Origin of the sequence: Bradyrhizobium sp. S3.2.6 (genome assembly GCF_040546885.1) — a bacterium.
Taxonomy (GTDB): Bacteria; Pseudomonadota; Alphaproteobacteria; order Rhizobiales; family Xanthobacteraceae; genus Bradyrhizobium; species Bradyrhizobium cytisi.
Genome location: NZ_JBEPOS010000001.1, coordinates 505662 through 735695, shown reverse-complemented (window position 1 = coordinate 735695; position 230034 = coordinate 505662). Strand labels below are relative to the sequence as shown.

Here is a 230034-nt window from a genome sequence, read left to right as displayed (position 1 = left end):
CGTGGCAATGTATTTCTGCGAAATGCCTTCGGGGGCGTGCCCCATTAAGAAGTGGCGGATCAACTCGTCGATGCCGAGATCGGCCGCAACGGTAGAATAGGTGTGCCGCAGCATGTTGCCCCGTGCTGGCAAATCATCTCGGTGCCCTGCCTGCGCGCAACCCGGAAACATGAGCGCATCCGGCGCAACCGAGTAACCCAACTCTTCCGCTGCCTCACGAGCCATTTTCAGAGCGGCGACGATCTCCTCGCTAACCGGGATCACGATATCTTTGCCCGCCTTTGCTTTTGCGATTACAAGCGTGCGCTCATTGTCGGCATAAGCTTCCCATCGCAGCCGGGCCAGTTCGCCGGGCCGCGGCCCGACTAGCAGCCCGATCAAGTGGTAGGCTTGGCGGATCGCGTTGTCGATCTTCTGCCACGCCTTCAACCATGCGGGGAAGCTCTTGAACGGCAGCGCATTTTGTTTTGCGCTTTCTTCGTTGAATTCCACGGCGGACGTAGGTAGGCGCTGCGGGAGCGATACGTCGAGCCGGGCAGCCCGTTTGTAAGTCGCACGGATCACGCGGGCGCAATGGTTTGCTGACACCGGCCCGTTCTTCTTCGTCACCTCCGCATGCCACGAGGAAACGGCGCCGGGGCTCATAGCCATTTCCGCAAGCGTCCACTTCGCGAACTTCGGCAGAATGATCCCGTCGCCAAGCTTATTGACGTTGTAGTACCAACGCGGCGGCTTTCCGCGCTTCTCCGCCTTGTTCTTGAGATATTCGAGATACGCCGCAAACGCGATCTCGAACCGAATTGAGCTACGCTTGTTCGGAGCCGCGTCGCCGGTATGCACATTGCCGACCGCGATCTCTGCGGCTTTGCGCGCATCCTCCGTGTTCATCATCGGCCATTCACCGAGTGTCCGGAAGATGGTGGTCCGAACGCCTTTCTCGCGACGGCGGCGCCTGAAGCGCCAGACAGTCCGATTGGCGCCGACGAAAACGAACAGGCCCTTTACGATGCTGTCCGGGTACTCGACGCCTTCTGACCTCTCCGCCTCGCTACCGACGTTCCTGCGATCGGCCACGTCGCTGTCAGCGAATTCCCGGAGCGCTTCAATGTGGTCATCTGTGAGCTTCCGCGGCGCTCTCTCGGGAGCTTTGCGAACCTTGCGAACCGCCAATTTTCGTGTGGCCATCATGTGGACAGTTTCCGGCTTTTGGACCGGCTCCCGCGCTGTGCGACAGCGTGATGGGTAGCACGAAACGCCTTAAAAATAAGGGATTTTGACGATTCTCGCGGAGTTTGGCGGTTTGAGGTAAACGGCGATTTTATGCTTGGGAAGCTGCCGTTCTACCATTGAACTACGCCCGCGGATGCGCGTGTCCCGCGTCCGTCCTGATTAGCCGAGACGGTGTCCGGCGCCAAGCGCTTTGGCGCGTCAGGCCGGACGGTTGTTAACGTCCTGGTAAGATTCCAGGTGCGCCGGATTGTGGCGGTGTTATGATCGCTGCCGGGTTGAGGAACGTACAGCGTGTGGGGCGTGCGCATGGTGGGGCGTGCTTACGCGATATTCGGCACGGCCATAGGCCGTTGCGGCATCGTCTGGAGCAATTCCGGCGTCGTGGCCGTGCAATTGCCGGAGGTGCGGGAGATCGACACCCGCCGCCGGATTTTTCAGGTCCATCCCGAGGCGCGCGAGCAGGCGGTCCCGCTCAACACCGAGCTTGCGATCGAGGGCATCCTGACCTTGCTGCAGGGCAGCGATCCCGACTTTTCCGACGTCAGCCTGGACGCCGGCGGCGTGCCCGCCTTCGACCGGCGGGTCTACGAATATGCCTGCACCATCCCGCGCGGGGAGACGCGCACCTATCACGAGATCGCCAAGGCACTGGGCGCTTCGGGCGCCGCGCATTCGGTGGCGCAGGCGATCTCCCGGAATCCCTACATGATCATCGTGCCTTGCCACCGGGTGATCGAGGCCGGCGGCTATGCCGACCGGATCTCGCCTTACGGCGGGGTGATCTCCAAGCGGCGGCTGCTGGCGCTTGAGGGCGCTCATCCGATCGCCAGCAAGACGCTGTTCGAGGTGCTGCTGCCCGTTGCCCCGCCGCGCTCACCCACCTAGATAGGTGCGATGGATGCGACCACGCTGCTGACGTCACAAGCGATGACGGTCTCCGAGTTTCGCTGCGACGCGGGACCGGGCGACAAGCCGTTTGCCGAGTGCCGCACCGGTCATTCCATCGCCTATGTCCGCTCCGGGAGCTTCGGCTGCCATTGCCGCGCCGGCTTCTTCGAGCTGGTGGCGGGATCGCTGCTGGTCGGCGCGCCCGGCGACGAATACACCTGCACGCATGAGCACGTCTGCGGCGACGTCTGCCTGTCGTTCTTCTTCAGCGAGGAGCTGGTCGAGGCGCTCGGCGGGCGACGCGAGACGTGGCAGGTCGGCGCGACGCCGCCGCTGCCCGAGCTGATGGTGCTGGGCGAGCTCGCCCAGACGGCGGCAGATGGCAACAGCGACCTCGGCCTCGACGAGATCGGCCAGATCCTCGCCGGCCGCTTTGTCGATATGGTCTCGGGCAAGCCGCGCAAGCCGGCTACGCCGACCACACGCGACCGCCGCCGCGCGGTCGAGGCGGCATTGTGGATCGACGACAACTCGCATGCCGAGATCGACCTCGAACAGGCCGCGCGTCTCGCCGATCTGAGCCCGTTCCATTTCCTGCGGCTGTTCTCCAACGTGCTCGGCGTCACCCCGCATCAATATCTGGTGCGCTCGCGTCTGCGGCACGCGGCGCGCCTGCTCGCTGACGACGACATCGCGGTCACCGACATCGCCTATGACGTCGGCTTCGGCGACCTCTCCAACTTCGTCCGCACGTTTCATCGCGCCGCGGGCGTGTCGCCGACCAAGTTCCGGCAGGCTGCGAAGGGCGAGCGCAAGATTCTCCAAGAGCGGCTTGCCCTCAACTGACTAGGGTCGTCTCCGGCGCGCGCCACCACGCGGCGCGCTTTGCAATGGAGATGACCATGTACGACCATATCGGACTGCGGGTTGCCGACCTCGACGCCGCCACGCGCTTCTACACGGCGGTGCTGACGCCGCTCGGTTATGTCCTGTGCTCGAGCGGCGACGGCTATGCCGGGTTCGGGCCGAAGGGCGAGCCCGCGCTCTGGCTGCACCTGAACAAGGGCCGCAAGGCAGACGGCGCGCATATCGCGTTTCGCGCCGGGGATCACGATGCGGTAAAGGCGTTTCACAGCGAAGGCCTGAAGAGCGGCGGCCGCGACAACGGCGGCGCCGGGCCGCGCAAGGATTACAGCCCGACCTATTACGCGGCGTTTTTGATCGACCCTGATGGCAACAATGTCGAGGCGGTTTGCGTGTGAACGCTCACTGCGCACGAGATTTCGTAGGGTGGGCAAAGCGAAGCGTGCCCACCAAATGTCGCGCGACGATGCCGATAAATGGTGGGCACGGCGCGTTGCGCCTTTGCCCACCCTACCTTCTCAATCAAGGACACCTCCATGGCCTCCATCCACAACGACGTCCCCCTCTCCGCCCCGGCCTGCAGTGTCTGGGACGCGGTACGCGATTTCGGCGCGCTGCATCGGCGGCTGGTGCCGGGCTTTGTCACCGCTTGCCAGCTCGACGGCGATGCACGCTTCGTCACCTTCGCCAATGGCTCGGTCGCACGCGAGGTGCTGGTCGATTGCGACGACGCGCGACAACGGCTGGTCTACGCAATCAACAGCGAACGGCTGACGCATTACAGCGCCTCGGTGCAGGTGATCGCCGACGGCGAGGCGAAATGCCGCCTGGTCTGGATTATCGACATGCTGCCGAACGAGCTCGCGCCTTACGTTCAGGGGCAGACCAGGGAGGCCGTGATCGCCATGCGAAAGGCCTTCCCGCCTCCGGCTACGTGATCTTTCTCACAGAGCCCCGCTCTCGTCAGCCGTAACCATGGCCGCGTGCGTCCGGTTGGCCTCGCTCTCCCGGCGACGCCACGCACGCGAGGAGCATGCCATGAGAGGTGCGGACAAGGTGATCTGCCAGGCAGCCGCAGTGCTGCTGCTGTTTTCGGTCGCGAGCACGCCGGCGAAGGCGCAGTTCCTCGGCGGTGGGGGTACCGGCGGCGAGGACATGATGACCCAGATGGCGCCGATGCTGGAGATGATGAAGGCGAAGATGGGCAAGCGCCGCTTCGCCACGCTGATGCAGACCATGGGCCCGATGATGAGCCGCATGATGGAGAATGGCGGCGGCGGGCTCGGTGGCGTGATGGGTGGCGGCGGTATGGGCGGCGGGTTCGGCGCGCCCAATTACGGTGGCTACGCACCGATGGGCGACGGCGATATCACGGGCATGCTGGGCGGCGGCGGCGACATGATGGCGATGATCCCGCAATTGATGCGGCTCGCCAATCTCGGCGGCGGCGGTCATCGCCGCCACAAGCATCGCTAGTCTACAACCGACAGCGCCGGACGCACGGCCGGCTTCGTCGCGCGCGGCCCCCAGCGGGTCAGCACCACGCTGGAGCATGACAGCAGGCCGAGCACGACCATCGAGCTTGCGGCCAGCCAGAAGAAGTTTTGCGCAGTGGCGTCATGCGTCGACAACCACCAGCCGCAGGTCGCGATGTAGGTCAGTCGCGCCGTCTGCGCCAGCACCGGGCCGATCACCTTGGCCGCGCCTTGCGACGAGAAGTACATCGTCGAGGCGAGGCCGATGAAGGCGTAGAACGGCGCCACCGTCGAGAGATATTGATGGCTGGTCGCGCGCACGGTGGCGCTGTCCGTAAAAATGTTGACCCAGAGGTCGGGGAACAGCGCAACGAGGCAGGCCGGCGCGCCGACAGCGACGAAAGCACTCGCGCCCGCGATCCAGGCGATGCGCCGGGCGCGGGCGATGCGACCGGCACCCACCGCCATGCCGATCATCGGCACCGACGCGATGCCGAACGAGAATGCGATCGAGGTCAGCAGGAATTCGAGCCGCGCGCCGATGCCATAGCCGGCGAGGATCGCAGTGCCGAATTTGGCCAGCATGTGGGTGAAGATCGAGATCGTCAGCACCGATTGCAGCGGCGAGAAGCAGGCGATCGCGCCGACCTTCAGGATGTCGAAGAACATCGCCCACTGAATGCGAAGCCCGCGCAGTTTCGGCACGATTCGTGCGCGGCCGGAGAACAGGAACCAGCCCATCACGCAGATATTCATCGAATAGGCGATCAGCGAGCCCGCCGCGACACCGCGCATGCCGAACTGCGGCACGGGCCCGAGTCCGAGGCCCAGCGTGCCGCCAAGCACGACCTGCATGACCGCGGAATTCAGCATCAACAGCGATGGCAGCTTCATGTTGCCGGTGCCGCGCAGCACGCCCGCCATGGTGTTGAGAAGCCAGGGCAACACGGCACCTCCGAAAAACACCTGCGTATAGGCGATCGCATGCGTCAGCACTTCACCACGGCCGCCGAGCATCGTGAGCACCTGGGGTCCGAAGATCAGCATGCCCAGCATGAAGACGACGCCGAAGGTGATGCCGATCAGGAGCGCATGCGCGGCCAGCGTCCCGGCACGCTCGCGATCGCCGGCGCCGAGCGCACGTGCGATGGCCGAAGCGACCGCGCCGCCCATGGCGCCGCCGGACATCGTCATGGTCAGGATCACTGTCGGAAACACCAGCGCCATCGCCGCCAGCGCTTCCACGCCGAGACGCCCGATATAGGAGGTCTCGGCGATCACCACGCAGGTGCCGGCGGACAGCGCGACGACGTTCGGCCAGGCGAGACTGAGCAGCGTGCGCAGGATCGGCCCATCGGTCAGCGCGCTCCGCATCGGGCGCGGAGGCGGCGACAGCGGACGTTCCTGCTCATCGACCGGGATTTCGGCGATGTCCGTCATTCCCTCTCCCGGGCAAAAGCGCCGTTTGCGGCGCAGCAATGCATAGGTGTGCTAATCTATTTCCTCGCGCGGAAGGCGCGATAGGTACGTGTTAGCACGACAGGCCCCGATTCCTCCTGCGTCAGGTGCAGGCGTGCCCTGCGGCAGCGCATTTCAAGTGGTGGAATTACCCGACCGTCCAGACCAGCGGCGGCCGGCCGCCTGCTGTCGGACGCAAATGCACCCGGATGTGCCGGCCGCATCCCGCAGCGAGCCCTTCGAACAGCCCTTCCAGCACCTTCGCGCAGGCACGATGATAATCGGTGACGTCATCCATCAGCGTCCAGCTTTGCTGGCTGATCTCGATGCTGCCTTCGGACGTCGTGATCTCCGCTGCGTCGTCCTGCGCCGCGAACAGCCCCTTGAGAAACGATGCGAACTCGCTCGCGCCACCGCGTGTCGCCGACAGCGCGGCTGCGACCTCGTCGAAATACTGCATGCCGATCAGCTTGCCGGTGAGGTGCAGGAGATAGCCGGCATCTTCCGGCCCGAATAGCTGCACCATCACGGGCGCGGCGGTGCGGACATATTCCATCGCGTAGTTGCGATAGGCCTTTTCAAGCCGCGGCCTCGGCCAGCTCGCGACAGGCAAAGCCGGGGCGGTCTTCGCGTCGAACAGCGGTGCTTCGAGATGCCGAGCGAACACCAGGCGCTGGTCGAGCTCGAGCGGATGGTCGTATTGATGATAGTAGCCTTCGAGCCCATCCTGCCCATCAACGCTCTGCTTGGTGCAGACGAAGCCCAGGCGGAGATCGCCAAGCGCCGCACCGTTGTTGGCGTGCCAGCCGCGCAGCATCGCGCGCGAGACTTCGCCCGGCACGCCGCAGATCGCAGCGCCCTTCCAGATCCAGCGCGGCGGCGGATAGCGGATCCAGGCTTTGGTGTCGCTCTCATACATGTATTCGACGTGGACGCCGCCGATCCAGTTGGAGAGATAGTGATATTGCGCAGCCGCCACCGCCGGCGGCAAATGGCTGAGCCCTAGCTTTTGCAAGCCGGGCAGAAAGCGCTCCTGCTGCTGGCGGCGGAACACGCGGAAGACGAATTCGGCCGCGTCCGCCGTACCGCGTCGGGTGACGACGGTGAGGATCAGGCCGGTGAAATAAGCGTGGTAGAGGTCGGCGACCGCGCGCCAGCGTTTCCATTGAGCTTCTTGCGCGGAATCTGGTGCGGCGGTCATGTTCGCTCCCAGCTTGTTGTTTTGCGGGAGTGTGTCATCGCGGATGGGACGGCGCAACCGGACACGCACTCGCTGTCATCGCCCGGCGGAGACCGGGCGATCCAGTATTCCAGGGACGGCTGTGATTGAATCGATGGGCCGCAGTGTACTGGATTCCCCGCCTTCGCGGGGAATGACGGCGGAGGACGCGGATGCAGCTACACCCGAAAGTGCTTGCTCAGCTTCAGGCCCTGCGCCTGGTAGTTGGAGCCGATGCGCTGGCCGTACATGGCGTCGGGGCGTGACAGCATCTTCTCGTAGACGAGGCGGCCGACGATCTGGCCGTGCTCGAGGATGAACGGCACTTCGCGCGAGCGCACTTCCAGCACGGCGCGCGCGCCTTGGCCGCCGGCGCCGGCATAGCCGAATCCGGGATCGAAGAATCCGGCATAATGCACGCGGAATTCGCCGACCAGCGGATCGAACGGCACCATCTCCGCGGCGTAATCGGGCGGTACCTGCACCGCCTCCTTCGACGCGAGGATATAGAACTCGCCGGGATCAAGGATCAGGCTGCCATCGGGACGCGCCGAGATCGGCTCCCAGAAATCTTCCACCGCATAGCCGGAGCGACGATCGACATCGACCACACCAGTGTGGCGCTTGGCGCGGTAGCCGACGAAGCCCGTGCCCTTCGCGCCCGAGAGATCGACCGAGACGGCGACGCCGCCGGCAAGATCCGCATCGTCGACATCGACGAGGCGCTCGGACGCATGTAACGCATCGAGCTCGTCGGCGTCGAGGATGGCGTCACCGGTGCGGAAGCGCACCTGTGACAGCCGCGAGCCCTCGCTGACCAGCACCGGAAACGTCTTCGGGCTGATCTCGGCATAGAGCGGACCGTGATAGCCGGCGCCGATCATGTCGAAGCGGCGGGTGCCGTCGGCGATCACGCGGGTGAAGACGTCGAGCCGGCCGGTCGAGCTCTTGGGGTTTGCGGCAGCGACGATCTCCGGCGGCAACGCAAGGCTTTCGAGCAGCGGCACAATGTAGACGCAGTTGGTCTCCAGCACCGCGCCGTCGGCGAGGCTGAACTCGTGCAGCTTCAACTGGTCGATGCGCTCGGCAACGGTGGCGCCGGGGCCGGGCAGGAAGCTCGCGCGCACGCGATAGGCGACGTCGCCGAGGCGCAGGTCGAGGCTCGCCGGCTGGATCTGGCTTTCGACGAAGTCGTAGGCAGGCAGGATGAGGCCCGCCTCCGCCATCGCCGCGATCATGCGGTCGGGCAGGATACCATTGGCGTCGGCGGCAACCGTGAACGTCAATCGGGGGTCCTCGTCAGGGGTCGGATGCATCCGGACATGCCGAAGATACAGTTTTTTACGGCTAGCCGATGGCTGTCTTGACGGAAAGGGCATTGCGGAATATGAGCATGACTTATCCCGTGGTGATTTGAGCCGGCCGGCTTGCAGCCACGTTAAATAAGTCGCTAAACAGGCCGGGGACCTCTGTGATCCCGGCCCGTGGAGATATCCAGGCCGGTTTTTTTGTGACCATTTTCGATGGTCACGCAGAGGAGATCCTATGTCGAAGTCCCCGGCGTCCACCACGCAATACCGTCCCGAAACCCGCCTGGTTCATTCCGGCACCCTGCGCTCGCAATATGGCGAGACGTCGGAGTCGCTGTTCCTGACCCAGGGCTACGTCTACAACAGCGCCGAGGAGTGCGAGGCGCGGTTCAAGGGCGAGGACCCCGGCTTCATCTATTCGCGCTATTCGAACCCGACGATCGCGATGTTCGAGCGCCGCATGATCGAGCTCGAAGGCGCCGAGGCTGCGCGCTCGGCGGCAACAGGCATGGCCGCGGTGACGACCGCGATCCTGGCGCCGCTGAAGGCCGGCGATCACGTTGTGGCATCGCGCGCGCTGTTCGGGTCGTGCTTGTACGTCATTCAGGATCTCTTGCCGCGCTACGGCATCGAGACCACGCTGGTCGACGGAGCCGATCTCGACCAGTGGCAGCGTGCGCTCAAGCCGAACACCAAGACGTTCTTCCTGGAGAGCCCGACCAATCCGACGCTCGACGTGCTCGACATTCCCGCGATTGCCGAGATCGCGCATAGCGGCGGCGCGCGGCTCGTCGTCGACAACGTGTTCGCAACGCCGATCTGGCAGAGCCCGCTCGCGCTCGGCGCCGACGTCGTGGTCTACTCCGCGACCAAGCACATCGACGGCCAGGGCCGTTGCCTCGGCGGCATCATCCTGTCCTCGGAAGCCTTCATCGCCGAGCACATCCACAACTTCATGCGCCAGACCGGACCGTCGATCTCGCCGTTCAACGCCTGGGTCCTGCTCAAGGGCCTGGAGACGCTCGGCGTGCGCGTGCGCGCGCAGACGGAGACCGCGGCGCGCATCGCCGACGTGCTGGCGAGCCATCCGAAAATTTCGCGGCTGGTCTATCCCGGCCGCGCCGATCATCCGCAGGCGGCGCTGGTGAGGAAGCAGATGCGCGGCGGCTCGACGCTGGTCGGCTTCGAGGTCAAGGGCGGCAAGCAGGGTGCGTTCCGCGTGCTCAACGAGCTCAAGCTTGCGAAGATTTCCAACAATCTCGGCGACGCCAAGAGCCTCGTCACGCATCCGGCCACCACGACGCATCAGCGACTGAAGCTGGAAGATCGCGCCGCGCTCGGCATCAGCGAAGGGTTTATCCGCTTCTCGGCCGGGCTCGAGCATGCGGATGATCTGATCGAGGATCTGACCGCGGCGCTGGAGAAGGCGTGAGGCGCGCCAAGGGCTCGGTCTCGTAGGGTGGGCAAAGCGAAAGCGTGCCCACCATTCACGACCTCGATGCCGATAGATGGTGGGCACGGCGCGCGAAAAGCGCGCCTTTGCCCACCCTACCGGCTATTCGCCTCTACATCGGCCGGTACGTCCGCACGTCCGCGGGCACGTTCACGCCCAGCTTGATCTGGCCGACGGAGCGGATGATGTCGTCGCCGAGCAGCTGGGCGAAGCAGGCATAGCCCCAATCGTTCATGTGCAGGCCGTCGGCAATGACAAAGCTCTCGACCGGGAGCGCCTGCTTCTCGTGCCAGTCGCGCATCACCTCGAAGCGCGGGAAGATGCCGACGTGACGAAGCTCGGCGATCTTGCCGAGCAGCTTCACCATCTTGCTTGCGCTTTCGGGACGCTCGGTGACGCGCGGTGAATATTGCGGGTCGACCAGCACGACGTCGGCATCGCCGGCGGCCTGGATACGGGTGATGCCGTCCTCGACTATCTTGGCGGTGTCGCCGGGATCGAGGTTGCGCAGCACGGCGTTGGTGCCGACCTGCCAGATCACGAGATCCGGATGCACGTCGATCACCTCCTTCTGGAGGCGCTTCATCATCTCGGGCGCATCCTCGCCGCCGACACCGGCATTGACGACGGTGATGTTGGCGGTGGGATATTGCCGGCGCAGCTGCGCGGTGAGACGGTTCGGATAGTTGAAGTCCGGCGAGCTCGCGCCGTAGCCCGCCGTCGACGACGAACCGAACGCGACGATCACGACAGGCTTGCCGGCAACGAGCTTGGCCGCGACATGCGGCAGCGAGCCCATCGCCTTCGAGCCGCCCTTCGGCGCAAGACACGGCACGCGGCTGAAAATATCGCCAGCGGATTTCGCGACCTGCTTCACCTTGTCGATGGCGCGCGAGGTGAGGCCGCGCTGCTCGGTAGCCTGCTGACTGGTCGCGGCGACCGTGGTCTGGGATGGTGATGCCGGTGCGGGATTAGCGGTCTGCTGCGGCGCGGGCGTCGCCTGGGCAGCCTGAGCGTGAGCAGGTGCCTGCACCACAGGCGTCAGCATCAGCAGCGCCGCCGCTGCGGGCGCGGCCAGCCATGTCGACAGGCCAAAAGGGCGGAGAGAACTCATTAACGCTAGACCTCAATTTTGCTGCTGGGCCGGCCCCAGATGGGCAGCGTCGATCACGAACTGTGCCAACGCCCGGCCGATGCAGTCATGGACCTGTTTCGCCAGCTCGGGGCCCCGGGAGGGGCTGAACAGGTCGAACTGACCCTGATCATTCCACTGCCGCATCATCGCGAAACGGTCGAACAGCGGGACATCATGCTCCTGCGCCACCACCCGCATATTATCGAGATACGGCGGCGCCGAGATCATGGTTTCGGTACGCGGGCTGTACTGCAAATTCATCAAGACGACGTCAGCCCCTGCATTTTGCAACGCAGCGACCCCTTCGGTCACGGCGCCGCGGAAATCGTCGGGATCGATGGAGCGGATAGCATCCACGGTCCCGGTCTGCCAGATGACCAAAGTAGGTGTTTTTGCTTCCATCAGCTTAACGAAGGTTCCGGCGGCCTCCTCCGCTGTCTTCTTGCTCTGTATTTCTACGGATACGTGCACGGTCTCCGCAGGCGGCAGCTTGTCCTTCAAAATGGCCTGCATCCGCGCCGGATAGGAGCTGTCCTCCGAGGATGGAATGGTGGTGGAGCGGCTGCCGATCACCAGGATCTCGAGCGGCTTGCCGGCCTTGACGGTCTCGGCGACCTTGTGGAGCTGGCTGTCGGTGGCAAGCAGATAAGGCGGCAATTCGCAGGCTGCGGGCGCGGCAGGCACGGCATCGCCCGCGCGCGCCGGAGGCGCGGCGAGGCACCCGCATATCAGGACCAGGCTCAGGAGAACCTTCGCCTTCATCAGCCCCCTCCCGCCAGATCGGCATTGCCGACGGCGTTTTTGGTTTTCGCACCGCTCTTGTCAGCCACGCGCTTGTACCACGAAATCACCCAGGCAACGCCCCACATGATCAGGATTCCGGAGAGACTAATGAGCGCATGCATGCCCGGTCCACCGGAGACCTCGGCCAGGATGAAATGGCCGGCGAAGGCCAGGAACACGCCGAGGCAGAATATCTCCAGCGAATGCTGGCCGCACAGGATCAGCGGCCGCAACCAGGGCGATTTCAGGCCCGGCCAGTCCCGCGGCAGGAACCGCACGGTGAGCGCGGCCAGCGCCAGGAAATGCGTGAAGCGCAGCACGTCGAGGTCAGTCTTGTCGATCGGATACATCCACTGCTCGATCCGCTTCGGCATGAGATGGCCGAGCTGCGGCACGTACCAGGTCAGCGTCACGTAGAACGCCGCCACGATATAGGCGATCGAGATCCACATCGTCACGGGCGACGCCAGAATGCGTGACATGCGTCGCGCACCTCCGAGTGCACACCATGCCCCGAACACGAACAGCAATTGCCAGGCGAGCGGATTGAACGCCCAGAAGCCGTTCGGATAGGCGGAGAAGTAGAGGTCGAATTCCCAGGTCGCCGCATAGAGCAGGGCCGAGAGCGCGAGCGTCACGTCAGGCCGCCACTTCATCGACCACAGGATCAGCGGCAGCGCCAGCATCAGGACGATATACAGCGGCAGCACGTCCATGTTGACGGGACGGAAGCGCAACAGCAGCGCCTGCACGATGGTGACGTCGGGCTGCTTGAGGAAATCCATGATCCCCATCTCTTCGGTGTAGAGCGGGTTCTCGAAGCTGGTTGCGACATAGGAGATCTCGGCGAGGAAGATCGTGAACAGGAAGACGTGGGCGACATAGATCTGCCAGACCCGGCGCAGGATGCGCGCGGTGGCGATGACGAAGCTGCTCTCCAGCATGGCGCGGCCATAGACGAAGGCGGCCGTGTAGCCGGAGATGAAGATGAAGATCTCGGTGGCGTCGCTGAAGCCGTAATTGCGGATCGTGAACCAGGTCAGCAAATTCGGCGGCAAATGGTCGATGAAGATCAGCCACAGCGCGAGGCCCCGGAACAGGTCGAGCCTGAGCTCGCGCTCACCGATGGCGGGCAGCGTGATCGCGGGTGCACGCGGCTTCGCTGCCACGGGTTTGGCCTCCACGGGCTTGGCACCCGCGGTTCCCGCGATCGTCGATCCCGTCACTTGATCGGCAATGGTCATCGGGGCCCAAAAACCCTTCCGCAAATCGCAACGTTTGAGGAGTGTACCGGTCCAGTCGCCGCCCCGCAAAGCGGCCGGATCACATACGGGTGTATTCTTTGGGGGTGTACTTCCCTGTCAATTCTGGCGGGACGATGTCGCGAAAGCCGCCAGCGGCGTTTGGTTCCCGGCGAGGATTTCGCTATGATGGCAATCATGTACCGCGCCGTGACCCGCCAGATCGAAGTGACCGTCGAGCCGAACTTTGTTCCGGAGCAGTCGTCGGCCGACCGCTCGCGCTATTTCTGGTCCTACACCATCGTCATCACCAATTCCGGCGACGAGACCGTGCAGCTCAAGACGCGGCATTGGATCGTCACCGACGCCACCGGCCGGCAGCAGGAGACCAAGGGCGAAGGCGTGGTCGGCGAGCAGCCGACGCTCGCCCCCGGCGAGCGCTTCGAATACACCTCCGGCGTGCCCCTCACGACCGCCTCCGGCTTCATGACCGGCCGCTACCAGATGGTCAGCGAAAGCGGCGAACGTTTTGAGATCGACGTGCCGACGTTCTCGCTCGACAGCCCGGACAACAAGCGGGTGTTGAATTAGGAGGCGGGTGTGACGGTGCTGTAGGGTGGGCAAAGGCGCGAAGCGCCGTGCCCACCATTCCGGTCACGACACGCAAGATGGTGGGCCCGCTTCGCTTTGCCCACCCTACGATAGCTCGCAATGACGAAAGATAGGCGCTTACGCGTCTTCGACGCCCGCCTCATCCGGCGTGAACTCGTACACCGATGAGCAGAACTCGCAGGTCACGACGACCTTGTCGTCCTTGACCATCGCCGAGCGGTCATCCGGCGAGAAGCTCTTCAACATGGAGGCGACCGCGTCGCGCGAGCAGGAGCATTGCGCTTTCAAGACAAGCGGATTGAACACGCGCACGCCGCGTTCGTGGAAGAGGCGATAGAGCAGCCGCTCGCCGGAGAGATCGGGATCGATCAGCTCGACGTCCTCGACGGTTTCGATCAGCGAGCGCGCCTCGACCCAGGCATCGTCCTCGGCGACGGCGTGCACCTCGGCGCCCTCGGGCGCGTCGCCGGGATGGAGATCGGCCTGCCGCGCGCGCTCCGGCGCCTTCGGCAAAAACTGCATCAGCATGCCGCCGGCGCGCCAGCGATGCTTGCCGCCGTCGCTCGAGCGCCACTCCTCGCCGACCGCGAGGCGCACGCGCGTCGGGATCTGCTCGGAGCGCAGGAAATATTCGTGAGCGGCGTCTTCCAGGCTGCCGCCGTCGAGCGCGACCAGACCCTGGTAGCGGCTCATGTCGGGCCCCTGGTCGATGGTCATGGCGAGATGGCCGCGGCCGAGCAGCGCGCCGGAGTGCGAGCCAGTATTCTTGGCGTCACCGAGGCGCGCGGCATCGAAGCGCGCATAGGCGCGCAGGCGATCCGGTGCCTGATAGTCCACCACCAGAAATGACACCGGCCCATCGGTCTGGGCCTGGAGGATGAAGCGGCCCTCGAATTTCAGCGCCGAGCCGAGCAGCGTCGTCAGCACGATGGCCTCGCCCAGCAGCTTGCCGACCGGTGCCGGATAATCGTGCTTGGTCAGGATCTCGTCGAGCGCGGGGCCAAGCCGCACCAGCCGCCCGCGCACATCGAGCGCGTCGACCTCGTAGGGCAGCACGGCGTCATCGATCGGAACCGCGGATGGCGCGCGAACCGGGCCCTCGGGCCCGGTTTTCATGTCAGGGGATTGGGAAACCATGGCGCTTTATCTGGGGTCGGAGGTGGGAAATGGAAGGGGCGCGAGGGGACCTCGAATTCGGTGTCGTCCGGGGGCGCGCGCAGCGCGAACCCGGGACCATAACCACAGGATTACGCTATTGCTGTCGACGACAACTCCGAGTCATCGCCAAAAGGGGTTCCTGTGGTTAAGGGTCCCGGATCTGCGCTTACGCTTGTCCGGGACGACAGCGGAGGATGGGGCCGCTCGCACAGCCACCTCGCCCCGCCACAGTGTTACTTCACCGCGTCGAAACACCAGGCCAGAATGCCCTTCTGCGCATGCAGGCGGTTTTCGGCCTCGTCGAACACGACCGATTGCGGGCCGTCGATCACCTCGTCGGTGACCTCCTCGCCGCGATGGGCGGGCAGGCAGTGCATGAACAGCGCGTCGGGCTTGGCCAGCGACATCAGCTTGGAATTGACCTGGTAGGGCTTGAGCACGTTGTGACGGTGCTCGCCTTCCTTGTCGCCCATCGACACCCAGGTGTCGGTGATGACGCAATCGGCGTCCTTCACGGCAGCCTCGGGATCGGTGCCGAGCACGATCGGCGCACCGGTGGCCTTGATGAAGTCGCGCATCACCTTCTTCGGAGCGAGCTCCGGCGGGGTTGCGACATTGAGGTTGAACTTGAAGCGCTCGGCGGCATGGGCCCAGGACGCCAGCACGTTGTTGTCGTCGCCGGTCCAGGCCACGGTGCGACCTTCGATCGGGCCGCGATGCTCTTCGTAAGTCAGGAGATCGGCCATCACCTGGCACGGATGCGAGCGCCGCGTCAGGCCGTTGATCACGGGCACGGTCGCGTTCGCCGCGAGCTCGAGCAGGGCCTCGTGATTGAGGATGCGGATCATGATGGCGTCGACATAGCGCGACAGCACTCGCGCGGTGTCGGCAATGGTCTCGCCGCGGCCAAGCTGCATCTCGGCGCCGGTGAGCATGATGGGCTCGCCGCCGAGCTGGCGCATGGCAACGTCGAACGACACGCGCGTGCGGGTCGACGGGCGCTCGAAGATCATCGCCAGCGTCTTGCCTTCGAGCGGCTTGACCGGCTGATGCGCCTTCTGCTTCGCCTTCATGGCGGAGGAGGCCGCGAGCATGCTCTTGAGCTCCGACAGCGGCAGCTCGTTGATATCGAGGAAGTGCTTTGGCGTCTTGCTCATCAGCTGGCCGCCCGCTCGTTGCCTGAGAGCGCAGCGCAGGCGCGTTCAAGCCGGCCGACGCTGTCCTCGATCTCGGCTTCGGTGACGATCAAGGGCGGCAGGAAGCGCACGACATTGTCGCCGGCGCCGACGGTGAGCAGTTTTTCGTTGCGCAGCGCTGCGACCAGATCGCCGGAGGGCACCACGGCCTTGATGCCGATCAGGAGCCCCTCGCCGCGGACCTCGCTGACGACATCGGGGTGACGATCGATCACGGAGGCGAGCTTCTGCTTGAGCAGCAGCGACATCTTCTGCACGTGGTCGAAGAAGCCGGGCTTGAGCATGACGTCGAGCACGGCGTTCGCGGCCGAGATCGCCAGCGGATTGCCGCCGAAGGTCGAGCCGTGCGAGCCGGGCCCCATGCCGGTGGCAGCATCTGCGGTCGCCAGCACCGCGCCGATCGGGAAGCCGCCGCCGAGCGCCTTGGCCAGCGACATCACGTCAGGCGTGACGCCGGTGCGGCGGTGGGCGAAGAGATCGCCGGTGCGGCCCATGCCGGTCTGCACCTCGTCGAAGGCGAGCAGCAGGCCCTTCTCGTCGCAGAGCTGGCGCAACGCCCTCAGGAAAGAAGGCGTCGCCGAACGAACGCCGCCCTCGCCCTGGATCGGCTCGATCAGGATGCCGGCGGTCTGCGGACCGATCGCCTTCTTCACGGCCTCGATGTCGCCGTGCGGGATCTGGTCGAAACCGTCCATCGGCGGACCGAAACCTTCGAGATATTTTGCAGAGCCGGTCGCAGCCAGCGTCGCCAGCGTGCGGCCGTGGAAGGCGCCTTCGAAGGTGATGATGCGGTAGCGCTCCGGATGTCCTTTGGAGAAGTGATGATGGCGGACCAGCTTGATCACACCCTCCAGCGCTTCGGCGCCGGAATTGCAGAAGAACACGAAGTCCGCAAAACTCTCGTTGCAGAGACGCGCGGCGAGCTTCTCGCCGTCCGGGCTCTGGAACAGGTTCGACATGTGCCAGAGTTTTGTGGCCTGCTCCTGCAGCGCCTTGACCAGCGCGGGATGGGCATGGCCGAGCGCATTCACCGCCACGCCCGAGGTGAAATCGAGATAGCGATCGCCATTGGTTGCGATCAACCAGACGCCTTCACCGCGCTCAAAACCGATGTCGGTTCTGGCGAAAACGGGGAGCAAGTGCGGCGCTGCGCTGTTAGCCATGATGGTCTCTTTGGATGTTTCGGACGGCCTGAAACTGCGTTGCGCAGCGCATCATTGGTCCGGAAAACGAAACGTGCCGCCTTTTAAGGGCGGCACGCATCACTATCTTATGCTTGGCACCATTGGTGTCAATGCCGCCCGGAAAGCCCCGCGAAACCCAGATTCCGTAGTCTTGCGGTGCCGAATTTGCGGGTTTTGGCCACGGAACATGTGGAAGCGAGTCGGCGGACTCTTGCGCGTGAGTCACGCCATATTGTAGCGTCTGGCTTGTCAGATACGACATCTCGTGCAGCGGTTCTGATCCCAAAAGTCCTCATGTACCGGCGTAAACGTTCGGGCGTATCATTGCGCCCGGCGAGCCTTAAGGGATTCTGGCGGCACGGATTTTTCGAGGCTTAGGCATTCGTTGTGCGGCCCCCAGGATGGCAGGCGCGCGGCGAAGGAAAGGGTGCAATGACGGTTTTGACCTGGTCCGACGATCGCGTCGAACAGCTGAAAAAGCTCTGGGAGGCCGGACTTTCGGCCAGCCAGATCGCCGCTGAGCTTGGGAATGTCACCCGTAACGCCGTGATCGGCAAGGTTCACCGGCTCGGCTTGTCGGGCCGCGCCAAGAGCCCGTCTTCGGCAGCTCCGCGGCCGCGCAAGGCGCGTCCAGCGCCGCACATGATGCGGGTGAGCAGGCCCATCGCACGCGGCAATACCGCGCTGGCGCAGGCTTTCGAGGTCGAGGTCGAGGCTGAACCGGTCACCTACGACAACGTGGTACCGATGAGCCAGCGGCTGTCGCTCCTCGAATTGAACGAGGCGACCTGCCACTGGCCGGTCGGCGATCCCTCGAGCCCGGATTTCTTCTTCTGCGGCGGCAAAGCGCTCTCCGGCCTGCCCTATTGCGCCCAGCACTCGCGGGTCGCGTATCAGCCGGCAGCGGATCGCAGGCGGGCCCCGGCGAAGCCGGCGCGGTAAGCTCAGCTCCAAACGACGTCGTCGCGGCCTGGTGCGCAATTGCGCACGGGCCGGAACGATCGGGAGAAGGATCGGCGCGCCTTTGGCGCGCTTTTTTGTTGAGGTCTGCTCAGGCCGTTTCAGGCCTGCTCGGCCTTCGCGAACCGATCGTCCAGCGCGTAGCCGGCGCCGCGGACGGTGCGGATCGGGTCCTGCTCGCGGCCGAGATTGAGCAGCTTGCGCAGGCGGCCGATATGCACATCGACGGTGCGCTCATCGATGTAGATGTCGCGGCCCCAGACGCTGTCGAGCAACTGCTCGCGCGAGAACACGCGGCCGGGATGCTCCAGGAAGAACTCCAGCAGGCGATACTCGGTCGGGCCGAGATCGATCGGCCGGCCCGAGCGCGCCACGCGGCGCTTTTCGCGGTCGAGCTCGATGTCGCCGAACGCCAGCACGGTTGCGAGCCGCTCCGGACTTGCACGCCGGAGCAGGCCTTTCACGCGCGCCAGGAGCTCGGGCACCGAGAACGGCTTGACGATATAGTCGTCAGCGCCGGTCGCCAGGCCCCGCACCCGCTCGCTCTCCTCGCCACGCGCGGTGAGCATGATGATCGGCAGCTGCTTGGTGTCGGATCGCGCACGCAACCGCCGACACAGCTCGATGCCTGATAGCCCCGGCAGCATCCAGTCAAGCACGATCAGATCGGGGATGTGCTCCTTGAGGCGGGTGTCGGCGTCGTCGCCGCGCATTACCGTCTCGACGTCATAGCCGTCGCCTTCGAGGTTGTAGCGGAGAAGCTCGGTCAGAGCTTCCTCGTCCTCAACCACCATAATGCGTGCGCCCATCGGGTCGTCGCTCCTTGCGTAATCAGGTGTTCGGGACCGTGGTGGCGAAGGTCGTCATGTCGCCCTTCGGCCGCTTGTCGGTGATCGCTTGGCCTTCGATCATGTAGAACACGGTCTCGGCAATGTTGGTGGCGTGGTCGCCGATCCGCTCGATGTTCTTGGCGCAGAACATCAGATGGATGCAGAACGAGATGTTGCGCGGATCCTCCATCATGTAGGTGAGGAGCTCACGGAACAGCGAGGTGCAGATGGCGTCGACTTCCTCGTCGCCCTTCCACACCGCCATCGCCGCCGGCAGATCGTGCGCGGCATAGGCGTCCAGCACTGACTTGACCTGCTGCTGCACGAGGTCGGTCATGTGCTCGAGGCCGCGGAACAGCTTGAGCGGATGGAAATCCGTCTCCAGCGCCGCGACGCGCTTGCCCATGTTCTTGGCGAGGTCGCCGATGCGCTCGAGATCGGTCGCGACGCGCATGGCGCCGACGATCTCGCGCAGATCCACCGCCATCGGCTGGCGGCGCGCGATCGTGAGCACGGCGCGCTCCTCGATCTTCTTCTGCAGCGTGTCGAGCTCGGCGTCGATGGCGACGACGCGCTGGCCGAGCGCGACGTCGCGGCGGATCAGCGCATCGACGGAATCGACGATCATGCGCTCGGCGATGCCGCCCATCTCGGCGACCAGGCGCGTGAGCTCCTGGAGGTCGGTGTCGAAGGCCTTTGCGGTATGTTCAGAACCCATGTGCCGTCTCCTCAGCCGAACCGGCCGGTGATGTAATCCTGCGTGCGCCGGTCGGTCGGCGATGTGAATATCTTGCTGGTGTCGTCGAACTCTATCAGCTCGCCGAGATACATGAAGGCGGTCTTGTCGGAGACGCGGGCGGCCTGCTGCATGTTGTGGGTCACGATCGCGATCGTGTAGTTCTCGGACAGCTCCTGGATCAGCTCCTCGACCTTGGCGGTCGAGATCGGGTCGAGCGCCGAGCAGGGCTCGTCGAACAGGATCACCTCGGGCCGCACCGCAACCGTGCGGGCGATGCAGAGGCGCTGCTGCTGGCCGCCGGAGAGCGACAGGCCGGAGGCGTTGAGCTTGTCCTTGACCTCGTTCCACAGCGCGCCGCCGCGCAGCGCTTTCTCGACGCGGTCATCCATCTCGGATTTCGAGATCTTCTCATAGAGACGGATGCCGAAGGCGATGTTCTCGTAGATCGTCATCGGGAACGGCGTCGGCTTCTGGAACACCATGCCGACGCGGGCGCGCAGCAGATTGAGGTCGAGCTTGGGGTCGAGGATGTTGGTCTGGTCGAGCATCAGCTGACCGGTGACGCGCTGGCCCGGATAGAGGTCGTACATTCGGTTGAAGATGCGCAGCAGGGTCGACTTGCCGCAGCCCGACGGGCCGATGAAGGCGGTGACCCGGTTGGTGCCGAGCGCCAGGTTGATGTTCTTCAGCGCGTGGTGCTCGCCATAATAGAAGTTGAGGTTGCGCACCGTCACCTTGGCCGGCGCTTCGGGCAGCATCGGCGCCTGGGGCAGGCCGCCGGCCGCGCTCATCGATACGGAAAGATCGGTCATTTTGCGGTCCTCTCGGCGCTGAGAATGCGCGCGCCAATATTCAGGGCAAGAACGGTCAGGGTGATGAGCAGCGCGCCGCTCCAGGCGAGCTGCTTCCAATAGGCGTAGGGGCTCTGGACGAAATTGTTGATGGTGACCGGCAGGTTCGCCATGGTCTTGTTCAGGCCGAGGCTGAAGAACTGGTTCGACAGCGCGGTGAAGAGCAGCGGCGCGGTTTCGCCGGCGACGCGGGCGGTCGCGAGCAGCACGCCGGTGATGAGACCGGAGCGGGCAGCGCGATACGCGATCCGCTTGATCACCAGCGAGCGCGGCAGGCCGAGCGCAGAGGCCGCCTCGCGCAGCGCGTTCGGCACCAGCAGCAGCATGTCCTCGGTCGTGCGCAACACCACCGGGATCACGATGACGGCGAGCGCGAGCGAGCCTGCGATCGCCGAGAAGCCACGCATCGGCACCACTACGGCGCCGTAGATGAACAGGCCGATGATGATCGAGGGCGCCGACAGCAGGATGTCGTTGATGAAGCGGATCACCGAGGTCAGCTTGTCGTTGCGGCCGTACTCGGCGAGATAGGTGCCGGCAAACAGGCCGAGCGGCGCGCCGATGCCGACGCCGATCACGGTCATGATCAGCGAGCCGACGATGGCGTTGCGCAGGCCGCCTTCGGTCGAGCCCGGAGGCGGCGTGTCCGCAACGAACAGATCGAGGTTCAACCCCGCCAGGCCGTTATAGAACAGCGTAATCAGGATCAGTGCGAGCCAGGTGACGCCGAAGGCGGCGGCACCAAAGCAGAGCCCGCGGATCAGGATATCCTTGCGGCGGCGGCGCGAATAAATCGGGTTCATGTTAGTTCCCCGCCTTCTTTTCTAGCCGCATCAGCATCAGCCGGGCGCCGGCCAGCACGAAGAACGTCAGCACGAACAGCAGCAGGCCGAGCAGGATCAGGCCGGACTGGTGCAGGCCGTCGCTCTCGGCGAATTCGGATGCGATCGCCGCCGAGATCGTGGTGCCCGGCGCGAAGATTGAGGACGAGATGCGGAACGAGTTGCCGATGATGAAGGTCACCGCCATGGTCTCGCCGAGCGCACGGCCCAGCGCCAGCATGACGCCGCCGATGATGCCGACGCGGGTGTAGGGGATCACCACGCTGCGCACGACTTCCCAGGTGGTGCAGCCGACGCCGTAAGCAGCCTCCTTCAACACGGGCGGCACCGTCTTGAACACGTCGACCGAGATCGAGGTGATGAAGGGCAGCACCATGATGGCGAGGATCAGCGCGGCATTGAACAGGCTGAGATAGGACGGGGGACCCGCGAAGATCGCACCCAGCACGGGGACGCCGTCAAAGATCTTGATCATGAAGGGCTGAAATGTATTGGCCAGGAACGGACCCAACACGAAGAAGCCCCACATGCCGTAGATGATCGAGGGGATGCCGGCGAGCAGTTCGATGGCCATGCCGATCGGGCGGCGCAGCCATTGCGGGCAAAGCTCGGTGAGGAAGATCGCAATGCCGAGACCCACCGGAATGGCGATCAGCATCGCGATAAAGGAGGTGACGAGCGTACCATACATCGGTCCGAGCGCGCCGAGCACGGGCGGATCGGCCGACGGCGCCCAACGCTGCGTCCACAGGAACGCGAAGCCGTATTCCTTCATCGCAGGGAAGGCGCCGACGATCAGCGACAGGATGATGCCGCCGAGAATGAGGAGCACCGAGATCGCGCTGAGCCGCGTGATCCAGTAGAAGGTGACGTCGCCGAGCTTGAACGCGCTCAAGGCCTTGGCGCGATCATATGGTCCGGCGTCGTCGATTACATCGCTCTGAACGGCCATTTCTGCCACGCCGATCCCCTGTACCAAGAATATACGATTTTTATTGGTCTCGTGCCCCGAATGCGGCGCTAGCTGCGAAGCGTCGCGACGCTGATCCGGGGCCTCGTTCTTGTGGGTCCCGGCTCAGCGCAGCAGCGCTTTCACGCCGCTGCGCGTCCGGGACACGAGAGGAGAGCGCTTAGCTCTTGATCTCGGCAGCCCAGGTCTTCTCGATCAGCTGGACGACGCTGTCGGGCATCGGGATGTAGTCGAGGTCTTCAGCCGCCTTGCCGCCGTTCTTGAACGCCCAGCGGAAGAACTTGATGGCTTCCTGCGAGGCCGCCTTGTCGGTGGCATCCTTGTGCATGAGGATGAAGGTCGCAGCGGTGATCGGCCAGGACTTGTCGCCGGGCTGGTCGGTCAGGATGACGTAGTAGCCGGGAGCCTTGGCCCAGTCGGCATTGGAAGCGGCCGCCTGGAAACCTTCGACCGTCGGCTGCACCGGCTTGCCAGCCTTGTTGATGAGGCCGGTGTAGGTCAGCTTGTTCTGCTTGGCATAGGCGTACTCGACATAGCCGATCGAGTTCTTGGTCTGGCTGATGTTGCCCGACACGCCTTCGTTGCCCTTGGCGCCGACGCCAACCGGCCACTCGACGGCGGTGCCTTCACCCACCTTGCTCTTCCAGTCGGCGCTGGCCTTGGAGAGGTAGTTGGTGAAGTTGAAGGTGGTACCCGAACCGTCCGAGCGGCGGACCACGGTGATCGCGTCCGACGGCAGCTTCACATTCGGATTGAGCTTCTTGATCGCGGCGTCGTCCCACTTGGTGATCTTGCCGAGATAGATGTTGGCGAGGGTCTCGCCGTCGAACACCAGCTCGCCGGCCTTGACGCCTTCGAGGTTGACGACGGGAACGATGGCGCCCATCACCATCGGCCACTGGGCGAGGCCGTCCTTCTCGAGCTGCTCGGCCTTGAGCGGCGCGTCGCTGGCGCCGAAGGTCACGGTCTTGGCCTGGATCTGCTTGATGCCGCCGCCTGAACCGATCGACTGGTAGTTCAGGCCGTTGCCGGTCTCCTTCTTGTAGGCATCAGCCCACTTCGAATAGATCGGGAACGGGAAGGTCGCGCCTGCGCCGGTGATATCGGCGGCAAAGGCCGCCGTCGTCGTTGCGGCGACCAAGCCGGCAGCGACGATCGTTTTGATGAAATTCATGCTGGTCTCCATACAGGGGAGCGAAGCGCCATCAGCGCCCGATCGCGCTCCCCGCGCCGCCCCTTTAGGAGCGGTCGGCTGTGCTTTTACGAAGGTTTAGTGACAGTCGGATGACACTCTTAAGCCACTGAAATAGCTTGAATTTCAGCTCGCGGCCGGAGGCTTGGCCTGGGGGAAACAGGCGGTGAAAGTGGCGCCCTGCTTGGGCACGCTTTCGATCAAAAGCCGGCCGCGATGGCGGTTAAGAATATGTTTCACCAGCGATAATCCGAGCCCCGTCCCGCCCTGGGAGCGGCTGTCGCCGACGTCCACCCGGTAGAACCGCTCGGTCAAGCGCGGCAGGTGCTCGGGCGCGATGCCGGGGCCGAAATCGCGCACCATGACCCGGATTTCCTGAGCTCCATCAGTGGCCGGGGTCGCCGTCAGCGACACGATGACGCGTCCGCCGGAGGCGCCGTATTTGAGCGCATTCTCGATCAGATTCTCGAACAGGCGCAGCAGCTCTTCGCGGTCGCCCGCGATCATGACCGGGGCTTCCGGCAGATGGGTCTCGACCTCGACCTGGCGTTCCCGAGCCAGCGGCTCGAGCCCGTCGGCGACCTGGAAGATGATCGGCAGCAGGTCGACCAGCGTATCCGGCCGCACATGGGCCGACAGCTCCACCCGCGACAGCGACAAGAGATCGTCGATCAGGCGCGCCATGCGGGTGGCCTGATTGTGCATGATGCCGAGGAAGCGCTCGCGCGCCTTGGGATCATCCTTGGCCTGGCCCTGCAGCGTGTCGATGAAGCCGGAGAGCGCGGCCAGCGGCGTGCGCAATTCGTGGCTGGCATTGGCGACGAAGTCGGCGCGCATCTCCTCGACCCGGCGCAGCGGCGTCTGGTCGTGGAAGGTCATCAGCATGCATTTGTCGGCGCCGCCGAAATTGGTCGGCACCGGCACCGGGGTGATGGTCAGCTCCATCCAGCGATCGACCGGGACATGGTCGAGATAGGTCGCGCGCCGCGGCTCGGTGGTCGCAATGGACTCGCGCAGCGCCGTGATGATCTCGGGCGAGCGCAGCGCGAACTGGGCGAGCTCGTTCTTGCGTAGCGCCGGCGCGAGCTGGGCGGCGGCGGTATTGAGATGGATGACGCGGCCGGCGCGGTCGAGCAGGACGGCCGGATCCGGCATGCCGGCGACGACCGCGGCCACCGCCGCGCTTTCGACCGGATTGACCCGGCGGGTGTCGTCGCGCGAGGCAGCGGTATCATGCAGCCGCCAGGGGATCAGCGCAGCAGCAGCGATGCAGAAGAACACCGTCGCCGCCCGTAGCACCGACAATTCGCCGAGCGAGACCACCACCGACAGCGCCAGTGCGGCCGCAATCAGGATGATGGTCGAGTGCCGCAGCCGGTCGGACCAGGGCTGCACCGTGGGAGACGAGGGAGCGTCGATCGCCATCGGGGCGGGCTTCTCCTTGTTGCGTTTTGCGCCGGTCAGGCGCCGCTGTCGCTGCGCTTTCTCACATAAGCGGCTTCAGGCGGCGGGCCTGGATCGAGCTTGAGCGCCGCCTGTTGCAGCCGCTTGGATCGGGCGCCGATGATAACCTCGCGAAACGTCAGCAAGATTACAGAGATGACGAAGGGCGACAGATAATAGAGGACCCGGAACAGCAGCATGCCGCCGAGCAGCTCCTCGCGGTCCATCTGCCAGAGGCCGACCAGCATGGCGGCGTCGAACACCCCGAGCCCGCCGGGCGAATGGCTGGCGAAGCCGAGCAGCGTCGCCGAGACGAAGATGACGGCGACCACGACGAAGCCGAGATTGGGCTCGTCGGGGACCAGCACGTACATCGCGAGCGCGCAGAAGCCGAGATCGATGATGCCGATGGCGATCTGCAGCAGCGTCAGCGGGCCGCCCGGCAGCACCACGGTCCAGGGGCCGCGTCCGACGACCCGTGGCTGGGTCCAGACCCAGACCACATATCCGACCAGCGCTGCGAGGATCATCATCGCAAACGTCCGGTTCAGCCAGGGCGGCAGCTGGTCGATCGCGGCGGCCGCCTCCGGATGATAGGAGATACCGAGACCGAGCACGGCGGCATTGCCGAGCCAGAAGGTGAGGCCGGCGAGGAAGCAGATTTTTGCGACGTCGATCGCGTTCAGCCCATAGGCCGAATAGATGCGGTAGCGTACCGCGCCGCCGGTGAAGACGCTGGCGCCGACATTGTGCCCGATCGAATAGCTGGTGAAGGCCGCGAGCGCGTTGATGCGATAGGGCACGTGTGAATGGCCGATCGCGCGCACCGCAAACAGATCGTAGAACGTCAGCGTGAAATAGCCCGCGGCGACGAACAGCGCGGCCATCGCAATCTGGCGCGGCTCGGTGCTCTTGATCGCCTCGATCACCTCGTTGGTGTCGATGCCGCGCAGCATGTGATAGAGCACATAGCAAGCGATGCCGATGACCGCGACGCTGATCACAACTCCAAGCTTATGCAGGATTTGCTTCTGGCGCAGAAACGTCATCGCCCTGCGTATGGCTTCCAGCATCTAGACCTCGAATAACGCTTCAGCGGCCAGGGTGGCCGGCGAACAGGCGGACGACGCACAGGCACTCAACGAACAAGCACTCAACGAACAAGCGCTCAACAAACCCTTGCCGCCGGCTCCGGCCTCGCGCATGCCCCCCGCCCCTCCACTAGCGCGTTTCGAGGCGGAGTGGAATTCGCCAAAGCGAACAAAATCGCGTGCCTTCAATATTTTAGGCAGGTTTGCGGGCTCAAGGTGCACGGTTTGGCGCTTTCGGCGGCAAGTTCGATGGCAGGGCTGAAGCGAATCTCCATGGCAATCCTGCGCAGGGGCCGTGAAGTTTTGATGATTTCGACCGGACAATGTTCCGTCACGCCTTAAGGCGAAATCAATCTATGGACGGCACCGGCCTGTTGAAAGAGGGGCGGCCCGCGCCGGCTGGCTGCAGCGCAAACAGCCGCGCGACGAATCGCGCGGCCGAGGCCTGGTCCTGATAATCGGTTGCACCGCGATATCACAGAGGCCGGCGCTGGCGCGGCCGTCCGCCGGCGCGAGGCCGGCGGCGAGCATGCTGTTTAGAGGGAGCCGCCCGCTCAGGCGGCGAGTTGCGGACGCACCGCTTCGATGCCGGCAATCCAGCCGGCGACGGAGCGGCCGATCGCCTCAGGATGGTCCTCCTGAAGGAAGTGCAATCCGGCGCCGAGGCGGACATGAGCGCAATGCTTCAACGACGCCGCAAACGTCTCGGCGAACTCCGGCGCCACGAGCGCACCGGGCTCGCCTGAGAACAGCAGCTTTGGATAGGTCGATACGGCCAACCCAGCATGCGCTGATTGGAGCGCCTCATAAACATCGGCGGGCTCGCCTGCGACCGGCAATTCGCGCGGAAAGGTGAGAATGGGACGGCGGCTCTCCGGCGTCGGGAACGGCGCGCGATAGGGCGCCATCTCGTCATCGCTGAGCTTGCGGACGATGCCGCCGGGCAGCACGCGCTCGACGAAGGCATTTGCCTCCAGGATCATGGCCTCGCCCTCGCCCGGCGTCCTGAATTTCCGGAAGGTCTCACGCGCAGCGTCGGCTTGGTGAAAGTCCTGCCAGGTCGGCATCGGGCGGATGAACTCCATGAAGGCCAGACCGCGCACGAGATCTGGCCGGCGTGCGGCGAGATGAAATGCGAGCGCGGTACCCCAGTCCTGCGCGACGAGATAGGCCGACGTGATGCCGCGCTGCTCGATGAAGGCATCGAGATAGCGCACGTGGTCGAAGAAGCGGTAGGCGATGTCGGGCTTGTCGGATTGGCCGAAGCCGATGAGATCAGGCGCGATGCAATGCGCGACCGGCGACACCAGCGGCAAAATGTTGCGCCAGATGTGCGACGAGGTCGGATTGCCGTGCAGGAACAGCGCGACCGGCGCACCTTCCGCGCCTGTCTCGCGATAAGCCATGCTGCTTCCCAGGACGGACGCTTTACGAATCTCGATTTCGTTTCGCTTGGTCATGTCGTCTCCTTGAACACGGTTTGGAATACGATGGTCTTGAAACGATCGAGCGCTTTGGGATTGCGGTCGACCTTCATGCGCAGGATCGCGCCCTGCCAGGACGCGAGCAGGAACTCGGCAAGCTCGTCAGGCTCGAACTCGGATGCGATCTCGCCGCTGGTCTGGGCATCCCTGATGCAGGCGGCGAACGGTGCGCGCCATTCGGCGAAGATCGCCGCGAGACGCGCGCGCAACAGCTCACTGCTACCGCTCGCCTCCAGACTGAGATCGCCGATCAGGCAGCCGCGACCGTAGCCGTCGGCCTCGAGTCGGCCGGTGATGATGTCGAGATAGCGCCTGAGCCGCGCCCGCGGCGTCAGCGCGATGTCGTCGAGGGCCTCGGCGACCAGCCCCCTCGTGACGTCGAAATAGCGGTCGAGCACTTCGGAGGCGAATGCCTCCTTGGAGCGGAAATGGTTGGTGAAGGACCCCTGCGGCGCGCCCGCCGCGGCGGTGACGTCGCGCACGCTGGTGCCGTGATAGCCGGTCCGGAACATGACCTTCAGGCCGGCGTCGAGGATGGCATCTTTGAGCGAGGGCTTTGGCATGGGCGTTATAATACGTACGTACGTATTAATGTCAAGCGCAAACGTGCTCCTCGGCAATCAGCTTACCGATCAGTCAGTTATCGGAGTTTGAGACAATCGATCGCCCGGCAGCGGATCGCGGTTCAGGCCACAGGCTGGCTCCGCGAAACCACCCAATAGCGCAGCCACGCACCGATGGTGCAGCCGACCAGATAGCAGGCGAACAGGACCAGGCCGAGGTCGAGCCAGTAGCCGAAGCGGCCCGGGACCACATGTGCGAACGAGGCCGCAACCAGTCCCGCGACCAGCGCGGCGAGCCAGCGCGCAGTCACCTTCGAGGTGCCGTTGCCGCGCTGGACCACCGAGATCCAGCCCATGCAGAAGCCCAGCATCACCGAGCCGATCAGCCAACCCATATGGAACGAGACAAGATAGGGCATCGTCACCTCACCAGAAATTCGATGCGGCGGTTTTGCGCCTTGCCGTCGTCGGTGTCGTTGCCGGCGACGGGTTGCGTGCTGCCGTAGCCGACCGCGGTGAAGCGGTCCGCCGGCAGGCCGGCCCTGACCAGAAAATCGATCACCGCCTGGGCGCGTTTCTCCGACAGCGCCTGGTTGAAGGCGTCCTCGCCGTCGGAATCGGTGTGACCCACGACCTCGATATTTGTGGTGGGACAACGCAGCGCCGTCTCGATCAGATGATCGAGAATGCCGGCGGAGTCGGGATCGATGTCGGCGCGCTTGGTTGCGAAGCGGATCTTGCCCTTGGCCAGCAGCTCCGAGAACAATTGCTGGCAGACGGTGCCGTCGACCGGCCCCGCCGCGGGCTTCACCGTGATTTCAGGCTTGTATTGCCAGATTTTTGGAAAGTCCTTGCCGAGGCCGGCGCGGATGTCGTTGGCCGCACCTTCGTACAGCGCATCGCCCGACAGCTTCACCTCGCGATCCGACACCACGAGCGTGCCGGTCGACAGCCGCGACAGCGCGCCGAGCGCTGCGACCACCGCGGTGTTGAAGGAGCCGGGAGCACCGACGCTGGCCTTTAGATTGTCGACGACTTTCTCGGTAAAGAATTTTCGCGACGCGCTGGTCTCGATCGCGGCGTGCACATTGTTGTCGGGCACGTAGCCGGTCATCGTCACGGTGGCGGCGACCGGATCCTTGTAGGCCTGGAAGATATAAGGCGGTGCCTTGATCTCGTTGGCGGCGATCGAAAAACCTTCGGGCAGGTTCTTGAGCGCAGCCGCGATCGCTTCGCGGCCGCCGAGGTCGCGCGCCATGCCCGACAGATTGACCTTGGTGTCGGAGATCGTGATCTTGCCATCCTTCAGCTTGCCGATCTGGTCGAGCAGCAGCATCGCGGCCGCTTCGAACCGCGCCGGCGCGCCGCGGGCCAGGCCCATCTGATCGGCGACCTCGGTCCCATTGACCTCCTTGCGGGCGGCTTCCGTCAGGCGCGCCTTCATCGAAGGCAGCGGCGCGGAGCCCGACAGCGTCACCCGCACCACGTCACGCTCGGCACTCCAGACGAAGGGCTTTGCTTCGGCAACAAGACGGGTCTGGTCATCGACCAGCCGTACGCCGGGAACCATCTCGACCGTGGTCACGGCATCGCGGCGCCCCTCCTCGGAGAAGGCGTCCGCGGCCAGGCTGACGTCACGGCCGTCCACCGCGATCCGGGTCTTGTCCAGGACGGTGTCCTTGAGCGCGGCCGAGCTGCGGGCCGACAGGTCGGCCTCGACCGGCAAGGTGTTATTCCAGCCCGCAAATCCCCACATGACGGCCAGGGGAATCAGCCCCGGCCACCATTTGCTGGCCCACCTGAAAAGCATCTGCATTCGACGACCCAAACTCTGGAACCGGAGACAAAACAAACCCTTGGCGGGCTGTCAAACCGGAATAGGGCCCTTTCAGGGGCCACACGTGGAGAATTGGAATAACTTTTTCTTCAAGGGTAACACCCTAAGTTGAGGGCGGAATGCCCAGGGGCGGCCAGCCGGACATGAAGCAACTCCGTAACAACGTCATTCGCGCCGGGCTGGGAGCACTCTATTTCAGCGGGGCGCACCATCTGCTGCGCCCGCTGCTGTCGGGCGTCGGCGCCATTTTCATGCTGCACCATGTGCGGCCGGCTCGTGAGCGCGTATTCCAGCCGAACCGGCATCTCGAGGTCACCCCCGACTTCCTGCGTGCGACGCTGCGCCATTTGCGCGCGCGCGAGATCGACATCGTCAGCATGGACGAGCTGCACGAACGGCTGGTGCAAGGCCGCTTCGACCGCCGCATCGCCGCCTTCACCCTCGACGACGGCTATCGCGACAACTGGGAGCACGCTCTTCCAGTGCTGCGCGAATTTGACGCGCCCGCGACCATCTATGTTGCCAGCGACTTCGCTGAGGGCACCGGCCGGCTGTGGTGGGCCGCGCTCGAGGCCGTCATCGCCAAGGCCGAGCAGGTCGACGTGCGGATCGGCCATTCCGCGTCGCGGCTCGATGCGAGCACGCCTGCCGCGAAGCAGGCGGCGTTCGACCGCCTGCATGACTGGCTCCGCGCTCTTCCGGGCGAGCACGATCTGAAGCGCGAGATCGAGGCGCTGTGCGCCGCCCACGGTATCGACATGGAAGCGCTGTGCCGCAGCCTCTGCCTGTCCTGGGACGAGGTGAAGCGGCTCGCGGCCGATCCACTGGTCACGATCGGCGCCCACACTGTCAGCCATTGCAATCTCGCCAAGCAGAGCGAGGAGATCGCCGCGCAGGAGATGGCAGTCAGCCGGGTGCGGATCGAGAACGCGCTGGAGCGTCCGGTGCTGCATCTCGCCTATCCCTATGGCGACCGCGAGGCAGCCGGGAGGCGCGAATTCGCGCTCGCCGCATCCGCCGGCTTCAAGACCGCGGTGACGACACGGCCCGGCATGCTGTTCGCAGGGAACGCCGGCCACATGACCGCGCTGCCGCGCGTCTCACTCAACGGCAACTACCAGGACGCGCGCATTCTGCCGGTGCTGACCTCGGGCGCCGCGACCGCGATGTGGAACGGCTTTCGCCGGTTTGCCGCGGCTTGACTGTTGTCCCGGCCTTCGCCGGGACAGCACCGAGTTGACACCCCTCCCCTCGGCGCTCAAAACGGCGCCAACCCAAGGGAGGCATCATGTCCAACGATCTGTTCTCGCTCAAAGGCCGCATCGCACTCGTGACCGGCGGCTCGCGCGGCATCGGCAAGATGATCGCGGCCGGATTCCTCGGAGCAGGTGCGGCGAAGGTCTACATCACCGCGCGCAAGGCGGGCCCTTGCGAAGCCACCGCGAAAGAGCTCTCGGCGCAATATGACGGCGAGTGCATCGCGCTGCCGATCGACATCTCGACCGTCGAAGGCTGCAACAAGCTGGCTGGCGAACTCATCAAGCTCGAGCCGAAGCTCGACATCCTCGTCAACAACGCCGGTGCGGCCTGGGGCGCCGAGTTCGACGAATTCCCCGAAAGCGGCTGGGACAAGGTGATGGACCTCAACGTCAAATCGCTGTTCTTCCTGACCAAGGCTTTGGCAAAGCCGCTGCGCGCGGCGGCGTCGCACGAGCGGCCCGCCAAGGTCATCAACATCGCCTCCGTCGACGGCATCTTCGTCAATCCGGGCGAGACCTATTCCTACGCCGCGAGCAAGGCTGCCGTAATCCATCTGACGCGGCGCATGGCGACGAAACTGATCAAGGACAACATCAATGTCACCGCGATCGCACCGGGCGCCTTCAAGTCCGACATGAACCGCGCCGCGCGCGATCATTCAGACGACGTCGCAAAACGTATTCCCGCGCGGCGCATCGGCACCGACGAGGACATGGCAGGCGTTGCGATCTACCTCGCTTCGCGTGCGGGCGACTACGTCGTCGGCAACACCATCGCGGTCGATGGCGGTGTGGTGTACGCGAATGCGGGGCTGGAGATCGCGGGGTAGTTGGCGAGGGATAGCGCTACACCCTCTGCTGTCATGCCCCGCGAAGGCGGGGCATCCAGTACGCCGCAGCTTCTCGGCTGGAGCACAGCCGCCTCTGGAATACTGGATCACCCGCTCCAGTGCGCAAGTGCGCACAAGGCGGGTGATGACACCATTTGCATGACGCGAGCGTTCGCCCCTAACGCCTACGACTCGATCCTCACATACTCAAAATCACCCGGCTTGTTGTCGATGCCGACCTTCGGCGGCGAAATCCACGACGCGAACTTGCCGGTTTCGGTGACGGGCTGCATCAGCGAGGTGATGAAGTCGCCGTCGGCGGTCGAAGGCAGCCAGTCATCCTTGCGCTTCGCCCAGGTGGCATCGTCGATCAAGATGCCGTCGGGCGTCGCGTGCACGTCCTTGAACTCGCCAATATGGCGGTGGAAGGCAACGTTGGGCAGCGTCAGCTTGAAATCGTAGCCGGCGGTCGAGATCACCTTGTTCCAGCGCAACATGCCCTTGACGCAATCCTGGCTGTAGTCGTCGCGCAGGCGCATGTTGAGCGCGGTCAGCGCCGGCTCGTCGACCAGCTTGATCTCGCCGTCGATGAACTTGAGCACCGGATAGGTGGCGTTCTTGAGCTGGTGATCGTCGTCGATCTGGGTCTCGTGATAGCGGCCCTTGATGCCGGTGTTGAAGGCATTGGCCGCGTTGGTCGAGACTTCCGAGCCGAACAGATCGAGCGACAGCGTGTAGTGCAGGTTCAGCTTCTTCTGGATGGTCGGAAGATCGATCACGCCGAGCGCGCGGACTTTGGCGATATCCGTGGGATCGGTGATGCCGGCCTCGCGCATCGCATCGCAAGTGCGCTGCACGACGCGGGTGATGCCGGTCTCGCCGACGAACATGTGGTGCGCTTCCTCGGTCAGCATGAAGCGGCAGGTGCGCGACAGCGGATCGAAGCCCGACTGCGCGAGGCTGTGCAGCTGCATCTTGCCGTCGCGGTCGGTGAAATAGGTAAACATGAAGAAGGACAGCCAGTCCGGCGTCGCCTCGTTGAAGGCGCCCAGCATGCGCGGTGCGTCGGCATCGCCGGAGCGGCGGCGCAGCAAATCGTCGGCTTCCTCGCGGCCGTCGCGGCCAAAGTACTTCTGCAGCAGGTAGACCATCGCCCATAGGTGGCGGCCTTCCTCGACGTTCACCTGGAACAGATTGCGCATGTCATATAGCGAGGGCGCAGTCTTGCCGAGATGGCGCTGCTGCTCGACCGAGGCCGGCTCGGTGTCGCCCTGGATCACGATCAGCCGGCGCAGCATGGCGCGATATTCGCCCGGGACTTCCTGCCAGGCAGGCTCGCCCAAGTGCTCGCCGAAGGGAACGACGCGGCTCTCTTCCTGCGGCGCAAGCAGGATGCCCCAGCGATAGTCGGGCATGCGGACATAGTCGAACTTGGCCCAGCCGCGCGGATCGACGGAGTAAGCGGTGCGCAAGTAAACCAGCGATTCCTGGAAACCTTCCGGCCCCATGTCGCTCCACCAGTCCATATAGCCGGGATGCCAGCCTTCAAGCGCCTTCAGCACCTGGCGGTCTTCGGCGAGATTCACGTTGTTCGGAATCTTGGTCGAGTAGTCGACGTTCATGATGTTCATGGCCGTGCTCCTTGGTCGGTCTCGTGTCCCGGACGCAGTGCGGCGCGAAGTGCTGCACTGCTGAGCCGGGACCTATGTCTGGTTCGCCTGGGTCCCGGTTCTGCGTCGCATCGCTTCGCGCTGCGCCGCGCCCGGGACACGGCAGTCGTTACACCCGTGTCATATCGAATTTCGGCTTCTGGCCGCTGCCGTAGCGGCGCAGCGCGCCTTCCTCGCCGACGGCATTGGGGCGCTGGAAGATCCAGTTCTGCCACGCGGTCAGCCGTGAAAAGATTTTCGATTCCATCGTCTCGGGGCCGACAAAGCGCAGGCTCGCTTCCATGCCGGTGAGACTATCCGGCGAGAAGCTCGCGCGCTCCTCCAGGAAGACGCGGACTTCGTCGTCCCAGTCGATATCGTCGAGCGCGAAGGTGACGAGGCCGAGCTCCTCGGCCTGCTCGGCGTCGAGCGCTGTGCCGAGCGTGGCTTCGGCACGCTCCACGTCCGCCGGATCGGCCTGGAAGCGCGACTGAAGCCGCGTCAGGCCGTGGCTCATCGGATACGGGCCGAAATTCATGGCGGAAAGCTCGATCGAGGGCGGCGGCTGGTTGTCACCCTGGCGCGTGCCGATCAGCATGTAGGAACGGTCGGCAGCGAAGACGAGTTCGGCCAAGGTGCCGGCAAAGCATGAGCCGGGCTCGACCAGCGCCACCAGCGTGCGCGAGGTGACGTCGATGCGCTTCAAGACGCGCTTCCAGTAGTGGCGGATCTCGTTGACCAGCCAGTGCGCCTTGTTGGCTTCGAGGAACGCATCGCTGGCGAGCACATGGGCGCGGTCACCATGGCTCTTGAACACCAGCATGGCGATCTCGAGCTCGTTGATGCGCAAGTGCAGGATGGCGTCGTCGAGCTCTCTTGCGACCTGCAACGGCCAGAACGACGCGCCCTGCGCCATCATGCCGTCGATGTCGGTGGGGGCTGCTGCCTCCGGCGCCTTGATCGAGATGGTGGCAATGCGTGCGGCGCGGTCGATATCGACGGTCACAAAACCATAGCGGATGCTGGTCTCGTCGATCGTGCGCTTGAGAGGGGAGAGCGCGATGCCCTTGCCGCTGCCGGCGCGTTTCGACGCGGCCGCGAATTCCCTGGCGCGCTCGACGATCCTGGCCTCCAGCTTGGAGTTCGGCGCGATCTCGTCGACGAGGCGCCATTGCACGGCGCGCTTGCCCTTCACGCCTTCCTCGATGGTGCAGAAGAAGTCGGCGTGATCGCGGCGCACTTTGCGCTTGTCGACGACGCGGGTGAGACCGCCGGTGCCGGGCAACACCGCGAGCAGCGGCACTTCGGGTAACGCCACGGCGGAAGCGCCGTCGTCGGCGAGAATGATGTGGTCGGTCGCGAGCGCGAGCTCATAGCCGCCGCCGGCAGCGGAGCCGTTCACGACAGTGATGAAGCGCTGGCCGGAATTCTCGGACGAGTCTTCCATGCCGTTGCGGGTCTCGTTGGTGAACTTGCAGAAGTTCACCTTGTGGGCATGGGTCGAGCCCGCGAGCATGCGGATGTTGGCGCCGGCGCAGAACACGCGGTTCTTGGCCGAGCGCATCACCACGACCTTCACCTCGGGATGCTCGAAGCGCAGCCGCTGGACCACGTCCGCAAGCTCGATGTCGACGCCGAGATCGTAGGAGTTGAGCTTGAGCAGGTAGCCCTCGAACAGGCCGCCATTCTCGTCGACGTCCATGGTCAGCGTCGCGACGTCACCACCGACCGCCAGCTTCCAGTGCTTGTAGCGGGACGGTTCGGTCTGGAAATCGATGAATGTCGCGCCGCCTGCGAGGCGCCGATCTTCCCCGGCCATGGGCCACCCTTGAGCTTGTTTTCGCTATACCGTTAGATGCACAATAGTGCATATTCTGAGAGGCGTCTAGCCTGAATCTGGACCACACATGCACTTTGCTTCATCCGAGTGTCCGAGGCGCAGGTAGGCCGCCCTATACGCGTCACGCGGCTTGGAGACCTCGGTCGTCCCGCAGGGCGGCCTTCGCAAATTGCTCGATTGCGTCAAGCGTTGGCACGGGCGCTTCACGCTGAGGGGAATGCCCCGCGCCTGGAACGATCGTCAGATCGACCGGGCAATAGCATTCCTCCTGCGCGATCTCGGCCTGACGCAGTGTTCCGTATTGGTCGTCCACCCCTTGAAGGACCAGCACCGGAACGCGGATGTAGGCCAGATACTCCGAGATGTCCCAATCGCGGAATTTCGGATCGAGCCAGGCGCCGTTCCAGCCGTAGAAGGCATTGTCGACGTCTCCGTGCCAGCGCGCGAGCTTTGCCTTGAGGTCGGTGGTCTCATAGGCCGTCTTGATCGCGGCGATCGATTCCACCGAGATGTCCTCGACGATGAAATGCGGCGCGATCAGCGCGATGCCTTGCAGGCGATGGTCCTGATACGCGCCGGCATAGATCGCCGCGATCGAAGCGCCGTCGGAGTGGCCGAGCAACAGGCCACGCTTGAAGGGAATGGCATCGAGCACCTTCGGCAGCACGTCGAGCGCCTCGCGCTGCATGTAGTCGAGCGGACGTGGCAGCGTGACCGGGCTCGACTGGCCATAGCCCGCCCGTGAATAGGTGAAGATGCCGGCGCCGGTCGTTTGCTGGAGCTTTTCCGGAAAGTCATTCCACAGGCCGACGGAGCCGAGGCCTTCGTGCAGCATGACGATGGTCGGCGCATCGGCGCTTTGCGGCGCGAGCCATTTGTATTCGAGACGGGCCGCGCCGATGCTGAGAAAGCCGGTGGGGGCGAGAGTCATTTCTTCGTCCGTCCTTCTCCGTCGTCATGCCCGGGCTTGACCCGGGCATCCACGTCTTTCCTCAATCGCGGTCGCGCGTGGATGGCCGGGACAAGCCCGGCCATGACGGCTTGTTGCTAATTCGCGCCGTCGCGCAGCTTGAACCGCTGGATCTTTCCCGTCGCCGTCTTCGGCAGCGAGTCCACCACGTCGATCCAGCGTGGATATTTCCACGGGCCGATCTTCTGCTTGACGTGATCCTTCAGCATCTCCTGCAAGTCCGTCGTCTTCACGCCCGGACGCAGCACGACGAAGGCCTTTGGCTTCAGCAGGCCCTCCGGATCGGCCTCGGGCACGACGGCGGCTTCCAGCACCGCCGGATGCGTGATCAGCGCGCTCTCGACCTCGAACGGCGAGACCCAGATGCCGGAGACCTTGAACATGTCGTCGGCGCGGCCGCAGAAGGTGTAACGGCCTTCGGCATCCCTGACGTATTTGTCGCCGGTGCGGGTCCAGGGGCCTTCAAAGGTGCGACGGCTCTTGTGGCGCTGGTTCCAGTAGCCCTCGCCGGCCGAGGGCGCATCGACCAGTAGTTCACCGACCTCGCCGTCGGCGACGTCCTGCCCGGCCTCGTTGACGAGCCGCACCGCATAGCCCGGTACCGGTTTGCCGGACGAGCCGTATTTGATATCGCCGGGCGCGTTCGAAAGGAAGATATGCAAGAGCTCGGTCGAGCCGACGCCGTCGAGAATGTCGACACCAAAGCGCGACTTCCAACTGTTTCCGACGGATTCCGGCAGCGCCTCGCCGGCCGAGGTGCAGATGCGCAAGCTCTTGCCGCCGCGCTCGCTTTTCATCGCTTCGTCGTTGAGCATCGCCGCGAACAATGTCGGCACGCCGTAGAAGATCGACGGATTGTATCTGTTCATCAGATCGAACATCCGCGCGGGTGTCGGCCGCTCGCTGTTCAGGATCGTGGTGGCGCCGACCGACATCGGGAAGGTCAGCGCATTGCCGAGGCCATAGGCGAAGAACAGTTTTGCGGCGGAGAGGCCGACGTCGTTCTCACGAATGCCGAGCACCTTGCTCGCGTAAGTGTCGGCGGTGGCCTGCAAGTTCGAATGCAGATGCCGCACGCCCTTGGGCATGCCGGTCGAGCCCGACGAATAGAGCCAGAAGGCCGGCTCGTCCGGATGCGTGGCAGCCGTGGCGAACTGATCGCTCTCACCTGCGATCTCTTCGGCGAGCTGGTTGTGGCCGTTCTGCTTGGCGCCGGAGACCACGACATGCTCGAGATCCGGCATGCGGCCGACGACGTCCTTGATGACGGGATAGAGCGCTTCCGAGACGAACAGCACGCGGGCGCGGCAGTCGGCGAGGATATAGGCGTATTGGTCCGCGGTGAGCAGCGTGTTGAGCGGCACCGGCACGATGCCGGCACGGATCGCGCCCAAGAACACGATCGGGAAGTCGACCGTATCCAGCATGATCATCGCCACGCGCTCTTCGCGGCGGACGCCGAGCCGGCGCAGCATGTTGGCAGCGCGGCGGGTCTCGCGCTGGAGCTCGCCATAGGTCAGCCGCGAGACGGTATCGTCGAAGACGATCTTGTTGCCCCGGCCTTCCTCGACGTTACGGTCGAGCAGCCAGGTCACCGCGTTGTAGGATCCCTCGCTCACGGTCGTCTCCCCCGAATTTAGAATTATAATTCATAGAAAGACACTGTGACGGCTTGCTGTCAATGCCAGCAGGCATTATGTTTCATTAAAGCGCGCCGCAAGACCTTCTTTAAACAAGACCTCCTTCAAAGAAAGCATCCGCTAAAGAAGGCTCATGACCGACAGTCCCGACGCCGAATCCCGCTTTCTCGAACAGCTCGGCCAGCGCGTGCGCACCATGCGCGCGTTGCGCGGCATGTCGCGCAAGGTGCTCGCCAAGGTATCAGGAATTTCGGAGCGCTACATCGCGCAGCTCGAAAGCGGCAAGGGTAATGTCTCGATCGTGCTGCTGCGCCGCGTCTCCGACGCGATGGGCGCGCATCTGGAAGACCTGCTGCCCTCAGCCGATCCAACGCCGGACTGGCAGATGTTTCGCGATCTGCTGCGCAAGGCGACGCCGGCGCAGGTCGCGCAGGCCAAAGATCTGCTCGCCGGCGGCACCGCCTCCGCGCCGCGGCGCGCGCCGTTCTGCGGCATCGCGCTGATCGGTCTGCGCGGCGCCGGCAAGTCCACGCTCGGGCGGATGCTGGCGAAAAAGATCGGCTGGAGCTTTGTCGAGCTCAACAAGGAGGTCGAGCAGCAGAACGGCCTCTCGGTCGCCGAGATCATCGCGCTCTACGGCCAGGAAGGCTTTCGCCGCATGGAGCAGGCTGCGCTGCAACAGCTGCTCGCGCGCAACGAGCTGATGGTGCTGGCAACCGGCGGCGGCATCGTGTCCGAGCCGCTGACCTTCGACCAGATCCTGTCGTCGTTTTACACGATCTGGCTGAAGGCCGAGCCGGAAGAGCACATGGCCCGCGTCCGCCGCCAGGGCGATCTGCGCCCGATGGCGGATGATCGCTCTGCGATGGCGGAACTGCGCAATATCCTGCTCAGCCGCGAGCCGCTCTATGCGCGCGCGACGGCGGTGGTGGATACGGCGGGGCTGAGTGTCGATGCGGCGGCTGCAAGGCTGATCGATGCGGTGCGGCCGGTGCTGCAGAACGAAGCGCGGAGCTTCGGGCTGCGCAGCGTGGCGCTGTAGGCCGGGACTTCAGGAATGACCGACAGCGACGTCACCACCTCCATGTTCGAGCGGATCGGCGGCCGTGCCACGATCGACCTGTTGGTCGACCGCTTCTACGACCGCATGGATGCGCTACCGGAGGCAAAAATCATCCGCGCGATGCATGCGGACGATCTCGGCCTGATCAGGGACGTGCTGAAGCGCTATCTCACCGAATGGACCGGTGGCCCGAAGCTCTATTCTCCCGAGAAAGGCCATCCACGGCTGCGGCAACGGCACATCGGCTTTGCCATCGGCGACGCCGAGCGCGATGCGTGGCTGCTGTGCATGCGCGGCGCGATGGAGGAGACGGTCACTGACGCTGCCGCGCGGCAGGACCTCGACCGCGCACTGTCCGGTCTCGCCGACTGGATGCGCAACCGGCCGTGAGCGCGTCGATCAAGGCCGACGTGCAGCGTCCTCGGGTATCGCTTCGCCGACCCGGCCTGCAAGTCATCAGACGCCGCTAGACCGACCAGTAATTCGGATGCGGATAGGGCCGCGAGCGGTCGCCCCAATCGAACTCGTCGCCGTCGAACTCACATGGGCCGCTGCTGAACTCGTCCATGGTAAGCTCGACCTGGAACGCCTGACGTGTTCGATCGTATTTCAGCGCGCTCCACTGCAGAGGATAGTGGTGGTGGGTACTGAGCAGCCCGCCGGTCTTGATCACGGCATAGGCGACTGTTCCGCTCACCTTGTCGAGCATCAATCGCTCGATCGTGCCGAGCTTCGTGCCGTCGCGCCCGTAGACGGCAACGTGCTCCACCCGATCACTGGGAACCATGGTGTGTTGCATGGCATGCTCCCTGGTTTGTGTGGAGCAGATTATAGCTCCGCGGTTGAGGCTACAGCAATTGCGAGCGCACTGCTTCGGCGCCCTCTCGCAGCAGCGGCAGGAAGCGGCCGAGCAGCTCCTGCGCCGGCACGCGATCGACATGGGCGCCCATGTTGATGGCGGCGACGATCGCGCCGTCATAGCGGCGGACCGGAACCGAGATCGAGCGGAAATGCGGCTCGGCTTCGCGGTCGACCAGTGAATAGCCCTGTGCGCGATCGGCGGCGATCCGCCCGAGCAGCGTCTTGGGATCGGTCACCGTCTGCGGCGTCAGCGCCTCGCGCTTCGCTGCCTTCAGGCGCGCGAGACAATCCGCGTCGTCGAGCTGGCCGAGCATGGCGCGGCCGACCGAGGTGCAGAAGGCCGGCAGCCGATACCCGATCTCCAATCCGCCGGAGAACATCCGCGCCGGGCTGCTGCGCGCGATGAACACGACGTCGTCACCATCGAGCACCGCGAGCGAGGAGATTTCGTTGGCCGCGGTGGCAACGCGATCGAGCACGGGCTGCAGCACCGTGACGAGCTGGTTGGAGCGCAGATAGGACGCCGCCAGCGTCAGCACATGCGGCGTCAGCGAGAACAGTTTTCCGTCGCCACTGACAAAGCCGCCGCGCTGGAGCGTGAATAGCATGCGCCGCGCGGTGGCGCGCGGCAGCTCGGTGGCGCGGGCGAGATCGCTCAGGGTCATCGGGCCCGAGTTGGTGCCGAAGCATTGCAACAGGCGCAGGCCGCGATCGAGCGCTTCGACGAAATCCGTCGCGCGCTCGTCGATCTCGCTTCGTTTCAGCTTGGGCATGGGGTGGGGAATGTCCTGCAAAATAGTGCTTGCTGCCGATCCAAGGCATGTCATAATTCGCCCATTCGTTCAATAGGCGAACAGACGCCATTCCACTAAGGATGCACTCGCCATGATGAGCCAGGAGCAGAACGACCTGATCACCCGCACCGGACCGAACGACCCGTGTGGAAAGCTGATGCGGAGCTACTGGCAGCCGGCCGCGCTGGTCGACCAGCTCGAGGGCGAGCGGCCGATCCGGCCCGTCAGGCTGCTCGGCGAGAACCTGGTGCTGTTTCGCGACGAGACGGGACGCTATGGACTGATCGATCGTCATTGCGCCCATCGCGGCGCCGACCTTGCCTTCGGGCGGCTCGAGCATGGCGGCCTGCGCTGCGCCTTCCACGGCTGGCTGTTCGACGCCACCGGCCAATGCATCGAAACGCCGGCCGAGCCGAAGGATTCAAAACTCTGCCAGAACATCCGGCAGCGCTCCTATCCCGTGGTGGAGAAGAGCGGCATCCTCTGGGCCTACCTCGGCGAGGGTGAGCCGCCGGCATTTCCCGAGATCGACTGCTTTGTCGCACCTGGCACGCACACGTTTGCGTTCAAGGGCCACATGGCCTGCAACTGGCTGCAGGCACTCGAGGTCGGCATCGATCCTGCGCACGCCTCCTATTTGCATCGCTTCTTCGAGGACGAGGACACGTCCGCCGCCTATGGCAAGCAGTTCCGCGGCGCTTCGGCCGGCTCGGATCTGCCGATGACAAAGATCCTGCGCGAATACGACCGCCCGATCATCAATGTCGAGCACACCGAATACGGACTCCGGCTGATCGCGTTGCGCGAGATCGACGAGGAGCGGACGCATGTGCGCGTCACCAACCAGCTGTTCCCGCATGGCTTCGTCATCCCCATGAGCACGGAGATGACGATCACGCAGTGGCACGTGCCGATCGACGACGAGAACTGCTACTGGTACGCGATCTTCACCAGCTACTCGAACCCGGTCGACAAGAAAAAAATGCGCGACCAGCGGCTCGAGCTGTACGAGCTGCCCGACTACAAGTCGCGCAAGAACCGCAGCAACGACTACGGCTTCGATCCGCACGAGCAGCAGACCGCGACCTATACCGGCATGGGCAACGACATCAACGTCCACGACCAATGGGCGGTGGAATCGATGGGCGCGATCCAGGATCGCACCAGGGAGCATCTCGGCTCGAGCGACAAGGCGATCGTGCAGTATCGCCGCCTGCTGCGGCAGGAGATCGAGAAGGTCGGCGGCGGCGAGAAGCCGATGCTGTTCCTGGACGAGGCCAATGCGCGCTCCATTCAGGGCCCGGCGACCATGGACGGCATCGGCCCGACGCGCGGTTGGGAGACCTACTGGATGGAAGTCGACGTCAAGCGCCGCCGCGGCGCGCCGTGGACCGCACCGGTGCCGAAGGAGATCGCGGAGAACGTGCATCGGCTGACGGCGGCGGAATGACGGTGACGATCTATCCTCGTCATTGCGAGCGCAGCGAAGCAATCCAGTCTGCCTCCGCGGACACATTTCTGGATTGCTTCGCTTCGCTCGCAATGACGGAGAATGTGGCGCATGCTTTGCGTCTCACGACTAGAGGAGTAGCAAAGTGACTTTCGTCGCGCGTCATGCGCTGTGGTCGGATGAGCAGACGGACGCCGCGACGCGCATGCGCCGCATCGTCGAGGACAAGAACCTCGAGGTCATCCGCCTCGCCTTCCCCGACCAGCACGGCATCTTGCGTGGCAAGACCATCATCGCCGCCGAGGCGATTGCATCGCTGGAGAGCGGCTGCGCCATCACCACCACCATGCTCGCCAAGGACACCTCGCACCGCACGGTGTTTCCGGTGTTCACATCGGGCGGCGGCTTCGGCATGAAGGAGATGGAGGGCGCGGCCGACGTGCTGATGGTCGCCGATCCCACCACCTTTCGCGTGCTGCCATGGGCGCCGGCGACGGGCTGGGTGTTGTGCGATCTCTATTTCAACGACGGCCGTCCGGTGCCGTTCGCGACGCGCGGGCTTTATCGCAAGGTGCTCGACGAACTCGGCCGCCGCGGCCACGATTTCGTCGCCGGCCTCGAGGTCGAATTCCACATCTTCAGGCTCGACGACCCGCACATGCGCCCGGAGGACGCGGGACAACCCGGCACGCCGCCGTCGGTGAGCCTGCTCTCTCACGGCTATCAATATCTCACCGAGCAGCGTTTCGATCAGATGGAGCCGGTGCTGGAGATCCTGCGCCGCGACATCGTCGCGCTTGGATTACCTTTGCGCTCCGTCGAGGTCGAGTTCGGGCCGAGCCAGTGCGAATTCACCTTTGCGCCGAAGAAGGGCCTGGAGCCTGCCGACAACATGGTGCTGTTTCGCAGCGCCGTGAAGCAGATCGCGCGCCGGCACGGCTATCACGCCACCTTCATGTGCCGGCCGAAACTGCCGAATTTGTTCGCGAGCGGCTGGCACCTGCACCAGTCGATCGTCTCGCGCACAGGCGGCGAGAACGTTTTCATGGCCAAGGACGGTAGCGAGCCCCTCAGCGCTTTCGGCCGCGCCTATCTCGCCGGGCTGCTCGATCACGCCCGTGCGGCCACCGTGTTCACCACGCCCACCATCAACGGCTACAAGCGCTACCGCTCCTATTCGCTGGCGCCGGACCGCGCGATCTGGGGCCGTGACAATCGCGGCGTGATGATCCGCGTGCTCGGTGGCGCGGGCGATGCTGCCACGCGCCTGGAAAACCGCGTCGGCGAGCCCGCCGCCAATCCCTATCTCTATATGGCGGCCCAGATCCTCTCAGGTCTCGACGGCGTCGACCGCAAGCTCGATCCCGGTCCCTCCGCCGACACGCCCTACGAGACCAAAGCGCCGTTCTTGCCGAAGAGCCTGCGCGATGCCGTCTCTGCGCTGAAGGACGATCCGTTCTTCCGCGAAAAATTCGGCGCGGAGTTCATCGACTACTACACCCACATCAAAAATGCCGAGATCGACCGCTTCCTCGCGGAGGTGACCGACTGGGAGCAACGCGAATATTTCGAGATGTTTTGATTTCGGCGATGGTGAGGGCGCAGCCCTCTCCTTCGTCATTGCGAGCGTAGCGAAGCATTCCAGGATCTTTCCGCGGAGGCAGTCTGGATTGCTTCGCTACGCTCGCAATGACGGGGAGAGAGGGGAACTCAAATCCCCAGATACTTATGCTGTAGATCCGGCTCGGCCATCAGCTCGTCCGATGTGCCGCTCCACACGGTGTTGCCGCGCTCGATGATGAAGTGGCGGTCGCAGATGCGGGCGAGGTGGTCGACGTTCTTGTCGACGACCAGGATCGACTGGCCGCGGCTCTTCAGGAGCGACAGGCAGCTCCAGATTTCTCCGCGGATCAGCGGCGCGAGCCCCTCGGTCGCTTCATCCAGGATCAGGAGCTTTGGGTTGGTCATCAGCGCGCGGCCGATGGCGAGCATCTGCTGCTCGCCGCCGGAGAGCTGGTTGCCCATGTTGGCGGCGCGCTCAGCAAGGCGCGGGAACAGCACGTAGATCGCAGCGAGCGTCCAGGGATTGGCGCTATTAAAGCGGTCGGCGGCGGCGGCAACCAGGTTTTCGCGCACGGTGAGGTTCGGAAAAATCTGGCGGCCCTCAGGCACCAGCCCGATGCCGAGCTTGGCGATCCGGTACGACGGCAGCTGCCGGACTTCCGTGCCCGCAAAACGGATGCTGCCGGCGCGTGCCGGCGTCAGGCCCATGATGGAGCGGATCGTCGTGGTCTTGCCCATGCCGTTGCGGCCCATCAGCGAAACCATCTCGCCCGGCTTGATCGACAGCGACAGGCCGAACAGCACCTGGCTGAGGCCGTAGCAGGTCTCGATGCTGTCGACGTCGAGCAGCGCGTCAGCCATCCCTTTTTCAGCCATGGTGCGTCACCACATGCTGATCGCCGAGATAGGCGCGCTTGACGTCCTCGTTGGCGCGGATCGCGGCCGGGTCGCCGGAGGCAATGACGCGGCCATAGACCAGCACCGAGATGCGGTCGGCCAGCGCGAACACCGCGGGCATGTCGTGCTCGACCAGCACGATCGAGACCTCTTTGCGCAGCTCCTGGAGCAGCGTCACCATACGCTGGGATTCGGTGACGCCGAGGCCCGCCATCGGCTCGTCGAGCAGCAGCAGTTTTGGCTTGCTGGCCAGCGCGACCGCAAGCTCGATCTGGCGCCGCTCGCCATGGCTGAGCCTGCTCACTACGACGTCGGCTCGGTGCAACAGGCCGACGCGGTCGAGCGCGGCATGCGCGGCATCGCGCAGGCCCCTCTCCTTGCGGGCATTGGCGAAGAAACGGAATGAGTGACCTGCATGCGCCTGCGCCGCCAGCGCGACATTGTCGGCGGCGGTGAAGTCGAGCAGCAGGGAAGTGATCTGGAACGAACGCGCGAGGCCCAGCGCGCAGCGGCGATAGGCCGGCAGATAGGTGATATCGCGGCCGCCCAACGAGACGCTGCCGGAATGCGGCTCGAGATGCCCGGTGAGCTGGCTGATCAACGTGGTCTTGCCGGCGCCGTTCGGGCCGATGATGGCGTGCAGCTCGCCCGCGGCAACGTCGAGCGAGACGTTATCCGTCGCTGTGATGCCGCCGAAACGGCGCACCAGCTTTTCGACGCGGAGCAGCGGTTCAGCCACGATTGAGCCTCCCCAGCAGGCCCATGATGCCGCCACGGCCGAACAGCACGATCAGCAGCAGCAGCGGACCCATGATCAGCGCCCAATATTCGGTGATCTGCGACAGAAACTCTTCCAGCAGCAGATAGACCACGGCGCCCATGACAGGGCCGAACAGCGTGCCCATGCCGCCCAGGATCACCATCACCATGAGATCGCCGGAGCGGGTCCAGTACATCATAGCCGGGCTGACGAAATCGGTGTTGTTGGCGAGCAGCGCGCCGGCGAGCCCGCACATTGTGCCGGAGATGACGAAGCAGACGAGCTGGTAGCGCTTGGCGGGAAAGCCGATCGCCTGCATGCGCTGCTCGTTGGAACGCAGGCCCTGCACCACGAGGCCGAAGCGCGAATTGACGATGCGCCAGATCAGGAAGATCACCGCGAACAGGCAGGCCAGGCAGAGATAATAGAACTGCGTCCGGTTCGACAGGTTGATCAGCCCGGAGAAGTCGCTGCGCTTGTAAACGGTCAAGCCGTCGTCGCCGCCATAACGTGCGAGGCCCGAGGCGACGTAATAGGCCATCTGCGCGAAGGCGAGCGTGATCATGATGAAATAGACGCCGCGGGTACGCAGAGACAGCGCGCCGATCACCAGAGCGTAGATCGCAGACGCCGCGAGCGCGACCGGAAACTGGATGAAGCCGGAGCCTGTGCCTTCCTGCGCCAGCATGCCGACGGCGTAGCCGCCTATGCCGAGATAGACAGCGTGGCCAAAACTCATCATGCCGCCAAACCCCATGATGAGGTTGAGGCTTGCCGCCGCCAGCGCCAGGATGACGATGCGGGTGAACAGCGTCATGATGAAGATGTTGCCGGACAGGTACGAATAGAGCGGCAGCAGCAAGAGGCCCGCCAGCATCAGGGCCGTGACGGCCTTGCTCACAGTAAAAGCCTTCATCGACGGTTGGCCGGGAACAGCCCCTCCGGCCGCACCACCAGCACGATCGCCATCAGCAGGTAGATCAGCATGGACGACAGCGCGGGCGCGGCGGTGGAGGCAGCGGCGCCACTCAGCACCTGCCGCAGCAGATTGGGCAGGAAGGCGCGGCCGAGCGTGTCGATCATGCCGACGAAGATCGCAGCGAGGAACGCGCCGCGGATCGAGCCGATGCCGCCGATCACGATGATGACGAAGGCGAGGATGAGGATGTTCTCACCCATGCCGATCTGCACGGTGAGGATCGGCGCCTGCATCATGCCGGCCAACCCTGCGAGCGCGGCACCGAGCCCGAACACCAGCGTGTAGAGCAGCTTGATGTTGATGCCGAGCGCGCCGATCATCTCGCGGTTGGAGGCGCCGGCACGGATCAGCATGCCGATGCGGGTGCGCATCACGCCGAGATAGAGCAGCAGCGCCACCAGCAGCGCGACGACGATGATGGCGAGGCGGTACGCCGGATAGTGGATGCCGGGCAGGATCGGCACCGGCACCGTGAGCCAGGCCGGCAGCGGCAGCGCGAGGCCCGCCGGGCCCCAGATCAGCCGCACGGCTTCATTGAAGAACAGGATCAGGCCGAAGGTCGCGAGCACGTGGTCGAGATGATCGCGCCCATAGAGATGCCGCAGCGCACTTATCTCAAGCACGATGCCGAGCACAAGAGTCGCGCCTAACGCCAGCAGCGCGCCGAGCAGGAAGCTGCCGGACCACGCCGCGAAGGTCGCAGCGAAATAGGCTCCCATCATGTAGAGCGAACCGTGCGCGAGGTTGACGAGATCCATGATCCCGAACACCAGCGTCAGGCCGGCGGCGAGCAGAAACAGCAGCAGGCCGAACTGCAATCCGTTCAAGAATTGTTCGACGACGAGCAGCATCAAAACTCTTTCAGGCGCATACGGACGCGCGCCGATGTTCGAACACAGTCGCCATCAGTGAAAGAGCTCCCCCTGCCTCTACAAGGCCGAAAAATGGGTAATGGCAGTATCGTTCCGAGGCAAGAGCGATTCCGCGCCAGACATGCACTTTGTTGCATGCCGGTGCATGCGATCAAAATCAGGCCGTGCAAAACCGGCCCTGCAAGAAGACTGCCGCGCAGGGTGGGTCAGCCTGCCGCACCCAAACGATCACCCTCCCGCCGTTGCCGGAGAGAGGGTGTGCCGCTTGTCGGAATGGAGATACGTCTAGTGCGACGTGATCTGGTGGGGGAGATCATCCGGCTCGTTGAGCTCGCTGTTGGCCGTCGAGGCCTCCAGCGCCGCCATCCGGAACAGATAGGCCAGCGTCGCCAACCCGGTGTCTTCGGCCATCTGCGCCAGCTCGAGCGCCATGTCGGACATGTAGCCGAGATTCTCGTCCTTGGTTTGCGCCATGATCTGGCTGTCTCGCATCATGTTCGACATCTCAGGCGCTCTTTCGTTGCGCGGCGGTGCGGCCGCAGAGGTTGGCGTGGGCGACGGCATCCAGACGCGGGCCGTCCTGACGCACGACCGAAGCCATGCCGACACGATCATGCAGGGAATCGACCGTCTCCTGACGAACTTCGATGGTGGCCGCCATGGTCCAGGCGTTCTCCACGAGCTCCGGCAGACCGAGCGGGGTGACGACGAAGCCGGCCTCATGGAAGCGCGGCAACCACCACGTCTCCATGATCGCGCTGACCTGCGCGATGCCCTGGCTGAGGCAAAACTCCTGCACCGCTGCCATGAGTTGCAGATTGAGAGCTCCGTCGCGGCGGTCGCGTACGACGAAATAGCGCGACCATTCCCAGACCAGCGGATCCGCAGGGCAGCCGCGAATCGCCGCCAGATGCGGGAAGACCTCGCTCATCATCGAGGGCTTGGTCGTCGGGTAGAGCCGGTGGCCGCCAATAACGCGGCGCCCCTCGAGCGCAAGCAGATAGACGGTGTCCTTGTTGTCGTAGGAGTCGATCTCGCGGCAATCCGGTTTGCGCAACGTTTCCCAGTGCCGCTCTTCGACAAAGATGTCGTGACGTAGCCGGAAATGCTGCTCGATAACGTCTTCGTAAAGGTGGCGATTTAGCGCGGTAATTGCATGAATCATGAAAGCCCCCATCTTTCCTCAATGGGGGGCAGCCTCTGCGAAAAGAGGCCGGCTCGGTATTGGGAAATTTCCCAGTATGTCGCTTAGGGACTGATGATCTTGTGGCGGATTGCCAACGCAACCGCATGCGTACGGTTGACCGCTCCCAGTTTGCGCGCGGCGGTTGCAAGATGCTCCTCGGCGGTGCGCTGCGTAATGTGCAGGATCTCGCCGATCTCCCAGGCCGACTTGCCTTGCGAGGCCCAGACGATCACCTCGCGCTCGCGCGGGGTGAGGCGCGTCAACTGATGCGGCGTCGGATCGAGCAGACGGCGAATATGATCAAAGCCATACATCGCCATCAGGTGCAGGGCCGGCTTGCTGCGGGCATTGAGATCGAGATGGATGCCGCCGAGCGAGACGGCCGCCTCATATCCGGTAAGCCCGTGAATCGGGACGATGAAGCCGCGCGACATGCGAAAATCGGTGGCGCGGTTCATGACCTCCGCCGCACCCGGATCGAGCTCGGCATTGTAAGGCGCTTCGGACCACTCAAACGGGTTGACCGATTGCCGGCACATCCGCACCACCGGGTCAACGCGGTCATAATTGTTCTCGGTGTACAGGCTGAACCATGCCGCCGGCCAGCGCTTGGCGAGCACCATCTGCGCGAACCGCTGGTCGGGATTCGGCAACCCCGTCACGATAATGGTTTCGAAGCCAAAGCGTCCGAAGGCCCCTTCGAGCGCATTCATTGCGTCCGGAACCCTACGATAGGCTTGCAGCCCTTCGATGAAGTCCAGCGCTTCCCGGCCATAGTCGACGGCGGACATCGGTGCGTTCCCTGACCCTCGCCGCTCCGTATAGCACGTCTTTAGGGGCCGCCTCAATTCGCCGCTTCCGTAGTTTCCCGGTGTGCCATTGGCTCTGCAGATTCAATCTACTTGTGGAGGAAGTGACGTCAAGTTACACCTAAGGCGTCTAGAGCGGGAAAGCCACGATGGAAGACGAGAACATCGCCCTCAACAGCGTGCTCGGCCTGGAATTGAATCGCGTGTTTTTCGCCGTGCGCGATACGGCAAACAAGCAGAAGATCATCGAGTTCGCGCGCGACGTGCTGCAAGGCGAGCGCGACGAGCTCGTTGACAGCGCCTCACCGGAAAACCCTGCGGGCTAGCATGCAGGTCGCAGCAGACGGCGCCGATGCAACCGATCGCGCGACGATGCTTTCAATTTTAGCGCGCTGCTCTTGGTCGAAACACCCTGACTGCGACGTTACCCGTGCTCCTCCGCCCCCACTAAAGTCACACTTGCCGCTGGATGACATCACCGCTGTCGTGAGATGATCGCCGCCACGATCGTCTTTCGGATGCCAAGACCATGATGACTCTGCGCCAGGTTGAAGTGATCCGTGCCGTGATGGTGACGGGCACCATTGGCGGCGCGGCGAAGCTGTTGAACGTGTCGGCGCCGGGGATCAGCCGCCTGGTCAAATACACCGAGCGCTCGCTCGGCATCCGCTTCTTCCAGCGCCAGAACGGCCGCTACTTCCCGACGCCGGAAGCCGAGAACATTTTCGAGCAGATCAACGGCGTCTACAAGAAGGTCGACGATCTCTCCGAGATCATCTCCAAGATCGGCCGCGGCGGATTGTCGGAACTGCGGATCGGCTCGGTGCCGAGCATCTCGCAGGTGATGGTGCCGCGCGCGATCGAGCGTGTCCGCCGCCGCTATCCCGATCTCGGCATCGATATCAACATCCTCAAGCTCGAGGAAGCGATCGACTATCTCATGCTCGGCCGCGGCGAATGCGTGGCGATGAGCTACCGGCTGGAGCATTCCGGCCTCGACTTCATGCCGCTCGCCTCGGGCGAGCTCTATTGCATCGTGCCGCCCGGCCACGAGCTTGCCGGCCGCAAGCAGGTCTCCGCCGCGGAGATCACCCGCTATCCGCTGATCGGCATCGATCCGAACGATCCCTACGGCCGGATCATGGCCGAGATCTTTGCGCGCCACCGCCTCGACTACAACATCACCATCCGTGCGCGCTTCGGCACCACGGTCTGCGCGCTGGTGAAGGCCGGGCTCGGCATTGCCATCATCGACCAGTTCACGGTGGCCCATGGCGGCTATCCCGGGATCGAGCTGCTCAAGATCACCGAGCCGACGCGGTTCGACACCTATATCGCAGTCAAGCGCGGCGCACCGCTGTCGCTCCATGTCGAGTATTTCATCGAGTCGCTCCGTGCCGAGATGCGCGCGGTCGAGCCGTCCCGAGGCAACGGCAAGGCCACTTCAGGGCGTGGACGGAAGAAATAACACTATGTTAGGTTTAACAGATAAATGGGTAATTGTGTTAGGCGGAGGAAAGACTATCGTCCCACTTGGAATTGCGCGAATTTCGCGGCTAATGGCCGGAAATGAACGCATCTCACCAGGCGATAGTGGATCATGTCAAAGCGCGGACCTGCCGCTTCCAAGAAGCTCCTGACCGGCCTGATCGGCGCGCCGATCGCGCATTCCGCCTCTCCCGCCATGCATGAGCGCGCTGCCGAGGCCCTCGGCCTGCGCGGCCATTACCAACTCATCGAGGTCGCCGGCGCTGACGCGACCGCGCTCGGCATGATGCTGGAGGGCGTGCGGCGGCTCGGCTTTGCCGGCGTCAACGTGACCTTTCCCTACAAGGAAGCGGTGGTCCCGCTGCTCGACGAGCTGGCGCCGGCTGCGGCCGCCATGGGCGCGGTCAACACCGTCGTCGTCAAGGACGGTCGCCTGATTGGCCACAACACCGACACCACGGGCTTTGCGCACGCCGTCACGCCGCTGCTGGCGCCCACCGGAAATGCGGTTGCCGTGATCGGCACCGGCGGCGTCGGCAAGGCGATCGCCTTTGCGCTGGCGAGCCTGAAGGTGGCTGACATCCGCATCTTCGACAGTGAACCGGCGCGGGCCGAAAGACTCGCCGCGCTGCTCGCCAAACAGGGTGGCGCCAGGGTGGCCACGAGTGTCGAGGACGCGCTCGACGGCGCCACCGGCCTCGTCAACGGCACGCCGGTCGGCATGCTCCCGAACCGGGAAACGCCAGTCGCGCCGACGCTGCTGCGTGAAAACCTGTGGGTCGCCGACGCCGTCTATTCGCCGCTGATCACACCCTTGCTGGCCGCGGCGCAGGCCAAGGGCGCGCGGATCATGACCGGGCGCGAGCTTGCGATCTACCAGGCTGCCGACGCCTTCGAACTGTTTACGGGCCTTGCGCCATCGACCGAGGTCATGGGAGAGGCTTTTGACGCCGTGATGGCCGCGCGCAGCGCCGCCTATCAGGCAGCTTGAGGCGAAGCGGCCGGACACAAGGCCGCGGGCAACATCAAAATCAATAAATGGGAGGAGAGACCATGAAATCGACCCTACTGGCGGGCGCCCTGCTTGCCTTCGCCGCTGCAGCCGGTGTCCACGCGCAGGCAATCAAGCTCGCCGACGTCGCCGAACTCTCTGGTGGCGGTGCCACCGTCGGCACCAACTGGAAAAACGGAATCGACCTCGCGATCGAGGAGATCAACGCCAAGGGCGGCGTGCTCGGCCGCAAGCTCGAGGTCACCCATGCCGACTCGCAGTCCAACCCCGGCGTTGCCCGCGCGCAGGTGCAGAAGGCGCTCGACGCGGAGCCTTACGTGCTGCTCGGACCCGGCTATTCCGGTTCGGTAAAGGTGACCGCCCCGCTCGCAGCCGAAGCCGGCATCGCCCAGATCATGGGGGGCGAAGCCGCCGAGCTGACCCAGGCCGGCAACAAGTTCCTGTTCCGCACCTCGTTCGGCCAGCAGTCCTCGATGCCGAAGGTCGCAAAGTACATCCACGACGACATGAAGGCGAAGTCGGTCGCGGTGGTCTGGGTCAACAATGACTTTGGCCGCGGCGGGCGCGACGTCGTGGTCAAGGAGCTGGAGCGGCTCGGCTGCAAGGTCGTCGCCGATCTCTCCACCGAGGCGGGCCAGGCCGATTTCGCCGCCGACGTCGGCAAGATCAAGGCCGCCAACCCGGACGCCGTGTTCGTCTATCTCAACGAGGAAGAGAGCGCGCGTATCCTCAAGGAGCTCAAGCGCCAGGGCGTCACCGCGCCGCTGATGGGTGAGACCACGCTGATCGGCCAGAAGGTGATCGAGCTCGCCGGTGACGCCGCCAACGGCGCGCGCGGCCATGTCGGCCTCACCACGGATGCCCCGGTCGACCTGATCAAGGGATTCCGTGACCGCTTCTCGAAGAAGTACAATTACGTTCCCGATCATAACGGCCTGAAGGGCTATCTCGCCGTCTACATGGTGAAGGCCACCACGGAGAAGATGGGCAAGATCGATTCCAAGGCCTTCGCCGACACGCTGCATGGCCTGACCATCAAGGCCGCCGACGAGCCGGGCATCTTGATGGACGTCACCTTCGATGCAAACGGCGACATCGACCGGCAGAGTTTTCTGGTCGAGGTGGTCGAAGGCAAGCAGGTCGTGAAGCAGGTGCTGCCGAAGATGAAGTGAGGTGCTTCTTTTCTCTCCTTCCCGGGGAGTTCTTCTCCCTCGCCCCACTCTTCGCGGGGAGAGATCTTTCGTCTCCCTCTCCCCGCCCTTCGCGGGGAGAGGGCGGGGTGAGGGGCTGCTTCCGCGGGTACAGTGAGAATTGAGTTCGCGGAGACAGCCCCTCACCCCAACCCTCTCCCCGTAAGAACGGGGCGAGGGAGAAGAAAGAGAGACGGGGGAGACGGAGACGACATAGCAGGACGAGGGACACGCGAGGCAATAATGTCCAATCTGTTCGATCTTCTGGTCGCGGGACTTGCCACCGGCGCGATCTACGCGCTGGTCGCGGTTGGCTTCACGCTGCTGTGGCAGACCTCGCAGACCATCAATTTCGCACAAGGCGAGTTCGTGATGCTGCCCGCGTTCTTGATGCTGGCGGCGATGCATGTCGGCGCGCCGTTCTGGCTCGCGATCATCCTTGGTATCCTCCTGTCGATGATCCTGCTTGGGCTGGCCTTCAAGATACTGCTGGTCGATCCGATGATGCGCCATGGCGTGCTACCGCTCGCGATCGCGACCATGGCGCTGGCGATCGGCATCAAGGAGGCCGTCAAGCAGTTCTTCAGCGCGGAGGCCTCGCCCTTTCCGTCGATCGTGCCGACCGGAGACATCTCCATCCTCGGCCACGCCGTGTCGCTGCAGAGCATCGGCGTCCTCGTCGTCGCCATCCTTGCCGTGTTCGGCCTGACCACGCTGCTCAACCGTACCTCGCTTGGCCACCAGATGCAGGCGGCAGCCCAAAACCCGACCGTTGCGCGCATCATCGGCGTGCCGGTCGAGCGTATGATCCTGCTGACCTTCCTGATCAACGCCTTCCTGGTCGCGCTGGCTTCGCTGCTGATCACGCCGATCTATCTGGCAAAGTTTTCGAGCGGTGAAGTGCTGGGCCAGGCCGCCTTCATCGCGGCAATCGTCGGCGGCTTCAACCAGGTGCGCGGTGCCATCGCCGGCGGCCTGTTGATCGGCGTGCTCGACAATCTCGCGGCGTCCTATGTCTCGACGCAATACCGCGCGGCCGTGCCGCTGATCTTCCTGATCGTGGTCATCCTGTTCCGGCCGCAAGGACTGCTCGGCCGCGCCGAGGAGCGCACGGTATGAGCGGCTTCGTCAAACCCCTGAAGATCGCGCTCGGCCTGATCGTCATAGTCGGCCTGATCGTCATTCCCATGAACTTCAACCGCTACGGCCTGTTCATCCTGAGCCAGTGGGCGGTGATGACCATCGCCGCGATGGGGCTGAATCTCACGCTTGGTTATGCCGGGCAGGTTTCGCTGGCGCAGGGCGCTTTCGTGGGTATCGGCGCCTATGCGGCCGCGATCATGACGACGCATGGCTGGCCGCTGCCGGCCGCGATTGTCGTCGCGATCGCCTTAAGCTTCGCGGTCGGCTGGGTGCTCGGCTATCCCGCGCTGCGCGTGCAGCACCACTACCTCGCCTTCGTCACGCTTGCCTTCTCCACCCTCGCCTTCCTGGTGTTCCGCAACGAGAGCTGGCTCACTGGCGGCATCTACGGCATCTCCAACATTCCGCGGCCGCATGTCTTCGGCATCGCGACCAACAAGCCGCTGCCATTCTACTATATCTGCCTCGGCTCGCTCGCCATCGTGTCCGTCGCGGTCTGGTGGCTGATTCGTTCGCCCTGGGGCCGCGCCTTCATGGCACTGCGTGAAAATCCGCTGCGTGCGCAATCGCTCGGCATCGATACCCGCCGCTACACGCTGATGGCCTTTGCGATCGGCTCGGCGCTCGGCGGCGTCGCCGGCGCGCTCTATGCGCCGCTGACGCAATATATCGACCCTGTGCCGTTCAACCTGTCGCTGTCGCTCGATCTCCTGATGATGGTGATCGTCGGTGGCGCCGGCTTCTATTTCGGCCCGTTCCTCGGCGCGATGATCGCGGTGCTGCTGCCGGAATGGCTGCGCTTCACGGAAGGGTATTATCTGATGCTCTACGCGATCGCGGTGATGGGACTTCTGATCTGGTCGCCGACGGGCATCCTGGGAATCCTCGACCGCACTATGGCCGCACGGCGCACCAAGGCAGCCTCCGAGCTGCGCGCCGTCGCCAAGTCCCGCCTGGAGACGGCGCAATGAGTGCGGTCCTCGAAGTCACCGACATCAAGAAGAGCTTTGGCGGCATCACTGCGGTCGACGGCGTCTCGTTCGATGTTCGCGAGGGCGAGATCCTCGGCCTGATCGGCCCGAACGGCTGCGGCAAATCCACCCTGTTCAACTGCATCCTCGGCCAGCTCACGCCATCAGGCGGCGAGGTCAAGCTCGACGGCAAGGTCGTCACGGGCTTGCGCCCCTCCGAGCTCAACAAGCTCGGCGTCAGCCGCACCTTCCAGCTCCTGCAGGTGTTTCCAAAACTCTCGGTGCGCGAGAACCTGATCCTCGCAGGCCAAGAGCATCAGGGCAACATGGCCTCGCGCCTCGTCGGCCGCTCCGATGCCGGGCTGACCGACACCGCCGACCAGATGATCGGCTTCTTCAAGCTCGATCATCTCGCCGAGGAACCTGCCGGCGGCCTCTCCTACGGCCAGCAGAAGCTGCTCGACGCTGCCATGGCCTTCATGGGCGGGCCGCGCCTGGTGTTGCTCGACGAGCCCGCCGGCGGCGTCAATCCGACGATGCTGTCGGATCTGAAGGAACGCCTCGTCGCGATCAACCGCGAGAAGAATGCGACCTTCGTCGTGATCGAGCACAACATGGAGTTCGTGATGTCGCTGTGCTCGCGCGTGATAGTGATGGCGGAAGGCAAGGTGCTGGCGATGGGGCGGCCGGACGAGGTGCGCAAGAACCCCGCCGTGATCGAAGCCTATCTCGGACATTAGGGAAAGCGAGCCATGAGCGATCCGATCCTCTCGGTTCACAACCTCGTCGGCGGCTACGGCAAGATGACGATCCTGAACGGCACGACGTTTTCGGTGCCGCCGGCGACCATCACCACGATCATCGGCCCGAACGGCGCCGGTAAATCCACCGTGTTCAAGGCGATCTTTGGCCTGCTCAAGCTGCGCGAAGGCAAGATCAATTTTGCCGGCCGCGACGTCACCAATTTGAGCCAGCGCGCGCTGCTCAACGCCGGCATCTGCTATGTGCCGCAAGGCCGCAACATCTTTCCGGAACTGTCGGTCCGCCACAACATCGAGCTCGGCGGCGTCGCGGCAGGCAAGGACATCGACCTGCCGACGCGCATCGAGGCCACGCTCGACCTGTTCCCCGCGCTCCGCCGCAAGTCGGCACAGCAGGCCTCGACGCTCTCCGGCGGCGAGCAGAAGCAGCTCGAGATCGCCCGCTCGCTGTTGCTCGAACCAACGCTCGTGCTGGTCGACGAGCCCTCGATCGGCCTGTCGCCGCTGATGGTGCAGCAGACCTTCGATATTCTGAAGAGCCTGCGTGAGCGCGGCGTCACCGTCCTGATGATCGAGCAGAACGCGCGCTCGGCGCTGGAGATCTCGGATATCGGCATCGTGCTGGAACTCGGCCAGACCCGCATGGTCGACAAGGCTGAACGCATTTTAAACGATCCGCGCATCGGGCAATTGTTCCTGGGTGGCGCCATGGAGGAGAGTGCGGCATGAACAAGCGCTCCATTGCAACGGTCTCACTCAGCGGGGCCCTCGACGAAAAGCTTCGCGCCATCGCGTCCGCCGGCTTCGAGGCAGTCGAGATCTTCGAGAACGACCTGCTGTCGTTCGGATCAGGCCCGCGCGACATCGCAAGTCTCTGCAAGGACCTCAATCTCGATATCTGCGCATTCCAGCCTTTCCGCGATTTCGAGGGCATGCCGGAGCCGCAGCGCTCGCGCAATTTTGCCCGCGCCGAGCGCAAATTCGATCTGATGCAGGAGCTCGGCACCGATTTGCTGCTGATCTGCTCCAATGTCTCCCCTCACTCGCTCGGCGGCATCGACCGCGCAGCCGATGATTTTCGCGAGCTGGGTGACCGCGCCGCCAAGCGGTCTTTGCGCGTCGGCTACGAGGCGCTGGCCTGGGGCCGCCACGTCAACGACCATCGCGACGCCTGGGAGATCGTGCGGCGCGCCGATCATCCCGCGATCGGCGTCATCCTCGACAGCTTTCACGCGCTGGCGCCGGGCTTCCCGGTGCGCGCGATGGCCTCGATCCCCGGCGACAAGATCTTTCTGGTGCAGCTGGCCGACGCGCCAAAGCTCGAGCTCGACATCCTGTCGTGGAGCAGGCACTTCCGCTCCTTCCCCGGTCAGGGCGATCTGCCGGTCGGCGAGTTCATGCAGGCGGTCGCGGCGACCGGCTATTCCGGGCCGTGGTCGCTGGAGATCTTCAACGACCAGTTCCGCGCCGGCTCGGCGGCGCAGACCGCGGTGGACGGCCTGCGCTCGCTGATCCTGTTGCAGGACCAGCTCGCCCCGGATTGGCCAAAGCTCGTCGGCGAGCCCCTGGCGCCGAAGGCCAAGAGCAGCGGCACGGGCTTCATCGAGTTCGCCGTCAACGAGACCAAGGCCGGCGAGCTCGCGCATCTGTTTTCACAGCTCGGCTTCCGCAGAAGCGGCAAGCATCGCAGCAAGGCGGTGGAGCGCTGGTCGCAGGGCAAGGTCGAGCTCGTGATCAATTGCGAGACCGACGGCTTTGCGCATTCGCATTACGTCACGCACGGTCCCGGCGTTTGCGCCATCGCGCTCGACGTCGATAATGCGGGGCTTGCCATGCAGCGGGCCGAGACGCTGAAGGCGCGCACCTTCTACCAGCCGGTTGGGCCGGGCGAGCTGGAGATCCCCGCGATCCACGGCGTCGGCGGCAGCCTTCTTTATTTCCTCGACCAGGCCGGCAAGAACTGGGACACGGATTTTGCGCCGATTGCGAGCGACGCCAGCGCGGATGCGCTGCTCGCCATCGACCACATCGCGCAGTCGATGCCTTATGACGAGATGCTGTCCTGGCTGCTGTTCTACACCGGCATCCTCGACCTCAAGCGCCTGCCGCAGATGGAGATCGCCGACCCCCGCGGCCTGGTGCAGAGCCAGGCCGTCATCAACGGCGACCAGAGCCTGCGCTTCGTGCTCAACGGCTCCTCCGCCAACCGCACGCTGCCGGCGCGTTTCATCTCGGAGTTTTTCGGCTCAGGCGTGCAGCATGTCGCGTTCGCGTGCGAGGACATCTTTGCCACCGTCGCCGCGATGCGCGCCCGCGGCGCGGACTTCCTGGATATTCCGGATAATTATTACGACGACATCGAAGCCAAATACGACCTCGCGCCCGATGTCATGGCAAAGCTCCGCGCCAACCACATCCTCTACGACCGCGAGGGCAACGGCGAATTCTTCCAGGTCTACACGCACATTTTTGATGAGCGGTTCTTCTTCGAGATCGTCGAGCGAAAGAATTATCAGGGGTTTGGTGCGGCAAATGCCGGGATCAGGCTAGCAGCGCAATCCCGAGAGGTCCGGCCCGCGAGCATGCCGCGGTTATAGGTCTTACCCTCTCCCCACTAGCTCGCCGCATAGCGGCGAGACGGGTCTTTCCTCAACCGCGATGCTGAATTTGCGGAGAGATACCCCTCATCCGGCGCTTCGCGCCACCTTCTCCCACAAGGGGAGAAGGGACAACGTCACCTGTGGCTATTTCATCGTGCACTTGTCGTGGAAGCGATCCTGGTCGTTCTCAACGATCGTCGCCACCGTCTTCAGCGAGAGCTGGCCTTCGGCGTCCTTGACGACGTCCTGCAGATAGAAGCTCTGCACCGGAATGTGGTTGTTGCCGTATTTGAAGGCGCCGCGCAGCGATTTGAAGTTGGCCTTCTCCATCTCGGCCTTCATCGCGTCCTTCTTGCTGGTGTCGCCCTTCACCGCGACGACCGCGCTATTGATCAGCTGGGCCGCGTCATAGGCTTGCGCACCGTAATAGGTCGGGCGCAGGCCGGTGTACTTCTTGCGATAGTCGGTGACGAAGCGCTTGTTCTGCTCGTTGGGCAAGTCATTGACCCACTCCTGCGCGCCCGGAACGCCGAGCGCGTTCTCCTTCTGGAGCGGCAGCGACAGCTCGTCGACGGTAAAAGCGGTGTAGAGCGGCATCGTGCTCTTGAGGCCCGCCTGCGCATATTGATTGAGGAACTGCACGCCGGCCGGACCGGGATAGAACACGAAGATCGACTCGGCGCCCGAGGCGCGCGCCTTGGAGAGCTCAGCGGAGAAGTCGAGCTGGCTCGGCCAGACCGTGTATTCCTCGCCCTTGACCTCACCCTTGAACGTGCTCTTCACGCCCGCGAGCATGTCCTTGCCGGCCGCGTAGTTCGGGCCGATCAGAAACACGCTCTTGACGCCCTTCTGGTTCATGTAGAGGCCCATGGCGGCGGGCGTCTGGTCGTTCTGCCACGAGGTCGAGAACACGTAGGGCGAGCACAAATCGCCGGCGAGCTGCGACGGGCCCGCATTGGCCGAGATCAGGAAGGTCTGCGAGTCCACCGCGGTCTTGAGCGAGGCCAAGAGCACGTTCGACCAGATGTAGCCGGCGAGGAAATCGACCTTGTCGGATTGCACCAGCTTCTCGGTCTTCTGCTTGCCGACGTCAGGCTTCTGCCCGTCATCCTCGTAGATCACCTCGACTGGCTTGCCGTCCATCTTGCGGCCCATGTGGTCGAGCGCGAGCTCGAAGGAGTTGCGCATGTCGTTGCCGATCACGGCGCCCGGTCCGCTGAAGGTCGAGACGAAACCGATCTTGATGGTGTCGCCGGCGAATGCCTGATTTGCCAGCACCAGCGCCGCCGCGCCCGCCAGCCAGAATGCCATCTTCATAACCACTCCCCTCCTTATTATTGATCCCGGAAACGGGGTGATCGCCGCCCGGGTCTGTCTCTATTGAACGCAAAATCTGTCGGGCCGCCAATGGCTCAGCGCCCTCCCTTGCACCATATTTCGCCCCAAACGGCGATGGCAAGAAATATAATTCTACCTACTTCGGCCAAGTCCGGTCCAAGGCTGCGGCGCTTTTTCGCGGGGGGCCGGTCGATATGCCGAGCCTATTTCCGTGATTGATGACAGCTATTGGACCGCGGCGCCCAATCGGCACTTAAATGAGGAAATAGAGCAGCGAGATTCGAGGGTACATCATGACCACGACACCACATCGCGTCGTCATCGTCGGCGCCGGCTTCGGCGGGCTGGAGACGACCTACCGGCTGGCGGGCGCGCCAGTCGAGATCACGCTGATCGACCGCCGCAACCATCATCTGTTTCAGCCGCTGCTCTACCAGGTCGCGACCGCCTCGCTTGCGACCAGCGAGATTGCCTGGCCGGTCCGCCATCTCATGCGCGACCGGCGCGAAGTGACGACGCTGTTTGCGACCGTCAGCGGCGTTGATGCTGCCAGGCGCTGCGTGCTGATCGACGACGGCAGCGAGGTGCCTTACGACACGCTGGTGCTCGCGACCGGCGCGCGGCATGCCTATTTCGGCCATGACGAGTGGGAGACATGGGCGCCAGGGCTGAAGACGCTGGAAGACGCGACCACGCTGCGCCGTCACATCCTGGTGGCGTTCGAGCGCGCCGAGCGCGAGACCGATCCGGCCAAGCGCGCGGCGCGGCTGACCTTCGTGATCGTCGGTGCCGGTCCCACCGGCGTCGAGCTTGCCGGCACCATCGCCGAAATGGCGCACCACACGCTGCCCGGCGATTTCCGCAACATCGATACCACCAAGGCGCGCGTCGTACTGATCGAGGCCGGCCCGCGCGTGCTTGCGGGCTTTCCCGACGACCTCTCGGCCTATGCGCAAGCCTCGCTCGAGAAGATCGGCGTCGAGGTCGTGCTCGGACAGGCCGTCACCGAGATCAATCGTGAGGGCGTCGTGTTCGGCGCCAAGCTGCTCGAGGCAAAGACCCGGATCTGGGCCGCCGGCGTGCGGGCCTCGCCCGCCGCGGAATGGCTGGGCGCACCGGCCGATCGCGCAGGGCGCGTGCAGGTCGAAGACGACCTGACGATTCCCGGCCATCCCGAGATCTTCGCGATCGGCGACACCATCAATATCAACGCCTGGGAAGGCAAGCCGGTGCCCGGCATCGCGCCGGCCGCGAAGCAGCAGGGCAAGCATGTCGCCGAGACCATCAAGGCCCGGCTGCGCGGCGAGAACAAGGGAGCGTTCCGCTACAAGCACGCCGGCAGCCTCGCCCAGATCGGCAAGCGTCTCGCGGTGATCGATTTCGGCAAGATCAAACTGCGCGGCACCATCGCGTGGTGGATCTGGGGCATCGCCCACATCTATTTCCTGATCGGCCTACGCCACCGCCTCAGCGTAGCGCTGAGCTGGCTCTGGATCTACGCCCGCGACCAGCGCGCGGCGCGATTGATCACGCAGGGCAGCAGCAAGGTGGTGTAGGGGTGCTTCTCTCGTGTCCCGGACGCGGCGCGGCATGAAATGACGCGACGCCGAGCCGGGACCCAGCAGTCATGGGCCCCGGCTCTGCAGCGCAGCGCTACGCGCTGCACTGCGTCCGGGGCACGAGATCTACTTCGCCAACTCGCACCCACCCTCCGCCATCGGGCGAAACGCCTGCTCCGCGGGAATCGTCGAGACCAGCTTGTAATAGTCGTAGGGATATTTCGACTCTTCCGGCTTCTTCACCTCGAACAGATACATCGGATGCACGACGCGGCCGTCCTGGCGGATCGCGGTGTCGCCGAACAGTCTGTCCTTGCCCTTAAATTTCTTCATCTCGGGCACGACGTCCTTGGCATTGTCGCTGCCGGTCGCAGCGACCGCGTTGAGATAGGCGAGCGTGGAGGCATAAACGCCGGCCTGGTTGCCGCTCGGCATCTTGCCGTTCATGCCGGGACGCGCGGCGAAGCGTTTTGCAAACGCGCGGGTGTCATCGTTCATGTCCCAGTAAAAGGCTTCCATGAGCTGCAGGCCCTGCGCCACCTTGATGCCCATGCCGTGAACGTCGTTGATGAAGAGCAGGAAGGCGACGAGCTTCTGGCCGCTCTGCTGGATGCCAAACTCGGCGGCCTGTTTCACGGCGTTGATGGTGTCGCCGCCGGCATTGGCAAGGCCGATCACCTGCGCTTTCGAGCCCTGCGCCTGCAACAGGAACGAGGCGAAGTCGGAGGTGCCGAGCGGATGTTTTGAGGAGCCGAGCACCTTGCCGCCATGGCCCTCGATATATTTCTGCGCCTCCGCCTCGATGCCCTTGCCGAGCGCGTAGTCGACCGTCAGAAAATACCAGTCCTTGCCGCCGCGCGACATCATCGCCGCTGCCGTGGTGTTGCCGGTCGCCCAGGTGTCGTTGACCCATTGGATGGTATTCGGCGAGCAGGCCTTGCCCGTGAGATCGGCGCTCGCGGTCGACGACGCCAGGTACGTCATGCGACTGTCGCGCAGCAGCGTGTTGATGGAGAGCCCGACCGCGGAGTTCGGCACGTCGACGATCGCATCGACGCCTTCGACGTCGAGCCATTTGCGCGCGATGGCGTTGCCGACATCGGCCTTGTTCTGGTGATCGGCATAGACGATCTCGACCTTGATGCCCTTAGCCCCGCCGTTGAAATCCTCGGCCGCCATGCGCGCGGCCTCGACCGAGCCCATGCCGTTGGTGTCCTGAAAAATGCCGGAGATGTCGTTGAGCACGCCGACGCAAACGACATTGTCGGATATCTCGGCGCTCGCGGCGCCGCCGATCAGGCTCGCAGCGAGCGCGAGCGTCCACTTCAAGTTCTTCATTGGTCCCTCCCCTTGATTGGTTTCGCCGCCGGCAGCGTCAAGCCGGCGTGATCGTCACCGGCAGGCTGTCGAGCCCGCGCAGCGTGTTGTTGAAGCGGCGCTTCGGCTCGCCGGTGATGTCGATGCTGGCAACGCGGCGGGCCAAGGCTGAGAGCATCGTCTCACCTTCGAGCCGCGCCACGAGCTGGCCGACGCACATGTGAATGCCCGAGCCGTAGCCGACATGGCCGGAGGTTCGGCGGGTGATGTCGTAACTGTCAGGCTTGTCCCAGCGCCGCGGATCGCGGTTGGCGGCCGCGAGGAACATCAGCACTTTCTCGCCTTCGCCGATGGTGGCGCCTGACAGCTCGACATCGCGCGTCGTGGTGCGGAAGAAGGTCTGCACCGGGCTCTCGAAGCGCACGGCCTCTTCGAAAGCGTTGCGCGCGAGCGTGAGATCGCTACGCAGGCGCTGCCACTGATCGGGGAAGCGAGCCAGGCAATAGACGGCGGCACCGATACCGTTGACCGTGGTATCGAGGCCGGCCGACAGCAGCGAGCGCACCAGCAGCGGCGCCTCCGTGGCTGTTATGGCGCCCTCGTCGACATGGGCATGAATGCAGGCGCCGATGCCGCCCGGCGTCAGGTTGTCGCGCTGGCACTGCTCGGTGACATAGGCCTGGTGCGGCGCCGAACGCGCGATCGCCTCCTTGCGCAACTCGTTCGGCGGACCAAAGGCGTTGAACACCAGGCTCGCATAGGGAATGAGATGATCGCGCCCCTCGGGCTTCAGCCCGAGCGCATCCGGAAAGATAGAGAGCGGGTAGGCTTCTGCTAGATCCGTGATCGCATCAAAACTGCGCTGCTCCAGCAGCGCATCCACGCGCTCTTCCGCCGCCGCGGCAAAACGGTCGCGCAGCCCCTTCATCACGGTCGGCGACAGCACCTTCGACAGCACGGCGCGGGTGCGGGTGTGCTCGGGAGGATCGGCCTCGAGGATCAGGCTCGGCGGCCGCCACGGCGCCTCCTTCTTGAAATCGGACAGGCCGACGCCGCGGCTGGAGCAGAACGTCGTGGGATCGTTCAGAACCGCATGAACCTCGGCATAGCGCGCCACGCCATAGAGCTTCCACTTGTCGAGATAGACCACCGGGCCCGTCTCCCGTAGCAGCTCATGTGTGGGATAAGGATCGGCAAAGAAATTCATGTCGAAGGGATCGACGTCGAGATGCGGAACGCTTGATGCGGCGGAGCCGGGTGCGCTCATAAAAATCCTCCCTCATTTTGATCTTGTGAAAGGGCGGCGCTTGCCCTTAGGTCTCTGGGCACGCCGCGAGACAGATTCCCGATATGCCGCCTTCGACCAGATCCCGCCAAAAGCCCGCGCCCGCTGAATTCGGGCCGACGCTCGACCTCGATCGTTACGTCCCGGCGTTCATCACCTTCATCGCCAACAAGCTCTCGAACAGCGCGACCGCGTTCTATCAGCGGCAGTTCGGCGTCAACGTCACGGAGTGGCGGATCATGTCCCTGCTGGCGATCGAGCCCGGCATTCCCGCCTCGCGCATCTGCCACGTCATCGGCTTCGACAAGGGCCCGGTGAGCCGCACGCTCGCCGGCCTGGAGAAGCGCGGCCATGTGTCGATCCGCACCGATCCGAACGACGGCCGCACCCATTCGATCTCGCTGACGGCGAAGGGCCGCGCCACCCATGACAAGGTGATCGTCGCGGCGTTCGAGCGCGAACGGCGTCTGCTGTCCTGTCTGAGCAAGGACGAGCGCGAGGTACTGATCGACCTGCTGCGCCGGCTGCACGAAAACCTCGGCGCGGTGACGGGCGGCAGCACCAGCTGACGCGGCGGGCGTGAGGCGCGTCGTATTGCCGCCTTCGGACATGCGCAGGCATTTACCCGCGGCGCCGTTCCTGCCGAGCATCGTTTCCTCCCAGATCAGGCGCAGCGGTTCCCCCGCCGTCATCCTTGTCCGGAACGATTCGCATGAATTAGTTGCTTAGGCAACAAAATAATCGACGGATAATGCGGCAGAATGGCTGGCATATCCGGGCGAGCTTTGGGTTCGTGAACCGCTACAGACCAACCCACTCCGCCGACGCATCAGCATTCAACCGCCCCACGGCATCCGCACGGCGTGTCAACACCGCGCGCTGGTTGATGTAGCCCTTGTCGGTGATCTCGCCGCCGTCCACCGATGGCGGTTCGGCGAGCAACAGCGCGCGCGTGGCGTGACCGGAGGAGTTGGCGCACTGCTGCTTCAGTCTTGCGAGGCCTTGCGCCAACGTGGTCCTGACCTTGTCGTGCGCCAGTACGTCATTCACATCTGCCGTCCCGGGCAGACCGGCATGAGCGCGGCAGGCTGCGACGTTCGGGAACACCAAGAAGCGCACCTCGTCGCCGCCGTGACCCGTGACGACGATGTCCTGCGCCAGCGGCGCAAGCGCTGTAATGCCGGCGACGCGCAGCGTGCCGACGTTGACCCAGGTGCCGGAATTGAGCTTGAAATCTTCCGCGACACGGCCGTCGAAGAACAGGCCGCGCTCGGGACGCCCCGCATCGGCAAGTTTTACCGCGTCGCCGATCAGATAAAAGCCCTCTTCGTCAAAAGCCTGCCTGGTCAGCTCGGGCGCTTTCCAGTAGCCCGGCGTCACGTTGGGGCCGCGCACGCGCACCTCGAGCTTGTCGCCGCAAGTGACGAGCTTCAATTCGGTGCCCGGAATCGGCACGCCGATATTGCCGGAACGTTCAGCGAGGAAATGGCAGTCGGTCGCCAACGGCGAGGTCTCGGTCGAGCCCCAGGCCGAGACCATCGGCATCGCACGACCAACAGTCTCGATCGAAAGCTCTTCGAGCGCGTCCCAGAGATTCTGCGGCAGCGCGGCGCCGGCATAGAAGGCGAACTTCACCTCGCCGAAGAAGCGGCGGCGCAGTTCCTCATCGCCGCGCAGCGCCGCAATCAGCATGTCGAAACCGCGCGGCACGTTGAAATAGACCGTCGGCATCACGCTTTTCAGATTGGCCAGTGACGTCGCGAACAGACCGGGCGCGGGCTTGCCGCCGTCGATGTAGAGCGAGCCGCCGTTGCGCAGCACGAGATTGAAATTGTGGTTGGCACCGAAGGTGTGACTCCAGGGGAGCCAATCGAGGATGACGAGATCGCCGTGGCCCTGCTCCAGAAAGGTCCAGGTCTGCGCCTTGGCCTGCTGGCTCGAGGTCAGCATGCGCTGGGTGTTGATGACCGCCTTGGGCGTGCCGGTCGAGCCCGACGTGAACAGGAATTTTGCGATCGTGTCCGGGGTCACCGTGGCAAAGGCTTTTGCAACGTCAGGCGTCTCAGCTGTTGCCGCAATGGTGCGGAAGGCAAGCGCGCCGGCATCATCGGCATTGCCGCTGATGATCTGCGCCTTATGCAGCGGCTTGATCGCGGCGAGCGCCGCCGCAAACGGCTTTGTTGCGGAGACATAGATCGCGCCCGGCTCCAGCAGCGCGATCATGCTCTTGAGCTTGTCAAAATCCTTCGACATCAGCGAATAGGCCGGCGAGATCGCGGCCGAGGGCACACCGACATGCTGAGCGGCAAGCGCCAGCAACGCATGGTCGATGCTGTTGTCGGAGAGGATGACGAGTGGGCATTCCGCGCTGAGGCCCCTCGCGAGGATCCATGACGCCGCGCCTCGCACCTGCTGCAGCGCCTGCGCATAGGTGACGGTGGTCCACGGCGATTCGGTACTGCCGCGCTCGGCGAGGAAGATCTTGTCCGGGGTCTGCCGCGCAAAATGCTCCAGCCAGTCGCCGATGCAGCGCGCGCAATCGCGCAAGGGCTCGCCCGAGCGCAGCACAATGCTGCCGTCGGCGCGATGCTCGGCGACGGTCTTTGGCGTTGCGAACAGGCTCGAAGCGTCACCGCGAGTGGCTGACGTCATGGTTTCCTCCCTCGCCCATATCCGGAATCGGCCGCAGCCTCGTTGCGGGCCGCTTTGGCCATAATGTTGGGCGGGACAATTGTTGTCGTCAACAACAATCTTCCGTTGGGACCGCCAAGGCGCTAAGGTCGCGCGGCAGGAGACACGATGTGACAGCCAGCGCAGCTCGAGCCGACACCCGCCCCTCCCCACGCAAACGCGCCGGCAATGGCGCGGCGCGGCGGAACGACGCGGACGAGATCGGGCTGGACGCGCTGGTCGGCCACGCCGGCTATGCGGTGCGGCGCTTCCAGATCTGGATCTTTCAGGATTTCATCAAGACGCTCGGCGACGTCGACATCAGGCCGACGCAATATTCGGTGCTGACCGTGATCGGCGCCAACCCCGGGCTCTCGCAGATGGCAGTGGCAAAGCGCCTCGGCATCGAGCGCGCCCGGCTGGTGCACCTGCTCGACAGCCTCGAACAGCGCAAGCTGGTGAAACGGATCAAGTCGAAACAGGATCGGCGCTCGCACGCGCTGCATCTCACCGGCCCAGGTGAGACGGCGTTGGCCAAATTCAAGCGGCTCGCCATCGAGCACGAGCGGCATGTCGAGGAGAAGATCGGCAAGGCCAACCGGGAGCAGCTGCTTCGGATCCTCGCCGGCTTCACCTGATCCGAACTGCTCATTGTTTGAGCAGACGCTCTTGACCGGGCCCTAGCTCGGCAGCGCAATCGATCGTCGAGGTATTCCACAAGCTACTGATTTTTCGATAGTATCCGGAGCAACCGCGCTGCCCGGATAATGTACACAATGGCACATCGCTTGCTTCATTCCGGGTGAAGACAAGTTGCCGGAGTTTTATCGCCATGAAGGCTGAAATGGGGGCTGAGCAGCCTGAAACGATCGCCGCGATTGTGGCCGCGCATCGCGCGGGCACAATGACGCCGGCGCAGACGGTCGCGCGGACCTATCAGCGCATTCGCGACCACAACGATCCCGCGATCTTCATCAGCCTGCGCGACGAGAAGGACGCGATCGCGGAGGCCGGGAAGCTTGCCGCGAAGGATGCCGCCAGCCTGCCGCTCTATGGCGTGCCGGTTGCCGTGAAGGACAATATCGACGCGCTGGGCTTTCCGACCACGGCGGGCTGCCCGGCCTTCTCCTATGCGCCGACGCATGACTCGACGGCAGTCGAGCGGCTGCGCGCGGCAGGCGCGATCATCATCGGCAAGACCAATCTCGACCAGTTCGCAACCGGCCTCGTGGGCGTGCGTTCGCCCTATGGCATTCCCAGGAATTCGATCCGTGAGGATCTCATTCCGGGCGGATCGAGCTCGGGCTCCGCTGTGGCGGTCGGCGCAGGCCTCGTGCCGCTGTCACTCGGCACGGACACAGCCGGCAGCGGCCGCGTGCCGGCCCTGCTCAACAACATCGTCGGGCTGAAGCCGAGCCTCGGCATGATCTCGACCGCAGGCCTTGTGCCGGCGTGTCGCACGCTCGACTGCATCTCGGTGTTTGCGCTGACGGTGGATGATGCTGCGCTCGCGCTGTCGGTGATGACGGGGCCCGATCAGGCCGATCCGTTCTCACGCGACCGGCCGCTGGGCGCGATCACGCCGCTTCCGGCAAATCTGCGCCTGGGCGTGCCGCGCAACGGGCAGCTGATCTTCTTCGGCGACAAGAAAGCCGAAGCCGCTTACGGCGAAGCCCTGAAGCGCTGGACCACACTCGGCGCTGAGCTGGTCGAGTTCGATCTCGAGCCGTTCTACGAGACGGCGCGACTGCTCTATGAAGGGCCCTGGGTTGCCGAGCGCTATCTCGTGATCAAGAATCTGCTGGCGTCCGCGCCGGACTCCATCCATCCGGTGACCCGCGAGATCACCGCGGCCGGTGCGCGGCTCACAGCAGCCGAAACCTTCTCGGCACTCTACCGCTTGCAGGGCCTGCGCAAGATCGCCGAGCGCACATTTGCCAATATCGACGCGCTGGTGCTGCCGACGGCGCCGACGGCCTATACGACCGCACAGGTGCTCGCCAATCCGGTCGAGCTCAACAGCCGGCTCGGCACCTATACAAATTTTGTCAATCTGCTCGACCTCTGCGGCCTTGCCGTGCCGGCGGCGATGCGTACGGACGGCACTCCTTTCGGCATCACGCTGCTGGCGCCCGCCGGCCGCGATGCGATGCTTGCGAGCATCGGGCGCGTGTTCCATGCCGATACGAAGTTGACGCTTGGTGCGAAGGGCGTGGCGCAAGCGCCGCTTGCGGCGCTTGCCAGAAGCAGCGGCGACGAGATCCCGATCGCCGTGGTCGGCGCGCATCTTTCCGGCATGGCGCTCAATGGCGAATTGAAGACGCTGAACGCAAAGTTGATCGAGGCGACCAGGACCGCGCCGGACTACAAACTCTATGCGCTGAAGACCACGCCGCCGAAGCCGGGCCTGCTGCGCGTCGAAGCCGGCACGGGCGCGTCGATCGAGCTGGAGATCTGGTCGCTGTCGTCATCGGCCTTCGGCAAGTTCGTCAACGCGATCCCTGCGCCGATGGCGATCGGTACGATCCGGCTTGCGGATGGCCGCAGCGTGAAGGGGTTTCTCGTCGAGCCGGAGGCGCTGGGCGCGGCGCGGGATATCACCGCGTATGGCGGCTGGCGCGCGTATATGAAGGAAGCCGCGACAACGTAGGTGATGTAGGGTGGGCAAAGCGAAGCGTGCCCACCAAATTCGAGATCATCGCGGAAGATGGTGGGCACGGCGCGTTGCGCCTTTGCCCACCCTACTCGATCTACTCTATCACACCGACACCGCGTAGATCTCATACTCCCCGCGCACCAGCTCGATATGCGCGCGCATCGCGGCGGCGGCGCCATGCTTGTCGCCGCGCATGATGGCGACGACGACGCGGTCGTGCTCGGCTTGCGACTTTGCGAGACGGCCGAGGTTGCGGAACTGGGCGCGGCGGAACGGCTGCACGCGGACCCGCGTCGCCAGCGTGATCTCGGCGATGTAACCGTTCTGCGAACCCGCATAGATCGCGTTATGAAAACGCTCGTTGACCTCGTGGAAGCGATCGGGATTACCGGCGTAGCTGAGGACGCGGAGCTCCTCGTGGATCGCTTCGAGACCGTGACGCTCGGCGGCCGACATGCGCTCGGCAGCGAGGCAGGCACACAGCGCCTCCAGCTCCGCCATCGCCTCGAACATGCCCGTCAGCCGCTCGATCGACGGCTGCGCAACGACCGCACCGCGATGCGGTCGTGCCTCGACCAGGCCGCTCGCGACCAGTTGCCGCAGCGCTTCGCGCACCGGCGTGCGCGAGACGCTGAAGCGTCGCGCGATGTCGGTCTCGTCGAGCGGCGCGCCGGGCGCGAGAGTTCCACGCACGATCTCGTCGGCAAGCTGGAGACGCAGTTCCTCGGCGCGCGTGACCTTCTGCATCGATGGCGAGGCACGGTCGACACGCGGCACCACCGGCAGTGTCCCGGGCGGAAAATCGTCAAGCGTCATACGGTCAGGTCTCTTTCGACTCGTCGATGATGCTGACATGGGCAGCGACGACGCGCCAGCCCTCCGGGAAGCGAATCCAGGTCTGCATCTGCCGGCCGACCTTGCCGGGAGCCGTGTCGCGATAGAACAGAGTGGAGGCGACAGCCGCATCGCGGCCATAACTGGTGATCACGGTCTTGGCGGTGCGGCGGCTCAAGCCGACCGGCGAGCGGCCGGCCCGAAAACCCGAGATCGCCCCATAGCCGTAGAGGTTCTCGCCGATGCCGTAGCGCAGCGTGCGGGGATCGTTGCGAAACAGCTCGCCGAGCACGGCGACGTCGTTGGCGACGAGGGCCCGCTCATAGCGCTCGAACGCGGCTTTGACTTCCGCGATCACGTCGGGGAGATCGATCTCCATCTCAAAATCCTCTGGGTGACGGCGCGGCGGCCACGCCCATCTTCTCCAATGCGTGCGCAACGCGCAACGCGATGTCCTCGCGCCAGGGCGCGGCGATGATCTGCACGCCGATCGGCAGCGGCTCGAGCGGCACCGGCACCGCAACCACGGGCAAGCCGATGAACGAGATCGGCTGGGTGTGGATGCCGATATTGGCGCGCACCGGCAGCTCGACGCCGTCGAGATTGAAATTCACCTGGCCGAGCTTTGGCGCGGTGCAGGGCGTCGCCGGCGCGATCAGCACGTCGACGGATTTGAATATCTCGGCGAATTGCGCACGATACCAGCGACGGAATTTTTGCGCGCGGTCGACCAGCGGCGCCGGCACCATGGCGCCGGCGATCAGCCGGTCACGCACGGCGGGATCGAAATCGTTCGGGCGCTTGCGCAGGCGATCGAGATGTAGCGATGCGCCTTCGGTGGTGCTGATGACATAAGCCGCCGCGCGGGCGCGCGAGGCTTCGGGCACGTCAACCACCCGCGTTGCACCAAGCGCCTTGGCGACGCGGCTGACGGCTTCGACAGCTTCCGGAAACACGTTCTTCTGGAAGTAGCCGCCGGCGATGGCGATGCGCAGGTCCGAAACCGGATTGGCGAGCAGCGGCGTCGTCGGCTCCAGACCACGTGTTGTCGTGCAGGCTGCGTCGTCGGCATCCGGGCCCTGCATCGCGTCATAGGCGAGCGCGAGATCCGTCACCGAGCGCGCGAACGGGCCGAGATGATCGAGGCTCGCGACGAACGGGAACGAGCGCGCCCGCGACAGCCGGCCATAGGTCGGCTTCAGGCCAAAGATGCCGCAGAAGGAGGACGGCACGCGAATCGAGCCGTTGGTGTCGGAGCCGAGGGCAATCGGCACGAGCGCGCCGCCGACGGCGCTGCCGGAGCCGCCTGATGAGCCGCCGGCCATCCGCGTGATGTCATGCGGATTGCGCGAGGGACCGTCGTGGACGTTCTCGCCGGTGAAGTCGTAGGCGTACTCGCCCATGTTGAGCGCGCCGACCAGCACGGCGCCGGCCGCCTCCAGTCGCTCGATCAAGGTCGCGTCACGCTGGGATGGCGCGAGGTCGCGGTTGATCTTCGAGCCGGCCCGCGTCGGCAGACCCGCGACGTCAAAAAGATTCTTCACCGCGAAGGGCACGCCGGCGAGCGGGCCGACGGTCTTGCCGGCCGCAATGTCGGCATCGATCGCACGCGCTTTCGCACGGGCGCGATCGGCGGTGACGTCGGTGAAGGAATTGAGCAGGGTGTCGCGCTGCTTGATGCGCGCGAGCGCCGCTTCGGTGGCATCGAGCGCGGACATCTTGCCGCGCGCAACCGCATTCGCGATCTCGGAGGCCGTCATCTCTGGCTTGGTGGTCATGGCAGCATCAGGCCGTGAAGATCGGCGCCGGCTCGGTGTCGTCCGGCAGCGCGAATTCGTCGACGAGGCGACCAAGCCGCAGCGAGACTTCGAGATTGGCGCGTACCGCGGGCCGCCAGGCCTCCTCGACCGGCAGCGCCAGCGCTTTCGATACGGCGTCGATATAGTCGTCCAGCGGCTCGGCCATCACGCTCCCAAACAATCAATGCACTCTCAGTGGATCTGCAACGGCGGATGCGGGATCGCCGTCAGCAGCTCCTTGGTGTAATCGTCCTGCGGATCGCTCAGGACCTGCTCGGAAGAGCCTTCCTCGACGATCCGCCCCGTCCGCATCACAATGACACGATCGCACAACAAGCGCACCACATTCAAATCATGCGAGACGAACAGATAGCTCATACCTAGCCGCGCCTTCAGATCCTGAAGCAGGTTCAGGACAACTGCCTGCACGGAGACATCGAGCGCCGCGGTCGGCTCGTCCAGGATGACGAGCTTTGGATGCAGCGCGATGGCGCGGGCGATGCCGACGCGGGCCTTCTGCCCGCCGGAGAGCTGGTGTGGGAAGCGATCGAGCAGATTGTGCGGCAGGCCGACCATGGTGGCCAGCTCCTCGCAGCGGGCGCGAAGCGCATCGCGCCCCCTGATATCGCCGAGCTGCATGATCGGATCGACGATGGCGCGCGCCGCGGTAAAACGAGGGTTGAGGCTGTCGGTCGGGTCCTGGAACACCATCTGGATCTGGCTGCGCTGCGGCAGCCGGGCGAAGGCGGCAGGCTGAATGCCGCCGATGTCCTCGCCGTCGAACTGGATCAGGCCGGAGGTCTGGTCCAGCAGCCGCATCACCATCATCGACGTGGTCGATTTGCCGCAGCCGGATTCGCCGACCAGACCGACGCTCTCGCCATGGCCGATCGAGAAGCTGATGCCGTCGACCGCGCGGAACACGTCCGGCTCGACCGGCGGCTTGCGGCCGAACAGTTTTCCGAGCGTGGCGGTGGCGCCCTGGCGGGGGTATTCCTTGACCAGCTTTTCGATGAGCAGGAGGGGCTGCTGGCCCTCTGCAATTGCGGCGACGGCCGGGGCAGGCTCCGCGCTCGCGGCTCCCTCCTCCTCCGGCAGCAGATCCCGCAAGCTCACACCGAGCCGCGGCGTCGCGCGCATCAGCTTCTTGGTGTAGGGGTGCTGCGGGTTGGTAAAGATGTCGGCGGCCTTGGCGGTCTCGACCACGCGGCCCTTTTCCATCACCACGACGCGGTCGCAATAGGCGGCGGCGAGGCCGAGATCGTGGGTGATGAGGATGGTCGACATCGCCTTGCGCTTGGTCAGCTCGACAATCAGGTCCATCACCGCTTTCTGGGTGGTGACGTCGAGGCCGGTGGTCGGCTCGTCAGCGATCAGGAGCTGCGGGTTGCAGGCGAGCGCGAGCGCGATGACGACGCGCTGGCACATGCCGCCGGAGAGCTCGAAAGGATAGGCGTGATAGCGCTCGCGCGGGCGCGCGATCTTGACCTGCTCCAGCGCCTCGATCGCCTTTTCTCCGTGGTCCGAAACCATCGCCTGCTGCACATGGGTGCGCAGCACGTCCTCGATCTGGTCGCCCACTTTCCGGATCGGGTTCAGCGCCGCACGCGGGTTCTGGAAGATCATCGAGACTTCGCGGCCGCGCAGGTCGCGCATCTGGCCTTCGGTCGCGGCCTTGACGTCGATGCCGGAGAACATCACCGAGCCCTCGGCGATCCGCCCCGCCCGGTCGAGGATGCGCATCACCGCGTAGGACGTCACCGACTTGCCGGAGCCGGACTCGCCGACGATGGCGAGCGTCTCGCCCCTGGCGACGGAGATGTTGACGTGCTGCACCGCCTTGACGATGCCGCGCCGGGTGGTGAATTCGACGGTGAGGTCCTGGACGTCGAGCAGCGGCTGGGCGGTCATGGATGCCTCCCGGCACTCAAAAAGCTCGGAAACAACCCCATGCACAGTAGAACGGCGTTGGAAACATTGAGGATTTTTAGCAGGAAGATTGCGAGCGAGGCAGGCAGAGCTCTCTCGCCCCCTCTCCCCGTTCTTACGGGGAGAGGGTTGGGGTGAGGGGCCTCTCTCCGCGCAAACGATTGCCAGAGGAGCTCGCGGAGAGCCCCCCTCACCCGGTCCGCTAGCGCGGCCCGGCCTCTCCCCGCGTGCGGGGAGAGGCGAAGAACGGCACCAGCTTCAGATAAAGCAACCATCACGTCCTCCGCTGGGGATCGACGATGTCGCGCAGGCCGTCGCCGAGGAGGTTGAAGCAGAACACGGCGATCATCAGCGCGAGGCCGGGGAAGAGCGCGATCCACCATTCGCCCGAGACCATGAAGCCCGCGCCTTCGGCGACCATGATGCCCCATTCGGCGGTCGGCGGGCGGACGCCGAGGCCGATGAAGGACAGACCGGCGGCATTGAGGATGGCGTAGCCCATGGTCAGCGACATCTGCACGATCATGATCGGCATGATGTTCGGCAGGATGTGCACCAGCAGGATGCGGAATTCGCCGTTGCCGGAGAGACGCGCCGCCTGCACGAAGCCGGCATTGCGGCGCACGTTCGCTTCGGCGCGCGCGACGCGGGCGTAGAGCGGGAAGTTGACGATGGCGGTGGCCAGAATGATGTTCTGCACGGTGTTGCCGAGCGCGGCGACAATGCCCATCGCCAGCACGAACAGCGGGAAGGCCATGATGGTGTCGGCGATACGGCCGACGATGCGATCGGTCCAGCCCCCAAAGTAACCGGCTGCGATGCCGGCGAGCCCGCCCATCAGGAACACCAGCACGACGGAGGCGACCGCGATGAAGGTATCGAGCCGCGTCGCCACCACGACGCGGCTGAAAATGTCGCGCCCAAGCTGATCGGTGCCGAACCAGTGCGCCGCCGATGGTGCTTTCAACGCCGCCGCGGTGTCGGAGGCGAGCGGATCGTACGGCACCGTGTAGGGACCGAAGATCGCGGCAAGGAGGATCACGATCAGCAGGGCGAAGGAAAAGCCCGTGACCTTGTTCTCGCCGAGGACATAGCGGGTCTGTTCGAGGATCGCGACCAGTCCCGAGGTGCGGGCGGGACCGGGTTCAACGGCTGGCGCGACGGTGCTCATAGCGTGTCCCCCTACCCTTCAAGCCGCACGCGTGGATCGATCACGCCATAGAGAATGTCGATCACCAGATTCAAGAGCACGTACATCACCGCCATGGTCAGCACGAAGCCCTGCACCGGCGCGAAGTCCGACGAGATCAGCGCTTCCACCGCGTAGGAGCCGATGCCGGGCCAGGCGAACACTTTTTCGACCAGCACGTTGGCGCCGAGCAGGAACGAGAACACCATGCTGAGCGTGGTGATGACAGGCAGCATCGCATTGCGAAACGCATAGGTGACGATGACTGTCGTCGGCGACAGGCCGCTGGCGCGCGCGGTGCGGACGAATTCCGACGACAGTACCGCGAGCATCGAGGCGCGCGTCATGCGCGCGATCGGCGCCAGCGAGAAGATCGCGAGCGTCGTCGCGGGCAGGATGAGCTGGCTCAACGCCGAGCGGAACGCTTCGAAGTCGCGCGCAATCAGCGTGTCGATCAGATAGAAGCCGGTGACCGTCGGCGGCGCGCTGTAGAACACATCGAGACGGCCGAGCGGTGCGGGCGACCAGCCGAGCCGGAAATAGAAGAAATAGACCAGCACCAGGCCAGTGAAGAATACGGGGAGCGAGACGCCCGCTGTCGTTGTTATTCGGCAGAGATGATCGATCCATGATCCTGGTCTTGTCGCCGCGAGCACGCCGAGCGGAATGGCGATGACGATGGAGACGATCAGGCCGAGCAGTGTCAGCTCGGCCGAAGCCGGAAGCCGGTTGCGAATTTCGGCTGCGACCGGCTGGCCTGTCGTGAGCGAGTTGCCGAAATCGCCATGCGCGAGATCGTTGGTGTAGCGGAAGAACTGCTCGATCAGCGGCTTGTCGAGGCCGAGCTTCTTGCGGATCTGCTCGACCGCTTCCTTGGTCGCCGCGGGGCCTGCGAAGTACGCCGCCGGATCACCGGGCAGCGCACGCGTCAGCAGGAAGGTGACGATGACGACGCCGATCAGCGAGGGAATCGCGAACATCAGGCGCTTGCCGATCATGGTCAGCATGGCGTGGGACTCCTGATGTTGATGGCCTGTGAGAACGGTCTACAGGCGCGCTCAGCTGCGCCCCCTCTCCCCTTGTGGGAGAGGGTTGGGGTGAGGGGTGGCCCCAAGCGCGGTCGGAATTCGTGGCTACCCCTCACCCTACCCCTCTCCCACAAGGGGAGAGGGAATGAGAGGACAGTGCCCGCCTCACTCAGCAGGCCAGCCAGCGTCGCGGCCATGTCGCGCGCGCTCATGACGCATCACCCCTTCGCCAGCGCGCGATAATCGAGGCGGCGGTGGAACCAGTATTGGTAGCCCGAGATGTTCTTCTGCATCGCGACGTTGACGAAGGGCTGGTACAGGGGGATGCGCGGGATGTCGGCGTAGGCGAGATCGACGAAGCCTTTCACGTCGGTGTCATACGTCGCCATGTCGCCGGTCGCGGCTGCGGTGCGCGCGCCGTCGATCAGCTTGTCCATCTCCGCCGACTTGTAGCTCATGGTGTTGAAGACGGAATTGTTGCCGTGATAGCACCAGTAGAAGAAGTACTCGGGATAATCGAGCCAGCCCGAGAACACGTTGGTGAAGAGCGGCATCTCCTTCTTGTTCAACTCGGTGCGCCAGTTGGCGCCGGGCACCTTGTTGATGGTGGTCTTGATGCCGATCTGGGCGAGGCTTTCCTGCACCAGCACGCAGAGCGGCTCGTTGACGCCGGCGAAGTTGAGATCGAAGGAGATCGTGGTCTCGAAGCCGCTGGCGAGGCCGGCTTCCGCCATCAGCGCCTTCGCCTTCTCAATGTCGGTGTTGTATTTGTGCGGCTGCGGCCAGGCGACTTCGGTCGGCTTGTCCTTCGCGGCGCCGAACATGGGGTTCGCGAGGCCGAACATCACGGCATCCATGATCTTCTGGTAGGGCAGCGCGTAGGCCACCGCCTGACGGACTTTTGGATTATCGAACGGCGGCTTGGTGACGTTCATGCCGATATACTGGATGCCGTTGGAGAACGGCAGCGACACCACGTTGAGCTTGCCGCTGGCCTTCATCTCCTGGAAATCCTTGTTCGGGAGCTCATAGGAGATGTCGGCGTCGCCGCGCTCCAGCAGCGCGCGGCGGTTGCCGGCCTGCGGCACCATGCGCCAGATCACGCGCTTGATCTTCGGCAGCGGACCGCAGACCCAATCCTCATTGCGCTCCATGATCACTTCGGTGCCCGCGGTCCACTTCGTCACTTTGTAGGCGCCGGAGCCCGCGGTCTGCTGCTTGGTAAATTCGAGGCCCCAGGGATCCTTCTCGTTGGCATTCTTCTTCACGAGCTCGGAGTTGACGATGCAGGGCACGATCACCGCGAGATCGGGGACCGTCAGCCTGTCCTTCTTCAGGAAGTCGACGCGCACGGTGTGGTCGTCGATGACGACGAACTGCTCCGGCTTGGTCAGCGAGCCCGCGCTCATCTGGAAGGTCGGGAAGCCGCCGACGCTGACCGCACGATCGAGCGACCACTTCACGTCCTTGGCGGTGACGGGCGTGCCATCGTGGAATTTGGCGTTCTTGCGCAGCTTGAAGGTGACCGACATGTCGTCGATCTTGAACTCCTCGGCGAGCTCACCCTTGAACTTGTCGCGGTCGTAATAAGGCACGCCGCCGGGGCCGGTCTTCATTTCGTGGCTGATCAGCCGGTCGTAGCAATTCCAGGACACCTCATAGCCGGGCACATTGGTGCCGACGCCGTGGATGTCGAGATTGTTGGGGCCGCCTTCCGAGACGATCAGCAGCGTCTCCGAGCGCGCGTCGGCATAGGCCGAGGAGACCACGGACGGAATGACCGGAAGCGTCGCGCCGGCGGCCAATCCGGAGACGGACTTGAGAAAATCGCGGCGCTTCATAAAAATGCTCCAACTCAAAAAGTTTCTGGTTGGAACTGGATTCGCAAGGTTCGTGCCAAGGCTTGGAAGCAACGCACGCCGGCCCAACAGCCTGAAAGAATAAGGCATTTCAGATTTCGGCCTCAAAGGGTTCTCAGGATCATTGCATACAGAGACGCATAATTGCCTATTTTATAGGCGCATCGAAGCCAGAGCCCGCTTAATGAGCGTTGCCCGTCATTCCGGGGCGATGCGAAGCATCGAGCCCGGAATCCATCGGGCCACGGAACGCGAGGGAAGATGGATTCCGGGCTCGCCGCTATGCGGCGCCCCGGAATGACGGAGCGGGAGGCGCTCACCCCGCCCAGATCAACTCCTGCAGCGCGATCAGATCGTCCACCTTGTCCTGCCAGCCCGCGATGCAGATGTGGCTGTTGAGGTCGCTGGCGTGGTGCAGCAGCATCAGCGCCATCAGGCGGCGCTTCAGCGCGTAGTCCAGCTTCTCGTAGCCAAACCCTTCGAGCAGGCTGCGCACCCTCCCCGGCCGGCCCGCCGCCATGAAGGCGCTCGGGCCGAGCAGATCGTAATCGCGCCATCCAGCCTTCACGTCGCCGAAGTCGAACAGGCCGGCGAGCGACCAGTCGCCGTCGTGGCAGGCGAGCAGAAAATTTTCCGGAATGTATTCGCCGATCAGGATCACCGGCGGTGCGTCGACCGGAATCAGCGTTGCGGCGTCGTGCAGGAGATCATCGAGGCCAGCTAGGAATTTTGGCGCGAGGCCGAGATGCGTGTGCCTGTTACGGCAGCCCTGCATCTGCGTGCGCATGAACGCATCCCAGCGCGGCTCGATTTGCGCCAGCGGGCCGAGCGGCGCGCGCTGCACGGCGGCAATGGTCTCGCCGATCTGGCGCAGCACGCGCTCCTTCTGCGCTTCCGGCAGTTGTGGCCAGACATCCGACCCGAGCGTGCCGGTGAGGTGCGTGATGATGAGATAGGGCCAGCCGTCACGCTCACCCTCCGCGACGATCTCCGGAATCGGCAGATGAAGCCGACCCTTCAGCTGCATCAGCGAGCCGCGTTCGGAGACGAATTGCGCGCGCAGCACCGGCGGGAAGATTTTCAGGATCAGCTTCTCGCCAAGCCCGACCACGAGATTGGTGCCGGTCGAAAATACATGCGGCGAGCTGGTGTCGATGCCGTGGCCGCGCGCGATATCGAGCACGATCGGCAGCCATTGCGAGGAAGCGGAGCGAAAGGCGCGGAAGCTCACCGCATCAGCGAAGTGGGGTAGTGTCATCGACATCGCGCCTTTGTGCACTCGAGTTCGTCGTGCCCGGGCTTGTCCCGGGCATCCACGCTTTTCGTGCTGGGGGGCAGGCGTGGATGGCCGGGACAAGCCCGGCCATGACGACGTGGAGGGTCTCGCGCTCCAATCGGCAAGCTTCCATCCCGCCGCTACCTATCCGGGCTGGCGCGCTCGAACTGGCGCAGCAGCTTGTTGCCGCGCTCGACGGCGGCGTCCAGCGCGGCCTGCGCGCTCTTCTGGCCGGCGAAGGCGTGCTCAAGCTCCTCCTCGATCGTGCCGCGGATCAGGTTGAAGGAGCCGAGCCTTATGCCTTTCGAATTCTCGGTCGGCGGATGCAGCGTGATCTCCTCGAACGAGATCGCCGAGCCCGGATTGCGCTCGTAGAATCCTTGCGCGCGCGTCAGCTCGAAGGCGGCACGGGTGATCGGCAGGTAGCCGGTGTTCTGATGCCAGGCGGCCTGCACGCCGGGCTGCGACAGATAGGCGAAGAACCGCGCCACGCCCTTGTATTCGTCGCGCGGCCGGTCGCGCAGCACCCACAGCGTGGCGCCGCCGATGATGGAATTCTGCGGCGCGCCTTTCACGTCGGGCCAGTACGGCATCATGCCGTAGCCGATCTCGAACTTCGAATTCGCCTTGATGTCGGCGCGCGTCGCCGAGGAGCCGATGAAGATGCCGCATTCGCCGTTCTGGAAGCGCGGCTCGGCCGACTGGCCGCGGCCGCTATAGTCGAACAACTTTGTCTTCTGCCACTCGGCGAGCTGGGCGACGTGCTTGACCACGACCGGATTGTTGATGGTCAATTCCGCATCGAGACCGGCAAAACCGTTCGCGCGCGTGGCCAGCGGCAGATTGTGGAACGCCGAAAAATTCTCGACATGGATCCAGGACGGCCAGGACGTGGTGAAGCCGCAGACGGCGCCGCGATCGCGCAGCCGCTTTGCAGCGGCGCCGAGCTCGGGCCATGTCTTCGGCGGCGTCTCGGGATCGAGGCCGGCGTCGCGGAACATGGTCTTGTTGTAGTAGAGGATCGGTGTCGACGAGTTGAACGGGAACGACAGCAGATTGCCGGCGGCGTCGGTGTAATAACCGGAGACCGCCGGAAGATAGTCGTTGAGCGAGAACGGCTCGCCCATGTCGCGCATCATGCTGTACACCGGATAGATCGCGCCCTTGGCCGCGGTCATGGTTGCCGTTGCAACTTCGTTGACCTGGACGATCGCGGGCTGGCTGCGCGAGCGGAAGGCGAAGATCGCGGCCGTCACCGTCTCGGTGTAATTGCCCTTGTAAGCAGGCACGACGCGGTAGTCGGACTGCGAGGCGTTGAAATCGGAGGCGAGCTTTTCGAGCTGCTTGCCGAGCTCGCCCGACATGGCGTGCCACCACGCGATGTCGGTGGCGGCGCGCGCCTCGCAGCTCAAGGCGAGGGCCAAGGTGGCGGCGGCGACCTGCAAAAGGCGCATTGCTGAAGTCACGATGGCGCTTCCCGGATCAAGCGGCAAAAGGCGAGCGTACCCTGCTTAAGGCGCGGTACCTGCGGTTTCAACCAGGAATAAAGGCCGGTCGCGCCGCACAATCGCGCCGGGGGGAGCGGCGCGGGATGGCCTTCCCTCGACCATCTGCTAGATTGCATTGAACCTTTTGGTCCTGCCATAGACTCCATCTCCGAGGGGTTGAGTGTGCCAGTGCTGAACCGTGCCGAACTCTCGCGGGCCGGGGTGATCTTCGTCGCGCTTCTGCTCGCCATCTGCGCGACGGACGCTGCTGCGCGCGAATTCCGCGCCGCCGACACCCAGACCGAGGATTACCCGACCGTCCAGGCGCTGCGCTACATGGGCGCGCTGATCGCCGAGCGCACCGGCGGGCGGCACGAGATCAAGGTGTTTCACTCCCGCCAGCTCGGCGAGGAGAAGGAGACGATCGAGCAGACCCGCGCCGGCGCGATCGACCTCAACCGGACCAACGTGGCCCTGATCGGCAATTTCGTCCCGGCGATGAACGTGCTCGCCATGCCGTTCCTGTTCCGGTCCATCGAGCACATGCAGAAGGTGCTGGACGGGCCGATCGGCAATGAGATCTTGGGCAGCTTCGAGCCCTACGGCTTCGTCGGGCTAGCCTTCTACGATTCCGGGGCACGCTCGATCTACAATGCCGTCCGCCCGCTGAAGAGCATCGCCGATCTCAAGGGATTGCGGATCCGGGTGCAGCAGTCGGAGTTGATGAGCGAGATGATCCGCTCGCTCGGCGCCGAGCCGGTCGAATTGCCCTATGGGCAGGTGCTCACGGGGCTCGCAACCCATCTGATCGACGGCGCCGAAAACAACTGGCCATCCTTCGTGACGACAGACCATTACAAATATGCCGGCTACTATACCCTGACCGGGCACACGATGAGCCCGGAGGTGCTGGTGATCTCGCTCAAGGCCTGGCGCAGCCTGTCGGCCGACGACCAGACCATCTTCAGGGAGGCCGCGCAACGCTCCAGCCAGTTCATGCGCGAGAAGTGGCGCGACCTCGAGGAGCAGTCGCAGCGCAAGGCGGAGGCCGCCGGCATCATCGTGATCAAGGACATCGACCGCAAGCCGTTCGAGGACGCGATGGCGCCGATCTACGCCAAGGCCGCGCAGAATCCCGCCGCGGCCGCGCTGATCGAACGCATTCGCAAGGTGGAGTGACACGACTGGCCGCGCCCGGACATAGCGAGCTCGCAGAGCGGCCGTCCGGTCCGATCGGGCGGATGCGTGCGCGGCTCGTCGGCGCGCTGCGGGCGGTGCCGATCCGCTGGCGCATCCTGTCGATCGCGGCGCTGAACTCCGCCGTGGTGATCGTGCTGGTGGCGATGATCTGGAACGGCGCGCAGGTGCTGGGCTCGGCCTGGGACGACGTCCGCCAGGTGCGCGAATCCGACCGGGTCCTGGCGCTGCTCGAAAGCGAGACCGGGCGCCTGCAGAACCTGATCCACCGCTACATCAACCAGCCAAGCCCGGACCTGTTCGCCGAGATCCTGCTGCTGCGCGAGGCCGTGCTCGGCACGCTGACCGACCGCGCCGCCAAGGATCCGATGCTGTCGGGCTCGGTCGAGGAGTTGGAGCGCACCACCGACCGCTTCCTCAACGGCTTTGGCGAGCTGCGCAGCGTGCAGGCGACCATCGCCAGGACCTACGAGGAGCAGGTGCAGGGCCCGGCCAAGGACATGGCGGGCCTCTACTCCATCATCGAGGGCGCCACCGGCCATCGCGACGCACTGATCTGGCCCTCGCTCGGCAAGTCGCGCGAGGCCTTCACGGCGATGCTGGTCGCGGCCAATTCGTACTATCTGTCGCTGTCGCCGGGTGCCGCCGACGATGCGCGCCGCAACACCGAGACGATCGAGAAGACCATTCCGGTCATGATCGATCTCGCCGACAACGATCTGCAGCGCATGGCGCTGCAGAAGCTCGGCGCCCGTACCACGGCGCTGCGCGAGGGTTTTGCAAAGCTGTCCGAGCAGCTCACGAGCCGCACCGAGCTCCTGCGCAACACGATCGACGCCAGCCAGGCCGAGGCGATCGGCGCCATCGACGATCTTTCGACAAAGATGCGCCGGCGCGAGCAGAAGGCGCAGGAGACGTTTGACCGCACGCTGGCGAACATCTCGCGGCGGGTGCTGTCGATCGCGGTGATCTTCCTCGGCATCATCCTTAGCGCCGGCGTCTTGATCGCGCTGTCGATCCGGTTGCCGCTGCAGCAGATCATGGCGTCGATGCGCGCGATCACACTCGGCGATCTCGGCCGCGAGGTGCAAGGCACGCGCGCGCGAGACGAGGTCGGCGCGATGGCGCGCGCGGTGGAGGTGTTCCGCGAGAATGCGATCGCCAAGCGCGAGACCGAGGACGAGCTGCGGGCATCGAAGGAAAAGGCGGAGAGCGCGCTGCTCGAGCTCAACGCCGCGCAGCAGAACCTGATCGACGCCGAGCGGCTCGCAGCGCTCGGCAGCCTCGTCGCCGGCGTCGCGCATGAGGTCAACAACCCCATCGGCATCAGCCTGACGGTGGCCTCGAGTTTTGCGAGGCGCAGCGAGATCTTCGAGGCCCAGCTCAGGGGCGACGGCGGCCTGCGCCGCTCGCAGCTGGAAGAATTCGTGCAGTCCTCGCGCGACGCCTCGCAGCAGCTGGTCGCCAACCTCACCCGCGCCGGCGAGCTGATCCAGTCGTTCAAGCAGGTCGCTGTCGACCGCTCCCATGCCGAGCGGCGTCAGTTCTCACTCAGCGAAGCCACCGACCAGATCATCGCGAGCCTTAGGCCCGTGCTGAAGCGCTCGCCGATCACGCTGCTGGTCGACGTGCCCGAGGGGCTGCTGCTCGACGGTTATCCCGGCTCCTATGGCCAGATCCTGACCAACCTGTTCCTCAACGCCGCCAACCACGCCTTCGCGGACGGGCGCGCTGGCACCATCACCATCTCGGCGCGGCCGCGCGCCACCGACGATATCGAGATCATCTTCGCCGATGACGGGGCCGGCATGACCCCCGACGTGCAGCGCCAGGCCTTTGACCCATTCTTTACCACCCGGCGCAATGAAGGTGGCACGGGACTCGGGCTTCATATCGTCTATAACCTCGTCACCCAGCAGCTGGGCGGGCGGATGATGCTGGAATCCAAGCTGGGACAAGGCACTACTTTTCGGATTATCATGCCGCGGATCGCCAAGGGCGGCGCGCCAAGCACAGAAAGCGACGGGACTTCGCAATGGCCGAACAGGACGATGTCCTCCACCTGATCGACGACACCGGCACCGCGTCGGAGGATATGGACGCCCGGAAATGGAAGATCGCCGTCATCGACGACGATCCGGCCGTGCATGACGGCACGCGTTTTGCTCTCTCGGACTACAGCTTGAACGGCCAGGGCCTGGAGATCCTCTCCGCCCATTCCGCGGCGGAAGGCCGCAAGCTGATGGCGGAGCACAACGACATCGCCGCAGTGCTGCTCGACGTCATCATGGAGACCGACGTCGCCGGCCTCGAGCTGGTCGAATACATCCGCAGCGAGCTCAAGAACGAGACCGTGCGCATCATCCTGCGCACCGGACAGCCCGGCCAGGCGCCGGAGCGGCGCGTGATCGTGCAGTACGACATCAACGACTACAAGGCCAAGACCGAGCTCACCGCCGACAAGCTGTTCACCTCGCTGACCGCGGCGCTGCGCTCCTACCAGCAGCTCGAGCGCATGGTGCAGACAAGGCGCGGGCTCGAGATCATCATCGATGCCGCCTCGACGCTGTACGACTTCAAGTCGATGCAGCGGCTCGCCGAGGGCGTGCTGACCCAGCTCGCCTCGCTGCTCAATGTCGATTGCGCCGGTATACTGGTCTTGCGCGACAATGGCGGCGTCGATCCCGAGCTCTCGGTGCTCGCCGGCAGCGGCTGCTACAGCCGCTTCATCGGCACCACGACGTCGAAGGCGCTCGACCCTGATTTGCGTGAGATGGTCGAGGCTGCGTTCCAGCGCCGCAAGAACGAATTCGCCGACCACCGCAGCGTGATCTATTTGCGCACCGGAAGCGGCCGCGAGGTCGTGGTGCTGCTGCAGGCCGAGCGTGACCTGTCCGAGACCGACCGCTCGCTGGTCGAGATCTTCTCCAGCCGGCTCTCGATCGCGTTCGACAACGTCATCCTCTATCAGCAGCTCCAGGACGCCAACACGCAGCTGGAGGACCGCGTCGCCCAGCGCACCCGCGCGCTGATGCAGGCCAACCGCCGGCTCTCGGCGCAATGGCTGCGGCTGCAACGCGCCAACGGCTTCAAGAACGAGATCCTTGGCACCGTCGCGCACGATTTGAAGAACCCGCTCGGCGTGATCCTCGGTCGCACCGAGATGCTGAAGGAGCTGATCTCGACCGGCGCGTCCGCGAGCGGCGTGGGCGCCCAGGTCGACCACATCCGCGATGCAACCAAGCGGCTGACATCAATGGTCGACCACCTGATCTCGGATGCGATGGCGGATGCCTTCGACATCACCATCCGCCGGGAGCCGGTCGACGTCGCGGCACTGGTGAAGGAGGTCGCCGAGGCCAACCAGCCGCTCGCCGTCAACAAGCAGCAGGCCATCCACGTCACCGCGCCGGTCAACATCGTCACCATGTGCGACACCGACCGCATCCGCGAGGCGATCGACAATCTCATCAGCAACGCCATCAAATATTCGCCGATCGCCGGCAAGATCGCCGTCGCAGTCACCCATGAGGCCAACGACACCATCATCCGCGTCAGCGACGAGGGCGCCGGCCTGTCGCCGGAGGATCTCGGCCGCCTGTTCGGCCGGTTCCAGCGGCTATCGGCAAAACCGACCGCAGGTGAGAGCTCGACGGGGCTTGGGTTGTCCATCGTCAAGCGTATTATCGACATGCATGGCGGCGAGGTCACCGCCAACAGCGACGGCCCGGGCAAGGGCTCGACCTTCACCATCACCCTGCCTGCGACCGAGACACCGTAATTTGAGTACCGAGATTCTGAATACCGAGATCTGAGTGACATGACACAAAGCCAGCACATCATGATCGTCGACGACGAGGCCCCGGCCCGGGAGATGGTCGGCGATTACCTCAAGATGCACGGCTTCACCGTGACGCTGTGCGACGGCGGCAAGAGCTTGCGCACCGCGATCGACGGCAGCATGCCCGACCTCGTCGTGCTCGACCTCAACATGCCCGAGGAAGACGGCCTCTCGATCATCCGCGACCTCAAGAGCCGCATCAACGTGCCGGTCATCATGTTGACCGCAACCGCGAGCCCGATCGACCGCGTCGTCGGCCTCGAGCTCGGCGCCGACGATTACGTCGCAAAACCCTGCGAGCTGCGCGAGCTGATGGCACGCATCCGCTCGGTGCTGCGGCGGAGCACGCCGGCGAAAGCCGCTAGCGCCGGCGCGGCGCCCGCGAAATCGGACAAGGATCAATTGGTGCGCTTCGGCACCAAATGGCTCGACCTCGAAGCCCAGGCCCTGCGCGACGACGAAGGCAACGAGCATCCGCTGACCGCGTCCGAGTTCGGGCTGCTCAAGGTGTTCGCGGCCAACCCGAAGCGCGTGCTGTCGCGCGAGCGCCTGCTGGAATTGGCCAATGCGCGCGACGCCGAAGCTTTCGACCGCGCCGTCGATCTCCGCATCATGCGCATCCGCCGCAAGATCGAGCCCGACCCGACAAAACCCGCCGTGATCCGCACCATCCGCGGCGGCGGCTATCTGTTCTCGCCCGCCGGCGAGAAGGCGTAGACATCACGCACCATCCACGGTGTCGTCCCGGATCTGCGCTGATGCTTGTCCGGGACGACAGCGGTAGGTGTGGCGCCCGCAAACGCGAAGCTTCGAAACTCGTTCCTCCCGGTCCAACTCCGCGGTACCGTATTTTCCACACATTGAAATTCCACGCTTTTTTGCCCTGAATGTTTCGTCGCGATTGAACCGACGAAACAATTTGGCGGCGCACGAAACCATTTTCCGCTTTTCGTGCAGACGTCCCGAAACGTTGGCTCATTAACACTTTGGTCCAAGGAAACGCCGCTCGGTTGCGGCGCACCGGGGAGCCAAGTCAATGCCGAACGTCATCGCCATCAACGCCCAAGCCAGCCAGAGCATCATTGCCGCTCAGGCGACCTCGGACGACATGCTCCTCGAGAGCATTGCCGACGGCAACCGGACGTCCATGCACATCCTTTATTGCCGTCATAACGTGCGGGTTTACCGCTTCATCCTGCGCATCGTGCGCGACGCGACCACGGCGGAAGACCTGGTCAGCCAGGTGTTCCTGGACGTGTGGCGCACCGCCGGACAATTCCAGGGCCGCTCGCAGGTCTCGACCTGGCTGCTCTCGATCGCCCGCTTCAAGGCGCTGACCGCACTGCGCCAGCGCCGCTTCGAGGACATCGATCAGGAAGATGTGCGCCAGATCCCAGACAATTGCGACACGCCCGAGACCTCGCTCGACCGCAGCGACACCAGCGCCATCCTGCGCGCCTGCGTGCAAAAGCTGTCACCCGCGCATCGCGAGATCATCACCCTCGTCTACTACCATGAGAAGTCGGTGGAGGAGGTCGGGCAGATCATCGGCATCCCGCAGAGCACGGTGAAGACCCGGATGTTCTACGCCCGCAAGCAGCTCGCCGATCTGCTTAAGACTTGCGGCGTCGACCGTTTCGCCGCCTGATGTCAAGGATTTCAATGGGATAGGACCGGATTTCCGGCCCCGTCCCGGGACACGGAAGCGTTACCGCCGACGAAACAAATGAAACAAACCACAACATCAGGCGGAAAAACTTCGTCCCTATAAAGATCGCATATGGTTTCGTTAAACCTCCCAAGACCTCCAACGACCCGGACGGGATGCCCCCCTCCGGGTCGTTTTTATTTGGGGGCGCCGGGACATCGCTCCGTCACGAGCGCGTGACACCACGTAACGATCCCCACCTCCATCCCGAACTGCCCTCGTGACCTCCATCACGAGTGCCCCATGCTCGAGCTCCTCTTCGCCATCCTCGCCGGCATCCTCACCATTGCGGCCCCCTGCACGCTGCCGATGTTGCCGATCCTGCTCGGCGCCTCGATCGGGCGCTCCTCGCATCTGCGCCCCGCAATGATCGCGCTCGGCTTCGTCGTCTCCTTCTCCGCGGTCGCGCTGCTGCTCGGCGCGCTGACGCAGGCATTCGATTTCGATCCGAATGTGCTGCGCGAGGGGGCTTCGGTCCTGCTGCTCGGCTTCGGCCTGCTGATGCTGTGGCCGGCGCCGTTCGAATGGCTGTCGATCCGGCTCAATGGCTGGCTCGATCTCGGCGCTGGCGGCGACGCGCAGCGCGAGGGCGCGCTCGGCGGCCTCGTGCTCGGGACAACGCTGGGCCTGGTCTGGACGCCCTGCGCCGGCCCCGTGCTCGGCTCGATCCTGACGCTGGTCGCGACCTCGAGGAATCTGGCCTGGGCCGGCACGCTGCTCATTGCCTACGCGATTGGCGCCGCGATCCCGATGCTGGCGATCGCCTACGGCGGACAGGCCGCGACCACGCGCGTGCGCAGCCTCGCGCGCATCTCGCCGCGGCTGCAGCAGGGCTTTGGCGTGGTCGTGATCGCCTTCGCGCTCGCCGCCTACTTCCAATACGACACGCTGATCGTGGCGTGGCTCACCGGCTTCTACCCCACCGGCCAGATCGGCCTGTGATCATCTCTCATCTTCACCGGAGGACGCTTCCATGACTTTCAAATTGCTCGCCGTCTCGGCCGCGCTGATCGGCTTCGCCGTCACCGGCGCCGTCATTCCCGGCATCTGCGGCGAGGCCGCGCCCGCACCGCCGGTCAAGGTCGCGGCCGCCAGCCAGGCGGCGACCGCGCCCGACTTCGCCGGCATCAGCAACTGGTTCAACTCGAAGCCGCTCAGCATCGCCGATCTGCGCGGCAAGGTCGTGCTGGTCGACTTCTGGACCTATGGCTGCGTCAACTGCGTCAACACCCTGCCGCACGTCACCGATCTCTACGCCAAGTACAAAGACAAGGGCCTGGTCGTGGTCGGCGTGCACACGCCAGAATTCCCGTTCGAGCGTTCGGCGTCCAACGTCCAGGCCGCTCTGAAGCGCCACGGCATCAATTATCCGGTGGCGCAGGACAATGATTCCAGGACCTGGAACGCCTACCGCAACCAGTATTGGCCGGCGCAGTACATCATCGACCAGAGCGGCAAGATCGTGTTCCAGCACGAAGGCGAAGGCCGCTATGACGAGATCGACCGCACCGTGGCCAAGCTGCTGAACGCCGATAGCTGATACCGCCGGCCGCGGCTTTGCTGCTTGACTTCACGGACCCGTCCGTGGAGTTTCGCGGCCTCGACATCAGCCGCCCGCAATGGACGACGCGACCACCAGCAACGACATCCGCCTTCGCGAAGGCGCCTCGATCGCGCAGCGGCTGGTCGTGGCCGGCTCTGCGGCGGCCGTTGCGCTGTGTTTCACGCCAGGGCTGTTCACGCACGACATCCTCGAAGTGATCATCTCCGTGGTCGCGCTGCTGGCGGGCGCCGCGTTTGTCAGCACAGTGATGCTGACCGCGGCGGTGGTGTGGATCATCACGCCGGATGAGATCCTGATCGGACGGCAGCGACCGTTCGGGAAGCTCCAGACCAGGATCGTCACGAAAGACGACATCCTCGGATTACAGGTTCCCGGCAGCAAAACCGCAAAAGCCCGCTTCCAGCTGGCCTTCACGCTGGTCTCGGGCGAGCGCCTGACGTCCCCGCCCCTCTCCGATGTCACGCATGTGCGTGACACCGTGGCCCGGATCGCCGCGCAATTCGACGTTCCCGACGTCGAAGCCCCCGTCAATCCGCTCGATGCCAGCAATCCCGAGATGCGTCTTGGCGACCCCGTCGAGCCGTTTTCGCAGAGAGACATCCGGATCGCGGCCCTGATCGTCGTCGCGCTGAGTGCCGCACCCTATGCCTACAGGCTCTGGCGCGGCTTGCCGCCCAATCTGATCGACATCATGCCGCTGCCGCTCGGCGTGATCGCAGCGTTCGCGGTCTACAGGTTCGCCAATCTCGTGACCGGCGCCTTCTGGATCATTCGTGCGGGCGATATCCGCGTCGAGCGCCTCTGGGGCAATGGCGAGATGCGCGCCGACAATATCGAAGGGCAGGACGTGAAAGCGATCACGATCGAGCGCCGCGGCCGGTCCGAGGATGAGCACTGCATCGTGGCGATCCGATTGCAGTCCGGACGACGGTTTCGCAGCCCCCGCATCGGCTCGCGCAACGAGGCCCGCGCCGTGGGCGCCGAAATCGTCCGGCGGCTCGGGATTGGGCCAGCGGCCAGTCAGATCTAGGACGCCTCAACCGACAGGCGAAACCGTAGCCACTGCTTTTCGCGCCATCCCCCGTTCATGGCATTGCCGGGCCTCGTCAAAAAACCAAAGCATTCTCGTGACATACCAGACGGGCGCGCCTTGAACTTGCCACGAAGCTGCCCCTGAGTTCAGATGGTTCGTGACGATTTGCGCTGTTGCAGCGGGGAGAGCTTGAAATGACGGATTTTCGTCGCCTGACCGGGGCGTTTGTGGCTGCGATCGGCCTGATCCTGTCGGCGCCGCACGCCTTCGCCCAGCAGCCTGACCGCGGCGACGAGCCCGGTTTGGTCGCGGACGACAGCTACGAGCTCGATCCGGAATGGCAGAAGCAGGTCGTGTACTACCGCACGACCGAAGCGCCGGGCACCATCATCATCTCGACCATGGAGCGCCACCTCTATCTGGTGCAGCCCGGCGGACGCGCGATCCGCTACGGCATCGGCGTCGGCCGCGACGGCTTTCAGTGGCAGGGGCTGGTGAACATCACCAACAAGAAGGAGTGGCCGGACTGGACGCCGCCGTCGGAGATGATCCAGCGCCAGCCCTATCTGCCGCGCTTCATGGCCGGCGGCCCCGGCAATCCGCTCGGCGCCCGCGCCATGTATCTGGGCACCACCGTCTACCGCATCCACGGCACCAACCGTCCCGATACGATCGGCACCAAGGTATCCTCGGGCTGCTTCCGTCTCGTCAACAATGACGTCGCCGACCTCTACGATCGCGTCCCTGTTGGCACCAAGGTGGTCATCCGGCAGAAGCCTGAGCTCTAAATATCCCGCCTCGTCCAGAATTCCTTTTCCCGATTAATTCGAGAGAGCAACATGATGCGCACATTTCGAGGCGGCCTGCTGATCGGGCTTGCGGTTGCCGTGCTGGTCGCCGCCTTGGCCATCACCTACGAATTCTACGACACCCGCACGCTGAAGCGCACCGTGCGCCGCGGCGAGGTGCTGTGCGGCGTCAACAAGGGCCTGCCGGGCTTCTCGATCCCCGACGACAAGGGCAACTGGACTGGTTTTGACGTCGATTTCTGCCGCGCAGTGGCGGCCGCGGTCTTCGACGATCCGGGCAAGGCCAGGTTCGTGCCGCTCGATGCCAGCGAGCGCTTCAAGGAATTGCAGAGCCGGAAAGTCGACATCCTCTCGCGCAACTCGACCTGGAGCATGTCGCGTGAGCTCGACTACGATCTCTATTTCCCTGCGGTCGCCTACTACGACGGCGAGGGTTTCATGGTGCCGCGCTCGCGCGGCAAGGAGACGTCGCTGGACCTCGCCGACAGCAAGGTCTGCGTGCAATCAGGCACCACCACGCTGCTCAACCTCGCCGACTATTTCCGTGCCAACAACATGAAGTACGAGCTGGTGAAGTTCGACAAGCTGGAAGACGTGGTGAAAGCCTACGACACCGGCAAGTGCGACACGCTGACCGCCGATGTCTCGCAGCTCTACGCGCTGCGGCTGAACATGGCCAAGCCCGGCGACCACATGATCCTGCCCGACATGATCTCCAAGGAGCCGCTCGCCCCCGTCGTGCGCCAGCGCGACGACGACTGGATGATGATCGTGAAGTGGACCCTCTACGCGATGATCAACGCGGAAGAGCTCGGCGTCACCTCGGAGAACATCGACGATGCCTTGAAGTCGAAGAAGCCGGAAGTGATGCGGCTGGTCGGCACCGAGGGCAATTACGGCGAGCAGCTCGGCCTCACCAAGGACTGGGCCGTGCGCATCATCCGCCGCGTCGGCAATTACGGCGAGATGTATGAGCGCAACATCGGCGAGAAGTCGCAGCTGAAGATCCCGCGCGGCATGAACCAGCTGTGGAACGCGGGTGGCGTGCAGTACGCGCCGCCGATGCGGTAAGAACGGCTCTCTCCGCCGTCATTGCGAGCGTAGCGAAGCAATCCAGAGTCGTTCCGCGGTGACCGACTGGATTGCTTCGTCGCAAGTGCTCCTCGCAATGACGAGCTTGGGGCGAGAGCTTTCACTCTCTCGGGGCCGTCTCACCGCGCGGACAGAACCCGGATTTCGCTACGCTGCATCCGGGCTACGAGCTTAATACCCGCGCGCCCGCGCCAGCTGCTCGGTGTGGTAGTTCGCATCGCCGAACAGCTCCTCGCACACGCGTGCCCGCTTCATGAAGAAGCCGATGTCGAACTGGTCGGTCATGCCCATGCCGCCATGCATCTGCACGCCTTCCTGCACCGCGCGGGTGGCGGTGGTGCCGGCGCGGGCTTTTGCCACGGCGACGGCCGAGGCGGCCTTGGCGACGTCCGCGTCCAGCGCCTGAAGCGCCTTCATCGTGGCGGCGCGCGTGATCTCGATGTCGACATAGAGCTCGGCGGCGCGGTGCTGCAGCGCCTGGAATTCGCCGATCAGCCTGCCGAACTGCTTTCGGTTCTTGAGATACTCGACGGTGCGGTTGAAGACCTCCTCGCTGAGGCCCACCATTTCGGTGGCGACCGCGCCGCGGCCGATATCGAGCACGCCATCGAGCAGGGCGGCGCCCTGATCGACCTCGCCGAGCACGCCGTCGGCGTTGACCTCGACATTGGCGAGCTCAATCCGCGCCGCATTATGCGCGTCGACCATGATGGTGCGCTCGATCGCGACGCCCCTGGCCTTGGGGTTGACCAGGAACAGCGTCAGGCCGTCGCGCTCGCCGGCGGAGCCTGCGGTGCGCGCGGCGACGATGAAGAGATCGGCAACGTGGCCGTCAACGACCAGCGCCTTGGCGCCAGAGAGCTTGAAGCCGTTGCCGGCGCGCGCGGCCTGCAAGTTGGTCTGCAGCGGGCGATGCTTTGCGCCCTCGTCGATCGCGAGCGTCGCGAGCAGCGCGCCGTTCGAAATCTTCGGCAGGAACTCCAACTTCTGCGCGGCATTGCCGCCGCGGTTCAGAGCCGAGGCCGCGACTACGCTGGTGGCGAGGAAGGGCGACGGCATCAAGGTGCGGCCGATCTCTTCCATGACGATTCCGGCTTCCATGAAGCCGAGGCCGCTGCCGCCGAATTCTTCCGGCACCAGCAAGCCGGCAAAACCCATCTCGGCGAAGGAGTGCCACAGCTCCCTGGAGAAGCCGGTGGGGTCCTTGGAATCGCGCAGAGATCGCAGGTGCGACACCGGCGCCTTGTCGCTGATCAGCCCGCGCGCGCTATCGCGGAGCATTGATTGTTCTTCGGTGAGGACGAGGGCCATGTGCGTGTTTCCGATGCGAAATCTATTTGCCGCTGTCATTCCGGGATGGCCCGGAGGGCCAGACCCGGAATCCATTGGGCGACGGAGTTGGTGGATGAATGGATTCCGGGTTCGCGCGTTGCGCGCCCCGGAATGACAGAAGCCTCACGCCCCCGGCAGATCCAGGATGCGCTTGGCGACGATGCCGAGCATCACCTCCGTCGTGCCGCCTTCGATCGAGTTGGCCTTGGTGCGGAGCCAGGCGCGCGGACGGGCGCCTTGCCGCGAGCGCTCGCTCTCCCATTCCAGCGCGTCGACGCCGCCGGCCGACATCAGGATCTCGTAGCGGCGCTTGTTGAGCTCGGTGCCGTAATATTTCATCGCCGAGGAGAACGCCGGATGCGCCTGACCGGCCTTGGCGAGATCGACGGCACGTTCGGCACAGGCCGCAAGGGCTGCTTCATCGACGTCGAAGCTGGCGATCTTGCCGCGCAGCATCGCATCGTCGAGCTTGCCTTGCGCATCTGACCCGACGGAGTCCGCCGCGATCTGCCCGAGCGGACGACCGACGCCGCGCTCGCCCATGCCCGAGATCATCGCGCGCTCGTGCTGCAGCAGATATTTCGCGACGTCCCAGCCGCGATTGACGGTGCCGACGACATGCGACTTCGGCACGCGGACGCCGTCGAAGAAGGTCTCGCAGAACGGCGAATAACCTGAGATCAGAAGGATCGGCTTGGTGGTGACGCCCTTCGAGGTCATGTCGAACAGGATGAAGCTGATGCCGTCATGCTTCTTGGCGGTGGGATCGGTGCGCACCAGGCAAAAGATCCAGTCGGCGTAGTTGGCGTAGGAGGTCCAGATCTTCGATCCCGTGATGACGAAATCGTCGCCATCGCTCTCGGCGCGGGTCTGGAGCGAGGCGAGATCGGAGCCGGCGTTCGGCTCGGAATAGCCCTGGCACCAGCGGATCAGGCCCGCGGCGATCTTCGGCAGGTGCTCTTTTTTCTGCGCTTCGTTGCCGTACTTCAGGAGCGCCGGCCCAAGCATCCAGATGCCGAAGCTCGACAGCGGCGGCCGCGCGCCGATTCTTCCCATCTCTCCGCGCAGCACCTTGTGCTCGGCGGCGCTGAGGCCACCGCCACCATATTCTTTTGGCCAGTCCGGTACGGTCCAGCCCTTGTCGCGCATGCGCTCGAACCAGATGCGCTGCGGCTCGGACGCGAACTTTGCGTTGCGCCCGCCCCAGAACACATCGGTGTCTGACGTCGCGGGCTTGCGCATCTCCGGCGGACAATTGGCTTCCAGCCAGGCGCGTGTCTCAATGCGGAATTTCTCGAGATCGGCGGCTTCAGTCTCGCTGGTTTTGGAATCAGTCATTGGGTCGTTTCCATCAATCGCAATCGGCTTGTTGGGCGCGACTCTGGGCCATCGCACTGCGGAATTCAACCACTTCCGTGCCGCGTCATCCGCTATAGTCGCGCCGCGACGGTGCTTGAAAACAAAGAGGAAACGCGAATGCGCCTGAAACTTCTTTCGCCTGGCGAAATGACCCAGAGCCAGCGGCAGACCTATGACGAGTCGATTGCCGGCAAACGCGGCAAGCCGCCGGCGCCGATGATGGCCTGGCTCAACAGCCCCGACATGGCCCGTCACGCCACGCGGCTCGGCGAGGTCCTGCGCTACGACACGATCTTCCCGGCAAAACTCTCGGAGATCGCGATCCTGGTGACGGCGCGGCACTGGACCGCACATTACGAATGGTATGCGCATAAGCGCCTCGCGCTTGCGGGCGGCATGGATCCTGAAATCATCGATGCCATCCGCGATCGCCGCACGCCCGCCTTCGACGATCCCAAGGCCGGGATGATCTACGACCTCGCGAAGTCGCTGCATGAAGGCCACAGCGTCGAGAAGGGCCTCTACGATGAAGCGGTGAAGCTGCTCGGCGAACGCGGCGTCGTCGAGGTGATCGGGCTGTGCGGCTATTACACGATGGTGTCGATGACGCTGAACACGTTTGAGTTCGATCTGCCGGAGGGCGAGGCGCCCGAGCTGTCATAGCTTTGCATCCGGACGCGCAATTGCGCATCCGGAAACGCTGGGTTTCGGGATCAGCCAGTAGCACTGTCCCGATGCCCGGCTTAAGTGGAGTCCATCAACGGAGCAATACCATGTCGCAGACCCCAGCCGTCGCCGCCGGCACAAGGATCGGCCACGTCCATCTCAAGGTCGCCGATCTCGATCGGGCGCTCGGCTTCTATTGCGGCGTGCTCGGCTTCGAGCTGATGCAGCGCATGGGCACCAGTGCGGCCTTCATCTCGGCCGGCGGTTATCACCACCACATCGGGCTCAACACCTGGGAGAGCAAGGGCGGCTCACCGCCGCCGCCAGGCACGACCGGGCTATTCCACACCGCGATCCTCTACCCGACGCGGCCGGCTCTGGCGGACGCCTTGCACCGTGTGCTCTCCGCCGGCATTGCGCTGGACGGCGCCAGCGACCACGGCGTGTCCGAGGCGCTGTATCTGCGCGATCCCGACGAGAATGGCGTGGAGCTGTATTGGGACAAGCCGCGGGAGCAATGGCCGTTTGGGCCGGATGGCAAGCTCGCGATGTTCACGAAGCGGCTGGATGTCGAGGAGTTGCTGAAGCAGCGAAAAGGCTGAGCACCACTCTCACCCCGTCATTGCGAGCGCAGCGAAGCAATCCAGAATCTTTCCGCGGACGCAGTCTGGATTGCTTCGTCGCAAGGGCTCCTCGCAATGACGGAGTTTGTTGAGGCGCCGTCGCGCCTCTATGAAAGCCTTGCTCGCGGCCTCCCCCGCACCATGATCAGCGCCGCGGCCGTCACCTCCAGCGCGATGCAGAGATAGAACGGCAGCGAATAGCCGCCGGAGAAATCGCGCAGGACGCCGACGACGCCGGGGCCGAACGCGTAGGTCACCTGGTTGATCGCGGTGTTGAGGCTGATCAGCACACCGAACGAGGCGGAGTCGAACTCCTGCTGCACGATCAGCGACGGCAGGGTGATGAGATTGCCGACCGAGAAGCCGAACACCGCGCAGGCCGCGATCAGCACATAATCGTTGTGCAGATTGATCACGACGCATAGCGCCGCGGCCTGGCTCAGGAACGACAGCGCCGACGCCAGCCGCTGGTTGAGCCGGTCGATCACCATCGAGAACAGCACACGGCCGATCACCGCCATCGCAGTGAGCACAGCGACCGCCATGGCCGCACGCTCGCGCCCAATCACGGGATCGAGAAACGAGATCAGGTGCACGATGAAGCCGACCTGCGCGAACAGCACCAAGGCGAAGGCGATCGTCACCGTGAGGAAGCCGACATCGCGCAGCGCGCGCGAGCGGATCTCTGCCGATGATTGCGGCTTGGCCTTGGCAGCGCCTTGCCAGCCATGGAGATCGGGCGGCCGGCCGACGACCAGCAAAATCACCGGCAGCAGCAACACCAGCATGGCGCCGGAAGTGGCGAACATCGCGTTTCCGAAGCCGATATGGCTGATCATCGTCACCAGCAGCGGCACGCCGACGATGCCGCCAAAGCTCGCGCCATTCAGGGCGAGGCTGATCGCCATGCCGCGCTTCTGATCGAACCACAGGCTGATCGTGTTGGTGATCATGGCGAGACTGGTGCCGGCCCAGCCGAAGGCGAGCACGGCATCCGCCAGATAGAGCTGCCAGGGCTCGCGCACCGCGCCGATCGCGACCGCAGCGGCCGCCATCGCCACCGTGCCGGCGATCAGGCAAATCCGGGGGCCATGTTTCCGGACGGCTTCACCGACGAAGACGACCAGCAACGCACCGAACAGATAGAAGAACGTGGTGCCCGACGAGATCAGCGAGGCCGGCCAGCCCCGCGCGCGCTGCAGCTCGGCGACATAAACGCTCTGGCCGTAGAAGCCGAGCCCCCAGCCGAAGGTCGCAAGCAGGAAGCAGACCGCGACGATGCGCCAGCCTTCATAGCGGAGCGAGGATTCGTCGGCCGCGGGGTGTTGAGGATTGTCGAGCATGCTGCCTACTCCGTCATGCCCGGGCTCGTCCCGGGCATCCACGTTCTTCGATCTGCGCGTCCAAGACGTGGATGGCCGGGACAAGCCCGGCCATGACGCATCAACTAATAACTCGTACCCGAAAATCCCTTCGACAGCGATCGAAGCGTCAACGTTGCTGACAGCCTCCTGCCAACTCAGATCGCGTCCGGGAACTCGCCCATCGCGACCTCCAGCCGCGCCCTGCGGCGGCGGGCGAACGACGCAAGAGAGAGCACGGAGAGGCCAAGCACGACCGGCGGAAACACGACCATGTTCACGGCCGACCAGCCATAATTGGCGAGCAGCTGCCCCGACGAGAACGAGCCGATCGCCATCATGCCGAACACCAGGAAATCATTGAACGCCTGCACCTTGTTGCGTTCCTGCGGCCGGTGCGTCTCCAGCACCAAGGCGGAGGCGCCGATGAACGAGAAATTCCAGCCGATTCCGAGCACGATCAGCGTCGCCCAGAAATGCATCGCGGTGATGCCGGAGAGGCCGATGCCGGCGGCGCCCGCTTCCAATAGCAAACCGGCGGCGACGATTCTGGGTGCACCGAAGCGGGCGATCAGCGCACCGGTGAAGAAGCTCGGGCCGTACATCGCGACGATGTGCCATTGAATGCCGAAATTGGAATCGGATAGACTGAGGCCACACATCTTCATGGCGAGCGGCGCCGAGGTCATCACCAGATTCATCATGGGATAGGAGATGACGCCGCACAGTGCGGCCGCGATGAAGCGCGGCTGGGTCACGATGGTGAGCAGCGGCCGGCCGCCGTGCAGATCGGCCGGAGCCGGCTTCGGCATATCGACGCCGGCGACGATGCCCATCGCGACCAGCGCGACCGCCGCCTGCACCAGGAAGCTGAAGGCGAACAGATAGGGCGACCAGATGTCCATGGTCCATTGCACCAGCTGCGGACCGAGCACACCGGCGAACACGCCACCCGCCATCACCCACGACACCGCCCTGGGCCGGTAGGCCGCGCTGGCACCGTCGGCGGCCGCGAAGCGATAGGATTGCGCCACCGAGCCGTAGAGGCCGCCGAGGAAGGTCGCGAGACAAAACAGCGCGAACGAGGCGTGCAGGATCGCGAACGACCCGATGACACCGGTGAGCGTGCCAAGGCCGGTGCCGATGACAAAAGCCCAGCGGCGGCCGAAGCGGCGCGAGATCGCGCCGGTCGGCAGCGTGCCGGCCGCAAGCCCAACCACGTACATCGACAGCGGCACGGTCGCGAGCGACATGTCGGGCGCGAGCGTGGCGCCGACGATCGAGCCGGTGGCGAAGATCACCGCCGAGTTGGCGCCGGTCAGCGCTTGCGCTGCGGCCAGGCGGACAACATTGCCGCGCACGCGGACGTCATCGACAATCTCATTGGCTGAAGTCACATCTAGCATCGGCATTTCCGCCCGCAGGGTCTTTTAAGTAAAAGGCTTGTAAGTAAAAGGCTTGGTGATTCCCGGCACTATGGCGGGGCGTGGAAGGACGGGCAACCGGCGCAAACGGGCGCAGGCCATGTCTCTGACGCAATCGGATGGACCATACCGGACCGCGCTCTTGACGGCTTGCGCGCGATCAAATCCTATCCGCCGCGCGATCTCAGGGAGTTTCGTTCATGTCCGTCGATAACAGGCCTACGCCCAGCGCTCCCGACGACGATCCCTGGCTCTGGCTAGAGGAGATCGAAGGCGCCCGCGCGCTCGATTTCGTCGAGAAGCAGAACCGCCTGACGCTGGATAGATTCGGCGGCGCGGCGTTCGAACGCGACCGCGATGCGCTTGCGGCGATCTATGACCGTCCGGACAACATTCCCTATGTCGGCCGGCGCGGGGCGCATCTGCACAATGTCTGGAAGGATGCCGCCAACCCGCGCGGGCTGTGGCGGCGGACCACGCTGGCGGAGTTTCGCAAACCCGATCCGGCGTGGGGGATCGTGCTGGACATCGACAAGCTCGCCGCGAGCGAAGGCGAGGACTGGCTGCTGAGCTCGATCAGCTCCCAGCCGGGACACTCGCGGGTCATCTTGAGCCTGTCGCGCGGCGGCAGCGACGCCGTCACCTTGCGTGAATTCGACGCGGATACGAAGAGCTTTGTCGCTGACGGCTTTACGCTGCCGGAAGCCAAGGGCGGCGTCGACTGGCTCGATCCGGACACGCTGCTGCTGTCCAGCGCCTATGGCGATGACATGGTGACGAGCTCCGGATATGCGAGGACCGTTCGCCTGTGGCGGCGTGGCGAGAGCGTCGATCAAGCGCAGATCATCCTCGATACCGCGGCCGATCATATGGGGATCTTCGGCAGCGTGGACGATACCGGCGCGAAGCCGCGCGCCTGGATCATCGACCAGATCGACTTTTTCAATTACGGCATCTGGCTGCGCGACGAAGCCGGCACCACGACGAAGCTCGACCTGCCGACCGGCATCTGGATGCAGGCGCATGGCGACTGGTTCGCGATGAAGCTGCGCACAGCCTGGTCGGTCGACGGACGAACCTATGCCGCGGACGCCGTGCTCGGCATCTCGCTCTCGGCGTTCCTCGCCGGCAACCGCGACTTCACTGTTCTGTTCGAGCCCGGACCGCGGCGGGCGCTACAGGGTTTTTTCTGGGCCGCGGGCAAGCTGGTGCTGTCGATCCTCGACGAGCTGAAGCCGCGCTTCGAGATCCGCACGCCATCCGCCGCGGGCTGGAGCCGCGAGCCGCTCGGCGGTCTTCCCGAGATCGGCGTCGTCGATGTCTGGCCGCTCGATCGCCATTCGTCCGAGAGCAATGGCGACCTGCTCGCCAATGTGCAGGACCCGCTGACGCCGCCGTCGCTGCTGCTGATCGAGCGCGGCGTCGGAAGCCCGACCGTGCTGAAGCAGGCGCCTAAAACGTTCAACGCCGAGGGCCTCGTGGTGACGCAGCACGAGGCAATCTCGATTGACGGCGAGCGCATTCCCTATGTGCAGACTGGCCCGGCGGGCGAGACCGGCGACGCGCCGGTCTATATGAGCGCCTATGGCGGCTTCGGACTTGCCGTGAAGCCATATTACAATTCGTCGCTTGGCAAGCTCTGGCTGGAGCGCGGCGGCACCATCGTGCAGGCGAATTTGCGCGGCGGCGGCGAGTTCGGCACGCGCTGGCACGATGCCGGCCGTTTCGCCGGCAAGAAGCTCTCGCATGATGATTTCGCAGCAATTGCCGCCGATCTCGTGCGCCGTGGCGTAACGCAGCCAAAGCGCATCGCCGCCCAAGGCGGATCGAACGGCGGCATCCTCATCACCAACATGCTGGTGCGATACCCCGAGCGTTTCGGCGCGCTGTTCTGCACCATCCCGCTGATCGACATGCGCCGCTACACCAAACTGCTCGCGGGCGCGAGCTGGATCGCGGAATATGGCGATCCCGACAAGCCCGAGGAATGGGAGTGGCTGAAGACCTACTCCGCCTATCACAATGCAAAACCCGGTCAGCCCTATCCGCCGATCCTGATCGCTACCACACGACGCGACGACCGCGTCCATCCCGGCCACGCGCGCAAGATGGCGGCGAAGCTGCAGGCGATGGGTTACGAGGCCTGGTTCTACGAGCCGGCCGCCGGCGGCCACGGCTACGGCAAGGACAACAAGGAGCGCGCCGGCTTCCAGGTGCTCGGATTCCAGTTCTTGAAGGAGAAGATTGGTTGGCGGGATGAATGCTAGCGTTTGGCGCGCTGACGCTTCCACATCGTCATGGCCGGGCTTGTCCCGGCCATCCACGTCTTAGCTTGCGGAGCAAAGAACGTGGATGCCCGGGACAAGCCCGGGCATGACGACGTCCCGAATTAACCCCGCGCAAATACCAGCGTCAGATTGTTCGCGGGCATGTCGATGGTATCGACGAGACGAAGACCGGCACCGCGCGCCAGCGTCTCGACATCGCCGAGATCGCGCACGCCCCAGTCGGGATTGCCTTCGCGCAAGGACGTATCGAACACGGCGTTGCTGAGTGCGGTGTGCTTGCCGTCGCGCTTGAACGGGCCGTAGAGGATCAGCTGGCCGTCAGACCGCAAGTACCGGCCGGCACCGGCGAACAGGCCCTCGGCCACCGTCCAGGGCGCAATGTGGATGACATTGGCGCAGAACACGGCCGCAAGATTGTTCGGCCCCTGCCCGCTCTTCATCTCCGGGCACCAGTCGGGATCGGACAGATCGATCCGCAACGGCGAGCGGACGTTCTTCAACCCCGAATGCACGCGCCAGGCCTCGATGCTCTTCACATGGCGCTGGTTGAGGTCGCTCGGCCACCAGACCAGATCGGGCGTGTGACGGGCGAAATGGACCACATGCTGGCCGGTTCCACTGCCGACCTCGACCACGTCGCCCGACCGCCCAATGAGATGCTTTCCGAGCGCTGTCCAGAGCGGCTCATGATTGCGATGGAACGCCGGCGCATCGAGACGGCCGTCGGATTCGACCCGCCCACCATCCCTGCCAAATTCAACGACATATTCAGCCAATTCATGTCCCCGGAAAACGAGAAAAGCAGACCAAAACGCAACAGGGGCAAAACGCCCCGAACGCGTGCCGGTTGAAGCCGGCTTGATGAACGATCTATCTCTTCAGTTGCAATGCGGAAGATATTAACGCCATTTTGTGCCCTGCATAGTCTTGATTGTCAGGGCATGCCCTTTGTGCTTTTGAACATTATCTTTTGCAGACATCATAAGCCTCGGAACGACGCCTTGACCGCCTTTCCTCGCAAGCCCGCTCTGCTCCTCGCGCTGGTCGTCCTCACGGGCCTCGCCGCGCGCCCGGCGTGGGCGCAGTCCGCCATCGCCGAGGGCCAAAAGCTCGCCTTCGACCGCGGCAAGGGCAATTGCCTGACCTGTCACGTCATCAAGGGCGGCGATTTGCCAGGCACCATCGGGCCCGAGCTGAAGGACATCAAGATAAAATACCCCGACCGCAACGAGCTGGTCGCGATCCTGTTCGACGAGACCAAGCGCAATCCGCAGACCATGATGCCGCCGTTCGGCCGCAACCGGCTTTTGACCGACCAGGAGATCAGCGCGATCGTTGATTTCCTGCAGACGCTGTAACGGCAGGCCCAGGAGACCTGAGATGACTGCACATACCGGCCCTCATCCGACGCGCCGCCTGATCCTTCAGGGCGCTGCCTCGGTCGCGCTGATCGGCCTCGGCAATCTGCCGTTTGCGCCTGCGCGCGCCGCGGCCAACGACAAATATCCGGAAGAGGCGTTCAAGCTGAAGAACGAGGCCGACGCGATCAAGGCACTCTACGGCAAGACCGCCGAGCCCTCCGACAAGGTCAGGCTCGATGCGCCCGAGATCGCCGAGAATGGCGGCGTGGTGCCGATCTCGGTGACGACGACGCTCGACAAGGTCACCTCGATCTCGCTCTTTGTCGCCGAGAACCCGAACGCGCTCGCAGCAAGCTACAAGATTCCCGAGGGCACGATGCCTGCTGTCGCCAACCGCCTGAAGATGGCCAAGACCAGCAACGTGACCGCGATCGTGGAAGCCGACGGCAAGCTCTACAGCGCGACCAAGGAAGTGAAGGTCACCGTCGGCGGCTGCGGCGGCTAGGAGAATCCAGATGACATCCAGCATTCGCGTCCGCGCAACATCCAACGGCGACATCACCGAGGTGCAGACACTGATCCAGCACCCCATGGACACCGGCCTGGTGAAGGACGCCAAGGGCGAGCTGATTCCCGCGCACTACATCCAGCAGCTGAAGTTCGCGTGTAACGGCAGGGACGTGTTCGTTGCCAATTGGGGCACCGCGGTCTCCAAGGACCCCTACGTCAAGTTCAGCTTCAAGGGCGCCAAGAAGGGCGACGACCTCAAGATCTCCTGGACCGACAACAAGGGTGGGTCCGACGAGACCACCGCGAAGATCGCGTGATGAGGCCCGCCACCTCCCTCCTGCTTGGCTCGTTGAGCGCCGCGCTCGTCGCGTTCGCGCTCACCTCTCCGCGCGTGATTGCGGCCGACAAGGTCGATCCCGTCGCGGATGCCAAGGCGTTCCAGAATTTCTTCTTCCAGAAATTTCCTGATGTGAAGCACGAGGATTTCGTCAACGGTCCTTACTCCATGAACGAGGACATGAAGCGGCAATGGCAGGAGAAGGAAGAGTTTCCGCCCTACGAGTTCGCACTGGACGCCGGCAAGGAGATGTTTGCGACACCGTTCAAGAACGGCAAGACCTATGCTGATTGCTTCCCGAATGGCGGCATCGGCATTCGCCAGAACTATCCTTATTTCGACACCAAGGAGGGCAAGGTCGTCACGCTCGAGCTCGCGCTCAATCGCTGCCGCGAGGCCAATGGCGAGGCGCCCTACTCCTACGTCAAGGACGAGATGGCCTCACTCACGGCGTACATGGCCTTCACCTCGCGCGGCAAGCCGATGGACATCAAGATCCCGGATGATCCCCGCGCGCTGGCAGCGTTCGAGAACGGCAAGCGCTATTTCTACACCCGCCGCGGCCAGATGAACTTCTCCTGCGCGAGCTGCCACGTGCAGAGCCCGGGCGAGCGCATCCGCGCCGAGATCCTGGCGCCGGCGCTCGGCATCTTGAACGCCTTGCCGATCTACCGCTCCGAATGGAGCGGCATGGGCACCACCAGCCGCCGCTTCATCACCTGCAACAGCCAGACCCGCGCGGTTCCGCTGGAGCCGCAGGCGGACGAATATCGCGACGTCGAATACTTCCTCTCCTACGTCGCCAACGGCCTGCCGATTTCGGGACCAGGAGCGCGGCCATGAAGCGGTCACTTCCTGTCGCCATGTTGCTGGCCCTGAGCTTCGCGCCGATGGCGCGCGCGGCAAATGAAGCGGACTACAAGGCGGCCTACGCTGCTGCGGAGACCGCATCCAAGGAGGCGGCTGCATTGCGCAACCAGTGGACCACCACCGTCTCGACGCTGGCGGCAGCGAAAAAGGCCGCAGATGGCGGCGATTTCGACCGCGCCGTCGCCGCAGCCAAGGAGGCCGAGGCGCTGGCGAAAGCATCCATCTTCCAGGCGACGTCTGAAAAAGAGGCCTGGAAGGCGATGGAAATCCGCTAGGCTAACGTCTGTGGAACTGTCGTTGAGAGGCGCGAAGAAATTTAGATGCCCATCCGCCGCCGCGATCTCCTGAAGGGCACAGCCGGCATTGCCGCCTCGCTCGGCCTGCCGCGACTGGCGCGCGGCGCCGAGACCGCGAGCATTTACGACATCGAGCGGTTCGGCAATGCGCGGATCCTGCACCTCACCGACACGCATGCGCAGCTCAACCCGGTCTATTTCCGCGAGCCCAGCGTCAATATCGGCATCGGCGAGATGGCGGGACGGCCGCCGCATCTGGTCGGTCACGCTTTCCTGGAGCGCTTCGGCATCCGGCCCGACAGCGCCGACGCCTATGCCTTCACTAGCGTCGAATTCGAAAAGTCCGCCGGCCGCTTCGGCAAGCTCGGCGGCTTCGCCCATCTGAAGACGCTGATCGACCGCCTGCGCGGCGATGCCGGCGAGAAGCGCACCATGCTGGTCGACGGCGGTGATCTCTGGCAGGGCACCGGGCTCGCCAACATCATGCAGGGCCGCGACATGGTCGAGGTCGCCAATCTGCTGGGCATCGAGGCGATGACCGGGCATTGGGAGTTCACCTATGGCGAGCAGGTGCTGCGTGACAATCTCGAGCACTTCAAGGGCGAGTTCCTGGCGCAGAACGTCTTCCTGACCGAGGAAGCCGCGTTCAACGACGCCCCCGCCTTCGACAAGGCGACGGGGCGCGTGTTCAAGCCATCGATCATCAGGGAGATCGGCGGTCATCGCGTCGCGATCATTGGCCAGGCCTTTCCTTACGTGCCGATCGCGCATCCCAAGCGCTTCACGCCGGACTGGACGTTTGGCATTCGCGAGGAAGAGCTCCAGAAGCATGTCGACAGCTTGCGCGGCAGCGACAAGGTCGATGCGGTGATCCTGCTGTCGCACAACGGCATGGACGTCGACCTCAAGCTCGCAAGCCGCGTCACCGGCATCGACGTCATCCTCGGCGGCCACACCCATGATGCCGTGCCGCAACCGATCGCCGTGAAGAACGCTGGCGGTACGACGCTCGTTACCAATGCCGGCTCCAACGGGAAGTTTTTGGGCGTGCTCGATCTCGCGCTCGACAAGGGCAAGGTCGGCGACGTCAAGTATCATCTGCTGCCGGTCTATTCCGAGCTGCTCAAGCCCGATCCGGCGATGGCCGAGCTGATCGGCCGGCTGCGTGCGCCGTTCGTGACCGACTGGTTGGAGAAGATCGCAACGCCGGACCGGCTGCTCTATCGCCGCGACAATTTTGCGGGCCCCGTGGACGATCTGATCTGCTCGGCGCTGCGCACCGAGCTCGATGCCGAGATCGCGCTGTCGCCGGGCTTCCGCTGGGGCGTCACCGCGCTCTCGGGCCAGCCGCTGACCATGGAGGATGTGCTCGCGGAGACCGCGATCACCTATCCCGAAACCTATGTGCAGGAGATGACCGGCGCCCAGATCAAGGATGTGCTGGAAGATATCTGCGACAATCTCTTCAACGCCGATCCCTATTATCAGCAGGGCGGCGACATGGTGCGCGCCGGTGGGCTCAGCTACACATGCAGCCCCACCAACGCGATCGGCAGCCGCATCGCCGAGCTCAAGCTCGCCAATGGCAAGGCGCTCAGCGCCGTCAGGCACTACAAGGTCGCAGGCTGGGCCTCGGTCAATGGCCTGCAGGGCGCACCGGTGTGGGACGTCGTCGGCAAATATCTGCGCTCGGGCCGGATGTTTCAGGAGCGGCTCGGCACCGGCGTCACGCTGAAGGGCGTCGACGGCAATCCAGGCATTGCAGGATAGAGGATGATGCGGTCGCAAATTTTTCGCGCAATGCTGCTGACGCTGCTCTCCTTGGTCGCGCCGACGCTGGCTTCTGCGCAACAGGTGCCGCTCCCGGACAAGCCGTTCGCCGAGCACAAGATCGTGCTGCAGCTCTCAGATAGCGATGCGAAGAAGCAGGCCCTGGTGCTGAGCGTCGCCAACAATCTGCTGAAGGCTTACGACCCCGACAAGATCGCCGTGGAGATCGTCGCCTTCGGTCCCGGCACCGAGTTGCTGCTGTCCGGCAGCGAGCGCCGCAAGCAGGTCGAGAGCCTGATCGCGCAGGGCGTGCGGTTCGACATCTGCCTCAACACGGTCGACACGATCGAGCGGGAGACGGGCAAGCGGCCGGAGTTCATTCCGGCGGCGACGCCGGTGCAGGTGGGCGTCGGGCAGATCCTGCTTCTGGCGGAGAATGGGTACACGTTGGTGAGGCCCTGAGGCTTCGGCCGTGGCACGGGGCAACGACATACTCACTGTCATTCCCCGCGGAGGCGGGGAATCCAGTACGCCGCAGCCTCTCTGCATCCGCTTCGCTGTCTCTGGAATACTGGATCGCCCGCCTTCTTCGCGGGCGATGACAGCGGGGCGTCTCGAGCAGGTGAGCCCGGAACGCCGGCCGCTGACCCCGCAATAAAAATTTTCTAAATTTTCTTGCTTCGGCAGTGACTTACTTCTTTTTATGCTCCCGGATGTAGTAGAATCCTCGAAACCAGTCCACGCCGGGTCCTGCCATGATCTTTCGCCAGCTCTTCGACAGCATTTCGGGCACCTACAGCTACGTCCTTGCCAGCCGCCCCGGCGGCGAGGCGCTGATCCTTGATCCCGTGCTGGAGAAGGTCGACCGCTATTGCCAGCTGCTGCGCGAGCTCGACCTCAAGCTGGTCAAGGCGGTCGACACCCATCTGCATGCCGATCACGTCACCGGCCTCGGCGAGCTGCGCGACCGCACGCATTGCATGACCGTGATGGGCGACCAGACCAAGGCCGACGTGGTGGCGATGCGGGTCGCCGATGGCGACAAGGTGACGATCGAGGGCCTGTCGCTCGACGTGATGTACACGCCCGGCCACACCGACGATTCCTACTCCTACCTGATGGGCGACCGCGTCTTCACCGGCGATACGCTGTTGATCCGCGGCACCGGCCGCACTGATTTCCAGAACGGCTCGTCGCGCGCACAGTACGAATCGATCTTCAACCGCCTCTTGAAGCTGCCGGACGAGACGATGGTGTTCCCGGCACACGACTACAAGGGCGACACCGTCTCCACCATCGGCGAGGAGAAGCGCTACAATCCGCGGCTCCAGGTGCGCTCGGTCGACGAATATATCGAACTAATGGCGAACCTGAAGCTGCCCAATCCGAAGATGATGGATGTGGCGGTGCCGGCCAACATGCGGGTCGGCCTGCATCAGGAAGAGCTGGAGAAAGAGGGCCGTGCACTCAGCGCCGCCGAGGCGATCCGTTCGCTCCGCCGACCCGATATTCTGCTGGTGGATCTGCGCGAGAGCAATGAGCGGATGAAGCACGGCATGATCGAAGGCGCGCTGCACACGCCCTATCCGAGCGTCGAGGAAAGCCTCAAGCCCGGCGGCATGCTGCGCGAGGTCGCGGCCGCCATGGGCCGCCGCGTCGTGTTCTTCTGCGCCTTCGGCGAACGCTCGGCGATGGCTGTTGCCGCAGCCAAGGAGGCCGGATTGTCCAACACCGCCCACATCGCAGGCGGCATCGATGCCTGGAAGAAGGCGGGCGGGCCGGTGGTGCACGCCTGACGTTCGCCGCGGGCTTGAGATAAGTCAGGAACCGCAGAGCGTTTGTGGGTAGGATCGGATGACGCATCACCATCCGGGATCAGTCATGGCCAAGACCGGCAAGCCGAGCGAACCGCCGAAGACGAAGACCGCAGACGAGAAGGCCAAGAAGCCCCGGCCGCCACTCGACACCGACGACGATTGCGAAGACGGCGACATCGCCACGCCGAAGCGTGATCGTTATGGCAACGATGACGAGCCGTTGTGAGGTCGCACGGAGCCGTTATTGAGCGCGAGCCCTAACCACGCTTTCCGCCGCCCCACCCGCGCTACCTGCCATGCGCCCGCGTTCATGGACAAATAACCGCTGTCCCCGATAATTTGCGCGCCTCCAGGGACTGAAACGGGACTACGATGGTCGACGTTCTCGCCGCACCGCAACAAGGCAAGGCGGACAGCGCGCTGCGCACGCTGACCGGGATCTCGATCGCGCATTGGGTCAGCCATTTCCATCTGCTGGTCCTGCCGATGCTGTTCCCGTTCCTCAAGAGCCAGCTCGGCGTCGGCTATGTCGAGCTCGGGTTCGCGCTGACCGTATCGGCCGTCGTCTCCGGGCTGACGCAGGCACCGACCGGCTATCTCGTCGACCATTTTGGCGCACGCAAGATCCTGCTGGGCGGACTGATGCTCGGCGGGCTCGCGCTGATCCTGCTCGGCCTGCACCTGAGCTACACCTCGCTGATCGCCTGCGCCGTGCTGCTTGGCCTCGCCAACAGCGTCTATCATCCCGCCGATTACGCGATCCTGGCCGAGCACATGGACGAGGCGCGGATGGGTCGCGCCTTCTCGATCCACACCTTTGCCGGCTATCTTGGTGGCGCCGTTGCGCCGGCGATCGTCGCGGCGCTCGTCGCCGTCTCCGGCGGCACAGGCGCCATCATCGCCTCGGGTGCGATCGGCGTGCTGGTGGCGCTGCTGCTGGTCGCCATGAACATTCCCGATGCCGGCGCGCACAAGACCAGGCCGGGTAACGCGAACATGCCGAAGCAGGCCGTCATCACGCCGGCGCTGATCACGCTGACCGCGCTGTTCATGCTGCTCAGCCTGTCGGTTGCCGGCATCAACAATTTCGGCGTGGTGGCGCTGATGAGCGGCTACGGCGCTACTTATTCCATCGCCAATGTCGCGCTGACCGCGTTCCTCGGCGCCAGCGCCGCGGGCGTGCTCGCGGGCGGCTTCCTCGCCGACCACACCGAGCGCCACGGCTATGTCGCCGCCGCCTGCTTTGCCGCAAATGCCGCCATCGTGCTGCTGATCGCGATGGTTACGCTGCCGGGCTGGGCCCTGACCGCCACGATGGCGTCCGCGGGTTTCCTCTCCGGCGTGATCGCGCCGTCGCGAGACATGCTGGTGCGCAACGCCGCGCCTCCCGGCGCTGCCGGTCGCGCCTTCGGCATCGTCTCCACCGGCTTCAATCTCGGCGGGATCGTCAGCCCGCTGCTGTTCGGCTGGATCATGGACCAGAGCGCGCCGCACTGGGTGTTCGGTGCGTCGGTGATCTTCATGGTCGCAACGGTGGTGCTGTCGCCGTTCACGGAGCGGAAGGCGAAAGCTGCGTCAAATTGAGGGGCGCTATCGCTACGAATTCCGTCGTCGTCCCGGCGACGGTCTTGTTCTGGCCGGCTTCTAACTGCCCCCTTACGTCAGCGACACCACGCCCTTCGGTTCAGCGGCCTGCGGAGTCGCACCGCGCGTCAGCCTCGCGCGCTCCGTGTTCGGCCAGAGCAAGAGCAAGCCGAGCAGGCCGGAGCCGACCATGATCACGGCGTTGATGGTGAAGCCGGTCATGTAGCCGTCGACCATGCTGCCGGCGCGCTGGATCACGGTGCCCATCACGTTCGGCGCGATGATGCCCGAGAGCGTGTAGAGCGCGCCGTAGATCGCGAGGATCGCGCCGCGCTGCGAAGCCGGCGTGAATTCACCGAGCATCGGCGGGCAGACGACGTAGATCGCGCCGCAGAGCCCAGGGCCGACCACAAGCATCGCGATCTTCAGCCCCACACCCGGGGCGTACGGCATCGCCGCCAGGATCAGGCCGCCGATGATCAGCGGCACCGAGCCGAGCACGCCGCGGGAGACACGAGTCGTGTAGCCGCGCGCCATCATCACCTGCGAGATCCAGCCGGTCAGGATGACGACGGTGGCGCCGAACACCCAGGGCAGGATCGATATCCAGCCGGCGTCCGATTGCGAGAAGCCAAGCCCCTTGACGATGAAGGACGTGAACCAGGTGAGGCCCAGCGACAGCGCCCAATAGGCGCCGAAGGTCGCGGCCACGCAGCCGATGAAAGTGCGCGAGGTGAGCAGCTGGACGTAGGGAATTTTCGTCTCTGTGGCCGCGAGGACCTGTGTGTTCTCGAGCGGACCTTCCTTGCCGAAGGTGAGCCAGGCGCAAACCCAGATCAGGCCGACCACGCCGAGCGCGCCGAAGGCATAGTGCCAGGAATGGTTGACAATGATCCAATTCAGCATCGGCACGGCGAGGATGACGCCGAAGGCCGAGCCCTGCGTCAGGATCGCGGTCGGCAGCGTGCGCTTCTCGTCGGGGAACCATTTGTAGATGGCGTGCATCGCCACTGAAGCCGCCGGACCTTCGCCGGCGCCGAGCACGATGCGGCAGATCAAGAGCGTGGTGAAGGAAACGGTGCCGACCATCGGAAACTGCGCCAGCGCCCAGATCACGGCGAGCGTCAGCAGCACCCAGCGCGTCGCCACCTTGTTGACGATGAAGCCGACCACGATGGCCGAGATCGAGAACAGGAAGAAGAACGACGAGCCGAGAAAGCCGAACTGCTCCGGCTCGAGCTTCAAATCGGTCATGATCGGAACGCCGGCGAGGCCGACGACGATCTTGTCGGCGAAGTTCACCAGCATGAACAGAAACAGGAGGAATGTGACCGTCCAGGCGCCCTTTGGCGTTTCCGCAGCCGTCCCCGTGGTCTTGCTTGCCGCTATGGGCGTTCCCTGAGCGCTCATCGTTCTCCCCGTATGTCTTTTTGTCGGTACTTTTGATTTGACCGTCTCGGGAGCTAACAACGGCTTGAACGGCAACGCAACCCCGGCATTTCCACGGCAAGTGTGCTACGCAGCATTGAGCTAATTCCGTCCGGCGCATTGATCTTGCTGAGCATCCGAAACCTCTCCAAAACCTTCGCCTCGGCCGCCGAGCCGGTCCATGTGCTGCGTGGCGTCGATCTCGACCTGAAGGCCGGCGAGCGCGTCGCGCTGACCGGCGAATCCGGCAGCGGCAAGAGCACGCTGCTGCACCTGATCGCCGGGCTGGATGCCGCCGATGGCGGCTCGATCCGGCTGGAGGACACCGAGGTCACCAAGTTGTCGGACGCCGGCCGCGCCGGCTTGCGGCGCGACAAGGTCGGCCTGGTTTTTCAGCAGTACAATCTGATCCCGAGTCTCTCGGTCGCAGACAATCTCGCCTTCCAGGCGCGCATCGCCGGCCGGCATGATGCCGCCTGGACCAGGGAGCTGGTCGAGCGGCTCGGCCTCGGCGGCCTGCTCAAGCGCTATCCCGAGCAATTGTCGGGCGGCCAGCAGCAGCGGGTTGCGATCGGCCGGGCCCTGGCGACAAAACCACTGCTGCTGCTCGCGGATGAGCCGACCGGCAACCTGGATGAAGACACCGCCGACGACGTCCTGGCGCTGACGCGCGATCTCGTCACGCGCACCGGCTGCGGTTTCCTGATGGTGACGCACAGCCTGCATCTGGCCGGCACGCTCGACCGTCACGTCGTCCTCCATGCGGGGCGGATCGCATGAGACGCGCGCTGTGGGTGCTCGGGGTGCTGCTCAGCCATTGGCGTCGGCACAGGATGCAGTTTGCGACGCTTCTGATCGGGCTGATCGCGGCGACTGCGTTGTGGAGCGGCGTGCAGGCGATCAACCAGCAGGCCCGCAGCGCCTATGACCGCGCGGCCGCGACGTTTGGCGGCGTGCGCACGGCCACGCTGGTCGCGTCCAACGCGGCGACCTTCCCGCAAGACCTGTTCATAAAACTCCGGCGCGCGGGCTGGCCGGTTTCGCCGGTGCTGGAAGGCCGGGTTCAAATCAATGGACGCGCGATGCGGCTGCTCGGCATCGAGCCGGTGACGCTGCCGGCTGACGTCGGCAACGCGCCGCGCCTCGGGGCGGCGGATCTCAGCAGTTTCGTTGCCGCGCCCGGCCAGACGCTGGTCGCGCAGGAGACGCTGAACGATCTGCACGAGCAAGACGGCGCGACGCCCTCGATCAGCAGCGGCGCAAAGCTGCCGCCACTACACGTGCAGCCGCAGCTCGTGCCCGACGTGCTGGTAGTCGACATCGGCGTTGCGCAGCGGCTCCTGAACAAACCCGATCAGCTGTCGCGCCTGCTGATCGGCGAGGCGAAGGGCAAGCCGGCGCAGCTCGCAAGCGTCGTCGGCGATCAATTGCAGCGGGTCGAGCCGACCGCGGAGACCGAGCTGGAACGGCTGACCGACAGCTTCCATCTCAACCTCACCGCCTTCGGCTTGCTGTCGTTCTTCGTCGGCCTCTTCATCGTCAACTCGGCCGTGGGCCTCGCCTTCGAGCAGCGGCTGCCGATGCTGCGGACCTTGCGGGCCTGCGGCGCCTCGGCGCGGCTGGTTAATACGGTGCTGGTGGTCGAGCTGGTGGCGCTGGCGCTGGTCGCCGGCCTGATCGGGCTCGTCTGCGGCTACTTCATCGCGGCCGCGCTGCTGCCCGACGTGGCGGCGTCACTGCGCGGGCTCTATGGCGCGCAAATTCCGGGGCAGCTCACGTTAAAGCCTGAATGGTGGCTCGCCGGGATCGGCATCAGCGTCGCGGGCGCGCTTGTGGCGGCCGCGACCAGCCTGATCAAGGCTGTCAGGATGCCGGTGCTGGCGACCGCGCAGCCGTACGCCTGGCAGCAGCGGCAGCGGCGCTGGCTGATCCTGCAAAGCGTTGCGGCCTGCGCCGTGCTCGCGGTCGCGCTGTTGCTGCTTCATTACGGGCAATCGCTGATCGCGGGCTTTGGCGTGCTGGCAGCCTTGATGTTCGGCGCGGCGCTGATCCTGCCGGCCTTCCTCGAGATACTCCTGCTCGCCGGCCAGCATTTTGCGCGCGGGCCGTTGGCGCTGTGGTTCTGGGCGGACAGCCGGCAGCAGCTGTCCGGATTGTCGCTGGCGCTGATGGCGCTGCTGCTTGCGCTCGCCGTCAACGTCGGGGTATCCACCATGGTGGAGACGTTCAGCCGCACCTTTGTCGGCTGGCTCGATGGACGGCTCGCCGCCGACGTCTACATCAGCGCCGCCGACAATGCGCAAGGCACGGCGATCCGCAACTGGCTGAAGGACCGCAGCGAGGTTCAGGCGATCCTGCCGGGCGGGCGCGCGGAGACGCAGGTTCAGGGACAGCCGGTGGAGCTGCTCGGCCTGCCCGATCACGCGCTCTATCGCGAGCGCTGGCCGCTGCTGGAGAACGCGCCGCGCGCCTGGACGCAACTGGTGCCGGGCAATGCCGCCTTCATCAGCGAGCAGCTCGGCCGCCGCTTGAACGTCCGCGTCGGCGATGTCATCGAGGTGCCGGCGCCGGGCGGGACCTGGGAGCTCGACATCGTCGGCATCTATGCCGATTACGGCAATCCCAAGGGACAGCTCGCGGTGAATGTCGCGGCGCTGATCCGGCAGTTTCCGCAAACGCCGCAGACGCGGATCGGGCTTATTGTGCCGCGGGACAGGATTCCCGGCTTGATCGCAGCACTGCAGAAACAGTTCGCGCTCGACGACCGCGCCGTGGCCGACCAGGCGACGGTGAAGGCCGAATCGATCCGCATCTTCAAGCGCACCTTTGCGGTGACGTCGGCGCTGAATGCCTTCACGCTCGGCGTCGCCGGCATCGCGCTGCTGACCAGCCTGCTGACGCTGGCGAACTCCCGTCTGCCGCAGCTCGCGCCGCTCTGGGCGATCGGCATCACCCGGCCGCGCCTCGCCGCGATCGAGCTGACCAAGACGCTGTCGGTTGCGCTGTTCACGTCGCTGCTGGCCGTGCCGCTCGGGCTCCTGGTGGCGTGGTGCCTGATCGCGATCGTGAATGTGAAGGCATTCGGCTGGCGGCTGCCGTTCCATGTGTTTCCGCTGCAACTGGTCGAGCTGGTCACGGTCGCACTGATCGCCTCGCTGCTGGCCGCACTGCTGCCGGTGTTGCGGCTGGCGCGGATGCAGCCGGCAAGCCTCGTCAAGGTGTTCGCCAATGAGCGCTGACAAACTCTCGCGGCGCGCCTTTGCCGGCGGCATCGCCACGCTCGCCCTCGCGCGACGCGCCGGCGCGCAAGGCTATGCCGGGCTCGGCGAGAGCGCCGACGGCTTTGCGAAAGTCACGCCCGGAAAAATCTTCACGTTCCCCGCCGATCACGGGCCACATCCGGCGTTTCGCATCGAGTGGTGGTATCTGACGGCGAATCTGGTCGACAGCAATGGCGCTGCTTGCGGGCTGCAATGGACGCTGTTTCGCCAGGCCGCAAAGCCGGGGCCGCGAGGCGAAGGCTGGGCCAATCAGCAGATCTGGATGGCGCACGCCGCGGTGACGCACGCCGACACGCACCGCTTCAACGAGCTGTTTTCGCGCGGCGGCATCGGTCAAGCCGGCGTCGACGCAAAGCCGTTTACAGCATGGATCGACGATTGGGAGATGAGGGGATCCGAGCGCACCGACGATCGCAGCCTCTCGCCGGTGACGCTGAAAGCATCCGGCACCGACTTCAGCTACGCGCTCACGCTTGAGGCGGATCGCGCGGTCGTCTTGCAAGGCGACGGCGGATACAGCCGCAAGTCCGAGCGTGGGCAAGCATCGTACTATTACAGCCAGCCGTTCTACCGTGCGCGCGGCACCCTCACCATCGACGACAAGCCGGTCGAAGTATCCGGCCAGGCCTGGATGGACCGGGAATGGAGCAGCCAGCCGCTCGACACCGATCAGACCGGCTGGGACTGGCTGTCGCTGCATCTTTCCTCCGGCGACAAGCTGATGCTGTACCGGCTGCGCCAGAAGGACGGCAAGGATTATCCGTTCGGCAACTGGATCGGTGCCGACGGCCGCACGCAGATGATTGCGGGTGGCGACATCCAGATGACTCCGAAAGCGACCGTCGATGTCGCGGGGCGCAAGCTGCCGGTCGAGTGGCAGATCGCGATCCCGTCACGATCCTTCTCGATTGCCTGTAAGCCGCTCAATCCCCGAGCATGGATGGGGACCGGCTTCTCCTATTGGGAGGGACCGATCAGCTTTACCGGCACGCATGCCGGTGTTGGCTATCTCGAGCTGACCGGCTATTGAACCGCGACTTGTTCAAAAGGATTTGCGATGTATCACCTCACCGCCCTCGTCACGCTGCTGGCGATCCTGTTTTTCTTCTTCACTTGCATGAACGTCTCGCGGTCGCGCACCAAGACGGGCATCAAGGTGCCGGCGATGTCGGGCCATCCCGATTTCGAGCGCGCTTTCCGTATCCAGATGAACACGCTGGAATGGATGCCGATTTTCCTGCCGTCGCTCTGGTTGTTCGCGATCTATATCAGCGACGCGATTGCGGCAGGCATCGGCGCGGTCTGGATCATCGGCCGCATCGTCTATTTCGTCGGCTATTCGCAGGCCGCCGCCAAGCGCGGCCCGGGCTTTGCGATCCAGGGCACCGCCGCCATCGCGCTGTGGGCGGGGGCGCTGGGCGCGGTGGTGCTAAGGTTGGTCTCGTGAAAGCGCGGCATCACACGCGCTCGTGTCCCGGGCGCGGTGCAGCGTGTAACGCTGCGCCGCTGAACCGGGACCCAATCCGGCTGCAAAACCTGGAGAAGCATGGGTCCCGGCTCTGCGCAGCAACGCTACGCGTTGCAGCGCGTCCGGGACACAAGCCCCCTCACTTCGTCAGCGGGCAGCCGCTTTCCTTGGCGGTGAAGAACGCCTTGTCGCCGGGGACGGTCGCGAGTTCCTTGTAGTAATCCCACGGCTTCTTCGATTCCGACGGCTTCTTGACCTCGAACAGATACATGTCGTGGACCATGCGGCCGTTCTCGAGCACCTTGCCCTTGGCGAAGGCGTCATCGACCGGCAACTCCTTCAGCTTCTTGGCGACGGCTTCAGTGTCCTTGGTGCCGGCGGCCTTCACCGCCTTGAGATAGCTCAGCGTCGCCGAATAGGTGCCGGCGTGGATCATGCTCGGCATCCTCCCGGTGCGCTTGAAGAAGCGTTCGGAGAAGGCGCGGGTCTGGTCGTCATGATCCCAATAGAAGCCTTCGGTGAGAACGAGGCCCTGGGCCGCCTGCAAGCCGAGCCCGTTGACTTCGCTGATCGTCATCAAGAGGCCGGCGAGCTTCTGGCCGCCGGAGACGATGCCGAACTCGGCCGCCTGCTTGATCGAATTGGTGGTGTCGAGGCCGGCATTGGCAAGGCCAACGATCTTCGCCTTCGAGCTCTGCGCCTGGAGCAGGAAGGAGGAGAAGTCCGAGGAGTTGAGCGGCACGCGGACCGAGCCGACCACCTTGCCGCCATTGGCAGTGACGATCTCGCTGGTGTCCTTCTCCAGCGCATAGCCGAAGGCGTAGTCCGCGGTGAGGAAGAACCAGGTGTCACCGCCGGCTTTCGTCAGCGCGCCGCCGGTGCCGACAGCGAGCGCGCGGGTGTCGTAGGCCCAGTGGAAGCCGTAGGGCTGGCAGGCATCCCCGGTGAGACGCGAGGTCGCGGCGCCCACAACGATGTTGATCTTCTTCTTATCCTTCGAGAGCTCGTGGATCGCGAGCGCGACCGAGGAGGTCGTCAGCTCCGTAATCATGTCGACGTTCTCGACGTCGTACCAGCGCCGCGCGATGGAGGTGGCGAGGTCGGGCTTGTTCTGGTGATCGGCGGTGACCATCTCGATCTTCTGGCCGAGCACCTCGCCACCAAAATCCTCGATCGCCATCTTGGCCGCTTCGACCGAATATTTTCCGCCGTAATCGGCATAGACGCCGGACTGATCGTTGAGGATTCCGATCTTGACGCCTTGCGCGGAGGCCGGCGCGGCCAGCAACAGAGCCGACGTTGCGACAGCAGCCAAAAGTGCTGATTTCATCTGTTAACTCCCAGCATTGTTTTTGAAATCGCGCGGAGTGTAGTGAAGAAGACTGCCGCTGCCCATCGATTTTGCGTAGGCCGTTAGTATGGGAAATGCGCGCCAAACAAACGGTGTCGTAGATGCGCTTGGCCGCAGAGGCAGCCTTAGGCCTCTGCCTTCGGCTTCCCGTCGTTCCGCCCTTCCGCCAGGTTCCGCACCACCACATAGAAGATCGGCGTGAACAGCAGCCCGAACAGCGTGACGCCGATCATGCCGAAGAAGACGGCGACGCCGACGGCCTGACGCATCTCCGAGCCTGAACCGGACGAGATCACCAGCGGCAGCACGCCGAGGATGAACGCGAACGACGTCATCAGGATCGGTCGCAGCCGCAGGCGGCAGGCTTCGATCACCGCCTCCAGCCGCGGCTTGCCTTCGAGCTCGATATCGCGTGCGAACTCGACGATCAGGATCGCATTTTTCGCCGCCAATCCCACCAGCACGACGAAGCCGATCTGGGTGAGGATGTTGACGTCCTGGCCCATGATGCGCACGCCGATGGTGGCAGCGAGCAGGCACATCGGCACGATCAGGATCACCGCAAACGGCAAGGTCCAGCTGCCATATTGCGCGGCGAGCACGAGATAGACGAACAGCACGCAGATCGGGAAGATGTAAAGGCCGGCATTGCCGCCGGTGACCTGCTGATAGGACAAATCCGTCCATTCGAAGCTGAAGCCGCTCGGCAAGGTGTCGTCGGCGAGCTTCTTGATGGCGTTGAGCGCGGTGGTCGAGCTCGTGCCCGGCGCCGGCTCGCCCTGCAGCTCGGACGCCGCGTAGAGATTGTAGCGCGCGACGCGGTCGGGGCCCGAAACGTCTTTAAAGTCGACCACGCTGCCGAGCATCACCATGTCGCCGGAGGCATTTCGCGTGCGCAGGCGCGAGAGATCGGCAGGCTCTTTGCGGAACGGGAAATCAGCCTGCGCGGTGACGTGATAGGTGCGGCCGAACAGGTTGAAGTCGTTGACATAGGTCGATCCGAAATAGGTCTGGATCGTGTCGTTGATGTTGGCGATGGGCACGCCGAGCTTCTGCGCCTTGGTGCGGTCGATGTCGACGAACAGCTGCGGCGTATTGGCCGAGAACGGCGAGAACACCGTGGGGCCTAGGAGCAAGGGCGATTTGCGCGCGGCGGCGACGAGTTCGTCGGTTGCTGACGCCAGCAACTCGGGCCCGCGACCCTGGCGATCCTGGATGCGGATGGTGAAGCCGCCGCCGGTACCGATGCCGGGCACGGCCGGCGGTGGAATGACGATGATGAACGCGCCCTGGATCGCGGCGAGACGCTTGCGCAACTCCGCCGTGATGGCGTTCGCCGTCAGCCCTTTCTTGATGCGCGCCTCTGGCTCATCGAACACCGGAAACAGCGCTGCCGCATTGCCGGCCTGCGTGCGCGTCGCGCCGGAGAAGCCGGCGAAGGCGGCAACGCGGATGATGCCCGGCGTATCCAGCGAGATCCGCTCGATCTCGCGCACGATCTCGGTGGTCCGCGCCAGCGACGCCGCGCCCGGCAATTGCACGGAGACGATGACGTAGCCGCGGTCCTGCGCGGGGATGAAGCCCTGCGACGTGGTCCCGATCAGCCATCCTGCGCTGCCGATCAGAACGACATAGATCAGGATCATCACCACCGAATGCCGGATCACGAAATTGGCGACACCAGCGTAGCCGTGTGCCAACCGGTCGAACACGCGGTTGAAGGCTCCCGTAAAGGCGTTCCAGCCGCGCGCGACCAGATTCCAGGCGGCGGGGGGCCGCTTCTCCTCATGGGGCGTCAAAATCTGCGAGGCCAGCGCCGGCGACAGCGTCAGCGAGCAGAAGCAGGAGATCGCGGTCGCAACCGCGATGGTCACAGCGAATTGCTGGAAGAACTGCCCGGATATGCCGCCCAGGAACGCCGTCGGCACGAACACCGCGCAGAGCACCAGTGCGATCGAGACCAGCGCGCCGCCGACCTCCTCCATCGTCTTCAGCGCGGCATCGCGTCGGCTCAAGCCGTGCTCGAGATGGCGTTCGACATTCTCGACCACGACGATGGCGTCGTCGACCACGATGCCGACGGCGAGCACGAGACCAAACAGCGTCAGATTGTTGATGGAGAAGCCGAGCGCCGCCATCACCGCGAAGGTGCCGACCAGCGACACTGGAATGGCGATGATCGGGATGATCGCAGGCCGCCATCCTTGCAGGAAAACCAGCACGACGACCACCACGAGCAGCATAGCCTCGTAGATGGTCTTGATCAGCTCATGGACGGACTGCGCGATGAACTCGGTCGGATTGTAGCCGATATTGTAGTCGAGCCCCTTCGGAAAACTCTCCTTGAGCTTCGTCATGGTGTCGGAGATGTTCTTTGCGGTCGCGAGCGCGTTCGATCCCGGCCGCTGCGTCACCAGCATGGCGACCGCGGATTTGCGCAGCAGGAAGCTGTTGGTGGAATAGGCCAGCGCGCCGAGCTCGATGCGGGCGACGTCGCGCAGCCGAACCGTGCGGCCGTCGGAGCCGGCCTTGATCAGGATGTCCTCGAACTGCCTCTGGTCCTTCAACCGTCCCGTGAAAACGAGGTTCGGCTGAAAGGCGCGGTCGGCGATCGGCGGCTCCGCGATCTGGCCGCCCGCGATCTGCACGTTCTGCGCACGGATTGCGGCCAGCACCTCGGTCGAAGTAAGGCCGAGATTGGCAATGCGATCAGGATCGAGCCACAGCCGCATCGAATAGTCGCGTGCGCCAAAGATCTGGATGTCGCCGACACCGTCGATGCGCAGCAGCTGGTCGCGGACCTGGAGCAGCGCGTAGTTGGAGATGTAGAGCTGGTCGAACGTGTCGTCGGGCGACAGCATGAACACGACCATCAAAATGTCAGGCGAGTTCTTGCGGGTGACGACGCCGTTGCGCTGCACCTCGTCCGGCAGCTGCGGCTGCGCGATCGCGACGCGGTTCTGCACCAGCACCTGCGCCTTGTCGAGATCGGTGCCCAGCTTGAAGGTCACGGTGATGGTGAGCTGGCCGTTCGAGGTCGCCTGGCTGTAGAGATACAGCATGTCCTCGACGCCGTTGATCTGCTGCTCGATCGGCGCGGCAACCGTGTCGGACACGGTTTGCGCCGAGGCGCCCGGATATTGCGTGGTGACGACGACCGTCGGCGGCACCACTTGCGGATATTCGGAGACCGGCAGCGTGGAGTAGGCGAGCGCGCCGACGATCAGGAGCACGATCGACAGCACCATCGCCAGGATGGGCTGGTTGATGGAGAGACGGCCAAGGTTCATGACTTGTCACCAGCCTTGGCACCGGCCGGCGCCTGAGCGGCAGACGGGGCCACCTTGGCACCGACGCGGGCGCGCTGGATGCCGTTGACGATGACGCGGTCCTCCGCCTTTAACCCTTCGCGGATCACGCGCAGGCCGTCATCGAGCGGCCCCAGCACCACGGGCCGCGCCTCGACGGTGTCGTCGGGCTTTACCACGAACACGATCTTACGCGACTGGTCGGTCGCGACCGCGACGTCGGGAACCAGCAGCGCCTCATAGGGCGCGCTGCCGATCAGGCGGACGCGGCCGAACTGGCCGGGCAGGATCGACAGATCGGTGTTCTTGACCACGGCGCGGCTGCGCAGCGTGCCCGTGGAGACATCGAGGCGGTTGTCGAGGAAGTTGATGGCGCCGTCATGCGACGGTTTTGTCTCACCGGCCAGCGTCACCTGCACCGGGTTCGCGGTGTCGCGCGAGCTCGGACGGCGGCCTTCGAACCAGAGCCTGCTGTATTTGATGAAGGTCGTCTCATCCATGTCGAAATAGATGTAGATCGGGTCGAGCGAGACGATCGAGGTCAGGAGCGTCGACGTGCCGGTGTCGCTGCCCTGCACGAGATTGCCGGGGCTGACGAGATGGCGGCTGACGCGGCCGGTGAGCGGCGCGGTCACATGGGTGAACTCGATGTTAAGCCGGGCCGCCTTCAACGCGCCCTCGGCCTGAGTCTCGGCGGCGTGCGCGGCCTGCAGGGCCTGGCGGCGCTGGTCGACGACCTGCTCGGACACCGCGCTGGTCTGGACCAGGTTCAGGCCGCGATCGAGCTCGCGCTTGGCGAGCTCCACCTTGGCGCGGGCGTCGGAGAGCTGGCCGTCCGCCTGCTCGGCCACCGCCTCGAACGGGCGCGGGTCGATCACATAGAGCAGGTCGCCCTGATGCACGATCGCGCCGTCCTGGAACTCGACGGAGTTGACGAAGCCGCCGACGCGGGGGCGCACCTGCACCTCCTCGACCGCCTCGAACCGGCCGGTGTACTCGTCCCAATCGGTGACGGTGCGCTTGACCGGCTGGGAAACCGTCACCGGCGGAGGTGGCGGCGCGGCCGCTTGCGAGGCCGGTTGTCCGCAACCGCTGAGCGCGAACGCGGCTGCGAGAAGGCCGGCTATGGCATAAGGCCGGGGCTGAACGAAATCGTGCGTTTTGACAGATTGCTCGCTTCCGTCCGGTCCAGTCATCCCAGGTCCTCGCATCAAAGCCGCGGAAATTGCAGGGTACTCGCTGACCCGCGGGCGCCACAAGATGGGTGGCGATCATGAACTCTTCAAGACCAAAGCGCGGGCAATGCTCGGCACGGTGCCCTGGCCGGATGACGGGTTGACAGGGACCGCGATGGATGCGCGCGGCGATCTTTCTTCGCCTCTCCCGCTTGCGGGGAGAGGCCGGAGCGCATCGCAAGATGCGATCCGGGTGAGGGGGACCCTCCGCGCGTCCGACTGTCTCCCGCCCGGCCGATAGTGCCCCTCACCCCGCCCTGAACCCGTAAGAACGGGGAGAGGGAGACGAAAAAGCGCCAGCGTCTTCGCACATGACGGGCGCGGCGGGCTCGGCTAGATTACCCTTACAAAACAAGACGGAATTGTCCGGGGAGGACAGGCGTGCATCAGGGACGTGTCGTTTACGGCGCGATCGAGGAGGTCGTGTTCGGCCATCCGGCGGCTGAGGCAGTTGTCGCGCAGATGGACCGGCTGGGGACGCGTCGGGCCTTCCTGATGGTCTCGGGCACGCTGAACCGGCAGACCGACGAGATCGCAAAAATCGTCCAGGCGCTAGGCGCCCGCTGCGCCGGGCTGTTCGACGCGATGCCGGCACACACGCCGCGCGAGGCGGTGATCGCGGCCACCAATGCGGCGCGCCAGGCCGGCGCGGACCTGATTGTCACCGTGGGCGGCGGCTCGATCACCGATGGCGCCAAGGCGGTGCAGCTTTGCCTCGCCAATGGCATCGACGATATCGACGGCATCGAGCGTATCCGCGTGCACAAGGGCGTCGCACCGGAGATGACGCCGCCGACCGTGCGCCAGATCAGCGTGCCGACCACGATTGCCGGCGGCGAGTTCTCGTCGATCGCGGGCGTCACCGACCGCAGCACGCATGTGAAGCAGATGCTGCGGCATCCGCTCGCCGTGCCGCGCGCGACAATCCTCGATCCCGCCATCACCGTGCACACGCCGGAATGGTTGTTTCTCTCGACCGGCATCCGCGCCATCGATCACTGCGTCGAGGCAATCTGCTCGCGCGAGACCCACCCTTATGCCGACGCGCAATCGGTGAAGGGCCTCGCCATGCTCGCCGATGCGCTGCCGCGGGTGAAGGCCGATCCCGCCGATCTCGACGCGCGCATGGATGCGCAGATCGGCACCTGGCTGTCGATGGGCGCACTCGCCGCCGGCGTGCCGATGGGGGCAAGCCACGGCATCGGTTATGTCCTGGGTGCCGCCTTCGACGTACCGCACGGCTACACCTCCTGCGTCATGCTGCCGGCGGTGATGCGCTGGAATGCGCGCGACAATGCCGAACGCCAGATGATCGTCGCCGCCGCCATGGGCTTCCCCGGCCACAACGCCGCCGACGTGCTCGATGCCTTCATCCGCTCGCTCGGCATGCCGCGCAGCCTCGCCGACGTCCGCGTCTCGCCCGAGCATTTCGATGCCATCGCCGAACAGGCGATGCGCACGAACTGGATTCCGCGCAATCCGCGCAAGATCGAGAGCCCTGCGCAGGTGCGCGAAATCCTGCTTCTCGCTGCATGATCCCAAAACCGGAGGACTGATGTACCCAGGTCTGCATGCCCGTCTACGCCCGCTGCAACCCGCCTTCATCATGGCGGCGACGGGCGAGGCCGTCACCTATCGCGAGCTGGAGGCACGTAGCAATCGCCTCGCGCATCTGCTTCGCAAGCATGGCTTGAGGCGGCTCGATCACTACTCGATCTTCATGGAGAACAATTCCCGCTATCTCGAAGCCTGCGGCGCCGGCGAGCGGTCCGGGCTTTACTACACCTGCATCAACTCCTTCCTGACGCCTGGCGAGCTCGCCTATCTCCTCGTCAACAGCCAGTCCAAGATCCTGATCACGTCCGTTGCAAAGCTCGACATCGCGCGGGAGGCAATCCAGGCCTGCCCCGACATCAAGCTCTGCATCGTCGCCGATGGCCCCGGCGAGAGTGACCGCATCGTTGGGCTCGCGGATGTCACCGCCGATCTGCCGAAGACGCCGATTGCGGATGAGTGGCTCGGCACCTCCATGCTCTATTCGTCGGGCACGACGGGTCGCCCCAAGGGCATTATTCGCCCGCTTCCCGAGGAGCCGCCAAAGCACAATCTGACGCTGTTCGACTTCCTCACCAAACTTTGGCACTACCGCGAGGGCATGGTCTATCTGTCGCCGGCGCCGCTCTATCACTCGGCGCCGCAGGCTGCCGTCAATCTGACGATCCGCATGGGCGGCACCGTGGTCATCATGGAGAATTTCGACCCCGAGCGTTACCTCCAGCTCGTGCAACAATGGGGCATCACCCACAGCCAGCTGGTGCCGACGATGTTCTCGCGGATGCTAAAGCTGCCGGAGGACGTACGCGGCCGCTACGACCTCTCATCGCTCGAGATTGCGATCCACGCCGCCGCGCCCTGCCCGGCGCTGGTGAAGGACGACATCATCAAATGGTGGGGGCCGATCATCCACGAATATTACGGCGCGACCGAAGGCCTCGGCTTTACCGCCTGCAACAGCCAGGAGTGGCTTAGCCACCGCGGCACCGTCGGCAAGGTGCTGCTCGGCGACCTCCACATTCTCGACGAGAACATGAAGGCATGCCCAACCGGCACGCCCGGCCAGGTCTGGTTCAAGACGGGATCGCCGTTTGAGTATTTCAACGACCCGGAGAAGACCAGGGAGGCGCGCTCGGCGGACGGCAGCATGAGCACGGTCGGGGATGTCGGCTATGTCGACGAGGATCGCTTCCTCTATCTCACCGACCGCGCCACCTTCATGATCATCTCCGGCGGCGTGAACATCTATCCGCAGGAATGCGAGAATCTGCTGATCACCCATCCGAAGGTCGCGGATGCTGCGGTGTTCGGCGTGCCCAATGCCGATCTCGGCGAGGAAGTGAAGGCGGTGGTGCAGCCGATGCCGGGCGTGATGCCCGACGAGGCGCTCGCCGAGGAGCTGATCGCCTTCTGCGCGGCATCGCTGTCGCGGCAGAAGGTGCCGCGGTCGGTCGATTTTGAGAAGGAGTTGCCTCGCCTGCCGACCGGAAAACTCTACAAGCGGCTGCTGCGGGACCGGTATTGGGGCAACAAGACGTCACGGATCATGTGAGCGGAGGAACCTTTCTCACCTTGTGAGAGAAACACCCCTGCGGCCTTTCGTCATCCGAATTGCCAAGAGAGCAAGCGGCCTTGCCGGTTGCCTCGCTCGGCGCGCGTCGCTATCGTCCTGACAAACGGCCACAAAAGGCCGATGTCCAGGGAGACCGAGGATGCGGAGCGTGTGGGCGCTCGCCGCGACGGCGGCGCTATGTTTGCTGGCGTTTTCGACCGCGAGCTTCGCCGGCGAGCCCAAGCAGGGCGGCATTTTGCGGATGTACCACCGCGACAGCCCGGCGAACGCCTCCATCCTTGAGGGTGCGACCTATTCGGTCAATGTGCCGTTCATGGGAGTGTTCAACAATCTTGTCATCTACGACCAGCACATGGCGCAGAACAGTCCTGACAGCATCAGGCCGGAGCTGGCCGAGAGTTGGACGTGGAGCGGCGACTACAAGAAGCTGACGTTCAAGCTGCGCCAGGGCGTCAAGTGGCATGACGGCAAGCCATTCACATCGGCTGACGTCAAATGCTCCTTCGATCTGCTCATGGGAAAATCGCAGCAGAAGCTTCGACAAAATCCACGGAAGACCTGGTACAGCGAGGTCAACGACGTCACGCCCAATGGCGATTTCGAGGTGTCCTTCGACCTGAAGCGGCCGCAACCCTCGCTATTGGCGATGCTCGCCTCCGGCTACACGCCGGTCTATCCCTGCCATGTCTCGCCGGCAGAGATGCGCACCCATCCGATCGGGACCGGGCCATTCAAATTCGTCGAGTTCAAGGCCAATGAATCGATCAAGCTTGTTCGAAATCCGGACTACTGGAAGAAGGGACTGCCGTATCTCGACGGCATCGAGTACACGATCATCACCAACCGCTCGACCGCGATTCTTGCCTTCGTCGCCGGAAAGTTCGACATGACCTTCCCGACACATATCACCATCCCGCTCCTCAAGGATATCAAATCGCAGGCGCCGAACGCAGTTTGCGTCGTCGAACCGACCAACGTTTCGACCAACATCATCGTCAATTCGACCGCGCCGCCATTCGACAACATTGACATCCGCCGCGCGATGGCGCTGGCACTCGATCGCAAGGCCTTCGTCAACATCCTGTTCGAAGGCCAGGCCGATATCGGTGGCACTATGCTGCCTCCGCCGCAAGGCATCTGGGGCATGCCCAAGGACAGGCTTGAAACCATTCCGGGCTATGGCCCGGACGTGAATGCGAACCGCGATGAAGCGAAGAAGCTGATGCAGAAGGCGGGCTACGGCCCCGACAAGCATCTCGCGGTGAAGGTTTCGACGCGCAATCTCGCGGAATATCGCGATCCCGCGGTGATCCTGATTGACCAACTCAAGAGCATCTATATCGACGGCGAGCTCGACGTGGTGGAGACCGCGAACTGGTTCCCGAAAGTCGCGCGGAAGGATTACATGCTCGGGCTCAATCTGACCGGCAACGCCGTCGACGATCCGGACCAGTCATTCTACGAGAACTATTCCTGCGGCTCCGAGCGAAATTATACCAATTACTGCAACAAGGAGATCGAAAAGCTGTTCGACCTGCAGTCGCAGGAGACCGACGTTAACAAACGCAAGCAACTGGTCTGGGAGATCGACAAGAAGCTGCAGGAGGACGTCGCCCGCCCCATCATCTTTCATGCGCGGGCCGGCACCTGCTGGCAGCCTTATGTGAAGGGGGTCACGATCATGTCGAACAGCTCCTACAACGGTTTTCGCTATGAGGACGTGTGGTTGGACAAGTAGCGCAAGCCAGGCAAGCGACTAGCAGGCTCGACGGAGGCGGGTGATGTTTGCCTATCTGGTGCGGCGCCTGTTCCTGATGCTCGTGACCCTGTTCGGGATCTCGGTCGTCATCTTCTTCCTGTTGCGCATCGTGCCCGGCAATATCGTCGACATCCTGTTCGCGGCGGCCGGCTATGTCGATCCCGCCGACAAGGCCAATCTGGAGAAGGAGCTCGGCATCGACCAGCCGCTGATCGTACAGTATTGGCACTGGATCAGCGGTTTTCTGCGCGGCGACTTCGGTTACTCCTACGTCTCGGAGAAGCCGGCGCTTCAGGAGATCCTGCCGCGGATTCCGATCACCGCGCGGCTCGCTGGCCTCGCGCTGCTGTTCTCGGCGTCGATCGGCATTCCGCTCGGCGTCATCAGCGCGGTCAAGCAAGGCACTCGGCTCGACTACACGCTACGTGTGGTGAGCTTGAGCGGACTGTCGCTGCCCTCGTTCTGGCTCGGCCTGCTGATCCTCACCGCCTCGGTGGCGATGTTCGGCCAGATCCCGATCTTCAACCCCAATCCGGCCACGTGGCTCGAAGCTTTCGCGACCTATGCGGTGCCCGCGGCCGCCGTTGGCTTCCGCAGCGCCGCGTTGACCATGCGCATCACGCGATCCTCGATGCTGGAGGTGCTGCGACAGGACTATATCCGCACCGCCCGCGCCAAGGGCGCCTCCGATGCCGCGGTGAACTACCGACATGCGCTGAAGAACGCGATTCTGCCCGTCATCACCGTGATCGGCATCGAAGCGGCGTTCCTGATCGGCGGCCTGATCGTCACGGAGACGGTGTTCAACATACCGGGCGTGGCCCGCTTCCTGGTCGAGGCGATCCGCTGGCGGGATTATCCGATCGTGCAGAACCTCGTGATGCTGATTGCCGTCGTGGTGGTGAGCGCGAATTTCATCGTCGACATGCTCTACGCCGTATTCGATCCGCGTATCAGATACACGGATTAGGAGACCAGCTTGGCCGCGATCGATTTTGACGTTGAATTGAGGCGGGCCGGCGCGCATGCGACCGTCGGCTGGCGACGTGTGTTCTTTTTGGCGCAGCGGCACGTGCTGGGTGCGGCTGGCCTTATTATCATGATCGTGTTCGTGTTCACCGCGATCTTCGCGGATTTCATCGCGCGCTACGATCCCCTGACCGTCGATTCCGCCCACGCGCTGATGCGCCCGAGTCTCGTCCACTGGATGGGCACGGATTCCTTCGGCCGTGACGTGTTCAGCCGCATCATCCATGGCGCGCGGATTTCACTCGCGGTCGGGATCGGCTCGACCGCGCTCGGCGGCACGATCGGCGTGATCGTCGGTCTGACCTCCGGCTATCTCTCCGGCTGGGTCGATCTCGTGTTCCAGCGCGTCTCCGACATCTTGCAGGCGCTGCCGCTGCTGGTTCTGGCCCTGATCATGACGGCGGCACTCGGCCCATCCCTGCCGAATGTCATCCTCGCCATTGCCATTCCGCTGATCCCGACCGTCTCACGCGTCACCCGCGCCAACACGCTGGCGCTGCGCGAGCAACCGTTCGTGGAGGCAGCGAAATCGATCGGCATGAGCGAGGCGCGGATCGCGCTTCGCCACGTGCTACCGAACACGCTGGCGCCGCTGATCGTGCTCGCGACCGCCCAGCTCGGCTCAACCATTTTGACCGAAGCCTCGCTCTCCTTCCTCGGTCTCGGCATTCCCGAGCCTTATCCGTCATGGGGCCGCATGCTGTCGGAATCCGCCGCCGAATATGTCCGCACCGCGCCGTGGCTGGTGATCTTCCCGGGTATCGCGATCAGCCTCGCCGTGTTCGGCGCCAATCTGTTCGGCGACGCCCTGCGCGACATCCTCGATCCCCGGCAGCGCGGCTGATGACTGACACCTCCAATCTCGTGCTCGAGGTGAAGAACCTGAAGACGGTGTTCTTCACCAACTCCGGCCTGTTCAAGGCGGTCGACGACGTATCCTTCACCGTGAGCCGTGGCGAGACGCTCGCAATCGTAGGCGAATCCGGTTGCGGCAAGAGCGTCACCGCGCTCTCCCTGATGCGGCTGGTGCCCGATCCGCCCGGGCGCATTGTCGGCGGCAGCGTCACGCTCGAAGGCTCCGATCTGCTGGCGCTGAACGAAGCCGGGATGCGCAAGATTCGGGGCAATCGCATCTCCATGATCTTCCAGGAGCCGATGACCTCGCTCAATCCGGTGATGCGGATCGGCGATCAGATGGTCGAGGCGGTGCGGCTGCACCGGAACGTATCCTCGAAGGAGGCGCAAACCATCGCGGTCGAGATGCTGCGGCTGGTGCGCATCCCCGAGCCGGCGCGGCGCGCACGCGAATATCCGCATCAGCTCTCCGGCGGCATGCGCCAGCGCGCGATGATCGCGATGGCACTGGCGTGCCGGCCGGCGCTACTGATTGCGGACGAGCCGACCACCGCGCTCGACGTCACCATCCAGGCACAGATTCTGGCGCTGATCCTCGATCTGCAGAAGGAGCTCGGCACCGGCCTCGTGCTGATCACGCATGACCTCGGCGTCGTCGCACAGACCGCGCAGCGCGTGATCGTGATGTATGCGGGCCGCAAGGTCGAGGAAGCCAGTGTCGAGGCGCTGTTCGCCGCGCCAAAACATCCCTACACGCGCGGACTGATGGCCTCGATCCCCGCGGTGCCGGCCTCTGGTGTTGCCGCGCAGGAGCGGCTGAACGAAATTCCCGGCACCGTGCCGTCGCTGGTGCGGCTGCCGAAAGGCTGCGCTTTCGCACCGCGCTGCAAGCTTGCGGTGAAGCGCTGCGAGGCCGAATATCCACCGCTGACCGATTGGGGCGGCGGCCATCTCGCCGCGTGCTGGCGCGCAGCTGACGTAGCGGAGGTGGCATGACCGGCGCACTGCTCGAAGTCACCGACCTCAAGAAGCATTATCCGGTGCGCGCCGGCGTGTTGCGCCGGCAGGTCGGCACCGTACACTCGGTGGACGGCATCTCGTTTTCGCTTCATGCCGGTGAAACGCTGGGCCTCGTCGGCGAATCCGGCTGCGGCAAGTCGACCGTGGCGCGCAGCGTACTGCGGCTGGTCGAGCCGACCTCGGGACAAATCCGCCTCGACGGCGAGGACATCACGCATCTGTCCAAGTCGGCGCTGCGCCGGCATCGCCGTTCGATGCAGATCGTGTTCCAGGACCCCTTCGCCTCGCTCAACCCGCGCATGACCGCGGGCGATATCGTCGGCGAGCCGATCGCCGTGCATGGCCTCGCCACCGGCAAGGCGCTGGAGGCACGCGTCGAAAAGCTGTTCGAGCAGGTGGGCCTCCGGCCCGACCAGATGCGCAATTTTCCGCATCAATTCTCCGGCGGCCAGCGCCAGCGCATCTGCATCGCCCGAGCGCTTGCGCTGGAGCCGCGCCTGATAGTCTGCGACGAGCCGGTCTCCGCGCTCGATGTCTCGATCCAGGCGCAGGTGATCAATCTGCTGATCGATCTGCAGAAGCAGCACGGCTTCTCCTATCTCTTCATCGCCCACGACCTCGCCGTCGTCTCGCATATTAGCCACCGCGTCGCGGTGATGTATCTCGGCCGCATCGTCGAGATCGCCGGCAAGGACGAACTGTTCCGCAACCCGCGCCATCCCTACACGCAGGCCCTGCTCGCCTCCGTGCCGGTCGCCAATCCGCTGGCGAAGAAGCTCGCGCCGCTGGTCGACGGCGACGTGCCGAGCCCGGTCAATCCGCCGCCCGGCTGCGCGTTTCACACGCGCTGCCGGTTTGCGATGGAGCGGTGCAGAACGGAGCGGCCGGTGCTGATGGACGCAGGCGACGGGCATCAGGTCGCGTGCTTGTTGAATGAGGGAACGGGGCGAAGTGCCTAGGTCTCGTGTCCCCGCGAAAGCGGGGACCCAGGGCCACACGGGAACGCGCTGAGGTATGGGTCCCGGCTCGCGCTTCGCGCGTCCGGGACACGAGAAAGTTACACCCCGATCTCCGCCACGATCCTGCCCGTCGTGACCTGGTCGCCCTCGGCGACGTCGATCGCCGAAATTACGCCGTCGATGCCGGCCTTGTGGACATGCTCCATCTTCATCGCCTCCAGCGTCATCACCGGCTGGCCCGCAGTGACGCGGTCGCCCGGCTTGACAAAAACAGCGACGACGCGCCCGTTCATCGCGGCGCGGACTTTGCCGTCGCCGCCATTGCTTGCTGCGGCCTTCGGCGCGGCGAGGGTTAGATCGGTCACCGCGAGCGGGATGCCGCGGTGCTGGAGGTAGAGCCGATCGCGGTCGCGCAGGAATCTTGCGCTGTCCATCACGCCATCGTGGCGGAAGCGGATCGTGTCAGGACCGAGTTGCTCGATCTCGAACTTGTCCTGGCGACCGTCGGTGGCGACGGTGTAGCTGCCATCGCGCTCACGCGTGACGTCGAGCTCAAGCACGTGACCCGCGATCTCGATTTTCGCCGGGAGCGGGAACGTTGCCGACAAGCTCCGGCCGCTGCGCCACGACGGCGCGCGCGGATTTGTAACGTAGAGCAGCAGGCCCGCCAGCGTCGTATCGAATGCGGCGTCCGCGCGCGGCGCGAGCAGCTCTTCGCGATGCGTGCCAATGAATGCCGTCGTCGCCTCCCCCCTGATAAACCCAGGATGACGCAGACACGACAACAGGAACGCCTGATTGGTGGTCACACCAAGCGCCGTGAGCTGCTCCAGGCCCACGATCAGCCGCCCTCTCGCTTCCTCGCGCGTGGCGCCGTGGCTGATCACCTTGGCGATCATGGAATCGTAGAACGGCGGAATCTCCGAGCCTGATTGCAGCGCGTGCTCGACACGGATGCCATCAGGCACCTGCCAGCGCGCCATGCGGCCGGACTGCGGCATGAAATCCTGCGCGGCATCTTCCGAGCAGAGCCGCACCTCGATGGCATGACCTGCGAACTTGACGTCCTGCTGCTTCACGGTGAGCTGCTCGCCGCGCGCGACGCGCAGTTGCAGCTCGACCAGATCGAGCCCGGTGATCGCTTCGGTCACGGGATGCTCGACCTGAAGGCGCGTGTTCATCTCCATGAAATAGAATTCGCCGCGCTCGTCCAGCAGGAACTCCAGCGTGCCCGCGCCCTCGTAACGCAACGCCTTCACGGCCGCGACCGCGACCTCACCCATTCTCGCACGCAATTCCGGCGTCACAGCGGGCGATGGCGCTTCCTCGATCAGCTTCTGGTGCCGCCGCTGCACCGAGCAGTCGCGCTCCCCGAGGTGGATGGCGTTGCCGTGGCTGTCGCCGAACACCTGGATCTCGATGTGCCGGGGATTGCGGATCGCGCGCTCGATAATGACGGTGGGATCGCCGAACGCCGCCTCCGCTTCCGACCGCGCGCTACGCAGCGCATCGGCGAAGCATGCGGCGCTGGTCACGAGCCGCATGCCGCGGCCGCCACCACCGGCAACCGCCTTGATCATCACGGGGAAGCCGATCTTCCTGGCCTCCGCGAGCATGACCTCGTCGCTCTGATCGGCGCCCTGATAGCCGGGCACGATAGGAACGCCGGCCTTCTTCATGATCTCCTTGGCGCCGGCCTTATTGCCCAGGGCCGCGATCGCCTGCGGCGACGGGCCGATAAAGACGAGGCCGGCATCCTTGCAGGCCTGCGCAAACTCCTCGTTCTCGGCCAGGAAGCCGTAGCCGGGGTGCACGGCATCCGCGCCGCTCACCCTGGCCGCCGCGATGATCGCGGGAATGTTGAGATAGGATTGCGCCGGCAGGGCTTCGCCGATCCGCACCGCCTGATCGGCCTGCCGCACATGAAGCGCATCGCGATCCGCATCCGAATAGACGGCGACGACACTGAGGCCGAGCTGCCGCGCGCTGCGCATCACGCGCAGCGCGATCTCGCCGCGATTGGCGACTAGGATCTTGAAGAACGGCCGGTGCTGCACTGATCCGTTCCTCATGGGCGGGCCACCGAGAATTGCATGCGGTGGGGCGTGCGCGAATCGCCCTCGCGGCAGATCGCGAGCACTTCGGACAGCACTGCGCGGGTATCGCGCGGATCGATCACGCCGTCGTCGAGCAAGCGCGCGCTGGTCGAGAACACGTCCATCTGGCCGTCGAACACGCCGACGATCTGCGCCTTCATCGCATCGAGCCTGTCCTTCTCGACCGGCTTGCCGCGGCGCGCGGCGGCGGCTTCCGTCACGATGGCCATGGTCTCGGCGGCCTGCTCGCCGCCCATCACGGCGGTCTTGGCATTGGGCCAGGAGAAGCAGAAGCGCGGATGGAAGCCGCGGCCGCACATGCCATAATTGCCGGCGCCGAAGGACGCGCCGCAATAGATCGTGATCTGCGGCACCGTCGCCGAGGTCACCGCCTGAATCATCTTCGAGCCGTGCTTGATCATGCCGGCTTCTTCATAGGCCTTGCCTACCATGTAGCCGGTGGTGTTGTTCAGGTACAGCAGCGGCGTGCGGGTTTGGCAGCAGGCCTGGATGAAATGTGTCGCCTTGTTGGCGCCGGCCGGATCGAGCGGACCATTGTTGGTGATGATGCCGATCGCCCGGCCCTCGATGCGGGCATGGCCGCAGACGGTCGCCGGGCCGTAGTTCGGCGCCATCTCGGTGAAGTCGGAATCATCGACGATGCGCGCGATCATCTGCTTCATGTCCACGGCGCGCTTGTGGTCCATCGGCATGATGCCGAGCAGTTCGTCCTGATCGTAGCGCGGCGGCTTGAATTCTGACGGCGCCCTGCCCGGCCGCTCCCATTCCAGCGCCGCCATGATCTCGCGCGCAATCCGAAGTGCATCGCGATCGTCCTCCGCGAGATAGTCGCCGAGGCCGGAGATTTGCGTGTGCATCTCGGCGCCGCCGAGCTCTTCCTCGGTCGCGATCTCGCCGGTCGCAGCCTTCAGCAGCGGCGGCCCGGCGAGGAACGCACGGGTGCGGCCGCGCACCATGACGATATAGTCGGACAAACCGGTCTGGTAAGCGCCGCCGGCGGTGGATGAACCGTGCGTGACGGTGACAACTGGAAGGCCTGCCGCCGACAGCCGTGCGAGATTGCGAAAGATGTTGCCGCCGCGGACAAAGTCCTCGACGCGATAGCGCAGCAGGTTGGCGCCGGCGCTCTCGACGAGCTGCACGTAAGGCAGCTTGTTCTCCAGCGCGAGCTCCTGCACCCGGAGCGTCTTGTCGAGGCCGTAGGGCTGCAGCGCGCCGGCGTCGATGCCGGCGTCGTTGGCGCTGACCATGCAGCGGATGCCCGAGACGAAGCCGATGCCGGAGATGACGCCCCCGCCGGACACGCTCTTGTTCACATCCGGCACGTCGAACATGTAGCCGGCGAGCGTCGACAGCTCGATGAAGGGCGCACCGGGATCGAGCACCAGCGCGACGCGCTCGCGCGGCAGCAGCTGGCCGCGCTTGTGGAAGCGGTCCTTTGCCGCGGCGGATGCCGCGCGCGTGCGCTCCTCCAGCGCGCGCATGCGGTCGATCAGCGCGAGCATGCCGTCACGGTTGACGTGGTAGGCGGCGCTGCCGGGGGAAATGGTGTTTTCGAGAATGGACATGACAGTTTCCTGCTCGTCATTGCGAGCGAAGCGAAGCAATCCAGACTGTCACCGCGGAAGGATTCTGGATTGCTTCGCTGCGCTCGCTGTGACGGGTGAGGCGATAGCTAGCGATTCGTTCCAAAGATCTTCCGCGCCTCGGCGGGGCTTGCGAGCTCGCGGCCAGCACGGCGGGCGCAGGCGGCGATGGCCTCGATCAGCTGTCCGTTCGACGTCACCTTCTTGCCGTCGGCGAGATAGAAGGCATCCTCCAGGCCAGTGCGCAGATGTCCGCCGAGCTCGGCGCAGCGTTGGTGCAGCGGCCAGATCTCCTCGCGGCCGATCGCCGTGACCTGAAAATGCGCTTCGGGCCGCTTCAGCTTGATCAGGATCGGCAGCAGATCGGGATCCGAAGGCATCCCCGAGGCGACGCCCATCACAAAGTTATACTCGAGCGGGCCCTTGTACATGCCGACCTGATGGTACATGCCGACACAACGGACGATGCCGACGTCAAAACATTCGAACTCGGGGATGGTGCCGACCGCGTTCATGACGTCGAGATAGTCCTTCACCTTCTCGACCGCGTTGTCGAACATCATCGGCGGCCAGGCCCAGGTATTGTCGGCCTTCACCTTCAGATAATTCAGCGAGCCGGCGTTGCAGGCGGCGATTTCCGGCTTGGTCTCGCGGATACAATTCAGCGCGCCGGAGTAGTTCGGCCCCGAGACGCCCGAGGTGTGGTTGATGATGACGCCGGGACAGGCTTCTCGGATCGCCTGCTGGATCTCTTTGCTTACGCTCACTTCCCAGGACGGCAGATGCCCCTTGTCCGGCGCCTGCTGGCGCAAATGGATGTGCATGATGGACGCGCCGGCATCGAACGCAGCCTTGGCCTCGCGCGCCATCTGCTCGGGCGTCACGGGCACGTTGTGCTGCTTGGGGTCGGTGAGCACGCCGTTCAGCGCGCAGGTGATGACGGCCTTGTCGCTCATACCACTGATGTCTCGCACGTTGAGAATTCAACGTTGGCGATCATGTGATGAGCGGCATGCGGCTTCTTGCGCGGAGAAGCTAGCTAAACGCGAGCTGTCGTAGGGTGGGCAAAGGCGCCCTAGCGCCGTGCCCACCACGTTTCGAGGCTCGATGAAGATGGTGGGCACGCTTCGCTTTGCCCGCCCTACGAGAGCGTTGTCAGCTCGCCTCCGCCAGCCGCACCGTCTCGCTGCTGCGATAGATCGCGAGATCGCGCGAGCCGACGAAGATCGCGCGCGGCTTCAATCCGTAGAAGCGGCGGATCGAATGGCTGAAATGAGTGCTATCGGGATAACCGATGTCCTGTGCGAGATGAGCCAGGTTGAGATCCTGGTTGGCGAAGTGCAGCAAATGCCGCGCACGCTTCCAGGCCCGGAAGGAGCGGAACGAGATGCCGGTCTCTTCCTTGAACAGATGCAGGAAGCGCGAGGCTGAAAGACCAGCTTCGGCCGCGCAGGTATCTGCGGTGACGGGCTCGCCCGAAAAACGCTCGATGCGGGCGACGGCGCGCGTCACGCGCGGGTCGAGCACGCGCCGCGGCAGCGCCTCGCCAAAGCACATCTCGTCGAATTCAGCGGTATTGATGTCGCCATACCGGCGCTGGCGCAGCAGCGCGTAGGCAGCGAGGATCTTTCGGGCATAGACCGCGCGGTCCGGTCCCATCAGTCGCTGGGCCAAAGCCTCGATCACGCCATCCGGCATGCTTTCCGGCTCGAGCGTCACGCTGATTGCGGTGCGGTAGTCGCTGGCAATGGAATGCCGCTGGTTCGGCAGAGTGACGAACAGTTCGGCGGTTGCGAGGACGTCGTCGATGGTCAGATGCAGGCTTCCTTTCACCGCGACATAGACGTGGCAGCAGCCTGGGGTTCGCTTGCGTGGCCTGCCGAGCAAGCCCGCATAGAAGACCCGCTCCGGCGTGATCAGCATCAGATGGTCGGATTCGCGACCCTTGTCTTCCATTGCGTATCCTCCTCGCACGGCTCTTTGGCCGCTGCGGACGGCGGTCACATTAGCGGAAATTTGGGCGCTGTCACGACGCGGTAGCGCTGTCATGGAGCGCAAAAGATTGCCGTTCCGAGATGACGATCAGTCTTCCCGGAACCGCGATGAGACCCGTACTCCCAACCTGCGGAGGGCTTACGCCCTCACGCGCGGCGCCACGTTCTGCTCGGCGCCGGCCTTCTGCTCCGCAGCAACCGCGCGCTTGAAACCATCGCGCTGCTGCAGGCGTGCCCAATAGGCTGCGACATTCGGCCCGAAATCCTTGGCGAGGCCGATATTGTCCGCGAGCCTGAGCGCATAGCCGATCACGATGTCGGCGGCGGTGAAGCGGCCGGCGCACAAGGCCTCAGTATTCGCGGTCGCGGCCTCGACGGCGCGCAGCCGCCCCAGGAACCACTTGGCATAGTCGGTGGCGACCTGCGGGTTGCGGCGCTCCTCCGGCTCGAGCTGGGTGTATCGGAGCACCAGCGTTTGCGGGAAGGTTAAGGTGGCGTCGCTGAAATACATCCAGTTCAGGAAGGCGCCATAGGCGGGATCCTCGGGGCCAACCATCAGCGGCGTCGGGCCGTACTTGACGCCGAGATAGTGGCAGATGCCGGAGGACTCCGTCATCTTCGTCTCGCCGTCGACCATGAAAGGAATCGTGCCCAGCGGATTGAGCGCAAGATATTCCTTGGCGAAAACCCGCGGCGGGAACGGCAGCATCTTCAGCTCATACGGCAGCCCCATCTCCTCCAGCATCCAGAGCGGGCGGAACGAGCGCGCGGCGTCGCAGTGGTAGAGCGTGATCATCGGGAGTTTCCTTTGGTGCCGGGCAGCGGACCCATTGTCTTGCACAGAACCATCAGCATACCTCGTTAGCGCCACCGCCGATCGAGGTCAGGCGGTTGGAAATGAATTTTTGTAAGGAACGGCGGATGTCGTCGTGGTCGGCGGTAAACAGCATTTTTGTCGGCTCAACTCTCGGTATTTCTGATGTGCTCGTCATGGCCGGGCTTGTCCCGGCCATCCACGCCTTCGTCATCGGCAGCAAGAACGTGGATGCCCGGGACAAGCCCGGGCATGACGGAGGAGACGTTCATAGCCCCATCTGCCGGCTGGCCAGATCCTTCATGATCTCCTCGGTGCCGCCGCCGATGGCGTTGACCTTGACCTCGCGGTAGATTCGCTCAGCCTTGATGCCTCGCATGAAGCCGGCGCCGCCAAAAATCTGCACGGCTTCCGAGGCGCAGAATGCCATGGTCTGCGTCGCCTGGTTCTTCATCATGCAGATTTCAGCGACCGGGCTCTCGCCCTGCTCCAGCCGCCAGGCCAGCATCTCCAGCATCGCTTGCGACGCTGCAACCTTCTGCGCCATGTCGACGATCTTGTGGCGGATGACCTGGTGCTGGGCGAGCGGCTTGCCAAACGTCTTGCGCTCCTTGGCGTAGGCAATCGCTTCGTCGAGGCAGACGCGCGCAAAGGCGGTGCAGCCCGCGGCCATGCCCATGCGTTCGCTGTTGAAGTTCTGCATGATGATCTTGAAACCCTGGCCCTCCTCGCCGATCAGGTTTGCGGCCGGCACGCGGCAATCGTCGAAATGCAGCGTTGCAGTGTCGGAGGCCCACCAGCCCATCTTCTTCAGCCTGGTGCGCGACAGGCCGGGCGTATCGCCCTCGATCAGGAGCAGGCTGACGCCGCCGGCACCCTCGCCGCCGGTACGCACCGCAACGGTCAAATAATCGGCGCGCATCCCTGAGGTGATGAAGGTCTTTTCGCCGCTCACGACGTAGTGATTGCCCTCGCGCCGCGCCCTGGTGCGGAGGTTTGCGACGTCCGAACCGCCACCCGGCTCGGTGATGGCGAGCGCGGAGATCTTGTCGCCGGAGAGCACCTGAGGCAGCACGCGCGCCTTGACTTCGGGGCGCGCCGCACGCGCGATCGGCGGCGAGCCGATGGTGTGGCTCATCAGGCTGGCGCTGACGCCGCCGGCGCCGGCCCGCGCCAGCTCCTGGCTGGCCACGATCTTCATGAACTGGTCGGCGGCGATCCCGCCATATTCCTCGGGGAATCCGAGCCCCAACAGGCCGATCCCGGCCGCCTTCCGATAGAGCGCACGGGGGAATTCGCCGGCTTCGTCCCACTCATGGGCGAACGGCGCGATCTCCTTGTCGACGAAGCGGCGCATCACGTCGCGGAAAGCGTCGTGCTCGGCGGTATAGAACGGGCTCTTCATTGCATTCGCGCCTTCGACGGCTCCCTTCTCGTTTCCACCATGGCCGGAACATTGGCGGCTCACTTGCGCCGAGTGGCTGAGTGGGGTGTGGCACGTCGCAGGCCCAGGACCTAGCAACTCAACGCAAGACGGTTTTCGTCCCTCGCAGGCCAACTCCAGATCAAAAAAGACTGCTGCACAAAAACTCCGGCTGGCCTCCCAGGGCCACGCCGGCATGGTGCACAGCAATAAGAGGACAGGCGGCACAACACCGCCGAGGGAGGGATTGTTGGCCGTTCGTTACTACGACTGGATCACTCATCATGCGCGCCGCGCGCCTGGCAAGCTTGCGGCCCTCGACCTCGCGAGCGAACGCCGCTTCACGTATGCGCAGCTCGACGCCCGCGTCTCGCGCCTCGCCTCGTTCTTGCGCCACACGCTGAAGATTTCGCGCGGCGACCGCGTCGCGGTGCTGGCGCTGAACACCACCGATACGCTGGAGGTGCAGTTCGCCTGCGGACGGTTAGGTGCCGTCTTCGTGCCGCTGAACACCCGTCTCACCGTTCCCGAGCTTCAGTTCATCACCGGCGATTGTGCGCCGAAGGTGATGATCCACGACGCCGATCTGGCCGAGACGGCGCTCGCAGTCGCAAAACTCTGCAACGTCACCACTAGCCTGCTGCTCGGCCCCGGCGGCGCCTACGAGGCCGGCATCGCTGCGGCCAAGCCGCTGGAGCGAGCCGAAGACATCACGCTCGATGACGTCTCGACCATCATGTACACCTCGGGCACCACGGGATACCCGAAGGGCGCGACCATCACGCATGGCATGACGTTCTGGAATTGCGTCAATCTCGGCGGTCCCGCCTGCATCGGACCCTCCTCGGTGCTGCTCACCGTGCTGCCGCTGTTCCACACCGGCGGGCTCAACTGCTACACCAATCCCGTGCTGCATGCCGGCGGCACCGTGATGATCATGCGCGCGTTCGATCCCGGTGCCGCGCTCGGCCTGATCAGCGATCCCGTGCAGGGCATCAACGTGTTCTTCGGCGTGCCCGCGATCTATCAGTTCATGGCGCAGCAGCCGGCCTTCGCGACAACTGACCTTTCCCGATTGATCGTCTGCGGCGTCGGCGGCGCTCCGATGCCGGTGCCGCTGCTAAAGGTGTGGGAGGCACGCGGCGTCGCGCTCCAGCAGGGCTACGGCATGACCGAGACGTCGCCAGCCGTGCTGGTGCTCGATCGCGAGGACGCGGCACGCAAGGCCGGCTCCGCCGGCAAGCCGGTGCTGCACACCGAGGTCCGCATCGTCCGCCCCGACGGCAGCGATGCCGATGTCGGCGAGCTCGGTGAGCTCTGGGTCAAGGGACCGAACATCACGCCGGGCTACTGGAACAGGCCGGAGGCGAACAAGACGTCCTTCACCGACGGCTGGCTGCACACGGGCGATGCGACGCGCGTCGACGAGGAAGGCTTCTATTATATCGTCGACCGCTGGAAGGACATGTACATATCCGGCGGCGAGAACGTCTATCCGGCCGAGGTCGAGAACGTCCTGCACCAGCTCACCGCGATCGCCGAAGCGGCCGTGATCGGCATTCCCGATCCGCAATGGGGCGAGATCGGCCTCGCCATCGTTGCGGTCAAGCAAGGCCAGCGACTGACCGAGGCCGATGTCTTTGCGCATTGCGCGGCCAATCTCGCGCGCTTCAAATGTCCGCGCCAGGTTCGCTTCGTCGATGCGCTGCCGCGCAACGCCACCGGCAAGATCCACAAGCCGACCTTGCGCAAGCAATTCCCGGCCGCCTCCGAGATCGACAAGAAGGTCGCCAATGCCTGATCAAAGCGCCCCTCTCGCGGGCGCTTCTTGTTTTCGACGTGCCTGCTCCAACCCAGAAGAATCGCAAGGAATTTTCATGAACAAGAAACTCTCCCTGCTTGCCGCAGCAACCGCGTTGACGCTGGTCACGATCCAGGACGCTTCCGCCCAGAAGGCGTACGACACCGGAGTCACCGACACCGAGATCAAGATCGGCAATGTCGAGGCCTATTCGGGACCTGCTTCCGCCTACGGCGTCATCGGCAAGACCGAGGAAGCCTATTTCAAGATGATCAACGACCAGGGCGGCATCAACGGCCGCAAGATCAGCTGGATCTCCTATGACGACGGCTACTCGCCGCCGAAGACGGTGGAGCAGATCCGCAAGCTGATCGAGAGCGACGAGGTCTTCCTGGTGTTCAACGCGCTCGGCACGCCGACCCAGACCGCCGTGCAGAAATATCACAACTCCAAGAAGGTGCCGCAGCTCTTCCTCGCCACCGGCGCCAGCAAGTGGAACGATCCACACAACTTCCCCTGGACGATGGGCTTCCAGCCGAGCTACCGGGTCGAGGCGCGGATCTTCGCAAAATACATTCTGAAGGAGAAGCCGGACGCGAAGGTCGCGATCTTCTATGCCAACGACGATTTCGGCAAGGACTACCTTGCCGGCATCAAGGACGTGTTCGGCGACAAGGCTTCGAAGCTGATCGTGGCGGAAGAAAGTTACGAGACGTCCGAGCCGTCGATCGACGCTCATATCGTCAAGCTCAAGGACACCGGCGCCGATGTCTTCGTGAACATTTCGACCCCGAAATTCGCGGCGCAGGCGATCAAGAAGATCGCCGAGCTCGGCTGGAAGCCGATGCATCTGATGACCGACGTCTCGGTGTCGATCGGCGCGGTGATGAAGCCGGCCGGCCTCGAGGCCTCCGAAGGCGTGCTCTCGGCCGGCTACCTCAAGGACGCGTCGGATCCGCAGTGGAAGGATGATGCCGGCATGAAAAAGTTCATGGCTTTCATCGAGAAGTACGTGCCCGGCGCGAACATCTCGGACGCCAATCTGGTTTACGCCTATGCCGCGGCCCAGACCATGGTGCAGGTACTGAAGCAGGCGGGCGACAATCTCACCCGCGAGAACGTGATGAGGCAGGCCGCCAGCCTGAAGGACTTCACCCCCGACACGCTGATCCCGGGGATCACGATCAACACCTCGGCCACCGACTTCGCGCCGATCGAGCAGCTCAAGATGTGGCGTTTCAAGAGCGGCCAGTGGGAGCTGTTCGGCCCCATCATCAGTGCCGAGCCGAGCGGCTAGGGAGCGTAACTACCCCGGCAGGAACAGAGCAAACGGCTCTTCCACCGTGCGACGCAGGTGACTGCGATACAATGCATGGTTGGGGTTATCCGGTGCGATCCGCCCCAGCGTCGGCTCTCGGACGTTCTTCAGCGGAACATAGGCGATGGGCGCAGCGATCGGCGTCAATTGCGAGCCGGGGCCGGCGCGCAGCGACGAGATGATGCCATACATCTCGCCGTTCACCGTCGGGCGCGATACCGTGATCACCCGATGCTGGCCATGCTTGTTGATGACGAGGTAGATGAACCCCGACTGATGCGGCACCGCGACTTCGCCGGTGTGCTCATAGGCGGCATCGGTCCGCTCGCCCTCGCGGAAGACCAGCGAGGAGACTCTGGGCTCCCAGACGATCTCGGTGCGATAGGCGAAGATCGCGTCCTTGTCGCCAAAGGACGGCCGCAGCGTGATGTAGACGTCCTCGATCCAGGTCACCGCGCGATGCGAATAGGAGCCGAGACTGTCGGGCGCGACATCGTTGCCGGCCGGGGGCGACGGCGCAACCGTGCTGCTCTTGCGCAAGGACACGCCCAGCGCCTGCTCGAGCCGGACCGTGGTTGCCAGCGTGAACGGGCGGCGGCCGCCGAGCGCCTTCTCCAACGTCGACAGGCTGAGCTTGGCTTGCTCGGCCAGCGCCTGCCGCGAAATCCTGCGCCTCGCGATCTCCTCGCGGATCGTCTCCGCGACCTCGCGGCTCTGCTCGTCCGAAAGCTGCCCGTCGTTGAGTTTATCCGGCGTCTGCATCGTTAGCCCTGCTTCCCACGGGCATCATTCTAGCAGGGCGGACAAGTCAGCACAAAACCGGACATCGCCGCCAAAGCGGCGGCCTGCCCGGGCCAGCCGCGGCAGAACAATGCCGATCATTCTGCTCGCGAAATCGCCCCCTCCCGGCCGATGCTCGGCGTCGTCAACCACCTTTCGGGAGCAGGCCAAATGGACAATTGCGATACGGTCGACAGCAACGGGCACCCCTGGCTCGGCAGGCTGGTCAAGGTCGGACTGTTCCTCCTGGCGCAGGGCATTGCCGTGCTCCTGGTCAGCTTCGTGGCCCTGCTGGTGAGCTTCGCACCTGGCTGGTCGGCGACGATCGAGCAGGCAAGCCTGCTCCAGCCCGGCGATGCCAAGTCCGGCAGCCTCCTCCTGAAGGAGGACGGCGCTTACACCGAAGCCATTCGCCTCGGGATCGACGTCGACATCACGGTATCAGGCCCGACGCTGCGCACGCGCGTCACGCAGATCTTCCGCAACCCGACCAAGGACTGGGTCGAGGCGACCTATGTCTATCCGCTGGCCACCGACGGCGCCGTCGACACGCTCAAGATGGTGGTCGGCGACCGCGTCATCGTCGGCGACATCAGGGAGCGTCAGCAGGCACGCGCAATCTACGAGCAGGCGCGCCGCAACGGACAGAAGGCTGCGCTCACCGAGCAGGCGCGGCCCAACATCTTCACCAACTCGGTCGCCAATATCGGTCCCGGCGAAACCGTGCTGGTGCAGATCGAATATCAGGAGCCGGTGCATCAATCCGGCAACGAATATTCGCTGCGCGTGCCGCTCGTAGTCGGACCGCGCTACAATCCAGCGCCGATCGTGCAGAGCGTCGACTTTCGCAAGGACGGCTCCGGCTGGGGCGCGACCAGTTCAGACCCGGTGCCCGACCGTGACCGCATCTCGCCGCCGGTTCTCGATCCCGCCAACACTTCTCCGAACAGCGCGCCGATCAATCCAACCAGCATCACGGTGCACCTCAAGGCTGGCTTTGCGCTTGGCGAAGTCAAGAGCCACCATCACAACGTCAAGATCGAGAGCCCGGACAACACGACGCGCGTCGTGACGCTTGCCGACGGCACCGTGCCGGCCGACCGCGACTTCGAGCTGACCTGGAAGCCTGTGGCAGAAAAGGCACCGTCGGTCGGGCTGTTCCGCGAACATGTCGGCGATGCCGACTATCTGCTCGCCTTCGTTACGCCGCCGTCCGCCGAGCAAACAACGCAGAAGCCGCTGCCGCGCGAGGTGGTGTTCGTGATCGACAATTCCGGCTCGATGGGCGGCACCTCGATCGAGCAGGCCAAGGCGAGCCTTCTTTATGCCCTCGGCCGCCTCCAGCCGAACGACCGCTTCAACGTGATCCGCTTCGACGACACCATGGACGTGCTGTTCCCGAGCTCGGTGCCAGCCGATACCGCGCATGTCAGCGAAGCGACGTCATTCGTCGGTGCATTGCAGGCGCGCGGCGGCACCGAGATGGTGCCGGCGATGCGTGCGGCACTGACCGACAAGATCGGCGATACCAACATGGTCCGTCAAATCGTGTTCCTGACCGACGGCGCGATCGGCAATGAACAGCAATTATTCGAGACGATCACTGCGATGCGCGGCCGCTCGCGCATCTTCATGGTCGGTATCGGCTCCGCGCCCAACACCTATCTGATGACGCGGGCTTCCGAGCTCGGCCGCGGCGCCTTCACCCATATCGGCTCGGTCGAGCAGGTCGAGGAGCGCATGCGCGGCCTGTTCGCCAAATTGGAGAACCCTGCCGTGACCGGCCTCACCGCTAAATTCTCGGAGGCCAAAGCCGACGTCACGCCCGCAATCATTCCTGACATCTATCGCGACGAGCCGCTGGTGCTCGCAGCAAAGCTCGACAAGCTTGCAGGCTCGCTGGAGATCAAGGGTCGCGTCGGAGACCGGCCGTGGTCGGTGACGCTGCCTCTGCAAAACGCCGCCGAGGGTAAGGGCCTGTCGAAACTCTGGGCCAAGCGCAAGATCGGCGATGCCGAGGTGGCGCGGACACTCCGCGAGATGACGCCGGAGGACACGGACAAGACGATCCTTGCGCTGGCGCTCGACCATCAGATCGTCACGCGCCTGACCAGTCTCGTCGCGGTCGACAAGACACCGAGTCGTCCCGAAGGCCAGCCGCTCAAGCTCAGTGAGCTTCCGATCAACCTGCCGGCCGGCTGGGATTTCGCGAAAATGTTTGGCGAACGGCCGCAGCTGACGCCGACACAGTTGCGCGAGCGCCGCGCCGATGCAGGCCAGCCTGCGGCAAGGCGTCCGGCTCCTGTCGCACCCGATGCGATCCGCCTGCCCAAGACCGCGACTGCGGCCGCGCTGAAGATGATCGCAGGCCTGATCATGATCGTTCTCGCCATGATCCTGTTCGTGTTCAACCGGCGTCAGCACTTGCTCACTGACGCCGCTTGAGAGAGGAACGCCCCAACTCCTCTTGCTTGGCGCGCGCGGCTGCCCGTCCCGATACCAACGGCCGCGCGCGCCCTTTTTCTTCGGACGGTAGACACGATGCCCCGCCTCATCTTTCCTCTCGCTCTTGCCGTCATCGGAACGATCCTGTTCGGCGATGGCGCTTACATCCACGCCAAGGCGTGGCTCGCGCAGGTGCTCATGGAGCGCGCGTTCGACCGGAGCGTTGCGACCGGCCGGCCGGTCAAGCCGTGGTCCTGGGCCGATACTTGGCCGGTGGCGCGGATCGAGGTGAAACGGATCGGCGCCAGTGCCATCGTGCTCTCCGGAACGAGCGGGCAGGCGCTCGCCTTCGGCCCCGGTCACATCAACGAAACGGTTGATGCCGGCGAGCGCGGCGTTGCCGTCTATGCCGCCCATCGCGATACCCATTTCCGCTTCCTGCGGGATGTTGCCATTGGTGACGTGATCGATGTCACGCGCAGTGACGGTGAACGCTTTCGCTATCGCGCGGATTCCTCAAGCGTAGTCCGTTTCGACGCATCGGGCATCGATCCCGCGACGCAGGATTTCGAGCTTGTCCTTGCGACCTGCTGGCCGTTCGACGCCGTTACGTCCGGCCCCGAACGTTACCTCCTGCATGCCATCCTGATCGATGAGAGGGACTAGCCGTTCGCAATCGACCCCGTCCGGGATCGATCGAGCTCTCGAAAACCGGGCTTGGCGCGCGCGATTGAAGTCGTCGCTTGCGATCCGCCACGCATTCCGCCGTGCGGCATGCAGCTCCACCGGTTGCCACTCCACCGAACTCGCCATAGAACAACGTTACGCGCCACCAAGAAGAACAAAAGGTGAGGTCAAACCATGGAAGCCTCTAAAGCGCAGGTCTTTAAAGCGCAGGTCTCTGCTGCATCGGTTCCTGCCCGCTCATGGTCGCCGCCGCCCGATGCCAGTGACATCGTCAAGGGCATCCACGCCATGCTGCATCCGCGCAACATCGTGCTGGTGGGCGCGACCGACAAGCCGGGCAATTACGCCGAGCGCATCTGGAACAATCTGGCCAGATATGGCTTCCAGGGCGGGCTCTATCCTGTCAACGCCAGGCGCGAAACCATCTGGGGCGTGCCCTGCTACAAGGATTTTACGAGCCTCCCCGAGAAGCCTGATCACGTTCTGGTGCTGGTGCCCGCACGCTTTGCCGTGCAGGTGATCCGCGACGCTGCTGCTGCCGGCGCGCGGTCCGCCACCATCGTCACTTCGGGCTTCAGCGAGTTGCAGGATGAGGAGAGCCAGAAGCTCGCCTCGGAGCTGCAACAGGCTGTGCACGAGACGGGACTAGCCGTCACCGGCCCGAACTGCCTCGGCAATTTGAGCGCCGGCGAGAAGCTCTTCACCAACATCGACGACCGCATCGTCACCATGGAGCAGGGCGCGGTGGCGATCGCCGGCCAATCCGGCGCCATTGTCATGGCCATCCGGCAGGCCCTGGAGGATCGCGGCGTCGGTGTCGGCTACATGGTGACAACAGGCAACGAGACCGGGCTCGAGACACCCGACCTGATGCGCTATTTCGCCGAAGATCCGAGCGTCAAGGTGATCGTGGTCTATCTCGAAGGCGTGCGTAACACCAAGGCGTTTCGCGACGCCTGCAAGGCCGCGCGCGCCGCGAGCAAACCGGTGATCGCGCTCAAGCTCGGATCATCGGAAGGCGGCCGCGCCGCCGCGATGGCGCACACCGGTGCGCTGGCGGGCTCGATCGAGACATTCGACGCGATCGCAACCCGCGAAGGCGTGATCCGCGTGCGTGGGCTCGACGAATTGATCGAGACCACCGAATGCTTCGTCCATGCCGCCGTGCCGAAGGGCGACCGGCTCGCCGCAGTCACATTGTCCGGCGGCAAGCGCGGCATGCTAATCGATGCCTTCTATGCAGAAGGCCTGAATTTCGCGCCGCTCAGTCCACATGTCAGCAGCGAGCTGGCGAAGATGCTCGGCCCCGGCTCGATCGTCGGCAATCCCCTCGATGCCGGCTTTGCCGCGGTGGTCGATCCCTCCGTCTACATGAGGTCGATCAAGCTGATGATCGACGACCCCGATATCGACATCGTCATCATCGACGCCGAGTTTCCAAAAGCGCCGCACGAGCAGCGCGAGCGCAGTTTGCGCATCGTCGACGAGATGGCGAGCCGGGCCGCAAAGCCCGTGATCTATATCAGCGCGATGTCGATCGGCTTCACCGAGTTCACCAAGGGCCTGCGCAAATCGCTGCCGCATCTCGCAGTGATGCAGGGCATGGACCGCGCGGTGACTGCGATCAAATCGCTGCTCGCCTATGCGAGACTGCGCAAGGAAGTTCCCGACATCGTCTCGAGCTCGAAGCCCGCCGCGCGCGCCGTGCTGGAGAAAGCAATGGCATCGGCGAGCGGCGCCGCGCTCGACGAGGTCGCCTCGAAGAGGCTGCTGAAGGCCTATGGCATCCCGGTCTCGAAGGAGGGAATCGCGCAGACGGCGGCGGACGCGGTGAAGATCGCCAAGCAGATCGGCTTCCCGGTCGTGGCCAAAGTCGTCAGCGCCGAGATCCTGCACAAATCCGACATCGGCGGCGTCGTGCTGAACCTCAACAGCACGACTGATGTGAAGAAAGCTTTTTCCGACATCACCGCGCGGGTGAAGAAGCTGAAGGGCAAGCCAAAGCTCGACGGCATCCTGATCGCGCAGCAGGTCAAGGCCGATCTCGAGCTCGTGGTCGGCGCCTCGCTCGATGCCGAGATGGGACCGGTCGTGCTGTTCGGCACCGGCGGCATCGATATCGAGCTGATGAAGGACGTGGCCCTTGCCGGCGCGCCGCTGGACGAGGCCGAGGCGCGGCTCCTGATCGGCCGCACCAAGGCCGGCATCAAGATGCGCGGCTATCGCGGCAAGCCGGCGCTGCACGAGGCCTCCGCCGTGAAGGCGCTGGTCGGCCTGTCCAACCTGATCGCGGATGCCGGCGACCGCATCGCCTCGATCGACGTCAATCCATTCCTAATCAATGCCAAAACCGGCGTCGCCGTCGACGCGCTCATCGTGCTGAACAATGCCGCAGCAAAACGGGCAGCGCGCCATTGATGTCGCGTAGGGCGGACGGTCGGTGAGAAAATGGCGTGTTGCGCTTCCGCCCTCGCTCTTCGAGCTACGGCGGACAAGTCGTTAACCCGCCCCCGTTAGCATTGCGGCCATCCGGGCTCCTTCCAACTTCGCCACTTTGGTCGTAAAATCGCACCCGCATGGCACGCGCGAGCAATCTGGTGATCGGAACGGCGACGCTGGCGGTGATCGCCCTGGCGTTCGGCGGCCTGCTCGGCGTGCAGAAATGGCGCACGATCCAAAGCCGCAGCCAGTTGCGCGTCGTGTTCGAGGGCGGTTCCGCGAGCGGCCTGCGCCGCGGCGGCCCGGTCAATTTCGACGGCGTGCCGGCCGGCCAGATCCTGTCGATCAAGCTGGACAGCCCGCGCAAGGTCGTGGCGCTGGTGTCGCTCGACAACACCGCGCCGATCCGCAAGGACACGGTCGCCGGCATCGAGTTCCAGGGCCTGACCGGCGTCGCTGCGGTCTCGCTGATCGGCGGCGCGCCGTCCGCGCCGCCGGTGCCGCTGGATCTGGACGGCATTCCCGTGCTGACCGCCGATCTCAGCGACGCTGAATCCATCGTCGACACGCTGCACAGCGTCGATCGCACGATCGTCATCAACGCGCCGGCGATCAAGGACGGCCTGCGTACGTTCGAAGACTATACCGCCGACCTTAGAGGCAAGGGCGACCAGATCGACGCGGTGATGCTCAAGGTCGACAATGCATTTGCGGGCTTCGACAAGGCCGTCACGAAGATTGAGGGCGTGGTCCCCGGCTTCGTCGACGGCAAGGCCGACGAGCTGTTCGAAAAGGTGACGGGGCTGCACGAGCTCGCCGACACCATGAGGAAGAAATCGGTAAGCTTCCTTGAGGACACGCGCCGCTCGCTGCTCGATGTCAGTGAAGCCGCCAACAAGATGAGCGGGACGCCCGCGCCTGCCGCCGCCCCGCGTCCGCCGCGCAAGCCAACGCAGCAGAAGCGGTAGAGCCTACCAGGTGTAACGCACGACGCCCTTGCCGGCGTAGGAGCGCGTGACATTCGAGAACTCGCCCTCGAAGGTTGCCGACGCGGACCAGCCGTTCATCCAGTTCATCTGCACCGACGCCGTGGTCAGTGCGGAATCGCGCGCCAGCGCGGCACCGTTCACGACGAAGGCCGATCCAGGCAGCGTCTGGAACACCGCGCCGACCGTGCGATCCGGACTGAAATCATGGGCCCATGCGGCGCGGCCGCGCAACGTCAGCACACCGCCGGCGGTGGCAAACGATCTGTCGGCGCGCAGGCCGAGCTCGGTGCGGGTGCTGGTCACGTCCTTGGCGGCATAGTTGAGCGCAAAGGCGTTGTTGCCGACCACGGCGAATTCCGAATAGCTCGGCAGGCTGAACATCGTGGCCTGGAGCGCGGCATAGGGCGTCAGCCCGATCCACGGCATCGCCTGGCGATAGCCGCCCTCGATACGGCCTGAAACGGCGTTGGCATTGAACTGCGCACGCAGCTGATCGGTGCCGGCGGCCGTGACGATGCGGTTGGTGGTGACATCCTGCCAGCCATAGGCCAGTGCGGCCGTGACATAGGCAGGCCCGGCATTGTGGCGAACGAACGCGCCGGCCTGGAACAGATCCGAATGGCCCCAGCCCAGTCCGTTGACGCCGAAACCGGTGCCGCCGCCGGCGAGCGCGAAGCCCGCGACTGTCGCAGGCGAGAAGCGATAGTCGAGACCGACCGCGGTTCCGTAGACGCTGCTGGTTGTGTTGTTGGAGCCGAGTGCCGCGCGACCGTCGGTGGTCTGCGAGCCGCCGAAGCCGGCCGCCCAGACATCCCAGCGCTGCTCGAATGTCGGCGATGGCGCCTTGCGATAGATTGAGGCAAAGGCGTCGCTCGGGCGCTTGCCTGATGCGGCGTAGGCAGTCGCGCTGGTCTCATCGGCATACGGCGTCGCGCCGGGCGTGCCGCCGCGCCCCGAGCCGAACACGTCGGTCAACAGGCTCATGAACAGGTTCATCGCATTGAACGTCGTCTGCTGCGATCCCGTTGTGGATTCGCCCGAGGCCTGAGTCAGGCCGGATGGCGAGAGGTTCGCCAGCGTCACGGGAAGGCTACCTGTGGTGTTGAAGTAGCGTGTCAAAGCATTGGCGATGTTCTGCTGATTGATATTGAGACCGCCGCCATAATTCAGCGCGAGATCGAGGAACACATTGTTCGGGTCGTAGCCCAGGCTGGCCTGGAGATTCGGCGAGAGCCCCGCCACGACCGGGTTGAACCTGTCGGGCAACGTGCCCGCAGTCAGGATCGTGTAGTGCTTCGCGATCGATCCGGTCGGGACGACCACAACCGTGGCGCCGCCAAGCGTTGCCGTTCCCACCACGACCGCGATGCCATTGCTCGTGCCAGACACCTGCACCACGTAGCTCGACGTCGGTGTGAACGAGAGACCACCTGACACGGTGAGCGTGCCGGTTGGGCTGCCCGGCGCCAGCGCGCCGCCATTGATGGAGATGGAGCTTCCGACCGTGCCGACCCCGCCAAACGTACCGCCCGCCGCGACGCTCACATTGCCGTTGATGGTGCCGGCGAGCATCAGCGTGCCGCCGAGCACGTTCCAGTCCTGATTGCCGGTGCCCGTCACCGTCCAGGTCGAGCTGTCGACCTTGTTGAAGGTCGAGAAGCCGTCGTACTGGAGGCCGGTGCCGATCAGGTCCAGGTTGAACGTATCCTTGCCGGTGCCGCCGAGCTGGAACGTGTCGGCGCCGGAAGCGAGCACCTGGCCGTTGATGACGCTGCCGGGCCCGAGGGTCAGCGTGTTCGGGCCACAGCTACAGAACTCGATCGCAGCAAAACCGGTCGCGGCGTTGATCGTTCCCGAGTTGAAGACGCTCGCCCCGCCACTCACGCTGATGCCGATACCGTTGGCGCCGACGGTGATGGTGCCGGTATTGACGACCTGGTTGGTCGTACTCAGTGTCGTCACGTCAATGCCGACGCCAGTGGCCCCGACCGAGATCGTGCCATTGTTGGTGACAGTATTGGAATCACCGAACACCACGATACCCTCGGCGAAATCGGTCCCCGTGATCCGCCCGCTGTTGGTGATCGCGGAGGACAGGCCGGAATAGGCGATGCCCGCACCGCCTAGGCCAACACTGATCGTCCCGCTCTGACTGATGACGGCCCGATCACCCTGCACCGAAATGCCTGCCGACCCGCTGTCGCCCGTCGTGATCAAACCGCCATTGGTGACCTTGGCGTCATCGCCAAATAGGGCAATACCGACGCCGAAGTCGGCTGCCGTGATAGCGCCGAAATTGCTGACGGTTTGAAAGTTTCCCTGCATGAAGATGCCGGCGGCATTCTGCCCGACCGAGATCGTGCCGGAGGCCGTGTTGACGACCGTGTTGTTGTTGTTGATCGCGAGAATGCCGCCGGAGAATCCGGTGGAATCGCCGACGGTGATCGCGCCGGCGTTCGTCACGGTCGCACCGCCAAACGCGAAGATCCCGATCGAATCGTTGGTGCCGGTGATCGTGCCTGTCGCGGCATTGGTGATTGTGTTGGCCTGTCCCGCGAAGATGCCTGCGCCCGACGCCCCGACGGACAGCGCACCGCTGTTGGTGACGGTGTTGTTGTCACCTACCGAGATCGCGGCACCGCTGTCGCCGGTCGTTATCGTTCCGGCATTGGCAATGACGTTGTGATCGAGCGCGGAGATGCCGAGGCCGTTGTCAAGCACCGTGATGATGCCGTTGTTGGTCACGGTATTCGAATTTCCCGCGCTGACGCCGGTCAGGCCCGAACCTGCCGAGAGCGCCCCGCTGTTGGTGACGGTGTTGGAGTCGTTGAGGCCGATCGAGACTGAGCCGTTGTCATTCACGGTCGCGCCCGACAGCACGTTCACGGTGAGGCTGTTAACGCCAGCGCCGGCCTGAAAGCCGTCGGTATCAGTACCGCTACAGGTGACGGTCTGGCCGCTCGAGACCGGATCAGGCACGCATTGCGCAGTGGCCGGCGTGGTCGAAATGCCGAGACCGAACACGAGCGTCAGGATGGCCGATGCGCCAGCGCATGACACGGCGCCATACCGGCGCAGTTCACCCTGCGGCCTCCACAGCCCCACGCCCCTCACGTCACACTCCCCCAGTCCCAGCTGTTCCGCCAGTGAACTTAGGCCAAGAGAACGTTCCGTAGAACTACGGTCGGGTCGGAATGCGTCCGTTTGGCGTACAACCAGGGCAGAATCCGACAGCTATGTTGCAACCGCGCCACGGTTTTGCCGGCAAACTTACCATTCCGCGCAAGATACGGTTGCTCACCGACCCGGATATCGGCCGTCGTGACTTAGTAATTGCTCGGCGCGGCCTCGTTCGGGATGCCGTCGATCGGGCATTCGGCCGTGCCCGGCGTCGAGCGCGTCATCGCCTCGACCATGTCCCGCGTGCCTTCCGGATCCGCGATCCAGTTCTTGTAGAAATCATAGGGACAGGCCGCGACGCCGCGCGGGCTCTCGCCCGAATTGATCATGCCGGTGTAGCCGCGGTGGACCAGCTTGTAGAGATGGTTCTGCGACTGGCCGTTGCGGCGGGCATCACGGATCAGATGCTTCGAGAGCTGCGCATACTGGATGCCGTAGTCCTCCTCACCGCACTCGCCGAGCGTGCGACCGTCGAAGCCGATGATCGCGGAGTGGCCGAAATAGGAATAGACGCCGTCGAAGCCGGCGGCGTTGGCAACCGCGACATAGACATTGTTGGCCCACGCCATCGCCTTGGAGATCAGGATCTGCTGCTCCTTGGCCGGATACATGTAGCCCTGGCAGCGCACGATCAACTCGGCGCCCTTCATGGCGCAGTCGCGCCAGATCTCAGGAAAATTGCCGTCATCGCAGATAATCAGGCTGACCTTCATGCCCTTCGGGCCATCGGAGACATAGGTGCAATTGCCGGGATACCAGCCCTCGATCGGCACCCAGGGCATGATCTTGCGATACTTCTGCACGATCTCGCCCTGGTCGTTCATCAGGATCAGCGTGTTGTAGGGCGCCTTGTGCGGATGCTCCTCATGGCGCTCGCCGGTCAGCGAGAACACGCCCCACACTTTTGCCTTGCGGCAAGCCTCGGCGAAAATCGCGGTCTCCTCTCCGGGCACGGCCGAGGCGGTCTCGTACATCTCCTTGGAGTCGTACATGATGCCTTGCGTGGAATATTCCGGGAAGATGACAAGGTCCATGCCGGGCAGGCCGGCCTTCATGCCCACCAGCATGTCGGCAATCTTGCGGGCGTTGTCGAGCACCTCCGCCTTGGTGTGCAGGCGGGGCATCTTGTAGTTGACGACTGCGACGCCGACGGTGTCGTTGCTGCTGGAAATATCGCCGTGAAGCATGTTGAGCGCTCCTGTCTTTTATTCGTTTGAGGTCATCGCGTTTGTCAGTGGCTGATCATCCAGGGCCGCGCGGTCGGAAAGCCCTTGGCGCCGCTTTTAGTCTTGGTCACCAGCCGCGCCGGTTTCTTCTTGTCAGACCCGTTCTTGTCCTTCACGGTCTTGCCCGAGGAGCAGCAACCGCAACCGGGGCCGTGCGAGGCCTTGTATTGCGCGAGCGTCTGCGGCGCGTGCGAGCTGCGTTCATTGACGGCGTGGGCTTTTCGCTTCTCCGCCGGCATGCAGAAGAAATTCGGTGCAGTCAGGATCACCCGCGGCGCCGACACCTCGCAATGCGGACAGTTTTGCGGATCGTCGCATTCCGCCATCGGTCGAAGGTCCTTGAAGGGACCGCAATCGTCACAGAGATATTCATAGACCGGCATCTTGTATCCCTTCGCGCTCGGTGATGTCCGCTTCACCTCGCCCCGCTTGCGGGGAGAGGTCGGAACGCATCGCAAGATGCGTTCCGGGTGAGGGGGAGTCTCCGCAAACTCACTGCTACCGTTCGTGCGGAGACAGCCCCTCACCCCAACCCTCTCCCCGTAAGAACGGGGAGAGGGGGCGCAGTGATCATTTGTCCGGCGAGATCGGCATCTGGATATCGCCGGTGATGTGCTTGATGGGACCAGCCGCCGACGGCATCACGTCGAAGTCGAATATCTCCGTCGGCAGCCATAGCGTGGCGCAGGCATTGGGGACGTCGACCACGCCGGAGATGTGGCCCTGAACCGGTGCGGTGCCAAGGATCGAATAGGCCTGGGCGCCGGAGTAGCCGAACTTCTTCAGATATTCGATCGCGTTGAGGCAGGCCTGACGATAGGCGATGGTGACGTCGAGATAGTGCTGCTTGCCCTGCTCGTCGACCGAGATGCCTTCGAAGATCAGATAGTCCTTGTAGTTCGGCGTGATCGGCGACGGCTTGAAGATCGGGTTCTTGATGCCGTATTTCGACATGCCGTCCTTGATCACCTCGACCTTCAGATGCAGCCATCCGGCCATCTCGATCGCGCCGCAGAAGGTGATCTCGCCATCGCCCTGGCTGAAGTGCAGGTCGCCCATCGAAAGACCGGCGCCGGGCACATAGACCGGGAAGTAGATTTTCGAGCCGCGGGAGAGATCCTTGATGTCGCAATTGCCGCCGTGCTCGCGCGGCGGCACCGTGCGCGCACCTTCGGCGCCGATCTTGGCCTTGACGTCTCCCTTGGCACGACCGCCATGGGCCGTCGCCGCAAACGGCGGATTGGCCAAACCGGGCACGCGGGTCGGGTCGGTCGAGATCAGCTCGGCCTCGCGCTTGTTCCAGGTCTCCAGCATCTTGGGATCGGGCAGACAGCCGATCAGGCCGGGATGGATCAGGCCTGCGAAATTCACGCCAGGCACGTGGCGCGACGAGGTGTAGAGACCCTTGATGTCCCAGATCGACTTCTGCGCCAGCGGGAAGTGGTCGGTGAGGAAGCCGCCGCCATTCTGCTTGGAGAAGAAGCCGTTGAAGCCCCACAGGCTCTCCTTCATCGGGCCGACGTCGAGCAAGTCCACCACGAGGAGGTCGCCAGGTTCCGCGCCCTTGACGCCGATCGGACCGGAGAGGAAGTGCACGATCGAGAGATCGATATCGCGCACGTCGTCGGCGGAATCGTTGTTCTTGATGAATCCGCCGGTCCAGTCATAGGTCTCGATGATGAAATCGTCGCCGGGATTGACCCAGGACACCATTGGAATGTCGGGGTGCCAGCGGTTGTGCACCATGTCATTTTCGTAAGCCGACTTGGTGAGATCGACCTTGATCAGTGTCTCTGGCATCGAGAAGCTCCCCTTTTACACGGTTGGTTAGACGGACAGATATTTCGAGACCTGCGCAGCATCGACGCTGTCGCGCGGGTCGTCGCGCACGATGGCGCCGTTCTCGATGACCAGCACGCGGTCGGCGATATCGAGCGCAAAGCTCAGAACCTGCTCGGACACCACGATCGAGAGGCCCTTTTCATCGCGGATGCGTTTCAGCGTCCGCGCCATGTCCTTGATGATCGAGGGTTGGATGCCTTCGGTTGGCTCGTCCAGCAGCAACACCTTCGGCTTGGTTGCGAGCGCGCGGGCAATCGCCAATTGTTGTTGTTGCCCGCCGGAGAGATTGCCACCGCGACGATCCTTCATCTCCAGCAGAACCGGAAACAGCTCATAGATGTCGCTAGGCACCTCGGTTCCGCCGGAGACGACGAGCCCGGTCTCGATGTTCTCCTTCACCGTCATGGTGGAGAAGATCATGCGGCCCTGCGGCACATAGGCGAGGCCTTTGGCCACGCGCTCGTAGCTCGGCAATCCGCCGAGCTCGGCACCGTCCATGGTCACCGAGCCGCTTTTCGCCGGAAGGATACCCATCAGCGATTTCATCAGCGTGGTCTTGCCCATGCCGTTGCGGCCCATGATCGCGACGATCTCATTGGGCGCGACCTTGACGTTGAGCCCGTGCAGCACCTCGCTCTGGCCGTAGGCGACGTGGAGATCTGAAATTGCCAGCATTGATGCGCTCCTAGGCCCGGTGTGTCTCCCTTCTCCCCTTGTGGGAGAAGGTGGCGCGGGCGAAGCCCGCGACGGATGAGGGGTCAGCATCCGCGGATTCGACGGGCAGTTTGATGCGCGGAGAGATACCCCTCACCCGGATCGCTTGCGCGATCCGACCTCTCCCACAAGGGGAGAGGTGCACCGTCGGTGCTGCAGCAGACTTGCTCGAATTCATCATGCTCAATGCCCCAAGTACACTTCGATAACCTTGGGATCGTTCTGCACCTTCTCCATGGTCCCCTCGGAGAGGATCTGGCCCTGGTGGAGCACGGTGACCTTGTGTGCGATGTCCTCGACGAACTTCATGTCGTGCTCGATCACCAGCACCGACCGATTCTTGATAATGCGGTTGAGGAGCTCGGCGGTCTTGGCCCGCTCGGACACGCTCATCCCGGCGACGGGCTCGTCGAGCATCAGGAGGTCCGGATCCTGGATCAGCAGCATGCCGATCTCGAGCCACTGCTTCTGACCATGGCTGAGCAGATCGGCGCTCATGTTCAGCCGATCCTTCAGGAAGATCATCTCGGCGACTTCGTCCACCCGGTCGCGCACGGCAGCATCGCGGGTGAAGGTCAGCGCGCCGAACACCGAACGCCCGCGCGGATAGGAGATCTCCAGGTTCTCGAACACCGTGAGATCGTCGTAGATCGACGGGTTCTGGAATTTGCGGCCGACGCCGGTCTTGACGATCTCGTTCTCCTTCATCCGCGTCAGCTCCTTGCCGCGGAACTGGATCGAGCCCGACGTCGCTTTGGTCTTGCCGCAGATCAGGTCGAGCACCGTGGTCTTGCCGGCGCCGTTCGGACCGATGATGACGCGGATCTCGTTCTCGTCGACATAGAAGGAGAGATCGTTGACCGCCTTGAACCCGTCGAAGGAGACGGTCAGGGCTTCGACGGCGAGCAGGAATTCCTTGGGCTGATGACCGACGAGCATGATCTATCTCCTCACTGCCAGCGTGGCATCGGCATCGTGATGACCTACGAGCATGATGATCTCCTCACTCGGCCGGGGCGCCGTCGGCGACCGAGCTGTCGGTCCAGCCTTCAGGCTTGGGTTTGCGCGGCGAGATCAGGCGGTCGATGCGCGGCTGCACATAGTCGCCCCAGATCCCGGCAAGACCGTTCGGGAATGCGAGAACCACGGCGATGAACAAGCCGCCAAGACCAAACAGCCACAGTTCGGGGAACGTTTCCGACAGGCTGGTCTTGGCGAAATTGACCAGCAGCGTGCCGTAGACGGCGCCGAGGATCGACAGCCGGCCGCCGACCGCGGTGTAGATCACCATTTCGATCGACGGCACGATGCCGACAAAGGACGGCGACATGAAGCCGACATTGAGGGCGAACATCGCGCCGCCGATCGCAGCGAATACGGCGGCGATGCAGAAGGCGAAGATCTTGAAATTCGCGACGCTGTAGCCGGAGAACCGGACCCGATCCTCCTTCTCCCGCATCGCGACCAGGATGCGCCCGAGCTTGGAGTGCCGGATGAACTGCGCGATCATGATGCAGACGAACAGGCATCCGACCTCGAAGAAATACAGCACGACCTTGGCGTGATCGGGCCGGATGTCCCATCCCTTCAGCGTCCGCAGATCGGTCATGCCGTTGATGCCGCCGGTGTAGCCTTGCTGGCCCACGATCAGGATGGTCAGGATGGCCGCGACCGCCTGGGTGATGATCGCGAAGTAAGTGCCGCCGACGCGGCGCTTGAACATCGCGGTGCCGATGATCAGCGCGAAGATGCCAGGCACCAGGATGATGGCGGCGATGGTGAAGGTGAGGCTGTTGAAGGGCTTCCAGAACAGCGGCAGTGCCGTGATCTGATTCCAGTCCATGAAATCGGGAATGCCGGGGGTCGACTGGATCTTGGTGTTCTCCACGCTCGACGCCTCGAGCTTGAGGAACATCGCCATGCAGTAGCCGCCGAGCCCGAAGAACACGCCCTGGCCGAGGCTGAGAATGCCGCCATAGCCCCAGCAGACCACCAACCCCAGCGCGACGAAGGCATAGGTCAGGTATTTCGCGACCAGGTTGAGCCTGAAGACGTCGAGCGTGAGCGGCAGCACCACCACCAGGAAGACTGCGAGCACCAGAATTCCGATGAGCTCCGATCGATTGAAGAACCGATTGTCGGTCATTGCATCAGCCTCTGTTTCTCACTTGCGGACCTTGAGGGCGAACAGCCCCTGCGGACGCAGCATCAGAATTCCGACAACGGCGAGCAGCGTCAGCACCTTGGCCATCGAGCCCGACATGAAGAACTCGAGGGTGGATTGCGTCTGAGAGATCGAGAAGGCCGAGGCGATGGTGCCGAGCAGGCTTGCGGCGCCGCCGAACACGACCACCAGGAACGTGTCGACGATGTAGAGCTGCCCGGAGGTGGGCCCGGTCGAGCCGATCATCGTGAAGGCGCTGCCGGCGACGCCGGCGATGCCGCAGCCGAGGCCGTAGGTATAGCGGTCCACTTTCTCGGTGTTGATGCCGACGGCGCCGGCCATGATGCGGTTCTGCACCACCGCGCGGACCTGGCGCCCCCAGCGCGATTTGTACATTACATACGCGACGGCGATCGTGATCAGCAGGGTCAGGCACATCACGAAGACGCCGTTGATGGGCACCTCGATGCTGTCGGTGACGTGCAGCGATCCGAGCATCCATTGCGGCAACTCGACGCCGACCTCACGCGCACCGAATACGGAGCGATAGGCCTGCTGCAACATCAGGCTGAGGCCCCAGGTCGCAAGCAGCGTATCGAGCGGGCGCTTGTAGAGATGCCGTATCAGCACCCATTCCACCAGCATTCCCAACGCGCCGGATGCGACAAAGGCGAGGATCATCGCGAGGAAGAAGTAGCCGCTGAACAGGCTCGGCAAATAGGCCTGGAAGAAATTCGATGTCATCCAGGTGACGTAGGCCCCGAGGATCATGAACTCGCCGTGGGCCATGTTGATGACGCCCATCTGGCCGAAGATGATCGCAAGACCGAGCGCCATCAGCACATAGACAGAGAACAGGATCAGTCCTGCAAAGCCCTGCATGACGAAAATGGAGCCAAGGTCACCAAGCGAGTAGTCGCCGAACATCGATGTCCTCCGTCAGGGATGAGGTCCCGCGTCGCGAGCAGATTCGCGACGCGGGGGTCTTGGGCATAGACTTGCAATCCATGCCAGGGAGCGGCTCGAGCTTGGGGAAACCGCGGCGGTCGCCGCGTCTCTTACTGGTAGCCCTTGGGGAACGGATCCGGCTCGACGAGATCGGCGGTCTCGTAGATCAGCTCGAACTGGCCATCGAGCTTGGCGCGTCCCACCCGGGTCTTCGACCAGAGGTGATGGTTCTCGTGGATGCGCACGTAGCCTTCCGGCGCGCCCTTGAACTCGACGCCGGGTGAAGCCGCCGCGATCTTGTCGACGTCGAACGAGCCGGCCTTCTCGACCGTCAACTTCCACAGCCACGGGCCGAGATAGGCAGCCTGGGTGACGTCTCCGATCACGGTCTTCTCGCCCCACATCTTCTTGAACGCGGGCACGAAGGCCTTGTTGTTCGGATTGTCGAGCGACTGGAAGTACTTCATGCAGGCATAGGCGCCCGCGATGTTCTCGCCGCCGATGCCGTCGATTTCGTCCTCGGTCACCGAGATCGTCAGCAGCGCCTGCTTGGAGAGGTCGATGCCGGCGGCCTTGAGCTGCTTGTAGAAGGCGACGTTGGAGCCGCCGACCACGTCGGTGAAGATCACGTCGGGCTTGGTCAGCTTGATCTTGTTGATGACCGAGTTGAACTGGGTGTTGCCGAGCGGATAGTACTCCTCGCCGACAACCTTGCCCTTCAGCACGTTCTCGACGTGCTTGCGCGCGATCTTGTTCGAGGTGCGCGGCCAGATGTAATCGGAGCCGACGAAGAAGAACGACTTCGCGCCCTTCTCCTTGGCGATCCAGTTCAGGCCGGCGAGAATCTGCTGGGTCGCTTCCTGGCCGGTATAGATCACGTTCTTGGACTGCTCGAGGCCTTCGTAGAAGGTCGGGTAGTAGAGCATGCCGTTATACTGCTCGACGACCGGCAGCACAGCCTTGCGCGAGGCCGAGGTCCAGCAGCCCATGATCGCCGCGACCTTGTCGTTGACGAGCAGCTTCTTGGCCTTTTCCGCGAAGGTCGGCCAGTCGCTGGCGCCGTCTTCCTGGATGAACTTGATCTTGCGGCCGAGCACGCCGCCGGCGGCGTTGATCTGCTCGATGGCGAGCTTTTCGGCTTCGATCGAGCCGGTTTCGGAGATGGCCATGGTGCCGGTAGCGGAGTGTAGGATGCCCACCGTCACCTCGGTATCGGTCACCGCGAGGCCGGTGGTGTTGATCGCCGAGGTCGCCGGGGTCTGCGCAAAGGACGCCCGCGGCAGCATCGTGATGGCCGGGACGGCAGCGATTCCCATCAATAGTTTGCGCCGGAGCGGCGACAAAAGGCCCTTGGTTTCTTCGTCTGACATGAGCACCCCACTGTTTGTTCGAGGACACGCGATTGGTACCGTGAGGATGGCTCGAATTTGTGCACTGCAAGCATACGCAAGATCGCGTATACTGCACCGCAAAATAGCGACGTAGGCTTTTGGTACGGGATTTGCGAGTTCACGAGAGGTTCGGACGAGTTCGGGAGTGGGGTGTAAGTGGCAGGGCGGCAGCGAATAGACCGCGTCAGGCGCCAGTACAATCAATGGGTCGCCAACCAGACGCTGGAAGACTACGCGCTGCGCTTCACCGCCAAAAGCGCACGACGCTGGTCCGCTGCTCGCGTCGCCAACACCGCGATTGGTGCGATCTCCTTCCTGGTGCTGGAGGCAATCGGCGGCACCATCACCCTCAACTACGGCGTTACCAACGCCGCAGCCGCAATCCTCGTCGTCTCCACCATCATCTTCTTCTGCGGCGTGCCGATTGCCTATTATGCAGCCAAGTGCGGCATCGACATTGACCTGCTCACGCGCGGCGCCGGCTTTGGCTATATCGGCTCGACAATCACCTCGCTGATCTACGCCTCCTTCACCTTCATCTTCTTCGCGATCGAGGCGGTGATCCTGGCAACCGCGCTGGAGATGTGCTTAGGCATCCCCCGCCCGATCGGCTACCTCATCAGCGCCGTCGCGATCATTCCGCTCGTGACCTACGGCATCACGCTGATCAGCCGCTTCCAGCTCTGGACACAGCCGCTCTGGGTCGTCCTGCACATCCTGCCTTTCGCCGCGATTGCATGGGCCAGCCCGCACTCCTTCACGGAATGGCACAAATTCGCCGGCGAGCACGGCGACCTCGGCGGCCATTTCGATCTGTTGCTGTTCGGCGTCGCATCCTCCGTGGTGTTCTCGCTGGTGGCGCAGATCGGCGAGCAGGTCGACTTCCTGCGATTTCTGCCGCGCGACCGCCGCACCTCCAGGGCCTCATGGTGGATCGCGCTGATGAGCGCGGGGCCGGGCTGGATCGTGCTCGGCGCGCTGAAGCTTCTGGCCGGCTCGTTCCTCGCCTTCTTCGCGCTAAGCCACGGCGTGCCGCCCGAAGAGGCGGCCGAGCCCGCACATATGTATGTCGTGGCCTTTCGCTACGTGCTGTCGGACCCGGATCTCGCGCTGGCACTGACCGGCTTCTTCGTGGTGCTGTCGCAGATCAAGATCAACGTCACCAACGCCTATGCCGGCTCGATCGCCTGGTCGAATTTCTTCTCCCGCCTGACGCACAGCCATCCCGGACGCGTGGTCTGGCTGGTGTTCAACGTGATGGTGGCGCTGCTGCTGATGGAGATCGGCGTCTACAAGGCGCTGGAGCAGACGCTCGCGCTCTACTCCAACGTTGCGATTGCCTGGGTCGGCGCGCTGGTGTCCGATCTCGTCATCAACAAGCCGCTCGGCCTGCGCCCGCCGCAGATGGAGTTCAAGCGGGCGCATCTCTACGACATCAATCCGGTCGGCGTCGGCGCGATGACGCTCGCGATCATCGTCTCGATCGCGGCATTCTACGGCCTGTTCGGGCCGACCATGAAGGCGCTCGCCGCCTTCGTCGCGCTGACGGTGGCCTTCGTCACCGCGCCGATCATTGCCTGGCTGACCGACGGAAAATTCTACATCGCGCGCAAGCCGAAGCGGAGCTGGGCCAATATCGAGGCGATCCAGTGCTGTATCTGCGAGCACAGTTTTGAACCGGAGGACATGACGTCCTGCCCTGCTTACGCCGGCCCGATCTGCTCCTTGTGCTGCTCGCTCGATGCACGCTGCCACGACCTCTGCAAACCGCACGCGCGGGCGCAGGTGCAATTTGCGGACGCGCTCAGCAAGATCCTGCCGCAGCCGATCTATGCGCGCATCAACTCGCAGTTCGGCCACTATATCGGCGTCTTCGTGGTCTCGGCGGGTCTCGTCGCGCTGGTGCTCGGGCTGATCTATCTGCAGACATCGGCGAGCGTGCATGGCGAGAACGCGCTTGTCTCCAACGTGCTGTGGAAGGTGTTCTTCTCGCTCAGCATTATCATCGGCGTCGTAGCCTGGCTGTTCGTGCTGGCGCAGCAGAGCCGCCGCGCCGCGGAGGCCGAGACACGGCGGCAAACGACGCTGCTGATCCAGGAGATCGACGCGCACAAGCGCACCGATGCCGAGCTCCAGCGCGCCAAGGAGGTTGCCGAATCCGCCAATCTCGCCAAGAGCCGCTATGTGGTGGGGCTGAGCCATGAGCTGCGCTCGCCACTGAATGCGATCAGCGGCTATGCCCAGCTGCTGGAGCAGGATTCAACGCTCAACACCAAGCCGCGCGACCAGGTCCGCGTCGTCCGCCGCAGCGCCGATCACCTCTCCGGCCTGATCGATGGCATCCTGGACATCTCCAAGATCGAGGCGGGACGGCTTTATCTGTCGCGCGACGAGGTGCGGCTCAGCGAATTCCTCGATCAGCTCGTCGGCATGTTCCGGCTTCAAGCCGGCGCCAAAGGCATCGACTTCGTGTTCAGGCGTCCGGCGACATTGCCGACGGTGGTCTATGCCGACGAGAAGCGGCTGCGTCAGGTGTTGATCAACCTTCTCTCCAACGCCATCAAATTCACCCAGATCGGCAGCGTGCAGTTTATCGTGCACTACCGCAGTCCTGTTGCCGAATTCGAGGTGACCGATACCGGCCCCGGTATCCAGGGCGACGATCTCGAACGCATTTTTGCGCCGTTCGAGCGCGGCGCGCTTGGAGTCTCGCAACCGCAGACGGGCACAGGACTGGGGCTCACCATCAGCCGGTTGCTCGCCGGCGTGATGGGCGGCGACATCAAGGTTGCGAGCACGGTCGGCCGCGGCAGCACCTTCAAGGTGAAGATGCTGCTGTCGGAGGTGACCAACCCCAGGCGCATCGCGCCGGTGGAGGCCCCGGTCTCCGGCTATCACGGCCAGCGCAAGACCATCCTCATCACCGACGACGACCCCGTGCATCGCGACCTCCTGCGCGAGGTTCTGACCCCGCTCGGCTTCATCCTGCTCAGCGCTGCCGACGGACCGGGCTGCCTCGCGCTGGCGCAGCATTGCCGGCCCGATCTGTTCCTGCTGGACATCTCGATGCCGGGCATGGATGGCTGGACCGTTGCGGAGCAACTGCGCGCAAACGGACATCATCAGGCGCGGATCCTGATGGTGTCGGCAAGCGCGCTGGAGGCGCATGGCGCACCGCTCGCACAGCCCTTCCACGACGGCTATCTGATGAAGCCGATCGACATCCCGCGGCTGCTGGAAACTATCCGCCAACTCCTCAAGATCGAATGGCAATATGGCTCCGACGAGATCGTCGTGCCGTTGTGGCACCCCGAAAGCGGCTCACGGCCACCGGTCAGGCACATCGAAGCGCTGATCGGGCTCGGCCAGATCGGCTACGTCAAGGGCATCCAGCTGAAGCTCGACGAGATCGGCAGCGAGCATCCGGAACATGCCGACTTCGTCGCCCAGATGCGATCGTTGGTCGATCGCTTCGATCTCGACCAGTACATGACAACATTGAAAACACTGCATGCTTATGAGCATTGAGACGAAAAAGCGCGATATTGCGCTCGTTGTCGACGACTCTCCCGAAACGCTGCGGCTGCTCACCGATGCGCTCGACGGCGCCGGGATGACGGTGATGGTCGCGCTCGACGGCGCAAGCGCGATGCGCATCGTCGATCAGATCACGCCCGACATCGTGCTGCTCGACGCCGTGATGCCCGGCCTGGATGGCTTCGAAACCTGCCGGCGGCTCAAGCGCGACGCGGGCCTTGCCAATGTCCCCGTGATCTTCATGACGGGTCTCGCCGAGACCGAGCACATCGTGCGCGGGCTGGACGCCGGCGGCGTCGACTACGTGACCAAGCCGATCGTGATCGAGGAGATGCTGGCCCGCATCCGCGTCCATCTCGGCAATGCGCGGCTGACCCAGAGCGCGCGCACTGCACTCGACGTCTCCGGCCGTTTCCTGTTCGCGGCCAACCGCCTGGGCCACATCCTGTGGGCGACGCCGCAAGCGCAAAAGCTGCTGGCCGATCATCACGGCGCGCAGGCCGACGACTTCGTCCTGCCGGCGTCAATGCTGCAATGGCTGGAGCAGGCGAAAGGCAAGGGCAGCGCGAAGTCGCAGGCCGCTTCCTTGCCCGACAATCCGCAACTCCGGTTCTATTACATGGGCGAGACCGCGCCGAACGAGTTCCTGCTGCGGCTGTCGAAGGAGTCCGGCACCGCGCTGCCGCCGGAGTTCACCAGCGAGCTCGGCCTCACCACCCGTGAGGGTGAGGTGCTGGTCTGGCTCAGCAAAGGCAAGACCAATCGCGACATCGCGCAGATCTTGGGCCTCAGCCCGCGCACCGTGGACAAGCATCTGGAGCAGATCTACTCCAAGCTAGGCGTAGAGAACCGGACGGCGGCGGCGGCGATCGCGACGAATGCGACAAGGAGGAATTCGTAGTTTCGCTAGGACGAGTTGGGGTGCTACCGCCCACAAATGCTGTCGTCCCGGACAAGCGCAGCGAAGCGGAGCATCGATCCGGGACCCATAGCCACGGGAGATGTTTGGCGAAGGTTTGTAGTTGCGGGACGGTCACCACCCGCAACCGATAGATTCCGCGGTATGGGTCCCGGATCTGCGCTTAGGCTTGTCCGGGACGACAGCGGTGTGTGTGGCAACCGCTACCGCCCCCCAACGAACAACAACCTCACCCATACACAAACGCCCCGTCATCCAGATCCGTCTTCGGGATCTCGTCCTTCTCGGTCCAGTAGTCCTGGCTGTGCTGCCATTCCGGCTTGTCCCCGCGCTTCGGCAACAGCTTCATGTCGCGCATGATATAGCCGGGGTTGAAATTTTCCGGATCGATCCACGGCAGTATCGGCATGTTGTGGTCTTCGGCTCGCAAGCTCACCTCGACCTTCTTGCTGCCCTTCGCCTTCATGTGGCCGAGCAGCCGGCAGACGAAGTCCGCAACGAGATCCACACGCAGCGTCCAGCTCGCGCGGAAATAGCCGAACACCCAGACCATATTCGGCACGCCTGTGAACATCATGCCGCGATAGGTCACGGTGTCGCCGAAGGCGAGCGGCTTGCCGTCGATCTCGAAGGCGATGTCGCCGAGTGCCGAGAGGTTGAAGCCGGTCGCGGTGACGATGACGTCGGCCGCCAGCAGCTTGCCGGATTTGAGCTGGATGCCGTTCTCGACGAAGCATTCGATCTCGTCGGTGACGACCGAGGCCTTGCCGCCGGCAATGCCCTTGAACAGATCGGCATCGGGAACGAAGGCGATGCGCTGCCGCCACGGGCGATAGCTCGGCGTGAAATGCGTCTCGACGTCGTAGTCCGGGCCGAGGACTGCGCTGATCTGGCCGATCAGCTCCTTCTTCACCTGCTCCGGCTTGGACAAGCAGAGCTTTGTGAACGCGTCCTGCTCGAACAGAATCTTGCGGCGGACGATCTCGTGAATCCAGGCTTCGTCGACCTGGAGCCGCCGCAATTCCTCCGCGATCTCGATGGCGTTGCGGCCCAGGCGGAAATAGGTCGGCGAGCGCTGCAGCATGGTGACATGCGCGCATGTATCTGCGATGTTCGGCACCAGCGTCGCAGCGGTCGCGCCCGAGCCGATCACGACGACCTTCTTGGCCTTGAGATCGATATCATCCGGCCAGGTCTGCGGATGGACAATGCGCCCCTTGAAGCGGTCCAGGCCCTTCCATTCCGGCGTGTAACCTTCGGAATGGCGATAATAGCCCTGACACATCCAGAGGAAATTGGCGGTGAAGGTCTTTGTCTCGCCGGTGTCGGTCGTCACCGCCTCGATGGTCCAGAGGTTCTGCTCGCTCGACCAGCTCGCCGAGTTGATCTTGTGCTTGTAGCGGATGTGGCGGGCGATATCGTTGTCGTCGATCACCTCGTTCATATAAGCGAGGATCTCCTCGGCGGTTGCAATCGGCGGCCCGACCCAGGGCTTGAAGCTGTAGCCGAAAGTATGGAGATCACTATCCGAGCGAATGCCGGGATAGCGATGCGTGCTCCAGGTCCCGCCGAACGTCGCCTGCGTCTCCAGGATGACGTAGCTCGTGCCGGGAAGCTGCTTCGTGACGTGATAGGCGCTCCCGATGCCGGAGATGCCGGCACCGACGATCAGCACGTCGAAATGTTCTGAAGCCTGTTTGGCCGTGGCGTGACTGCGAACAGCGACATTCATTGTTGCTTCTATGCCTTGTCTTTTTCAGGTCGCCCTTGATGGGCAACGCGTTTCCTCCGCGACGGGCATGGTCCCCAACCGCGCTTCCTCCGCAAAATGGCATAGATCAAGTCGCGATCAAACTACAACGCCGCGCCCCAGCTCCGCGCGGTCTGCAAGATCCAGTCGCGGTAGAGCGTCAGCGGCGTGACCCCGGTTAATCCGCCGCAGCCGGCGGCACCATTCGGGCCCGTCGACCAGCTGATGACACCGACCAGCACGGCACCGTTCGGCTTGTCCTCGAACACGGGGCCACCGGAATCGCCGGTGCAGGCGCCGATTCCGTCGCGAACACCGTTGGTTACGGGATCGACCAGGCGGATCTGGAGCGTGCCGGGCTGGCCCGTGGCAATGAGCGCAGCAACCCGCGTCGTGCCGCCGCTCTTGCCATCGCCGCGCACGGTGACGCCGATACCGGCGATGGTGAAGCGTTTGCCAACCGGGATTGGAATATTCGGCATACCGACCGGCACCGTCGATTTTCCCTTGAGTGGAATTTCCAGTTGCAGCAATGCAACGTCTGCGGTGGCGCGATGCGCCTGCATCGCCTGCATGTTGAAGCTGGGATGGATCGCGACAGTTCGCACATTCAGCAGCTGTGGCGCGCCATCGGGGCCATGATCAACGATCTTGTAGTCGGCGCCGGGCTGCACGCAGTGCGCGACGGTGAGCACCAGTTTCGGCGCAATCAGACTGCCGGTGCAGAAATTGCCGCGCGAGCCCACGATGGTAACGACTGCGCGCGCGACGCCGTCGGCTTGCGGCGTGCCGCCACCGACGATGGCATGAGCGGGCGTCGCGAGCGTCAGCGCGGCTACGGTGAGAATGACAAGCTTCTTCATGGGAACACGCCTTGGCGTCAGCATGGGTGCAGGCGCGGGATTGCTTCGGACTGGCCCTTGCCGATAGCGCATGCTAGCCCTCTTGGAAAGGAACTGACGAGGGCAGGATAGTGGCGATCGAGGCTGTGATCTTCGATTTTGGCGGCGTGTTGACGAGCTCGCCGTTCGAGGCGTTCGCGCGATACGAGACCGAGCGCGGCCTGCCCCTCGACATCATCCGGCGCACCAATGCCGCCAATCATCTGGAGAACGCCTGGGCCAAGTTCGAGCGCGCCGAAGTCGATATCGATACCTTCGACAAGCTGTTTGCCACGGAGTCGCGTGCACTCGGCGCCGAGGTGCGCGGGCGCGACGTGCTGCCGCTGCTCCAGGGCGATCTGCGTCCAGAAATGGTCGAGGCGCTGAAGCGCATCAAGGCACAGTTCAAGACCGGCTGCATCACCAACAATCTGCCGGCAAACGCTATCGGCAGCATGACCGGGCGTTCACTCTACGTCGCTGAGGTCATGGTGCTGTTCGACCACGTCATCGAATCCGCCAAGATCGGCCTGCGCAAGCCCGACCCGCGCATTTACCAGCTGATGGTCGAGACGCTGAAGGTCGATCCGGAGACATGCGTTTATCTGGACGACCTCGGCGTCAATTTGAAGCCCGCGCGCGAGATGGGCATGACCACGATCAAGGTCACGAGCGGCGCGCAGGCGATCAAAGACCTTGAAGCCGCAACCGGATTGAACCTGAGCTAGCGCGTCATTCTCCGTCATTGCGAGCGCAGCGAAGCAATCCAGAGTCTTTCCGCGGAGACGGTCTGGATTGCTTCGCTGCGCTCGCAATGACGACTGTGGCGAGAGGTCACCTAACCAAACCTACTCCGCCGCGGCGGCGATCCGCTCGGGGAAGGCGGCGGCGAGCGAAGCACGATCCGGCTTCAGCACGCCGCGCTCGGTGATGAGGCCGGTGACGAGACGCGCCGGGGTCACGTCGAAGGCGTAGTTCGCGACGGGCGAGCCCTCCGGCACGATGCGCACTGTCTCCAGCCGGCCATCGGCCGTGCGGCCGGTCATGTCGGTGACCTCAGCGCCGCTGCGCTGCTCGATCGGAATGTCGCGAATGCCGTCATTGACGGTGAAGTCGATCGTCGGCGACGGCAGCGCGACATAGAACGGCACGTCGTTGTCATGCGCGGCGAGCGCTTTCAGATAGGTGCCGATCTTGTTGCAGACGTCGCCATTGGCGGCGACGCGGTCGGTGCCGACGATGGCGAGATCGACCATGCCGTGCTGCATCAGATGTCCGCCGGTATTGTCGGGGATCACCGTGTGCGGCACGCCATGATGCCCGAGCTCCCAGGCGGTAAGCGAGGCGCCCTGGTTGCGCGGCCGGGTCTCGTCGACCCAGACATGGATCTTGATGCCGCGCTCATGTGCGAGATAGATCGGTGCGGTCGCGGTGCCCCAGTCGACGGTAGCGAGCCAGCCGGCATTGCAATGGGTCAGCACGTTCACCACTTCGCCCGGCTTCTTCTTCGCGACGATCGCCTCGATCAATGCAAAACCGTTGGCGGCAATGCCGCGGTTGATCTCGACATCCTGCTCGACGATCTCGTCGGCGCGGGCGTAGGCTGCTTCCGCACGTTCCACCGGGTCGATCGGCGCGAGGGTCGCGCGCATCTCGTCCAGCGCCCATTTCAGATTGATCGCGGTCGGCCGCGCCACGACCAGCGTCTCGTAAGCGCGCGCCAGGCCGGCGTCGGAGGCGTCTTCGCGCATCGCAAGCGCCATGCCGTAAGCCGCCGTCGCGCCGATCAGCGGCGCACCACGCACCAGCATATCGCGAATCGCAACTGCCGCGTCTTCGCATGAGGTCAGCTTCGCAACGACAAACTCATGCGGCAGCCTGCGCTGGTCGATCGCGCCGACCGACCAGCCGTCGCGCTCGCGCCAGATGCTGCGGAAATTCTTGCCGTCGACCTTCATGGCATTTTGCCTTTCGTCTCAACCGCGCAGGATGCGCCCCGCCACCGCATCGAGCTTCTTCAGAATCTCGGGATCGCGCGCCTCGGGCGCGGTGATCAGCGCGGTGTCGAGCGCACGGTCCGAACCGATCGGGCATGGCTCGTGCTCGCGCGGAAAATCCTTGGCGAGGCGGGCCACCAGCGCCTTGGCCTTATCGGCGTTGGATGTCAGCACGCGGATGATATCCTGCACGGTGACGGCGTCGTGATCCGGATGCCAGCAATCGAAATCCGTCACCATCGCGACGGTCGCGTAGCAAATCTCGGCCTCGCGGGCGAGCTTTGCCTCGGGCATGTTGGTCATACCGATCACGGAATAGCCCAGCGTCTTGTAGGTCATGCTTTCCGCATAGGTGGAGAATTGCGGCCCTTCCATGCAGACATAGGTGCCGCTGCGCGCGATCGCGATGCCCTCGGCCTCGGCCGCCGCGGCAAGGTGAATCCGCAGCCGCGGCGAGACCGGATGCGCCATCGAGACATGCGCGACGCAGCCCTTGCCGAAGAACGAGCTCTCGCGCTTGTGGGTGCGATCGACGAACTGGTCGACGAGAACGAAGGTGCCGGGTGGCATCTCCTCCTTGAAGGAGCCGCACGCCGAGAGCGAGATCAGATCGGTGACGCCGGCGCGCTTCAGCACGTCGATATTGGCGCGGTAGTTGATGTCGGAGGGCGACAGACGGTGGCCCTTGTCATGACGAGGCAGGAACACGATCGGCAGGCTTGCGATGTTGCCGCGCCGCACGGGCGCCGACGGCTCGCCCCAGGGGCTCTTGATCACCTCGTCGTGCGCGCCCTCGAGTCCCGGCAAATCGTAGATGCCGGAGCCGCCGATGATGCCCAATACCGCCTGCGTCATGCCTGCTCCACCCCGTTCGCGATCCGCGACATGGTTAAGCTATGCCAGTTTTTCGGCAGTTTTGGAACGGGTGCTGTGGTCTTGCCGGGCTGAAAGAAGCCTGCGCCGACCTTAGGCCGCCGTCGCCGGCTGCAGCTGGGTGGCGACCATGCGTTCCAGCGTCTCGACGGACTGGAAATTCTCCGGCGTAATCTCGGTTTGCGGAATCGTGAAGTCGAACTCGGCTTCGACGCCGAGCATCAGATTGACCATGTCCATCGAGGTCAGGCCGGCATCGACGAGTTTCGTCGACGGCGTGACATTGGCGGTGAGCGAGTTCTGCGCGAGGATGCCCTTCACCAGCTTGGTGATGCGATTGCGCAAATCGGTATCGAAGGCCTGCATCGGCAAATTCCCATCTGTCTATAAAAGGTCGGACCGGTTGCCGGGTACGATGGGCACGACGGGCCGGCCCCGCAATGGGCGTCACCATTACTTCGCGTTTCTTAGTAAACGATGAGTCAGATTGTCCGAAATTCCGGCTCCTTCCAAAACCCTAACACGACACCCGGACTTTCGGCGATGCAAACAACCGGGCCTTAACTGTTCGTTCGGAATTGCAGTTCGTTTACCTTCTATTTCATCGACGAATTTGAATTAAATCCGTAGCCTCCAATCACAAGCAAAGATGGTCGGATGATTGCGAACGGCATCGCAAATGATGCCTGCGGTCTCGAACGACGAAACGGAGGCGGACGAGCATGAACGTGCGTGAAGCAGTCCTGACTGTCGACGAGACCCAAGCGAGCCTTCTCGAAGGCCTCTCCTTGATCGAGCGTGCGGCTCGCACCGCCACCGTGGCAGCGGCCGACGCCGACGGCGTCGATCGCGACGCCCGCTTCCCCCACAAGGCTTTCGATATCGCACGCGAGCAGAAGTTGCTGGGCGTTATGATCCCGGTCGAATTCGGTGGCTTCGGCGCCTCGATCTACGACGTCACCGACATCTGCTACACGCTCGGGCGCGCGTGCGCTTCGACAGCGATGATCTACGCGATGCATACGACCAAGGTCGCCTGCGTGATCCGCCACGGTCACGGCATTCCCTGGATGGAAACCATGATGCGCCGGGTCGCCCGAGACCAGTGGCTGCTGGCCTCCTCCACCACCGAAGGCCAGAATGGCGGCAACATCCGCGCCAGCGCGGCCGCAGTCGACCACGCCGGCGACACCGTCTCGCTGGTGCGCGACGCCACCGTGATCTCCTACGGCGCCCAGGCCGACGGCCTCGTCACCATCGCCCGCCGCGCCACCGAGGCCGCTGCTTCCGACCAGGTGCTGCTGGCGCTCGCCAAGGACGACTATTCGCTGAAGCAGACGCAGGGCTGGGAAACGCTCGGTATGCGCGGCACCTGCTCGACCGGCTTCGAGCTGAAGGTCGACTGCTCCGCCGACCGCGTATTCCCGGAAGCCTATGACAAGATCCACGCCCAGACCATGACGCCGTTCGCGCATCTGTGCTGGTCGTCGGCCTGGGCCGGCATTGCCGCTGCTTCGGTCACGCGTGCGCAGGCTTTCGTTCGCAAGGCGGCCCGCGGCTCCAGCGGTCAGATGCCGCCCGCGGCCGCGCACTTCACCGCCGCGAAAATGTCGCTGGCCAAACTGCGCGCATTGATATCGGCCAACCTCGACGCCTTCGCCCGCGCCGAGCATGACGAGCGCGCGCTCGGCTCGCTGGATTTCCAGTCCTCGATCACGCTGTTGAAGGTGCAGGCCTCAGAGCTCGCGGTCGAAACCGTGATGCATGCGATGCGCACCGCGGGCCTGTCCGGCTACCGTAACGACGGCGAGTTCACCATGGGTCGCCACCTGCGCGACGTGCTGTCGTCGCCGATCATGATCAACAACGACCGCATTCTCGCCAATGCCGCCACCTCGACCCTGATGAGCGGCATTCCGGCAAGCCTTCGTGACTAACAAGCCTTCTGACAAGTCTTCCCAACTGACGTGCTTTCGAGACCAACAAGAATAATTGCCGATAACAGGAAGTCGAACATGAACATTGCTGTTCTCCCCAACTCGCCCGAAACTGCACCGCAGATCGTCGATCCGCTCGATCATCTCGCCGAAAAGCTGTTCCATCGCATGGGCTCGGACGGCGTCTACGCCCGTACCGCGCTCTATGAGGGTATCGTCGAGAAGCTCGCCGCGCTGATCACCAGCAATCGCGAAGCCGGCACCGAGGTGATGCGCTTCCCGCCGGTGATGAGCCGCGCCCAGCTGGAGAAATCCGGCTACCTCAAGAGCTTTCCGAACCTGCTCGGCTGCGTCTGCGGCCTGCATGGCACCGAACGCGAGATCAACGCCGCGGTGAGCCGCTTCGATGCCGGTGGTGACTGGACTTCGTCGCTCTCGCCGGCCGACCTCGTGCTGTCGCCCGCGGCCTGCTATCCCGTGTATCCGATCGCAGCAAGCCGCGGCCAGCTGCCGAAGGGCGGCCTGCGCTTCGACGTCGCGGCCGACTGCTTCCGCCGCGAACCGTCAAAGCATCTCGACCGGCTGCAATCGTTCCGGATGCGCGAATATGTCTGCATCGGCACCCCCGATGACGTCGCCGATTTCCGCGAGCGCTGGATGGTGCGCGCGCAGGCAATCGCGACCGATCTCGGCCTGACCTTCCGCGTCGACTATGCCAGCGACCCCTTCTTCGGCCGCGTCGGCCAGATGAAGGCGGTGAGCCAGAAACAGCAGCAACTCAAGTTCGAGCTGCTCATCCCGCTGCGCTCCGAAGAGCAACCAACCGCCTGCATGAGCTTCAACTATCACCGCGAACATTTCGGCACGACCTGGGGCATCCAGGACGCCAATGGCGAGCCCGCGCACACCGGTTGCGTCGCCTTCGGCATGGACCGGCTCGCGGTCGCGATGTTCCACACCCACGGCACCGATCTCTCCGCGTGGCCCGCCAAGGTGCGGGACATTCTGGGCATGCAGTCGCGGGTCGCGGCGGATGCCCACGGCGAAGGCTGGCGCTAAGGCAAGAGGCCGATCATTTCCACGGGTAAGACGAGCGTGATCCACACCAAGGTCCGATGTCGCGAGATCACCGAAGCCGACGTCGATGCGGTCGCGGACCTGTTGACGCGTGGCTTCGTCGGCCGCTCGCGCAATTACTGGATCCAGGGACTGCGCCGGCAGGCATTCCGGCCGGTGCCGGACGGCTATCCGCGCTTCGGCTACGTGCTCGACAATGACGGCACGCCGGTCGGCGTGCTGCTGCTGATATACACGACGCGGAAGGATGGCGAGGAGACCGCCATCCACTGCAATCTATCGAGCTGGTATGTCGAGCCGGCCTACCGCAATTACGCTCCGCTGCTGACCAAGATCGCGCAGCGGCACAAGCACGTGACCTATCTCAACATCAGCCCGGCCGTCTGGACCTGGCCGATCATCGAGACACAGGGCTTTCGCGCCTATTGCCGCGGCCTGTTCTTCTCGGTGCCGGCGTTGTCGCGCGCGCCGCGCTGGAGCAAGATCGAGGTCATCTCGCAGCACACCAAGCAGATCGAAGGGCTCTCCGACGAAGAGACCGAGCTGCTGACCCGGCACGCGCGCTACAATTGCCTCAGCCTCGTCTGCCGCACGCCGAAAGGAGTCTTCCCCTTCATCCTGCAACCGGTGCGCATCCGCCGCGGTTTCATCGCACCGCCGGCGATGCAGCTGATCTACTGCCGCAGTGCCGCCGAATATGCCGCCTGCGCCGGCCGCATTGGCCGGCTGCTGCTGCGGCTTGGCAAGATCTCGGTGATCGTCGATTCGAACGAGCCCATCCCCGGCCTTGTCGGTGTTTATACCGAGCGCCGTGGCCGCAAATATTTTAGGGGTCCGCACCGCCCGCGGCTGGCCGACCTCACGGATACGGAACTCGTGCTGTACGGGCCGTAGAAGCAGCGTCTGTTGCGCAGCCATCGCCAACTCAGGCTTGCAAGCACCTCAGCATCTCTCGCGCCCGAGGTCTGCACTCTCTCCATCACCGGTCACCCTCCGTAAACTACGGCGCTTAAGGGAATTTTCCCGCCTCTTCGCTACGCTCGGTGGCTGAATTACGTTGCGCTAAGTCTATTGCCACCGAGATCCACTGGTCCCATGACGTCGACCCGCGACAATGAGCTCGGTGCGCGCCGCGAGCAAGGCCCCCAGGCCCTGCTCTCGCTGAGCCAGCTTGCGCTCGACGGCATGGAACAAGGCGTCTGCGTTTACGATGCCGACAACCGGATCGTGCTGGTCAACCGCCGGTATATCGAGCTGTTCGGCATGTCGGCCGACATTGTCCGGCTCGGAACGCGCTACCGCGACGTGCTCGCCCACAGCGTGGCGCTCGGCAATATCCGGGCAAGTGACCTTGACGCGCTCTACGCTGCGCGGATCGCATTGATCGCGGCCGGCAAGCCGTTCCATACGCGGCAGACACTCGCCAGCGGCCTGGTCATCACGCTCGAGCTGAAGCCGCTTCCCGACGGCGGCTGGATGACGATCTGTGACGATGTCAGCCGCCTCGCCCGGCTCGAGGTCGAGCTGCAACTTCAGACCGAGCGCAGCCAGCACGCGCTCGCCAACATGTCGCACGGCCTCATCATGTATGACGCCGACAGCCGCGTCGTCGTCTGCAACGAACGCTTCCTGCAATTCTACAACCTAGACCCTGAGGTCCTGAAGCCGGGCATCTCGCATAGCACGGTCATCGAGCACTGGCTGTCGCGCGGCAACACGGCGGATATGTCCGCAGACGAGTTCCGCGAGACCCGGATCAACGACGTCCGGACCAGGAGCCCGAAAACCGTTCTCGTGACGCGCTATGACGGCCGCAGGGTACAGGCCGTATCCAGATTCATGCCAGACGGCGGCTGGGTCACCGTGCATGAGGACGTCACCGAGCGGCTGCAGCACGAAGAGACGCTGAAGCAGCAAAATCTCATGCTGGATGCGGCGCTCGAAAACATGGCGCATGGCCTCGCGTTCTACGACAGCGACATGCGCCTGCGCATCTGCAACTCCACCTACCAGCAGATCTATCGGCTGTCGCCGGAGGATAGCAAGCCCGGCACGCATCTCGCCGAGCTGATCGAGCGCTCGATGACGAACGGCGCCTTCGCTTCCGAATACAGCCCGCAACAGCTCGTTGAAGCCGCCAGCGCGCGCATCGCGAACCGCGATTCCTCTCCGATACGGCGGAGCATGTCGAACGGCACCGTGATCTCGGTTCGCTATTGCGCGCTGCCCGAGGGCGGCTTCGTCGCCACCTACGAGGACATCACCGAGCGCGAACGCGCGGTCGAGGAGCTGAGTGAGCAGTATCGCCGCTTCGACGCGGCGCTGAACAACATGAGCCAGGGCCTGTGCATGCTCGATGCGAGCCTACACGTCATCGTCTGTAACCGCCGCTACATCGAGATGTACGGCCTGTCGCCCGACATTGTGAAGCCCGGCGTCTCGATGCGCGAGATCATGGAGCACAGCTGCGATCTCGGCATCCATCCGAACACCACCGCCGCCAAGATCTATGCCGACTATGTCGAGCGGCTGCGCGAGGGCGAGCACACGCTGCACCGCCATTTGAGCGACGGCCGCATTATCAAGCTCAACCACAAGCGGATGGAGCACGGCGGTTGGGTCGTCACCTATGAGGACGTCACCGAGCGTCATAAGGCCCAGGCCCGGGTCGCGCACATGGCGCAGCACGACTCGCTCACCGACCTTCCCAACCGCACGCTGTTCCGCGAGAAGATGGGCGAGGGGCTGAACCAGGTCGCGATCGCCGGCGGCGCCATGGCCGTGCTGTGCTTCGACCTCGACAATTTCAAGACCGTCAACGACCGGCTCGGCCACGCCGCCGGCGACCGGTTGCTGCGCTGGGTCGCGGCGCGGCTGAAGGAGAATGTCGGCGAGCACGACACCGTCGCCCGTCTCGGCGGCGACGAGTTCGCCGTGCTCCAGCGCGGACCGCAACCGCAATCGGCGGAGCGGCTGGCACGCCGCCTGGTCGAGATCATCGGTCATCCGCCGCCGCTGGAGAGCCAGTCGATCCATGTCGGCGTCTCCGTCGGCATCGCGATCGCGCCCGACCACGGCCTCGACGCGGACGAGCTGATGAAATGCGCCGATCTCGCGCTGTACCAGGCCAAGGCCAAGGGACGCGGCGCCTATCAGCTGTTCGAGCCCGAAATGGAAGAAGAGGCGCGCAGCCGGCACGCACTGGAGCACGATCTGCGCGGCGCGCTGGAAGCCAACCAGTTCCATCTGGTGTTCCAGCCGCAGGTGCGGCTCGACACCACCGAGCTGACCGGCTTCGAGGCGCTGCTGCGCTGGAAGCATCCCTCGCGCGGCTTCGTCTCGCCGGCCGAGTTCATTCCGATCGCCGAAGAGAACGGGCTGATCGTTCCGATCGGCGAATGGGTGCTGCGTACCGCTTGCGCCACTGCGGCCTCATGGCCGGATGTCACGGTCGCAGTCAATCTGTCACCGGTGCAGTTCCGCTCGCGCGGACTGGTGACGATGGTGACGAGCGCGCTTGCAGAAGCCGGCCTGCCGCCGCGGCGGCTCGAGCTCGAGGTCACTGAGACGGCGCTGCTCGATGACAGCGAAGCCACGATCGGGATCCTGCACCAGCTCCGCACCCTCGGCGTGCGCGTCAGCCTCGACGATTTCGGCGTCGGCTATTCCTCGCTGAGTTACTTGCGCAAATTTCCGTTCGACCGCATCAAGATCGACCGCTCCTTCGTCGGCACGCTCGGCGAGAGCCCGGAAAGCGCCGCGATCGTCCGCACTATCGCGAGCCTCGGCGCCGTGCTCGGCGTCGAGACGACGGCGGAAGGGGTCGAGACCATCGAGCAGCTCGACTTCGTCCGCGAATGCGGCTGCACGGCGGTGCAGGGCTATTATTTCGGCAAGCCCTGCCCGGCGGCCGAGGTGGGGCTTACCATCGAGACGCTGAACGCAGTCCGCCGCGTGGCGTGAGCCCTTTCTGCCTGTCCTCTCGCGAACATCGCGAAAACAACCCCATGCAAAGTAGAACGGCGTTGATTCCAAAGGGGAAATCGTGGCGTTCGCGACGCTACCCCGATCCGCCCACGATATCTCACCCCGCCGCCGGCAGCGCGCTGTCCGGCGGCGCACCCCACGGGCGGTCAGCGGAGGCCAGCCCGATCAGGCGGCCCTGGATGTAGTCGCAGCCCCAGTCGCGCAGCATGTTGGCGGCCTCCTCGTCCTGCACCCATTCGGCGACGGTCTTGATGTCGAGGCGGCGGGCGAGGTCGATCAAGGTCTGCACGAAGGCGCGGTCGTCGGCGGAATGCGTGATGTTCTGGACGAAGGCGCCGTCGATCTTGACGATGTCGACGCCGAGCTTGCGCAGATTGCGGAACGAGGTGTAGCCGGCGCCGAAATCGTCGATGGCGATGCGGCTGCCGAAATTCTTCAGCCGCGTGACGAAGCCGCGGACGTCGTCGATGTCCTGGATCGCCACCGTCTCGGTGATCTCGACGATCAGCCGCTCGGCGACGCCGGGATGGGCGTGCATCAGCGATTCGATTCCCGCCCACCAATCGGGGTCCATCGTGGTATCAGGCGAAATGTTGAGGCTGAGGCGGATGTCGGGCGCGGCCGCGAGCTCGGCGACCACGAGCTCGAGCACGCGGTGATCGACCAGGCGGATGAGGCCGAGCCGCTCGGCGACCGGAACGATGTCGGGCGCGAGCAGCACCTGGCCGCCGCCCTGATCCATCCGCACCAGGCATTCGTGGAACGCGCCTTCGCGCGTGGCAGCCGACACCACCGGCTCGTACGCGAGCTTGATGCGGCGCTCGTTGAGCGCGGTGACGATCTCGTCGGTGACGCGAATGTTGACGCGGCGCTGCGCGTCGCGCTCGGCATTCGGACGCCAGGCGGCGAACGAGCCGACGCGGCGGCGCTTGGCGGCATCCAGCGTCTCGTGGGCGCGGTTGATGGCCTCGTCGGTGTTGCGGGCATAGCGCGGCAGGCTGACCGCGCCGATCGAGACGGTGACCGAGACCGGGCCGGACTTGGTCGGCACCACCTCATCACGGACGCCGGCGAGGAAGCGCTCCGCGGCAACGTTCATGTCGTCGACGGTGCAGTTCTTCAGGATCAGGCCGAACTTGTTGCCGGAGAAGCGGCCGAGCACGTCACCACCGCGCAAGCGCGTGCGAATGCGCTTGGCGACGTCGAGGATCACGGCATCGGCAACGTCGAAGCCGAAGGCGTCGTTGACGCGGGCAAGATGATCGATGCCGACCAGCGTGAAGGCTGCGGTCGAGCGGAAGCGGCTCGTCTCCTCGATCGCCTCGGCCAGCGCCGCGATCAGGTGAGAGCGGTTGAGCTCGCCGGTCAGGGGATCAAGCCGGGCAAGCTTGGTCAGCTCCTCGTCACGGGCGTGCTGCTCATTGTTGATGCGGACAGAGCCGATCGCGCGCATCGGGCGGCCGTCGGCACCGGCGAACCAGCGGCCGGTCTCCTCGATCCAGACCACGGGATCGGAGGCGCTCAGGCGCACGCCATATTCGACCCGGTAGGGCGTGCCGTCGGTGCCGTGCACGGCGGAAGTCTGCGCCAGCGCCGCGCTCCGCAGCGTCTGCGCAGGCTCGATCAGCTTGGCGAACTCGGCGCCGGTCGCGAGCCGCTCGGGGGGAATGCCGGGGAAGATGGCGTCGGCCTGCTCGCCCCAGACGATGGCGTCGCTCGCGATATCCCAGACGAACACGGCCTGACCGAGAGCGGCCAGGATTTCAGAGGCTTGCGGCAATGCTGGAGTCAAAAGCGCCTCGTTTCGGGACAGCGGGGGAGTCCTGAGCCGGCACAGAATACGGCCAGATTCGTCTCCGACCCTAGGCAAAGTTGATAAACAATTTGGAAACCACGTTTTGCGGGCCCCCGGAACCATATAGGCTCGACCGGCATAGGCCTTGCGAGACCATCACAGGCACAGCGCGCTTCGTCCCGAAACGCGACAATTGACCGGCCTGACGGTGTTACGATGGTGACGACTGATAGATCGGACGAAGCGGAGCGGACGGTGGGCACCGCAGTGGTGCCGCTGACCCCGACGCTGGAATGGGTCCACAAAGTCATCCCGCTGACGCGCCCCGATCCGAGCTTCGTCACCCAGCTGATCGCCAATGCCGAGCACCTGCCCCAGGCAAGCCGGCTGCGCCGCGGCTCCTCCGAGGACGCCCGCATGGCCTATGGCAAACGCCCGCTTCCCAGCGTCACCTCACGCACGCGTCAGGTGGCTTGAGATCGATTTGAAGTGAGACGGCCCTTCTTACCTCTCCCCGCTTGCGGGGAGAGGTCGGATCGCTCTTGCGATCCGGGTGAGGGGGTACAGGTCTCACGGCGATCTCATGCGTGGAGAGAGGCCCCTCACCCCAACCCTCTCCCCGTAAGAACGGGGCGAGGGAGCACACTGCCGCCGCAGTGAGGTGCGGGCGAATCCAGAGAAATCAGCGCGGCTCTTCGGGCGAGGGCGGCGTACCGTTGCCCGGCTGCAAATGCGGCGAGGGAATTTCCGGCGACGATACGATGCCCGGCTTCGGCGCGGGGTGATCCATCAAGACGGATTCGGCGACCGATTGCGCCGAGGGCGCGGGCGGCGGTTCAGGCACGGGATTGAGCTTCGGCTCGAACACTGTCGCCGGCGGCGGCGCCTCGGCCTGGCGTTTGGCCTTGCGCGGCACCGCGACCGCCTCGGCGGCAACATAGGTGATGCGACGGCGCGCACGTTGGGCGATGCCGCCGAGGAAATCGGCCATCGCAAGCAGCACCAGCAGGAAGTAAGTGGAATTGCCGAATTTGGGCCACATCACGAATTCGGCCGCCGCCGCGCCGAACAGGATCAGCGACAGCAGATGATCCATCAGGAATTTCGCGCCGGGCCGAGCGCCCTTGACCACTTCGAGCAGCAGCAGCAACACGCCAAGCGCGAGCAGCAGATCGGCAAGCGTGACCGACCAGGTCTCGCCGGTGATCATCGGCACCTTGAACAGCACGTCCGAAAAGGACACGCTGGGCATCAGGAAGGCGATGATGTTGTAGACCGCGAGCGGAATCAGAAGCAGCGGGAAACCGACCATCGGCAAAGCGCCTTCTCGATCAAGATGTCCGGGCAAGACAACGCGACGGCGCAGCATACGCTCCGCCGCCGACACCGTCATATCTCATGGATTGGCCGAAATCAGGCAGGTCACGTCATCCTGATCGAGGATAACCCTGCCCGAGAAGAGTCTTTAGGACTCTTTCTTCTTCAGGACCTGACGGCCCTTGTACATTCCGGTCTTGAGGTCGAGATGATGCGGACGACGGAGCTCACCGGAGTCCTTGTCTTCCACATAGGTCGGCTTCTTGATGGCGTCTGCCGAGCGGCGCATGCCACGGCGCGACGGCGAAGTTTTTCGTCTCGGAACGGCCATTTCAATATCCTCTAGGGATTGGTGTCATCAGGGCATCGTCCGCTGGGGGACGGCTCAGCATCCAAACGGGGCGAGCGAAATGCCGATCAAGGCCGGGCTTATAGAGGAAGGCTGGCCGTAAAGCTAGGGTTCTGGGACGGAAAATGCGCCCGAAAAGGGCCCGAAATCAGCGATTTTCCCGCCAGCAGGTCAAAAGCGAGGAGGCCTGTCCCCTTGCCACGTAGGTCCCGGCCAGCCGCCGGACGCCCGGTCCCGGGGTCCTGGCGCTGCGTTTGACCGGATTCGGCAGGATCGAGGCCAAAAGGGCCGCTTCCCGGGGGGAGAGATTGCCGGCCGATTTGCCGAAGGCATAGGCGCTGCCCGTCTCGACCCCAAACTGGCCCTGCGGGCCGAACTCGGCGATGTTGAGGTAAATTTCCAGGATCCGGTGCTTGGGCAGGACCAGATCGATCCAGAGCGCCAGCGGGAATTCCAGCGCCTTGCGGACGAAATCCCGCCCCTGCCAAAGGAACAGGTTTTTCGCGACCTGCTGGGTGATGGTGGAGGCGCCGCGGAACGGCGTACCGTCCTCCTTGGCGTCGTCGATGGCCTCGCGCAGCGCGCCCCAGTCGATGCCGTGGTGCTTGCAGAAATGGGCGTCCTCGGCCGCCACCACCGCGCGCGGCAAATACGGCGACATCGCCGCTAGATCGATCCATTCCCGATGCATCGGCGCGCCCGTCAGGGAGCGCCAGGCCATCAGCGTCGAGACCGGATGGCCGCTGCGGTAGAACGGCGCGACCACATAGGGCGCGAAAGCCACGACCGCGAGCGCCAGCAGCAGGATTTTGACGATGCGCAAATCGACCTTTCCGGCGCAAAATGAAACGCGGCTCGCGGCCTCGGCATTAAGTCTGTGATAATTCGGGCGTTTTCCAGCACTTTTTAGGCCTTCCAAACGATTGACTGGGGCCGGCTCATAAAGGATTGTCCCGCCGAATTTTGGTTCTGGAGCCTTTCTTGATGACCGGCACGTCCCCGTCCGATTTCGCCAAACGTCTGGACAAGACCGCTGATGACACCGAAGCCCTGCTCGGGCGCCTGCTGTCGGACGACATCCTGCACGATGAGATCGCCCGTCCCAAGCGACTGATGGACGCAATGCGCTATTCGAGCCTGAATGGCGGCAAGCGCCTGCGGCCGTTCCTGGTGGTCGAGAGCGCGGCCGTGTTCGGCGTTCCCCGCGAAGCGGCGCTGCTCGTGGGCGCCGCGCTCGAATGCATCCACTGCTATTCGCTGATCCATGACGATCTGCCGGCGATGGACAATTCGGACCTGCGCCGTGGCCGCCCCACCCTGCACAAGCAGACCGATGATGCCACCGCGATCCTCGCCGGCGACGGCCTTCTGACCATCGCCTTCGACATCGTCACACGCGACGAGATCCATCGCGATGCCAACGTGCGGCTGCTGCTGACGCGGGCGCTGGCGCGCTGCGCCGGCATCGGCGGCATGGTCGGCGGCCAGATCCTCGATCTCGCCGGTGAAGGCCGCTTTGGCGATCGTGAACCGGTCGATGTCGCGCGCATCCAGCAGATGAAGACCGGCGCGCTGCTGCGCTACGGCTGCATCGCCGGCGCGATCCTCGGTCAGGCCTCGAAGGCGGAATATCAGGCGCTCGACGATTACGGCCGCGCGCTCGGGGAAGCGTTCCAGATCGCCGACGATCTGCTCGACGTCGAGGGCGACGCGGCAGCGCTCGGCAAGCCCTCGGGCCAGGACGCGGCGCTCGGCAAGACCACTTTCGTCACCCAGCTCGGCATTGAAGGCGCCAAGCAGCGTGTGCGCGACCTGCTCGCGCGCGCCGACAGCGCCGTGTCGATCTTCGGCGATCGCGCCGCCGTGCTGCAAGCCGCCGCCCGCTTCGTCGCCGAACGCAAGAGCTGACGTTTGATTTTCCACCTCTCCCGCTTGCTTGCGGGAGAGGTCGCGCCGAAGGCGCGGGTGAGGGCTCTCTCCTCTTGGGGATTCTTGCTTGCGGAGACACCCTCTCCCCTACCCTCCCCCGCAAGCGGGGGAGGGAGCGCACCTGCGATTGCCGTTCAGGCTTCACCGGACGATCTGCATGGAAAAAGAAGATCCCGTCCTCGTCCGCTTCCGCCAGATGTCGCGGCCGATGCGGCTCATCTACGCCCGGCCGCGGACGTTTATCTCGCTTGGTATCGGCATCCTCGTCTGCCTGCTGTTGCCGGGCTCGCTCCGGCTGACGACGCGGCTTGTGCTCGGCTGGGATGCGCTGATCGCGGTGTATCTCGTGCTGGTCTACAGCATGATGCTGTGCAACGACCACCAGCACATCCGCCGTAGCGCCGCGATGCAGGACGACGGCCGCTTCGTGATCCTGCTGGTGACGGCGATTGGCGCGTTTGCGAGTATCGCGGCGATCGTCGCGGAGCTCGGCGCCCACCGCGGCGCGGCGGAGCTGACCATCGCCATCAGCACCATCGCGCTATCCTGGGCCGCCGTGCACACGACCTTCGCGCTGCATTATGCCCACGACTATTACCGCCATCCGCCGGGCGGCTTGCAGTTCCCGAGCGGCGACAAGGAAGACCACGTCGACTATTGGGACTTCGTCTATTTCTCGTTCGTGATCGGCATGACCGCGCAGGTCTCCGACGTCGGCATCACCGACAAGACCATCCGCCGCACCGCCACGGCGCACGGCATCGTGTCCTTCGTCTACAACACGGCCCTGCTGGCGCTGACGGTGAACATCGCAGCGAGCGCGATCGCGACTTGATCCCCGCGACAGGGTCCCGGCTTCACCGCAGGGCTATCGCATATGGGAGCGATTTCTCTGTGGCCATCCTTCGAGACGCCCGCCGTTGGCGGGCCCTCAGGATGAGGACCGAGCGTGCGGCCGTAGTTTTGACGAGCACCGATGCCGCCTAGCCTCATCCTGAGGAGACCGCGAAGCGGTCGTCTCGAAGGACGAGGCGCGCACTCAGGTCGTGCAAAATGCCATATGCGATTGCCGGAACAATGTCGCAGGAAGCAGCCTCCTCAATTGCAGACCTCGGCATTGGCATCAACGTGAGGGCCGCCGCCGCCGCGATAGACGAGGTGGCAGCCGGGCCTGACAGGACGGCAGAGGAGATCGTTGCAGAAAATCTGGCCGCTGCCACCTGAGGCGCGACCGGCGCCGGCCGCCGCGATGCCGCCCGCCGCTCCAGCGGCCGCGCCACCGGACTGGCGACGCTGCCGTGCCGGACGATCATCGCCGTCGTCGCGCTTGGCGATTGCAGGCTTGGCCGGCTTGCCGGCACGCTGCTTCTCGCACTCATTGTCGTCGTTCAGCGCATAACCGTCGCCGCAGACGATCCTGGTGCACTTGTCGCCGTCGGCCTTGAAGCCGTGATCGCAGACCAGCGGGCAAACGCGCGACTGCTTCGACTTGACCGTGTCGAGCGCATCGGTGCTCGCCACCTTCACGTCGAGCTTGGTGCCGGCATAGCGGTTGAACTGCGACAGCGACCGCTGCGCGGACGTGCTCCAGTTGCCGTCAGCCTGACCGGAGAAACAGCCGACGCGGCCAAGCTCGGTCTGGACCGAGCGGCTGAGATCGGCCGGGGTGGTCGCCGGTGTCAGCGAAGCGACATTGGTGCCGGCGGGGCCTGCCGTGGTAGCGGGCGCAGCGCTCGGCGCGGAAGAAGCGAGATTGACGCGCTGCTGCTCGGCAGCCGCAGCCTGCTGCTGCGCCTGCTCCTTGGCCTTCTGGGCGGCAAGCTGGGCCTGCTCGGCTGCTTTCGCGTCGGCCGCAGCCTTGGTCTGGGCGTCCTTCTGGGCGCCGAGCGCGGCGAGACGGTCGCGTTCCGCATCGGCCTGCTTCGTCTTCTCGATCGCCGCCGCATGAACCTGCTCGGCCTGGATCTTATCGAGCTGGAGCTTGGCAAGGTTCGCATAGAAGCCGTCCGGATGCTGGGCCAGGAAGGCCTCCCATGCCGGCTTGTTGCCGACCTGGAGCGCCAGCTCGTAGTCGCGGCGCATATCGGCCTGCGGATTCACCACGGGCGCGGGCGCCGTCGCAGTCACGAGCGTGGCCTTGACCGGCACCAGCGGCACGTCTTCGCCGCCGAGCGAACCGTAGACGAACGGCTCCTGCTTGTTTCCGGTCGACTTGAGCACGTCGTCGCGCACGAAGCCGAAGGCGCGGCGAACATCGAGGCCCGGCGTCGTCAGATGCTTCGACAGCGCGATGGTGAACGGGCTGTTGGCGCCGTCGCCGTCCTGCGCCGTGAAGCCGGCCTTGGCCGAATAGGCGATCAGCGTGTTGGAGCTGGTCGGCTCGACCTGGGCCAGACCACGACCGATGCCGCGCGAGGCGAGCGTGCGCTTCATGGTCCTGCCGAACGGATTGTCGCGGCAGGCATCGAGGATCACCAGGCGAAGCTGCTTCGCCGGCTCGACGGCGACCAGAACGCGATCGAGCGAGAGCGCCTCGTCATAGACGTCGGTGTCGCGCTCGAGCCTGGCATCGACCGGGATCAGATAATTGGAGCCTTCGACCTCGATGCCATGGCCGGCATAGTAGACGACGGCGATATCGGCATCGCGGGTTGAATCAGCGAATTCGCGCAGCACACGCCGCGTGTCGAGCGCGGTCAGATCGTGGCGGGAATCGACGACATCGAAGCCGGCATCCTTCAGCGTCTTGGCCATCACCGCACCGTCATTGACGGGGTTCGTGAGCGGGGGCGCGTGCTGATAGGCCGAGTTGGCGAGCACCAGCGCGACGCGCTTTCCGGCGAAGGCGGGCCCGGCGCCGAACATCAGCGCGACGGCGAGGAGAAGCGGGCAAAGTCTGGACAAATTGCGCATGACACCACTTCCAAAAATTCGGGGCAGCTCACACCCTCAAGAATAGCCTTAGCAAGCTCCGCCACGCGCGCTTGTGATGGAGGTCACGAAGGCAGCGGCGGCGACAGGCCGAGCCCTCCCTTTTGTTAGTCGCGCCAGTGCGTTGGCGGTTCGCCGCCAAATCCGTGCGAGCCGGGTTACCCCTGGGCATCCCCGGCATGCCGCCGGTACTGCGGGAGAGTGTCCGTGATCTCGTGCCACGGAGCCTTGGAGCCGACGAAAATATGGGCGGTCGGGCGGATCGAGGGGGCATCGACCAGGGTTCCCATGGCGACATGGGCCCATTTTCCTTCGCGGACCCGGGAATAAAGCAGCGAGCCGCAGCGGGCACAGTGCGCGTCATGGGTGGTGTCGTCCCCGTAGATCATCCGCTGGTCCTCGCCCCCGACGAGGCGGAGCCGGCTATACTCGATGCCCGCGAACGGCTTGAAGGCGGAACCGGTGGTCCGGCGGCAGTTCGAGCAGTGGCAGTTCAGCGCATAGGAGAACGCATCCGCGACCTCGTAGCGGACGGCGCGGCAATAGCATTCGCCGGCAAGGATGCGAGCGTTCGGTTTTTCTGATCCGGTCATGACGATGCCCTCGCTCAAATAGCGCAGACACCCATAGCGCAATTCGATGCGTACCACTAAGTTCGCGGCGCGCCATCATTCAGAGGGATGACCCATGAGCCCAAATCATTCGAGCGTCGAAGCCGTCGTGCAATCTTATTTCGACGGGCTTTACGAGGGCGACGCCGAAAAGCTCGGCGACGCCTTCCATCCATCTGCCGATCTGCGCTGGGTGGAAAAGGGCGAGCTGAAGATCCTGACCGTGCCGGACTGGCTCGCATGGGTACGCAAGCGCCCCTCTGCCAAGGCGGAAGGCAAGCCGCGCGAGGATTTCATCGTCACCATCGACCGCTCGGACGACAAGACCGCCTTCATCAAGGTCAAATGCCAGTTGCCGCCGCGCTTCTTCACGGATTACCTGGTGGCGATGAAGCTCGCCGACGGCTGGCAGATCGTGTCGAAATCCTATCGGTATGATCTGAAGGAGTGAAGCTTTCACTGCCTGAAATCAGGCACAATCGTCTCGCATTTCTCCGTCATTGCGAGCGCAGCGAAGCAATCCAGAATCCCGCCGCGGTGACAGACTGGATTGCTTCGCTGCGCTCGCAATGACGGGCGCGGGTAGCGCGTACGTCGCATCCTTCCCACCTCTCCCCGCTCGAAAGTCCCGCATGCTGCTCGACCGCCGTTCCCTGCTTGCCTCGCTCTGCTGGATGGCCGCTGCTCCGGCTCTCGCCGCGGACGCACCGCCTGAGCTCGAATCCTATGAGCGCGAGAGCGGCGGACGGATCGGGGTCTATGCGGAGAATCTCGTCACTGGCGCCAAGCTCACCTGGCGGGCCGACGAGCGCTTCGTGATGTGCTCGACGTTCAAGGCTTCGCTCGCGGCTTGCGTGCTGGCGCGGGTCGATCGCGGCGAGGAACAGCTCGCCGCGATGATCCCTTATGGCAAGACCGACCTGCTGGCGTACGCGCCGGTCGCAAAGCAAAACCTCCCGGCCGGCGCGATGTCGGCCGCGGACATGTGCAAGGCGATCGTCGAGCTCAGCGACAACACCTGCGCCAATCTGCTGCTCGCGCGGATCGGCGGCCCCGCCGCACTCACGGCATTTTGGCGATCGATCGGCGACACCATTTCGCGGCTCGACCACAACGAGCCCGAGCTGAACCGCTCGCCGCCCGGCGATCCCCATGACACCACGACGCCGGCGGCGATGGCCGGCGATCTCAAGCGGCTGGTGACGGGCGAAGCGTTGTCGCCGGCGTCACGGGCCCAGCTCACCGACTGGATGGTGGGCTGCAAGACCGGCGCGAACCGGCTGCGCGGCGGCTTGCCGGCATCCTGGAAGATCGGCGACAAGACCGGCAACAACGGCAAGGATGCGTCGGGCGACATCGCGGTCGCCTGGCCCAAACCGGATACGCCGATCCTGATCGCGGCCTACACCCAGGGCGGCACGCCGAACGTGGCGCAGATCGAGGCGGTGTTCGCCCGCATCGGGCGCATGGTGACTGAGCGATTGGCGTAAGCCGCCTCGCATTGACCTCTTGGCCGCTTCCGGGCCAAGACAGGGCATGATTGCAGCGCAATTCCAGACCTTCCTGATCCTGCTCGCCGTGCTGGCGGGCACGGCGCTGGTCGCCCGCCGTTTCAACATGGCGCCTGCCATTTTGCTGATGCTCTCCGGCGTCGGCCTCGCTTTCGTGCCGGGCATGCCGCCGGTGGAGCTGCCGCCGGAGCTGGTGCTGCTGATGGTGCTGCCGCCGCTGATCTACTCGGCGAGCGTCGCGATGAGCTGGCGCGAGTTCAGGAACAATTTGCGTCCGATCGTGCTGCTCGCGGTCGGCGCCGTGATCTTCACCGCGGCGATGGTCGCGGCGGCCACCCACTATTTGATCGGTCTGCCCTGGAGCATCGGCTTCCTCCTGGGCGCCATCGTCGCGCCGCCCGACGTGGTGGCGCCGCTGGCGATCGCGCGACGGCTGAACATGCCGCGCCGGCTGATGGTCATCCTTGAGGGCGAAGGCCTCGCCAACGACGCCACCGCGCTGATCCTCTATCGCTTCGCGCTCGCTGCGATCGTGGTCGGGCATTTCTCGCTGCCGCTGGCGGCCGGCGAATTTGCCCTTATCGTCGCCGGCGAGATCGCCTTCGGCATCGGCGTCGGCTGGCTCTCCCTCCGCTTCCGCAAATGGTCCTGCGATCCGCAGGTCGAGCTGACGCTGTCGCTGATCACGCCCTACGTGTCCTACTGGCTGCCCGAGCATGTCGGCGGCTCCGGCGTGATCGCCACCGTCGCCTGCGGCCTCTATGTGAGCTGGAACGGGCCGCTGCTGATTTCGGCGTCGACGCGCCTGCAAGGCATCTTCTTCTGGGACCTCATCATCTATCTGATCGAGGGCTTGCTGTTCCTGCTCACCGGCTTCCAGATGCGCGCGCTCTACGAGAAATCGAAAGCGTTCCCGCTCGACGACATCATGATCGCGACCGCCGTGGTCATGGTCATCATCGTTCTGGCGCGTTTCGCCTGGCTCTACCCCGCGACCTATCTGCCGCGGATGTTCAGCAAATCGCTGCGCGCGCGTGATCCGTCGCCGCCCTGGCAATGGCCGTTCGCGCTCGCGTTCACCGGCGTGCGCGGTGCGGTGTCGCTGGCCGCCGCGCTGGCGCTGCCGTTCACGCTGCCCGACGGCGCTGCCTTCCCGTATCGCGACCTGATCCTGTTCGTGGCCTTCGGCGTCATCTTCATCACCCTGATCGGCGTCGGCCTGACGCTGCCGCCGGTGGTACGCTGGCTCGGCATCGCGGAAGCCGGCCGCAACGAGCATGTCGCCGCGCACGAGGCCGAAATCGCGGCACGGCGCCAGGCGCTCGACGCCGCGCTGAAATCGCTGGATGCGTTGACCGAAGGCAAGGAGGTCTCGGACGAGGTGATGCGGCTGCTGCGCGCGCGCCACGACATCCGCGTCAACCAGCTGCCTGATTCACTCGATCCCACCCGCCACGACGTCTCCGCCGCCGGCACCGCACTGACCCGCGAGCTGATCGTCGCAGAGCGCAAATTCATCCACGACCTCTTGCGCGACGGGCAGATCACGGACGAGACGCGACGGAGGATCGAGCGCGACCTGGACCTGGAGGAGGCGAGCCTGGCGAACCGGGAGTATCAGGGGGCGCCGCTGTAGCTTCTCGTCATTGCGAGCGTAGCGAAGCAATCCAGACTGCCGCCGCGGAAAGATTCTGGATTACTTTCGCTACGCTCGCAATGACGGCGGAGCAACCTACCGTTTCTCGCAATACGCCCGCATCGCGGTCACCACGGCCGTCGCAATCAGCTCCTGCCGCTCGGGCGAATTCATCGCCATCTCCTCGTCGCGGTTGATGATCGAGCCTGCTTCCAGCAGCACCGCGGCGCTTCGGGTCTGCGAGAGCACGACGAGGGCGTCATAGCGGTAGACGCCGACATCCTTGTCCAGCAATGGATGCCGGTAACGTCCCATCAGCGGCAGGCTGTATTGCGTCGCGTATTGCAGGCCTTCCTGCTTCAGCTCCCGGCCCAGCGACCGCGCGAAAGCGAGGCTCGCGCCAAAGCGCGGATTGCGCTCGGACACGAACAGTGAATGACCGCTGAAGCGGTCGCTGAAATGGCTGCTGGCGCCCTCGAATTCCCATTCCTCGAGCATCTTGTCCGGCACGGAATCATGGTGGATCGACAGGAATAAATCGGCATGCGCGGCGTTGGCGGTGCCGACACGCTTGAGCAGGCTCGCCCGCGCCTTGCCTTCGGTCACCAGCACGCGGGTCGCGGCAAAGCCTGCCGACGTCAAGCGCTCTCCGATCAGCCGCGCCAGATGCAGGTTGAAGCCGAATTCCACATCGTTGCGCGCGCTGGTCGCGCCCTGCGATTCCGAGGTGTGCCCGACATCGAGGATGATCTTGAATTTACGCGGCTCGCAGGTCTCCGGAGCGAGTGAGGGTTTGATCGACGAAGGCTTGGGCTTCGCTCTCACGACCTTTCGGGCAGGCGCGGTGCGCCCGGCGTCGACCGGCACGGGTGGGAGCGCGACGAGCGCCACCACAATCGCCGCGATGATGCCCCGCGCCCGTGACAAGCGTTACTCCGCTGCGGCGGCCCAGAAGCGGCGTAGCAACTCGCCCATGCCCGTTCCAGAGCCGGACTCGGTCAGGAATATATTGCCCTCGGCGCGGAGCATGGCTGATCCTCCCGAACATCTTAGGGAAGATTGGCGCGAGAGTGGGACAACGTCAACGCAAGAACAGCAGAGCTGTACCCGCCCTCATCGACATCACCTGACGGTGACGGCGACTGTGTATACCTTGCCATTATCCGGATCGGTGGGGTCTGCCGTCACGCGCCGATACGTGAAGGAGTCTTCACCGACGTACCCCTTCTTGGATTGATACACCACGCTGGTCAGCCGCACGGTCTTGGCCTCTCCGTTTCTCAATTTGCGCTGCCCGGTGCTCACTCGCGTCGTCACGGCGCCGCTCTTCGGCGGAGACACGACTTCAATGCTGACGGGCCAGACCTTGCCACTGCTGTCGACGCGCCAGTGTCCGCCACATTTGCAGATTTCCTTTGCCTCGCCGGATTTCACGACGAGCGACGTGTTCCCCCCGCCCGCATGGGCGCCACAAAGGATTCCGAAGAACAGGACGAGCCCCGCGATGATCTTGATCAAAAGGGCCGTCGGTAGGCGTACCGGGTAGGTTGTCATTTCATAAATCTCCAATGAAAAAATCTTAGAGTTACTGTATGCGATCGTTCCGGCTGGCGAGACCGACGCATTCGGCCCCGACTATCTCAATGTCCTCGCGACTCGAAATCCAACGTTGCTCACGCGTCCTTCGGACTGCACGCCGTAGCGGCTCCCAGCTTCGACGGCATCCGCCTTGCTGACCCAGGAGCCTCCCCTGAGGACACGCTGCTCGCACCGGCCTTTCAGCCAAGGGCTGCCGTCGGTCGGCGCACCCTCATAAGTGTCGTTGACGCAATCCTCGACCCACTCCCAGATATTGCCGTGCACCTGATAGAGGCCCCACGGATTTGGCTGGAAGGAATCGACCGGAGCCGTCTTTTGCCCGGAGGCACCCTTTGCATTCTTGTCCTGACTGGCCTTGTTATCGTAGTTGGCCTGCCCTCGAGAAACCGAGGCCCCCCACCAGAACGACGACGTCGTTCCCGCCCGTGTCACATATTCCCGCTCGGCTTCGCTCAACAGGCGGTACGTCTTGCCGGTGCGGGCCGACAGCCAGGCCACATAGCTCTTGGCATCCGACCAGGAAATGTTGATCGCCGGCCGCCTCCCACGCCCCCAACCGTTATCCCAGGGCTTATATCCGTTGCAGCCTCCATCGGCGACGCAGGCATCCCATTCCGCGAACGTGACAGCGTAACGTCCAACCGCGAATGAACGGGCGAACGTCACCTTGTGGCGAGACGATTCCGTGGCGCGCTTCGATCCGCCGTCGGATGATCCCATCATCAAAGTGCCTGGAGGGACCACAACCATATCCGGACACTTTTCGCATTCTCTGAAACTAGCCTTCTGCTTCAGAGCCGCCTCTTCCGAGTCGGACAAGGATTTGATGCCGAGCGCGGTCGATCCTTCGCGCAGCTGGCTTGAGTCCTGGGCCGGGAGCGTCGGGTTGGTGGAGGCCAGCTGCGTGCCTTGCAGCGCCTTGAGCCGATCTCGTGCTTCCGCCGATCGCGGGCTTTCCGGAAATTTGCTCAGGAACTCTTCGAGCATTGCCGGAGAGCGCCCATCCCTGATGGCATTCCAGACAATCTCATCAGTTGCGGGCGGGGTCGGAGCGCGCGCGGCAGCGGCGGCGGCCAACTCCTTCTTCAGCTCGTCACGACGTGATAGCGCGACGGTGACATGCGAACTCGTCGAGTATTTCGCTGAATACTCTTCGAAGATGGCGGGGTCGCGCGACTCCTTGATCGCGGTCCAGACAATCTCATCAGCCGGAGGCGGCGGCGGCACTTGAGCGGCCGCGATCTCCTTCTTCAGGTCATCCCTGCGCTGACGCGCATCCGCGATATGCGGGCTGGCCGAATATCTGCTCACGAATTCATCGAAGATCGCAGGATCACGAGACCCCTTGATCGCGGCCCAGACAATGTCGTCAGCGGCGGGGGGCGGCGGCGCTTGCGTGGCGGCAATCTGCTTTTTGAGCTCATCCCGGCGCGTCTGCGCGTCTGCCAGATGCGGGCTTGCCGGAAACTTGCTGGCGAAATCCTCGAAAATTGCCGGATAGGTCGAACCTTTGATGGCCTGCCAGACGACCTCGTCGGCGGTCGGAGGCGGCGGAATACGCGCGGCCGCGGCGGCGATCTGCTTCTGCAGTGCGTCCCGGCGCGATTGCGCCTCAGCTCCATGTTTGCTGGCCGGGAACTTGCTGAGAAAATCGTCGAAGATCGCGGGATAGTTCGAATCCCTGATCGCCGTCCAGACGATTTCGTCGGCAGTCGGCGGCGGTGGCACGCGCGCAGCAGCTGCGGCCTGCGCCTGCTTCAGCTCGTCGCGCCGCGATTGCGCCGCCTTCAGATGCGGGCTCGCCGGAAACTTCGCGATGAACTCGTCGAACACGCCGGGATAAGTTGAATCCTTCACGGCATTCCACACGACGTCATCCGTCGTTGGTGGCGGTGGAAGTTTCGGCGCATCGACAATCGAGATGACGGAGCCGCCCAACGATCCGTAGACGAACGGCTCCTGGTGGCGGTTGGTGACCTTCAGCACCTCGTCGCGAACCCGTCCGAACGCAATCCGCAGGTCCAGGCCGGGAGCAGCGATGTTGTGCAGCAGCGCGGCGGTGAAGGGACTGTTTTTCGCGTCGCCATCCAGCGCAACCGACCCGGCCTTCGCCGCGAAGGCAATGAGCGTGTCGGACACGGCGGGCTCGACTTTCGCCAATCCACGACCGATTGATCGAGAGGCCACGGTTCTCTTCATGGTCTTCAGGAACGGATTGTCCCGGCACGCGTCCAGGATGACGAGGCGAAGCCGCCTGGTGGGCTCGATCGATTTCAGAATACGATCGAGGGAGACGGCCTCATCCTCGATGTCGAAGTCGCGCGACAGCTTCGCGTCGACGGGGATGACGTAGTTTGCACCATCGACCTCGATGCCATGGCCGGCAAAATAGACGACGGCCACGTCGGCATCGCTTGCCAATTCCGTGAAATCGCTGATCGCGCGCCGCATCTCCGAAATTCCGAGATCGCGGCGGGCGTCGACCGCGGAAAATCCTGCGGATCTGAACAGGGTGGCGATCTCGGCGGCATCATTCTGGGGATTCGGAAGGCTCGGAACGTTCCGGTACGACGAATTGCCGATCACCAGAGCGACGCGCTTCTCGGCCAGCGCCTGACTTGCGAACCCGCAAAATACGAGCGCAAGAATGGTAGCCGCCGCCCAACGCATAAAACTCCCCCCAAATCGCCCTTTGCGAGTATATCGCTGGTTGAAGCGCCCGCAAGCAGCAGCCTGAGCCCACATCATTCGACAGGGGCAGCGCCAAATCCGTGATTCAGATCACGTTGAGCGGGCGGCGACGGCTGGCCGTTCACACCGGCCGTTCCCCCTTCACCGTCACGCGTGTCCCTGAGCGCGTATGCGGCCAGTAGTCCCACATGGCGCGGTGCTGGGTGCAGCGGTTGTCCCAGAACGCGATGGCGTTCTCGGTCCAGCGGAAGCGGCACTGGAACAGCGGGTTTTCGGCGTGCTGGTAGAGATAGGCGAGCATCGCGTCGCTCTCGTCGCGCGGGACGCCGTTGATGTGGCGGGTGAAGCCGCGGTTGACATAGAGCGCCTTCTTGCCCGTGACCGGATGCGTGCGCACCACCGGGTGCTCGGCGTTCGGATAGGACGGGCGATCGGCGACGCCGTAATTGGCATAGAGCCCGCGATAGATCGGCTCGCCGTCATGCAGCGCGGTCAGGCCGTCGAGATAGGCCTTCATGCGATCCGACAGCGCCTCATAGGCCGCGTACATGCTGGCGAACAGCGTGTCGCCGCCGCGCGGCGGACACTGCTTGATGTAGAGGATCGAGCCCATCGGCGGCTCGAGATCGCAGGACACATCGGAGTGCCAGCCCTCGCCGTTGGCGCGCGGCGAGTTCGCATCCGCATAGATCTTCATCAGCGCCGGGTCTTCGTCCTCATGCGGCGCGGCCGGGTGAAAATGTAGCTCGCCGAACTTGCGGCCGAAGGCGAGATGCTGCTGCGGCGTGATGTGCTGGTCGCGGAAGAAGATGACCAGGTTTTCGGCGAGCGCGCGGTGGATCTCGTCGATCTGCCGGTTGGAACGGGCATCGTCGGAGACGAGCTTGCCGATATCGACGCCGGAGATTTCCGCGCCGACGATGGGGGTGAGCTTTTCGACCGCGATGGTCTCGTAAGGTGCGCCGTCATCAGCCGTGTGGCGGTAGCGCGGGCCCTGCTTGCCGGCGAGTGAGCTCATGGCGTGTCTCCCGATCGTCTTGATTGGGAGCATGGTAGCTCTTGGCGACAGAAGCGCAATCTGCGCCACAGATTCAACTCGTCGTCCCGGACAAGCGTAAGCGCAGATCCGGGACGACGGCGGAGTGTGGAGCGCTAGCGGAGCTGAATCACTCCGCCGCGGTCACCGGGGCCTTGGCGCCCTGGCCGTAACGCTGGTCGATGTAGTCGATCACCAGCGCCTTGAAGTCGGCGGAGATCGTGGGCCCACGCAGCGTGCGGAACTTCTTGCCGTCGACGAAGACCGGCGCGGCCGGCGCTTCGCCGGTGCCGGGCAGGGAGATACCGATATTGGCGTGCTTGGACTCGCCCGGGCCGTTGACGATGCAGCCCATCACCGCGACGTTGAGTTCCTCGACGCCGGGATATTTCGTCTTCCAGCCCGGCATCTCGTCGCGGATGAAATCCTGGATCGAGCGCGCCAGCTCCTGGAACGTGGTCGAGGTGGTGCGGCCGCAGCCGGGGCAGGCCGCAACCAGCGGCACGAAGGTGCGGAAGCCCATGGTCTGCAGGAGCTCCTGGCCGACCTGCACCTCACGAGTGCGATCGCCGCCGGGCTCCGGCGTCAGCGAGATGCGGATGGTATCGCCGATGCCCTGCTGCAGCAGGATGCCGAGCGCGGCCGAGGACGCCACGATGCCCTTGGTGCCCATGCCGGCCTCGGTCAGGCCGAGATGGATGGCGTAGTCGGAACGGCTGGCGAGATCCTGATAGACCGCGATGAGATCCTGCACCGCCGAGACCTTTGCGGAGAGGATGATGCGATCCTTGGGCATGCCGAGCTCTTCGGCGCGCGCGGCCGAGAGCAGCGCCGACTGCACCATCGCCTCGCGCGTCACCGCGCGCACGTCGCGCGGATTGGCGGACGCGGCGTTCTCGTCCATCAGCTTGGTCAGCAGCTCCTGGTCGAGCGAGCCCCAATTGGCGCCGATGCGCACCGGCTTGCTGTTCTTGTTCGCGATCTCGATGATGTCGGCGAACTGGGTGTCGCGCTTGTCCTTGAAGCCGACATTGCCGGGATTGATGCGGTACTTGGCGAGCGCCTCGGCGCAGGCCGGATAGGCCGCGAGCAGCTTGTGGCCGATATAGTGGAAGTCGCCGATCAAGGGCGTGGTGATGCCACGCTTGAGAAGGCCGTCGCGGATATGCGGAACGGCTGCGGCAGCCTCCTCGCGGTCCACGGTGATGCGGACCATTTCGGAGCCGGCGCGCGCGAGCGCTGCGACCTGGGCAATGGTGCCGTCGATGTCGGCGGTGTCGGTGTTGGTCATCGACTGCACGACGATCGGCGCACCGCCGCCGACGGCGACATCGCCGACCTTGACCTGGGTGGTGCGATGGCGCGGCGCAGGGCCCGCGACGTCGGAATCGATGGTGTTTTCGAGCTTGTTCATGAGGTCCAAATATCAGGTTTTGGTGACGTTCAGCAATGCATCACGCGGCGCCACAGCCTCTCGGCTCGGACGGTTAACCAGAAAAAGCCCAGCAATTACAAGGAGGGCAGCAGCCCCGAAAGCCAGACTCAGGTGATCGTGCATGATGAAATAGCTACCCGCCACGCCAAACAAAGGGGTGATGAACGTAAAGGCCGACAATTTGCTGGCCGAATAGGCCTTCACCAGCGCGAACCAAAGCGTGAACGTGGTTCCCACCACCCAGATCGCCTGGAAAGCCATCAAGGCGAACGACAGCGGCGACGGGGTGTGGGTGATGGACTCGCCGGACAGCAGGGCAGCCGCGCCCAGGATCGGGATCGAGGTCGCGACCTGATAGCCGAGCGCCTTCTCCGGCGCGGCGAAGCGCAGCCGGGTGCCCTTGGCGACCAGCGTGGTCGCGGCCCAGAGCGAGGCACCGGCGACAATCATGAGGTCCCCGAGCAGAATGTGTGAATCGACATTGGCCTGCGGTACGCCGATCGCGAGCGCCACCCCGGCAAAGCTGATCGCCAACCCGAGCCATTGCGTGCTGCCGAGACGCTCGCCGAGCACCTGGTAGGAGCCGAGCGCAACAAAGAACGGTGCGGTGTAGAGGAACACGACCGCGCGGGAGGCCGAGGTCAAGCGCAGGCCCTGGAAGATCAGCACGAACTCGATGCCGAACATCAGCCCGGCGATCAGGCCAGGCTTCCACGTGCCGTCACGCTCGAAGAATTTGACGCCGCGCAGGCTGCCGACGATGAACAGCACCGGCAGCGCACCGATCGAGCGGATCATCGCCTGCAGCATCGGCGGAATGTCCGGCAGCACCAGCTTCACCGCGATCTGGTTGAAGGCCCAGGTCAGACACAGCATGAGCATGAGGGCGATGGCGCCGGCACTGAGGGGGCGCGCGGCGGACGGGTTGGATTGAGGTGAGGACATATCTTCCTGGAATCCGGCTTTGCGCCGTTGTTGCTTCAAGACGTTTTCTGACAATGGGTGCAGACGCCCGTGATCTCGACCACGGACAGCTTTGGCGCGAAGCCTGACGCGCGCGCCGCGGCGTTGAGCTCCCTGGCAAATGACCCTGACGGGATCTCGCCGACGAGACCGCAGCGCTCGCAGATCAGGAACGCGACCGCCGAGGTCGCGTCATGGTCGTGGGCGGCGCAGGCGAGATAGGCGTTGCGGCTCTCGATGCGGTGCACGAGGCCGTTCGCCATCAAAAATTCGAGAGCACGGTAGACCGTGATCGGCGCCGGTCGTGCCATCGATTTGGCGAGCTCGTCGATCACCTCATAGGCCCCGAGCGGGCGATGGCTGGAAAGCAGCGCGCCCAGCACCTGACGGCGTATCGGCGTGAATTTCTGCGCCCGCTGCTCGCAAACGGCTTCCGCATGCGCCAGCGCGTCCGCGGTGCAGCGGCCGTGATCGTGGTCGGGCGTCGGAAAGGCCGGTTTTGCGAGGGTCATTCGGCCCGCCTTCTAGCATTTCGGCCGCGGAACCCAAAGCACGACCGACGCCGCGGCGGCCAGCCATGCTGTTATTGCGGGACAGCATCGCTTTCCTCCGCCATGAAATAATCATAAGCTTGCTTATTATATTCAAGCTTATTGGAGACCAAGCTCATGACCCGCGGGTCTGTCGACCAGAACTTCCTGTTCACGCTCGGCGAGCTCTACCGCCTCTTGCGCGTCTATGCCGACAAGGAGGCCTCGCGCTTCGGCATCACCCGCGCGCAATGGGCCGTGCTGGCCAAGGTCGAGCGCAGCGAAGGCATGAAGCAGTCGGAACTCGCCGAACTCCTGGAGATGCAGCCGATCACGCTGACGCGGCTGATCGACAAGCTCTGCGACAGCGACTGGATCGAGCGCCGCAACGACGCCTCGGACCGCCGCGTCAAGCGCCTCTATCTGAAGAAGGCCGGCCGCACCCTGCTCGGCAAGATGAGCGGCCTGAAATCGGAACTCACGGCGAACGCGCTCGACGGCATCAGCCCGGCGGACGCTCACCGTCTCCTCACCCAACTCGAAACCATCAAGGAAAACGTGCGTACCGCGATCCAGACGTCCGGAGCGGAACAAGCGCGTAAGGAGCAGCGCTATGGCTGATCAGGTTCTCAAATTCCAGCCCGAGCAGAAGATCGACAGCGGTAAGCCGACCAAGAAGGCCGGCACCAACCCGCGCCGTCGCCTGGTCGCAGGCCTCCGCCGCTATCGCCGCTTCCTGCTGATGGTGGTGCTGCCGATCGTGGCTGTTATCGCCGGCCTGACCTTCTATCTCAATGGCGGCCGCTATGTCGGCACCGATGATGCCTATGTCGGCGCGCAGAAGGTGCTGGTGACGCCCGACATTTCCGGCAAGATCGAGAAGGTCGTCGTGAAAGAGGGCCAACTCGTCAAGCAGGGTGACGAGCTATTCGAGATCGATCCGGTGCCGTTCCGCCTCGCGGTGGACGAGGCCAGGGCGCAGGTCATGCAGGCGCAGTCGACCTATGACAACCTCCGCGCCAACATCAAGATCTACGGCGATATGCTCAACCTCGCGCAGCAGGGCGTCGACCTGAAGCAGCGCGACGTCGAGCGCAAGCAGGCGCTGGTCAAGAACAGCTTTGGCTCGCAGCTCGACCTCGACAACGCCTCGAACGCGCTGGTCACGTCGGGCTCGATCGCGCAATACGTCAAGCAGCAGATATCGACCGCCAAGACCCAACTGCTCGGCGACGCCGATTTGCCGCTGGAGAAATTCCCGCCTTACGCGCAGGCCAAATCCAAGCTCGACAATGCCGAGCGCAATCTCGACCACGCCGTGGTGCGGGCGCCGATGGGCGGCGTGGCGACGCAGGTGGAGCAGATCCAGCTCGGCCGCTACGTCTCCGCCGGCATGGCGGTGTTCTCCATCATCGACGTCGCCCATCCCTGGGTCGACGCCAATCCGAAGGAGAGCGACCTCACCCACGTCACCGAAGGCCAGCCGGTCACCCTCGAGGTCGACGCGTTCCCGAACCACGTCTTCAAGGGCAAGATCGGCTCGCTCTCGCCCGGCACCGGCGCGCAATTCGCGATCCTGCCGCCGCAGAATGCCACCGGCAACTTCGTCAAGGTGGTGCAGCGCGTGCCGGTCCGGATCTATTTCGACGAGAGCGACAACTACGTGAAGAAGCTGAAGGCCGGCATGAGCGTCTATGCCACCATCGACACCGGCCACCAGCGCTCGCTCGCCGGCCTGCTCGGCCTGTCGGCGACCGCGAGCCAAGATAAAGACAAGGACTGACCCTATGGCGGAGTCCAATCCCGCCCTGATGGTCCCCGGCCTGCGCCGGAACATGGTGACGATCTGCGCCATGACCGCGACCATCATGCAGGCGCTGGACACCACGATCGCCAACGTCGCCCTGCCCTACATGCAGGGCACGCTGTCGGCGTCCCAGGACCAGATCAACTGGGTGCTGACCTCCTACATCGTCGCCGCTGCGATCATGACGGCGCCGGTCGGCTGGATCTCCAACCGCTTCGGCCGCAAGCGCATCTTCATCATCTGCGCCGCCGGCTTCACCTTCGCCTCCGTGCTGTGCGGCCTCGCGCAGGACATCAACCAGATGGTGCTGTTCCGCCTGCTGCAAGGCGTGTTCGGCGCAGCCCTGGTGCCGCTGTCGCAGTCGGTGATGCTCGACTATTACACGCTCCAGGAACGCGCCAAGGCGATGTCGATCTGGGGCATGGGCGTGATGATGGGGCCGATCATGGGCCCGTCGCTCGGCGCCTGGCTGACCGAGACCTATTCCTGGCACTGGGTGTTCTTCGTCAATCTGCCGTTCGGCGCAATCACCGTGCTCGGGCTCGCCGTTTTCATGGACGAGACCGAGAAGAACCTCAGCCTCAAATTCGACTGGTTCGGCTTCGGCGCGCTGGCGATCGGGATCGGCGCACTTCAACTTGCACTCGATCGCGGCGAGCAGCTCGACTGGTTCGAATCCGTGGAGATCGTGGCCGAATTCGTGATCTCAGGGATCGCCTTCTATTACTTCTTCGCCCACTCGTTCACGACCTCGCGGCCGTTCATCCAGTTCGCCCTGTTTCGGGATCGCAACTTCCTCACCGGATGCATCTTCATGACGGTGATGGGGCTCGTGCTTTACTCGACCATGGCGCTGGCCTCGCCCTACCTGCAAAACGTCATCGGCTATCCCATCATCACCGCCGGCGGACTCCTCGCGAGCCGCGGCTTCGGCACCTTCTTCGCGATGATGATGGTCGGCCGCATCATGCGCTACATCGAGGCGCGCACGCTGATTATCTCCGGCCTGACGCTGACCGCGGCCTCACTGTTCCAGATGACCGGCTGGACCGACCAGACCCAGGTGCCGGAGATCGTCATCGTCAGCGTGATCCAGGGTTTTGGCTTTGGCCTCGTCTTCGTGCCGCTTTCGACGGTCGCGTTCCTGACGCTGCCAAACAGCTTGCGCACCGACGGCACCTCGATGCTGACGCTCTTGCGCAACGTCGCAAGCTCGGTCGGCATCTCCATCGTGATCGCCCAGCTGACCCAGGGCACGCGCAAGACCTACGCGATCCTGTCCGAGCACATCAACCCGTTCAACCACGCGCTCCAGATGCCCGACGTGAGCGGCATGATCAATCTCTCCACCGACTCCGGCCGCGCCATGGCCGACCGGATCGTCGGCCTCCAGGCGCAGATCATCGCCTTTGCGCGCGACTATCAGCTCGTGATGTTCTTCATCCTCTGCACCATCCCGCTCGCATTCATGATCGGCTCGAGCAAGGCCGCGCTGCGCAAGCAGGCGGCGGGACCGGAACATGCGGTGATGGAGTAGCAACAGGTGTCATGCGCCGGCTTGACCGGGGCATCCAGTATGCCGCGGCTTCTCCGTATCCCACCAACGTCTCTGGAATACTGGGTCGCCCGGTCAAGCCGGGCGACGACAGCGAATCAGTAGCGCGAGCCTCTACAACAACTCCTCGCACCCCAGATCCTCGACCGCCATCATCACCCGCTCCAGATTGTTCCACCAGATCACCGGCGGGATGTTGATGGCCCATTGCCAGACCGGCTTGGTGATGTGCCAGAGCACCGACAGGCGGTAGTCACGATCGAGCGTGCCGCGCGTGTACCCCGTGATGCCGCTTGTGAGCAACGTCTCATGATACAGATTGAGCAGTGAGCGTTCGAGCGCCTGCCGGCGTTCCGGATACCAATGAACCGCCATCATGTAAGCGAGGTCGTTGGTCGGTACGTTGATCCCCCACAGGTCGAAATCGAAGATGCGCACGGTATCGGCAACGCCAGTGCGCGGCAGGAAAAAATTCCAGGTGTGGGCATCGCCATGGGTGATGCTGAGATGACGGCGTGAATGGTAGCGCTCGGATAGCCGGGCCGACTGGTCGATCAGGCGGCGATAGAGAATACGCCGTTCTTCACTAAGGCGATCGCCAAGCAGATCGGCGAAACGGTCGTAATGGCCGGCAAAAGTCTCGATGTGGTGTGCGGTGTCTTCAGTGCTCGCCCAGGTGCCGACGGTGTCACCAAGGCTCGGATGGTCCCACCAGGCCGCATGCCAACGCGCGAGCGTGGAAACGATCGCGAATGTTTGCTCACGCGACGGCGGCAACGGCCATTGGGTTGCGATCTCATGGCTATCGGCGAGATCTTCGAGCAGGAGATGCCAGGTCTGGCCCTCCTCGTCGAAACGTCTGTCGAAACAGCGCGGCACCAACCCCGGCGGCGTGCTCGGTGCCAGCATCGTATAGAAGGCCACCTCGTGCCGACCGCCATCGGCGAGCGTCTTGGCAAAATCGGCATGCGACGTCTTGAGGATCAGTGATTGCGGTGCACCGGCTGATTCGCCGACATAGCGCAGGCCGAGCCGGGCGATGTGCGACACGACGGTGTCGCGCTCATGCAGCACCTTCACCTCGCGCACGGCGCCGGCGTCCAGCGCGCCGGCCTTGCGCAGTGCAGCCGTCAGGTAGCTGGGCTCAGCGACCGCCGGCAGTTGCGTGGATGTCATGAAGCGCCCCCCGGTGCATGCAGCCATACTGCATGATCACTCGGGGAAGCGCCAGCCGCATCGGCCGCCTGACGCGACGGCCCGGCCTCACACGTCGAAGAACACCGTCTCGTTGTCGCCCTGCAGGCGCAGGTCGAGGCGATAGACCGGCTTGCCGGCCTCGCGCACCGCGATCAGCGTGACGCGGCGGTCGGCCGGTACCAATCCCAGCACGGGATCGGCGGCGTTGCCGGCCTCGTCGCTGAAATAGATGCGGGTATAGAGATGCCGCAGCATGCCGCGCGCGAACACCGCCAGGACGATGTGCGGCGCCTGCGGCTTGCCGTCGGGATCGGGCACGACGCCCGGCTTGATGGTGTCGAAGGAGTAATTGCCGTCCTTGTCGGTGCCGCAGCGGGCGAAGCCGCGAAAGCTGGCGTTCGGCAATGCGCGCTTGTCCTGCGGATCGGCAAAGCGGCCCTGTGCATCGGCCTGCCAGATCTCCAGCATGGCATCCGGCACGACGACGCCGTCGCCGTCAAACACCCGGCCCTCGATGCGGACACGGTCACCGGTGACATCGGGCGTCAGCGTCGAATTGGTGAACGCGTCGTTCCAGGCGTAGTCGCCGGTCGGCGTCAGGCCGTATTTGAAGAACGGGCCGACCGTTTGCGATGGCGTGATCCCATTGGGCTTCGCAGAATCCTGCACGTTAGTGGTTCTCCATGGGGGTGGCATCCTTGCCGCGCAGCACGATGTCGAAGCGATAGCACAGCGCCCATTCCGGCTTGGTATTCTCCAGGTCGAACGAGGAGACCATGCGCATCCGCGCCTTCTCGTCCGGCACCGCGTTGAAGATCGGATCGAACGGGAACAGCGGGTCGCCCGGGAAATACATCTGCGTCACCAGGCGGGTGACGAAGGAATGGCCGAACACCGACAGATGGATATGGGCGGGACGCCAAGCGTTGTGGTGATTGCCCCAGGGATAGGCGCCCGGCTTGATGCTCACGAAGCGGTAATAGCCGGCGGCATCGCTCACGGTGCGGCCCGCGCCGGTGAAGTTGGGATCGAGCGGCGCAGGATGCTGATCGCGGACATGGACGTAGCGGCCGCAGGCATTGGCCTGCCAGATCTCGACCAGCGAGTTCGGGACGCCGCGACCGTCCTCGTCGCGGACATGGCCGTGCACGATGATGCGCTCGCCGAGCGGCTCGCCCTTGTGCTGGGTGGTGAGGTCGTTGTCGCCGTCGCGCACTGTCTCGTGGCCGTAGACCGGGCCGGTCAGTTCCGACAGCGTGTGGCGCATCGGGATCAAGGGCTTGCTCGGCGCGCGCTTGATCGAGCTCTTGTATTCGGGCGACAGCGGCAGCGGATGCGCCTTGTTGCTGTCAGTGGGATAGATGAATGTCATTGGCTAACTCCTCCCCGGCCATTTTGGTCCAGCCGGTCAACATTTGCGCCAATCATTATAGAATATAACTAATCTAGGGAAGCGGGTTTAGCGGGTCTCCTGCAGCGAGCACTACTTGATCGGCGCACGCGGCAGCACGGCCTCCCCGGCCTCAAGCCGGTAGGTGTGGTCGAGCGAATACCATGGTGTCGAAACGTCACGCGCGGCCGGATGCGGCGTGTCGTGGCGCACGAACTTGCCGATCAGCGCTTGTGTCACGCCGAACTGCACGTCGCTGTCGATATGGGGGTCGTTGGGATCGTAGACCTGCGAGATCAGCACCTTGAATCCCGGCTTGAAGATCAGGGCGTGCAGATGCGCGGGGCGATAGGGGTGGCGGCTTTGCTCCTTCAGCAGGCGGCCGACGACACCGTCGGTCGGGATGGGATAGCCGACCATCATCACCGAGCGAAAGGCGAAGCGCCCGTCGGCATCGGTCGTGAACTTGCCGCGCAGATTCATGTCGGCCTGCTCGGGATCCTGGTTCTCATAGAGCCCGACCGGCGAGGCGTGCCAGACATCGACCTCCGCGCCGGCGACGGGGCGGCCGTCCTTGTCGACGACACGGCCGTTGACGAACAACGGCGCACCAGGCGTTTCGGAGCGGACGATCGATCCGCCATTCTCCACCCGCGGCGAGTTCAGCCGCCAGAAAGGTCCGAGCAGCGACTGGTCGGTTTCGGTGTTGCCCTGATCGCCGTTGTTGAGCAGGCAGACCAGCGGCGAGACGCCGAGCGAGCCAGCCATCAGCACGACTTCGTTATGCGTGTCGGTGGTCAGCTTGCCGAGTTCGGCAATCACAGCGGTGGCGTCGCGGAATTCCTTCTCGGTCAGGCGAACGTCACGGACGAAGCCGTGCAGGTGCTTGACCAGCGAGACCATGATCTGCCGCATCCGCGGATCGGAGGTCCGTTCCATCACCGCCAGTGCGGCGGCCGTGACGTCCTGCTCGCGCTCGATGATCATGGCATGATCCTTTCACCTTGCGTCATGGCCGGGCTTGTCCCGGCCATCCACGACCTTCTTCCCGCGGCACCAAGAACGTGGATGCCCGGGACAAGCCCGGGCATGACGAGTCTGTGGCCCCGGCCCCGGGATGACGTCAGTTCAGCTTCTCGATCGCAACGGCAACACCCTGGCCGACGCCGACGCACATGGTGGCCAGCGCAAGCTTGCCGCCGCGCTTCTCCATGCCGTGGACGGCAGTGAGCGCGAGGCGCGCGCCGCTCATGCCCAGCGGATGGCCGAGCGCGATGGCGCCGCCATGCGGATTGACGAAATCGGCATCGTCGGCGACGCCGAGCTGGCGCATGCAGGCGATGCCCTGCGAGGCGAAAGCTTCGTTGAGCTCGATCAGGTCGAAGTCGGTGATCTTCTTGCCCAGACGCTCCATCAGCTTGCGGGTCGCGGGCACGGGGCCGATGCCCATGATGCGCGGCGGCACGCCGGCCGAGGCGAGGCCGAGAATGCGGGCGCGCGGCGTGAGGCCATGCTTCTTCACGGCAGCTTCCGAGGCCAGGATCAGCGCGGCCGCGCCGTCGTTGACGCCCGACGCATTGCCGGCCGTCACCGTGCCGGGATTGCGCACGATCGGCTTCAGCTTGGCGAGACCTTCCAGCGTGGTCTCGGGACGCGGATGCTCGTCCTTGTCGACGGTAACAGGCCCGGCCTTGCCGCCGGGAATGGTGATCGGGATGATCTCTTCGGCGAAATAGCCGGCTGCGATCGCCTGACCGGCGCGCTGCTGCGAGCGGATGGCGAAGGCATCCTGGTCGGCGCGCGAGACCTGGAATTCCTCGGCGACGTTCTCGCCGGTCTCCGGCATCGCATCGACGCCATACTGCGCCTTGAGCAGCGGATTGATGAAGCGCCAGCCGATCGTGGTGTCGAATATCTCGGCCGAGCGCGAGAAGGCTTCCTGCGCCTTGCCCATCACGAACGGCGCGCGGGTCATGGATTCCACGCCGCCGGCGATCGCAAGCTCGATCTCGCCGGAGCGAATGGCGCGGCCCGCCGCACCGACAGCATCGAGGCCGGAGGCGCAAAGCCGGTTCAGGGTCTGGCCGGGAACCGAGTCCGGGAGCCCCGCGAGCAACAAGGCCATGCGCGCGACGTTGCGGTTGTCCTCGCCGGCCTGGTTGGCGCAGCCGAAGAAGACTTCGTCGACCTGCGCCCAATCGAGATTGGGGTGCTTGGCCATCAGCGCCTTGATCGGGGCCGCCGCGAGGTCGTCGGCGCGCACCTTGGCAAGCGCGCCGCCGAAACGGCCGATCGGGGTCCGCACGGCATCGCAGATAAAGACGTCACGCATCGTTGTTCTCCCTGAATGCCGCGGTTCGGCCAGAATTCTTCAATGACGGCGGAGTTTTAGGAGGGCGCCCGCGGCAGGTCAATTGACGGTTTCGCGTGCGATTTGCAGGGGCCTGCCACCCGCCACGCATGCCGCAGTGCGGACAACGTGGAAAACCTCACCTGTCCGGCCAAACCGGTAGGATGCTCGGGTGAAATTTTGTAGGTTGCACCGCTCATGACGATGCAACAGCCCATCCCCGCGCCAGAACCTGAATTCACGCCCGCGCCGCAGGCGGACGCCGCCGCGCGCGTCACGCCGATGATGGAACAGTACCTGGAGATCAAGGCGGCGCATCAGGGCCTGCTGCTGTTCTACCGGATGGGCGATTTCTACGAGCTGTTCTTCGAGGACGCCGAGATCGCCTCGAAGACGCTCGGCATCGTGCTGACCAAGCGTGGCAAGCATCAGGGCAACGACATCCCGATGTGCGGCGTGCCAGTCGAGCGCTCCGAGGATTATCTGCATCGCCTGATCAGCGCCGGCCACCGGGTTGCCGTGTGCGAGCAGACCGAGGATCCCGCCGCTGCGAAAGCGCGCGGCAACAAGAGCGTCGTGCGCCGCGGCGTTGTCCGGCTGGTCACGCCGGGCACGCTGACCGAGGACACGCTGCTCGATGCGCGCGCCAACAGCTATCTGCTCGCGATAGCGCGAGCACGCTCGTCGGCCGGCGGCGACCGCTTTGGCCTCGCCTGGATCGATATCTCGACCGCCGAATTCACTGTCACGGAATGCTCTAGCGGGGAGCTCGCCGCGACGCTGGCGCGCATCAACCCGAACGAGGCCATCGTCACCGACGCGCTCTATAGCGACAACGAGCTCGGCCAAACCTTGCGCGAGCTGCCGGCGCTAACGCCGGTGACCCGCGACGTCTTCGATGGCGCCACCGCGGAGAAGCGGCTGTGCGATTATTTTGCCGTCGCGACCATGGACGGGCTGGCGCAACTGACGCGGCTGGAGGCCACGGCTGCTGCCGCCGCCGTCACCTATGTCGATCGCACCCAGGTCGGCAAGCACCCGCCGCTGTCGCCGCCCGCACGCGAAGCCTCGGGCGCGACCATGGCGATCGATCCGGCGACGCGCGCCAATCTCGAACTGACGCGAACGCTCGCGGGCGAACGCCGCGGCTCGCTGCTCGATGCGATCGACTGCACGGTGACCTCGGCCGGCTCGCGCCTGCTGGCGCAGCGGCTCGCAGCACCCTTGACCGATGCGGCGGCGATCGCGCGGCGGCTCGATGCCGTCAGCGCCTTCGTCGCGGATTCGGCCACGCGCGAGGACATCCGCAGCATCTTGCGCGGCGCGCCCGACATGTCGCGCGCGCTCGCCCGTCTCTCGGTCGGCCGCGGCGGGCCGCGCGACCTTGCTGGCTTACGCGACGGCATCATCACCGCCGACCAGGTTCTGGCGCGGCTTTCCGAGCTCGACCAGCCGCCGCAGGAGATCGCCGCCGTGATGGCGGCGCTGAGGCGGCCCTCGCGCGAGCTCGCGGCCGAATTTGCCCGTGCGCTCGACGAGCAGCTGCCGCTGATCAAGCGCGATGGCGGCTTCGTTCGTGCCGGTTACGAGCCGGCCCTTGATGAAGCGCGCAACCTGCGCGACGCCTCCCGCCTCGTGGTCGCCGCGATGCAGGCCCGCTACGCCGACAACACAGGTGTCAAGGGCCTCAAGATCCGCCACAACAACGTGCTCGGCTATTTCGTCGAGGTCACCGCGCAGCACGGCGACAAGCTGATGTCGGCGCCACTGAACGCGACCTTCATCCATCGCCAGACGCTGGCGGGCCAGGTGCGCTTCACGACGTCCGAGCTTGGCGAGATCGAAGCCAAGATCGCCAATGCCGGTGACCGCGCGCTCGGGCTCGAGCTCGAAATCTTCGAGCGGCTCTGCGCGAGGGCGATCGAGATCAGCGACGATCTGCGCGCTGCGGCGCAAGGCTTTGCGCTGCTCGACGTTGCGACGTCGCTGGCCAAGCTCGCGGTGGATGAAAACTATGTGCGGCCCGAGGTCGATGGCTCGCTCGGCTTCGCCATCGAGGCCGGCCGCCATCCCGTGGTCGAGCAGGCCTTGAAGCGCAATGGCGAGCCGTTCATCGCCAATGCCTGCGACCTCTCGCCTGGCCCAGCGCAAAAATCCGGCCAGCTCTGGTTGCTCACCGGTCCGAACATGGCGGGTAAATCGACCTTCCTGCGCCAGAACGCATTGATTGCGCTGCTGGCGCAGATCGGCAGCTTCGTGCCGGCCGCACGCGCGCGGATCGGCATCATCGACCGGCTGTTCTCGCGCGTCGGCGCCGCCGACGATCTCGCGCGGGGCCGCTCCACCTTCATGGTGGAGATGGTCGAGACGGCTGCGATCCTCAACCAGGCCGGCGAGCGCGCTCTGGTGATCCTCGACGAGATCGGCCGCGGCACCGCCACCTTCGACGGCCTCTCCATTGCCTGGGCCGCGATCGAGCATCTGCACGAAAGCAACCGCTGCCGCACGCTGTTCGCGACGCACTATCACGAGCTGACCGCGCTCTCGGCCAAGCTGCCGCGCATGTTCAATGCGACGGTGCGGGTGAAGGAGTGGCAGGGCAATGTCGTGTTCCTGCACGAGGTGCTGCCGGGCTCGGCCGACCGCTCCTACGGCATCCAGGTCGCCAAGCTCGCAGGCCTCCCGCCGGCCGTAATCACGCGCGCGAAATCCGTGCTGGCGAAGTTAGAGGCGCAAGACCGCGGCCAAACGGCTCGCGCCCTCGCCGACGATCTGCCGCTGTTCGCGGTGCCCTCGCGCGCCGCCGCGGAAGCCGCGCCGCCGACCGAGGCCGAGCTATTGATGGACGCTGTCAAGGTGCTGCACCCCGACGAGATGTCCCCGCGCGAGGCGCTGGATGCGCTGTATGCGCTGAAGGCCAAGCTGCCTAAGCAATGAAAGGTCTCGTAGGGTGGGCAAAGCGCAGCGTGCCCACCATGCAGCGACGAATTCGTGGAGGGATGGTGGGCACGGCGCGCAAAAAAAGCGCGCCTTTGCCCACCCTACGAGACCGCCGCCGCCAGCCGCTTCCGTCGCCCAATTCCCCACAGCGTCAGATTCCATACGATGCAGGTGGCGAGCCCCAAGCTGAGGCCCATCGCCGAGCCGAAATTGGCGGCACCGACATGCAGCACCGCAATCGCCATGCCGAACCCGAGCAGACCCCAGGCGGAGTTGGCGAGCACGGCGGCGGTCGGCGGACCGCCAATGCGCGGATGCAGGATCACCATCATGCTGGTGAAGACGATCGGATAGAGCGCGATGACGCCGGAGACGCGCGGGCCGACCCAGCCCGAGGTCGAGACCACGATCGCGACCAGCGTCGCCACCAACAAGGCGCGGAACGGAATGTCGTACCAGCGGCGCGTCACCAGCGGCATCTTCACGTGGCGGTACCGTGCAAGCAGCGGAATGCAGATGCCGAAGGCCACCAGGTTGACGGCGAGCCCGGCCGCGAGGGTCCAGTCGAACAGGCGAATGATCGAGGCGAGACCGATCCACACTGCGACCGCACACCCGACGCTCACGGCAAAGCTGTGCCGCTGGGCCAGCAGGACATAGGTCAACCCCAGGAAGATCGTCGCGGCGTTGACGGGAAGGCTCGACAACGCGCCCTGCGCGATGAAGGCGGCGTCGTGGTCGATCGCGAGGAAGACGTAGGACGGGCCCGCCGAGATCGGCAGCGTCGCCACCAGCGCACCAATCACCGGGCCGGAGCGCTCGGTGATGATCGATGCCGACACCACAAAGGCGGCCGCGACCGCCATGCGCAGGAGAAGAAAGAGGATGTAAGACAGTTCGGCAGGCATTTTTTTCTTCTTGCCCTCCCCGCAATGGGCCCGCAATGGGGAAGGTGGCAGCTACATCCGCTGCATCGACACCGAAACCTTCGGGCCGTTCTTGATGGTCTGATAGACCACGCAATAGCGCTCGGTGAGCTTGAGCAGGAGATCGAGCTTGTCCTGGGCTGCGTCGGTATCGACCTCGAAGCGCAGGCGGATCTCGGCGAAGCCGACCGGGGTCTCCTTGTCGACGCCGAGCGTGCCGCGAAAATCGAGATCGCCCTCGGCGTAGACGTTGCCGGTCTTGAGCGGCACCTCGATCGCGGTTGCGACCGACTTCAGCGTGACGCCGGCGCAGGCCACAAGCGCTTCCAGCAGCATGTCGCCGGAGCAGAGCTCGAGGCCCGAGCCGCCGGTGGCCGGATGCAGGCCAGCCATCGCGATGGCGCGGCCGGTCTCGACCTTGCAGGCGATGCCTTCGCTGTCGATCGAGCCCTTGGCCTTCAGCGTGATCATCGCAGTCGTGGGATCGGTCTTGTAGCGTTCCTTGATCGGGGCCTGCATCTGGCGCAGTTCTGCGGCGTCCATCTTGTTCTCTCCCGGAAAATTACCTCTCGATGTACCGGCTCAGAGAGAAAATGTCACCACCACATGGCCTGACCGGGACCCTGGGTTGCGTCACGGTCGGGCACGTTGCGGTCGAGCGAACGGTCGAGTGACGTCAGCACACTCCGCTTGAAATTCTCGAACAGCGGCGCATTGCGGTCGCGCGGCCGGCCCAGATTGATCTCGATCTGGTCGAACAGCCGGCCCGGCCGCGGTCGCATCACCAGGACGCGGTCGGCCAGCGCCACGGCCTCGTCGACGTCATGTGTGACGAGGATCAAGGTCGGGCGCGTGTCGGCCCAGAGGTCGAGCAGATGATCCTGCAGGTCGCGGCGGGTGAAGGCGTCGAGCGCGGAGAACGGCTCGTCGAGCAGGAGCACCTCGGGCTGCGGCACCAGCGCCCGCGCAATCGCGACGCGCTGCGCCTGGCCGCCGGAGAGCTCGCGCGGCCAGGCCTGTGCCTTGTCGGCGAGGCCGACGCGGGCGAGCGCGCGCGCCACCTTCTCGCGCCGCTCAGCGGCAGGCAGATCAGCGAGCCCAAAGCCGATATTGTCGGCGACGCTGAGCCAGGGCAGCAGCCGCGGCTCCTGGAAGATGATGCCGATCTTGGCGTGTGGCGCGGCGATCGCTTCGCTGTCGAGCGTCACCGTGCCGGAGCTGGCGCGGTCGAGGCCGGCGATGGCGCGGAGCAATGTTGATTTGCCGCAGCCGGAGCCGCCGATGATGGCGACGATCTCGCCCTGGCTGACCTCGGCCGAGAAACGCGCCAGCGCCTGCACGCCGTTGGGATAGGTCTTGCCGACCCGGTCGAGCGCCAGCATCGCTTAAGTTCCCGTGGTGCGCCCGAAGGCGTCCTGCCAGCGCAGGAAGGGGGCGGCCGCAACCTCGATCAACCAGTCGGTGAGCTTGCCGAGGATGGCGAAGATCACGATCGCGGCGAGGATCTGCGCGGGCTTACCGAGCTGCTGGCCGTCGAGCAGGAGGTAGCCGAGGCCTTCGGACGCGCCGATCAACTCGGCCGCCACCACGAACATCCAGCCCAGACCAAGGCCGACGCGCAAAGACACGACATAGGCCGGCAGCACCGCCGGCAGCAAGATGCGGCGGATCATGGCAAACCCGGAGAGACGGAAGGTGCGACCGACCTCGACGATCTTGCGATCGACGATGAGGATCGCGCCCATCACGCCGAGATAGACCGGGAAGAACACGCCGACCGCGATCAGCACGATCTTGGACGTCTCGAAAATGCCGAGCCAGAGGATGAACAGCGGCACCCAGGCCAGCGAGGGAATTGCGCGCAGCGCCTGCACGGTCGGATCGAGCAGCCGCCGCGCCAGCGACCAATAGCCGGAGACGGCGCCGAGCAGCGTGCCGGCGATGACGCCGAAGGCGAAGCCGAGGCCGACGCGCCACAGCGTCGCGGCGATGTGGCGGATCAGCTCGCCGGAGCGGGCGAGTTCGGCGATGGTGGCGAAGACGCGCGAGGGCGGCGGCACCAGCCTTCCATTGGAGCAGCCGAGCCAGACCACGAGTTCCCAGCCGAGCGCGAGGATCAACGGCAAGAGCAGCCCCAGCATCGGCCGCGCATAACGCGACAACCGCGAGGGCGCGGCGGCGCCGTCGGCCGGTTCCGAGGCTTGATGCAAAACTGGCGCGTCGGAGATCATGGCCGGTAGGAAGCGCGTCCTCTGCCGGAATGCAAGGGCGCGCAGCATTCACCTGCGTCAATTCGTCGGCAGCGGGACCTGGTCGTCGATCAGGGCATCCAACGTCGTCTTCACATCGACCTTGGCGTCGACGACGCCGGCCTGTTGCAGGGCAAGGCCTGCGGCAAGGATCGACTCGCGCTGGGCTGCGCCGATGCGGCTGTGGGTGAGCTCGGTGCGCTCCTTGAGCTGCTTGTCCACGACGGCGTCGGGAAGCTTTGTGACGGCGATGAACGTCTTCTTCAGCTCGTCGTAATTCGCCAGCGAATATTTCCGCGCCTCCTCGTAGACCGCGAGCACGCGGCGGGCAGCATCCGGATAGTCCTTCAAGAACTGCTCGCGCACATTGAGGATGCCCCAGGTGTTGGCGTCCGCCTTGCGATAGAACAGCTTTGCGCCCTCCTCGACCTCGGCCTGCGCCATCATCGGATCGAGACCGGCCCAGGCATCGACGTCGCCGCGGATCAGCGCGGTCTTGCCGTCGGCGTGCTGCAGCAGCACCGGGGTGATGTCCTTTTCGGTGAGACCCGCGCCGAGCAGCGCGCGCACCAGGAAGATGTGCGGATCGGTGCCGCGCGTCACCGCGACGCGCTTGCCCTTGAGGTCAGCCACGTCAGTGATCTTGGAATCCTTGCCCGTGACCAGCGCGGTCCACTCGGGGCGCGAATAGACATAGATCGATTTGATCGGGTTGCCGTTGATGCGCGCGACCAGCGCTGCCGAACCCGCGGTCGAGCCGAAATCGATCGAGCCGGCATTGAGGAATTCGAGCGCCTTGTTGGAGCCGGCCGACTGCACCCAGGTGATGGTGATGCCGTCCTTGGCGAATTCCTTCTCCAGCAGTCCCTTCTGCTTCAGGACCATCGATACCGGATTGTAGGTCGCCCAGTCGATGCGGATTTCCTTGAGCGGATCCGCCGCCTTTGCCGTGGGGGTCACAGCGAGTGCCACGGCTCCCGCCAACAGAATGCGTCGTGAAATCCGGATCATGCCCAGCTCCTTGAAATTTCATTGTTTTTCAATGAGTTATATCTAGAGGTCAACCAGAAAATCCCACCTTGAAAGCGCAACGGCCGAGAACAGCTTTGCCCAAAGCGGCCGTTTTCCAGCATGGAACGACTATTGCCAGAGAATGGCGGGTGACAGCGCCTGTCACCTCTTATATCCGGTGAGACATGGACAGCGTTGCGACCGAGCACAGGCCACAGGTGGATGATCGCTTCGACACCGCGCGGATCACCGCCGCGGTCGATGCGCTTGCCGAAAAGCATCGAGGCCGTGAGGACACGTTCCGCACCGCGACCGCGCAACTGCTCAAGGCCGAGCTGCTCGCCGCGCGCGCCGCTGCGCAGGCAATCCTGCTGAAGGACCGCCACGGGCGCCGCTGCGCCGAGCGGCTGTGCCACGTGCAGGACGAGATCATCCGCATCCTCTATTCAGCCGCGACCCGTCATCTCTATCGCTCGCCGATCCCGAGCGGCGCGGAGCGCATGGCGGTGGTCGCGACCGGCGGCTACGGCCGCGGCCTGATGGCCCCCGAATCCGACATCGATCTCCTGTTTATCCTGCCCTACAAGCAGACGGCCTGGGGCGAGCAGGTCGCCGAAGCCATTCTTTATTGCCTCTGGGACATGGGGTTGAAGGTCGGCCACGCCACGCGCTCGGTCGATGAATCGATCCGGCAGGCGCGCGGCGACATGACCATCCGCACCGCGATCCTGGAGACGCGCTTCCTCACCGGCGACCAGCCGCTCTATGACGAGCTCGTCGCACGCTTCGACAAGGAGGTGGTGCAGGGCACCGCGTCCGAATTCGTCACCGCGAAGCTCGCCGAGCGCGAGGAACGGCATCGCCGCGGCGGCCAGTCGCGCTATCTGGTCGAGCCCAACGTCAAGGACGGCAAGGGCGCGCTTCGCGACCTGCACACGCTGTTCTGGATCGCCAAATACGTCTATCGCGTCCGCGACACCGATGAGCTCGCCGAGCGCGGCGTGTTCGATGCGCAGGAATACCGCACCTTCCGGCGCTGCGCCGACTTCCTCTGGTCGGTGCGCTGCAATTTGCATTTCTACTCCGGCCGCGCCGAAGAGCGCCTCTCCTTCGATCTCCAGCGCGAGATCGCGGTCCGGCTCGGCTACACCTCGCATCCCGGCATGCAGGACGTCGAGCGCTTCATGAAGCACTACTTCCTGGTCGCCAAGGAAGTCGGCAACCTCACCGCCATCCTCTGTGCCAAGCTCGAGGACCAGCAGGCCAAGCCCGCACCGGTGCTGAGCCGGATGATGGCGCGGCTGCGCCCCACGCCTGTGAAGCGGCGTGTGCCTGACAGCGATGACTTCATCGTCGACAACAACCGCATCAACGTCGCCGCGCCCGACGTCTTCAAGCACGATCCGGTCAATCTGATCCGCATCTTCCGCCTGGCGCAGAAGAACAACCTCGCCTTCCACCCGGACGCGATGCGCGACGTGACGCGCTCACTCGGCCTGATCAACGCGCAGATGCGCGAGAACCCCGAGGCCAACCGGCTGTTCATGGAGATCCTGACCTCCGACAACGCCGAGATCGTGCTGCGGCGGATGAACGAGACCGGCGTGCTCGGCCACTTCATCCGCGCCTTCGGCAAGATCGTCTCGATGATGCAGTTCAACATGTACCATCACTACACCGTCGACGAACATCTGATCCGCTGCGTCGGATTCCTCCAGGACATCGAGCGCGGCGGCGCCGAGGAATTTACGCTCGCCAGCGACCTGATGCGCAAAATTCGCCCCGAGCACCGTTCGGTGATCTACATTACGACGCTGCTGCACGACATCGCCAAGGGACGGCCCGAGGATCATTCGATTGCCGGCGCCAAGGTTGCGCGCCGGCTCTGCCCGCGGCTCGGCTTCAGCGCGGCCGACACCGAGCTCGTGGCCTGGCTGATCGAGGAGCATCTCACGATGTCCACGGTCGCGCAGTCGCGCGATCTTTCCGACCGCAAGACCATCGAGAATTTCGCCGCCGTGGTGCAGTCGGTCGAGCAGATGAAGCTGCTCACGATCCTGACCACCGCCGACATCCGCGGCGTCGGTCCGGGCGTTTGGAACGGCTGGAAGGCGCAGCTGCTGCGCTCGCTTTATTACGAGACCGAACCGGTGCTGACCGGCGGCTTCTCGGAGGTCGATCGCGGCAAGCGCCTCACCGCCGCCTACGCCGAATTCCGGCACGCCTTCGCCGAATGGCCGGCCGACGAGCTCGATGCCTATGTCGGCCGCCACTATCCGGCCTATTGGCTCAAGGTCGAGCTGCCGCGCAAGATTCGTCACGCCCGCTTTGTGCGGTCGAGCGAACAGGCCGGCCACAAGCTCGCGATCAATGTCGGCTTCGACGAGGTGCGCGGCGTCACCGAGCTCACCATCTTCGCCGCCGACCATCCCTGGCTGCTGTCGATCATTGCCGGCGCCTGCGCTTCGGCCGGTGCCAACATCGTCGACGCCCAGATCTACACCACGACCGACGGCCGCGCGCTGGACACGATCTCGATCTCCCGGGAATACGACCGTGACGAGGACGAGGGCCGGCGCGCCACGCGCATCGGCGAGATGATCGAGGACGTGCTGGAAGGCAAGCTGCGCCTACCCGAAGTCGTGGCGCGGCGCACCGTGCGCAGCAAGGCGCGGCCTTTCGTGATCGAGCCGGAAGTGACGATCAACAACCAGTGGTCCGACCGCTACACCGTGATCGAGGTATCCGGCCTCGACCGCCCCGGCCTGCTCTACGAGCTGACCACCGCGATCTCGAAGCTCAACCTCAACATCGCCTCGGCGCATGTCGCGACCTTCGGCGAGCGCGCCCGCGACGTGTTCTACGTCACCGACCTGCTCGGCGCGCAGATCAACGCCCCGACCCGCCAGGCCGCGATCAAGAGCGCGCTGACCCACGTGATGGCCGGCGACAAGGCGGTTCTGCCGGCGGCATAATTCGTCATTCCGGGGCGCCGCGCAGCGGCCAGCCCGGAATCCATTCGTCGACACCGTCGGTGCGGCCCGATGGATTCCGGGTTCACGCTTCGCGCGCCCCGGAATGACGGTGGGGAGAGACCTAAACCTCCACGCCCTCATGCCTGAGCAGCCAGCGCTTGCGCTCGAGGCCGCCGCCGTATTTCACCAGCGAACCATCGGCGCCGATCAGGCGGTGGCAGGGCAGCACCACGCTGATCGGGTTGGAGCCGTTGGCGTGACCGACGGCGCGAATGGCCTTGGGCATCTCGATCTTTGCCGCAAGCGCGCCATAGCTCATCGTGGTGCCGACCGGGATCTTGGCGAGTGCGGTCCAGACCTTTTGCTGAAACGGTGTGCCTGCGATGCGCCATGCGATCGACGACAGCTGCGCAAGATTACCCGCAAAGTAATCCGACAGCGCGGCCTTCATCGCCACCGGCGCGGAACGCTCGCGCAGATCTACCGCGCCGTAATGCAGCCGCAGCAGCTCGCGCATGCGGTGCCCGTAGTCGTCCCAGTCGAGCGCGCGCAACGCGCCGTCGGCATCGGTGACGAGCAACGCGATCCCGATTGGCGTCGCCAGCCGATCGAGGCCGAAGCGTTCAGGAGTCCTGGTTGATCGAGCGGCCATTGCGACACCGTTGCATCGAAACACACTTCGGACTTGCCATGCCGGCCATGCTAACGTCCACCCGAAAGCTGACGCTTTTGGGGGAGCTCAACTTGATCTGGATCGCCAATATCCTGGTGGCGCTGGTCGCCGCACTGCACGCCTACTTCCTGATCCTGGAGATGTTCCTGTGGGACAGGCCGCTTGGCTTGAAGACGTTTCGCAATACGCCTGAGAAGGCCGAGATCACGAAAGTGCTGGCCGCCAATCAGGGCCTCTATAACGGCTTCCTCACCGCCGGCCTGATCTGGGGTCTCGCCCACGGTAACCCGGCCTTCGCGTTCCAGATCAAGGTGTTCTTTCTGCTCTGCGTGATCGTGGCGGGCGCCTATGGTGCGGCGACCGTCAGCACGCGCATTCTGATCGTGCAGGCGCTGCCGGCGGCGATCGCACTGGCTGCATTGTTCTTAGCCTGAATTCCTGGCCTAGATCTTAGCCCGAGGCGCTACGGCGCAGCGCCGCGATCCTTGCGCGGCGCCTGCCCTTCCTCCACACTCTCCGGCAGCGATGGCGACCGTTGCAATCAACGGGAAAAGACTGTCGGCCGGAAAATTCCGTCAGGAGGAACAACCCAAAATGAGCAATCGCAGAGCCTTTATAGCTGCCACGGCGGCGCTCGCCTTCGCGTTCTCCGCCAGCCAAGCCTTCGTGAGCCAAGCCCTCGCCCAGAAGAAATACGACACCGGCGCGAGCGACACCGAGATCAAGATCGGCCAGACCGTGCCGTTCTCCGGCGCCTATTCCGTCTACGCCAATATCGGCAAGACGCAGGCCGCCTACTTCAAGATGATCAACGATCAGGGCGGCATCAACGGCCGCAAGATCAATCTGATCCAGTATGACGACGCCTATTCGCCGCCGAAGACGGTCGAGCAGGTGCGCAAGCTCGTCGAAGGAGACGAGGTGCTGTTCACCTTCCAGATTATCGGTACGGCCGCCAACGCCGCCGTGCAGAAGTATCTCAACGGCAAGAAGATCCCGCAGCTCCTCGCCTCGACTGGCGCAGCGCGGTTCAACGATCCGCAGAACTATCCCTGGACCATCGCCTACAATCCCAACTATCTGTCCGAGGGACGCATCTACGCAAAATACATTCTCAAGGAGCATCCGAACGCCAAGATCGGCGTGCTCTACCAGAACGACGATATGGGCCGCGACTATCTCGCCGGCCTGAAGAGCGGCCTTGGCGACAAGGCTGCCAGCATGATCGTCGGCGAGGTCTCCTACGAGGTCACCGATCCGACGGTGGACTCGCAGGTGGTGAAGCTGAAGTCGATGGGTGTCGACCTGTTCTATGATGCCTCGACGCCGAAATTCGCCGCACAGGCGATCAAGAAGCTGGCCGACCTCGGCTGGACGCCGGTGCATATCCTCGACATCAATGCCAGCCCGATCTCGGCGACGCTGAAGCCGGCCGGCCTCGACATCTCCAAGGGCATCATCTCGACCCAATACGGCAAGGAGCCGGGCGATCCGCAGTGGAAGGACGATCCGGGCGTGAAGGCCTTCTTCGCCTTCATGGACAAATATTTCCCCGAAGGCGACAAGCTCAACACCGTCAACACCTACGCCTATTCGGTGGCGGAGCTGCTGGTTCAGGTGCTGAAGCAATGCGGCGACGACCTGACGCGCGAGAATGTCATGAAGCAGGTCGCCAACATCAAGGACTTCACCCCGAGCTTCGCGCTGCCCGGCATCAAGATCAACACCGGGCCGAACGATTATCGCGTCAACAAGCAGATGCAAATGATGAAGTTCAACGGCGAGCGCTGGGAGCTGTTCGGCCCGATCATCGAGGACTCGGGCCCGGCGGGTTAGTTCGGGTCGTAGGTGGGTTAGCCGCAGCGGCTGCGCGAAGCGCGATCCGCTGGGTGTAACCCACCTCGTCTCTTTCCTACGTGTCGGCAGAAGTGGTGGGTTACGCTTCGCTAACTTACCCTACGAACGCCCACCTTGCGCGGCAACAGCGGCTCCTCCACACTCCCGCGCAGCGATGGCGCCGGACGCGCAGTGCGTCCGGCAGACCATCTGCAATAACAGACTGAGGAAATTGCGAATGAGGGATGGAATTTTGCATCTGGTCACGGCAACGGCCCTGACCATGGCGCTGTCGGTCTCTGCGGCCAATGCCCAGAAGAAATATGATCCGGGCGCCAGCGACACCGAAATCAAGGTCGGACAGACCATGCCGTTTTCGGGACCGGCGTCGGCCTATTCGTCGATCGGCAAGACCCAGGCCGCCTACTTCAAGATGATCAACGATCAGGGCGGCATCAACGGCCGCAAGATCAATTTGATCCAGTATGACGACGCCTATTCGCCACCGAAAGCTGTGGAGCAGATCCGCAAGCTGGTCGAAAGCGACGAGGTGCTGCTGACCTTCCAGATCATCGGCACGCCCGTGAACGCGGCCGTCCAGAAATATCTCAATTCCAAGAAAGTGCCGCAGCTGTTCGCGGCCACCGGCGCCTCGCGGTTCACCGACCCGAAGAACTTCCCGTGGACCATGGGATACAATCCAAACTACTTCGTCGAGGGCCGCATCTACGGCCAGTACATTTTGAAAGAGCATCCGAACGCGAAGATCGGCGTGCTCTATCAGAACGATGACCTCGGCAAGGACTATCTGAACGGCATCAAGGCCGGTCTCGGCGACAAGGCCGCCAGGATGATCGTGACGGAAGCGTCCTACGAGGTGTCCGATCCCACGGTCGACTCGCAGATCCTCAAGATCAAGGATGCCGGCGCAGACCTGTTCTTCAGCGCCACCACGCCGAAGCAGGCCGCGCAGGCGATCAAGAAGATCGCTGAGATGGGCTGGCATCCGGTCCAGATCGTCGACATCAACGCCACCTCGGTCGGCGCGGTGCTGAAGCCCGCAGGCCTCGATGCCGCCAAGGGCCTGATCAGCGTCAACTACGGCAAGGAGCCGCTGGATCCGACCTGGAAGGACGATGCCGGTCTGAAGAAGTATTTCGACTTCATGGCCAGGTACTATCCGGACGGCGACAAGGATTCGAACTTCAACACTTATGGTTATGGCACCGCCCAGCTCCTGGTCCATGTCCTGAAGCAGTGTGGCGACGACCTGACGCGCGAGAACGTCATGAAGCAGGCGGCTTCACTGAAGGACGTCACCAGCGACGTCGCGCTGCCCGGCATCAAGGCCAACACCTCGCCAACCGACTACCGCGTCAACAAGCAGCTTCAGATGATGAAGTTCAACGGCGAACGCTGGGAGCTGTTCGGCCCGATCCTGGAGGATGCGGGCGCAGCGGGTTAGGCGTTTCCGCTCGTCATTCCGGGATGGCGCGCGAGCGCCAGACCCGGAATCTCGAGATTCTCCGGTGCGGGAGCCCGCACCATAGTTCGATGCTTCGCATCGCCCCGGAATGGCAGTAGCTATTTCGGTATCTCGCCAAAGTTCTTCCCCACCGGCAGCACCGCGTGCCGGATCAGGCGCGAATCCTCCACCGCCGCCTGGCGGTGCTTGACCGCCTCGCGATAGACGGGGTCGCGGATCATCTCGACGAAGGCGGCGACGCTTGGGTATTCGGCAATGAAGCAGTGATCCCAGCGCTCGTCCTGCGGACCGATCAGCATCAGCTCGAACCTGCCCTGCCAGACGATGCGGCCGCCGAGGCGTTCGAACACCGGGCCGCTTTCGCGACCATAGGCCGCATAGGCTTCCGCGCCGCTGGCCTTGCGGCCATCGGGATACGCCGCCTCTCTGCGCAGGCGCACGAGGTTGAGCATGTGAATGGGGCCGGGGCGGTCGTTGTCCCGGAATTGCGCAAAGACGTCCTTGGTCGGATCGATGTGGCCCATGCGAGTTCCCTCTTCGTTATGGCCGCGATCCTAGCTCTGCCGTGGGATGAGCGGAACTGCGGCCTGGGAATGCCGCAGCTCCTAATCAGGCGTTAAGGCCGGGGTAACGGGGCCTTAAACCCCGACCGCTAGCGTGCGGCGGGGCGGGATGACCGGGCGTTTGCGTATGGGGTCGGGAAAGAAAAAGGGTGGGCGGAAGGAGCCGTTGTTCGGCTTGCCCGCGGCGCTCGCCGATCTGCGTCTGACGGCGGCCGATCGCATTCCCGGCGGCGGCAACGACAAGCCGAAAAAGTCGTCCAGCAAGCGCAAGAGCGACAAGTCCGACGACGAGCCGCCGCGCGAGCAGAAGTCGCAACCGAGCCGCAGCGGCGCCAGGCGCCGGTCGAAATCATCCATCGGCGCGGGCCTCGGCCGCCTCGTCTATTGGGGCGCGGTGCTGAGCCTGTGGGGCGTGATCGCCGTGATCGGCGTCGTGATCTGGGTCGGCGCCCACCTGCCGCCGATCCAATCGCTGGAGATTCCCAAACGTCCGCCGACGATCCAGATCGTCGGCATGGACGGCAGCATGCTGGCGCAGCGTGGCGAGATGGCCGGCGCCAATGTGTCGCTGAAGGACCTGCCGCCCTATTTGCCCAAGGCCTTCATCGCCATCGAGGACCGCCGCTTCTATTCGCATTTCGGCATCGATCCGATCGGCATCCTGCGCGCGCTCGTCACCAACGTGCTCCATCGCGGCGTGTCGCAGGGCGGCTCGACGCTGACGCAGCAGCTCGCCAAGAACCTGTTCCTGACCCAGGAACGCACCATGGCGCGCAAGCTGCAGGAGGCGGAGCTCGCGATCTGGCTGGAGCGCAAGCATTCCAAGAACGAGATCCTGGAGCTCTATCTCAACCGCGTCTATTTCGGCTCCGGCGCCTACGGCGTCGAAGCCGCCGCGCAAAAATATTTCGGCAAGCCGGCCCGGAGCGTAACGATCGCGGAGGCCGCGATGCTGGCCGGCCTGGTCAAATCGCCCTCGCGCCTCGCGCCGAACCGCAATCCCGAAGGCGCGGAAGCGCGCGCGCAGATCGTGCTGGCGGCGATGGCGGATGCCAAATTCATCACCGAAGCGCAGGCCCAGGCTTCGATCGGCCACCCCTCCTACAATGTGAAGCCGGTCGGCGCCGGCACCGTGAACTACGTCGCCGATTGGATCGGCGAGGTGCTGGACGACCTCGTCGGCCAGATCGACGACAGCATCAAGGTCGAGACCACGATTGACCCGAAGCTCCAGGCCGCGGCGGAAGCCGCTGTCATCGACGAGCTCGCGGCCAAGAGCGTGAAGTTCAATGTCAGCCAGGGCGCGCTGGTGGCGATGACACCCGACGGCGCGGTCCGCGCCATGGTCGGCGGCCGGAACTATTCCGACAGCCAGTACAACCGCGCAGTCACCGCAAAACGCCAGCCGGGCTCCTCGTTCAAGCCGTTCGTCTATCTGACCGCGATGGAGCAGGGCCTGACGCCCGATACGGTCCGCCAGGACGCGCCGATCGAGGTCAAGGGCTGGAAGCCCGAGAACTACACCCACGAATATTTCGGCGCGGTGACGCTGACGCAGGCGCTGGCGATGTCGCTCAATACGGTCGCCATCCGCCTCGGCCTCGAGGTCGGGCCGAAGAACGTGGTGCGCACGGCGCACCGGCTCGGCATCTCCTCGAAGCTCGAGCCCAACGCCTCGATCGCGCTCGGCACCTCGGAAGTCTCTGTCGTCGAGCTGGTCGGTGCCTATGCGGCGTTCGCCAATGGCGGCTTCGCAGCCGCGCCGCATGTGGTGACGCGGATCCGGACGCTGGACGGCAAGCTGCTCTACATGCGGCAGCCCGACGAGCACAACCAGGTGATCGAGCCGCGCTATGTCGGCATGATGAACACGATGATGCGGGAGACGCTGATCTCCGGCACGGCCAAGAAGGCCGAGATCCCTGGCTGGCAGGCGGCCGGCAAGACCGGCACCAGCCAGGATTACCGCGACGCCTGGTTCATCGGCTACACGTCGAACCTCGTCACCGGCGTCTGGCTCGGCAATGACGACAACTCGCCGACCAGGAAGGCGACCGGCGGCGGCCTGCCGGTAGAAGTCTGGACCCGCTTCATGCGCACCGCGCACGAGGGCGTGCAGGTGGCGGCCCTGCCGAACCTGCAAAGCAATTGGGGGCCGGCGAACCTCGTGCAGGTCTCATCGCAGGTGTCGCCGCCGACGCAAGCAGTGACCGGCCCCGCATCGGCGCCGGTCAACAATGGCGGTTATCGCTCACCACCGCCGGCGCGCGCCAATGCGCGACCGGAGGCAGCAGCCGGGCTCGATGGCTGGCTGATGGACCGGCTGTTCGGCGGGAATCGATAAGCTTCGGCCGGAGGTCTCGGTCGCCTCACGACAAAAAACGCGAAAACAACCCCATGCACAGTAGCCGGCGTGGTTCGGCATGAAGCGCGGTGGATTGGTCGAAGGCGTTGATGCATCGGCGGAAATCAGGAGCGCGGCGCAAGTGGCGCTAGATTCGCGCGAGACACGCACAACGTTGCCTTCTCTCCGCTGTCATTCCCCGCCTAGTGCGCAATTGCGCACGGGGGCGGGGAATCCAGTACGCCGCGGCGTCTCGGTTTAGCAACGACGGCCTCTGGAATACTGGATCGCCCGCTCCAGTGCGCAAGTGCGCACAAGGCGGGCGATGACAGCTAGCAGCCCGCTCTAATCCTCGACCCCATATCGGTGCAGATCGTTGCCGTACGTATCGAGCCACTTCTTGGCGCGCTCCATCGACGGGCAGATCTTGCCGCAGACGCGCCAGAAGCGGGCGGAGTGGTTCATCTCGACGAGATGGGCCACTTCATGCGCGGCGAGGTAGTCGAGCACGTAGGGCGGCGCGAGGATCAGGCGCCAGGAGAACGACAGCGAACCGGCCGAGGTACAGGAGCCCCAGCGGCTGGACTGATCGCGGATCGAGAGCCGCTTCACCTTGACGCCGAGCCCGGCGGCATGGGTCTGCGACGAACGCTGCAGATCGCGGCGCGCCTCGCGCTTGAGGAAGTCATGGACGCGACGGTCGGCATGCTCGACGCCGCCGGCGACGCAGACAATGCGTTCACCGCTGTCGCGAATTTCGGTCCACACCGTCCCGCGCGTGCCGGCGCGATGCACGATGCGATGGGGAACGCCGCGGCGAGCGCAAAGCGGTTGGGAATTTCTTTCTTCAGTCGGAGCACACGGGCATTCTTTCGTTCAGCGAACAACAGGCGCTGGAGCGAGATGTGGGATACACCCAGGAAGTCAGCCTCGATGAAGAGCGGGCTGCGGGTACAAATCGCTGCGTGACTGAAATTCGCCCATGCGACCCACTTGATGGCCACGCTGATCGCGCCTTTGCCTGTACTTAGAAGGATGTCGCCCGGCAGGATTTTCTCGGTGCGAAACGCAAAGCACTGCCGAACTCTGTCGGTCGCCATATGCCCCTCGACGAAAGACGTCCAGCAACTTATCTTTCCTGGACGTGCAGAAGACACCTAGGCGATATGGGGTTTCCTCATACTAGAGTGACTGCCGTTCGGGCGTTTTGTCGCGTTTCACCGGCTGCTGACGTATTTGTGACCGCGGGTACACCGCTCCCATAGGCTTCGACTATGTCGCCCCACCCAGACACCTATCTCGGACGCCTGTATGCCCGGCTCTCGGAGTGGATGGCGCTCGATGACTTCGAGCGAGCGCTCAAAGATTACTTTGAGGGTCCACGCTCTGAGGCGGAGCTTGCCGACTACCGCGCCAAGCGCGGTGTCGCAAAAAAGCTTCGCGACGAGATCGTGCCTGTTCTCCACCATATCAAATTTACGAAGGCTCGTGGTGAGATTCGGTTCGAGCTGAATAATGACGTGCCGGACTGCTGGCTACGCAGCGCCCCGACCGCCGCACCCCAGGGATTGGAGGTCACCGTGGCGCAATCGCGGGAGCAACAGCGGCTTGGCCAACAGATGAATGAAACGAAAGGAATAGTCCCGGGCCACCTCGGTTTGCCCGACGACGCTCCGGAAGCGCTCTTTAAAATGCGGCTGGAGCGAGGACGCGTCATGTACACATCGGATGGCGCGCTGACGGCCATCGGAAGCGGCATCAAAGCGTGCCTTCGTAGGAAGAGCCGCCCCAAGTATGCCGGGCATGATCTGCTGATCGAAGCTCCGTTGCTCACTCTGCCCAAGGAACGCTGGAGCCTTATCGAAGAGGAACTGCGCACGAAAGCCGGTGCGCTACCCTTCCGCGAAATTCACGTCATTGGCGATCAAGATAGATCTCCTTACGGCTTTCGTATCAAGTGAACCTCCAGCGGACCACGGATGCACGAAGTTGCTTTGTCAGCCGCGCGGCTTGATCAGTTCGTCGAGCATCTTGCGGGCAAGCTCGTCGACCGTGTTGAAGTCGGCAAGCATCTGCGCATGGAACACGACGGGCTTGGCGTTTTCCTCAAACGAATGCTGCACCCAAGGACGGAAACGGCCAAGCTTCATCTGCTCACCTGCGAGACGGTCGTATTCAGCAAAATCGTGCTTGGTCGCGGCCTCGGTCATCTTCGTTTCAAGTTCCCTGTATGCCGCGTGATCCTTCTCCTCGATCACATAGGGTGGAATGTAGAGGGGGATACGGTGGGCGAGCGCATGGCGAAGATCAGCAAGATGCTCGAACCACTTATCGAGCGTGGCGACATACTCCTGAAATTCCCTTGAGAGCGTGGCGCGTACGCTGGAGTTCTTGGGGCCAAGGCCGACATGCCCGTCCGGAATCGGCGTGCCGTCGAATCGTTTTTGCCCGGCATGGTGCATCCACACCCATGCCAAGTTGTCGATGGCGCCAAAGACGTTGAATACGAAACTCTGGATGTTGATCGTAGCGTCCGATAATTCCTCGCGCGATGGCAATTCGCTTCGCTCCGGCGGGATTTGCGTGAACACGTTGTTGATGCAGCGGGTAAGAACCTTGAGGCGACGTGGCACACCTTGACGGGCAAACTCCAAGGCTCGCGGATTCGACAATGTAAGGGTGATATACTTTTCAAGAAGATAGCCAAGTTTACCGTCAAGCGCAGCGTAGTCGTCGGCCAGCATTTTCAGAGCATTCTCGGAGTAATACATGGTGATGCCTCGGGGAGCGATGTGCACGATGTCGGTCTTGAACATCCCTAACGCAAGTGGCGGTTGCAAAAAGAACCGCAGTCGCCCGGTCGGGCGGCTGCGGTTCTTTTTGCGATCTCTCAATTGTTCATCGTCGTCCCGGACCCCGCTTGGCTGCGCTCGTCCGGCATGACGAAGAGAATGGGCCGGCAGCGCGGCCTAATCCTCGACCCCGTACCGGTGCAGATCGTTGCCGTACGTGTCGAGCCACTTCTTGGCGCGCTCCATCGACGGGCATATCTTGCCGCAGACGCGCCAGAAGCGGGCGGAGTGGTTCATCTCGACGAGATGGGCCACTTCATGCGCGGCGAGGTAGTCGAGCACGTAGGGCGGCGCGAGGATCAGGCGCCAGGAGAACGACAGCGAACCGGCCGAGGTACAGGAGCCCCAGCGGCTGGACTGATCGCGGATCGAGAGCCGCTTCACCTTGACGCCGAGATCGGCGGCATGGGTCTGCGACGAACGCTGCAGATCGCGGCGCGCCTCGCGCTTGAGGAAGTCATGGACGCGACGGTCGGCATGCTCGACGCCGCCGGCGACGCAGACAATGCGTTCACCGCTGTCGCGAATTTCGGTCCACACCGTCCCGCGCGTGCCGGCGCGATGCACGATGCGATGGGGAACGCCGCGAAGCGGTATCACTGTGCCAGGCTGGAACGGTGCAGCTTTCGGCAAACGACCAAGACGCGCGGCGATCCACGCACCGTGACGCTGCGCAAAATCCTTGGCTTCGGCGAGCGTGCCGCGCGGCGGGATCGTGAGGATCGCTTCGCGGTCACTGGGATGAATTCTCAGCGTGTAACGGCGCGCTCGGCGGTGCCTGCGGAGCCGAATCGCAAAGAATTGCGATCCATGAGTGATGACGAGGGTCTTCGGTTCGTGGGGCCGCCGATAGAGGAGCGCGCGAGTGGCCATGTCTGTCAGTCCAGGGAGCAAGAGTTCGCCCGGATTCTGCCATAACCGCCGCCACGGAAAGCGCTCGGCGCAAAAACAAATCATTTGCCCAATATACAGGGGTCTGGCGTCCAGGAGACCCTACAGACTGGGGTTGGAACCCCAATTTTTCGCCCCCGCCGGACGCATGTGGCTCCCCCAAAGGATGAGGGAGGACTCACTCCTATGAAACTACCTAAATACCTCGAATCTGGCAGGAACCAGGCCCTGCCGGCGCCCCCGGCAAGCCCTCAATTTTCGGCGGGAAAGCCGAAATGCGCGCTTATTCGGCTGCAAGCGCCCGCAACGAGCTCGGATTCGCAGCCGAGACCATGAAATCATGAATGCGCGGCACGATTTCCGCCTTGAAGCGCGAGCCGTTGAACACGCCGTAATGTCCGACGCCCTTCTGAACGTAATGAACGCGGCGATGATCCGGAATCGAGCTGCACAAGCCGTGCGTCGCTTCGGTCTGACCGAGACCCGAGATGTCGTCGTTCTCGCCTTCGACCGTCATCAACGCAACGCGCGTCACCTTGGAAGGATCGACGCGAGTTCCACGATGCATCATCTCGCCCTTCGGCAGCGAATGCTTCACGAACACGGTATCGACGGTCTGCAGATAATACTCGGCCGACAGGTCCATGACCGCGAGATATTCATCGTAGAAGTCGCGATGCTTGTCGACGAGGTCGCCGTCGCCCTTCACCAGGTTGGCGAACAGACGCTTGTGAGCGTCCATGTGGCGGTCGAGGTTCATGCTGATGAACCCGTTCAGCTGCAGGAAACCCGGATAGACGTCGCGCATCATGCCCGGATGCGGGAACGGCACCTTCGTGATCACGTGGTTGCGGAACCAGTCGATGCCGCGCTCCTGCGCGAGATCGTTCACCCCGGTCGGGTTGCGGCGAGTGTCGATCGGGCCGCCCATCAGCGTCATCGAGGTCGGCACGAAAGGATCGCGACGCGCTTCCATGATCGAGACGGCAGCGACGACGGGCACGGAGGGCTGGCACACCGCCAGCACATGGGTGTTGCCGCCCAGGACGTGCAGCATCTCGACGACGTAATCGATGTAATCGTCGAGATCGAAGCGGCCGTCGCTCAAGGGCACCATGCGGGCGTCGGCCCAGTCGGTGATGTAGACCTCATGCGCCGGCAGAAAGGCCTCGACCGTGCCACGGAGCAGCGTCGCGTAATGGCCGGACATCGGCGCCACGATCAGCACGCGCGGCTGCGGGCTGCGCAGCGGACGAGCGAACTTGCGATCGAAGTAGAGCAGCTTGCAGAACGGCTTTTCCCAGACCGATCGGACCTCGACGGGGACGCGGATGCCGTTGACCTCGGTGTCGTCGAGGCCCCATTCCGGCTTGCCGTAGCGGCGCGTGGTGCGCTCGAACAATTCGCAGGCCGCAGCCACCGACTTGCCGACCTCGGTGCGCGCCCAGGGATTCAGCGGATTCTGAAACAGCAGCCTGGTCGCGTCGGTGACGGCGCGTGCCGGATTGAGAGAGGCCTGCGCCATCTCGTACATCCAGTACATCGGCGTCGTCAGGACCGGACTGCCTTCGCTCGCCAGAGGCGGTGCGCCGCCAAACTCACCAATAGGCATGGTCAAATCCTTCTTCGCATCGCAACATACTGCCGAATGCGTAATATTGCGTCAATGCATGGTTCCGTACATCTACGTGGCGCAGACGATTAATTCAGCCTGAATCCACGGGAAAGTGAGTTATTCGCCGCCCGCGAGCAGCGAGCCGTGCTTCCTGGCGCTGCGCAAAAGGGCAAGGAATGCCCCAAAAGAAGCCATCAGAAGCATTGCATTGATGGCTAACGCATCCAGCATCAAATCGGCCCGGAACGTCTGCTCGATCAGCAACGCGCGCATCCCCTCGAACACGTAGGTCGGCGGCAGCGACCAGGCGATGGTTTGCAGCCATGCGGGCAGCACGCTGACCGGATAATAGATGCAGGCGAGCGGCATGATCGCGAACATCAACGTCCAGACGATGCTCTCGGCGCCAAGGCCGTTCCGCAGCACCAGACCCGAGACAAAGATGCCGACCGACCAGCTGGTGAAGATCAGATTGCAGAAGAAGGCGATCAGCGGCAGGCCGAGGCTGTAGACATTGAAGTGAAAGAACGCAATCGCGAGCAGCGTCATCGGGATGACCCCGATCGCGAGCCGGATCAGGCTCATCACCATCAGCGAGAGCAGAAACTCGATCGGCTTCAGCGGGCTCATCATAAGGTTGCCGAGGTTGCGCGCCCACATCTCCTCCAGGAAGGAGATGGAGAAGCCGAGCTGGCCGCGGAACAGGATGTCCCAGAGGATGACGGCGCCGATCAGGGTGCCGCCGGCGCGCGCGAAGAAATTGGCGTTCTGCGCGATATAGAGCTGAAGAAAGCCCCAGGTGATGATCTGCAGCGCCGGCCAGTACAGCAGCTCGAGCAACCGCGGCCAGGACGACATCAACAGATACCAGTAGCGCAGGATCATCGCGCCGATGCGCTGGACGGAAATGCCGCGGTGCAGGGAAAGCTCGCTCATCTTGCCTCCTCCTTCGCCCCGTTGGTCCGCCCGCGCGCGACGTCCAGGAACACCTCCTCCAGCGTGGTGCGATTGTAGCGGGCCATGATGGCGTCGGGCGTGTCGTCGTCCTCGACGCGGCCACGCTTCATGATGATGACGCGGTCGCAGAGCCGCTCGACCTCGAGCATGTTGTGTGACGCCAGCAGGATGGTGGCGTTGTTTTCGTTGCGATAGCGCTCCAGATGCGCCCGCACCCAGTCGGCCGTGTCAGGGTCGAGCGAGGCGGTCGGCTCGTCCAGCAGCAACAGCTCGGGCTGGTTGATCAGCGCCTTCGCCAGCGCGACGCGGGTCTTCTGCCCGGCCGAGAGCTTGCCGTTGGCGCGGTCGATGAAGTCGTTGAGATCGAGCTCGTCGGCCAGCCTTGCGATTCGGTCGGCGAGGTTTTCGACCGCATAGAGCTTGCCGAAAATAGTGAGGTTCTGCCGCACCGTGAGCCGCATCGGCATGTCGACATAGGGGCTTTCGAAGTTCATCCGCCCCAGCACCTCGGCGCTTTGCTCCGGCATCCGGTGCCCGAGCACGCGGACACGGCCGGAGGTCGGCAGCACCAGCCCCATGATCATCGCGATGGTGGTGGTCTTGCCGGCGCCGTTGCCGCCCAGAAGCCCGGTGATGCTGCCGCGGGGAAGTGTAAAGGAGATGCCGTCCACCGCGCGGGTCTGCTTGTAGAGCTTGACGAGGCGATCGACCTCGATGGCCGCGGACAAAGTGCCATCCGCGACAGTCGGCCGACTTGAAGCCTTCGAGTTCTCAGTCATGCTAAA

At 64.3% G+C, this 230034-nt stretch carries 200 protein-coding genes, 2 pseudogenes and 1 riboswitch (1 of these 203 cut by a window edge); of the genes and pseudogenes, 90 read left to right on the top strand and 112 right to left on the bottom strand.

The genetic code is table 11. The features are described 5' to 3' along the window. Positions 1 to 1188: the 5' portion of an integrase arm-type DNA-binding domain-containing protein gene (locus ABID58_RS03405; protein ID WP_354031521.1), read on the bottom strand. It extends 228 nt beyond the left edge of the window; 1188 of the gene's 1416 nt are visible here — the first part of the coding sequence; its start codon is at positions 1186 to 1188; its stop codon lies beyond the left edge, outside the window. 348 nt (positions 1189 to 1536) lie between these two features. On the opposite strand from ABID58_RS03405, the gene ABID58_RS03400 reads away from it, so the two are divergent. The 5 genes from ABID58_RS03400 to ABID58_RS03380 all read left to right on the top strand — a co-directional run bounded on the left by ABID58_RS03400 (position 1537) and on the right by ABID58_RS03380 (position 4458). After that, positions 1537 to 2115 carry a methylated-DNA--[protein]-cysteine S-methyltransferase gene (locus ABID58_RS03400; RefSeq protein WP_148754486.1) on the top strand — a complete coding sequence of 193 codons (579 nt, stop codon included), beginning with the start codon at positions 1537 to 1539 and terminating at the stop codon, positions 2113 to 2115. 9 nt (positions 2116 to 2124) lie between these two features. Next, positions 2125 to 2964, top strand: a complete 840-nt coding sequence (locus ABID58_RS03395) for a helix-turn-helix transcriptional regulator (protein ID WP_148754488.1) — start codon at positions 2125 to 2127, stop codon at positions 2962 to 2964. Positions 2965 to 3020: 56 nt separating this feature from the next. Continuing rightward, positions 3021 to 3380 (top strand): VOC family protein, encoded by a 360-nt coding sequence (locus ABID58_RS03390; RefSeq protein WP_187435227.1) that lies wholly within the window; start codon positions 3021 to 3023, stop codon positions 3378 to 3380. 138 nt (positions 3381 to 3518) lie between these two features. Next, positions 3519 to 3920, top strand: a complete 402-nt coding sequence (locus ABID58_RS03385) for an SRPBCC family protein (RefSeq protein WP_354031520.1) — start codon at positions 3519 to 3521, stop codon at positions 3918 to 3920. Positions 3921 to 4020: 100 nt separating this feature from the next. After that, positions 4021 to 4458, top strand: coding sequence for a hypothetical protein (locus ABID58_RS03380; RefSeq protein ID WP_354031519.1), 438 nt, complete (start codon positions 4021 to 4023; stop codon positions 4456 to 4458). On the opposite strand, the gene ABID58_RS03375 is transcribed toward ABID58_RS03380, so the two are convergent. The 3 genes from ABID58_RS03375 to ABID58_RS03365 all read right to left on the bottom strand — a co-directional run bounded on the left by ABID58_RS03375 (position 4455) and on the right by ABID58_RS03365 (position 8450). Further along, a complete protein-coding gene (locus tag ABID58_RS03375; protein WP_354031518.1) occupies positions 4455 to 5897 on the bottom strand; it encodes an MATE family efflux transporter in 1443 nt (480 codons plus the stop codon). The two genes, ABID58_RS03380 and ABID58_RS03375, sit on opposite strands and share 4 nt — an antisense overlap. A 166-nt stretch (positions 5898 to 6063) precedes the next feature. Continuing rightward, positions 6064 to 7116: a hypothetical protein gene (locus ABID58_RS03370; RefSeq protein ID WP_354031517.1), complete on the bottom strand. Its 1053-nt coding sequence runs from the start codon at positions 7114 to 7116 to the stop codon at positions 6064 to 6066. A 197-nt stretch (positions 7117 to 7313) separates the two neighbouring features. Next, entirely contained in the window at positions 7314 to 8450 is a 1137-nt protein-coding gene (locus ABID58_RS03365; protein WP_502916373.1) for a 2'-deoxycytidine 5'-triphosphate deaminase, read from the bottom strand. Positions 8451 to 8529: 79 nt separating this feature from the next. Beyond that, a riboswitch (SAM riboswitch) is annotated at positions 8530 to 8609 on the top strand. A gap of 70 nt (positions 8610 to 8679) precedes the next feature. Here ABID58_RS03365 and ABID58_RS03360 point away from each other — a divergent pair. Further along, complete coding sequence (locus ABID58_RS03360) at positions 8680 to 9876, top strand: O-succinylhomoserine sulfhydrylase (protein WP_354031515.1); 1197 nt, start codon at positions 8680 to 8682, stop codon at positions 9874 to 9876. A gap of 133 nt (positions 9877 to 10009) precedes the next feature. Here ABID58_RS03360 and ABID58_RS03355 read toward each other — a convergent pair whose 3' ends face one another. Genes ABID58_RS03355 through ABID58_RS03345 form a run of 3 tightly spaced genes read right to left on the bottom strand, consistent with a single transcriptional unit; the run spans position 10010 to position 13059 of the window. Continuing rightward, on the bottom strand, positions 10010 to 11011 hold the full coding sequence (locus ABID58_RS03355) for an SGNH/GDSL hydrolase family protein (RefSeq protein WP_148754503.1): 1002 nt from the start codon (positions 11009 to 11011) through the stop codon (positions 10010 to 10012). A 12-nt stretch (positions 11012 to 11023) separates the two neighbouring features. Continuing rightward, positions 11024 to 11794: an SGNH/GDSL hydrolase family protein gene (locus ABID58_RS03350; RefSeq protein ID WP_148754505.1), complete on the bottom strand. Its 771-nt coding sequence runs from the start codon at positions 11792 to 11794 to the stop codon at positions 11024 to 11026. After that, positions 11794 to 13059, bottom strand: coding sequence for an OpgC domain-containing protein (locus tag ABID58_RS03345; protein WP_148754507.1), 1266 nt, complete (start codon positions 13057 to 13059; stop codon positions 11794 to 11796). The genes ABID58_RS03350 and ABID58_RS03345 overlap by 1 nt, the downstream gene beginning before the upstream one ends. A 195-nt stretch (positions 13060 to 13254) precedes the next feature. On the opposite strand from ABID58_RS03345, the gene apaG reads away from it, so the two are divergent. Next, entirely contained in the window at positions 13255 to 13647 is a 393-nt protein-coding gene (gene apaG / locus ABID58_RS03340) for a Co2+/Mg2+ efflux facilitator ApaG/CorD (RefSeq protein ID WP_187435232.1), read from the top strand. 138 nt (positions 13648 to 13785) lie between these two features. Here apaG and ABID58_RS03335 read toward each other — a convergent pair whose 3' ends face one another. The 3 genes from ABID58_RS03335 to ABID58_RS03325 all read right to left on the bottom strand — a co-directional run bounded on the left by ABID58_RS03335 (position 13786) and on the right by ABID58_RS03325 (position 17185). Further along, the gene (locus ABID58_RS03335; protein ID WP_354031514.1) at positions 13786 to 14805 is read right to left on the bottom strand and encodes an Hsp33 family molecular chaperone; all 1020 of its coding nucleotides are present in this window, start codon (positions 14803 to 14805) and stop codon (positions 13786 to 13788) included. 254 nt (positions 14806 to 15059) lie between these two features. Continuing rightward, complete coding sequence (gene argF / locus ABID58_RS03330; RefSeq protein WP_148750967.1) at positions 15060 to 15983, bottom strand: ornithine carbamoyltransferase; 924 nt, start codon at positions 15981 to 15983, stop codon at positions 15060 to 15062. After that, positions 15983 to 17185, bottom strand: coding sequence for an aspartate aminotransferase family protein (locus ABID58_RS03325; RefSeq protein WP_354031513.1), 1203 nt, complete (start codon positions 17183 to 17185; stop codon positions 15983 to 15985). The genes argF and ABID58_RS03325 overlap by 1 nt, the downstream gene beginning before the upstream one ends. Before the next feature lie 453 nt (positions 17186 to 17638). Between ABID58_RS03325 and ABID58_RS03320 the strand changes: the two genes are divergently transcribed. Then, on the top strand, positions 17639 to 18148 hold the full coding sequence (locus tag ABID58_RS03320; protein ID WP_148750969.1) for a GcrA family cell cycle regulator: 510 nt from the start codon (positions 17639 to 17641) through the stop codon (positions 18146 to 18148). Positions 18149 to 18267: 119 nt separating this feature from the next. On the opposite strand, the gene phoB is transcribed toward ABID58_RS03320, so the two are convergent. The 12 genes from phoB to ABID58_RS03260 all read right to left on the bottom strand — a co-directional run bounded on the left by phoB (position 18268) and on the right by ABID58_RS03260 (position 29987). Beyond that, positions 18268 to 18975: a phosphate regulon transcriptional regulator PhoB gene (gene phoB / locus ABID58_RS03315; protein WP_027533133.1), complete on the bottom strand. Its 708-nt coding sequence runs from the start codon at positions 18973 to 18975 to the stop codon at positions 18268 to 18270. A 22-nt stretch (positions 18976 to 18997) separates the two neighbouring features. Continuing rightward, positions 18998 to 19714 carry a phosphate signaling complex protein PhoU gene (gene phoU, locus ABID58_RS03310; protein WP_148750970.1) on the bottom strand — a complete coding sequence of 239 codons (717 nt, stop codon included), beginning with the start codon at positions 19712 to 19714 and terminating at the stop codon, positions 18998 to 19000. An 11-nt stretch (positions 19715 to 19725) separates the two neighbouring features. Further along, entirely contained in the window at positions 19726 to 20547 is an 822-nt protein-coding gene (gene pstB / locus ABID58_RS03305; protein WP_148750971.1) for a phosphate ABC transporter ATP-binding protein PstB, read from the bottom strand. Beyond that, complete coding sequence (pstA, locus tag ABID58_RS03300; protein ID WP_148750972.1) at positions 20544 to 21389, bottom strand: phosphate ABC transporter permease PstA; 846 nt, start codon at positions 21387 to 21389, stop codon at positions 20544 to 20546. Before pstA ends, pstB begins: the two co-directional genes overlap by 4 nt. Before the next feature lies 1 nt (position 21390). After that, complete coding sequence (gene pstC, locus ABID58_RS03295) at positions 21391 to 22380, bottom strand: phosphate ABC transporter permease subunit PstC (protein WP_354031512.1); 990 nt, start codon at positions 22378 to 22380, stop codon at positions 21391 to 21393. Between the two features lie 178 nt (positions 22381 to 22558). After that, complete coding sequence (gene pstS / locus ABID58_RS03290; protein WP_354031511.1) at positions 22559 to 23572, bottom strand: phosphate ABC transporter substrate-binding protein PstS; 1014 nt, start codon at positions 23570 to 23572, stop codon at positions 22559 to 22561. A 144-nt stretch (positions 23573 to 23716) separates the two neighbouring features. Continuing rightward, on the bottom strand, positions 23717 to 25015 hold the full coding sequence (locus ABID58_RS03285) for an ATP-binding protein (RefSeq protein WP_148750975.1): 1299 nt from the start codon (positions 25013 to 25015) through the stop codon (positions 23717 to 23719). Positions 25016 to 25050: 35 nt separating this feature from the next. Then, entirely contained in the window at positions 25051 to 26106 is a 1056-nt protein-coding gene (locus ABID58_RS03280) for a putative bifunctional lysylphosphatidylglycerol flippase/synthetase (protein ID WP_148750976.1), read from the bottom strand. 572 nt (positions 26107 to 26678) lie between these two features. Further along, positions 26679 to 27584: a haloalkane dehalogenase gene (locus ABID58_RS03275; protein ID WP_354031510.1), complete on the bottom strand. Its 906-nt coding sequence runs from the start codon at positions 27582 to 27584 to the stop codon at positions 26679 to 26681. After that, on the bottom strand, positions 27581 to 28171 hold the full coding sequence (locus ABID58_RS03270) for a TetR/AcrR family transcriptional regulator (protein ID WP_354031509.1): 591 nt from the start codon (positions 28169 to 28171) through the stop codon (positions 27581 to 27583). The genes ABID58_RS03275 and ABID58_RS03270 overlap by 4 nt, the downstream gene beginning before the upstream one ends. A gap of 122 nt (positions 28172 to 28293) precedes the next feature. Beyond that, a complete protein-coding gene (locus ABID58_RS03265) occupies positions 28294 to 28590 on the bottom strand; it encodes a hypothetical protein (protein ID WP_354031508.1) in 297 nt (98 codons plus the stop codon). 2 nt (positions 28591 to 28592) lie between these two features. Beyond that, positions 28593 to 29987, bottom strand: coding sequence for an OmpA family protein (locus tag ABID58_RS03260; protein WP_354031507.1), 1395 nt, complete (start codon positions 29985 to 29987; stop codon positions 28593 to 28595). A gap of 164 nt (positions 29988 to 30151) precedes the next feature. Here ABID58_RS03260 and ABID58_RS03255 point away from each other — a divergent pair, with 164 nt between their 5' ends. Both ABID58_RS03255 and ABID58_RS03250 read left to right on the top strand, forming a co-directional pair. Further along, positions 30152 to 31210 (top strand): polysaccharide deacetylase family protein, encoded by a 1059-nt coding sequence (locus ABID58_RS03255; protein WP_354031675.1) that lies wholly within the window; start codon positions 30152 to 30154, stop codon positions 31208 to 31210. 86 nt (positions 31211 to 31296) lie between these two features. Continuing rightward, a complete protein-coding gene (locus ABID58_RS03250) occupies positions 31297 to 32097 on the top strand; it encodes an SDR family oxidoreductase (RefSeq protein ID WP_354031506.1) in 801 nt (266 codons plus the stop codon). Positions 32098 to 32282: 185 nt separating this feature from the next. On the opposite strand, the gene boxB is transcribed toward ABID58_RS03250, so the two are convergent. From boxB to ABID58_RS03230, 4 genes are all read right to left on the bottom strand, one after another. Continuing rightward, complete coding sequence (gene boxB / locus ABID58_RS03245; protein WP_354031674.1) at positions 32283 to 33719, bottom strand: benzoyl-CoA 2,3-epoxidase subunit BoxB; 1437 nt, start codon at positions 33717 to 33719, stop codon at positions 32283 to 32285. Between the two features lie 157 nt (positions 33720 to 33876). Beyond that, positions 33877 to 35565, bottom strand: coding sequence for a 2,3-epoxybenzoyl-CoA dihydrolase (gene boxC, locus ABID58_RS03240; RefSeq protein ID WP_354031505.1), 1689 nt, complete (start codon positions 35563 to 35565; stop codon positions 33877 to 33879). Positions 35566 to 35707: 142 nt separating this feature from the next. Further along, positions 35708 to 36517, bottom strand: coding sequence for an alpha/beta fold hydrolase (locus ABID58_RS03235; protein WP_354031504.1), 810 nt, complete (start codon positions 36515 to 36517; stop codon positions 35708 to 35710). 116 nt (positions 36518 to 36633) lie between these two features. Beyond that, complete coding sequence (locus tag ABID58_RS03230) at positions 36634 to 38175, bottom strand: benzoate-CoA ligase family protein (protein WP_354031503.1); 1542 nt, start codon at positions 38173 to 38175, stop codon at positions 36634 to 36636. A 154-nt stretch (positions 38176 to 38329) separates the two neighbouring features. On the opposite strand from ABID58_RS03230, the gene ABID58_RS03225 reads away from it, so the two are divergent. Both ABID58_RS03225 and ABID58_RS03220 read left to right on the top strand, forming a co-directional pair. Continuing rightward, the gene (locus tag ABID58_RS03225) at positions 38330 to 39238 is read left to right on the top strand and encodes a helix-turn-helix transcriptional regulator (protein WP_354031502.1); all 909 of its coding nucleotides are present in this window, start codon (positions 38330 to 38332) and stop codon (positions 39236 to 39238) included. A 15-nt stretch (positions 39239 to 39253) separates the two neighbouring features. Continuing rightward, the gene (locus ABID58_RS03220; RefSeq protein ID WP_354031501.1) at positions 39254 to 39649 is read left to right on the top strand and encodes a group II truncated hemoglobin; all 396 of its coding nucleotides are present in this window, start codon (positions 39254 to 39256) and stop codon (positions 39647 to 39649) included. Between the two features lie 76 nt (positions 39650 to 39725). On the opposite strand, the gene ABID58_RS03215 is transcribed toward ABID58_RS03220, so the two are convergent. Then, a complete protein-coding gene (locus tag ABID58_RS03215) occupies positions 39726 to 40058 on the bottom strand; it encodes a PRC-barrel domain-containing protein (RefSeq protein WP_148750986.1) in 333 nt (110 codons plus the stop codon). A gap of 49 nt (positions 40059 to 40107) precedes the next feature. Beyond that, on the bottom strand, positions 40108 to 40893 hold the full coding sequence (locus ABID58_RS03210) for an IclR family transcriptional regulator domain-containing protein (protein WP_354031500.1): 786 nt from the start codon (positions 40891 to 40893) through the stop codon (positions 40108 to 40110). Positions 40894 to 41005: 112 nt separating this feature from the next. Here ABID58_RS03210 and ABID58_RS03205 point away from each other — a divergent pair, with 112 nt between their 5' ends. Continuing rightward, entirely contained in the window at positions 41006 to 42364 is a 1359-nt protein-coding gene (locus ABID58_RS03205; RefSeq protein ID WP_354031499.1) for an aromatic ring-hydroxylating dioxygenase subunit alpha, read from the top strand. A gap of 145 nt (positions 42365 to 42509) precedes the next feature. Continuing rightward, positions 42510 to 43946, top strand: a complete 1437-nt coding sequence (locus ABID58_RS03200) for a glutamine synthetase family protein (RefSeq protein ID WP_354031498.1) — start codon at positions 42510 to 42512, stop codon at positions 43944 to 43946. A 128-nt stretch (positions 43947 to 44074) separates the two neighbouring features. Here the strand turns inward: ABID58_RS03200 and ABID58_RS03195 are convergent, their stop codons facing one another. The 7 genes from ABID58_RS03195 to ABID58_RS03165 form a co-directional block, all read right to left on the bottom strand. Then, the gene (locus ABID58_RS03195) at positions 44075 to 44803 is read right to left on the bottom strand and encodes an ABC transporter ATP-binding protein (RefSeq protein WP_354031497.1); all 729 of its coding nucleotides are present in this window, start codon (positions 44801 to 44803) and stop codon (positions 44075 to 44077) included. Continuing rightward, positions 44796 to 45563 (bottom strand): ABC transporter ATP-binding protein, encoded by a 768-nt coding sequence (locus ABID58_RS03190; protein WP_148750990.1) that lies wholly within the window; start codon positions 45561 to 45563, stop codon positions 44796 to 44798. Before ABID58_RS03190 ends, ABID58_RS03195 begins: the two co-directional genes overlap by 8 nt. Next, positions 45556 to 46500 carry a branched-chain amino acid ABC transporter permease gene (locus ABID58_RS03185; protein WP_148750991.1) on the bottom strand — a complete coding sequence of 315 codons (945 nt, stop codon included), beginning with the start codon at positions 46498 to 46500 and terminating at the stop codon, positions 45556 to 45558. The genes ABID58_RS03190 and ABID58_RS03185 overlap by 8 nt, the downstream gene beginning before the upstream one ends. Next, on the bottom strand, positions 46497 to 47414 hold the full coding sequence (locus ABID58_RS03180; protein ID WP_148750992.1) for a branched-chain amino acid ABC transporter permease: 918 nt from the start codon (positions 47412 to 47414) through the stop codon (positions 46497 to 46499). The genes ABID58_RS03185 and ABID58_RS03180 overlap by 4 nt, the downstream gene beginning before the upstream one ends. A 306-nt stretch (positions 47415 to 47720) precedes the next feature. Continuing rightward, the gene (locus tag ABID58_RS03175) at positions 47721 to 47939 is read right to left on the bottom strand and encodes a hypothetical protein (RefSeq protein WP_354031496.1); all 219 of its coding nucleotides are present in this window, start codon (positions 47937 to 47939) and stop codon (positions 47721 to 47723) included. Between the two features lies 1 nt (position 47940). Then, positions 47941 to 48600 (bottom strand): acyl-homoserine-lactone synthase, encoded by a 660-nt coding sequence (locus tag ABID58_RS03170; protein ID WP_354031495.1) that lies wholly within the window; start codon positions 48598 to 48600, stop codon positions 47941 to 47943. Positions 48601 to 48683: 83 nt separating this feature from the next. Further along, complete coding sequence (locus ABID58_RS03165) at positions 48684 to 49412, bottom strand: helix-turn-helix transcriptional regulator (RefSeq protein ID WP_354031494.1); 729 nt, start codon at positions 49410 to 49412, stop codon at positions 48684 to 48686. A 167-nt stretch (positions 49413 to 49579) separates the two neighbouring features. Here ABID58_RS03165 and ABID58_RS03160 point away from each other — a divergent pair, with 167 nt between their 5' ends. The 9 genes from ABID58_RS03160 to ABID58_RS03120 all read left to right on the top strand — a co-directional run bounded on the left by ABID58_RS03160 (position 49580) and on the right by ABID58_RS03120 (position 58592). After that, the gene (locus ABID58_RS03160) at positions 49580 to 49756 is read left to right on the top strand and encodes a hypothetical protein (RefSeq protein ID WP_148750996.1); all 177 of its coding nucleotides are present in this window, start codon (positions 49580 to 49582) and stop codon (positions 49754 to 49756) included. Between the two features lie 203 nt (positions 49757 to 49959). Further along, a complete protein-coding gene (locus tag ABID58_RS03155; protein WP_354031493.1) occupies positions 49960 to 50898 on the top strand; it encodes a LysR family transcriptional regulator in 939 nt (312 codons plus the stop codon). A gap of 132 nt (positions 50899 to 51030) precedes the next feature. Continuing rightward, positions 51031 to 51909 (top strand): shikimate dehydrogenase, encoded by an 879-nt coding sequence (locus ABID58_RS03150; RefSeq protein WP_148750998.1) that lies wholly within the window; start codon positions 51031 to 51033, stop codon positions 51907 to 51909. 62 nt (positions 51910 to 51971) lie between these two features. Beyond that, positions 51972 to 53102 (top strand): ABC transporter substrate-binding protein, encoded by a 1131-nt coding sequence (locus ABID58_RS03145; protein ID WP_354031492.1) that lies wholly within the window; start codon positions 51972 to 51974, stop codon positions 53100 to 53102. A gap of 261 nt (positions 53103 to 53363) precedes the next feature. Further along, positions 53364 to 54239: a branched-chain amino acid ABC transporter permease gene (locus ABID58_RS03140; RefSeq protein WP_354031491.1), complete on the top strand. Its 876-nt coding sequence runs from the start codon at positions 53364 to 53366 to the stop codon at positions 54237 to 54239. Next, a complete protein-coding gene (locus ABID58_RS03135; protein WP_354031490.1) occupies positions 54236 to 55234 on the top strand; it encodes a branched-chain amino acid ABC transporter permease in 999 nt (332 codons plus the stop codon). The genes ABID58_RS03140 and ABID58_RS03135 overlap by 4 nt, the downstream gene beginning before the upstream one ends. Then, positions 55231 to 55974 carry an ABC transporter ATP-binding protein gene (locus ABID58_RS03130; RefSeq protein WP_354031489.1) on the top strand — a complete coding sequence of 248 codons (744 nt, stop codon included), beginning with the start codon at positions 55231 to 55233 and terminating at the stop codon, positions 55972 to 55974. Before ABID58_RS03135 ends, ABID58_RS03130 begins: the two co-directional genes overlap by 4 nt. 12 nt (positions 55975 to 55986) lie before the next feature. Beyond that, the gene (locus ABID58_RS03125) at positions 55987 to 56724 is read left to right on the top strand and encodes an ABC transporter ATP-binding protein (protein ID WP_354031488.1); all 738 of its coding nucleotides are present in this window, start codon (positions 55987 to 55989) and stop codon (positions 56722 to 56724) included. Then, a complete protein-coding gene (locus ABID58_RS03120; RefSeq protein WP_354031487.1) occupies positions 56721 to 58592 on the top strand; it encodes a bifunctional sugar phosphate isomerase/epimerase/4-hydroxyphenylpyruvate dioxygenase family protein in 1872 nt (623 codons plus the stop codon). Before ABID58_RS03125 ends, ABID58_RS03120 begins: the two co-directional genes overlap by 4 nt. A 147-nt stretch (positions 58593 to 58739) precedes the next feature. Here ABID58_RS03120 and ABID58_RS03115 read toward each other — a convergent pair whose 3' ends face one another. Next, entirely contained in the window at positions 58740 to 59912 is a 1173-nt protein-coding gene (locus ABID58_RS03115; RefSeq protein WP_148751005.1) for an ABC transporter substrate-binding protein, read from the bottom strand. 314 nt (positions 59913 to 60226) lie between these two features. Here ABID58_RS03115 and ABID58_RS03110 point away from each other — a divergent pair, with 314 nt between their 5' ends. Beyond that, positions 60227 to 61489, top strand: a complete 1263-nt coding sequence (locus ABID58_RS03110) for an NAD(P)/FAD-dependent oxidoreductase (protein ID WP_148751006.1) — start codon at positions 60227 to 60229, stop codon at positions 61487 to 61489. A 129-nt stretch (positions 61490 to 61618) separates the two neighbouring features. Here ABID58_RS03110 and ABID58_RS03105 read toward each other — a convergent pair whose 3' ends face one another. Together ABID58_RS03105 and ABID58_RS03100 are read right to left on the bottom strand one after the other, a co-directional pair. After that, positions 61619 to 62830, bottom strand: coding sequence for an ABC transporter substrate-binding protein (locus tag ABID58_RS03105; RefSeq protein WP_354031486.1), 1212 nt, complete (start codon positions 62828 to 62830; stop codon positions 61619 to 61621). 37 nt (positions 62831 to 62867) lie between these two features. Continuing rightward, positions 62868 to 64076, bottom strand: coding sequence for a cytochrome P450 (locus ABID58_RS03100; protein WP_354031485.1), 1209 nt, complete (start codon positions 64074 to 64076; stop codon positions 62868 to 62870). A gap of 83 nt (positions 64077 to 64159) precedes the next feature. Between ABID58_RS03100 and ABID58_RS03095 the strand changes: the two genes are divergently transcribed. Continuing rightward, positions 64160 to 64663 carry a MarR family winged helix-turn-helix transcriptional regulator gene (locus ABID58_RS03095; RefSeq protein WP_354031484.1) on the top strand — a complete coding sequence of 168 codons (504 nt, stop codon included), beginning with the start codon at positions 64160 to 64162 and terminating at the stop codon, positions 64661 to 64663. 232 nt (positions 64664 to 64895) lie between these two features. On the opposite strand, the gene ABID58_RS03090 is transcribed toward ABID58_RS03095, so the two are convergent. Then, positions 64896 to 66746, bottom strand: coding sequence for a feruloyl-CoA synthase (locus ABID58_RS03090; RefSeq protein ID WP_354031483.1), 1851 nt, complete (start codon positions 66744 to 66746; stop codon positions 64896 to 64898). A gap of 149 nt (positions 66747 to 66895) precedes the next feature. Here ABID58_RS03090 and ABID58_RS03085 point away from each other — a divergent pair, with 149 nt between their 5' ends. Both ABID58_RS03085 and atzF read left to right on the top strand, forming a co-directional pair. Next, positions 66896 to 67402, top strand: coding sequence for a MarR family winged helix-turn-helix transcriptional regulator (locus tag ABID58_RS03085; protein ID WP_354031482.1), 507 nt, complete (start codon positions 66896 to 66898; stop codon positions 67400 to 67402). Positions 67403 to 67608: 206 nt separating this feature from the next. Beyond that, on the top strand, positions 67609 to 69414 hold the full coding sequence (gene atzF, locus ABID58_RS03080) for an allophanate hydrolase (RefSeq protein WP_502916377.1): 1806 nt from the start codon (positions 67609 to 67611) through the stop codon (positions 69412 to 69414). A gap of 108 nt (positions 69415 to 69522) precedes the next feature. Here the strand turns inward: atzF and ABID58_RS03075 are convergent, their stop codons facing one another. The 10 genes from ABID58_RS03075 to ugpB all read right to left on the bottom strand — a co-directional run bounded on the left by ABID58_RS03075 (position 69523) and on the right by ugpB (position 80788). Next, positions 69523 to 70236 (bottom strand): GntR family transcriptional regulator, encoded by a 714-nt coding sequence (locus ABID58_RS03075; RefSeq protein WP_354031480.1) that lies wholly within the window; start codon positions 70234 to 70236, stop codon positions 69523 to 69525. A gap of 4 nt (positions 70237 to 70240) precedes the next feature. Beyond that, positions 70241 to 70633 (bottom strand): oxalurate catabolism protein HpxZ, encoded by a 393-nt coding sequence (gene hpxZ / locus ABID58_RS03070; protein WP_148751013.1) that lies wholly within the window; start codon positions 70631 to 70633, stop codon positions 70241 to 70243. 1 nt (position 70634) lies between these two features. Beyond that, on the bottom strand, positions 70635 to 72032 hold the full coding sequence (locus ABID58_RS03065; protein WP_354031479.1) for an AtzE family amidohydrolase: 1398 nt from the start codon (positions 72030 to 72032) through the stop codon (positions 70635 to 70637). Positions 72033 to 72039: 7 nt separating this feature from the next. Continuing rightward, the gene (locus ABID58_RS03060) at positions 72040 to 72219 is read right to left on the bottom strand and encodes a DUF4089 domain-containing protein (RefSeq protein ID WP_187434813.1); all 180 of its coding nucleotides are present in this window, start codon (positions 72217 to 72219) and stop codon (positions 72040 to 72042) included. A 26-nt stretch (positions 72220 to 72245) separates the two neighbouring features. Next, the gene (locus tag ABID58_RS03055; protein ID WP_354031478.1) at positions 72246 to 73964 is read right to left on the bottom strand and encodes a dipeptide ABC transporter ATP-binding protein; all 1719 of its coding nucleotides are present in this window, start codon (positions 73962 to 73964) and stop codon (positions 72246 to 72248) included. Between the two features lie 292 nt (positions 73965 to 74256). Beyond that, the gene (locus ABID58_RS03050) at positions 74257 to 75153 is read right to left on the bottom strand and encodes an ABC transporter permease (protein WP_148751015.1); all 897 of its coding nucleotides are present in this window, start codon (positions 75151 to 75153) and stop codon (positions 74257 to 74259) included. A gap of 11 nt (positions 75154 to 75164) precedes the next feature. Then, the gene (locus ABID58_RS03045) at positions 75165 to 76178 is read right to left on the bottom strand and encodes an ABC transporter permease (protein ID WP_148751016.1); all 1014 of its coding nucleotides are present in this window, start codon (positions 76176 to 76178) and stop codon (positions 75165 to 75167) included. Between the two features lie 239 nt (positions 76179 to 76417). Continuing rightward, complete coding sequence (locus tag ABID58_RS03040; protein WP_354031477.1) at positions 76418 to 78040, bottom strand: ABC transporter substrate-binding protein; 1623 nt, start codon at positions 78038 to 78040, stop codon at positions 76418 to 76420. 334 nt (positions 78041 to 78374) lie between these two features. After that, positions 78375 to 79316, bottom strand: a complete 942-nt coding sequence (locus ABID58_RS03035; RefSeq protein ID WP_502916372.1) for an aminoglycoside phosphotransferase family protein — start codon at positions 79314 to 79316, stop codon at positions 78375 to 78377. 158 nt (positions 79317 to 79474) lie between these two features. Continuing rightward, positions 79475 to 80788 carry a sn-glycerol-3-phosphate ABC transporter substrate-binding protein UgpB gene (ugpB, locus tag ABID58_RS03030; protein ID WP_148751078.1) on the bottom strand — a complete coding sequence of 438 codons (1314 nt, stop codon included), beginning with the start codon at positions 80786 to 80788 and terminating at the stop codon, positions 79475 to 79477. A gap of 216 nt (positions 80789 to 81004) precedes the next feature. Between ugpB and ABID58_RS03025 the strand changes: the two genes are divergently transcribed. From ABID58_RS03025 to ABID58_RS02980, 10 genes are all read left to right on the top strand, one after another. Further along, complete coding sequence (locus ABID58_RS03025; protein ID WP_148751018.1) at positions 81005 to 82000, top strand: TRAP transporter substrate-binding protein; 996 nt, start codon at positions 81005 to 81007, stop codon at positions 81998 to 82000. A gap of 62 nt (positions 82001 to 82062) precedes the next feature. Continuing rightward, the gene (locus ABID58_RS03020; RefSeq protein WP_354031673.1) at positions 82063 to 84084 is read left to right on the top strand and encodes a sensor histidine kinase; all 2022 of its coding nucleotides are present in this window, start codon (positions 82063 to 82065) and stop codon (positions 84082 to 84084) included. Further along, positions 84054 to 85799, top strand: coding sequence for an ATP-binding response regulator (locus ABID58_RS03015; protein ID WP_148751019.1), 1746 nt, complete (start codon positions 84054 to 84056; stop codon positions 85797 to 85799). The genes ABID58_RS03020 and ABID58_RS03015 overlap by 31 nt, the downstream gene beginning before the upstream one ends. A 39-nt stretch (positions 85800 to 85838) precedes the next feature. Further along, positions 85839 to 86576, top strand: a complete 738-nt coding sequence (locus ABID58_RS03010; protein WP_148751020.1) for a response regulator — start codon at positions 85839 to 85841, stop codon at positions 86574 to 86576. Between the two features lie 319 nt (positions 86577 to 86895). Then, the gene (locus tag ABID58_RS03005; RefSeq protein ID WP_148751021.1) at positions 86896 to 87507 is read left to right on the top strand and encodes a sigma-70 family RNA polymerase sigma factor; all 612 of its coding nucleotides are present in this window, start codon (positions 86896 to 86898) and stop codon (positions 87505 to 87507) included. 303 nt (positions 87508 to 87810) lie between these two features. Further along, positions 87811 to 88509 (top strand): cytochrome c biogenesis CcdA family protein, encoded by a 699-nt coding sequence (locus ABID58_RS03000; protein WP_148751022.1) that lies wholly within the window; start codon positions 87811 to 87813, stop codon positions 88507 to 88509. A gap of 31 nt (positions 88510 to 88540) precedes the next feature. After that, complete coding sequence (locus ABID58_RS02995) at positions 88541 to 89107, top strand: thioredoxin family protein (RefSeq protein ID WP_354031475.1); 567 nt, start codon at positions 88541 to 88543, stop codon at positions 89105 to 89107. 79 nt (positions 89108 to 89186) lie between these two features. After that, positions 89187 to 90161, top strand: coding sequence for a hypothetical protein (locus ABID58_RS02990; protein WP_354031474.1), 975 nt, complete (start codon positions 89187 to 89189; stop codon positions 90159 to 90161). A gap of 197 nt (positions 90162 to 90358) precedes the next feature. After that, entirely contained in the window at positions 90359 to 90952 is a 594-nt protein-coding gene (locus ABID58_RS02985; protein ID WP_354031473.1) for a L,D-transpeptidase, read from the top strand. A 54-nt stretch (positions 90953 to 91006) separates the two neighbouring features. Beyond that, on the top strand, positions 91007 to 92044 hold the full coding sequence (locus tag ABID58_RS02980; RefSeq protein ID WP_148751080.1) for an amino acid ABC transporter substrate-binding protein: 1038 nt from the start codon (positions 91007 to 91009) through the stop codon (positions 92042 to 92044). A gap of 192 nt (positions 92045 to 92236) precedes the next feature. Here the strand turns inward: ABID58_RS02980 and ABID58_RS02975 are convergent, their stop codons facing one another. Further along, the gene (locus ABID58_RS02975) at positions 92237 to 93376 is read right to left on the bottom strand and encodes an acyl-CoA dehydrogenase family protein (protein WP_354031472.1); all 1140 of its coding nucleotides are present in this window, start codon (positions 93374 to 93376) and stop codon (positions 92237 to 92239) included. Between the two features lie 144 nt (positions 93377 to 93520). Then, on the bottom strand, positions 93521 to 94735 hold the full coding sequence (locus ABID58_RS02970; RefSeq protein ID WP_354031471.1) for an acyl-CoA dehydrogenase family protein: 1215 nt from the start codon (positions 94733 to 94735) through the stop codon (positions 93521 to 93523). A gap of 138 nt (positions 94736 to 94873) precedes the next feature. Here ABID58_RS02970 and ABID58_RS02965 point away from each other — a divergent pair, with 138 nt between their 5' ends. Then, positions 94874 to 95419 carry a carboxymuconolactone decarboxylase family protein gene (locus tag ABID58_RS02965; RefSeq protein WP_354031470.1) on the top strand — a complete coding sequence of 182 codons (546 nt, stop codon included), beginning with the start codon at positions 94874 to 94876 and terminating at the stop codon, positions 95417 to 95419. A gap of 110 nt (positions 95420 to 95529) precedes the next feature. Next, positions 95530 to 96024, top strand: coding sequence for a VOC family protein (locus ABID58_RS02960; RefSeq protein ID WP_354031469.1), 495 nt, complete (start codon positions 95530 to 95532; stop codon positions 96022 to 96024). A gap of 128 nt (positions 96025 to 96152) precedes the next feature. Here the strand turns inward: ABID58_RS02960 and ABID58_RS02955 are convergent, their stop codons facing one another. Then, the gene (locus ABID58_RS02955) at positions 96153 to 97388 is read right to left on the bottom strand and encodes an MFS transporter (RefSeq protein ID WP_354031468.1); all 1236 of its coding nucleotides are present in this window, start codon (positions 97386 to 97388) and stop codon (positions 96153 to 96155) included. Between the two features lie 176 nt (positions 97389 to 97564). Beyond that, the gene (locus tag ABID58_RS02950) at positions 97565 to 98812 is read right to left on the bottom strand and encodes an MFS transporter (protein WP_354031467.1); all 1248 of its coding nucleotides are present in this window, start codon (positions 98810 to 98812) and stop codon (positions 97565 to 97567) included. A 218-nt stretch (positions 98813 to 99030) separates the two neighbouring features. On the opposite strand from ABID58_RS02950, the gene ABID58_RS02945 reads away from it, so the two are divergent. Continuing rightward, positions 99031 to 101097 (top strand): prolyl oligopeptidase family serine peptidase, encoded by a 2067-nt coding sequence (locus tag ABID58_RS02945; RefSeq protein ID WP_354031466.1) that lies wholly within the window; start codon positions 99031 to 99033, stop codon positions 101095 to 101097. 122 nt (positions 101098 to 101219) lie between these two features. Here the strand turns inward: ABID58_RS02945 and ABID58_RS02940 are convergent, their stop codons facing one another. After that, the gene (locus ABID58_RS02940) at positions 101220 to 101894 is read right to left on the bottom strand and encodes a DUF938 domain-containing protein (protein WP_354031465.1); all 675 of its coding nucleotides are present in this window, start codon (positions 101892 to 101894) and stop codon (positions 101220 to 101222) included. Positions 101895 to 102119: 225 nt separating this feature from the next. Between ABID58_RS02940 and soxX the strand changes: the two genes are divergently transcribed. The 10 genes from soxX (at position 102120) to ABID58_RS02890 (ending at position 109663) form a co-directional block, all read left to right on the top strand. Further along, positions 102120 to 102476, top strand: coding sequence for a sulfur oxidation c-type cytochrome SoxX (gene soxX / locus ABID58_RS02935; RefSeq protein ID WP_354031464.1), 357 nt, complete (start codon positions 102120 to 102122; stop codon positions 102474 to 102476). A gap of 22 nt (positions 102477 to 102498) precedes the next feature. Beyond that, positions 102499 to 102984 carry a thiosulfate oxidation carrier protein SoxY gene (soxY, locus tag ABID58_RS02930; RefSeq protein ID WP_354031463.1) on the top strand — a complete coding sequence of 162 codons (486 nt, stop codon included), beginning with the start codon at positions 102499 to 102501 and terminating at the stop codon, positions 102982 to 102984. A gap of 10 nt (positions 102985 to 102994) precedes the next feature. After that, entirely contained in the window at positions 102995 to 103306 is a 312-nt protein-coding gene (soxZ, locus tag ABID58_RS02925) for a thiosulfate oxidation carrier complex protein SoxZ (RefSeq protein ID WP_354031462.1), read from the top strand. Then, entirely contained in the window at positions 103306 to 104169 is an 864-nt protein-coding gene (gene soxA / locus ABID58_RS02920; protein ID WP_354031461.1) for a sulfur oxidation c-type cytochrome SoxA, read from the top strand. The genes soxZ and soxA overlap by 1 nt, the downstream gene beginning before the upstream one ends. Beyond that, the gene (locus ABID58_RS02915; RefSeq protein ID WP_148751038.1) at positions 104166 to 104471 is read left to right on the top strand and encodes a hypothetical protein; all 306 of its coding nucleotides are present in this window, start codon (positions 104166 to 104168) and stop codon (positions 104469 to 104471) included. The genes soxA and ABID58_RS02915 overlap by 4 nt, the downstream gene beginning before the upstream one ends. Before the next feature lie 45 nt (positions 104472 to 104516). After that, complete coding sequence (gene soxB, locus ABID58_RS02910) at positions 104517 to 106262, top strand: thiosulfohydrolase SoxB (protein WP_354031460.1); 1746 nt, start codon at positions 104517 to 104519, stop codon at positions 106260 to 106262. A 3-nt stretch (positions 106263 to 106265) separates the two neighbouring features. Then, positions 106266 to 106724, top strand: a complete 459-nt coding sequence (locus tag ABID58_RS02905) for a DsrE family protein (protein ID WP_354031459.1) — start codon at positions 106266 to 106268, stop codon at positions 106722 to 106724. Between the two features lie 293 nt (positions 106725 to 107017). Continuing rightward, complete coding sequence (locus ABID58_RS02900) at positions 107018 to 108058, top strand: MBL fold metallo-hydrolase (RefSeq protein WP_148751041.1); 1041 nt, start codon at positions 107018 to 107020, stop codon at positions 108056 to 108058. A gap of 85 nt (positions 108059 to 108143) precedes the next feature. Beyond that, positions 108144 to 108305, top strand: a complete 162-nt coding sequence (locus ABID58_RS02895; RefSeq protein WP_148751042.1) for a hypothetical protein — start codon at positions 108144 to 108146, stop codon at positions 108303 to 108305. A gap of 146 nt (positions 108306 to 108451) precedes the next feature. After that, on the top strand, positions 108452 to 109663 hold the full coding sequence (locus ABID58_RS02890; RefSeq protein ID WP_354031458.1) for an MFS transporter: 1212 nt from the start codon (positions 108452 to 108454) through the stop codon (positions 109661 to 109663). Between the two features lie 72 nt (positions 109664 to 109735). Here the strand turns inward: ABID58_RS02890 and ABID58_RS02885 are convergent, their stop codons facing one another. Further along, entirely contained in the window at positions 109736 to 111073 is a 1338-nt protein-coding gene (locus ABID58_RS02885; RefSeq protein ID WP_148751044.1) for an MFS transporter, read from the bottom strand. A gap of 144 nt (positions 111074 to 111217) precedes the next feature. Between ABID58_RS02885 and ABID58_RS02880 the strand changes: the two genes are divergently transcribed. From ABID58_RS02880 to ABID58_RS02865, 4 genes are read left to right on the top strand one after another with little or no spacing between them, the layout of a single operon-like run. Next, positions 111218 to 111871, top strand: coding sequence for an ABC transporter ATP-binding protein (locus ABID58_RS02880; RefSeq protein WP_148751045.1), 654 nt, complete (start codon positions 111218 to 111220; stop codon positions 111869 to 111871). Next, complete coding sequence (locus ABID58_RS02875) at positions 111868 to 114330, top strand: FtsX-like permease family protein (RefSeq protein WP_354031457.1); 2463 nt, start codon at positions 111868 to 111870, stop codon at positions 114328 to 114330. The genes ABID58_RS02880 and ABID58_RS02875 overlap by 4 nt, the downstream gene beginning before the upstream one ends. After that, entirely contained in the window at positions 114320 to 115402 is a 1083-nt protein-coding gene (locus ABID58_RS02870) for a lipocalin-like domain-containing protein (protein WP_354031456.1), read from the top strand. The genes ABID58_RS02875 and ABID58_RS02870 overlap by 11 nt, the downstream gene beginning before the upstream one ends. A gap of 27 nt (positions 115403 to 115429) precedes the next feature. Beyond that, positions 115430 to 115819, top strand: a complete 390-nt coding sequence (locus ABID58_RS02865; protein ID WP_148751048.1) for an MAPEG family protein — start codon at positions 115430 to 115432, stop codon at positions 115817 to 115819. A 160-nt stretch (positions 115820 to 115979) separates the two neighbouring features. On the opposite strand, the gene ABID58_RS02860 is transcribed toward ABID58_RS02865, so the two are convergent. The 3 genes from ABID58_RS02860 to ABID58_RS02850 form a co-directional block, all read right to left on the bottom strand. Next, positions 115980 to 117170: an ABC transporter substrate-binding protein gene (locus ABID58_RS02860; protein WP_354031455.1), complete on the bottom strand. Its 1191-nt coding sequence runs from the start codon at positions 117168 to 117170 to the stop codon at positions 115980 to 115982. Positions 117171 to 117316: 146 nt separating this feature from the next. Next, positions 117317 to 120481 carry an efflux RND transporter permease subunit gene (locus ABID58_RS02855; RefSeq protein WP_354031454.1) on the bottom strand — a complete coding sequence of 1055 codons (3165 nt, stop codon included), beginning with the start codon at positions 120479 to 120481 and terminating at the stop codon, positions 117317 to 117319. After that, positions 120478 to 121695, bottom strand: a complete 1218-nt coding sequence (locus tag ABID58_RS02850; protein WP_354031453.1) for an efflux RND transporter periplasmic adaptor subunit — start codon at positions 121693 to 121695, stop codon at positions 120478 to 120480. Before ABID58_RS02850 ends, ABID58_RS02855 begins: the two co-directional genes overlap by 4 nt. 420 nt (positions 121696 to 122115) lie before the next feature. Here ABID58_RS02850 and ABID58_RS02845 point away from each other — a divergent pair, with 420 nt between their 5' ends. The 7 genes from ABID58_RS02845 to ABID58_RS02815 all read left to right on the top strand — a co-directional run bounded on the left by ABID58_RS02845 (position 122116) and on the right by ABID58_RS02815 (position 130483). Continuing rightward, complete coding sequence (locus ABID58_RS02845) at positions 122116 to 123270, top strand: iron-containing alcohol dehydrogenase (RefSeq protein WP_354031452.1); 1155 nt, start codon at positions 122116 to 122118, stop codon at positions 123268 to 123270. A gap of 19 nt (positions 123271 to 123289) precedes the next feature. Continuing rightward, on the top strand, positions 123290 to 124840 hold the full coding sequence (locus tag ABID58_RS02840; protein WP_354031451.1) for an AMP-binding protein: 1551 nt from the start codon (positions 123290 to 123292) through the stop codon (positions 124838 to 124840). Positions 124841 to 125000: 160 nt separating this feature from the next. Continuing rightward, positions 125001 to 126599 (top strand): ABC transporter substrate-binding protein, encoded by a 1599-nt coding sequence (locus ABID58_RS02835; protein WP_354031450.1) that lies wholly within the window; start codon positions 125001 to 125003, stop codon positions 126597 to 126599. 43 nt (positions 126600 to 126642) lie between these two features. Continuing rightward, positions 126643 to 127590 carry an ABC transporter permease gene (locus ABID58_RS02830; protein ID WP_354031449.1) on the top strand — a complete coding sequence of 316 codons (948 nt, stop codon included), beginning with the start codon at positions 126643 to 126645 and terminating at the stop codon, positions 127588 to 127590. 9 nt (positions 127591 to 127599) lie between these two features. Then, positions 127600 to 128493 (top strand): ABC transporter permease, encoded by an 894-nt coding sequence (locus tag ABID58_RS02825; protein WP_354031448.1) that lies wholly within the window; start codon positions 127600 to 127602, stop codon positions 128491 to 128493. Further along, a complete protein-coding gene (locus ABID58_RS02820; RefSeq protein ID WP_354031447.1) occupies positions 128493 to 129500 on the top strand; it encodes an ABC transporter ATP-binding protein in 1008 nt (335 codons plus the stop codon). Before ABID58_RS02825 ends, ABID58_RS02820 begins: the two co-directional genes overlap by 1 nt. Next, the gene (locus tag ABID58_RS02815; RefSeq protein ID WP_354031446.1) at positions 129497 to 130483 is read left to right on the top strand and encodes an ABC transporter ATP-binding protein; all 987 of its coding nucleotides are present in this window, start codon (positions 129497 to 129499) and stop codon (positions 130481 to 130483) included. The genes ABID58_RS02820 and ABID58_RS02815 overlap by 4 nt, the downstream gene beginning before the upstream one ends. Positions 130484 to 130581: 98 nt before the next feature. Here the strand turns inward: ABID58_RS02815 and ABID58_RS02810 are convergent, their stop codons facing one another. From ABID58_RS02810 to ABID58_RS02780, 7 genes are all read right to left on the bottom strand, one after another. Beyond that, positions 130582 to 132555, bottom strand: coding sequence for an acetyl-CoA carboxylase biotin carboxylase subunit (locus tag ABID58_RS02810; RefSeq protein ID WP_354031445.1), 1974 nt, complete (start codon positions 132553 to 132555; stop codon positions 130582 to 130584). Next, on the bottom strand, positions 132552 to 134168 hold the full coding sequence (locus ABID58_RS02805; RefSeq protein ID WP_354031444.1) for an acyl-CoA carboxylase subunit beta: 1617 nt from the start codon (positions 134166 to 134168) through the stop codon (positions 132552 to 132554). The genes ABID58_RS02810 and ABID58_RS02805 overlap by 4 nt, the downstream gene beginning before the upstream one ends. Positions 134169 to 134275: 107 nt before the next feature. Next, complete coding sequence (locus ABID58_RS02800) at positions 134276 to 135142, bottom strand: beta-keto acid cleavage family enzyme (RefSeq protein WP_354031443.1); 867 nt, start codon at positions 135140 to 135142, stop codon at positions 134276 to 134278. A 199-nt stretch (positions 135143 to 135341) separates the two neighbouring features. Then, positions 135342 to 136142 (bottom strand): helix-turn-helix domain-containing protein, encoded by an 801-nt coding sequence (locus ABID58_RS02795; RefSeq protein ID WP_354031442.1) that lies wholly within the window; start codon positions 136140 to 136142, stop codon positions 135342 to 135344. A gap of 177 nt (positions 136143 to 136319) precedes the next feature. Next, positions 136320 to 136976: a glutathione S-transferase family protein gene (locus ABID58_RS02790; protein WP_354031441.1), complete on the bottom strand. Its 657-nt coding sequence runs from the start codon at positions 136974 to 136976 to the stop codon at positions 136320 to 136322. A 52-nt stretch (positions 136977 to 137028) separates the two neighbouring features. Then, a complete protein-coding gene (locus ABID58_RS02785) occupies positions 137029 to 137193 on the bottom strand; it encodes a hypothetical protein (RefSeq protein WP_354031440.1) in 165 nt (54 codons plus the stop codon). Positions 137194 to 137262: 69 nt separating this feature from the next. After that, complete coding sequence (locus tag ABID58_RS02780; RefSeq protein ID WP_354031439.1) at positions 137263 to 138399, bottom strand: acyl-CoA dehydrogenase family protein; 1137 nt, start codon at positions 138397 to 138399, stop codon at positions 137263 to 137265. Positions 138400 to 138667: 268 nt separating this feature from the next. Here ABID58_RS02780 and ABID58_RS02775 point away from each other — a divergent pair, with 268 nt between their 5' ends. After that, entirely contained in the window at positions 138668 to 140218 is a 1551-nt protein-coding gene (locus tag ABID58_RS02775; RefSeq protein WP_354031438.1) for an acyl-CoA synthetase, read from the top strand. Between the two features lie 76 nt (positions 140219 to 140294). Continuing rightward, positions 140295 to 141515 (top strand): ABC transporter substrate-binding protein, encoded by a 1221-nt coding sequence (locus ABID58_RS02770; protein ID WP_354031437.1) that lies wholly within the window; start codon positions 140295 to 140297, stop codon positions 141513 to 141515. A 9-nt stretch (positions 141516 to 141524) separates the two neighbouring features. Here ABID58_RS02770 and ABID58_RS02765 read toward each other — a convergent pair whose 3' ends face one another. Then, positions 141525 to 142298 carry a helix-turn-helix domain-containing protein gene (locus ABID58_RS02765; protein ID WP_354031436.1) on the bottom strand — a complete coding sequence of 258 codons (774 nt, stop codon included), beginning with the start codon at positions 142296 to 142298 and terminating at the stop codon, positions 141525 to 141527. Positions 142299 to 142487: 189 nt separating this feature from the next. Between ABID58_RS02765 and ABID58_RS02760 the strand changes: the two genes are divergently transcribed. The 4 genes from ABID58_RS02760 to ABID58_RS02745 all read left to right on the top strand — a co-directional run bounded on the left by ABID58_RS02760 (position 142488) and on the right by ABID58_RS02745 (position 148855). Continuing rightward, the gene (locus tag ABID58_RS02760) at positions 142488 to 144761 is read left to right on the top strand and encodes a marine proteobacterial sortase target protein (protein ID WP_354031435.1); all 2274 of its coding nucleotides are present in this window, start codon (positions 142488 to 142490) and stop codon (positions 144759 to 144761) included. A gap of 96 nt (positions 144762 to 144857) precedes the next feature. After that, positions 144858 to 145427, top strand: a complete 570-nt coding sequence (locus ABID58_RS02755) for a class GN sortase (RefSeq protein ID WP_354031434.1) — start codon at positions 144858 to 144860, stop codon at positions 145425 to 145427. Positions 145428 to 145622: 195 nt separating this feature from the next. Next, positions 145623 to 147866, top strand: a complete 2244-nt coding sequence (locus ABID58_RS02750; RefSeq protein WP_354031433.1) for an acetate--CoA ligase family protein — start codon at positions 145623 to 145625, stop codon at positions 147864 to 147866. Between the two features lie 158 nt (positions 147867 to 148024). Next, positions 148025 to 148855: an MlaD family protein gene (locus tag ABID58_RS02745; RefSeq protein ID WP_354031432.1), complete on the top strand. Its 831-nt coding sequence runs from the start codon at positions 148025 to 148027 to the stop codon at positions 148853 to 148855. A gap of 3 nt (positions 148856 to 148858) precedes the next feature. Here ABID58_RS02745 and ABID58_RS02740 read toward each other — a convergent pair whose 3' ends face one another. The 9 genes from ABID58_RS02740 to urtA form a co-directional block, all read right to left on the bottom strand. Next, positions 148859 to 151936, bottom strand: coding sequence for an autotransporter outer membrane beta-barrel domain-containing protein (locus ABID58_RS02740; RefSeq protein ID WP_354031431.1), 3078 nt, complete (start codon positions 151934 to 151936; stop codon positions 148859 to 148861). 266 nt (positions 151937 to 152202) lie between these two features. Continuing rightward, positions 152203 to 153243, bottom strand: a complete 1041-nt coding sequence (locus ABID58_RS02735) for an aliphatic amidase (protein WP_148754357.1) — start codon at positions 153241 to 153243, stop codon at positions 152203 to 152205. A gap of 44 nt (positions 153244 to 153287) precedes the next feature. Continuing rightward, complete coding sequence (locus ABID58_RS02730; protein WP_148754356.1) at positions 153288 to 153665, bottom strand: FmdB family zinc ribbon protein; 378 nt, start codon at positions 153663 to 153665, stop codon at positions 153288 to 153290. Between the two features lie 187 nt (positions 153666 to 153852). Continuing rightward, positions 153853 to 155082, bottom strand: a complete 1230-nt coding sequence (fmdA, locus tag ABID58_RS02725; RefSeq protein ID WP_148754355.1) for a formamidase — start codon at positions 155080 to 155082, stop codon at positions 153853 to 153855. A 27-nt stretch (positions 155083 to 155109) separates the two neighbouring features. Beyond that, positions 155110 to 155799: an urea ABC transporter ATP-binding subunit UrtE gene (gene urtE / locus ABID58_RS02720; RefSeq protein WP_354031430.1), complete on the bottom strand. Its 690-nt coding sequence runs from the start codon at positions 155797 to 155799 to the stop codon at positions 155110 to 155112. Between the two features lie 222 nt (positions 155800 to 156021). Next, positions 156022 to 156777, bottom strand: a complete 756-nt coding sequence (gene urtD, locus ABID58_RS02715) for an urea ABC transporter ATP-binding protein UrtD (protein ID WP_354031429.1) — start codon at positions 156775 to 156777, stop codon at positions 156022 to 156024. Positions 156778 to 156841: 64 nt separating this feature from the next. Further along, a complete protein-coding gene (gene urtC / locus ABID58_RS02710) occupies positions 156842 to 157984 on the bottom strand; it encodes an urea ABC transporter permease subunit UrtC (RefSeq protein ID WP_148754352.1) in 1143 nt (380 codons plus the stop codon). A gap of 18 nt (positions 157985 to 158002) precedes the next feature. Then, on the bottom strand, positions 158003 to 158929 hold the full coding sequence (urtB, locus tag ABID58_RS02705) for an urea ABC transporter permease subunit UrtB (protein WP_354031428.1): 927 nt from the start codon (positions 158927 to 158929) through the stop codon (positions 158003 to 158005). A 131-nt stretch (positions 158930 to 159060) separates the two neighbouring features. Beyond that, complete coding sequence (gene urtA, locus ABID58_RS02700; RefSeq protein WP_148754350.1) at positions 159061 to 160320, bottom strand: urea ABC transporter substrate-binding protein; 1260 nt, start codon at positions 160318 to 160320, stop codon at positions 159061 to 159063. Between the two features lie 177 nt (positions 160321 to 160497). Here urtA and ABID58_RS02695 point away from each other — a divergent pair, with 177 nt between their 5' ends. Beyond that, a complete protein-coding gene (locus tag ABID58_RS02695) occupies positions 160498 to 163869 on the top strand; it encodes a hybrid sensor histidine kinase/response regulator (RefSeq protein WP_148754349.1) in 3372 nt (1123 codons plus the stop codon). After that, a complete protein-coding gene (locus ABID58_RS02690) occupies positions 163853 to 164779 on the top strand; it encodes a response regulator (RefSeq protein ID WP_354031427.1) in 927 nt (308 codons plus the stop codon). Before ABID58_RS02695 ends, ABID58_RS02690 begins: the two co-directional genes overlap by 17 nt. A 247-nt stretch (positions 164780 to 165026) precedes the next feature. Here the strand turns inward: ABID58_RS02690 and ABID58_RS02685 are convergent, their stop codons facing one another. Next, positions 165027 to 166529 (bottom strand): flavin-containing monooxygenase, encoded by a 1503-nt coding sequence (locus ABID58_RS02685; protein WP_354031426.1) that lies wholly within the window; start codon positions 166527 to 166529, stop codon positions 165027 to 165029. 122 nt (positions 166530 to 166651) lie between these two features. Further along, entirely contained in the window at positions 166652 to 167410 is a 759-nt protein-coding gene (locus ABID58_RS02680; protein WP_354031425.1) for a S1 family peptidase, read from the bottom strand. A gap of 110 nt (positions 167411 to 167520) precedes the next feature. Between ABID58_RS02680 and ABID58_RS02675 the strand changes: the two genes are divergently transcribed. Beyond that, complete coding sequence (locus tag ABID58_RS02675) at positions 167521 to 168156, top strand: HAD-IA family hydrolase (RefSeq protein WP_354031424.1); 636 nt, start codon at positions 167521 to 167523, stop codon at positions 168154 to 168156. Between the two features lie 120 nt (positions 168157 to 168276). On the opposite strand, the gene mtnA is transcribed toward ABID58_RS02675, so the two are convergent. From mtnA to ABID58_RS02660, 3 genes are all read right to left on the bottom strand, one after another. Further along, on the bottom strand, positions 168277 to 169386 hold the full coding sequence (gene mtnA, locus ABID58_RS02670) for an S-methyl-5-thioribose-1-phosphate isomerase (protein WP_354031423.1): 1110 nt from the start codon (positions 169384 to 169386) through the stop codon (positions 168277 to 168279). 18 nt (positions 169387 to 169404) lie between these two features. Beyond that, positions 169405 to 170280 carry an S-methyl-5'-thioadenosine phosphorylase gene (locus ABID58_RS02665; RefSeq protein WP_354031422.1) on the bottom strand — a complete coding sequence of 292 codons (876 nt, stop codon included), beginning with the start codon at positions 170278 to 170280 and terminating at the stop codon, positions 169405 to 169407. A gap of 111 nt (positions 170281 to 170391) precedes the next feature. Beyond that, positions 170392 to 170664 (bottom strand): phosphopantetheine-binding protein, encoded by a 273-nt coding sequence (locus ABID58_RS02660; RefSeq protein ID WP_354031421.1) that lies wholly within the window; start codon positions 170662 to 170664, stop codon positions 170392 to 170394. A 356-nt stretch (positions 170665 to 171020) separates the two neighbouring features. On the opposite strand from ABID58_RS02660, the gene ABID58_RS02655 reads away from it, so the two are divergent. From ABID58_RS02655 to ABID58_RS02640, 4 genes are all read left to right on the top strand, one after another. Beyond that, positions 171021 to 172235 carry an acyl-CoA dehydrogenase family protein gene (locus ABID58_RS02655; protein ID WP_354031420.1) on the top strand — a complete coding sequence of 405 codons (1215 nt, stop codon included), beginning with the start codon at positions 171021 to 171023 and terminating at the stop codon, positions 172233 to 172235. A 78-nt stretch (positions 172236 to 172313) separates the two neighbouring features. Further along, a complete protein-coding gene (locus tag ABID58_RS02650; RefSeq protein WP_354031419.1) occupies positions 172314 to 173294 on the top strand; it encodes an amino acid--[acyl-carrier-protein] ligase in 981 nt (326 codons plus the stop codon). Positions 173295 to 173330: 36 nt separating this feature from the next. Next, entirely contained in the window at positions 173331 to 174206 is an 876-nt protein-coding gene (locus ABID58_RS02645; protein ID WP_354031418.1) for a GNAT family N-acetyltransferase, read from the top strand. A 201-nt stretch (positions 174207 to 174407) separates the two neighbouring features. Next, complete coding sequence (locus ABID58_RS02640) at positions 174408 to 177275, top strand: PAS-domain containing protein (RefSeq protein WP_354031417.1); 2868 nt, start codon at positions 174408 to 174410, stop codon at positions 177273 to 177275. A gap of 121 nt (positions 177276 to 177396) precedes the next feature. Here ABID58_RS02640 and ABID58_RS02635 read toward each other — a convergent pair whose 3' ends face one another. Continuing rightward, the gene (locus ABID58_RS02635; RefSeq protein ID WP_354031416.1) at positions 177397 to 179091 is read right to left on the bottom strand and encodes an EAL domain-containing protein; all 1695 of its coding nucleotides are present in this window, start codon (positions 179089 to 179091) and stop codon (positions 177397 to 177399) included. 219 nt (positions 179092 to 179310) lie between these two features. On the opposite strand from ABID58_RS02635, the gene ABID58_RS02630 reads away from it, so the two are divergent. Continuing rightward, positions 179311 to 179571, top strand: coding sequence for a hypothetical protein (locus tag ABID58_RS02630; RefSeq protein WP_148754338.1), 261 nt, complete (start codon positions 179311 to 179313; stop codon positions 179569 to 179571). Positions 179572 to 179776: 205 nt separating this feature from the next. Here the strand turns inward: ABID58_RS02630 and ABID58_RS02625 are convergent, their stop codons facing one another. From ABID58_RS02625 to mtgA, 3 genes are all read right to left on the bottom strand, one after another. Continuing rightward, complete coding sequence (locus tag ABID58_RS02625) at positions 179777 to 180406, bottom strand: hypothetical protein (protein WP_354031415.1); 630 nt, start codon at positions 180404 to 180406, stop codon at positions 179777 to 179779. A gap of 153 nt (positions 180407 to 180559) precedes the next feature. Beyond that, entirely contained in the window at positions 180560 to 180742 is a 183-nt protein-coding gene (gene rpmF, locus ABID58_RS02620; protein ID WP_007598106.1) for a 50S ribosomal protein L32, read from the bottom strand. 166 nt (positions 180743 to 180908) lie between these two features. Continuing rightward, entirely contained in the window at positions 180909 to 181583 is a 675-nt protein-coding gene (gene mtgA / locus ABID58_RS02615; protein WP_354031414.1) for a monofunctional biosynthetic peptidoglycan transglycosylase, read from the bottom strand. Between the two features lie 161 nt (positions 181584 to 181744). Here mtgA and ABID58_RS02610 point away from each other — a divergent pair, with 161 nt between their 5' ends. Together ABID58_RS02610 and ABID58_RS02605 are read left to right on the top strand one after the other, a co-directional pair. Continuing rightward, positions 181745 to 182668: a polyprenyl synthetase family protein gene (locus tag ABID58_RS02610; RefSeq protein ID WP_148754335.1), complete on the top strand. Its 924-nt coding sequence runs from the start codon at positions 181745 to 181747 to the stop codon at positions 182666 to 182668. A gap of 178 nt (positions 182669 to 182846) precedes the next feature. After that, entirely contained in the window at positions 182847 to 183524 is a 678-nt protein-coding gene (locus ABID58_RS02605; protein WP_354031413.1) for a DUF1345 domain-containing protein, read from the top strand. 263 nt (positions 183525 to 183787) lie between these two features. On the opposite strand, the gene ABID58_RS02600 is transcribed toward ABID58_RS02605, so the two are convergent. Both ABID58_RS02600 and ABID58_RS02595 read right to left on the bottom strand, forming a co-directional pair. Continuing rightward, positions 183788 to 185602, bottom strand: a complete 1815-nt coding sequence (locus ABID58_RS02600) for a caspase family protein (RefSeq protein WP_354031412.1) — start codon at positions 185600 to 185602, stop codon at positions 183788 to 183790. Positions 185603 to 185778: 176 nt separating this feature from the next. Beyond that, the gene (locus ABID58_RS02595) at positions 185779 to 186213 is read right to left on the bottom strand and encodes a GFA family protein (RefSeq protein ID WP_354031411.1); all 435 of its coding nucleotides are present in this window, start codon (positions 186211 to 186213) and stop codon (positions 185779 to 185781) included. A gap of 94 nt (positions 186214 to 186307) precedes the next feature. On the opposite strand from ABID58_RS02595, the gene ABID58_RS02590 reads away from it, so the two are divergent. The 3 genes from ABID58_RS02590 to ABID58_RS02580 all read left to right on the top strand — a co-directional run bounded on the left by ABID58_RS02590 (position 186308) and on the right by ABID58_RS02580 (position 189378). Continuing rightward, complete coding sequence (locus ABID58_RS02590; protein ID WP_148754332.1) at positions 186308 to 186682, top strand: nuclear transport factor 2 family protein; 375 nt, start codon at positions 186308 to 186310, stop codon at positions 186680 to 186682. Between the two features lie 181 nt (positions 186683 to 186863). Continuing rightward, positions 186864 to 187721 (top strand): class A beta-lactamase, encoded by an 858-nt coding sequence (gene bla / locus ABID58_RS02585; protein ID WP_354031410.1) that lies wholly within the window; start codon positions 186864 to 186866, stop codon positions 187719 to 187721. Between the two features lie 46 nt (positions 187722 to 187767). After that, positions 187768 to 189378: a Na+/H+ antiporter gene (locus ABID58_RS02580; RefSeq protein ID WP_354031409.1), complete on the top strand. Its 1611-nt coding sequence runs from the start codon at positions 187768 to 187770 to the stop codon at positions 189376 to 189378. Positions 189379 to 189474: 96 nt separating this feature from the next. On the opposite strand, the gene ABID58_RS02575 is transcribed toward ABID58_RS02580, so the two are convergent. The 8 genes and pseudogenes from ABID58_RS02575 to ABID58_RS02540 form a co-directional block, all read right to left on the bottom strand. Further along, positions 189475 to 190305, bottom strand: coding sequence for an N-acetylmuramoyl-L-alanine amidase family protein (locus ABID58_RS02575; RefSeq protein ID WP_354031408.1), 831 nt, complete (start codon positions 190303 to 190305; stop codon positions 189475 to 189477). A 195-nt stretch (positions 190306 to 190500) separates the two neighbouring features. After that, positions 190501 to 190932 (bottom strand): hypothetical protein, encoded by a 432-nt coding sequence (locus ABID58_RS02570; RefSeq protein WP_354031407.1) that lies wholly within the window; start codon positions 190930 to 190932, stop codon positions 190501 to 190503. A gap of 81 nt (positions 190933 to 191013) precedes the next feature. Next, positions 191014 to 192810, bottom strand: a complete 1797-nt coding sequence (locus ABID58_RS02565) for a formylglycine-generating enzyme family protein (protein WP_354031672.1) — start codon at positions 192808 to 192810, stop codon at positions 191014 to 191016. A 168-nt stretch (positions 192811 to 192978) separates the two neighbouring features. Continuing rightward, a pseudogene (locus ABID58_RS02560) lies at positions 192979 to 193647 on the bottom strand (caspase family protein); the annotation flags it as partial. Positions 193648 to 193789: 142 nt separating this feature from the next. Further along, complete coding sequence (locus ABID58_RS02555; RefSeq protein WP_354031406.1) at positions 193790 to 194686, bottom strand: TauD/TfdA dioxygenase family protein; 897 nt, start codon at positions 194684 to 194686, stop codon at positions 193790 to 193792. Positions 194687 to 194834: 148 nt separating this feature from the next. Beyond that, positions 194835 to 196118, bottom strand: a complete 1284-nt coding sequence (gene ispG, locus ABID58_RS02550; protein ID WP_354031405.1) for a flavodoxin-dependent (E)-4-hydroxy-3-methylbut-2-enyl-diphosphate synthase — start codon at positions 196116 to 196118, stop codon at positions 194835 to 194837. A 12-nt stretch (positions 196119 to 196130) separates the two neighbouring features. Then, a complete protein-coding gene (locus ABID58_RS02545; RefSeq protein WP_354031404.1) occupies positions 196131 to 197084 on the bottom strand; it encodes a DMT family transporter in 954 nt (317 codons plus the stop codon). Positions 197085 to 197119: 35 nt separating this feature from the next. Continuing rightward, a complete protein-coding gene (locus ABID58_RS02540) occupies positions 197120 to 197614 on the bottom strand; it encodes a Fur family transcriptional regulator (protein ID WP_148754325.1) in 495 nt (164 codons plus the stop codon). A gap of 156 nt (positions 197615 to 197770) precedes the next feature. Here ABID58_RS02540 and ABID58_RS02535 point away from each other — a divergent pair, with 156 nt between their 5' ends. The 3 genes from ABID58_RS02535 to ABID58_RS02525 are packed head-to-tail and all read left to right on the top strand — an operon-like array spanning position 197771 to position 200976. Further along, entirely contained in the window at positions 197771 to 198253 is a 483-nt protein-coding gene (locus ABID58_RS02535; protein ID WP_148754324.1) for a MarR family winged helix-turn-helix transcriptional regulator, read from the top strand. Continuing rightward, complete coding sequence (locus tag ABID58_RS02530) at positions 198246 to 199415, top strand: HlyD family secretion protein (protein ID WP_354031403.1); 1170 nt, start codon at positions 198246 to 198248, stop codon at positions 199413 to 199415. Before ABID58_RS02535 ends, ABID58_RS02530 begins: the two co-directional genes overlap by 8 nt. Before the next feature lie 4 nt (positions 199416 to 199419). Next, positions 199420 to 200976, top strand: a complete 1557-nt coding sequence (locus ABID58_RS02525) for an MDR family MFS transporter (protein ID WP_354031402.1) — start codon at positions 199420 to 199422, stop codon at positions 200974 to 200976. Between the two features lie 132 nt (positions 200977 to 201108). Here ABID58_RS02525 and ABID58_RS02520 read toward each other — a convergent pair whose 3' ends face one another. The 5 genes from ABID58_RS02520 to pcaF all read right to left on the bottom strand — a co-directional run bounded on the left by ABID58_RS02520 (position 201109) and on the right by pcaF (position 205913). Continuing rightward, on the bottom strand, positions 201109 to 202170 hold the full coding sequence (locus ABID58_RS02520; RefSeq protein WP_354031401.1) for a phosphotransferase: 1062 nt from the start codon (positions 202168 to 202170) through the stop codon (positions 201109 to 201111). Positions 202171 to 202257: 87 nt separating this feature from the next. After that, complete coding sequence (gene pcaG, locus ABID58_RS02515; RefSeq protein ID WP_354031400.1) at positions 202258 to 202860, bottom strand: protocatechuate 3,4-dioxygenase subunit alpha; 603 nt, start codon at positions 202858 to 202860, stop codon at positions 202258 to 202260. Position 202861: 1 nt separating this feature from the next. Then, positions 202862 to 203563 carry a protocatechuate 3,4-dioxygenase subunit beta gene (pcaH, locus tag ABID58_RS02510; protein ID WP_354031399.1) on the bottom strand — a complete coding sequence of 234 codons (702 nt, stop codon included), beginning with the start codon at positions 203561 to 203563 and terminating at the stop codon, positions 202862 to 202864. A gap of 111 nt (positions 203564 to 203674) precedes the next feature. Continuing rightward, complete coding sequence (locus ABID58_RS02505; RefSeq protein ID WP_354031398.1) at positions 203675 to 204568, bottom strand: dioxygenase family protein; 894 nt, start codon at positions 204566 to 204568, stop codon at positions 203675 to 203677. Between the two features lie 136 nt (positions 204569 to 204704). Then, positions 204705 to 205913, bottom strand: a complete 1209-nt coding sequence (gene pcaF, locus ABID58_RS02500; RefSeq protein ID WP_148754316.1) for a 3-oxoadipyl-CoA thiolase — start codon at positions 205911 to 205913, stop codon at positions 204705 to 204707. A 216-nt stretch (positions 205914 to 206129) separates the two neighbouring features. Between pcaF and mutS the strand changes: the two genes are divergently transcribed. Then, positions 206130 to 208868 carry a DNA mismatch repair protein MutS gene (mutS, locus tag ABID58_RS02495; RefSeq protein WP_354031397.1) on the top strand — a complete coding sequence of 913 codons (2739 nt, stop codon included), beginning with the start codon at positions 206130 to 206132 and terminating at the stop codon, positions 208866 to 208868. 104 nt (positions 208869 to 208972) lie between these two features. On the opposite strand, the gene ABID58_RS02490 is transcribed toward mutS, so the two are convergent. Genes ABID58_RS02490 through ABID58_RS02470 form a run of 5 tightly spaced genes read right to left on the bottom strand, consistent with a single transcriptional unit; the run spans position 208973 to position 213057 of the window. Next, positions 208973 to 209779 (bottom strand): hypothetical protein, encoded by an 807-nt coding sequence (locus ABID58_RS02490; protein ID WP_354031396.1) that lies wholly within the window; start codon positions 209777 to 209779, stop codon positions 208973 to 208975. Positions 209780 to 209830: 51 nt separating this feature from the next. After that, complete coding sequence (locus tag ABID58_RS02485) at positions 209831 to 210340, bottom strand: OsmC family protein (protein WP_354031395.1); 510 nt, start codon at positions 210338 to 210340, stop codon at positions 209831 to 209833. 53 nt (positions 210341 to 210393) lie between these two features. Beyond that, the gene (locus ABID58_RS02480) at positions 210394 to 211179 is read right to left on the bottom strand and encodes an ABC transporter ATP-binding protein (RefSeq protein ID WP_354031394.1); all 786 of its coding nucleotides are present in this window, start codon (positions 211177 to 211179) and stop codon (positions 210394 to 210396) included. A 3-nt stretch (positions 211180 to 211182) separates the two neighbouring features. Then, positions 211183 to 212028 (bottom strand): ABC transporter permease, encoded by an 846-nt coding sequence (locus tag ABID58_RS02475; protein ID WP_354031671.1) that lies wholly within the window; start codon positions 212026 to 212028, stop codon positions 211183 to 211185. A 57-nt stretch (positions 212029 to 212085) separates the two neighbouring features. Further along, complete coding sequence (locus tag ABID58_RS02470) at positions 212086 to 213057, bottom strand: aliphatic sulfonate ABC transporter substrate-binding protein (protein ID WP_354031393.1); 972 nt, start codon at positions 213055 to 213057, stop codon at positions 212086 to 212088. Positions 213058 to 213242: 185 nt separating this feature from the next. On the opposite strand from ABID58_RS02470, the gene ABID58_RS02465 reads away from it, so the two are divergent. Next, positions 213243 to 216032 (top strand): [protein-PII] uridylyltransferase, encoded by a 2790-nt coding sequence (locus tag ABID58_RS02465; RefSeq protein WP_148754309.1) that lies wholly within the window; start codon positions 213243 to 213245, stop codon positions 216030 to 216032. Between the two features lie 121 nt (positions 216033 to 216153). Here ABID58_RS02465 and ABID58_RS02460 read toward each other — a convergent pair whose 3' ends face one another. Next, complete coding sequence (locus ABID58_RS02460; protein ID WP_354031392.1) at positions 216154 to 216684, bottom strand: methylated-DNA--[protein]-cysteine S-methyltransferase; 531 nt, start codon at positions 216682 to 216684, stop codon at positions 216154 to 216156. A gap of 47 nt (positions 216685 to 216731) precedes the next feature. Between ABID58_RS02460 and ABID58_RS02455 the strand changes: the two genes are divergently transcribed. The 3 genes from ABID58_RS02455 to ABID58_RS02445 all read left to right on the top strand — a co-directional run bounded on the left by ABID58_RS02455 (position 216732) and on the right by ABID58_RS02445 (position 220006). After that, on the top strand, positions 216732 to 217139 hold the full coding sequence (locus tag ABID58_RS02455; protein WP_354031670.1) for a DUF1304 domain-containing protein: 408 nt from the start codon (positions 216732 to 216734) through the stop codon (positions 217137 to 217139). A gap of 160 nt (positions 217140 to 217299) precedes the next feature. Further along, positions 217300 to 218541 (top strand): ABC transporter substrate-binding protein, encoded by a 1242-nt coding sequence (locus ABID58_RS02450; protein WP_354031391.1) that lies wholly within the window; start codon positions 217300 to 217302, stop codon positions 218539 to 218541. A gap of 238 nt (positions 218542 to 218779) precedes the next feature. After that, a complete protein-coding gene (locus tag ABID58_RS02445; protein WP_354031390.1) occupies positions 218780 to 220006 on the top strand; it encodes an ABC transporter substrate-binding protein in 1227 nt (408 codons plus the stop codon). A 119-nt stretch (positions 220007 to 220125) separates the two neighbouring features. On the opposite strand, the gene ABID58_RS02440 is transcribed toward ABID58_RS02445, so the two are convergent. Further along, on the bottom strand, positions 220126 to 220551 hold the full coding sequence (locus ABID58_RS02440; RefSeq protein WP_148754305.1) for a DUF1330 domain-containing protein: 426 nt from the start codon (positions 220549 to 220551) through the stop codon (positions 220126 to 220128). A gap of 166 nt (positions 220552 to 220717) precedes the next feature. Here ABID58_RS02440 and ABID58_RS02435 point away from each other — a divergent pair, with 166 nt between their 5' ends. Then, a complete protein-coding gene (locus ABID58_RS02435; RefSeq protein WP_354031669.1) occupies positions 220718 to 222934 on the top strand; it encodes a transglycosylase domain-containing protein in 2217 nt (738 codons plus the stop codon). A 345-nt stretch (positions 222935 to 223279) separates the two neighbouring features. On the opposite strand, the pseudogene ABID58_RS02430 reads toward ABID58_RS02435, so the two are convergent. Further along, positions 223280 to 223750, bottom strand: a pseudogene (locus ABID58_RS02430) (M48 family metallopeptidase); the annotation flags it as partial. A 515-nt stretch (positions 223751 to 224265) separates the two neighbouring features. Between ABID58_RS02430 and ABID58_RS02425 the strand changes: the two are divergent. Next, positions 224266 to 224895 carry a hypothetical protein gene (locus ABID58_RS02425; protein ID WP_354031389.1) on the top strand — a complete coding sequence of 210 codons (630 nt, stop codon included), beginning with the start codon at positions 224266 to 224268 and terminating at the stop codon, positions 224893 to 224895. Positions 224896 to 224931: 36 nt separating this feature from the next. Here ABID58_RS02425 and ABID58_RS02420 read toward each other — a convergent pair whose 3' ends face one another. The 5 genes from ABID58_RS02420 to ABID58_RS02400 form a co-directional block, all read right to left on the bottom strand. Continuing rightward, positions 224932 to 225750, bottom strand: coding sequence for a hypothetical protein (locus ABID58_RS02420; protein ID WP_354031388.1), 819 nt, complete (start codon positions 225748 to 225750; stop codon positions 224932 to 224934). 153 nt (positions 225751 to 225903) lie between these two features. Then, a complete protein-coding gene (locus ABID58_RS02415) occupies positions 225904 to 226743 on the bottom strand; it encodes a M48 family metallopeptidase (protein WP_354031387.1) in 840 nt (279 codons plus the stop codon). Positions 226744 to 226960: 217 nt separating this feature from the next. Next, positions 226961 to 228289, bottom strand: a complete 1329-nt coding sequence (locus ABID58_RS02410) for a polyhydroxyalkanoate depolymerase (RefSeq protein WP_148754303.1) — start codon at positions 228287 to 228289, stop codon at positions 226961 to 226963. A 120-nt stretch (positions 228290 to 228409) separates the two neighbouring features. After that, positions 228410 to 229228 (bottom strand): ABC transporter permease, encoded by an 819-nt coding sequence (locus tag ABID58_RS02405; RefSeq protein ID WP_354031386.1) that lies wholly within the window; start codon positions 229226 to 229228, stop codon positions 228410 to 228412. Then, complete coding sequence (locus ABID58_RS02400) at positions 229225 to 230028, bottom strand: ABC transporter ATP-binding protein (RefSeq protein ID WP_354031385.1); 804 nt, start codon at positions 230026 to 230028, stop codon at positions 229225 to 229227. The genes ABID58_RS02405 and ABID58_RS02400 overlap by 4 nt, the downstream gene beginning before the upstream one ends. Between the last annotated feature and the right edge of the window lie 6 nt (positions 230029 to 230034).

Coding starts and splice junctions, on each gene's coding strand:
- ABID58_RS03400 (WP_148754486.1), top strand. CDS start 1,537: ATGGTGGGGCGTGCTTACGCGATATTCGGCACGGCCATAGGCCGTTGC.
- ABID58_RS03395 (WP_148754488.1), top strand. CDS start 2,125: ATGGATGCGACCACGCTGCTGACGTCACAAGCGATGACGGTCTCCGAG.
- ABID58_RS03390 (WP_187435227.1), top strand. CDS start 3,021: ATGTACGACCATATCGGACTGCGGGTTGCCGACCTCGACGCCGCCACG.
- ABID58_RS03385 (WP_354031520.1), top strand. CDS start 3,519: ATGGCCTCCATCCACAACGACGTCCCCCTCTCCGCCCCGGCCTGCAGT.
- ABID58_RS03380 (WP_354031519.1), top strand. CDS start 4,021: ATGAGAGGTGCGGACAAGGTGATCTGCCAGGCAGCCGCAGTGCTGCTG.
- ABID58_RS03375 (WP_354031518.1), bottom strand. CDS start 5,897: ATGACGGACATCGCCGAAATCCCGGTCGATGAGCAGGAACGTCCGCTG.
- ABID58_RS03370 (WP_354031517.1), bottom strand. CDS start 7,116: ATGACCGCCGCACCAGATTCCGCGCAAGAAGCTCAATGGAAACGCTGG.
- ABID58_RS03365 (WP_502916373.1), bottom strand. CDS start 8,450: ATGCATCCGACCCCTGACGAGGACCCCCGATTGACGTTCACGGTTGCC.
- ABID58_RS03360 (WP_354031515.1), top strand. CDS start 8,680: ATGTCGAAGTCCCCGGCGTCCACCACGCAATACCGTCCCGAAACCCGC.
- ABID58_RS03355 (WP_148754503.1), bottom strand. CDS start 11,011: ATGAGTTCTCTCCGCCCTTTTGGCCTGTCGACATGGCTGGCCGCGCCC.
- ABID58_RS03350 (WP_148754505.1), bottom strand. CDS start 11,794: ATGAAGGCGAAGGTTCTCCTGAGCCTGGTCCTGATATGCGGGTGCCTC.
- ABID58_RS03345 (WP_148754507.1), bottom strand. CDS start 13,059: ATGACCATTGCCGATCAAGTGACGGGATCGACGATCGCGGGAACCGCG.
- apaG (WP_187435232.1), top strand. CDS start 13,255: ATGTACCGCGCCGTGACCCGCCAGATCGAAGTGACCGTCGAGCCGAAC.
- ABID58_RS03335 (WP_354031514.1), bottom strand. CDS start 14,805: ATGGTTTCCCAATCCCCTGACATGAAAACCGGGCCCGAGGGCCCGGTT.
- argF (WP_148750967.1), bottom strand. CDS start 15,983: ATGAGCAAGACGCCAAAGCACTTCCTCGATATCAACGAGCTGCCGCTG.
- ABID58_RS03325 (WP_354031513.1), bottom strand. CDS start 17,185: ATGGCTAACAGCGCAGCGCCGCACTTGCTCCCCGTTTTCGCCAGAACC.
- ABID58_RS03320 (WP_148750969.1), top strand. CDS start 17,639: ATGACGGTTTTGACCTGGTCCGACGATCGCGTCGAACAGCTGAAAAAG.
- phoB (WP_027533133.1), bottom strand. CDS start 18,975: ATGGGCGCACGCATTATGGTGGTTGAGGACGAGGAAGCTCTGACCGAG.
- phoU (WP_148750970.1), bottom strand. CDS start 19,714: ATGGGTTCTGAACATACCGCAAAGGCCTTCGACACCGACCTCCAGGAG.
- pstB (WP_148750971.1), bottom strand. CDS start 20,547: ATGACCGATCTTTCCGTATCGATGAGCGCGGCCGGCGGCCTGCCCCAG.
- pstA (WP_148750972.1), bottom strand. CDS start 21,389: ATGAACCCGATTTATTCGCGCCGCCGCCGCAAGGATATCCTGATCCGC.
- pstC (WP_354031512.1), bottom strand. CDS start 22,380: ATGGCCGTTCAGAGCGATGTAATCGACGACGCCGGACCATATGATCGC.
- pstS (WP_354031511.1), bottom strand. CDS start 23,572: ATGAATTTCATCAAAACGATCGTCGCTGCCGGCTTGGTCGCCGCAACG.
- ABID58_RS03285 (WP_148750975.1), bottom strand. CDS start 25,015: ATGGCGATCGACGCTCCCTCGTCTCCCACGGTGCAGCCCTGGTCCGAC.
- ABID58_RS03280 (WP_148750976.1), bottom strand. CDS start 26,106: ATGCTGGAAGCCATACGCAGGGCGATGACGTTTCTGCGCCAGAAGCAA.
- ABID58_RS03275 (WP_354031510.1), bottom strand. CDS start 27,584: ATGACCAAGCGAAACGAAATCGAGATTCGTAAAGCGTCCGTCCTGGGA.
- ABID58_RS03270 (WP_354031509.1), bottom strand. CDS start 28,171: ATGCCAAAGCCCTCGCTCAAAGATGCCATCCTCGACGCCGGCCTGAAG.
- ABID58_RS03265 (WP_354031508.1), bottom strand. CDS start 28,590: ATGCCCTATCTTGTCTCGTTCCATATGGGTTGGCTGATCGGCTCGGTG.
- ABID58_RS03260 (WP_354031507.1), bottom strand. CDS start 29,987: ATGCAGATGCTTTTCAGGTGGGCCAGCAAATGGTGGCCGGGGCTGATT.
- ABID58_RS03255 (WP_354031675.1), top strand. CDS start 30,152: ATGAAGCAACTCCGTAACAACGTCATTCGCGCCGGGCTGGGAGCACTC.
- ABID58_RS03250 (WP_354031506.1), top strand. CDS start 31,297: ATGTCCAACGATCTGTTCTCGCTCAAAGGCCGCATCGCACTCGTGACC.
- boxB (WP_354031674.1), bottom strand. CDS start 33,719: ATGAACGTCGACTACTCGACCAAGATTCCGAACAACGTGAATCTCGCC.
- boxC (WP_354031505.1), bottom strand. CDS start 35,565: ATGGCCGGGGAAGATCGGCGCCTCGCAGGCGGCGCGACATTCATCGAT.
- ABID58_RS03235 (WP_354031504.1), bottom strand. CDS start 36,517: ATGACTCTCGCCCCCACCGGCTTTCTCAGCATCGGCGCGGCCCGTCTC.
- ABID58_RS03225 (WP_354031502.1), top strand. CDS start 38,330: ATGACCGACAGTCCCGACGCCGAATCCCGCTTTCTCGAACAGCTCGGC.
- ABID58_RS03220 (WP_354031501.1), top strand. CDS start 39,254: ATGACCGACAGCGACGTCACCACCTCCATGTTCGAGCGGATCGGCGGC.
- ABID58_RS03215 (WP_148750986.1), bottom strand. CDS start 40,058: ATGCAACACACCATGGTTCCCAGTGATCGGGTGGAGCACGTTGCCGTC.
- ABID58_RS03210 (WP_354031500.1), bottom strand. CDS start 40,893: ATGCCCAAGCTGAAACGAAGCGAGATCGACGAGCGCGCGACGGATTTC.
- ABID58_RS03205 (WP_354031499.1), top strand. CDS start 41,006: ATGATGAGCCAGGAGCAGAACGACCTGATCACCCGCACCGGACCGAAC.
- ABID58_RS03195 (WP_354031497.1), bottom strand. CDS start 44,803: ATGGCTGAAAAAGGGATGGCTGACGCGCTGCTCGACGTCGACAGCATC.
- ABID58_RS03185 (WP_148750991.1), bottom strand. CDS start 46,500: ATGAAGGCTTTTACTGTGAGCAAGGCCGTCACGGCCCTGATGCTGGCG.
- ABID58_RS03180 (WP_148750992.1), bottom strand. CDS start 47,414: ATGCTGCTCGTCGTCGAACAATTCTTGAACGGATTGCAGTTCGGCCTG.
- ABID58_RS03175 (WP_354031496.1), bottom strand. CDS start 47,939: ATGTCGAACATGATGCGAGACAGCCAGATCATGGCGCAAACCAAGGAC.
- ABID58_RS03170 (WP_354031495.1), bottom strand. CDS start 48,600: ATGATTCATGCAATTACCGCGCTAAATCGCCACCTTTACGAAGACGTT.
- ABID58_RS03165 (WP_354031494.1), bottom strand. CDS start 49,412: ATGTCCGCCGTCGACTATGGCCGGGAAGCGCTGGACTTCATCGAAGGG.
- ABID58_RS03160 (WP_148750996.1), top strand. CDS start 49,580: ATGGAAGACGAGAACATCGCCCTCAACAGCGTGCTCGGCCTGGAATTG.
- ABID58_RS03155 (WP_354031493.1), top strand. CDS start 49,960: ATGATGACTCTGCGCCAGGTTGAAGTGATCCGTGCCGTGATGGTGACG.
- ABID58_RS03150 (WP_148750998.1), top strand. CDS start 51,031: ATGTCAAAGCGCGGACCTGCCGCTTCCAAGAAGCTCCTGACCGGCCTG.
- ABID58_RS03145 (WP_354031492.1), top strand. CDS start 51,972: ATGAAATCGACCCTACTGGCGGGCGCCCTGCTTGCCTTCGCCGCTGCA.
- ABID58_RS03140 (WP_354031491.1), top strand. CDS start 53,364: ATGTCCAATCTGTTCGATCTTCTGGTCGCGGGACTTGCCACCGGCGCG.
- ABID58_RS03135 (WP_354031490.1), top strand. CDS start 54,236: ATGAGCGGCTTCGTCAAACCCCTGAAGATCGCGCTCGGCCTGATCGTC.
- ABID58_RS03130 (WP_354031489.1), top strand. CDS start 55,231: ATGAGTGCGGTCCTCGAAGTCACCGACATCAAGAAGAGCTTTGGCGGC.
- ABID58_RS03125 (WP_354031488.1), top strand. CDS start 55,987: ATGAGCGATCCGATCCTCTCGGTTCACAACCTCGTCGGCGGCTACGGC.
- ABID58_RS03120 (WP_354031487.1), top strand. CDS start 56,721: ATGAACAAGCGCTCCATTGCAACGGTCTCACTCAGCGGGGCCCTCGAC.
- ABID58_RS03115 (WP_148751005.1), bottom strand. CDS start 59,912: ATGAAGATGGCATTCTGGCTGGCGGGCGCGGCGGCGCTGGTGCTGGCA.
- ABID58_RS03110 (WP_148751006.1), top strand. CDS start 60,227: ATGACCACGACACCACATCGCGTCGTCATCGTCGGCGCCGGCTTCGGC.
- ABID58_RS03105 (WP_354031486.1), bottom strand. CDS start 62,830: ATGAAGAACTTGAAGTGGACGCTCGCGCTCGCTGCGAGCCTGATCGGC.
- ABID58_RS03100 (WP_354031485.1), bottom strand. CDS start 64,076: ATGAGCGCACCCGGCTCCGCCGCATCAAGCGTTCCGCATCTCGACGTC.
- ABID58_RS03095 (WP_354031484.1), top strand. CDS start 64,160: ATGCCGCCTTCGACCAGATCCCGCCAAAAGCCCGCGCCCGCTGAATTC.
- ABID58_RS03090 (WP_354031483.1), bottom strand. CDS start 66,746: ATGACGTCAGCCACTCGCGGTGACGCTTCGAGCCTGTTCGCAACGCCA.
- atzF (WP_502916377.1), top strand. CDS start 67,609: ATGGGGGCTGAGCAGCCTGAAACGATCGCCGCGATTGTGGCCGCGCAT.
- ABID58_RS03075 (WP_354031480.1), bottom strand. CDS start 70,236: ATGACGCTTGACGATTTTCCGCCCGGGACACTGCCGGTGGTGCCGCGT.
- hpxZ (WP_148751013.1), bottom strand. CDS start 70,633: ATGGAGATCGATCTCCCCGACGTGATCGCGGAAGTCAAAGCCGCGTTC.
- ABID58_RS03065 (WP_354031479.1), bottom strand. CDS start 72,032: ATGACCACCAAGCCAGAGATGACGGCCTCCGAGATCGCGAATGCGGTT.
- ABID58_RS03060 (WP_187434813.1), bottom strand. CDS start 72,219: ATGGCCGAGCCGCTGGACGACTATATCGACGCCGTATCGAAAGCGCTG.
- ABID58_RS03055 (WP_354031478.1), bottom strand. CDS start 73,964: ATGACCGCCCAGCCGCTGCTCGACGTCCAGGACCTCACCGTCGAATTC.
- ABID58_RS03050 (WP_148751015.1), bottom strand. CDS start 75,153: ATGAGCACCGTCGCGCCAGCCGTTGAACCCGGTCCCGCCCGCACCTCG.
- ABID58_RS03045 (WP_148751016.1), bottom strand. CDS start 76,178: ATGCTGACCATGATCGGCAAGCGCCTGATGTTCGCGATTCCCTCGCTG.
- ABID58_RS03040 (WP_354031477.1), bottom strand. CDS start 78,040: ATGAAGCGCCGCGATTTTCTCAAGTCCGTCTCCGGATTGGCCGCCGGC.
- ABID58_RS03035 (WP_502916372.1), bottom strand. CDS start 79,316: ATGACACTACCCCACTTCGCTGATGCGGTGAGCTTCCGCGCCTTTCGC.
- ugpB (WP_148751078.1), bottom strand. CDS start 80,788: ATGCGCCTTTTGCAGGTCGCCGCCGCCACCTTGGCCCTCGCCTTGAGC.
- ABID58_RS03020 (WP_354031673.1), top strand. CDS start 82,063: ATGCGTGCGCGGCTCGTCGGCGCGCTGCGGGCGGTGCCGATCCGCTGG.
- ABID58_RS03015 (WP_148751019.1), top strand. CDS start 84,054: ATGGCCGAACAGGACGATGTCCTCCACCTGATCGACGACACCGGCACC.
- ABID58_RS03010 (WP_148751020.1), top strand. CDS start 85,839: ATGACACAAAGCCAGCACATCATGATCGTCGACGACGAGGCCCCGGCC.
- ABID58_RS03005 (WP_148751021.1), top strand. CDS start 86,896: ATGCCGAACGTCATCGCCATCAACGCCCAAGCCAGCCAGAGCATCATT.
- ABID58_RS03000 (WP_148751022.1), top strand. CDS start 87,811: ATGCTCGAGCTCCTCTTCGCCATCCTCGCCGGCATCCTCACCATTGCG.
- ABID58_RS02995 (WP_354031475.1), top strand. CDS start 88,541: ATGACTTTCAAATTGCTCGCCGTCTCGGCCGCGCTGATCGGCTTCGCC.
- ABID58_RS02990 (WP_354031474.1), top strand. CDS start 89,187: ATGGACGACGCGACCACCAGCAACGACATCCGCCTTCGCGAAGGCGCC.
- ABID58_RS02985 (WP_354031473.1), top strand. CDS start 90,359: ATGACGGATTTTCGTCGCCTGACCGGGGCGTTTGTGGCTGCGATCGGC.
- ABID58_RS02980 (WP_148751080.1), top strand. CDS start 91,007: ATGCGCACATTTCGAGGCGGCCTGCTGATCGGGCTTGCGGTTGCCGTG.
- ABID58_RS02975 (WP_354031472.1), bottom strand. CDS start 93,376: ATGGCCCTCGTCCTCACCGAAGAACAATCAATGCTCCGCGATAGCGCG.
- ABID58_RS02970 (WP_354031471.1), bottom strand. CDS start 94,735: ATGACTGATTCCAAAACCAGCGAGACTGAAGCCGCCGATCTCGAGAAA.
- ABID58_RS02965 (WP_354031470.1), top strand. CDS start 94,874: ATGCGCCTGAAACTTCTTTCGCCTGGCGAAATGACCCAGAGCCAGCGG.
- ABID58_RS02960 (WP_354031469.1), top strand. CDS start 95,530: ATGTCGCAGACCCCAGCCGTCGCCGCCGGCACAAGGATCGGCCACGTC.
- ABID58_RS02955 (WP_354031468.1), bottom strand. CDS start 97,388: ATGCTCGACAATCCTCAACACCCCGCGGCCGACGAATCCTCGCTCCGC.
- ABID58_RS02950 (WP_354031467.1), bottom strand. CDS start 98,812: ATGCTAGATGTGACTTCAGCCAATGAGATTGTCGATGACGTCCGCGTG.
- ABID58_RS02945 (WP_354031466.1), top strand. CDS start 99,031: ATGTCCGTCGATAACAGGCCTACGCCCAGCGCTCCCGACGACGATCCC.
- soxY (WP_354031463.1), top strand. CDS start 102,499: ATGACTGCACATACCGGCCCTCATCCGACGCGCCGCCTGATCCTTCAG.
- soxZ (WP_354031462.1), top strand. CDS start 102,995: ATGACATCCAGCATTCGCGTCCGCGCAACATCCAACGGCGACATCACC.
- soxA (WP_354031461.1), top strand. CDS start 103,306: ATGAGGCCCGCCACCTCCCTCCTGCTTGGCTCGTTGAGCGCCGCGCTC.
- ABID58_RS02915 (WP_148751038.1), top strand. CDS start 104,166: ATGAAGCGGTCACTTCCTGTCGCCATGTTGCTGGCCCTGAGCTTCGCG.
- soxB (WP_354031460.1), top strand. CDS start 104,517: ATGCCCATCCGCCGCCGCGATCTCCTGAAGGGCACAGCCGGCATTGCC.
- ABID58_RS02905 (WP_354031459.1), top strand. CDS start 106,266: ATGATGCGGTCGCAAATTTTTCGCGCAATGCTGCTGACGCTGCTCTCC.
- ABID58_RS02900 (WP_148751041.1), top strand. CDS start 107,018: ATGATCTTTCGCCAGCTCTTCGACAGCATTTCGGGCACCTACAGCTAC.
- ABID58_RS02895 (WP_148751042.1), top strand. CDS start 108,144: ATGGCCAAGACCGGCAAGCCGAGCGAACCGCCGAAGACGAAGACCGCA.
- ABID58_RS02890 (WP_354031458.1), top strand. CDS start 108,452: ATGGTCGACGTTCTCGCCGCACCGCAACAAGGCAAGGCGGACAGCGCG.
- ABID58_RS02885 (WP_148751044.1), bottom strand. CDS start 111,073: ATGAGCGCTCAGGGAACGCCCATAGCGGCAAGCAAGACCACGGGGACG.
- ABID58_RS02875 (WP_354031457.1), top strand. CDS start 111,868: ATGAGACGCGCGCTGTGGGTGCTCGGGGTGCTGCTCAGCCATTGGCGT.
- ABID58_RS02870 (WP_354031456.1), top strand. CDS start 114,320: ATGAGCGCTGACAAACTCTCGCGGCGCGCCTTTGCCGGCGGCATCGCC.
- ABID58_RS02865 (WP_148751048.1), top strand. CDS start 115,430: ATGTATCACCTCACCGCCCTCGTCACGCTGCTGGCGATCCTGTTTTTC.
- ABID58_RS02860 (WP_354031455.1), bottom strand. CDS start 117,170: ATGAAATCAGCACTTTTGGCTGCTGTCGCAACGTCGGCTCTGTTGCTG.
- ABID58_RS02855 (WP_354031454.1), bottom strand. CDS start 120,481: ATGAACCTTGGCCGTCTCTCCATCAACCAGCCCATCCTGGCGATGGTG.
- ABID58_RS02850 (WP_354031453.1), bottom strand. CDS start 121,695: ATGACTGGACCGGACGGAAGCGAGCAATCTGTCAAAACGCACGATTTC.
- ABID58_RS02840 (WP_354031451.1), top strand. CDS start 123,290: ATGTACCCAGGTCTGCATGCCCGTCTACGCCCGCTGCAACCCGCCTTC.
- ABID58_RS02835 (WP_354031450.1), top strand. CDS start 125,001: ATGCGGAGCGTGTGGGCGCTCGCCGCGACGGCGGCGCTATGTTTGCTG.
- ABID58_RS02830 (WP_354031449.1), top strand. CDS start 126,643: ATGTTTGCCTATCTGGTGCGGCGCCTGTTCCTGATGCTCGTGACCCTG.
- ABID58_RS02820 (WP_354031447.1), top strand. CDS start 128,493: ATGACTGACACCTCCAATCTCGTGCTCGAGGTGAAGAACCTGAAGACG.
- ABID58_RS02815 (WP_354031446.1), top strand. CDS start 129,497: ATGACCGGCGCACTGCTCGAAGTCACCGACCTCAAGAAGCATTATCCG.
- ABID58_RS02810 (WP_354031445.1), bottom strand. CDS start 132,555: ATGAGGAACGGATCAGTGCAGCACCGGCCGTTCTTCAAGATCCTAGTC.
- ABID58_RS02805 (WP_354031444.1), bottom strand. CDS start 134,168: ATGTCCATTCTCGAAAACACCATTTCCCCCGGCAGCGCCGCCTACCAC.
- ABID58_RS02800 (WP_354031443.1), bottom strand. CDS start 135,142: ATGAGCGACAAGGCCGTCATCACCTGCGCGCTGAACGGCGTGCTCACC.
- ABID58_RS02795 (WP_354031442.1), bottom strand. CDS start 136,142: ATGGAAGACAAGGGTCGCGAATCCGACCATCTGATGCTGATCACGCCG.
- ABID58_RS02790 (WP_354031441.1), bottom strand. CDS start 136,976: ATGATCACGCTCTACCACTGCGACGCCGCGCGCTCGTTCCGCCCGCTC.
- ABID58_RS02785 (WP_354031440.1), bottom strand. CDS start 137,193: ATGGCCGGGACAAGCCCGGCCATGACGAGCACATCAGAAATACCGAGA.
- ABID58_RS02780 (WP_354031439.1), bottom strand. CDS start 138,399: ATGAAGAGCCCGTTCTATACCGCCGAGCACGACGCTTTCCGCGACGTG.
- ABID58_RS02770 (WP_354031437.1), top strand. CDS start 140,295: ATGAACAAGAAACTCTCCCTGCTTGCCGCAGCAACCGCGTTGACGCTG.
- ABID58_RS02765 (WP_354031436.1), bottom strand. CDS start 142,298: ATGCAGACGCCGGATAAACTCAACGACGGGCAGCTTTCGGACGAGCAG.
- ABID58_RS02760 (WP_354031435.1), top strand. CDS start 142,488: ATGGACAATTGCGATACGGTCGACAGCAACGGGCACCCCTGGCTCGGC.
- ABID58_RS02755 (WP_354031434.1), top strand. CDS start 144,858: ATGCCCCGCCTCATCTTTCCTCTCGCTCTTGCCGTCATCGGAACGATC.
- ABID58_RS02750 (WP_354031433.1), top strand. CDS start 145,623: ATGGAAGCCTCTAAAGCGCAGGTCTTTAAAGCGCAGGTCTCTGCTGCA.
- ABID58_RS02745 (WP_354031432.1), top strand. CDS start 148,025: ATGGCACGCGCGAGCAATCTGGTGATCGGAACGGCGACGCTGGCGGTG.
- ABID58_RS02735 (WP_148754357.1), bottom strand. CDS start 153,243: ATGCTTCACGGCGATATTTCCAGCAGCAACGACACCGTCGGCGTCGCA.
- ABID58_RS02730 (WP_148754356.1), bottom strand. CDS start 153,665: ATGCCGGTCTATGAATATCTCTGTGACGATTGCGGTCCCTTCAAGGAC.
- fmdA (WP_148754355.1), bottom strand. CDS start 155,082: ATGCCAGAGACACTGATCAAGGTCGATCTCACCAAGTCGGCTTACGAA.
- urtE (WP_354031430.1), bottom strand. CDS start 155,799: ATGCTGGCAATTTCAGATCTCCACGTCGCCTACGGCCAGAGCGAGGTG.
- urtD (WP_354031429.1), bottom strand. CDS start 156,777: ATGCTCGTCGGTCATCAGCCCAAGGAATTCCTGCTCGCCGTCGAAGCC.
- urtC (WP_148754352.1), bottom strand. CDS start 157,984: ATGACCGACAATCGGTTCTTCAATCGATCGGAGCTCATCGGAATTCTG.
- urtB (WP_354031428.1), bottom strand. CDS start 158,929: ATGTTCGGCGACTACTCGCTTGGTGACCTTGGCTCCATTTTCGTCATG.
- urtA (WP_148754350.1), bottom strand. CDS start 160,320: ATGTCAGACGAAGAAACCAAGGGCCTTTTGTCGCCGCTCCGGCGCAAA.
- ABID58_RS02690 (WP_354031427.1), top strand. CDS start 163,853: ATGCTTATGAGCATTGAGACGAAAAAGCGCGATATTGCGCTCGTTGTC.
- ABID58_RS02685 (WP_354031426.1), bottom strand. CDS start 166,529: ATGAATGTCGCTGTTCGCAGTCACGCCACGGCCAAACAGGCTTCAGAA.
- ABID58_RS02680 (WP_354031425.1), bottom strand. CDS start 167,410: ATGAAGAAGCTTGTCATTCTCACCGTAGCCGCGCTGACGCTCGCGACG.
- mtnA (WP_354031423.1), bottom strand. CDS start 169,386: ATGAAGGTCGACGGCAAGAATTTCCGCAGCATCTGGCGCGAGCGCGAC.
- ABID58_RS02665 (WP_354031422.1), bottom strand. CDS start 170,280: ATGACGCAGGCGGTATTGGGCATCATCGGCGGCTCCGGCATCTACGAT.
- ABID58_RS02660 (WP_354031421.1), bottom strand. CDS start 170,664: ATGCAGGCCTTCGATACCGATTTGCGCAATCGCATCACCAAGCTGGTG.
- ABID58_RS02655 (WP_354031420.1), top strand. CDS start 171,021: ATGAACGTGCGTGAAGCAGTCCTGACTGTCGACGAGACCCAAGCGAGC.
- ABID58_RS02650 (WP_354031419.1), top strand. CDS start 172,314: ATGAACATTGCTGTTCTCCCCAACTCGCCCGAAACTGCACCGCAGATC.
- ABID58_RS02640 (WP_354031417.1), top strand. CDS start 174,408: ATGACGTCGACCCGCGACAATGAGCTCGGTGCGCGCCGCGAGCAAGGC.
- ABID58_RS02630 (WP_148754338.1), top strand. CDS start 179,311: ATGGTGACGACTGATAGATCGGACGAAGCGGAGCGGACGGTGGGCACC.
- ABID58_RS02625 (WP_354031415.1), bottom strand. CDS start 180,406: ATGGTCGGTTTCCCGCTGCTTCTGATTCCGCTCGCGGTCTACAACATC.
- rpmF (WP_007598106.1), bottom strand. CDS start 180,742: ATGGCCGTTCCGAGACGAAAAACTTCGCCGTCGCGCCGTGGCATGCGC.
- ABID58_RS02610 (WP_148754335.1), top strand. CDS start 181,745: ATGACCGGCACGTCCCCGTCCGATTTCGCCAAACGTCTGGACAAGACC.
- ABID58_RS02605 (WP_354031413.1), top strand. CDS start 182,847: ATGGAAAAAGAAGATCCCGTCCTCGTCCGCTTCCGCCAGATGTCGCGG.
- ABID58_RS02600 (WP_354031412.1), bottom strand. CDS start 185,602: ATGCGCAATTTGTCCAGACTTTGCCCGCTTCTCCTCGCCGTCGCGCTG.
- ABID58_RS02595 (WP_354031411.1), bottom strand. CDS start 186,213: ATGACCGGATCAGAAAAACCGAACGCTCGCATCCTTGCCGGCGAATGC.
- ABID58_RS02590 (WP_148754332.1), top strand. CDS start 186,308: ATGAGCCCAAATCATTCGAGCGTCGAAGCCGTCGTGCAATCTTATTTC.
- bla (WP_354031410.1), top strand. CDS start 186,864: ATGCTGCTCGACCGCCGTTCCCTGCTTGCCTCGCTCTGCTGGATGGCC.
- ABID58_RS02580 (WP_354031409.1), top strand. CDS start 187,768: ATGATTGCAGCGCAATTCCAGACCTTCCTGATCCTGCTCGCCGTGCTG.
- ABID58_RS02570 (WP_354031407.1), bottom strand. CDS start 190,932: ATGACAACCTACCCGGTACGCCTACCGACGGCCCTTTTGATCAAGATC.
- ABID58_RS02555 (WP_354031406.1), bottom strand. CDS start 194,686: ATGAGCTCACTCGCCGGCAAGCAGGGCCCGCGCTACCGCCACACGGCT.
- ispG (WP_354031405.1), bottom strand. CDS start 196,118: ATGAACAAGCTCGAAAACACCATCGATTCCGACGTCGCGGGCCCTGCG.
- ABID58_RS02545 (WP_354031404.1), bottom strand. CDS start 197,084: ATGTCCTCACCTCAATCCAACCCGTCCGCCGCGCGCCCCCTCAGTGCC.
- ABID58_RS02540 (WP_148754325.1), bottom strand. CDS start 197,614: ATGACCCTCGCAAAACCGGCCTTTCCGACGCCCGACCACGATCACGGC.
- ABID58_RS02535 (WP_148754324.1), top strand. CDS start 197,771: ATGACCCGCGGGTCTGTCGACCAGAACTTCCTGTTCACGCTCGGCGAG.
- ABID58_RS02530 (WP_354031403.1), top strand. CDS start 198,246: ATGGCTGATCAGGTTCTCAAATTCCAGCCCGAGCAGAAGATCGACAGC.
- ABID58_RS02525 (WP_354031402.1), top strand. CDS start 199,420: ATGGCGGAGTCCAATCCCGCCCTGATGGTCCCCGGCCTGCGCCGGAAC.
- ABID58_RS02520 (WP_354031401.1), bottom strand. CDS start 202,170: ATGACATCCACGCAACTGCCGGCGGTCGCTGAGCCCAGCTACCTGACG.
- pcaH (WP_354031399.1), bottom strand. CDS start 203,563: ATGACATTCATCTATCCCACTGACAGCAACAAGGCGCATCCGCTGCCG.
- ABID58_RS02505 (WP_354031398.1), bottom strand. CDS start 204,568: ATGATCATCGAGCGCGAGCAGGACGTCACGGCCGCCGCACTGGCGGTG.
- pcaF (WP_148754316.1), bottom strand. CDS start 205,913: ATGCGTGACGTCTTTATCTGCGATGCCGTGCGGACCCCGATCGGCCGT.
- mutS (WP_354031397.1), top strand. CDS start 206,130: ATGACGATGCAACAGCCCATCCCCGCGCCAGAACCTGAATTCACGCCC.
- ABID58_RS02490 (WP_354031396.1), bottom strand. CDS start 209,779: ATGCCTGCCGAACTGTCTTACATCCTCTTTCTTCTCCTGCGCATGGCG.
- ABID58_RS02485 (WP_354031395.1), bottom strand. CDS start 210,340: ATGGACGCCGCAGAACTGCGCCAGATGCAGGCCCCGATCAAGGAACGC.
- ABID58_RS02480 (WP_354031394.1), bottom strand. CDS start 211,179: ATGCTGGCGCTCGACCGGGTCGGCAAGACCTATCCCAACGGCGTGCAG.
- ABID58_RS02475 (WP_354031671.1), bottom strand. CDS start 212,028: ATGATCTCCGACGCGCCAGTTTTGCATCAAGCCTCGGAACCGGCCGAC.
- ABID58_RS02470 (WP_354031393.1), bottom strand. CDS start 213,057: ATGATCCGGATTTCACGACGCATTCTGTTGGCGGGAGCCGTGGCACTC.
- ABID58_RS02465 (WP_148754309.1), top strand. CDS start 213,243: ATGGACAGCGTTGCGACCGAGCACAGGCCACAGGTGGATGATCGCTTC.
- ABID58_RS02460 (WP_354031392.1), bottom strand. CDS start 216,684: ATGGCCGCTCGATCAACCAGGACTCCTGAACGCTTCGGCCTCGATCGG.
- ABID58_RS02455 (WP_354031670.1), top strand. CDS start 216,732: ATGCTAACGTCCACCCGAAAGCTGACGCTTTTGGGGGAGCTCAACTTG.
- ABID58_RS02450 (WP_354031391.1), top strand. CDS start 217,300: ATGAGCAATCGCAGAGCCTTTATAGCTGCCACGGCGGCGCTCGCCTTC.
- ABID58_RS02445 (WP_354031390.1), top strand. CDS start 218,780: ATGAGGGATGGAATTTTGCATCTGGTCACGGCAACGGCCCTGACCATG.
- ABID58_RS02440 (WP_148754305.1), bottom strand. CDS start 220,551: ATGGGCCACATCGATCCGACCAAGGACGTCTTTGCGCAATTCCGGGAC.
- ABID58_RS02435 (WP_354031669.1), top strand. CDS start 220,718: ATGGGGTCGGGAAAGAAAAAGGGTGGGCGGAAGGAGCCGTTGTTCGGC.
- ABID58_RS02425 (WP_354031389.1), top strand. CDS start 224,266: ATGGCGCTCGATGACTTCGAGCGAGCGCTCAAAGATTACTTTGAGGGT.
- ABID58_RS02420 (WP_354031388.1), bottom strand. CDS start 225,750: ATGTTCAAGACCGACATCGTGCACATCGCTCCCCGAGGCATCACCATG.
- ABID58_RS02415 (WP_354031387.1), bottom strand. CDS start 226,743: ATGATTTGTTTTTGCGCCGAGCGCTTTCCGTGGCGGCGGTTATGGCAG.
- ABID58_RS02410 (WP_148754303.1), bottom strand. CDS start 228,289: ATGCCTATTGGTGAGTTTGGCGGCGCACCGCCTCTGGCGAGCGAAGGC.
- ABID58_RS02405 (WP_354031386.1), bottom strand. CDS start 229,228: ATGAGCGAGCTTTCCCTGCACCGCGGCATTTCCGTCCAGCGCATCGGC.
- ABID58_RS02400 (WP_354031385.1), bottom strand. CDS start 230,028: ATGACTGAGAACTCGAAGGCTTCAAGTCGGCCGACTGTCGCGGATGGC.